The 230686-nt window shown below is 42.6% G+C and carries 207 protein-coding genes, 1 tRNA gene, 1 pseudogene, 3 riboswitches and 3 other annotated features (1 of these 215 cut by a window edge); of the genes and pseudogenes, 155 read left to right on the plus strand and 54 right to left on the minus strand.

Annotated elements, in window-relative coordinates; genetic code table 11:
• Both IGI94_RS06145 and IGI94_RS06150 read left to right on the plus strand, forming a co-directional pair.
• Window positions 1–1946 carry the 3' portion of an SbcC/MukB-like Walker B domain-containing protein gene (locus IGI94_RS06145; protein WP_429967114.1) on the plus strand. It extends 1183 nt beyond the left edge of the window, so the window shows 1946 of its 3129 coding nt (coding positions 1184–3129); its start codon lies beyond the left edge, outside the window; it ends in the stop codon at window positions 1944–1946.
• Between the two features lie 16 nt (window positions 1947–1962).
• Window positions 1963–5127, plus strand: coding sequence for a DEAD/DEAH box helicase (locus IGI94_RS06150; protein ID WP_016613244.1), 3165 nt, complete (start codon window positions 1963–1965; stop codon window positions 5125–5127).
• A gap of 46 nt (window positions 5128–5173) precedes the next feature.
• Here the strand turns inward: IGI94_RS06150 and IGI94_RS06155 are convergent, their stop codons facing one another.
• Window positions 5174–5908 (minus strand): HAD family hydrolase, encoded by a 735-nt coding sequence (locus tag IGI94_RS06155; RefSeq protein WP_034872213.1) that lies wholly within the window; start codon window positions 5906–5908, stop codon window positions 5174–5176.
• 244 nt (window positions 5909–6152) lie between these two features.
• Between IGI94_RS06155 and IGI94_RS06160 the strand changes: the two genes are divergently transcribed.
• From IGI94_RS06160 to pepF, 5 genes are all read left to right on the plus strand, one after another.
• Complete coding sequence (locus tag IGI94_RS06160; RefSeq protein ID WP_005236757.1) at window positions 6153–7889, plus strand: ABC transporter ATP-binding protein; 1737 nt, start codon at window positions 6153–6155, stop codon at window positions 7887–7889.
• A 705-nt stretch (window positions 7890–8594) separates the two neighbouring features.
• Window positions 8595–8993, plus strand: a complete 399-nt coding sequence (spxA, locus tag IGI94_RS06165) for a transcriptional regulator SpxA (protein ID WP_003127030.1) — start codon at window positions 8595–8597, stop codon at window positions 8991–8993.
• Window positions 8994–9145: 152 nt separating this feature from the next.
• Window positions 9146–9796 (plus strand): adaptor protein MecA, encoded by a 651-nt coding sequence (locus tag IGI94_RS06170; protein WP_016621314.1) that lies wholly within the window; start codon window positions 9146–9148, stop codon window positions 9794–9796.
• Window positions 9797–9896: 100 nt separating this feature from the next.
• Window positions 9897–10895: a competence protein CoiA gene (locus tag IGI94_RS06175; protein ID WP_438899551.1), complete on the plus strand. Its 999-nt coding sequence runs from the start codon at window positions 9897–9899 to the stop codon at window positions 10893–10895.
• Between the two features lie 60 nt (window positions 10896–10955).
• Entirely contained in the window at window positions 10956–12773 is a 1818-nt protein-coding gene (gene pepF, locus IGI94_RS06180) for an oligoendopeptidase F (RefSeq protein ID WP_086372733.1), read from the plus strand.
• Window positions 12774–12909: 136 nt separating this feature from the next.
• On the opposite strand, the gene IGI94_RS06185 is transcribed toward pepF, so the two are convergent.
• The gene (locus IGI94_RS06185; RefSeq protein ID WP_008379746.1) at window positions 12910–13566 is read right to left on the minus strand and encodes a DsbA family protein; all 657 of its coding nucleotides are present in this window, start codon (window positions 13564–13566) and stop codon (window positions 12910–12912) included.
• Window positions 13567–13671: 105 nt separating this feature from the next.
• Window positions 13672–14250 carry a CYTH domain-containing protein gene (locus IGI94_RS06190; RefSeq protein WP_438899553.1) on the minus strand — a complete coding sequence of 193 codons (579 nt, stop codon included), beginning with the start codon at window positions 14248–14250 and terminating at the stop codon, window positions 13672–13674.
• A gap of 196 nt (window positions 14251–14446) precedes the next feature.
• On the opposite strand from IGI94_RS06190, the gene IGI94_RS06195 reads away from it, so the two are divergent.
• The 4 genes from IGI94_RS06195 to mgtE are packed head-to-tail and all read left to right on the plus strand — an operon-like array spanning window position 14447 to window position 18204.
• Window positions 14447–15115, plus strand: coding sequence for a GTP pyrophosphokinase (locus IGI94_RS06195; protein WP_005236729.1), 669 nt, complete (start codon window positions 14447–14449; stop codon window positions 15113–15115).
• Window positions 15116–15120: 5 nt separating this feature from the next.
• Window positions 15121–15918: an NAD kinase gene (locus IGI94_RS06200; RefSeq protein ID WP_301280263.1), complete on the plus strand. Its 798-nt coding sequence runs from the start codon at window positions 15121–15123 to the stop codon at window positions 15916–15918.
• 4 nt (window positions 15919–15922) lie between these two features.
• On the plus strand, window positions 15923–16822 hold the full coding sequence (locus IGI94_RS06205) for an RluA family pseudouridine synthase (RefSeq protein ID WP_034872214.1): 900 nt from the start codon (window positions 15923–15925) through the stop codon (window positions 16820–16822).
• A 17-nt stretch (window positions 16823–16839) separates the two neighbouring features.
• Entirely contained in the window at window positions 16840–18204 is a 1365-nt protein-coding gene (gene mgtE / locus IGI94_RS06210) for a magnesium transporter (protein WP_005229714.1), read from the plus strand.
• A 59-nt stretch (window positions 18205–18263) separates the two neighbouring features.
• On the opposite strand, the gene IGI94_RS06215 is transcribed toward mgtE, so the two are convergent.
• Window positions 18264–19100 carry an AraC family transcriptional regulator gene (locus IGI94_RS06215; protein WP_005236722.1) on the minus strand — a complete coding sequence of 279 codons (837 nt, stop codon included), beginning with the start codon at window positions 19098–19100 and terminating at the stop codon, window positions 18264–18266.
• A 144-nt stretch (window positions 19101–19244) separates the two neighbouring features.
• Between IGI94_RS06215 and IGI94_RS06220 the strand changes: the two genes are divergently transcribed.
• Together IGI94_RS06220 and IGI94_RS06225 are read left to right on the plus strand one after the other, a co-directional pair.
• Window positions 19245–20996, plus strand: coding sequence for an ABC transporter ATP-binding protein (locus IGI94_RS06220; protein ID WP_077452510.1), 1752 nt, complete (start codon window positions 19245–19247; stop codon window positions 20994–20996).
• Window positions 20983–22764 (plus strand): ABC transporter ATP-binding protein, encoded by a 1782-nt coding sequence (locus IGI94_RS06225; RefSeq protein WP_016621320.1) that lies wholly within the window; start codon window positions 20983–20985, stop codon window positions 22762–22764. The genes IGI94_RS06220 and IGI94_RS06225 overlap by 14 nt, the downstream gene beginning before the upstream one ends.
• Window positions 22765–22839: 75 nt before the next feature.
• Here the strand turns inward: IGI94_RS06225 and IGI94_RS06230 are convergent, their stop codons facing one another.
• Window positions 22840–23481, minus strand: coding sequence for a copper homeostasis protein CutC (locus IGI94_RS06230; RefSeq protein ID WP_086332246.1), 642 nt, complete (start codon window positions 23479–23481; stop codon window positions 22840–22842).
• 102 nt (window positions 23482–23583) lie between these two features.
• On the opposite strand from IGI94_RS06230, the gene IGI94_RS06235 reads away from it, so the two are divergent.
• The 5 genes from IGI94_RS06235 to IGI94_RS06255 all read left to right on the plus strand — a co-directional run bounded on the left by IGI94_RS06235 (window position 23584) and on the right by IGI94_RS06255 (window position 28959).
• Window positions 23584–24426 (plus strand): methyltransferase domain-containing protein, encoded by an 843-nt coding sequence (locus IGI94_RS06235; protein ID WP_016613256.1) that lies wholly within the window; start codon window positions 23584–23586, stop codon window positions 24424–24426.
• 353 nt (window positions 24427–24779) lie between these two features.
• A complete protein-coding gene (gene trmL / locus IGI94_RS06240; RefSeq protein ID WP_008379765.1) occupies window positions 24780–25283 on the plus strand; it encodes a tRNA (uridine(34)/cytosine(34)/5-carboxymethylaminomethyluridine(34)-2'-O)-methyltransferase TrmL in 504 nt (167 codons plus the stop codon).
• Window positions 25284–25300: 17 nt separating this feature from the next.
• The gene (locus IGI94_RS06245; RefSeq protein ID WP_016621323.1) at window positions 25301–25954 is read left to right on the plus strand and encodes a histidine phosphatase family protein; all 654 of its coding nucleotides are present in this window, start codon (window positions 25301–25303) and stop codon (window positions 25952–25954) included.
• Window positions 25955–25974: 20 nt separating this feature from the next.
• A complete protein-coding gene (gene recD2, locus IGI94_RS06250) occupies window positions 25975–28635 on the plus strand; it encodes an SF1B family DNA helicase RecD2 (RefSeq protein WP_438899554.1) in 2661 nt (886 codons plus the stop codon).
• A 96-nt stretch (window positions 28636–28731) separates the two neighbouring features.
• Window positions 28732–28959 carry a hypothetical protein gene (locus tag IGI94_RS06255; RefSeq protein WP_005236708.1) on the plus strand — a complete coding sequence of 76 codons (228 nt, stop codon included), beginning with the start codon at window positions 28732–28734 and terminating at the stop codon, window positions 28957–28959.
• 99 nt (window positions 28960–29058) lie between these two features.
• Here IGI94_RS06255 and IGI94_RS06260 read toward each other — a convergent pair whose 3' ends face one another.
• Window positions 29059–29682 carry a response regulator transcription factor gene (locus IGI94_RS06260; RefSeq protein ID WP_008379771.1) on the minus strand — a complete coding sequence of 208 codons (624 nt, stop codon included), beginning with the start codon at window positions 29680–29682 and terminating at the stop codon, window positions 29059–29061.
• Complete coding sequence (locus IGI94_RS06265) at window positions 29679–30788, minus strand: sensor histidine kinase (protein WP_005236702.1); 1110 nt, start codon at window positions 30786–30788, stop codon at window positions 29679–29681. Before IGI94_RS06265 ends, IGI94_RS06260 begins: the two co-directional genes overlap by 4 nt.
• Before the next feature lie 86 nt (window positions 30789–30874).
• Here IGI94_RS06265 and IGI94_RS06270 point away from each other — a divergent pair, with 86 nt between their 5' ends.
• From IGI94_RS06270 to IGI94_RS06280, 3 genes are read left to right on the plus strand one after another with little or no spacing between them, the layout of a single operon-like run.
• Complete coding sequence (locus IGI94_RS06270) at window positions 30875–31807, plus strand: ABC transporter ATP-binding protein (RefSeq protein ID WP_005236700.1); 933 nt, start codon at window positions 30875–30877, stop codon at window positions 31805–31807.
• A 13-nt stretch (window positions 31808–31820) separates the two neighbouring features.
• Entirely contained in the window at window positions 31821–32966 is a 1146-nt protein-coding gene (locus IGI94_RS06275; RefSeq protein WP_034878640.1) for an ABC transporter permease, read from the plus strand.
• Window positions 32953–34125, plus strand: coding sequence for an ABC transporter permease (locus IGI94_RS06280; RefSeq protein WP_194188019.1), 1173 nt, complete (start codon window positions 32953–32955; stop codon window positions 34123–34125). Before IGI94_RS06275 ends, IGI94_RS06280 begins: the two co-directional genes overlap by 14 nt.
• 52 nt (window positions 34126–34177) lie before the next feature.
• On the opposite strand, the gene IGI94_RS06285 is transcribed toward IGI94_RS06280, so the two are convergent.
• On the minus strand, window positions 34178–35149 hold the full coding sequence (locus tag IGI94_RS06285) for a diacylglycerol/lipid kinase family protein (protein WP_008379780.1): 972 nt from the start codon (window positions 35147–35149) through the stop codon (window positions 34178–34180).
• Between the two features lie 656 nt (window positions 35150–35805).
• Here IGI94_RS06285 and bsh point away from each other — a divergent pair.
• Window positions 35806–36780, plus strand: coding sequence for a choloylglycine hydrolase (gene bsh / locus IGI94_RS06290; protein WP_005236690.1), 975 nt, complete (start codon window positions 35806–35808; stop codon window positions 36778–36780).
• 58 nt (window positions 36781–36838) lie between these two features.
• Here bsh and IGI94_RS06295 read toward each other — a convergent pair whose 3' ends face one another.
• Window positions 36839–37366, minus strand: coding sequence for an FUSC family protein (locus tag IGI94_RS06295; protein WP_016621330.1), 528 nt, complete (start codon window positions 37364–37366; stop codon window positions 36839–36841).
• Between the two features lie 367 nt (window positions 37367–37733).
• Here IGI94_RS06295 and IGI94_RS06300 point away from each other — a divergent pair, with 367 nt between their 5' ends.
• The gene (locus tag IGI94_RS06300) at window positions 37734–38432 is read left to right on the plus strand and encodes a sunset domain-containing protein (protein WP_438899555.1); all 699 of its coding nucleotides are present in this window, start codon (window positions 37734–37736) and stop codon (window positions 38430–38432) included.
• A gap of 628 nt (window positions 38433–39060) precedes the next feature.
• Entirely contained in the window at window positions 39061–39570 is a 510-nt protein-coding gene (locus tag IGI94_RS06305; protein WP_438899556.1) for a QueT transporter family protein, read from the plus strand.
• 83 nt (window positions 39571–39653) lie between these two features.
• On the opposite strand, the gene cbpA is transcribed toward IGI94_RS06305, so the two are convergent.
• The gene (gene cbpA, locus IGI94_RS06310) at window positions 39654–40292 is read right to left on the minus strand and encodes a cyclic di-AMP binding protein CbpA (RefSeq protein ID WP_008379786.1); all 639 of its coding nucleotides are present in this window, start codon (window positions 40290–40292) and stop codon (window positions 39654–39656) included.
• 155 nt (window positions 40293–40447) lie between these two features.
• On the opposite strand from cbpA, the gene rpmG reads away from it, so the two are divergent.
• The 4 genes from rpmG to IGI94_RS06330 all read left to right on the plus strand — a co-directional run bounded on the left by rpmG (window position 40448) and on the right by IGI94_RS06330 (window position 43064).
• Window positions 40448–40600 (plus strand): 50S ribosomal protein L33, encoded by a 153-nt coding sequence (gene rpmG / locus IGI94_RS06315; protein ID WP_005229764.1) that lies wholly within the window; start codon window positions 40448–40450, stop codon window positions 40598–40600.
• Between the two features lie 12 nt (window positions 40601–40612).
• Entirely contained in the window at window positions 40613–40783 is a 171-nt protein-coding gene (secE, locus tag IGI94_RS06320) for a preprotein translocase subunit SecE (protein ID WP_005229766.1), read from the plus strand.
• A 119-nt stretch (window positions 40784–40902) separates the two neighbouring features.
• Entirely contained in the window at window positions 40903–41445 is a 543-nt protein-coding gene (nusG, locus tag IGI94_RS06325) for a transcription termination/antitermination protein NusG (RefSeq protein ID WP_005229769.1), read from the plus strand.
• A 128-nt stretch (window positions 41446–41573) separates the two neighbouring features.
• Complete coding sequence (locus IGI94_RS06330) at window positions 41574–43064, plus strand: DUF1576 domain-containing protein (protein ID WP_400450070.1); 1491 nt, start codon at window positions 41574–41576, stop codon at window positions 43062–43064.
• A gap of 154 nt (window positions 43065–43218) precedes the next feature.
• Here the strand turns inward: IGI94_RS06330 and sdaAA are convergent, their stop codons facing one another.
• Both sdaAA and sdaAB read right to left on the minus strand, forming a co-directional pair.
• Complete coding sequence (gene sdaAA / locus IGI94_RS06335) at window positions 43219–44091, minus strand: L-serine ammonia-lyase, iron-sulfur-dependent, subunit alpha (RefSeq protein WP_008381622.1); 873 nt, start codon at window positions 44089–44091, stop codon at window positions 43219–43221.
• Window positions 44092–44104: 13 nt separating this feature from the next.
• Window positions 44105–44770, minus strand: coding sequence for an L-serine ammonia-lyase, iron-sulfur-dependent subunit beta (gene sdaAB, locus IGI94_RS06340; protein ID WP_438899557.1), 666 nt, complete (start codon window positions 44768–44770; stop codon window positions 44105–44107).
• A gap of 318 nt (window positions 44771–45088) precedes the next feature.
• Between sdaAB and rplK the strand changes: the two genes are divergently transcribed.
• The 4 genes from rplK (at window position 45089) to rplL (ending at window position 47489) form a co-directional block, all read left to right on the plus strand.
• Window positions 45089–45511: a 50S ribosomal protein L11 gene (gene rplK, locus IGI94_RS06345; RefSeq protein WP_005229787.1), complete on the plus strand. Its 423-nt coding sequence runs from the start codon at window positions 45089–45091 to the stop codon at window positions 45509–45511.
• Window positions 45512–45611: 100 nt separating this feature from the next.
• Entirely contained in the window at window positions 45612–46301 is a 690-nt protein-coding gene (gene rplA, locus IGI94_RS06350) for a 50S ribosomal protein L1 (protein ID WP_005229790.1), read from the plus strand.
• A gap of 63 nt (window positions 46302–46364) precedes the next feature.
• Window positions 46365–46491 (plus strand) — a sequence feature (ribosomal protein L10 leader region).
• Window positions 46492–46556: 65 nt separating this feature from the next.
• Window positions 46557–47057: a 50S ribosomal protein L10 gene (gene rplJ / locus IGI94_RS06355; protein ID WP_005236672.1), complete on the plus strand. Its 501-nt coding sequence runs from the start codon at window positions 46557–46559 to the stop codon at window positions 47055–47057.
• A gap of 60 nt (window positions 47058–47117) precedes the next feature.
• Entirely contained in the window at window positions 47118–47489 is a 372-nt protein-coding gene (gene rplL, locus IGI94_RS06360; RefSeq protein ID WP_003127081.1) for a 50S ribosomal protein L7/L12, read from the plus strand.
• A 119-nt stretch (window positions 47490–47608) separates the two neighbouring features.
• Here rplL and IGI94_RS06365 read toward each other — a convergent pair whose 3' ends face one another.
• The gene (locus tag IGI94_RS06365) at window positions 47609–47782 is read right to left on the minus strand and encodes a hypothetical protein (RefSeq protein ID WP_005236653.1); all 174 of its coding nucleotides are present in this window, start codon (window positions 47780–47782) and stop codon (window positions 47609–47611) included.
• Between the two features lie 149 nt (window positions 47783–47931).
• A complete protein-coding gene (locus tag IGI94_RS06370) occupies window positions 47932–48951 on the minus strand; it encodes a branched-chain amino acid aminotransferase (protein ID WP_008381617.1) in 1020 nt (339 codons plus the stop codon).
• Between the two features lie 209 nt (window positions 48952–49160).
• Between IGI94_RS06370 and IGI94_RS06375 the strand changes: the two genes are divergently transcribed.
• On the plus strand, window positions 49161–50129 hold the full coding sequence (locus tag IGI94_RS06375) for a pyridoxal-phosphate dependent enzyme (protein WP_005236650.1): 969 nt from the start codon (window positions 49161–49163) through the stop codon (window positions 50127–50129).
• 95 nt (window positions 50130–50224) lie between these two features.
• Here IGI94_RS06375 and IGI94_RS06380 read toward each other — a convergent pair whose 3' ends face one another.
• The 5 genes from IGI94_RS06380 to IGI94_RS06400 all read right to left on the minus strand — a co-directional run bounded on the left by IGI94_RS06380 (window position 50225) and on the right by IGI94_RS06400 (window position 55505).
• Window positions 50225–50662: a helix-turn-helix domain-containing protein gene (locus IGI94_RS06380; protein WP_008381614.1), complete on the minus strand. Its 438-nt coding sequence runs from the start codon at window positions 50660–50662 to the stop codon at window positions 50225–50227.
• A gap of 9 nt (window positions 50663–50671) precedes the next feature.
• Window positions 50672–52222, minus strand: a complete 1551-nt coding sequence (locus tag IGI94_RS06385) for an ATP-binding cassette domain-containing protein (RefSeq protein WP_438899558.1) — start codon at window positions 52220–52222, stop codon at window positions 50672–50674.
• A gap of 97 nt (window positions 52223–52319) precedes the next feature.
• Window positions 52320–53141, minus strand: coding sequence for a TPM domain-containing protein (locus tag IGI94_RS06390; RefSeq protein WP_005236637.1), 822 nt, complete (start codon window positions 53139–53141; stop codon window positions 52320–52322).
• Window positions 53138–54259, minus strand: coding sequence for an ATP-binding protein (locus tag IGI94_RS06395; RefSeq protein ID WP_086372798.1), 1122 nt, complete (start codon window positions 54257–54259; stop codon window positions 53138–53140). Before IGI94_RS06395 ends, IGI94_RS06390 begins: the two co-directional genes overlap by 4 nt.
• 16 nt (window positions 54260–54275) lie before the next feature.
• Window positions 54276–55505: an SPFH domain-containing protein gene (locus IGI94_RS06400; protein ID WP_016621227.1), complete on the minus strand. Its 1230-nt coding sequence runs from the start codon at window positions 55503–55505 to the stop codon at window positions 54276–54278.
• Window positions 55506–55788: 283 nt separating this feature from the next.
• Between IGI94_RS06400 and dnaX the strand changes: the two genes are divergently transcribed.
• The 13 genes from dnaX to IGI94_RS06465 all read left to right on the plus strand — a co-directional run bounded on the left by dnaX (window position 55789) and on the right by IGI94_RS06465 (window position 66265).
• Window positions 55789–57510 (plus strand): DNA polymerase III subunit gamma/tau, encoded by a 1722-nt coding sequence (gene dnaX, locus IGI94_RS06405; protein WP_016621226.1) that lies wholly within the window; start codon window positions 55789–55791, stop codon window positions 57508–57510.
• 20 nt (window positions 57511–57530) lie between these two features.
• The gene (locus IGI94_RS06410; protein WP_005236633.1) at window positions 57531–57845 is read left to right on the plus strand and encodes a YbaB/EbfC family nucleoid-associated protein; all 315 of its coding nucleotides are present in this window, start codon (window positions 57531–57533) and stop codon (window positions 57843–57845) included.
• A 14-nt stretch (window positions 57846–57859) separates the two neighbouring features.
• The gene (gene recR / locus IGI94_RS06415; RefSeq protein ID WP_005229813.1) at window positions 57860–58456 is read left to right on the plus strand and encodes a recombination mediator RecR; all 597 of its coding nucleotides are present in this window, start codon (window positions 57860–57862) and stop codon (window positions 58454–58456) included.
• Window positions 58457–58476: 20 nt separating this feature from the next.
• Window positions 58477–59124, plus strand: coding sequence for a dTMP kinase (gene tmk / locus IGI94_RS06420; protein ID WP_005229815.1), 648 nt, complete (start codon window positions 58477–58479; stop codon window positions 59122–59124).
• 32 nt (window positions 59125–59156) lie between these two features.
• Window positions 59157–59486, plus strand: a complete 330-nt coding sequence (locus IGI94_RS06425; protein WP_005229817.1) for a cyclic-di-AMP receptor — start codon at window positions 59157–59159, stop codon at window positions 59484–59486.
• Between the two features lie 14 nt (window positions 59487–59500).
• Window positions 59501–60433, plus strand: a complete 933-nt coding sequence (gene holB / locus IGI94_RS06430) for a DNA polymerase III subunit delta' (protein WP_005236622.1) — start codon at window positions 59501–59503, stop codon at window positions 60431–60433.
• A gap of 29 nt (window positions 60434–60462) precedes the next feature.
• Window positions 60463–61263 carry a PSP1 domain-containing protein gene (locus IGI94_RS06435; protein ID WP_005236620.1) on the plus strand — a complete coding sequence of 267 codons (801 nt, stop codon included), beginning with the start codon at window positions 60463–60465 and terminating at the stop codon, window positions 61261–61263.
• Between the two features lie 19 nt (window positions 61264–61282).
• The gene (locus IGI94_RS06440) at window positions 61283–61630 is read left to right on the plus strand and encodes a DNA replication initiation control protein YabA (protein ID WP_077452675.1); all 348 of its coding nucleotides are present in this window, start codon (window positions 61283–61285) and stop codon (window positions 61628–61630) included.
• A gap of 74 nt (window positions 61631–61704) precedes the next feature.
• Window positions 61705–62565 (plus strand): 16S rRNA (cytidine(1402)-2'-O)-methyltransferase, encoded by an 861-nt coding sequence (rsmI, locus tag IGI94_RS06445; RefSeq protein WP_218193143.1) that lies wholly within the window; start codon window positions 61705–61707, stop codon window positions 62563–62565.
• A gap of 172 nt (window positions 62566–62737) precedes the next feature.
• On the plus strand, window positions 62738–63955 hold the full coding sequence (locus tag IGI94_RS06450; protein WP_005236611.1) for an ammonium transporter: 1218 nt from the start codon (window positions 62738–62740) through the stop codon (window positions 63953–63955).
• 16 nt (window positions 63956–63971) lie between these two features.
• A complete protein-coding gene (locus IGI94_RS06455; protein ID WP_429947528.1) occupies window positions 63972–64313 on the plus strand; it encodes a P-II family nitrogen regulator in 342 nt (113 codons plus the stop codon).
• Window positions 64314–64463: 150 nt separating this feature from the next.
• On the plus strand, window positions 64464–65588 hold the full coding sequence (dinB, locus tag IGI94_RS06460) for a DNA polymerase IV (protein ID WP_244733482.1): 1125 nt from the start codon (window positions 64464–64466) through the stop codon (window positions 65586–65588).
• A gap of 20 nt (window positions 65589–65608) precedes the next feature.
• Window positions 65609–66265, plus strand: a complete 657-nt coding sequence (locus IGI94_RS06465) for a DNA alkylation repair protein (RefSeq protein ID WP_244733483.1) — start codon at window positions 65609–65611, stop codon at window positions 66263–66265.
• A 136-nt stretch (window positions 66266–66401) separates the two neighbouring features.
• On the opposite strand, the gene nrdG is transcribed toward IGI94_RS06465, so the two are convergent.
• Together nrdG and nrdD are read right to left on the minus strand one after the other, a co-directional pair.
• On the minus strand, window positions 66402–66998 hold the full coding sequence (nrdG, locus tag IGI94_RS06470) for an anaerobic ribonucleoside-triphosphate reductase activating protein (protein WP_005236608.1): 597 nt from the start codon (window positions 66996–66998) through the stop codon (window positions 66402–66404).
• 80 nt (window positions 66999–67078) lie between these two features.
• The gene (gene nrdD, locus IGI94_RS06475) at window positions 67079–69274 is read right to left on the minus strand and encodes an anaerobic ribonucleoside-triphosphate reductase (protein ID WP_005236607.1); all 2196 of its coding nucleotides are present in this window, start codon (window positions 69272–69274) and stop codon (window positions 67079–67081) included.
• Between the two features lie 286 nt (window positions 69275–69560).
• On the opposite strand from nrdD, the gene IGI94_RS06480 reads away from it, so the two are divergent.
• The 6 genes from IGI94_RS06480 (at window position 69561) to IGI94_RS06505 (ending at window position 76351) form a co-directional block, all read left to right on the plus strand.
• Window positions 69561–70325 (plus strand): ABC transporter ATP-binding protein, encoded by a 765-nt coding sequence (locus IGI94_RS06480; RefSeq protein ID WP_005236606.1) that lies wholly within the window; start codon window positions 69561–69563, stop codon window positions 70323–70325.
• On the plus strand, window positions 70315–72369 hold the full coding sequence (locus tag IGI94_RS06485; RefSeq protein ID WP_005236604.1) for an FtsX-like permease family protein: 2055 nt from the start codon (window positions 70315–70317) through the stop codon (window positions 72367–72369). The genes IGI94_RS06480 and IGI94_RS06485 overlap by 11 nt, the downstream gene beginning before the upstream one ends.
• Before the next feature lie 133 nt (window positions 72370–72502).
• Window positions 72503–73585, plus strand: a complete 1083-nt coding sequence (locus tag IGI94_RS06490) for a M42 family metallopeptidase (protein WP_005236602.1) — start codon at window positions 72503–72505, stop codon at window positions 73583–73585.
• 9 nt (window positions 73586–73594) lie between these two features.
• Window positions 73595–74380 carry a DUF975 family protein gene (locus IGI94_RS06495; RefSeq protein ID WP_253271647.1) on the plus strand — a complete coding sequence of 262 codons (786 nt, stop codon included), beginning with the start codon at window positions 73595–73597 and terminating at the stop codon, window positions 74378–74380.
• Window positions 74381–74587: 207 nt separating this feature from the next.
• Window positions 74588–75328, plus strand: coding sequence for an MBL fold metallo-hydrolase (locus tag IGI94_RS06500; protein ID WP_438899559.1), 741 nt, complete (start codon window positions 74588–74590; stop codon window positions 75326–75328).
• Window positions 75329–75346: 18 nt separating this feature from the next.
• Window positions 75347–76351, plus strand: coding sequence for a lipoate--protein ligase (locus IGI94_RS06505; RefSeq protein ID WP_005236575.1), 1005 nt, complete (start codon window positions 75347–75349; stop codon window positions 76349–76351).
• A 47-nt stretch (window positions 76352–76398) separates the two neighbouring features.
• Here the strand turns inward: IGI94_RS06505 and proS are convergent, their stop codons facing one another.
• Both proS and IGI94_RS06515 read right to left on the minus strand, forming a co-directional pair.
• A complete protein-coding gene (gene proS, locus IGI94_RS06510; RefSeq protein WP_005236573.1) occupies window positions 76399–77832 on the minus strand; it encodes a proline--tRNA ligase in 1434 nt (477 codons plus the stop codon).
• 41 nt (window positions 77833–77873) lie between these two features.
• Window positions 77874–78078 (minus strand) — a binding site (T-box leader).
• 96 nt (window positions 78079–78174) lie between these two features.
• On the minus strand, window positions 78175–80016 hold the full coding sequence (locus tag IGI94_RS06515; protein ID WP_438899560.1) for a hypothetical protein: 1842 nt from the start codon (window positions 80014–80016) through the stop codon (window positions 78175–78177).
• A 178-nt stretch (window positions 80017–80194) separates the two neighbouring features.
• Here IGI94_RS06515 and IGI94_RS06520 point away from each other — a divergent pair, with 178 nt between their 5' ends.
• Window positions 80195–80713, plus strand: coding sequence for a signal peptidase I (locus tag IGI94_RS06520; protein ID WP_016613282.1), 519 nt, complete (start codon window positions 80195–80197; stop codon window positions 80711–80713).
• Between the two features lie 62 nt (window positions 80714–80775).
• On the opposite strand, the gene IGI94_RS06525 is transcribed toward IGI94_RS06520, so the two are convergent.
• From IGI94_RS06525 to IGI94_RS06540, 4 genes are read right to left on the minus strand one after another with little or no spacing between them, the layout of a single operon-like run.
• Window positions 80776–81456, minus strand: coding sequence for an energy-coupling factor transporter transmembrane component T (locus IGI94_RS06525; RefSeq protein ID WP_086299561.1), 681 nt, complete (start codon window positions 81454–81456; stop codon window positions 80776–80778).
• Window positions 81383–82795, minus strand: coding sequence for an ABC transporter ATP-binding protein (locus tag IGI94_RS06530; RefSeq protein WP_008381568.1), 1413 nt, complete (start codon window positions 82793–82795; stop codon window positions 81383–81385). The genes IGI94_RS06525 and IGI94_RS06530 overlap by 74 nt, the downstream gene beginning before the upstream one ends.
• Window positions 82792–83394, minus strand: coding sequence for an ECF transporter S component (locus IGI94_RS06535; protein ID WP_005236560.1), 603 nt, complete (start codon window positions 83392–83394; stop codon window positions 82792–82794). Before IGI94_RS06535 ends, IGI94_RS06530 begins: the two co-directional genes overlap by 4 nt.
• The gene (locus tag IGI94_RS06540) at window positions 83387–84010 is read right to left on the minus strand and encodes a YkoF family thiamine/hydroxymethylpyrimidine-binding protein (RefSeq protein WP_005236559.1); all 624 of its coding nucleotides are present in this window, start codon (window positions 84008–84010) and stop codon (window positions 83387–83389) included. The genes IGI94_RS06535 and IGI94_RS06540 overlap by 8 nt, the downstream gene beginning before the upstream one ends.
• 94 nt (window positions 84011–84104) lie before the next feature.
• A riboswitch (TPP riboswitch) is annotated at window positions 84105–84204 on the minus strand.
• A 323-nt stretch (window positions 84205–84527) separates the two neighbouring features.
• On the opposite strand from IGI94_RS06540, the gene IGI94_RS06545 reads away from it, so the two are divergent.
• Window positions 84528–86072 (plus strand): zinc ABC transporter substrate-binding protein AdcA, encoded by a 1545-nt coding sequence (locus tag IGI94_RS06545; RefSeq protein WP_008381566.1) that lies wholly within the window; start codon window positions 84528–84530, stop codon window positions 86070–86072.
• A gap of 65 nt (window positions 86073–86137) precedes the next feature.
• Window positions 86138–87148, plus strand: a complete 1011-nt coding sequence (locus IGI94_RS06550) for a plasmid pRiA4b ORF-3 family protein (RefSeq protein WP_008381564.1) — start codon at window positions 86138–86140, stop codon at window positions 87146–87148.
• Window positions 87149–87241: 93 nt separating this feature from the next.
• Here the strand turns inward: IGI94_RS06550 and IGI94_RS06555 are convergent, their stop codons facing one another.
• Window positions 87242–88357, minus strand: coding sequence for an NAD(P)/FAD-dependent oxidoreductase (locus tag IGI94_RS06555; RefSeq protein WP_016613285.1), 1116 nt, complete (start codon window positions 88355–88357; stop codon window positions 87242–87244).
• A gap of 118 nt (window positions 88358–88475) precedes the next feature.
• Here IGI94_RS06555 and recQ point away from each other — a divergent pair, with 118 nt between their 5' ends.
• The 15 genes and pseudogenes from recQ (at window position 88476) to IGI94_RS06630 (ending at window position 108291) form a co-directional block, all read left to right on the plus strand.
• On the plus strand, window positions 88476–90242 hold the full coding sequence (gene recQ, locus IGI94_RS06560; RefSeq protein ID WP_005236551.1) for a DNA helicase RecQ: 1767 nt from the start codon (window positions 88476–88478) through the stop codon (window positions 90240–90242).
• Window positions 90243–90299: 57 nt separating this feature from the next.
• Window positions 90300–90719 carry a GNAT family N-acetyltransferase gene (locus IGI94_RS06565; protein WP_005236549.1) on the plus strand — a complete coding sequence of 140 codons (420 nt, stop codon included), beginning with the start codon at window positions 90300–90302 and terminating at the stop codon, window positions 90717–90719.
• Window positions 90720–90776: 57 nt separating this feature from the next.
• Complete coding sequence (locus tag IGI94_RS06570; protein WP_005236546.1) at window positions 90777–91517, plus strand: MurR/RpiR family transcriptional regulator; 741 nt, start codon at window positions 90777–90779, stop codon at window positions 91515–91517.
• Window positions 91518–92061: 544 nt separating this feature from the next.
• Window positions 92062–92427: a hypothetical protein gene (locus IGI94_RS06575; RefSeq protein ID WP_008381556.1), complete on the plus strand. Its 366-nt coding sequence runs from the start codon at window positions 92062–92064 to the stop codon at window positions 92425–92427.
• A 45-nt stretch (window positions 92428–92472) separates the two neighbouring features.
• A pseudogene (locus tag IGI94_RS06580) lies at window positions 92473–94821 on the plus strand (lectin-like domain-containing protein).
• Window positions 94822–95124: 303 nt separating this feature from the next.
• The gene (locus IGI94_RS06585; RefSeq protein WP_438899561.1) at window positions 95125–97269 is read left to right on the plus strand and encodes a glycoside hydrolase family 3 N-terminal domain-containing protein; all 2145 of its coding nucleotides are present in this window, start codon (window positions 95125–95127) and stop codon (window positions 97267–97269) included.
• Window positions 97270–97492: 223 nt separating this feature from the next.
• The gene (locus IGI94_RS06590; protein ID WP_008381553.1) at window positions 97493–98494 is read left to right on the plus strand and encodes a LacI family DNA-binding transcriptional regulator; all 1002 of its coding nucleotides are present in this window, start codon (window positions 97493–97495) and stop codon (window positions 98492–98494) included.
• A gap of 13 nt (window positions 98495–98507) precedes the next feature.
• A complete protein-coding gene (locus IGI94_RS06595; protein WP_008381552.1) occupies window positions 98508–99425 on the plus strand; it encodes an ROK family protein in 918 nt (305 codons plus the stop codon).
• 57 nt (window positions 99426–99482) lie between these two features.
• Window positions 99483–100430 (plus strand): ABC transporter permease, encoded by a 948-nt coding sequence (locus tag IGI94_RS06600; RefSeq protein ID WP_005236531.1) that lies wholly within the window; start codon window positions 99483–99485, stop codon window positions 100428–100430.
• A gap of 12 nt (window positions 100431–100442) precedes the next feature.
• Window positions 100443–101318 carry a carbohydrate ABC transporter permease gene (locus tag IGI94_RS06605; RefSeq protein WP_005236529.1) on the plus strand — a complete coding sequence of 292 codons (876 nt, stop codon included), beginning with the start codon at window positions 100443–100445 and terminating at the stop codon, window positions 101316–101318.
• A gap of 18 nt (window positions 101319–101336) precedes the next feature.
• Window positions 101337–102980, plus strand: a complete 1644-nt coding sequence (locus tag IGI94_RS06610; protein WP_086317231.1) for an ABC transporter — start codon at window positions 101337–101339, stop codon at window positions 102978–102980.
• 15 nt (window positions 102981–102995) lie between these two features.
• Window positions 102996–103574 carry a hypothetical protein gene (locus IGI94_RS06615; protein WP_005236526.1) on the plus strand — a complete coding sequence of 193 codons (579 nt, stop codon included), beginning with the start codon at window positions 102996–102998 and terminating at the stop codon, window positions 103572–103574.
• 164 nt (window positions 103575–103738) lie between these two features.
• Window positions 103739–105367 (plus strand): PTS transporter subunit EIIC, encoded by a 1629-nt coding sequence (locus IGI94_RS06620; RefSeq protein ID WP_087664236.1) that lies wholly within the window; start codon window positions 103739–103741, stop codon window positions 105365–105367.
• Window positions 105367–106698 (plus strand): 6-phospho-alpha-glucosidase, encoded by a 1332-nt coding sequence (locus IGI94_RS06625; RefSeq protein WP_086338716.1) that lies wholly within the window; start codon window positions 105367–105369, stop codon window positions 106696–106698. Before IGI94_RS06620 ends, IGI94_RS06625 begins: the two co-directional genes overlap by 1 nt.
• A gap of 219 nt (window positions 106699–106917) precedes the next feature.
• Window positions 106918–108291 carry a gluconokinase gene (locus tag IGI94_RS06630; RefSeq protein WP_431409580.1) on the plus strand — a complete coding sequence of 458 codons (1374 nt, stop codon included), beginning with the start codon at window positions 106918–106920 and terminating at the stop codon, window positions 108289–108291.
• An 18-nt stretch (window positions 108292–108309) separates the two neighbouring features.
• Here the strand turns inward: IGI94_RS06630 and IGI94_RS06635 are convergent, their stop codons facing one another.
• A complete protein-coding gene (locus IGI94_RS06635) occupies window positions 108310–109050 on the minus strand; it encodes a MurR/RpiR family transcriptional regulator (protein ID WP_008381545.1) in 741 nt (246 codons plus the stop codon).
• A gap of 151 nt (window positions 109051–109201) precedes the next feature.
• Between IGI94_RS06635 and IGI94_RS06640 the strand changes: the two genes are divergently transcribed.
• The 5 genes from IGI94_RS06640 to IGI94_RS06660 all read left to right on the plus strand — a co-directional run bounded on the left by IGI94_RS06640 (window position 109202) and on the right by IGI94_RS06660 (window position 113396).
• Complete coding sequence (locus IGI94_RS06640; protein ID WP_016621204.1) at window positions 109202–109954, plus strand: IclR family transcriptional regulator; 753 nt, start codon at window positions 109202–109204, stop codon at window positions 109952–109954.
• Window positions 109955–110064: 110 nt separating this feature from the next.
• Window positions 110065–110712, plus strand: a complete 648-nt coding sequence (locus IGI94_RS06645) for a bifunctional 4-hydroxy-2-oxoglutarate aldolase/2-dehydro-3-deoxy-phosphogluconate aldolase (protein ID WP_016621203.1) — start codon at window positions 110065–110067, stop codon at window positions 110710–110712.
• A gap of 1 nt (window position 110713) precedes the next feature.
• The gene (locus tag IGI94_RS06650) at window positions 110714–111712 is read left to right on the plus strand and encodes a PfkB family carbohydrate kinase (protein ID WP_438899562.1); all 999 of its coding nucleotides are present in this window, start codon (window positions 110714–110716) and stop codon (window positions 111710–111712) included.
• A 12-nt stretch (window positions 111713–111724) separates the two neighbouring features.
• Window positions 111725–112567 (plus strand): 5-dehydro-4-deoxy-D-glucuronate isomerase, encoded by an 843-nt coding sequence (gene kduI / locus IGI94_RS06655; RefSeq protein WP_005229915.1) that lies wholly within the window; start codon window positions 111725–111727, stop codon window positions 112565–112567.
• A gap of 22 nt (window positions 112568–112589) precedes the next feature.
• On the plus strand, window positions 112590–113396 hold the full coding sequence (locus tag IGI94_RS06660; RefSeq protein WP_438899563.1) for a gluconate 5-dehydrogenase: 807 nt from the start codon (window positions 112590–112592) through the stop codon (window positions 113394–113396).
• Window positions 113397–113656: 260 nt separating this feature from the next.
• Here the strand turns inward: IGI94_RS06660 and IGI94_RS06665 are convergent, their stop codons facing one another.
• From IGI94_RS06665 to IGI94_RS06685, 5 genes are all read right to left on the minus strand, one after another.
• Window positions 113657–114328 (minus strand): rhamnogalacturonan acetylesterase, encoded by a 672-nt coding sequence (locus IGI94_RS06665; RefSeq protein ID WP_438899564.1) that lies wholly within the window; start codon window positions 114326–114328, stop codon window positions 113657–113659.
• Complete coding sequence (gene uxaC / locus IGI94_RS06670) at window positions 114303–115727, minus strand: glucuronate isomerase (RefSeq protein WP_438899565.1); 1425 nt, start codon at window positions 115725–115727, stop codon at window positions 114303–114305. Before uxaC ends, IGI94_RS06665 begins: the two co-directional genes overlap by 26 nt.
• Before the next feature lie 20 nt (window positions 115728–115747).
• Window positions 115748–117259 (minus strand): UxaA family hydrolase, encoded by a 1512-nt coding sequence (locus tag IGI94_RS06675; RefSeq protein WP_438899566.1) that lies wholly within the window; start codon window positions 117257–117259, stop codon window positions 115748–115750.
• A 12-nt stretch (window positions 117260–117271) separates the two neighbouring features.
• A complete protein-coding gene (locus IGI94_RS06680) occupies window positions 117272–118675 on the minus strand; it encodes a tagaturonate reductase (protein ID WP_438899567.1) in 1404 nt (467 codons plus the stop codon).
• Between the two features lie 70 nt (window positions 118676–118745).
• The gene (locus IGI94_RS06685) at window positions 118746–119726 is read right to left on the minus strand and encodes a LacI family DNA-binding transcriptional regulator (RefSeq protein WP_005229927.1); all 981 of its coding nucleotides are present in this window, start codon (window positions 119724–119726) and stop codon (window positions 118746–118748) included.
• Between the two features lie 162 nt (window positions 119727–119888).
• Here IGI94_RS06685 and IGI94_RS06690 point away from each other — a divergent pair, with 162 nt between their 5' ends.
• Window positions 119889–122102 carry an AraC family transcriptional regulator gene (locus IGI94_RS06690; RefSeq protein WP_438899568.1) on the plus strand — a complete coding sequence of 738 codons (2214 nt, stop codon included), beginning with the start codon at window positions 119889–119891 and terminating at the stop codon, window positions 122100–122102.
• 62 nt (window positions 122103–122164) lie between these two features.
• On the opposite strand, the gene IGI94_RS06695 is transcribed toward IGI94_RS06690, so the two are convergent.
• Window positions 122165–123052, minus strand: a complete 888-nt coding sequence (locus tag IGI94_RS06695) for a carbohydrate ABC transporter permease (RefSeq protein WP_008381527.1) — start codon at window positions 123050–123052, stop codon at window positions 122165–122167.
• 259 nt (window positions 123053–123311) lie between these two features.
• Here IGI94_RS06695 and IGI94_RS06700 point away from each other — a divergent pair, with 259 nt between their 5' ends.
• The 12 genes from IGI94_RS06700 (at window position 123312) to IGI94_RS06755 (ending at window position 135181) form a co-directional block, all read left to right on the plus strand.
• Window positions 123312–124280, plus strand: a complete 969-nt coding sequence (locus tag IGI94_RS06700; protein ID WP_008381525.1) for an ABC transporter permease — start codon at window positions 123312–123314, stop codon at window positions 124278–124280.
• A 15-nt stretch (window positions 124281–124295) separates the two neighbouring features.
• Entirely contained in the window at window positions 124296–124973 is a 678-nt protein-coding gene (locus IGI94_RS06705; RefSeq protein ID WP_005236490.1) for a YesL family protein, read from the plus strand.
• Between the two features lie 166 nt (window positions 124974–125139).
• Window positions 125140–126261: a glycoside hydrolase family 88/105 protein gene (locus IGI94_RS06710; RefSeq protein WP_429969923.1), complete on the plus strand. Its 1122-nt coding sequence runs from the start codon at window positions 125140–125142 to the stop codon at window positions 126259–126261.
• On the plus strand, window positions 126258–127574 hold the full coding sequence (locus IGI94_RS06715; protein WP_086299537.1) for a glycoside hydrolase family 28 protein: 1317 nt from the start codon (window positions 126258–126260) through the stop codon (window positions 127572–127574). The genes IGI94_RS06710 and IGI94_RS06715 overlap by 4 nt, the downstream gene beginning before the upstream one ends.
• Window positions 127571–128461, plus strand: coding sequence for a dienelactone hydrolase family protein (locus IGI94_RS06720; RefSeq protein WP_086317244.1), 891 nt, complete (start codon window positions 127571–127573; stop codon window positions 128459–128461). Before IGI94_RS06715 ends, IGI94_RS06720 begins: the two co-directional genes overlap by 4 nt.
• Window positions 128422–129339 (plus strand): pectinesterase family protein, encoded by a 918-nt coding sequence (locus IGI94_RS06725; RefSeq protein WP_438899569.1) that lies wholly within the window; start codon window positions 128422–128424, stop codon window positions 129337–129339. The genes IGI94_RS06720 and IGI94_RS06725 overlap by 40 nt, the downstream gene beginning before the upstream one ends.
• Window positions 129336–129782 (plus strand): DUF4064 domain-containing protein, encoded by a 447-nt coding sequence (locus tag IGI94_RS06730; protein WP_438899570.1) that lies wholly within the window; start codon window positions 129336–129338, stop codon window positions 129780–129782. Before IGI94_RS06725 ends, IGI94_RS06730 begins: the two co-directional genes overlap by 4 nt.
• Window positions 129779–131371: a glycoside hydrolase family 43 protein gene (locus IGI94_RS06735; protein ID WP_438899571.1), complete on the plus strand. Its 1593-nt coding sequence runs from the start codon at window positions 129779–129781 to the stop codon at window positions 131369–131371. The genes IGI94_RS06730 and IGI94_RS06735 overlap by 4 nt, the downstream gene beginning before the upstream one ends.
• A gap of 3 nt (window positions 131372–131374) precedes the next feature.
• Window positions 131375–132868 carry an extracellular solute-binding protein gene (locus IGI94_RS06740; RefSeq protein ID WP_005236476.1) on the plus strand — a complete coding sequence of 498 codons (1494 nt, stop codon included), beginning with the start codon at window positions 131375–131377 and terminating at the stop codon, window positions 132866–132868.
• Between the two features lie 149 nt (window positions 132869–133017).
• On the plus strand, window positions 133018–133851 hold the full coding sequence (locus IGI94_RS06745) for a sugar phosphate isomerase/epimerase family protein (protein WP_438899572.1): 834 nt from the start codon (window positions 133018–133020) through the stop codon (window positions 133849–133851).
• 165 nt (window positions 133852–134016) lie between these two features.
• Window positions 134017–134889 (plus strand): VOC family protein, encoded by an 873-nt coding sequence (locus IGI94_RS06750; RefSeq protein ID WP_005236471.1) that lies wholly within the window; start codon window positions 134017–134019, stop codon window positions 134887–134889.
• 64 nt (window positions 134890–134953) lie between these two features.
• Window positions 134954–135181, plus strand: a complete 228-nt coding sequence (locus IGI94_RS06755) for a hypothetical protein (protein ID WP_005229963.1) — start codon at window positions 134954–134956, stop codon at window positions 135179–135181.
• A 92-nt stretch (window positions 135182–135273) separates the two neighbouring features.
• Here IGI94_RS06755 and IGI94_RS06760 read toward each other — a convergent pair whose 3' ends face one another.
• From IGI94_RS06760 to IGI94_RS06770, 3 genes are all read right to left on the minus strand, one after another.
• Window positions 135274–136545, minus strand: a complete 1272-nt coding sequence (locus IGI94_RS06760) for a hypothetical protein (protein ID WP_438899573.1) — start codon at window positions 136543–136545, stop codon at window positions 135274–135276.
• Between the two features lie 200 nt (window positions 136546–136745).
• Complete coding sequence (locus tag IGI94_RS06765; RefSeq protein WP_438899574.1) at window positions 136746–137972, minus strand: Ltp family lipoprotein; 1227 nt, start codon at window positions 137970–137972, stop codon at window positions 136746–136748.
• Window positions 137973–138376: 404 nt separating this feature from the next.
• A tRNA-Leu gene (locus IGI94_RS06770) sits at window positions 138377–138459 on the minus strand.
• A gap of 196 nt (window positions 138460–138655) precedes the next feature.
• Here IGI94_RS06770 and IGI94_RS06775 point away from each other — a divergent pair.
• From IGI94_RS06775 to IGI94_RS06790, 4 genes are all read left to right on the plus strand, one after another.
• Window positions 138656–139768: a hypothetical protein gene (locus IGI94_RS06775; protein ID WP_301388359.1), complete on the plus strand. Its 1113-nt coding sequence runs from the start codon at window positions 138656–138658 to the stop codon at window positions 139766–139768.
• Entirely contained in the window at window positions 139765–140979 is a 1215-nt protein-coding gene (locus IGI94_RS06780) for an ABC transporter permease (protein ID WP_438899575.1), read from the plus strand. The genes IGI94_RS06775 and IGI94_RS06780 overlap by 4 nt, the downstream gene beginning before the upstream one ends.
• Before the next feature lie 10 nt (window positions 140980–140989).
• Entirely contained in the window at window positions 140990–141865 is an 876-nt protein-coding gene (locus IGI94_RS06785; protein ID WP_438899576.1) for an ABC transporter ATP-binding protein, read from the plus strand.
• A gap of 168 nt (window positions 141866–142033) precedes the next feature.
• Window positions 142034–143251: a pyridoxal phosphate-dependent aminotransferase gene (locus IGI94_RS06790; protein WP_005236450.1), complete on the plus strand. Its 1218-nt coding sequence runs from the start codon at window positions 142034–142036 to the stop codon at window positions 143249–143251.
• Between the two features lie 55 nt (window positions 143252–143306).
• On the opposite strand, the gene IGI94_RS06795 is transcribed toward IGI94_RS06790, so the two are convergent.
• Window positions 143307–143486 carry a hypothetical protein gene (locus tag IGI94_RS06795; RefSeq protein ID WP_005236448.1) on the minus strand — a complete coding sequence of 60 codons (180 nt, stop codon included), beginning with the start codon at window positions 143484–143486 and terminating at the stop codon, window positions 143307–143309.
• Window positions 143487–143646: 160 nt separating this feature from the next.
• On the opposite strand from IGI94_RS06795, the gene IGI94_RS06800 reads away from it, so the two are divergent.
• The 5 genes from IGI94_RS06800 to IGI94_RS06820 all read left to right on the plus strand — a co-directional run bounded on the left by IGI94_RS06800 (window position 143647) and on the right by IGI94_RS06820 (window position 150953).
• Complete coding sequence (locus IGI94_RS06800) at window positions 143647–144492, plus strand: helix-turn-helix domain-containing protein (protein WP_008381491.1); 846 nt, start codon at window positions 143647–143649, stop codon at window positions 144490–144492.
• A gap of 68 nt (window positions 144493–144560) precedes the next feature.
• The gene (gene nagA, locus IGI94_RS06805) at window positions 144561–145706 is read left to right on the plus strand and encodes an N-acetylglucosamine-6-phosphate deacetylase (RefSeq protein WP_438899577.1); all 1146 of its coding nucleotides are present in this window, start codon (window positions 144561–144563) and stop codon (window positions 145704–145706) included.
• Window positions 145707–145828: 122 nt separating this feature from the next.
• Window positions 145829–146668: an SDR family oxidoreductase gene (locus IGI94_RS06810; protein ID WP_008381487.1), complete on the plus strand. Its 840-nt coding sequence runs from the start codon at window positions 145829–145831 to the stop codon at window positions 146666–146668.
• A gap of 160 nt (window positions 146669–146828) precedes the next feature.
• Window positions 146829–147530: an ABC transporter ATP-binding protein gene (locus IGI94_RS06815; RefSeq protein ID WP_008381485.1), complete on the plus strand. Its 702-nt coding sequence runs from the start codon at window positions 146829–146831 to the stop codon at window positions 147528–147530.
• Entirely contained in the window at window positions 147531–150953 is a 3423-nt protein-coding gene (locus tag IGI94_RS06820) for an ABC transporter permease (RefSeq protein WP_196044686.1), read from the plus strand.
• A gap of 44 nt (window positions 150954–150997) precedes the next feature.
• Here the strand turns inward: IGI94_RS06820 and IGI94_RS06825 are convergent, their stop codons facing one another.
• Window positions 150998–151597: an FUSC family protein gene (locus tag IGI94_RS06825; protein ID WP_005236440.1), complete on the minus strand. Its 600-nt coding sequence runs from the start codon at window positions 151595–151597 to the stop codon at window positions 150998–151000.
• 98 nt (window positions 151598–151695) lie between these two features.
• Here IGI94_RS06825 and IGI94_RS06830 point away from each other — a divergent pair, with 98 nt between their 5' ends.
• A complete protein-coding gene (locus tag IGI94_RS06830) occupies window positions 151696–152658 on the plus strand; it encodes an aromatic acid exporter family protein (RefSeq protein ID WP_438899578.1) in 963 nt (320 codons plus the stop codon).
• 33 nt (window positions 152659–152691) lie between these two features.
• On the opposite strand, the gene IGI94_RS06835 is transcribed toward IGI94_RS06830, so the two are convergent.
• Complete coding sequence (locus tag IGI94_RS06835) at window positions 152692–153648, minus strand: Gfo/Idh/MocA family protein (RefSeq protein WP_429960053.1); 957 nt, start codon at window positions 153646–153648, stop codon at window positions 152692–152694.
• 123 nt (window positions 153649–153771) lie between these two features.
• Between IGI94_RS06835 and IGI94_RS06840 the strand changes: the two genes are divergently transcribed.
• The 9 genes from IGI94_RS06840 (at window position 153772) to purB (ending at window position 162003) form a co-directional block, all read left to right on the plus strand.
• Window positions 153772–154275, plus strand: coding sequence for a hypothetical protein (locus tag IGI94_RS06840; protein ID WP_061054010.1), 504 nt, complete (start codon window positions 153772–153774; stop codon window positions 154273–154275).
• Window positions 154276–154307: 32 nt separating this feature from the next.
• On the plus strand, window positions 154308–155318 hold the full coding sequence (locus IGI94_RS06845) for a M15 family metallopeptidase (RefSeq protein ID WP_016620877.1): 1011 nt from the start codon (window positions 154308–154310) through the stop codon (window positions 155316–155318).
• Complete coding sequence (locus tag IGI94_RS06850; protein WP_005236425.1) at window positions 155315–155920, plus strand: glycoside hydrolase family 73 protein; 606 nt, start codon at window positions 155315–155317, stop codon at window positions 155918–155920. Before IGI94_RS06845 ends, IGI94_RS06850 begins: the two co-directional genes overlap by 4 nt.
• Before the next feature lie 20 nt (window positions 155921–155940).
• Window positions 155941–156618: a hydrolase gene (locus IGI94_RS06855; RefSeq protein ID WP_008381475.1), complete on the plus strand. Its 678-nt coding sequence runs from the start codon at window positions 155941–155943 to the stop codon at window positions 156616–156618.
• Between the two features lie 82 nt (window positions 156619–156700).
• Window positions 156701–156798: riboswitch (purine riboswitch) on the plus strand.
• A gap of 76 nt (window positions 156799–156874) precedes the next feature.
• Window positions 156875–157456 carry a xanthine phosphoribosyltransferase gene (locus IGI94_RS06860; RefSeq protein WP_005236421.1) on the plus strand — a complete coding sequence of 194 codons (582 nt, stop codon included), beginning with the start codon at window positions 156875–156877 and terminating at the stop codon, window positions 157454–157456.
• Window positions 157456–158760 (plus strand): nucleobase:cation symporter-2 family protein, encoded by a 1305-nt coding sequence (locus IGI94_RS06865; RefSeq protein ID WP_244733535.1) that lies wholly within the window; start codon window positions 157456–157458, stop codon window positions 158758–158760. The genes IGI94_RS06860 and IGI94_RS06865 overlap by 1 nt, the downstream gene beginning before the upstream one ends.
• A 331-nt stretch (window positions 158761–159091) precedes the next feature.
• On the plus strand, window positions 159092–159580 hold the full coding sequence (gene purE / locus IGI94_RS06870) for a 5-(carboxyamino)imidazole ribonucleotide mutase (protein ID WP_005236418.1): 489 nt from the start codon (window positions 159092–159094) through the stop codon (window positions 159578–159580).
• Window positions 159573–160691: a 5-(carboxyamino)imidazole ribonucleotide synthase gene (purK, locus tag IGI94_RS06875; RefSeq protein ID WP_172634721.1), complete on the plus strand. Its 1119-nt coding sequence runs from the start codon at window positions 159573–159575 to the stop codon at window positions 160689–160691. Before purE ends, purK begins: the two co-directional genes overlap by 8 nt.
• 13 nt (window positions 160692–160704) lie before the next feature.
• Window positions 160705–162003, plus strand: a complete 1299-nt coding sequence (gene purB / locus IGI94_RS06880; RefSeq protein ID WP_008381467.1) for an adenylosuccinate lyase — start codon at window positions 160705–160707, stop codon at window positions 162001–162003.
• A 45-nt stretch (window positions 162004–162048) separates the two neighbouring features.
• Here purB and pbp4 read toward each other — a convergent pair whose 3' ends face one another.
• From pbp4 to IGI94_RS06895, 3 genes are all read right to left on the minus strand, one after another.
• Entirely contained in the window at window positions 162049–164097 is a 2049-nt protein-coding gene (gene pbp4 / locus IGI94_RS06885; protein ID WP_438899579.1) for a penicillin-binding protein PBP4(5), read from the minus strand.
• A 1-nt stretch (window position 164098) separates the two neighbouring features.
• A complete protein-coding gene (locus IGI94_RS06890; protein ID WP_429969914.1) occupies window positions 164099–164704 on the minus strand; it encodes a DUF1054 domain-containing protein in 606 nt (201 codons plus the stop codon).
• A gap of 101 nt (window positions 164705–164805) precedes the next feature.
• On the minus strand, window positions 164806–165240 hold the full coding sequence (locus IGI94_RS06895; protein ID WP_438899580.1) for a hypothetical protein: 435 nt from the start codon (window positions 165238–165240) through the stop codon (window positions 164806–164808).
• Between the two features lie 214 nt (window positions 165241–165454).
• On the opposite strand from IGI94_RS06895, the gene purC reads away from it, so the two are divergent.
• The 19 genes from purC (at window position 165455) to IGI94_RS06990 (ending at window position 190821) form a co-directional block, all read left to right on the plus strand.
• Window positions 165455–166180, plus strand: coding sequence for a phosphoribosylaminoimidazolesuccinocarboxamide synthase (gene purC, locus IGI94_RS06900; protein ID WP_016620872.1), 726 nt, complete (start codon window positions 165455–165457; stop codon window positions 166178–166180).
• Window positions 166171–166443, plus strand: coding sequence for a phosphoribosylformylglycinamidine synthase subunit PurS (gene purS / locus IGI94_RS06905; protein WP_438899581.1), 273 nt, complete (start codon window positions 166171–166173; stop codon window positions 166441–166443). The genes purC and purS overlap by 10 nt, the downstream gene beginning before the upstream one ends.
• Window positions 166440–167117, plus strand: coding sequence for a phosphoribosylformylglycinamidine synthase subunit PurQ (gene purQ, locus IGI94_RS06910; protein ID WP_016620871.1), 678 nt, complete (start codon window positions 166440–166442; stop codon window positions 167115–167117). Before purS ends, purQ begins: the two co-directional genes overlap by 4 nt.
• Window positions 167110–169338, plus strand: a complete 2229-nt coding sequence (gene purL / locus IGI94_RS06915; protein WP_438899582.1) for a phosphoribosylformylglycinamidine synthase subunit PurL — start codon at window positions 167110–167112, stop codon at window positions 169336–169338. The genes purQ and purL overlap by 8 nt, the downstream gene beginning before the upstream one ends.
• Window positions 169323–170747 carry an amidophosphoribosyltransferase gene (gene purF, locus IGI94_RS06920; RefSeq protein ID WP_005236394.1) on the plus strand — a complete coding sequence of 475 codons (1425 nt, stop codon included), beginning with the start codon at window positions 169323–169325 and terminating at the stop codon, window positions 170745–170747. Before purL ends, purF begins: the two co-directional genes overlap by 16 nt.
• Before the next feature lie 115 nt (window positions 170748–170862).
• On the plus strand, window positions 170863–171909 hold the full coding sequence (gene purM / locus IGI94_RS06925; protein WP_438899583.1) for a phosphoribosylformylglycinamidine cyclo-ligase: 1047 nt from the start codon (window positions 170863–170865) through the stop codon (window positions 171907–171909).
• Window positions 171906–172490 (plus strand): phosphoribosylglycinamide formyltransferase, encoded by a 585-nt coding sequence (gene purN / locus IGI94_RS06930; RefSeq protein WP_008381461.1) that lies wholly within the window; start codon window positions 171906–171908, stop codon window positions 172488–172490. The genes purM and purN overlap by 4 nt, the downstream gene beginning before the upstream one ends.
• Window positions 172483–174018, plus strand: coding sequence for a bifunctional phosphoribosylaminoimidazolecarboxamide formyltransferase/IMP cyclohydrolase (gene purH, locus IGI94_RS06935; protein ID WP_008381459.1), 1536 nt, complete (start codon window positions 172483–172485; stop codon window positions 174016–174018). Before purN ends, purH begins: the two co-directional genes overlap by 8 nt.
• Window positions 174019–174034: 16 nt before the next feature.
• Window positions 174035–175321 (plus strand): phosphoribosylamine--glycine ligase, encoded by a 1287-nt coding sequence (purD, locus tag IGI94_RS06940; RefSeq protein WP_086317295.1) that lies wholly within the window; start codon window positions 174035–174037, stop codon window positions 175319–175321.
• 168 nt (window positions 175322–175489) lie between these two features.
• Window positions 175490–176404, plus strand: coding sequence for an aldo/keto reductase (locus tag IGI94_RS06945; RefSeq protein ID WP_438899584.1), 915 nt, complete (start codon window positions 175490–175492; stop codon window positions 176402–176404).
• Window positions 176405–176614: 210 nt separating this feature from the next.
• Window positions 176615–177592, plus strand: coding sequence for a GMP reductase (guaC, locus tag IGI94_RS06950; RefSeq protein WP_080555199.1), 978 nt, complete (start codon window positions 176615–176617; stop codon window positions 177590–177592).
• Between the two features lie 121 nt (window positions 177593–177713).
• Window positions 177714–178814, plus strand: coding sequence for a non-hydrolyzing UDP-N-acetylglucosamine 2-epimerase (wecB, locus tag IGI94_RS06955; RefSeq protein WP_438899585.1), 1101 nt, complete (start codon window positions 177714–177716; stop codon window positions 178812–178814).
• Window positions 178815–179212: 398 nt separating this feature from the next.
• Window positions 179213–179384: riboswitch (M-box (ykoK) riboswitch) on the plus strand.
• Between the two features lie 187 nt (window positions 179385–179571).
• Window positions 179572–182163 (plus strand): magnesium-translocating P-type ATPase, encoded by a 2592-nt coding sequence (gene mgtA, locus IGI94_RS06960; protein ID WP_005236382.1) that lies wholly within the window; start codon window positions 179572–179574, stop codon window positions 182161–182163.
• A 434-nt stretch (window positions 182164–182597) separates the two neighbouring features.
• The gene (gene pdhA, locus IGI94_RS06965; protein WP_005231936.1) at window positions 182598–183707 is read left to right on the plus strand and encodes a pyruvate dehydrogenase (acetyl-transferring) E1 component subunit alpha; all 1110 of its coding nucleotides are present in this window, start codon (window positions 182598–182600) and stop codon (window positions 183705–183707) included.
• A gap of 2 nt (window positions 183708–183709) precedes the next feature.
• On the plus strand, window positions 183710–184687 hold the full coding sequence (locus tag IGI94_RS06970) for an alpha-ketoacid dehydrogenase subunit beta (protein ID WP_005230047.1): 978 nt from the start codon (window positions 183710–183712) through the stop codon (window positions 184685–184687).
• A 25-nt stretch (window positions 184688–184712) separates the two neighbouring features.
• Window positions 184713–186359, plus strand: a complete 1647-nt coding sequence (locus tag IGI94_RS06975) for a dihydrolipoyllysine-residue acetyltransferase (RefSeq protein ID WP_005236379.1) — start codon at window positions 184713–184715, stop codon at window positions 186357–186359.
• Window positions 186360–186366: 7 nt separating this feature from the next.
• Window positions 186367–187773, plus strand: a complete 1407-nt coding sequence (gene lpdA / locus IGI94_RS06980; RefSeq protein ID WP_087664207.1) for a dihydrolipoyl dehydrogenase — start codon at window positions 186367–186369, stop codon at window positions 187771–187773.
• Between the two features lie 110 nt (window positions 187774–187883).
• Window positions 187884–188137: a binding site (T-box leader), on the plus strand.
• Between the two features lie 50 nt (window positions 188138–188187).
• Complete coding sequence (locus tag IGI94_RS06985) at window positions 188188–189459, plus strand: O-acetylhomoserine aminocarboxypropyltransferase/cysteine synthase family protein (RefSeq protein WP_429967154.1); 1272 nt, start codon at window positions 188188–188190, stop codon at window positions 189457–189459.
• Window positions 189460–189621: 162 nt separating this feature from the next.
• The gene (locus IGI94_RS06990; protein ID WP_438899586.1) at window positions 189622–190821 is read left to right on the plus strand and encodes an MFS transporter; all 1200 of its coding nucleotides are present in this window, start codon (window positions 189622–189624) and stop codon (window positions 190819–190821) included.
• A 72-nt stretch (window positions 190822–190893) separates the two neighbouring features.
• Here IGI94_RS06990 and IGI94_RS06995 read toward each other — a convergent pair whose 3' ends face one another.
• Window positions 190894–191418 carry a type 1 glutamine amidotransferase domain-containing protein gene (locus IGI94_RS06995; RefSeq protein WP_005236373.1) on the minus strand — a complete coding sequence of 175 codons (525 nt, stop codon included), beginning with the start codon at window positions 191416–191418 and terminating at the stop codon, window positions 190894–190896.
• Between the two features lie 188 nt (window positions 191419–191606).
• Here IGI94_RS06995 and IGI94_RS07000 point away from each other — a divergent pair, with 188 nt between their 5' ends.
• From IGI94_RS07000 to IGI94_RS07090, 19 genes are all read left to right on the plus strand, one after another.
• Entirely contained in the window at window positions 191607–192512 is a 906-nt protein-coding gene (locus IGI94_RS07000) for a hypothetical protein (protein ID WP_438899587.1), read from the plus strand.
• Window positions 192513–192719: 207 nt separating this feature from the next.
• Window positions 192720–192992 carry a UPF0223 family protein gene (locus IGI94_RS07005; protein WP_438899588.1) on the plus strand — a complete coding sequence of 91 codons (273 nt, stop codon included), beginning with the start codon at window positions 192720–192722 and terminating at the stop codon, window positions 192990–192992.
• An 8-nt stretch (window positions 192993–193000) separates the two neighbouring features.
• Window positions 193001–193768: an inositol monophosphatase family protein gene (locus tag IGI94_RS07010; protein WP_005236366.1), complete on the plus strand. Its 768-nt coding sequence runs from the start codon at window positions 193001–193003 to the stop codon at window positions 193766–193768.
• Between the two features lie 130 nt (window positions 193769–193898).
• Window positions 193899–195728, plus strand: a complete 1830-nt coding sequence (gene typA, locus IGI94_RS07015; RefSeq protein WP_005236363.1) for a translational GTPase TypA — start codon at window positions 193899–193901, stop codon at window positions 195726–195728.
• A 244-nt stretch (window positions 195729–195972) separates the two neighbouring features.
• Entirely contained in the window at window positions 195973–197340 is a 1368-nt protein-coding gene (rlmD, locus tag IGI94_RS07020) for a 23S rRNA (uracil(1939)-C(5))-methyltransferase RlmD (protein WP_008381419.1), read from the plus strand.
• A gap of 423 nt (window positions 197341–197763) precedes the next feature.
• A complete protein-coding gene (locus IGI94_RS07025; protein ID WP_086299513.1) occupies window positions 197764–199425 on the plus strand; it encodes a phosphoenolpyruvate carboxykinase (ATP) in 1662 nt (553 codons plus the stop codon).
• Window positions 199426–199499: 74 nt separating this feature from the next.
• Entirely contained in the window at window positions 199500–199928 is a 429-nt protein-coding gene (locus IGI94_RS07030) for a VOC family protein (protein WP_008381416.1), read from the plus strand.
• Window positions 199929–200259: 331 nt separating this feature from the next.
• Window positions 200260–201090, plus strand: a complete 831-nt coding sequence (locus tag IGI94_RS07035) for a prenyltransferase (protein WP_086317325.1) — start codon at window positions 200260–200262, stop codon at window positions 201088–201090.
• Window positions 201091–201197: 107 nt separating this feature from the next.
• On the plus strand, window positions 201198–201890 hold the full coding sequence (locus IGI94_RS07040; protein ID WP_438899589.1) for a response regulator transcription factor: 693 nt from the start codon (window positions 201198–201200) through the stop codon (window positions 201888–201890).
• Window positions 201883–202866, plus strand: coding sequence for a sensor histidine kinase (locus IGI94_RS07045; protein ID WP_438899590.1), 984 nt, complete (start codon window positions 201883–201885; stop codon window positions 202864–202866). The genes IGI94_RS07040 and IGI94_RS07045 overlap by 8 nt, the downstream gene beginning before the upstream one ends.
• Window positions 202867–202959: 93 nt before the next feature.
• The gene (locus IGI94_RS07050) at window positions 202960–203718 is read left to right on the plus strand and encodes an ABC transporter ATP-binding protein (protein ID WP_086332323.1); all 759 of its coding nucleotides are present in this window, start codon (window positions 202960–202962) and stop codon (window positions 203716–203718) included.
• Between the two features lie 3 nt (window positions 203719–203721).
• The gene (locus tag IGI94_RS07055) at window positions 203722–205695 is read left to right on the plus strand and encodes an ABC transporter permease (RefSeq protein WP_086317329.1); all 1974 of its coding nucleotides are present in this window, start codon (window positions 203722–203724) and stop codon (window positions 205693–205695) included.
• A 302-nt stretch (window positions 205696–205997) separates the two neighbouring features.
• Window positions 205998–206681 carry a M23 family metallopeptidase gene (locus IGI94_RS07060; protein WP_438899591.1) on the plus strand — a complete coding sequence of 228 codons (684 nt, stop codon included), beginning with the start codon at window positions 205998–206000 and terminating at the stop codon, window positions 206679–206681.
• A gap of 143 nt (window positions 206682–206824) precedes the next feature.
• Complete coding sequence (locus tag IGI94_RS07065) at window positions 206825–207361, plus strand: CDP-alcohol phosphatidyltransferase family protein (protein WP_438899592.1); 537 nt, start codon at window positions 206825–206827, stop codon at window positions 207359–207361.
• Window positions 207362–207501: 140 nt separating this feature from the next.
• Window positions 207502–208485 carry a serine hydrolase domain-containing protein gene (locus tag IGI94_RS07070; RefSeq protein ID WP_430608378.1) on the plus strand — a complete coding sequence of 328 codons (984 nt, stop codon included), beginning with the start codon at window positions 207502–207504 and terminating at the stop codon, window positions 208483–208485.
• A 265-nt stretch (window positions 208486–208750) separates the two neighbouring features.
• The gene (locus IGI94_RS07075; protein ID WP_005236340.1) at window positions 208751–209116 is read left to right on the plus strand and encodes a hypothetical protein; all 366 of its coding nucleotides are present in this window, start codon (window positions 208751–208753) and stop codon (window positions 209114–209116) included.
• A 171-nt stretch (window positions 209117–209287) separates the two neighbouring features.
• Window positions 209288–209419, plus strand: coding sequence for a hypothetical protein (locus tag IGI94_RS07080; RefSeq protein ID WP_008381400.1), 132 nt, complete (start codon window positions 209288–209290; stop codon window positions 209417–209419).
• Between the two features lie 231 nt (window positions 209420–209650).
• Window positions 209651–210115 carry a hypothetical protein gene (locus tag IGI94_RS07085; protein ID WP_086372843.1) on the plus strand — a complete coding sequence of 155 codons (465 nt, stop codon included), beginning with the start codon at window positions 209651–209653 and terminating at the stop codon, window positions 210113–210115.
• Window positions 210116–210158: 43 nt separating this feature from the next.
• The gene (locus IGI94_RS07090) at window positions 210159–210620 is read left to right on the plus strand and encodes a DUF3788 domain-containing protein (RefSeq protein WP_005236333.1); all 462 of its coding nucleotides are present in this window, start codon (window positions 210159–210161) and stop codon (window positions 210618–210620) included.
• 309 nt (window positions 210621–210929) lie between these two features.
• Here IGI94_RS07090 and IGI94_RS07095 read toward each other — a convergent pair whose 3' ends face one another.
• The gene (locus IGI94_RS07095; RefSeq protein ID WP_438899593.1) at window positions 210930–211808 is read right to left on the minus strand and encodes a LysR family transcriptional regulator; all 879 of its coding nucleotides are present in this window, start codon (window positions 211806–211808) and stop codon (window positions 210930–210932) included.
• A 215-nt stretch (window positions 211809–212023) separates the two neighbouring features.
• Between IGI94_RS07095 and IGI94_RS07100 the strand changes: the two genes are divergently transcribed.
• The 3 genes from IGI94_RS07100 to IGI94_RS07110 all read left to right on the plus strand — a co-directional run bounded on the left by IGI94_RS07100 (window position 212024) and on the right by IGI94_RS07110 (window position 214347).
• Window positions 212024–213121, plus strand: a complete 1098-nt coding sequence (locus tag IGI94_RS07100; protein ID WP_008381394.1) for an alpha/beta hydrolase — start codon at window positions 212024–212026, stop codon at window positions 213119–213121.
• Between the two features lie 124 nt (window positions 213122–213245).
• The gene (locus IGI94_RS07105; protein WP_008381393.1) at window positions 213246–213755 is read left to right on the plus strand and encodes a cyclophilin-like fold protein; all 510 of its coding nucleotides are present in this window, start codon (window positions 213246–213248) and stop codon (window positions 213753–213755) included.
• A gap of 22 nt (window positions 213756–213777) precedes the next feature.
• Window positions 213778–214347, plus strand: coding sequence for a sugar O-acetyltransferase (locus IGI94_RS07110; protein WP_005236324.1), 570 nt, complete (start codon window positions 213778–213780; stop codon window positions 214345–214347).
• Window positions 214348–214425: 78 nt separating this feature from the next.
• Here IGI94_RS07110 and IGI94_RS07115 read toward each other — a convergent pair whose 3' ends face one another.
• Window positions 214426–215880: a flotillin family protein gene (locus IGI94_RS07115; protein WP_438899594.1), complete on the minus strand. Its 1455-nt coding sequence runs from the start codon at window positions 215878–215880 to the stop codon at window positions 214426–214428.
• Between the two features lie 25 nt (window positions 215881–215905).
• Window positions 215906–216451, minus strand: a complete 546-nt coding sequence (locus IGI94_RS07120) for a hypothetical protein (RefSeq protein ID WP_438899595.1) — start codon at window positions 216449–216451, stop codon at window positions 215906–215908.
• Window positions 216452–216862: 411 nt separating this feature from the next.
• Between IGI94_RS07120 and IGI94_RS07125 the strand changes: the two genes are divergently transcribed.
• Entirely contained in the window at window positions 216863–216991 is a 129-nt protein-coding gene (locus IGI94_RS07125) for a hypothetical protein (RefSeq protein WP_005236316.1), read from the plus strand.
• A gap of 77 nt (window positions 216992–217068) precedes the next feature.
• Here the strand turns inward: IGI94_RS07125 and spxB are convergent, their stop codons facing one another.
• The 3 genes from spxB to IGI94_RS07140 form a co-directional block, all read right to left on the minus strand.
• The gene (spxB, locus tag IGI94_RS07130) at window positions 217069–218802 is read right to left on the minus strand and encodes a pyruvate oxidase (protein ID WP_016620850.1); all 1734 of its coding nucleotides are present in this window, start codon (window positions 218800–218802) and stop codon (window positions 217069–217071) included.
• A 127-nt stretch (window positions 218803–218929) separates the two neighbouring features.
• Window positions 218930–219622 carry an N-acetylmannosamine-6-phosphate 2-epimerase gene (locus tag IGI94_RS07135; RefSeq protein ID WP_430601589.1) on the minus strand — a complete coding sequence of 231 codons (693 nt, stop codon included), beginning with the start codon at window positions 219620–219622 and terminating at the stop codon, window positions 218930–218932.
• Between the two features lie 175 nt (window positions 219623–219797).
• Window positions 219798–220283 carry a MerR family transcriptional regulator gene (locus IGI94_RS07140; RefSeq protein ID WP_005236312.1) on the minus strand — a complete coding sequence of 162 codons (486 nt, stop codon included), beginning with the start codon at window positions 220281–220283 and terminating at the stop codon, window positions 219798–219800.
• A gap of 137 nt (window positions 220284–220420) precedes the next feature.
• On the opposite strand from IGI94_RS07140, the gene IGI94_RS07145 reads away from it, so the two are divergent.
• Entirely contained in the window at window positions 220421–221899 is a 1479-nt protein-coding gene (locus IGI94_RS07145; protein WP_034872230.1) for an MDR family MFS transporter, read from the plus strand.
• A complete protein-coding gene (locus IGI94_RS07150) occupies window positions 221896–222603 on the plus strand; it encodes a DUF4811 domain-containing protein (RefSeq protein ID WP_008381376.1) in 708 nt (235 codons plus the stop codon). The genes IGI94_RS07145 and IGI94_RS07150 overlap by 4 nt, the downstream gene beginning before the upstream one ends.
• 154 nt (window positions 222604–222757) lie before the next feature.
• On the opposite strand, the gene IGI94_RS07155 is transcribed toward IGI94_RS07150, so the two are convergent.
• From IGI94_RS07155 to IGI94_RS07165, 3 genes are read right to left on the minus strand one after another with little or no spacing between them, the layout of a single operon-like run.
• Window positions 222758–223912, minus strand: a complete 1155-nt coding sequence (locus IGI94_RS07155) for a pyridoxal phosphate-dependent aminotransferase (RefSeq protein ID WP_008381374.1) — start codon at window positions 223910–223912, stop codon at window positions 222758–222760.
• A gap of 17 nt (window positions 223913–223929) precedes the next feature.
• The gene (locus IGI94_RS07160; RefSeq protein ID WP_005230134.1) at window positions 223930–224652 is read right to left on the minus strand and encodes an amino acid ABC transporter ATP-binding protein; all 723 of its coding nucleotides are present in this window, start codon (window positions 224650–224652) and stop codon (window positions 223930–223932) included.
• Window positions 224645–226126, minus strand: coding sequence for an ABC transporter substrate-binding protein/permease (locus IGI94_RS07165; protein WP_005236308.1), 1482 nt, complete (start codon window positions 226124–226126; stop codon window positions 224645–224647). The genes IGI94_RS07160 and IGI94_RS07165 overlap by 8 nt, the downstream gene beginning before the upstream one ends.
• 393 nt (window positions 226127–226519) lie before the next feature.
• Here IGI94_RS07165 and IGI94_RS07170 point away from each other — a divergent pair, with 393 nt between their 5' ends.
• The 4 genes from IGI94_RS07170 to IGI94_RS07185 all read left to right on the plus strand — a co-directional run bounded on the left by IGI94_RS07170 (window position 226520) and on the right by IGI94_RS07185 (window position 230643).
• Entirely contained in the window at window positions 226520–227182 is a 663-nt protein-coding gene (locus IGI94_RS07170) for a 2,3-bisphosphoglycerate-dependent phosphoglycerate mutase (RefSeq protein ID WP_008381373.1), read from the plus strand.
• Between the two features lie 103 nt (window positions 227183–227285).
• Window positions 227286–227552, plus strand: a complete 267-nt coding sequence (locus tag IGI94_RS07175; RefSeq protein ID WP_005236306.1) for an ACT domain-containing protein — start codon at window positions 227286–227288, stop codon at window positions 227550–227552.
• A gap of 8 nt (window positions 227553–227560) precedes the next feature.
• On the plus strand, window positions 227561–228910 hold the full coding sequence (locus IGI94_RS07180; protein ID WP_008381372.1) for a PFL family protein: 1350 nt from the start codon (window positions 227561–227563) through the stop codon (window positions 228908–228910).
• A 140-nt stretch (window positions 228911–229050) separates the two neighbouring features.
• Entirely contained in the window at window positions 229051–230643 is a 1593-nt protein-coding gene (locus tag IGI94_RS07185) for a TPM domain-containing protein (RefSeq protein WP_438899596.1), read from the plus strand.
• The last annotated feature ends 43 nt before the right edge of the window (window positions 230644–230686 follow it).

Below are 230686 nucleotides of genomic sequence, written 5' to 3' on the forward strand. Positions count from 1 at the left end.
AGGAAAAAGCAGCACAGCAGCAAACGAGCAAATTGACCAAAATTACTCAAGTGCTTGCTAACACCAAAACACAAGAGCAGCAACTGGTAGAAAAAATTGAAACGTTAAGAACATTTCAAACAGAAGCATTAAAACTAGCTGAAACACAATTGCTAATTGAAAAATGGCAGCAAGCAAAGGCACTGGTTCGTGAAGCAGAGCAAAAAACAGGGGAACAACAACAAATTCATTCGGATTTGGTCCTTGAAAAACAGCAACTAGAAACATCTTTGCTAGAGCTGCAAAAAACGCTAAAACAAGAAACCAGTCAAAATGCTCGGATGCAAATTGCGCGGCTTCGTCTTTTATTGGAAGAAAATGAACCTTGTCCCGTGTGTGGATCATTGGATCATCCGAATGCACAGGAGCATACGACCTATCCCATTGAGGACATTCTTGCGAGTGAGCAAAGACTTGAGCAAATGCAAGAAAAATTGACGATAGTCCAACAGCAGGTATCGGCAAATCAAACGCTTCAAGAACAAGCGTTATTGCGGATCAATGAATGGCAAGCGACAAGCGTTTCGGCGGAAAAGCAAGCGGCTGCTGCTTGGAACGACGTTCAGCAGGCATACGCTAGGTTACAGCCTTTCGAAACGCAAGAGAAGCTTACTGAAGAAACGATTGCACAGGAATTAAAAAAACGACAATCTATCAATCAGCAAAAAGCCTCCTCTTACGAAGCAGCGCAAAAAACATATCAGGCAGTAAAGGGGCAATTGACAAAGTTAGATGAATCCTATCAGCAAGTCAGTGAGCAAGCAAAAAAGGCCGAGGAAGCGCGCCAACTTGCGGCAGGAAAATTGGCCTCTTTGCAAGAACAACTTGGTGGTGCTACTTACCAACAACTACAAGCCGATTTAGCGTCAATTCATCTTTTACTAAGGGAATATACGCAACAAATCGAGGCGGATGCCCGGCAAGAAGCACAGATCAAAGAGCAGCAAGCGATCCTTTCAGAGAAGTTGAAGAATGTACAACAATTTTTCGAAGAAAAGCAAGCCGCCAAGGCGAAAGCAGAACAACGGCTGATGCAACGATTGCAAGAAGCAGCGATGACTGAAGAAGCAATGCGGGAATTGATTGCCCAAGCTCCTCAAACAACCCTTCTGACAGAAGAAATCAAAACCTATGAGCAAGAAACGGCGTTTGTTCAACAGCGTCTGATATTGCTAGATACCCAATTAAAAGAGCAGGCGACAATGGATTTAATCCAATTGGAAACGACCTACCTTCAGTTGCAGACTGTGATGGAGAAATTACAGCAAGAAACGGTTCGCAAACAGGAGAAGGTCAACAGCAATCAACGGTTATTTGACGAGTTGCAAGTCATTTATCAGAAAAATGTAGAAGAACTTGCCCAATTAGGCCAACTTCAACAGTTGGCAGAAACCATCAATGGCGAAAACACGAAGAAAACCAGCTTGGAACGGTATGTGTTGCAACAATTTTTGACGGAGATCTTAGAAGTCGCCAATGAACGCTTGTCCCGTTTGACCCGTGGCCGCTATCAATTTGAATTAGCGGATAAAGTTGGTAGCTATCGAAGCTCAACAGGCTTAGAAATTGACATCTATGACGATAATGCCGGTCAAGTCAGAAGAGCACATACACTGTCAGGCGGTGAAAGCTTTATTGCAGCCTTAGCGTTAGCAATCTCTTTAGCAGATGTGATCCAGCAACGAGCTGGCGGGATTGAGATCGAAGCACTTTTCATCGATGAAGGGTTTGGCTCGCTTGATGAAGAATCATTGGAAATGGCGATGGAAGCATTAGAAATGATCGAAAATGAAGGGCGCATGATTGGGATCATCAGTCATGTTCGAGAACTGCGGGCAAGGATCCTGCAGCAAGTTTTCGTAGAAACCAACGGCAGCGGGCAAAGCCGGATCCGAATAAAAGAATAAGGAGAGGAGGGCTCTTATGAAGTGGAGTATTCCAGAAAAAGTAATCGAGCGGGGGAGAACGTATCTTAATGAAGGCCGTGTCCTGTCTGTCACCCCGGATAAAGAAAAAAATGTGTGGCATGCAGAAGTACTCGGAACAGAATTGTATTTAGTTACTTTGGATGCTACTGCCAAAGAAGTGGATTATTGCCAATGTCCCTATTGGGAAGAACATCATTATTGCAAACATACGGTGGCCGTCGAACTCTATTTACGCCAACAAGGAAAAACACGAAAAATCAATGAACAAACCCCCATCAAAAAGGCCTTCTCTGCTTCAGAGATGTTTTCAAATGGTTTTGCTCGCTTAGACAGCGAAAAGGAAGCGAGTAAACCATTACAGATTGAATTTCGGGTAGATACGATTGCGACAAATCCTTATCACCAAGAGATGGATATTTTAGGGGTCTCTTTGAAGGTCGGGCATCGCGGCACGGCCAGGACCTATGTCGTCAAAAACATTTATAAATTTTTACAGATGTATCAAGAGAACAAGCAATATGCGGCCAATAAGCAACAGACCTTTTTGCTTTCTGCGGATGCCTTTGATGAGAAAAATCGAGCTTTATTGAATCGATTGACAGGAATCGCGCAAACCCAACAATTAATGGGGCAAGCGGGCATTCAAATCAATGGCAAACTTGATAAAAAATACTTGCTTCTGCCCGTTGAATTCGGCAAAGAACTGCTATTGCAATTCAATGATGTCTACACGCAAATCACCATTGGTGAAACCAAGGTCAGCCAAGTAGACTTCCAATCGGGGGAACCATTGACGTTTTCAGTTACAAAAGAAACGGATCATTTTCCGCTGCAGTTCGTAAAAGACTTCGACCACTTACTTAGTTATTATAACTGGGGGCTGTTGGACGGAACATTTTATGAATTGACTGTCGAGCAAAAGGAGATCTATGTCACGATGCAGCAGCTGTTTAAACGTTTTGAACAGCCAATCATTGATTATCCAAAAGAAGAGCTGGCGAATCTCTTTATGAAAGTTTTGCCTTATTTGCGAAAAATTGGGCGTGTCCAAGTGGCTCCTGAGGTTCAAAATGACATCGAAGAATCTGAATTGAAAGCAGTTTTCTCCTTGCGGAAAATCAAAGGTCAAGTAGATCTACAAGTTGATTTTACTTATGGAGAAGTCGTTTTTTCAAGTGATGAAAAACATCAATACATGCCAGAAAATCATCCAGAGATTTTACGTGATTTCCAACAAGAAGCACGGATCGAAGCCATTATTGAAACCTTTGGCTATCAAGCCAGCAGCAAAAATTGGCAAAAAAATCTACCACTAGGTGAGCAACTCTATACCTTTTTTACGAGAGAGATCCCGGTCTTGAGACAATTAGGGGAAGTGCGGATCGGCAAGAAGCTGCGGGAACTCTACCTTGATGCCCAGCATCATCGACCAGAAATCGTGATTGAAGAGAATGGTTCTTGGTTGGATATCAAGTTTGATGTTAGCGGCATTCAAGAATCAGAGATCAACGATGTTTTGCGGAGTCTGTTGCAATCTGCGCAATTTTATACCACAGAAAATGGTCAAGTTCTTTCGTTGGAGTCGGAAGAGTTTCAAGAAGCAAGTGCTGCCCTCAAAAAATTGCGGCTCTCGTTAGATACGAAAAACGGGGCAATCCAAGTCCCATTGAATCAAGGGCTATTACTGCAAGAACAGTTTGCCGATCAAGCGAGTTTTAGCACAGGCTTTCAGCAAATGACGAAAGATTTGATCCATCCAGAAAACTTTGAGGCACAGTTGCCAGACAACTTGCATGCTGAGTTGCGGCAGTACCAAGAAGTTGGCTTTCGTTGGCTAAAAATGTTGAGCCATTATCAATTTGGCGGCATTCTTGCTGATGAAATGGGGTTAGGGAAGACCGTCCAAACCATTAGCTATTTGCTTTCTGAGAAACAAGAGCATCAAAAATTGAATGCGTTGATCGTGGCGCCAGCCAGTCTAACATTCAACTGGCAGCAAGAAATCAAACGGTTCGCACCTTCAATTTCAGCGACTGTCATCAGTGGAACGAAAGAAGAGCGAGAAGCGCAGATGGCGCAATCAGCGGACGTCCGAATTACTTCGTATGCAAGCTTGCGTCAGGACATTGATGCCTATCAAGCACTAGAGCTATCGTGTTTGATTTTAGATGAAGCACAGATGGTCAAAAACAGCGCGACCAAAACGGCACAGGCATTGCGATCCTTGGAAGTTCCGCAGCGGTTCGCCCTCAGTGGCACACCGATCGAGAACAATTTAGAAGAATTGTGGTCCTTGTTCCAAATGATTATGCCAGGCTTTTTCCCCAACAAGCAGAAATTTAAGGAACTATCTACACAGGAAATTGCAAAAATGATCAAACCCTTCATTTTGCGAAGAGATAAAAAATCTGTGTTACATGATTTGCCGCAAAAGCTGGAAACAAATTATTACAGTGTCCTAACAGAGGAACAAAAGAAAATTTATTTGGCGTATTTGCGACAAATGCGAGAAGAAATCGCGCAAATGGATTCTACGTCTTTCCGCAAAAATCGGATCAGTATTTTGGCTGGCTTGACTCGTCTACGGCAAATCTGCTGTGACCCTCGATTATTCGTGGAGGACTACGAAGGGTCTTCTGGGAAACTTGAACAGGTCAAAGATTTACTCTTAGCAGCCAAAGAAAATGGCCGTCGTGTCCTGCTATTTTCTCAGTTCACCAGTATGCTTTCGATCATTGAAGAAGAATTAGCCCAGGAAGGGTTTGAATCCTTCTATTTGCGTGGCAGCACACCGCCGCAAGATCGTTTGACGATGGTCAATGCTTTTAATAGTGGCGAAAAAGATGTCTTCTTGATCTCATTAAAAGCAGGAGGAACTGGACTAAATCTGACTGGTGCAGATACAGTGATTTTATACGATTTATGGTGGAACCCGGCAGTGGAAGAACAAGCCGCTGGACGAGCCCATCGGATCGGTCAAAAAAATGTAGTCGAAGTCTGGCGAATGATCGCCGAAGGAACCATTGAAGAACGAATGGATGCATTGCAACAAGAAAAGCGTGAGCTTTTCCAAAAAGTGATTCAAGGCAATGAAACCCAGCTTCAACAAATGACCGAAGAAGATATTCGCTTAATTTTGAGTATCGGCGAAGAACATTAAGCATTCAAAAAAACATGGACCCGCTTGAAGCGAAGGTCCATGTTTTTTAGTTATAGGCGTATGCAGGAAGCTGCAAGAGGGCGTCAATACTTTCTTGGAGCTGCGAGAAAGCAGTGATCGACACATCGGGTAAATCTTCCAATCCATTAGGCGCCTGACGAAGACGATGATTGAACCACAAGGCTTGCCAACCGGCTTTTTTGCAGCCCACTACATCATTATCAAAGTTGTCACCTACGTACAGTGTTGTTTCTGGATCAAGAGCAAAGGCGGTTTCTGCCAATTGGAAAATTTCTAGTTCTGGTTTCTGATAACCGGTTGCTTGTGAAATGATCATATGCTCTGGTTTGATCCATCGAGTCAGTTGCAACTGATTCAACTTCTTTTGTTGGTGGTCGGTGGGACCGTTAGTAATAATTCCTAATTTGATTGGCAATTTGGACAAATAACTCAAGGTTGACTCAACTTCTGGATGTAGCGTGATAGCATCTAGTTCTTGTTCATAGCACAGCTGAAACTGGCAGCTTTCTTCCATAGTAATAGAGAAATAACCTAAGTCCGTTAGAGAATGAGTCAGCCGGTAATAACGAAAATGCTCCAGCGTCCATTCATTCGCCAATACCCTTCCAAACTGTTCATCGCTATGTACGCGAAAACGCAAATAAAGAGCGGTTAGGTCCTTGCGGGCAATTTGTGGAAAGCATGAGGTTATGGCATTACGAAATGGTTGTTGCTGGTCATATAAGGTATCATCGACATCAAAAAGAATACTAGTGATCAAAAGAGACACGCCTTTCAGAGTTAGTGAAAATTTTCAGTTTGTTTTCGAATCAATCATAAGCCATTATTCCTGTAAAAAAAAGAGGGAAATCCCTGTAAAATAAAGGTTTTATTTACTGTTTTTAGAAATCCGCGTCTTGATAGGTTTTCAAAATTATAGTGAATTTTACCCATTTTCACATGTTTCTCATTTTGCATTTCTTCAAAGAGTTGCTTATAATGAAAGCTATTGAGGAGGGGGAAATGTGTTAAAAAGGTTTTTTCGTTATTATCGACCGTATCGGTCACTATTTATGCTAGATTTTACTTGTGCGGTATTTGCTGGTTTATTAGAACTGGCCTTTCCCGTTGCCGTCAACCAAGTAATCGATAAGATCATGCCCCAGAACAACTTTCGCTTGATACTATTGGCTTGCTTAGGCTTGTTCTTGTTTTATGTGATCAATACTGTGTTGCAATATATCGTGGTTTTTTATGGTCATAAACTTGGGGTCAATATTGAGACAGATATGCGTCAAGAACTGTTTCGACATCTGCAGACCCAATCTTTTGAATATTATGACAATCAAAAGACCGGCAAGCTGATCAGTCGCTTGACCACGGATCTCTTTGAAATCTCTGAAGTCGCTCACCATGGGCCAGAAGATGTTTTTATTACCATCATGACTTTGGTGGGGGCATTCCTATTGATGTTGAATATGCACGTTCAATTAGCGGTAGCGACATTTGCGTTGATTCCATTGATTACGATTGCCTTGGTTTTTTTCAATAAGAAAATGACCAAAGTCAATACACAGATCTATGACAACCTCGGTGAGTTCAACGCCGGAGTGGAAGCATCTGTTAGCGGCATTCGAGTGACCCAATCGTTTGCTAATGAAACGTTCGAACATAAACGCTTTGATGGATTGAGCGAAATCTATCGGCAATCGAAGATCCTTTTTTATAAGGTAATGGCGATCAGTTCAGCGTATAATTACTTTCTGATTCGCTTGATCAACTTGTTTGCTCTGATTTTTGGTGCTTACTACGTGATTCGTGGTGAACTGACGAATGGCCAGTTTGTTGGGTTTATTTTATTATCGAATGTCTTTGTTAGACCAATTGAGAAGGTCAATACGATGATTGAAAGCTATCCGAAAGGCATCGCTGGCTTCAAACGATTGACCGAAGAATTGGATAAAGAACCGACGATCAAAGACAAACCAGGGGCACGGGCTGTTCAATCATTAAAAGGGGATATCGTCTACCAAGATGTTTCTTTTTCCTATGCGGATGCGACGAAAGTCTTGAATCACATCGATTTATCGATCAAAGCTGGCGAGACGATCGCCTTCGTCGGGCAAAGTGGCTCAGGGAAAACCACGTTATGCAACTTGTTGCCGCGTTTTTATGAAGTCACTGAAGGCGCCATTACGATTGACGGCATCAATATTCAGGAGATGACCCTGGCTTCTTTACGTCAGCAGATTGGGACTGTGCAGCAAGATGTCTTTCTTTTCCCGGGAACGATTCGAGAAAATATTGCTTATGGCAAACTTGATGCAACAGAAGAAGAGATTTTAAAGGCAGTCAAATTAGCACACTTAGAAAAGGTCATCGATCAAATGACGGATGGGTTAGATACGGTCATCGGTGAACGAGGAGTCAAATTATCCGGTGGTCAAAAGCAGCGGGTAGCGATTGCTCGGATGTTCTTAAAAAACCCGCCGATTTTGATATTAGATGAAGCAACATCAGCGTTGGATACAGAAACCGAGCAAGTGATTCAAGAGTCATTGAATTCTTTGGCAGATGGCCGTACAACCTTGATCATTGCCCATCGCCTCGCAACGATCAAACATGCGACACGCATCATTGTCGTTAGTGATAAAGGCATCTTAGAAGAGGGGACCCATGAAGATTTGATGGCGAAAAAGGGACATTATCGCGCATTGCATGATGCGCAATTCGCTCGTGATGGAGAACCTTCTCTCCCTTAGAAGAAAGAAATGAACGATCAATCCAAGAAAACACTAGTCTTTTTATACTTTGTCAGGAAAAAGCATAAAAGACGGGTTTCTTAGGTTGATCGTTTTTCACTAAATTTTTGTGAGAAACCCTTTTCATTTATAAGCAGATATTCATTTCTCCTACTGTTTTATTGTCGATTATGACAGAAATGCTTGTATGGTTTTCTGATTAAAAAGGAATGTGATACAATGGAATCAAGAATGAAGACATTGGTTGAGAATCTTCTCTGGAAAAAATAACATATATTTTTATTGTAGCCCTGTCGTTTCCAAGGCAACAAGGGATCGTGAAATTTTTCCTTTGAAAACGATTGAGCCATGGACTTGGTTTTTTCCTCCTTTTTTTTGATTACACATGTAATTACAGAGGGGAAATTAAAAAACGCGGGATTCAACTAAAAGAGTATTTTAATATTCTGACATCTTTTTGATACACCTTTGACACACTGTTGTATAAAAGAAGTAATATTAAAAAAAAATTTGATTTTTCTCATTTAAAAATAAACTTTTTGAGTGAAACCTTTTGCCTAAAAGGTTTCGCTTTTAATATAACTTTCGAGTTTTATTAAAAAATATGAGATTTAGACTAGATTTTTTTTAGTTAAACCTGTATAATTGAAATCAAGCGAGGGAACAGGACTTGCTTGATTGAAAATTAAAAAGGAGAGATGCACGTTGTTGACACTATACACTTCCCCAAGTTGCACATCTTGTCGCAAAGCTCGTGCGTGGTTACAAGAGCACGAAATCCCTTTTGTTGAAAGAAATATTTTTTCAGAACCGTTAAATATTTCTGAGCTTAAGGCAATTCTACAAATGACAGAAGATGGCACAGAAGAAATTATTTCCACCAGATCCAAAGTATTCCAAAAGTTGAATATGGATCTAGATGACTTGCCCCTAAAAGATTTATTGACACTTGTTCAAGAAAATCCAGGATTATTGCGTCGGCCAATTATGATCGATGAAAAACGATTGCAAGTTGGGTTTAACGAAGATGAAATTCGTCGGTTCTTACCTAGGGATGTTCGCCAACTGGAACTAAGACAAGCGCAATTAATGGCAGGCTTATAAATTTGACTTCATCGACTCGCTTTCTCGTAGAAAGTGAGTCTTTTTTTGAGTTTTTACGTTTTTCTTAAGAGGATATTCGTTTTCTCTTTACTTTTTATCAGGTTTCGATACAATGAACCTATAGTGAGTAGCAAAAGTGAGGTGTAGCTAATATGGAAATGGAACATATCAATGAGAACACCATTCGTGTATTGATCAAAAGTGAAGACTTAGCTGCGAGAGGCATCACTTTTCTTGACCTTCTAGGAAATCACAATGAAATTGAAAACTTCTTTTACAGTATTCTTGAAGAAGTTGATATTGACGAAGAATTTAAAGGCAGTGAAGCTGTAACTTTCCAAGTCTTGCCTAAAGGCGATGGGTTAGAATTGTTTATTAGCAAAAATCTTCCACCAGAAGGAATGGAAAATTTTGATGAGATGAACGATGAAGCGAATGAAGACATTACCGATATGTTGAAAAAACATGTAGCGGCTCAATTACAAGAGTCAGAGCAAGCAGAAGAAATCGGCAATCGTTTTGTATTTGAGTTGTTGCGATTCGAAGATATGATTCAATTGGCATCCGAAGTATATTTGGATTCCGTTGCAACCAATCTTTACCAAATGGGCAATCATTATTATATTGAAATTCGATTTATGGATGTAGATATTACTGATATTGAAGTGGAAAATGCACTTTCTTATTTGATGGAATTTGCCCAAAGGACTTCAGTGACGCCCGAAGTTTTATCAGAATACGGTGAGTTGATCATGGAAAACGATGCACTTGAATTGACTCGTTTCTATTTCAAGAATGATTAATGGATGAAAATCATTTCCAGCCAAGGACATTTTGACAATGTTTTTGGCTTTTTTGATTGTGTTTGACGAATCTGGCGTACCTCTTATTGAGGTGAGCCAGATGTTGAAAGCGTTTAACCAAAGAAAAGAAGTCATCCTAGCGAAAGGGGCAAAGAAATCCTCGGGCCCTTTTTATTGCCCAGGCTGTCAGAAAGAAGTGATTTTGAGGCAAGGACTTAAGCGACAGTCCCACTTTGCCCATCAAGCCACCACTGATTGTCAGACATACAGTGAAGGGGAGACGAAGGAGCACTTGGAAGCAAAACAACTTTTGTTTGAATGGTATCAAGAGATGGATATTGAACTTGAAGCCTACTTGCCGCAACTTCAGCAGCGACCTGATCTCTGTTACAAAAATATTGCCGTTGAAGTCCAGTGTTCTTCACTCAAGTTTTCACGATTTCTGGAACGAACCAGCACTTATTTAGCAAATGGTTATCAGCCTTGGTGGATCCTAGGGACCAAAATGTATCCGAAACGCCATTGGTCGCTTTTGGCAAAAGCCTGCTGTACTTATCAGTCTACTGGCTTTTGCTTGTGGCTCATTGATACGCGAAATCAGGCATTGGTGCGGCTGCACCAAATCAAATGGCACTATCAAGAAGGGGTAATCAGTCGACGAAGCGCTATACAAAAAGGGGAGCCATACAGGAAAGAGACACTTCGACCTTTGTACGAAGCAGATGAATCAGATACCCACCATTCTATTGAATGGGTAGCGGTCGATTATCGTTTGTGGGTGATTCGAAAACTGCGAAACAGACTGCCTAAAATCAGAGAGATTCAAGAAATAGTATACCCGTTGAATGGGAATGTCTCACAGTTGCCTCTTTGGTGCTATTGTGAAAGTCGGTTTGGCTTTTTATTTGAACACCACATACTGATTTTTCGCTTTCTCTATTTAAGTGAATGTCCCATTAGTTTTGAACAGTGGTTGATTCAGTTGAGGAAGCTGCATTGGCAATGGTGCTTTCCTTTGCTTGATCAAAGAGAAATATTGAGAGAAATCTTTCAAGAATGCCAATATTTAGAAAATTCGGTTTCTTTTTCAAGCCAATGATTTGGTTTCGTTGAAAAGTGTGATAAGATATTTTTAACCAATGAACAAGGAGTGAAGGGAATGTCAGAAACAAAACAATTACCAGCACGTGAATCGATTCCAGTCGAAAAAACGTGGGACTTAACGAAAATCTATGCCGATGATGCGGCTTTTGACATAGAATTTCAAGAAATCCAAGCACAGCTTAAAGAAGCTAGCAGTTACCAAGGCACTTTAGCAGATGGGCCACAAGCCTTCCTATCCGCTTTAGAATTTGTCTTAGATCTTTCTCGCCGTTTAGAGAAACTGTATGTTTACAGTCATTTGAAAAATGATCAAGATACCGCTAATACGACTTATCAAGGCTTATATGCGAAAGCCAGCAGTTTAGTTGCGCAAGTAAGTGAAGCCGTTGCTTGGTTTGATCCCGAATTATTGACGATGTCCGATGAAACCATTTGGGGCTATTTCGATCAAGAACCGAAACTAGCTGTTTATCGTCATATGATCGAAAAAACTATTAACGAGCGGCCCCATGTTTTGCCTGCCGATCAAGAAGCGCTATTGGCCGGAGCAGGCGAAATTTTTGGAGCATCCGGCAACATTTTTTCTGTTTTAAACAATGCTGATTTGGATTTTCCAGTAGTTGAAGACGAAAACGGGGAAAAAGTACAGCTATCTCATGGTGTATACGGTGAGTTGATGGAAAGCACGGATCGGTCTGTTCGGGAAGCGGCCTTTAAAGGTCTCTATGGCGTTTATGAGCAATTCCGCAATACCTTTGCCCAAACCTTAAGTACGAATATCAAAGCCCACAACTTTAAAGCCAAAGCCCGTAAATACGACTCGGCACGCCAAGCCGCTTTGAGTGCCAATCATATTCCTGAAAGTGTCTATGATACCTTAGTGGACGTCGTTAATCAGCATTTGCCATTATTACACCGATATATGGCATTAAGAAAACGCCTGTTGGCTGTCGACACGCTTCATATGTATGATGTGTACACGCCGATTTTAGGGGAAGCACCGATTCGCTATACCTATGAAGAAGCAGTCGAAAAAGCGAAAGAAGCGCTAAAACCATTAGGGGAAGAGTATCTAGCTGTAGTTGAAGAAGCCTTCAGCAATCGGTGGATCGATGTCGTTGAAAACAAAGGCAAACGCAGTGGTGCCTATTCTTCAGGTGCTTATGACACACTGCCTTATATCTTAATGAACTGGAATGATCGATTGGATCAACTCTTTACCCTCGTTCATGAAATGGGACACAGTGTGCATAGTTACTTCACACGGAATAACCAGCCTTATGCCTATGGGGATTACTCGATCTTCTTAGCAGAAATCGCTTCAACCACGAATGAAAATATTTTAACGGAATACATGCTTCGGACTGAGACTGATCCGCGGGTCAAAGCCTATGTCTTGAATCATTTTCTTGATGGATTCAAAGGAACGATTTTCCGTCAAACGCAATTTGCCGAGTTTGAACACTTCATGCACGTGGAAGATGCGAAAGGAACGCCGTTGACCAGTGAATTCTTAAGCGAGAACTATGCCGAGTTAAATGCAAAATACTACGGACCATCAGTTGAAAAAGATCCGGAGATTCGTCTTGAGTGGTCACGCATTCCGCATTTCTATTACAATTACTATGTTTACCAATATTCAACTGGTTTTTCGGCAGCTTCTGCTTTGGCGAAGAAAATCTTAGCTGGCGAACCGGATGCCTTAACTAACTATTTGAACTATTTGAAAGCCGGACGTAGTGATTATCCAATCGAAGTCATGAAAAAAGCAGGCGTAGATATGACGAAAGCAGATTATATTGAAGATGCAATGAAAGTATTTGAGCAACGCTTGAATGAATTGGAAGAACTCGTAAAAGAAATCGAAGCATAATTGAAAAGAGTACAAACCAGTCCGAAAAGGATTGGTTTGTTTTTTTTGTTCCTCCTGCAATGAAAAACGCTGCGCAGCGAGCCAAACACAAGATCATCGTTTGGCTCGCTGCGCAGCGTCGCTATTGAATAGGGTTTCATAAAAGAATCAACCCTCGATCAATTTCATGAATAGTGGAAAGTTTTGGTGCTTTCAAAGACTGAGCTTTTTGCATAAATGTATCGAGTTCTGTTGCTGTACCACAGACGAGAGGAAGACTTCTCAGTTCCTCTGATCCTTCTAAAAGGACCCCATATTCTTCTTCACTTGAAAAATCATACACCACAGCAGAAGGTGTGATCGTGATGCCCATGTCTTTCGCTACCCTCTGATCGGTGGCAAAGTTCTTTTTCACTAACTCAGATGTACGATCTTCTAGGAACATCTCTAAATCACCATTCGTTTCTGAAAATAGATCTTTCACTAAGGTGTCACAATATTCCTGTTTTTCGATCCCTATCCGTTGTTGCAATTTCAATAAGAAATCCCGAGCAATTTTTTTTCCTTGCAACTGGGCTGCTTTATAATCCAATGACGCAGCATAGATTTGGTTGGTCTGTTCATTTCGCAAGACCAAATCCGCCTTATTCATGGACAAATAGTCCATTGAAACACCTACGGAAAACAAGTTAACGAAAGGCAGGATCTGCAAATGGATTTTTTTGCGGCTCGTGTTTAATTTGTTGAGAATCTCTTTTTCGATATCATAACAAATAGGCCCAATCGGATTAATAAATAAAAAAAGTTCGATCATTTGAATCTCTCCCCAATTAAGATTCTTGAGTAACTTGAAAAACAAAATAAGTATGTTTTATTAAATATAGCAAAAAAACGCGAAAAAAGTAAGCAAAAGGGCATCCTACAATGATTTTTCTTCAACGGCTCGAATGATCTTGTTTTTTGCTGGTCGGTAAGGAACACCAAAAGAATGCAATAACGATTGAAAGGCAAGTTTTCCTTGAATTGGCTCACTGACTTCTAGCTCTAACTCATAATCATGCTGTTGACCATACCAGCTTTCATCCAAAGCAAGTAATCCTTCATTGATCGGAAATTCCGCCCGTTTCGTTTTTAATGCTGCGATCATGTGTAATGAATCAGGTTTGATATCCGCTGCTTTTAAGCGTTGAGCAACCACACCTGTTTTTAAAATTTTTTCTGACGCGATCAATGACGCTGCGGTTTCGATTGTCAAAGGATCAGTCGTTTCTAACAGACCGTGTTCAATGGGGGTCTTTAGCGTTAATTCTGCATTGGTAGGAGTCGTGCGAATGCGTAAGCCAAAATGCTTTTCTCGCAGTTTATAGTCTTGCGTATCAAAGTAATAATTGGTTTGCGTCTTGAAGGCTTTTTCTGACAATTTGTAATAAGCAAGCAACTGGTGGTATTCTTTTTCCGTCAACATTGTTTTATATTCAATCTCAACTTGTTCGACCATTGATTTTCACTCTCTTTCTATTGCAAACATAGTGTACGCTGTTTCAGCTATTCCGTCAAAGAAACTAAACAAAGAAAAGCGGAAACGATTGGGGCAGACAAAAAAATCTTTTGCTTCTGCACTTCTGTCCATTCAGTTTTATTCCAAGAGTATGGTAGAATAAGAGGTATGTTATGAACAGAATCGAGGGAGAAGAATGATTCGAGATTGGGAAGAATTCTTAGCGCCTTATGAACAGGCGGTTTCAGAATTAAAAGTAAAATTAAGAGGCATAAGAAAACAATATCGGGAACAAAACAAACATGTTCCCATTGAATTTGTCACGGGACGTGTCAAGCCAGTAGATAGCATTTTAACAAAAAGCAAATTACGAGGAATCGCACTGGATCGTCTTGAAGAAGAAATGTCTGACATCGCCGGTTTGCGAATCATGTGTCAGTTTGTGGAAGACATTCACCAAGTCGTTGAACTGTTGCGGACACGTAAAGACATGAAAGTCATTATTGAACGTGACTATATTACCAATAAAAAAGTCAGTGGTTACCGCTCGTATCATCTGGTGATCGAGTATCCAGTTCAATTGATCGATGGAGAAAAAATTATCTTAGCAGAGGTACAAATTCGTACACTGGCGATGAACTTTTGGGCAACGATTGAACATTCATTGAACTACAAATACCAAGGGGAATTTCCCGATGAAATTAGCGAGCGACTACGACGTTCGGCAGAAGCAGCCTACCAGCTAGATGAAGAGATGTCTAATATTCGTGAAGAGATCCAAGAGGCACAGCGGTTGTTTTCTCATGGGAAAGGCAAACGCGGCGGACATGACACGCCCAAGTTGCCGAAGGAGGAATCAGAATGAAAGGCATCCGCGTGGCAATCGTCCATAATCAAGAAAGCAAGTCAGTAGAAGTGACGAAGCGTTTAACTGTCCTCCTGGAGCAGTCTGAAAACAAGATCGATCAAGAGAACCCTGAATTAGTGATCTCTGTTGGTGGAGATGGTACGCTTCTTTCTGCTTTTCACTTGTTCAACCATAAGTTAGATCAAGTACAATTTTTAGGGGTCCATACGGGACACCTCGGCTTTTATACAGATTGGCGTGACTATGAATTGGATGAATTGGTAGAGTCTTTATGCAATGACCATCAAAAGAGTGTCAGTTATCCTTTATTGGATGTCCGAATCACTTATGCAAATGGCAAACCAGACAAGCATTTCCTGGCATTGAACGAATCAACGATCAAACGCGGCAATCGCACCATGGTTGCCGATATTTCTATTAAAGAAGACCTCTTTGAAAAGTTTCGCGGGGATGGCCTCTCGATCTCAACGCCAACCGGCTCAACTGCCTATAACAAAAGTGTTGGTGGGGCAGTATTGCACCCAAGTATCAATGCGTTTCAATTAGCAGAGATTGCTTCTTTGAACAATCGCGTCTTTCGGACACTTGGATCACCGATCGTCGTGGGTCATCACGAGTGGGTCAAAGTGCAACTGCAACAAAGTACCGACTATTTAGTGACGATTGATCAATTTACCATCGAGCAAGAAGAAATCGATGCAATCTATTACCGGATTGCCGACGAACGGATTCATTTTGCGTCTTATCGGCATATGCATTTTTGGAATCGTGTCAAAGATTCCTTTATTGGAGAAGAATAAACTCATGGAATTTACGTATCAATATACTGGACAAGGGCAGCAAGTCAAATATTTTTTGAAGGAACAAGGAGTATCCAAAGGTCTGCTAGCGAAAATAAAATTTCAAGGCGGAAAGATATTTGTGAACGACCACGAGCAAAACGTCTTGTTTTCTTTGGCGCAAAATGATAGGGTAACTATTGTAATTCCTCCTGAAGGGGAACATGAAACGATGCTGGCTGATCCGACACCTATTGAGATTGTGTATGAAGATGCCCATCTGTTAATCGTGAATAAGCCGGCTGGCATCTCATCGATTCCTGCGCAATATCATCCGACTGGCACGATGGCCAATCGAGTCAAGGCCTACTATCAAGCGCAACACTATGAAGATCAAGTGATCCATGTAGTGACTCGCTTAGACCGTGACACATCAGGATTGATGCTTTTTGCAAAACACGGCTTTGCCCATGCGAAGCTGGATAGCCAGTTACGGAAGAAGCAAGTTGTTAAAAAATATCAAGCCCTCGTTGCGGGAGATCTTTCCGCATTATCCGCCCATAGCGAGATCGATTTGCCTATCGCTAGGGACCTGACCTCGCTTTTGAAACGCAAGGTCAGTGAAGAAGGAAAAGAGGCACGTACGGAGTATTGGCTAAAACAGCGCAATTCAGATTGCGCATTAGTCGACATTCAACTACACACAGGCCGGACACATCAAATAAGGGTCCATTTTTCTGCAATCGGTTGTCCCTTACTAGGAGACGAGATGTATGGGGGACCAATGGCTTTTGGGATCAGACGACAGGCACTTCATTGCTGTCAGCTGCAATTCCAGCATCCCTTTACGAATGAACCGTTGGCTTTTGAACTGCCTTTACCTGCAGACATGGCCGCTGTTTGTTCAGCTATCGATAAGCAATAACAAATGAGGTGAAGAGATTGGATGAAAATCAAGAATTAACCGAACGATTTGATCAACTGAATCAAGCACTAAAAGACAATGATATCCAGGGATTTCGTGAGGCATTCTTGGATCTGCATATCTACGAGCAGGGTCAATTCTACCAATCTCTAGAAGCAGACGATCGACAAATCGTCTATACGTATCTATCGCCGAAAGAATTGGCAGACATGTTTGACGTCATTGAAGAAGACGATGAAAACATGGTGGACTATCTTTCAGAAATGCGGCCGGCATATGCTGCAACGATGTTAGCAGAGATGTATACCGATAATGCTGTCGATCTACTGAATACATTGGACAAGAAACAAACGGCCAAATATTTGAGTCTGATGACTGCTGAAGCCGCTAGCGAGATCAAAGAACTATTGCATTATGAAGATGAAACAGCTGGATCATTGATGACAACCGAGTTTGTTTCCATTGTTGCCAACCAAACGGTTCGTTCAGCGATGTATGTCTTAAAAAATGCCGCAGATGTTGCTGAGACGATTTATTATATTTACGTCGTGGATACCGACAACAAACTTGTGGGCGTTATTTCTTTAAGAGACTTGATCATCAATGATGAAGATACCATGATTGCTGATATTTTGAACGAGCGGGTGATGTCGGTTCATGTTGGAGATGACCAAGAGGATGTCGCTCAGACCTTCCGGGATTATGACTTTCTCGCATTGCCAGTCACCGATTATGACGATCACCTATTAGGGATCGTGACCGTCGATGATATCATCGACGTTATCGATGATGAAGCAGCCAGTGATTACTCGGGTTTGGCAGGGGTCAATGTAGAAGAAGTCAGTGAAAACCCGATCAAAGCTTCTTCGAGAAGGTTACCTTGGCTCATCACCTTACTCTTTCTCGGAATGGCAACCGCCAGTTTAATCAGCCATTATGAAGAGTTAGTTAGTGAAGCAAGTATTCTCGCCGTCTTTATCTCACTGATCACCGGAACTGCCGGCAATGCCGGTACCCAATCTTTAGCGGTAGCCGTACGCCGCTTGGCGATCAATGATGATAAAGAAAATAGCTTTATGAAAACAGTGGTCGGTGAGGTGCTTACAGGACTTTTCACAGGAGCTATTACCGGATTGACGATTTTTGCTATTGTGGCTGTCTGGAAACAAAATCCGATTCTAGGGTTTGTGATCGGGATGGCTATGATGTGTGCCATCACAGTAGCCAACTTAGCGGGAAGTTTGATTCCGATGCTAATGGATAAGCTTGGGTTTGATCCGGCAGTGGCGAGCGGTCCGTTTATTACGACCCTCAGTGATTTGACCAGTGTTTTGATCTATTTCAATATTGCCAGTCTTTTTATGAACTATTTTATTCAATGAATAAAAAATAAAAGCAAGCCGATGATTTTTCTTCGAGTGAAGAATCATTGGCTTGCTTTTTAATTTTTTGGTTTTGGCAACACCCCAGAAGGAGAGACGCCATAAAGTTTTTTAAAAGACTTGCTAAAGTGATAGGCATCTTGATAGCCAACTGCAGAGGCGACTTCCTTGATCGTGAGGTTGTCATTTTTTAGCATGTCTTTGGCACGTTTTAGGCGGATTTCTATCAAATAGTTAATGGGGCTGACCCCTGTCGCTTCTTTAAAAATCTTGGAAAGGTACGTCGGACTGAGAAATTGATCTTGTGCCAGTTTTTCCAAGGTGATTTCTTCTTTATAATGATTTTCCAAATAATAGACGGTATAGTTGACGATTTGTTGTTGTCTTCTTTGGCTTTTGGAAAGGTAAGGAACGACATTGATGTGGTCTTCATTTAGTCCGCGTAAAATATAGACGAGCATCTCCATCAAGACAGCTTTTTGCATCAACTGAAACTCATCCCGCTCTTCACTGCTTTCTCGCACCAACTGCCACGCTTTTTCCAAAACTTGATGATGGTATTTGCCTAATTCTAACAATGGGTGTTTGTTGGGGAAAAAATTTCGCTTGAATCCTTCCAAGGAAATATTCTTCAGTCCAATATGCAACTGGTGGGAGCGAGTGCCTTTAGGCTGTAATTCGCAGTGGTCGACACCAGGATTAAAAAGCATGACACTGCCAGCACGAATTTTCTTCGCTGGTTCTTTTTCAAAATAATACGTACTTTCTCCTTCTAACAAGACGCTGATTTCTAAAAAGTCATGATGATGCATTTCTCCATGACTTTCTGCTTGCGTCCATGGGTCAAAGAGATAGATGATTTCGGGATTGAAGGTCCGAGGGTTAACTAAATTCATGGCTGATTCACTCCAATTGGGTGCCCATCTCCGATAAAAAAAGGGAATGGTGCTTCTTACTAATATTTTACATCAAAATGAGTAAGAAAAACCATTCAAATCGCTTTTCAAAACGCTAAGCTTAACAACGAGAGGGGGAATTAGATGAGTAATACACAATGGATCTGGCGCTATGCCAAAAAGAACCGCGGAAAAATCATATTGGCGATCCTGTTTTTAGTGATCAATGCAGCGCTGATCATTGTTAATCCGTACTTGGGAGGAATGGTGATCGATGATGTCATCAATCAGCAAAAAACGCACTTATTGATTCCATTACTGTTGATCATGATCGCAACGACCGTCATTCGCACCATTGTCCGCTATAGTTATCAAATTTTATTTGAACGGGTCGGACAAAATACGCTATACGATTTACGGGAAGACTTGTATCAGAAACTGCAGGAATTGGATTTTGACTTTTTCAATCACACTCGTGTGGGAGATATTATGGCACGAATGACCGGGGATACCGATGCTATTCGCCACTTTGTTTCTTGGGTGACCTATAATATCGCTGAATGTATCTTATGGTTCTTTTCAGCGGTGGTTGTGATGAGCTTTATTGATTGGAAATTGATGCTGGCACTGGTGGCTGTCACACCGATCATTTTTCTGTTGACCAACCGCATGTCTAAAAAAGCACACCCACTGTTTTTTGACATTCGTGAGAGCTTTTCGCGCTTGAATTCAATGGTAGAAGAAAATATTGGCGGCAATCGGGTGGTGAAAGCTTTTGCTCGTGAAAATTTTGAGATCGAAAAATTTCGCTCCTACAACGAAGATTTTAAGACCCGCAACATGGCATCTGCCAAAGTTTCCCGCACTTATCTGCCCTGGCTTGATGGCTTAGCAGGAAGTTTGTCAGTCATTGCCTTAGTCTTAGGCGGAATTTTCGTAATCAATGGGGACATGACCTTAGGAGATCTTGTTGCGTTTAATGGCTATCTATGGATGTTGAACAACCCCATGCGTATGAGCGGCTGGTTGATCAACGATGTTCAGCGATTTTCTGCGGCCTGTATCAAAATTCGACAAATGCTGGCACAAGAATCGAAAATACCGGTTCACCAACAAGAAAAATTAGAACCGATCAAAGGATTTGTGGAATTTAAAGATGTTTCGTTCCACTTTTCAGATGATCCAGAGCAAAATGTACTGGAAAACATCAACTTCAAGATTGGGCCGGGACAAACGTTAGGGATCTTAGGCGAAACCGGCTCAGGAAAAACGACCTTGGTGAATTTAGTCGGACGTTTTTATGACCCGACTGAAGGGGAAGTATTGATTGATGGAAAAAATGCCAAAGAGTATCCTGTGCGCCAAATGCGGGAAAACATTTCAATGGTGATGCAAGATGTCTTCTTGTTTTCTAATACCATCTCTGACAATATTGCCTTTGGAAATCCTTTAGCAGATGAAGGCTTTATTCGCCAAATGGCGGTAGTCGCCGATGCAGATACCTTTATTTCTCGAATGCCTCAAGGCTACGAGACGATTGTCGGTGAACGAGGCGTCGGACTTTCTGGCGGACAAAAACAACGGATCTCTCTTGCGCGGGCCTTAGCCAAAGATCCATCGATCTTGATTTTGGATGACACGACGTCTGCCGTCGATATGGAGACAGAATCGAAGATCCAACAAGAGCTGACAAAATTAACAGGAGAGAAAACGACGTTCATCATTGCCCATCGGATCTCCTCTGTTCGAGAAGCCGATCAGATTTTGATGATGGAAAAAGGTCGGGTCGTTGAACAAGGCACCCACGAAGAACTCGTCAAACTGCGAGGAAAATACTATGAAGTGTATCAAAAACAATTAGGCTTGTCAGGAGGTGAAGACGATGGCGAGAAATAAATTTGATGTCGATGAGGAATTAGACCAGGAATTTAGCTGGAAGGATTTCAAGCGTTTGTCCCAATACGTCGTACCGTATAAAAAAAGTATTGGAAAAGTACTATTTACGATCATCCTGGCAAACTTAGCAGGAATGCTGGCGCCCGTTTTCACGAAGATCGCCATCGACTCATCGATTCCTGAAAAAAATGTCAATCAATTGCTGCTTTTAGGAGCTGCCTTTTTAGTGACCTTGATCGTTATTGGCGTCTGCATGCGTTATCGTATTTACCATATCACGAATATTGGGCAAGATGTTTTGAAGGATATGCGCTTTGATATTTTTGAACATCTGCAGCGGCTGCCGTTTTCTTATTTTGATACAAGGCCCCATGGCAAGATCTTGATCCGCATCGTAAACTACATCAATACACTGAGTGACCTGTTGAGTAATGGCCTGATCAATTTGATTTCCGATGTTTTCAACGTCATCATCACCTTGATCTTTATGTTTGCGATCGACTTCAAATTGACCCTATATTCCCTTGCGTTGCTGCCAATTTTGTTCATCATGGTGATGGTAATCAAAAATAACCAGCGCAAAGCCTATCAGGAGTTGAGTAATAAACAGTCCAATTTAAATGCTTACATTCATGAAAGTATTGCCGGCATCAAGATTACCCAATCCTTCGCACGGGAAGAAGAAAATGCAGAGATTTTCCAAGAAGTCAGCAATGATTATCGGACTTCCTGGATGAAAGCTGTCAAAATTCAGTTTCTCATGTGGCCTGGGGTGCAAAACATTTCAGTCATTACGACTTGCTTGATTTATTTTGTCGGCATTCGCCAAATCGGTGTCGATGTCAGCACAGGTACGTTGATCGCTTTTATCAGTTATATCAATAATTTTTGGAATCCAGTCATCAATATCGGGAATTTTTATAATTCTTTGATTACAGCAACAGCCTATCTTGAACGGATTTTTGAAACGATGGATGAAGTGCCAGATATCGAAGACAAACCAGATGCAAAAGTATTGCCGACGATGAAAGGAACCGTTGATTTTGAACACGTGACCTTCCGATACGAAGAAGGCAAAAACATTCTTTCTGATGTCAACTTCCACATCGAACCCGGGGAAAGCATTGCCTTGGTTGGCCCTACTGGTGCTGGGAAAACCACGATCATCAATTTGCTGAGCCGCTTTTATGATGTCAATGAAGGCAGTGTTAAAGTAGATGGGATGGACGTTCGTGACGTGACGCTGGAATCGCTGCGTTCACAAATGGGGGTCATGCTGCAAGATACCTTTATTTTCTCAGGAACGATCATAGAGAATATTCGCTATGGAAAATTAGATGCGACAGAAGAAGAGATCATCGAAGCAGCGAAAATCGTCCGTGCTCACGACTTTATCACGGAGTTGAAAGACGGCTATCAAACCGTCGTCGAAGAACGAGGAAGCACTTTATCTGCAGGGCAACGGCAACTGATTTCCTTTGCCCGAGCGTTGTTGGCTGATCCAAAAATTTTGATCTTAGATGAAGCGACCTCAAGTATCGATACGAAGACAGAAGAATTGCTGCAAGAAGGATTGTTGAAGCTGTTAGAAGGCAGAACCTCTTTTATCATTGCTCACCGGCTGTCCACGATCAAAAATTCTGATCGAATCTTTTACGTGGCAGGGGGCACGATCGCTGAATCGGGTAACCATGATCAGCTAATGGCACAAAAAGGCTTGTACCACCATTTGTATCAATCACAATACGACTTACTGCAAGCCATCTAAAAAGAATCCCCACAAACGATGCGTTCTCATCGTTTGTGGGGATTTCTTTGCGTGATTCTTTTGTGTCACGCAAGCTCAATCATTAAAGTCGACGATTCTGGTTCCATGAACTTCTTTTACACCTAATGTATCAGCAACTTGTTGGGCATTTTCAAAGGAAATGCCACCGCCAGGTAAAATCGTTAAACGCTCACCAGCATAGGCGATCAATTCTTTCAGATGATCGAAGTTGTCTTCAATCGGAGTCCCTGCAGCACCACCATGGGTCAAAATCCGCTGTACGCCATGCTCAGCTAACCAATCGATCGCTTTAAATTGGCGCGCTGCAGGAATCGCGTCGAAGGCCATGTGAAAAGTAACCTGCAAGCCTTCTGCGGTTTCTAACAATAGCTCCAATGCTTCTTCGTCTAACCAGCCGCTAGGAGTTAAGCAACCTAGAACAACGCCGTCTGTTCCTAATTTTTTTGCTTCGATCAAGTCGGTATGCATGATTTTCAATTCTGTATCATTGTAAACAAAATCACCGCCCCGAGGTCGAATGATCGTCATAACGGGTATTCCTTTTTCGCCAGCATATTGCAGGACTTCTTCTTGCACGCCGGTACTTGGTGTTGTTCCGCCGACTGCTAAATTATCACAGAGTTCGATGCGTTGGGCACCTCGGGCGATTGCTAAGGGAATATTGGTATAATTTTCTGCACAAAATTCTTTTAACATGATTTACCTCCAATAGATGGGTGTTCAATTGATTTGTTATTCTATCCACTAGCATTCTACCACAAGAATATGCTAAAGTAGAGCAGAGATGAGGGAAGTTGAATGTTAAAAAAAATCGATCGCGGGCGCCTTTTTTTAAACGCCCATTATCACTTATTTGAATGTCCGTTGTGCCGCCAAGCATTTTTCCCGACCGAAAATGGCTTGGTTTGTCCAAATCGTCATCGATTTGACTTATCAAAGAAAGGCACACTTTTCTTTTTGGATCATCAAGTTAAAGCAGATTATGATCAAGCACTGTTTTTGCCGCGTCAACGTATGATCGCTAGCGGCATGTATGCACCAGTCCTTGAGACCATCAAAGCAGCTTTGGGGGATGCTGAGTATCTTTTAGATGTCGGTTGCGGTGAAGGCAGTTTCCTTGCACAGATGGTCAATGAAAAGACCCAAGCGGCTGTCGGTTTTGATATAGCCAAAGACGGGGTCTATCTAGCTACCAATCAAAACGTACCCGCTTTTTGGTGTGTGGCGGATCTGACTAAGTTACCGTTTGCTGAAGCGAGCTTTGATACGATTTTCAATCTGTTTTCACCGTCAAATTACGGGGAGTTCAACCGCATTCTAAAAAAGGGTGGCCAGTTGATCAAAGTCGTCCCAGCAGCGGATTATTTAAAAGAACTACGAGCCGCTTTTTATCCTGATGACGAAACAAAACAGCAGTATTCGAATGAACGGGTCGTTAGCAAATTTTTTGAACACTATCCCACCGCATCCCGTCAAAGAGTAACGCATGTTTTTGCGATTCCTGAAGAAAATCGGCAAGATTTACTTGCCATGTCGCCGTTAGAGTGGGGGGCTTCGGAGGAAAGGAAAGAAAAGCTGCGTCAAACCCCTTTGGCACAGATAACTGTTGATGTTGAGGTGTTGATTGCGAAAATTTCCTGAAAATATTTTGAACTTTTTTGTTATTTACTCTTGCAATCATGCCATGGGAGTGATATATTGTTCTCAAGTCATTTTTCATTGGTTTTTATCAGGTTCCTGTTCTGATAAAAGTTAGTGAAAAGAGCTTCACTAACGTAACGACTCGCAGTGATCGACACCGAGTTGGTACGTTTTTTTTTATGCCCAAAATTCAACTTAAAAAATGTCTTTTTCAAAAAACAAGCGTGCCAAAATATGGTACTATAGAAGTTATTGAAGAAGCTATTGAGAATCAATTGTAAAACGCAAGATACAGAGACACAAATCAATGCGAGAACCGATCGGCAATATCCGATCGAAAGGAGTTTTTATCTATGAATCACATCGTTCTTTTTGAACCTCAGATCCCGGCCAATACGGGGAACATTGCACGTACTTGTGCAGCAACAAATACTCATTTACACTTAATAGAGCCACTAGGCTTTTCAACGGATGACAAGCAATTGAAGCGGGCAGGACTTGATTATTGGCATGATGTCAATATCACCTATCACAAAGATTTGGCTACTTTTATGGACTTTTTAGGAGAGCGTCCGTTGTACCTGATCTCGAAATTTGCCAATCGCGTGTATTCTGACGTCGATTATACCGCGGATGATGATCAGTTCTTTATTTTTGGGAAAGAAACGACGGGGCTTCCGGAAAGCTTTATGCGTGAGCATGCCGAAAAATGCCTACGCATTCCGATGAATGATGAGCATGTTCGTTCCCTAAATCTATCAAATACGGCTGCTTTGATCATTTATGAAGTTTTGCGGCAGCAAGGCTTCCCACAGCTGGAATTGACACACCATTATGAGAACGACAAACTAGATTAAGAAACGAGGCTTGTTCGATGCAATTATACTTTACCCGTCACGGAAAAACAGAGTGGAACCAAGCGCGCCGCTTTCAAGGGATGCTAGGGGATTCACCGTTATTGCCGGAAAGTCATGAAGAGATCAAACTGCTCGGTGATCATCTGGCTGCTATTCCTTTTGAGAAGATTTATTCAAGCACGTCTTTACGAGCAAAAGTAACTGCCCAAGAGATCCAAACAAGGCTCCATCACCCTGTTGAAATTATTTATAATGAGAACCTGCGTGAGATCGGACTTGGTGAATTAGAAGGACGTTCTATCGATGAAATGCATGAGAAGTATCCTCAACAATTGACTGATCTGCGTAATCATCTTGATCGCTACGATCCCAGTGCCTTTAAGGGAGAGCCGATCCAAGAAACATTGAGCCGGATCGAGACCGTCGTCATGGATGCGGTGATGCAGCATGAAGGCCCATTATTGTTCGTCGGTCATGGGGCATCCTTTACGGCTGCTATCCAGTGGCTTGCAGGCAAACCATTAGCCGAATTAAGAGAGCAAGGTGGATTAGTCAATAACAGCGTTAGCTTATTAGAGACGAATGAACAAAAAGTATTGCCTTTTGAACTAAAAGTTTGGAATGAAGCAAGCTTTTTAAGCAATCAGGCAGGATTAGACGCTTTATTGTAAACCATGAAAGGAGCGGCACCATGATTCCAGAAAGAACGTTTTTTGTCGGCCATGTTGCCGCCATCTTTTTCCAGAATCCCAGCAATTTTTATAAAGTACTATTAGTTAAAGTCACTGAGAATAATGCCGACTACAAAGACTCGGAGATCGTCGTTACTGGTAGTTTCGGCGAAATCCAAGAAGAGGAAAAGTATCGGTTTTTTGGTGAGCTGGTCAATCATCCCAAGTATGGCGTCCAGTTGAAGGCCGAAAGCTACCAACAAGAACAACCGACCTCTGAACAAGGGTTGATCGCCTACCTTTCTGGAGAAAAATTTCCTGGGATCGGCAAGAAGACCGCTGAAAAAATCGTTGATCTTTTAGGAGAAGAAGCGATCGACCGGATGCTGGAAGAACCGGCATTGTTGGAGCAGATTCCAGGGTTAAATGAAAGTAAGCAAAAAATGATTTTAGATACCGTTCGGCAAAACCATGGGATGGATCAAGTAATCGTTGGCTTGAGTCGCTATGGCTTTGGTAGCCAGCTATCTTTTGCTATCTATCAAGCCTACAAAAATGAGGCGCTATCCATTATTGAGGAGAATCCATATCAGCTGGTGGAAGACATTGAAGGCATTGGCTTTAAACGCGCAGATGGCATCGCTGAACAGCTGGGGATCGAAGCTTCGTCACCGCAACGGTTTCGAGCGGCGGTCTTGCATCAAATCTTCGCCCAGTCCTTGCAGACGGGCAATACCTTTATCCACGCCCAAGATTTGTTAGAGCAGACACTGCGCCTATTAGAAACGAGCCGCCCCATTGAGATTGCGCCTGACGATTTGGCATCAACGATCATTCATCTAGTGGAAGAAGGAAAGATCCAACAAGAAGAAACCCGTTTATATGAAAATAGTTTGTACTTTTCTGAATGGGGAATTGCCAGTTCCATCGAACGCTTGCTTTCCCGCAAAAAAGAAATCGTCTATCCTGAGAAAAAAATCAGTAAAACGTTACGTAAAATAGAAAAGCACTTAGGCATCACCTATGGTTCCTCGCAAGAAGAAGCGATCAAAGAAGCAATCCGATCGCCATTGTTTATTTTGACAGGTGGCCCAGGTACTGGGAAAACAACAGTGATCAATGGGATCGTACAATTATTTGCTGAGTTGAACGATTTGGACTTAGAACCATCAAAATACAGCGACGAAACCTTTCCGATTCTCTTGGCAGCACCGACTGGTCGAGCCGCCAAACGGATGAACGAAACGACTGGTTTGCCAAGTGGTACGATCCATCGTTTGTTAGGATTGAATGGCCGTGAAAAAGCACCATCGATTAGTCCCAAAGAGTTAGAAGGCGGTTTACTGATCGTCGATGAGATGTCAATGGTCGATACGTGGTTGGCGAATACGCTCTTTAAGTCGATCCCTACAAACATGCAAGTGATTTTTGTGGGGGATAAAGATCAGCTTCCTTCTGTGGGACCAGGACAAGTCCTTCATGATTTGCTAGCGATCGATGCGATCCCGAAACAAGAATTGACGGAAATCTATCGTCAAGGAGATGGATCAAGTATTATTCCACTGGCCCACGCCATCAAAAACGGGCAGCTGCCTGCTGATTTTACACAAAACCAAAAAGATCGTTCTTTCTTTGCTTGTGATGCGTACAAGATCGAACCGTTGATCGCTCAGATCGTGAAACGGGCGAAAGACAAAGGTTATACGCCGCAAGATATTCAAGTGTTGGCGCCGATGTATCGTGGGGCAGCTGGGATCGATGCTCTGAATAAAATGATGCAAGAGATTTTTAACCCCAACGATGGAACCAAAAAAGAGGTCACCTTCAATGATACGGTGTATCGTATCGGCGATAAGGTCTTGCAGTTGGTAAACTCTCCTGAAGATAACGTGTTTAATGGCGATATGGGCCAAATCGTTGGGATCACTCTAGCCAAACAGTCGGAAGACAAGGTTGACGAACTGGTCATTCAATTTGATGCCAATGAAGTGACCTATAAGCGTAATGAATGGAACAAGATCACATTATCCTACTGTTGTTCGATCCATAAATCCCAAGGTAGTGAATTTCAAATGGTTATTTTGCCGATGGTTCATCAATACCAGCGTATGCTGCAGCGCAATTTGCTATATACCGCTGTGACTCGCAGCAAAGAGATGCTGATTTTACTTGGTGAACCGCAAGCCTACCAAACCTGTGTCAGTCACGAATCTGCCACTCGCTTAACGACATTAAAAGAACGTATCAATGGCACGGAAGAAATGACGCCGCTGCAACGGGCGAAATTGGCTCAGTTTGAGGAAGCCGATGATCCGTTTTATAATGATTCCTCTGAGAACACGAAGACAAAAATGGTAGCTTCGAAGCCAAAGGAAAATCCCAGCACTGAAGCTGCTGCTAACCAGCAAGCGACAGAAAAGTCACCAGATAGTGGGTTGGACTTGTTTGCTTTTGCCGAGCCTGAGCCGTCGGCACCAAATCAGACAGAAACGGCCAAGCCTCTGTCAGGGGATAAGGTCCTAAGTGAAGGGACTACGGGGGAAGAAGCACTCATCGAAGAAACGCAAAACGATGGTGTGCTGACCTTAACGATGGTCAAAAAGCATTTAGTAGATCCAATGATTGGGATGAAGGACTGTTCTCCGTACGACTTTATGCCCGTAAAAAACGAGGGATTATAACGATGAGAAAATGCTAAAAATGGGTTGTTAGTGAGCGCTTTCTTTTGGTTTTTCAGCTTCTTATGCTAAGCTGAAATCAAAAGGAGGCGTTACATTATGGCGAAAGAAACCGAAGACAAATTAGCAAAACTCGCAAAAGAATCTGGCAACGACTTTAAGAAATTGGATGAGATGGAAAAAGAATTTAAATTAGATGAAAGCCCTGATGCAGAACGAGGCGAACGGGAAGAATCAGGATTAGAAAAAACGTTAGATAAGGCGCCGATTTTCCCGCCTAACACACCAAATAACCCAACGAATCCTGGCAGTCCTGGAAATCCATGATTTTATACCAAGAAGAAACCAACTGTTGAATAATCGAATAGAAAGAAACCTGAAGAATGCAAAGGCGCATTTCTTCAGGTTTTTTGTGTCTAACGAGACTCACTGTAAATGCTGATAAAAATAGATTGCTAATTGCGTGCGATCCCGTAACCCCAGCTTTTCTAGTAATTGGCTGATGTAATTACGAACGGTTCCATCACTCAAATACAAGGCATCGGCGATTTCTTTATTGTTTTTACCCGCTGCTACTTCTTTGATGATCGCAAATTCACGTTCGCTAAAGGAAGCTTGATTGTCAATTGATGGTTCGTTCTTCATTAGCTGTGTGAAGGTCTCAACGATTTCATTCCCAAAGACAACTTGGCCATTATAAGAGGCTTTGACAGAAGGGATGATTGCCTGTAAATTCTGTTTGATCAAATAACCTTTCACACCGATGGAAAAGGCTTCTCGAATGTATTCTTCATCTTTGAAGGTAGTCAATAGCAAAAGGATCGCGTGGGGAAATTTAGCCAGTATTTCTTTGGCAGCATCGATCCCGGTTTGTTCCGGCATGCGGATGTCCGTCAGCAAAACGTCAGGACGATGAGTTTCATAGAGGTCAATGGCGTCTTTGGCACAATGACCGATGCCTAATACACGAATTTCTTCTGTGCTTTCTAAAATGGTTTGCAACGAGGTCGTCACAAACGGATCATCGTCAATAATAACTACAGTAATCATTGGTGTTCCTCCTTTGGTAAAATGATCGTCAACTGAAAGCGTTGGTTTTCTTGTAAGATATGAACTTGTCCTTGTTGTTCTTGGACCCGTTGACGCATCGTTTTCAGACCGATTCCAGTTTTAGCAATTTGAGATCCGCGGACCCCATCATTGGTGATTTGCAAGCGGAAAAAAGCAGGCAGTGTCCGAAAATGCAAGACAACGGTTTTGGCATGACTGTGTTTGATGCTGTTGGTCAAGGCTTCTTTGATCACCATTAAGAAACAATTTTGCTGGGCTTCGTTCAATCCTTCAAATAAGGTTCCTTCAATCGTGACTGAAGATGGAAAATCAGCAATCAGAAACTCTAAGGACTGTTGGAAAGTAATCGATGTCTCATGGAGATCATGAACGCTTTGGCGGATACGATCCATCCCAGTGTGAACCGTAGCACTCAAATTTGCTAAGGGCTCATTCAGTTTTGGTTCTTGATTGATCATTTCAAGTGCGCCAATCTGCAAAATGGCACTCGACAGCAGATGGCCAACATTGTCATGGATATCTCGCGCGATTCGATTTCGTTCTTCGGCAATTTGTAAGGCCAATTTTGTTTCTTGTGATAAGGCTAGTACTTTGTTTTGCTGCGATAATTGCTGCTGTTTTTCCCAATGAGTATCTTTTGAAGCGATGTACTTTTTCTCAAGAGCAGACATTCGCTGTTCTTTTTTACGTAAGTAAAAAGCAAAAAGCAACAAAAGGATGACAAAGGCGATCTTGGAGGGGGATTGATTGCCAACTGTCGCGATCAATAAAAATCCTAATAAAGATAGAATGTCATCTTTTCTTTCTTCAGGAGCGATCACCCGCATCATTGCAGGCAGAAAGAGGGCAAGCTCTGGCCAAAAAGTACATAGAAGCAATAGAATAACTTGAAAAAACCAGCTTGCTTTCCTAGGCAATAAATAACTGACACCAGTGAAGAAAATAGCGATCAGCAAAAAAATGACTTGTACGGCAACAAATCCTTGATTTACCAATAGAAGCAACGAGATTGCGAGTAGAAAGCCAGCTTCGCTGAGTAGTCGAGATTTGGACATGGCAGACTCCTTCATTGTGACAAATGTCATAGTTGATTTGGTCAATCGTCACTAGTTTCTTTTCTTAAACTTTATTATAGTCAGATTAACAAGAAATTTGGAAGGAGTTTTTCATCATGATTATTGAAATTGATAAATTAGTTAAACGCTATGGTGATTTTGTGGCATTGAATCATTTTGATCTGCAAGTACAAGAAGGGGAAGTTTTAGGATTATTGGGACCAAACGGTAGTGGGAAATCGACTGCTATCAATTGTATGCTCTCTTTGCTAAATTATGACAAAGGCACCATTAAACTGTTTGGATCAACCATGACCCCTGAAAACTATGCCGTTAAAGCAATGATCGGCGTCGTTCCTCAAGATGTTGCCGTCTTTGAAGAACTAAGTGTACAAGAAAATATCGATTATTTTTGTGGTTTATATGTTGCTGACAAAGAGAAACGGCAAGCATTGATCGAAGAAGTCATACAATTAGTGGGATTGGAAAATTTCGTGACTTTCCATCCAGGTGAGCTGAGTGGTGGCTTGAAACGACGGTTGAATATTGCCTGTGGGATCGCTCATAAGCCACGCTTGATTTTTTTAGATGAACCAACAGTCGCCGTCGATCCCCAAAGTCGTAATAAAATTTTGGAAAGCATCAAAGAGCTGAATCGCCAAGGAGCAACGATCGTTTATACGACCCATTACATGGAAGAAGTGGAAATTCTTTGTGACCAGATCGTGATTATGGATCAGGGACAGGTGATTGCCAAAGGGACCAAGGAATCTCTGAAAGACATGGTACGCACGGCAGATCGTTTGACCATCGACATCCCCTTACTGCCAGACCATGTATTGGCTACAATTCAAACCACCATTACTGCTGACGGGATCGTTTATAAAGAGGGACAGCTCCAAGTAACAACGACGGAACTCAATACGGTCTTGCTCCCCATTTTGACGCTCTTACAAGCAGAGAAAATCAGTTACGGAAAAATTGCAACCAAAGAAGCGACCTTAAATGATGTCTTTTTAGAGATCACGGGCAAGGAATTGAGAGACTAAAGGAGGGGAAAACATGTTTTGGCATTTTTACAAATATCGCACAAAAGTGCTGTTGCGAAATAAATCCATGCTGTTTTGGACGTTGGCGTTTCCCATTCTCTTAGGCCTAATGTTTATGGCGGCCTTTGGGGAGATCGATCAAGCAGGAAATTTAGAGACAATCACGACGGGAATCGTAAAAAACGGGGATCAATCAGCGCTTTCGGAAAATTTTTCCGCGGTCCTTGAACAAGTGGAAATCAATGAAAAACCATTATTTGATCTTAAGGAACTATCAGAAGCAGAGGCAGTTGAAGAGCTGAATGCGGGTGATTTAGCTGGGTTTTATCTGATAGCTGACGAAACGATTTCACTCCATGTGGGGCAAGCGGGCATGAGTCAGACGTTGATGAAAAATGTAATGGATCAATTTTTACAACGTACAGCGATTATTTCTAGTAAAGCAGCAGAACTTGAAACGCTTGATCTTGCACCAATTATGGCCGCGTTTGAACAGGAAGCGACTTTTCAAGAAGTGAATGCTGATCGTGACATGAGTGTTAAAAGTTTTTATTTCTTTACTTTGATTGGGATGGCGATCCTCTATGGGACGATGTGGGGTGTTCGCAATGTTCAGGATCAGCAAGCCAATCAATCCGCGAATGGGATTCGGCTTTCCTTGATACCAAGAAAACGCACATTGGTTTCAAGTGCGAATTTAGCGGCGAGTTTTACGATTGTGTTAGTAGAAGTCTACATTATTTTAGCGGTTTTTCGTTTTGTCTATCAAGTAGACTTTGGTGAACGATGGCAGTGGCTACTACTGGTTGCCGCGTTGGGATCATTGTGTGCGATTTTGCTAGGAACATTGATTGGAAATCTGACGCCAAAAATGAATCTGGTGCAAAAGGATGGCATTTTGATTTCCGTGACGATGGCGATGAGCTTTTTTGCCGGGATGATGGGCTCGGAACAAATCAAGTATTGGCTTGATCTACATGTGCCGATACTGGGGCAAATAAATCTCGTCAATTTGATCAGTGAAAGTCTCTATCAATTATACTACTATACAGATCTGGCTAGCTTTTATACCAATCTTTTATGGTTGACTGGCTTTATCGTCCTTTTCGCAATTGGAAATACTTGGATCGAAAGAGGGGTGCGCTATGACGCTTTATAAAACGATTTGGACTTTACTGAAGGCCAATAAGTCGAATTTACTAATTGGAGTACTGATCACTGTGGGAGTTACATTCTTTTATGCACAAAGCATCGACGTCGAAAACACCTCTTTACAAGAAGCCAACATTGCTTTGATCAGTGAAGAGGAGTCGCCAGTCGTTGACGGTCTTCGGGACTACTTGAAGGAGAAGCAGACCTTGGTCACTTTGGAGGGTACCTCACAAAAAGAAATTGATGATGCCCTTTATTTTAATCGCATAAACATCGTCTTGCATTTACCAGTAGATTTCACGGAACAGGTGGAGGCCGGCCAGATGCCAGCAATCGAGATTCAAAGCCGGCCAGATGCTTTCTCTAAAACCATTGTCACCCAGCAAGTGAACACGTACTTACAGACGCTTTTGCTTTTTAAAGAAGAAGGTAAAACAGTTAGTGAGGCGATAGAACAAGCACAAACAGCGCTAGCCGTCACTGGGCAAGTTGAACTCAGTACAGAATATAGTCAACGAATGAAAAAAATGTTAACAGGCATGACCTTTAACTTATTGTCATATGGTCTCTTTCTATCAATATTTAGCGGGTTTGGCGTGATCAATATGGCCTTTAATCGCAAAGCAATCAGCAAGCGAAACCAGAGCGCCCCTCTTGCTAAACGTGTCTTACAGCGGAAAATCCTGTTAAGCTTGATCAGTTATTCGCTGCTCTTAACTTTCGGCTTTTTATTACTGATGGTGTTATTAGTGATCCGCACGTCTTGGGATACAGCAGCTTGGTACCACATTTTGAACACGTTCTTGTTTTTATTACCAGTCATCAGCTTCTCGGCGTGTGTCACTTCCCTGGTGAAAAATTCAGAAGCAATCGGCGGGATCAGCAATATCTTTATAACCGGCAGCTGTTTTATCGGTGGTGTCTTTGTATCAGCTAATTTCCTGCCAGATATTGTCAATAAAATCGCGGCGTTTACACCAACGTATTGGTTTGTTCAAAACAATACCTTGATTAGCGAGACCCTCACGTACAATCAAGGGTTTACTGAATCGTTTTGGTTCAATGGCTTTGTCTTGGTTGCATTTGCAGCAGTATTTTCAATGATCCAATTTGTTTTGGGAAAAGAAAGAAGTCCTCGTTGGCAGTACAACTCAGCGAAAAACTAACAGGTACACAGAAAAAAACGATACAAATCGTTGCTGATTTGTATCGTTTTCTTTATGGGCACCAAAATAATTGATTGGCAGTAGTAAAGGTAATATCAAAGGGACGTTGGCCCATTTCTTCGCCATCTTCTTGTCCATGTTGGGGCACGGTAGAGATAATTCTCAGCTTCGACGTGGAGAGATGATGAAAGTAGCGTGAATTCATGTGTTTCTTACGCATCAGTAAACCGATCAGCCAGAAAATCTTGAAAATCGACACACGCTCAACGAGTACGAAATCAAACTTTTTCTCTCTGACTGAAGCGGTTGGGGCGATTGCAACACCGCCGCCAAAGTAAGGATGATTGGTCGTGGTGCACAAAAAAGCTTTTTTATAACTGAATTGTTGCCCATTACACTCGACTAAGATCGGAAAACCTCTTTGAAGAAACAAAACTCGGATAATTGCAGCGATATAGGAAAAGGAGCCGAGGTTGAACTTATTAAGACTGCTTTTTGCCACAGAGTGATTGGTGGTATAGACGATTGCCGCATCAAGACCAATACCCACATTATTAAGAGCGATGCCGTTTTCCTCTTGGATCTGCTCTTCATAGCGGATAATGGCCAATTCTTGGGGCTTAGTAGTACCGGCAATTTTCCAAAACGCTTTTTCCGGCTCTCGTGGCAGATCGATACTTCGCGCAAAATCGTTTCCCGAGCCAGCGGGGATGTAAGCAACGGGAATTTGTTGTTGTTCCAGTTGTAACTCTGATACTACTTGGTGCAGCGTTCCATCACCGCCGATAACCACCAATAATGGATAAAGCATCTCGCCATTTTCTAAATAGACATCATCCCAAGGCAAAAGGCGTTCTTTTAAGAGTTTTCTGGTAATGTTCCGTTCGTCACCGGGTGATTTGGTTAGATAGATTTGATGGGGGAAACGATGTTTTTTTACGATTCTTTGCACACGTTCCGCCGCTTTTTTTCCTCGTCCACTACCTGAAGCAGGGTTTACGAGGAAGTGATAATAATAGTTCATTTTATGAATAACTCCATATCGTTTTTTCGTTCAATGCGGTTAATTATAGCATGTTTCGACAGAAGGCGGGGAGACGATGCCTGAAAAAAGAGCAAAAAAATAGATTCGACGATTGTGCTTTCTGGGTTTTCAAAGGTTCTTATGTCCACTTTGATCCTCAGGTAATGATGCCCATCGCCGAATCCTATTCAATTAGTAAGGAGTAACTCAAATTCCCACATCCTTTGTCTTTTATTCTAAGTTGACAACAATTCTTTTCTTGCAGAACCTGCTTCGTCTGCTTTACTGGGAATCCTTGCTCCTTACACTTATAGTATAGCACATTTTTCTCTTTTAGCAATCGCTTACATGATTTGGTTGTTGTCTTTTAGATAAATTTAAATAGTTTAAATGAAAGGTAAAGGAGAAAGGAGAAAATTTTGATCATCGCCGATCATGATAAGCTCTTCTGAAGGAGTTGTAAACAAAATGAATCTGTGGGAAGGTAGGATAGCCATGGAAAGTCCAACTAGATTCATCTTTCTTTATGTAGTACATTAAAATGATTTTAAATCATTTAATTGTATTTTTATTATTATTTATTGCTTTTTCCTTGTTAAAAAAAAGCGATAGGAGTAAATTAGAAGTGTAAAAAACTTATTTTAGGAGGAAGTATTATGTGTACTGCGTTAACTTATGTAACGAAAGATCATTATTTTGGCAGAAATTTTGATTATGATGTTTCTTATAAAGAAGTAGTGACCATTACTCCGAGAAATTATCCATTCAAATTTCGCAAAGTAAGTGAAATAGATCACCATTACGCAATGATTGGGATTGCTGCTGGTGTCGCTGAGTATCCACTGTATTATGATGCGGTCAATGAAAAAGGTTTAGGTATCGCTGGATTGAATTTTCCAGAAAATGCTGTCTACAATGAATTTCAAGAAGGAAAAGAGAATGTTACGCCTTTTGAGTTCATCCCATGGCTCTTAGGACAATGCGCTACTGTCGAAGAAGTAAAAGGGCTATTAGCCAATGTCAATCTCGTTCGGATCAATTTTAGTGAAGATTTGCCTCTATCGCCTTTGCATTGGATGATTGCTGATAAAAAAAGTGCCATCGTTGTGGAAAGTATGAGTGATGGCCTTCATATTCATGAAAATCCGGTGGGAGTTTTGACAAATAATCCACCATTTGACTATCAATTGTTCAATTTGAATAATTACCGTGTGTTATCATCGAAAACTCCGGAAACCCATTTTTCTGACAAGGTGGATTTTGATGAATATAGTCGTGGAATGGGCGGCTTAGGTCTGCCAGGAGATCTTTCTTCGATGTCTCGCTTTGTCAAAGTAGCTTTTACTCGATTGAATTCCGTTTCTGGAGAATCTGAATCCGAAAGCATTAGTCAGTTCTTCCATATTTTAGGTTCGGTTGAGCAACAAAAAGGACTTTGTGACATAGGCAATGAGCGCTATGAGTACACGATTTATTCTTCTTGCTGCAATACAGATAAAGGAATCTATTACTATCGTACGTATGAAAATAGTCAAATCGTTGCAGTTGATATGAATAAAGAAGATTTGGAAGGTAATGTACCGATTTCTTATCCATTAATTGAAGACCAACAAGTTCTTTTCAGTAACTGATCCATTCTTAAAAAACCATCTCAAAGCTGTTTTGAGATGGTTTTTTTCTTTTTCATTTTTAAAATGAATCACTCTCATTTGTTGTCGTCTTCGTCCCTGCGGTACTTTTATTCGGAAATGGAAAAAAGCGGTTCACCAATATTGCAATCGTCATGCCGATAAAACTATCAACAATCCGATTAAAAGCATACAAGTAAGATTCAGTTTGAGGAATCATAAATAAAATCGTCAATAGTGTGGCACAAGCACCAACTGTTCCCTCGGAGTAATCAAATTTGACCAATAAAGCGATCATTAACATGATCACTAAAGGGATTGCAATCATTTGAATAAAGGACGAATGTCCGAAAAAGTTAAATATCGCAATACAAAATACAGAAGCGATTGCGCCGAAGCTGTTACCGGCAATCCGATGTTTCCCGTATTTGACGGTATTCTCATGATCTTCTCTTAATGTGAAAACAGCTGTGATCGTTGATACGACGTAGGTTTCACGATTCAAAAGAACACTAACCAAAATACAGAGGAATACACTGATTCCAGTTTTTACATTTCTTAAGCCAAAGGTCAATCCAAATAAGTTCAATCATGCCATCCTCTCAAAATAAATTTCAACGAAGTCGATTATACCACATTGCAGACGGTCAATTGCTTAGATTTTCAGAAAAATGAACAACGATTCTTTCATCGTACGTTGACAGGCAAATTTTATCAGTCGTCGAGAAGCTAGCTTGATACCATGCAATTTTCAACTTTGAGTGTTGAAAGGAATACAATAAGTGACCCCAACCCTAAATGAATTGACTTTCGTTGCCATCGCTTAAGACTCCTTTTTTTATTTCTCAGTCTGTTCAACGTTTAAATAAGTGTTTTGATAAAAAAATATTTATTGTTCATAAAAAGTTTGTTTTTTAGATATTATATTGAGATAATCAAAATAAGGAGGGTTTAAAATGAAAAAAGTGTCCATACTATTTGTTCTTTTACTTGGCTTTGTTGTTTTTCCGATGACAGTTTTTGCTGCATCTTCACCAAGTGTGAGCTATCAAACAAATATCCAGTCTCAAGGGTGGCAATCATGGAAAACAAACGGTCAGACGTCAGGGACCACAGGGAAAGCCAAGCGACTTGAAGCAATCAAGATAAAAATTACTAACGAAAAATACAAAGGGAATATTGAATATAAAACCTCCATTCAGAAACAAGGCTGGGAAAAATCGTTTAGAAAAAATGGGACTCTGTCTGGTACAAGTGGAAAAGGACAACGGTTGGAGGCGATCCAAATCAAACTCACCGGTGAGATCGCTAAGTATTACGATGTCTATTATCGAGTCAATGCACAACAATTTGGCTGGATGGGGTGGGCGAAAAACGGACAGTCTTCAGGAACGTCTGGCTTTGGTTTTCAACTGGAAGCAATCCAGGTCAAACTGGTGAAAAAAGGTGGGAAAGCACCTGGAACGACGAATGATGCATTTAGAGATGGACTGAAAAAATATGTAGACAAACGGGGCAAAGGGCTGATCAAAGGCTCCAAACAAAAGATTTATCATATACCGGGGAGTCAATATTATAATAAAACGACCAGTACAATTCGGATGTTCAAGACAGAGGTGGAAGCCTACAAAGCGGGCTTTCGACCAGCTAAATAGAGGTGTGGCAGGCATTCGCTGAGTAAACATCTATGAGAAATTGCTTTACCAAAAAGGTAACGAGGCAACGAGAAGAAAGCTATTTTTGATCAAAAAGTAACTGAATCGTCTGATTCATTCTAAACATCCCTTTCCGTTAGCGAAAAGGGATGTTTTACGTATTCAAGATGATTTCTGTGCGTAGATCCGACGAATCTTAAAGTAATTCAGCACTTAACCTTTCATCACGAGATGCGCCTTGATTTAGCGAGGTTTCAACACAAAGCCACCATCTTCATCGTTCATTTCTTCGGTAGGCGTAAAAATAATATTTTTCCCATCTCTTTCAAGGGTAAAGATTGAATCACAAGCCATTAGGAAATCTGACGATGGATGATTCATTGATAGTCGAATAGGGCTAGAAAATGAAAGCTGCGAAGTGTTTCTTTAAATCAACGGATGAAGGAATAGAGGAAGCAATTCCATCTGCATAAAGTTTTGTCAGGTGAATTCTAGATGATTTGATGATTAAATGGCCGGTTTAACATTGATATATGGCTATTAATGTGTATAATAAGTACTTGTGCGAAGCGCACCGCGGTTCATCAACCATCCCGCGTAATCAAAACTCGGAGAAAGTAGGGATCAAATGGAAAAATCAACAAATCTAACCAATCAACGTTTGCGTGTCGTCGCAGCCAATGGGATCATTATGGCACTTTATGTTGCTGTAACGGTTCTAGTCTCACCCGTTGCCTCAGGAGCGATTCAATTTAGGATATCTGAAGGATTGAATCACTTGGTCGTTTTCAACAGAAAATTGATGTGGGGTGTCGTTGGCGGGGTTGTAATGTATAACATGTTCTTTGGAATGGGGATCTTGGATGTCGTATTCGGCGGTTTCGGAAGCTTCTTGGCTTTAGGAGCAACTGCATTGGTATATAAGAAGATTCCAAATGTTTTCGTAAGACTGGCATTTAATACCATTGTTTTTTCATTAAGTATGTTCCTGATTGCGATTATGCTAAATATCACCTTAGCATTGCCTTTCTGGCCAACATTTGCAACAACGGCATTGAGTGAATTTATTGTAATGACGATTACGGCACCGGTGATGTATATCATCAATCGTGCCGTTCGCTTCGATAAGCGCGTGTAAAAAAAGCTTGTTTTTTGCTTTGATGGTTCTCAAAAAACAAGAAAAAAGATCATTCCTAAGAAATGAAGGAATGATCTTTTATTTTATTCTGCTTTTAAGTCTTCGATCTCCACAACTTTGAAGTTTTTCGCTTCTAGTTGCGCAACGATCTTGTCGCATAATTCTTTTGATGTGTTTGCTGGTAAAGTGATCATCGTACGACGAATAAATTCGTCTTTACCGATGTCGAGAGTGATACAGCTAGCGATACTGCTGTATTTTGCGATTATTTTTGAGATAACCGCTAAGTCGCCTTGTTGACCTGTTGATGCGATCGTCAACACATAGCTTCCTTGTTCGACGCTCCATGATTGTGACAACATATTCAATAAGGAACTATGAGTCAAGATGCCGTAAAATTGATTGTTTTCATCTAGTACCGCAATATAAGGCAATTCTTTGATTGTAAAGAAAACCTTAAAAAATGAAGAGTTGACATAAATGAACTTCGTCGCATTTTTTAGCAGATAGGTGACGGGTAAAGTCATGTCACCGCCATTTGCTTTATGGCGATAGATGTGCATTTTATAAATATTTCCTCTAAAAATCTTTCCTGATTCATCTAGGATAGGCACACAACGATAACCAGACTCTTCTAAAATTGCCAGCGCTTCTTCTAAGGTAGCTGTTTCCTTTACCGTTGTTAAATCGCGTTTTTTGTAAACCATTGTTTTTAATAACATAATTTTCCCTCCCAAATACCCATTTAACACCATTATCATACCACAAAATCAGCAGAAACTATATTTATACGACAGAAAATCAAAAATTGACACAATCTTAAATAAATGGTATTTTTAGTGTTGGAAAACTTTATAAAAAGGGGGAGGACACTAAGATGGCAACGAAAAAAGCTGCTTTGGCTTGTTCTGTCTGCGGATCCCGCAACTATTCAAAATCAGTCAGTGAAGGTAAAAAAGGCGAACGCCTTGAAATCAACAAATTTTGCAAGTATTGCAATCAATATACTTTGCATCGTGAAACGAAGTAAGGAGGGAATCGAATGAAATTTTTGAAAAATGTTGTTGAAGAAATGAAAAACGTTTCTTGGCCATCAAAAAAACAATTACGCAAAGATACATTTGTGGTGATTCAAACAACCATTATTTTTGCATTGATGTTCTTTGTGATGGACACACTGATTCAAACGGTCTTCAATTGGATCCTAAAGTAACACTTCTTACTGATAGCGCTAGTCATTTATCACAAATCGTGCTATAATCGCTTTGAGGAAAAACTTCGGTGCAGCTGAGGTTTTTTTATTTTACAAAAAAGATGGGGAGTCCGAAAAAAATGGAATCTTTTGAAAAAAATTGGTATGTACTGCATACGTATTCTGGCTATGAAAACAAAGTAAAAGCGAACCTAGAGTCACGTGCACAAAGCATGGGGATGGGTGATTATATTTTCCGTGTCGTCGTTCCCGAAGAAGTAGAAACAGAAGAAAAAAACGGCAAAACCAAAGAAATCGTTCATAAAACATTTCCTGGCTATGTATTAGTTGAAATGGTCATGACGGATGAATCTTGGTACGTTGTACGTAATACTCCTGGGGTAACAGGTTTCGTTGGCTCTCATGGTGCAGGAAGCAAGCCAGCGCCTTTATTACAAGAAGAAATCAATTCAATTTTACGTTCGATCGGTATGAGTACTCGGACAGTTGAACTGGAAGTCGAAATTGGCGAAACCGTCAAAATCATCGAAGGTGCGTTTTCTGGTCTAGAAGGACAAGTAGCAGAAATCGATGAAGAAAAACAAAAACTAAAAGTGAACATCGATATGTTCGGTCGTGAAACCAGTACAGAACTTGATTTTGAGCAAGTAGATAAAATTTAACTGCTGGATAGACTAGCATGAACGGCTCATTTACGGTAAAATAACAGTAATGAGAATAAAGTGGACCAATTCGTTGGCCCACTTTTTTTCTCAAAATGAGTAAGCGCTTTATAAGAGGAAGGGGTCTTATGTCAAAATTATTTGCTTTTTTTAGAGTAAAGTTTCACAATGATTTTCATCCCCATACTAAAGGGATGATCTCTGTACATAATGGGTATAGCTTGTTGCTTCTTTTTAATTTGCTGCTGTTTTTCTTTGCCATGTTGTTTTTCGATCCAAGGGTGGCAGTCGAAGAGCTCAAGTTGATTTTATTTTCGGAAAGTCATCTTGTGACAGATTATATTGCTATGACTTCTGTAGGGTCGGCTTTATTAAACAGCAGTTTGATGACGTTTGTAGCGATCTCGATTTGCTATCATTATCGGGTGCCGATCACAGGAGGCGCGGTGTCTGCTATCTTTATGGTGACTGGGTATGGTTTTTTTGGGAAAAATCTACTAAATTTTATCCCGATATTTTTAGGCGTCCGTCTGTATTCGTATTTTATGAATGAACCATTGAAAAAATTTCTGTTGATTGCATTGTATGGATCGTCGGTTTCTCCAATCGTCAGCTATTTTGCATTCAATGACTCACTACCGCCTTATTTTAGCTTGGTGATGGGGTACGGTATTGGAATTTTTACCGGTTTTTTGATGGTTCCCATGGCCTTATATTTTCAAGGACTATTTCAAAGCGTCAGTTTATACAGTGCTGGATTCACTTCAGGAATGTTGTGTACATTAGTCGCCGCTATCTGTCGGATGTTTGGCCTAACGATTGAGCTAAGAACATTGGTGTCGCAAGAACAGCAGCCGCGTTTGATTCTCATGATGCTGGTTTTAGGAAGTGTGTTCGTAGGCTATGGGTCACTGATGGCAATCAAGAAAAAACGATTGAATATGCGAGCGATTTGGTCTCATAGTGGCAAAATCGAACGAGATATCTTACGTGATACCGGCGTTTATAATACGATGATCAACATGGGATTGATGACGTTTTTGCTTGTGGCATATGTCGTCAGTATTGGTGCGGTTTTAAATGGACCAGTTATCGGTGCGATCTTTTGCGTCATCGGCTTTTCTGCTTGTGGCTCTCATGTCTTTAACTCGCTGCCTTTATTGGCAGGGGTGACGATTGCCAATCTATTGAGCGTATACACCATCAACGAGACGGTTACAGTCACGTCAGCGATTTTTGCGATGATGCTCTGTGCAGTAACAAATGCCTATGGCTGGAAAGGCGGCTTGGTGGTCGGTTTTGTGCACGCCTCAATGGTACTGAATATTGATTTCTTACATGGAGGTTTGAATCTGTATAACAATGGTTTTTCTGGCGGGCTAGTCGCCATGATGATCATTCCCTTATTGGATCTCAGCAAACAGCTTTGGCAAAAATCAGCCGATCAGGCGCAAGCTACCAAGGATGAAAAACCACAAATGGACTTGAAAGCACAAGAAAGCGAGCAGCCATTGGTCCCATTGGATCAAACAGAAGGAAAACCTAAATTTTCCGAGCCTGTGAAGGTATTAAAACCCGTTGCCCAAAAGAAACACTATAGGGTAGGCGAGTGGGAGTAGAAAAACCGCCAATGTCATTTGTTACTTGTTTAACAAGTAGGGAGTGCTTGCCTTTTCGTCGTTGGAAATAATGGGAAAATGAAAACCAACCAAGAACAAGCAACGATTGGTTGTTCTTGGTTGGTTTTTATTCGTGTTCATTTCTAAAAAAACATCAACGATTGGCTTCTAAGATTTCTGCCTGTAGGCGTTGGGCAGTCGGCGTCATGGCTAGACCACCTTCAGCCGTTTCTTTGAAAATGCTAGGCATTTGTCGTCCGACTTGATACATCGCTAAGACCACTTCATCAGGTGGGATGACACTTTCGATTCCTGCTAATGCCATGTCGGCAGAGATAAAGGCCTGGGAAGATCCCAGGGCATTGCGCTTCACGCAGGGGACCTCGACTAAGCCCGCGACAGGGTCACAAATCAAGCCCATCATATTCTTGAGGGTGATCGCCACCGCTTGAGCCGCTTGGTGGGGGGTGCCACCTTTTGCACAAACCAAAGCCGCCGCTGCCATTGCGCTAGCAGAACCGATCTCTGCTTGACAACCGCCTTCGGCACCGGAAATCGAGGCATTGTTGGCAATCACCAGGCCAAAGGCGCCGGCTGTAAACAAAAAGTCGACTTGTTGCGCTCGAGTCAGTGCCAAACGCTCACGTACGGCCATCAATACACCAGAAACAACACCCGCACTACCGGCAGTCGGTGTTGCACAGATCAAGCCCATTTTCGCATTGACTTCGTTGACTGCAATGGCATTTTGGACCGCTTGTAGAATGGTTTCTCCGCTTAAAAAATCACCGGCAGCAAGGTAGTCGTTCATGCGAGTCGCATCGCCGCCGGTCAATCCCGTCACCGATTTTACACCAGCGACACCTTCAGCGACTGATTGTTCCATAACAACTAAATTCTTTTCCATGATTGCAAGGATTTGTTCGCGACTACGACCAGTATTTTCTGCTTCGATCGCAATCATCATCTCTGCAACGGAAGGATAATTTTTACTTTCTATTACTAACTCTTCTATTGTATAGAACATGTGCTTATCTCCTTTAATCAAAATACGCAGCGCTGTAAACGTGCGGCAAAACTTTGATTTGTTGCGCCAGCTGATCATTGCGCTGATCGACTTCGATGATCATGATTGCTTTATCACCGACAGCTTCTCTCGTAACGGTCATCGTACCGATATTGATTTGATCCTCTGATAGTAAATTGGTTACTTTCGCAATCATTCCCGGAACATCTTGATGGACGATCACATAAGTAGGGGTACCCAGTGTCAGAGAAATTTTGAAGCCGTTAAGCTCTGAGATTTGAATGTTGCCACCACCTATCGAGATGCCAGTGACAGATAGTTTGTGGCTACCTTTTGTCAAAATCATCTTGACCATATTCGGATGTTCCGCTTTTTCTTTTTTAGGGACGAATAAGACTTCGATCCCTTTCTCATAAGCGATTTTTAAAGAGTCCGCTAGGCGAGCATCATCTGGCTCCATGCCTAAGAGACCGCCAACTAACGCAATATCGGTTCCATGACCGCGATAGGTTTTAGCAAACGATTCATACAACAGGATATCTACACTGTCTGGCTGTTCGCCAAAAATACTGCGAACGATTTTTCCGATCCGGGCAGCACCGGCGGTATGAGAACTGCTGGGACCCACCATGATGGGTCCGATTATGTCAAATACACTGCGGTATTTTAATTGTTCCATTTTTTTCACCTCGATAGTAGTAAACGAATAGGGAAGAATTCCAGTAGTAGTGTAGCATAAAAAAATGAGAGAATGAAAAAAGCAGACCAAAAGCAAGTGATTTTTATTTCTTTTTTTAGCGATGGACTAACGAAAAGCGCTGGTGAGCATTTTTTCAAAAAAATCAGCTGAAAAACCTTGAATTATTCCATAAAGATGCTATAATATTCCAGTGTGCTTTCGTCACACGTTTTTTGTGTGTGCACATGAATCACCAAAGTGGGAGGAGAAATTTGGATCTCCAATTAACCACATCACGGACTCAAGGAGGTATGTCTCGTGGCAAAAAAAGTAGAAAAAATCGTTAAATTGCAAATTCCTGCAGGTAAAGCAACACCAGCTCCGCCGGTAGGTCCTGCGCTAGGTCAAGCGGGTATCAACATCATGGGATTCACTAAAGAATTCAATGCTCGTACAGCTGATCAAGCAGGTTTGATCATTCCAGTAGTGATCTCTGTATACGAAGACCGTTCATTTACTTTCGTTACAAAAACACCACCAGCAGCAGTATTGTTGAAAAAAGCAGCAAACGTTGAAAAAGGTTCAGGCGAACCAAACAAAACAAAAGTTGCAAAAGTTTCACGCGATCAAGTAAAAGAAATCGCTGAATTGAAAATGGAAGACCTAAACGCAGCTGACGTTGAAGCAGCAATGCGCATGGTTGAAGGAACTGCACGAAGCATGGGGATCACTGTAGAATAATTACAGCCCTAAGGAAGTAGCTTCTCAGTCGGCTTCATATTGAAAAATATGGGACACGTGGGAGGTTCTACCGTTATAACCACATCAAGGAGGAAACAAAATGGCTAAAAAAAGCAAAAAAATGCAAGAAGCATTGAAAAAAGTTGATGCTACAAAAGCTTATTCAGTTGAAGAAGCAGTAGCTTTGGCAAAAGAAACAAATATTGCAAAATTCGACGCAACGGTTGAAGTTGCTTACAAATTAAACGTAGACCCTAAAAAAGCGGATCAACAAATCCGTGGCGCGGTTGTATTACCAAACGGTACTGGTAAAACACAAACAGTTTTAGTTTTTGCTAAAGGCGATAAAGCCAAAGAAGCAGAAGCAGCTGGTGCTGATTTCGTTGGTGACGACGATATGGTTCAAAAAATCCAAGGTGGCTGGTTCGATTTTGACGTTGTTGTTGCAACGCCTGACATGATGGCTACTGTTGGTAAATTAGGTCGTGTATTAGGCCCTAAAGGTTTGATGCCTAACCCTAAAACTGGTACAGTAACAATGGACGTAACAAAAGCAGTTAACGAAGTAAAAGCTGGTAAAGTTACTTACCGTGTTGACAAAGCTGGAAACATCCACGTACCAATCGGAAAAGTTTCTTTTGAAGATGACAAATTGATTGAAAACTTCAAAACGATCCATGAAACATTGTTGAAAGCTAAACCTTCAGCAGCAAAAGGTCAATACATGAAAAATATCTCAGTTACAACAACATTTGGTCCTGGGATCCATGTAGAACAAGCTTCTTTCTAATTTAATACAAAAATTCAAAACTTTTATTGACTTGACTACCTTATCTATGGTAAGGTAGTCAAGGTTAAAAGTTTAACTGTACCGAAGACAGTAGGTGGCATTTGCCTTAATTTCCTACCGAGGACGTTTATTGAGAATCTTCAATAGTCCCTCTATGTCTACGGTGGCATAGAGTTTTTTTATTGTCCTTTATAGGACAAAGGAACAGTTTGTTTCGAAGAAACTCTTCCATCAAAATCAGGAGGTGAAATATAAATGAGTGAAGCAGCTATCGCTAAAAAATCCGCGATCGTTGATGAAGTGAGTGCAAAATTCTCTGCAGCCGCATCTGTAGTCGTTGTTGACTACCGTGGACTAACTGTTGATGAAGTAACTCGCTTACGTAAACAATTGCGTGATGCAAACGTTGAGATGAAAGTTATCAAAAACTCAATTCTTTCTCGTGCTGCTGAAAAAGCTGGTCTAGAGGGTTTAGGTGAAGTATTCACTGGCCCTACTGCCGTAGCATTCAGTAACGAAGACGTTGTTGCACCTGCAAAAATCATTAACGATTTCGCAAAAGACGCAAAAGCTTTAGAAATCAAAGGCGGTATCATCGAAGGCAAAGTTTCTTCATTGGAAGAAATTACTGCATTGGCGAAATTGCCAAACCGCGAAGGACTTCTTTCTATGTTGCTATCTGTGCTACAAGCACCTATCCGCAACGTGGCTTACGCTGTCAAAGCAGTGGCAGAAAAAGAAGAAGATGCAGCATAATTGCCGCATAATTTTTCAGTATTAAAAACTAAACTACTTACTTAAATGGAGGAAAACAAAATGGCATTGAACATTGAAAACATTGTCGAAGAGCTAAAAGGCGCGACAATCTTAGAATTAAACGATTTAATTAAAGCTATCGAAGAAGAATTTGGCGTATCTGCTGCAGCTCCTGTAGCTGTAGCTGGTGGAGCTGGCGATGCTGGTGCTGCTGAAGAACAAACTGAATTCACTGTAGAATTGACTGCAGCTGGCGATCAAAAAGTTAAAGTTATCAAAGCAGTTCGTGAAGCAACTGGCTTAGGCTTGAAAGAAGCGAAAGCAGTCGTTGACGGAGCTCCTTCAGCAGTTAAAGAAGGCATCTCTAAAGACGAAGCTGAAGCATTGAAAGCAGCTTTAGAAGAAGTTGGCGCTTCAGTAACAGTTAAATAATTTTTCTTAGTGTCAAATCTTTTCGTATGAAGGGGTTTGGCGCTTTTTTTGTTAGAGGCTGAGATTCCTAAAAAGTAATAAGCAGCGATCCTCGTTTTTTTATGAGCGAGGATCGCTGCTTATTTTTTTCGAAATTGTTGGAATAAGAACACGAAAATAAAAAAGAAAAATGCTTCCCACAACGTTGTGGTCCAACTAAAGCTGCGGTTAATACCAAAAACGAGATTACCAATATTGGAAACCACCAAATACAAGGCTGTTGCTAGCAAAGAATAGCCGAATCGTTTGCCCATCATTACGCCTCCCTTTGCTATGATTGTAACAAGTCAAAAGAGTTGTGGCAATCAATTCTGATGCAGTGATGATAAATTGATCGATAGAAAGAGAAAAACCGAACGGTCCGTAGTGATCGTTCGGTTGAAGAGGATGTAGCCCGGTTCGCTTAATCCAATGGAACATCAAAGATCCAACCGGTTGGTGCCGAAATATCGCCGAATTGAATGCCGGTCAATTGGTGATACAATGCTTTTGTTTGTGGACCAACTTCCGTTTCGCTATAGAACACATGGAAATCCTCGCCGTTTTGGATCCCGCCGATCGGGGAAATAACAGCAGCTGTTCCGCAGGCACCCGCTTCGACAAAACGATCCAGCTCATTGAGATAAACATCACCTTCCACAGGGGTTAATCCTAATGAATGTTGCGCTAGATGCAGCAATGAATATTTTGTGATACTTGGTAAAATAGAAGGAGATTTTGGTGTCACAAATTCATTAGCAGCCGTGATCCCGAAAAAGTTGGCAGAACCGACTTCTTCGATTTTGGTATGCGTTTCTGGATCAAGGTAGATGCAATCGGAAAATTTCCGTTGATGGGCTTCGTATCCAGGTAACAAACTCGCCGCATAATTTCCACCAACTTTGGCTGCGCCAGTACCATTTGGTGCCGCGCGATCATAATCAGAAACAATGAAATTGGTTGGTGTCAATCCGCCCTTAAAGTAAGGTCCGACCGGCATACAAAAAACCGTAAAAATATACTCTGGTGCTGGGCTTACACCGATATTTTCTCCGACGCCAATCAATAGAGGACGAATATACAAGGTGGCGCCGCTGCCATAAGGCGGAACATATTCCTGATTTGCTTTTACTACTTGTTTTACCGCATCTAAGAAAAAGGCCTCAGGAACCTCTGGCATACGCAGACGATAGGCACTGCGGTTCATCCGTTTGCTATTTTCGTCTGGACGGAACAAATTGATGCCGCCATCTTTTCTTCGGTAGGCTTTTAGTCCTTCAAAACATTGCTGTCCATAATGAAGAGCGGTTGATCCCTCGTGGATATGCAGATAATTATCCTCGGTAAGTTCGCCTTCATTCCAAGAACCGTCTTTCCATGTTGCCAAAAAACGCCATGGCGTTTTGATATAAGAAAACCCTAAATTTGACCAATCGATTGTCATTCGTTCACACCCTTTTTTAATTTTTCTAAGTATAGCACTTCAGAAAAGAAATGTCATTATTTTCTGAAAATTCTTCTGTAAGAATATTTGGTGACAGTGACGTGTAAAGAAAGGGGAACCGATCTTTGCTTGTACGAGTTCCCCAGATTGTTTTTCTACAAGTTCTGTGCTTCAATGAGAGTATAAAAAAACAAAAAGGGGGAACGTTTGTGATTGAGGAAGTGTTGACGGACAGTCTGGGGATCGCTGCTGCGTATCGACGATTGAAACCAATCATGATCCATACACCACTTGCACCAAGTAATATTTTAGGCAAAGAAAAAGAGGGCACGATATTTTTGAAATTAGAAAATCTACAGCGTACCGGCTCCTTTAAAGCGCGGGGGGCGTATAACAAACTCGCGTCATTGACTGATGCAGAAAAACTTCGCGGTGTCATTGCCTGTTCTGCAGGAAATCATGCGCAAGGTGTTGCTCTCGCCGGATCGTTACTGGGGATCAATGTCCGAATTTTTATGCCATTAACGGCTGCCAAAACAAAAATAGAGGCGACAAGAAGTTATGGCGCACAAGTCGTTTTAGCAGGAGAGACGTTTGATGAAACCAAACAACTGACACTAGACGCCATGAAAGATAGTGGCGAAGTATTTGTCTCTCCCTTTGATGATCGTGCAGTAATGGAGGGGCAAGGAACGATTGCGATCGAACTGTTGGAGGATCTTCCAGATGTTGATAATGTCATTATTCCCATCGGCGGTGGTGGGTTGATTGCTGGGATTGCTTTAGCCTTAAAAGAACTTCGTCCAGAAGTCAAAATCATCGGCGTTCAATCCTATGGCGTTTATGGCATGATCGCCTCACTTTGGCAGCAAAAGCTAGTAGCCAATCGCCGCAGTAGAACGATCGCCGATGGCTGTGATGTTGCTTTGGCAGGGGAACTGACCTATGATGTTTTAAAGACCCGTATCGATGAAACGGTCTTAGTTGAAGAATCCGATATCGAACAAGCGATCCATTACTTAGCATTGAGGGAAAAAGTCATCGCAGAAGGGGCTGGTGCATTAAGTACGGCGGCGATTTTAAGCGGACAGATCGATCATTTGCTTCGAGGAAAGAAAACTGTGGCATTGGTCTCCGGCGGCAATATTGATTTCTCTGTGTTTAAGGAAATCATCTGAGTGCAACAAGCCTTCCAAAAAAGAAAGAAGAGACCTGATTAGACATTCTCCTAATTGGGTCTCTTCTTTTAAATTCAAAGCAGGCGCTCAGATGATTACTTTGGGAGAGAAAGTATTGTTTCGATCCACTGTCCAAAGGTTGTTACATATTTCAACGGTCCGACCAATGTAAATCGTGCCATCGTTGGGTTGATTTTTTCAAAGTAAAAACGCCGACTTTCCCCTGAGTAAAGTGCATTGAACTCATCAATAACGATTTTTTTTTGCTGTTGTAGCAATTCCTCTGATTCAATAAAGAAATCAATGGCAAGTAAGCTTTCGGGTATCTGTTTTTCTGAACGTATTGAAGCAAAAGAAAGCAGGGGATCTTCAAATGGTTCGCCCATCAACGAAGCCACATCTTTGTAAGAAAAGCGCCACTGCCCGCCAATTTTTGTCCCTTTAAGTTGGTTGGTCTTTTGATAATTTCGGATGGTTCGAGTCGTTACGCCCAGTTTTTCAGCGACTTCTTCAACGGTATAATAATCTTTCATCGGTTCCTCCTACAAAGCGATTGTACGATCACAAAAGCGTTGCTCCTCTTTCTTATGACTAGTATAGATGATCATGCGTTTTTCTGCATGTTTTTTTAAACACTTCATAATCTTTTCGGCAGCTTCATCATCAAGGCTGCTGGTAGCTTCGTCTAAAAGAATGATTTCGGCATCACTTAATAATATGCGAGCTAGAGCGATTCTTTGCTTTTCTCCTCCAGACAAGTCGGCACCATTTTCCGCAAGCCTGCTAGTCCATGAGCGCTGTTGAAAAATGGGCGCTAAAATACCAGAGGTTTCGATAATTGTTTTTTCTTCTCCCGTCATTTTTCTTCCCCATACAAGATTTTCTTCAATTGTCCGAGAGAGAATCGTAGGGTCTTGAGCAAGGTAGAGGGTTTTATCTGTTTCAGGGTTTCTTGGCTTGATGCGTTTACTCTTCGTTGAAAGCGAAATTCCTTCTGATGGATAAAGGCCAGCAATTGCCTTTAAAAACGTTGATTTTCCTTTTCCTGAAGCGCCAGCCAAGTAAATATGTTCACCAGGTTTCAAGGTTTCTTCAATGGGAAAGGAAAAGCTGTGGTTGCCAATGGATACGACAGGGTGGTCGAAAGTAAGACTCAGAGTAGCTTCACACGTTTGGTTCCAGCGGTCATCGGGAGCAGCCAATTCTTCGTTAACAAAACGTTGATTGGTCCTCAGAGTAGCTGTATCAAGATTGATTTTCGTTAAACCACTTAATGCAGAAAAGTAAATGGGTAATAGCACGCCAATCAAAATCAACGCAGAGGTTGGCAGTTCATCTTGTAATATTCCTTGAATCATAAACAAATAGACGCCGATCTGGGCGATCTGATTGATCGCATTAAGGACTAAACTAGTCGTTTGGGCAAAAGTATTGGTGTTTGCTAATGTTTGATACATCGATGTCAATTGAGAGGAAAACAGCTGCTCAAGAACAGCGTCACTCCATTGCTTCATTGTATCAATATGGGACAATGTTGTTAACATTTCCTTATTGCTAAGAGAAAATGCTTCTTGCATATTTTTCATCTTAATACTCAACTGTTGATTGATCCATCGAAACCCAAAAACATTGATGGGAAATAGCGATAGTAAAATGAAACCCAGTAAATAATGCAATTGGAAACACAAAAAAAGTGGGATCAGCAATAAGAAAAAGCAGCGAATGGCTTCGCTAAAACTACCGCAAATAAACAAGTATAAGGAATCAACAACGCCAAAGATGCGGTTTAATAGATAAGTGGGCTCCTTTTCAGAGAGTTCTACATAACTCTTCCTTTTCATTTTTTTTAACAATTCTAAGAGATGGCGAACATTCATCGAAGCTGCATAGCGCTCTTTCATCACAATCAATAAGAATTGCGCGCAATAAGTGATACTTAATATGAACGCTAATAAGCCGACGAGATGATCAAAGCGCAGTGCGTGATCTTCTTGTAGAAGCAAAGGGAAAGCGAGGTTTGTCAGGACAGTCAAAAAAACTAGCAAACTACTCAAACTGATAAAAAGTTTATTGTTTCTAATAATTTCAAACATAAAATCAACTCATTTCCTATATTTTCCTAAATAGTAGATGTTTTTATGGAAATTGTCAACAAAAAAAGAGTTCCTGATTAAAGGAACTCTTGAAAAATCAAAAGCTGCGTCCGCCGCCGCCGAATGTTCCGCCACCAGAAGAGTGGGTCGTACTGCCACCGCCGCCGCCAGAAAAACCGCCACCACCGCCTCCACCATTATTCGAAGGACGGGGGATGCGTCTGGTTGTGACAAAGGAATTGACTAAGCGATCTTCTTTTTGGGTCAGATCAATACTTGATTTTTCTAGATAGTTAAATTTGTAGCCGCCCATTTTTAATTGGTAACGGGATTTAACAATGATGAAAAAAGCGATACTGATCACTGCCGCGATCGCTAAGCAAATAGCAATTTCTAGTGGCGTTATCACTTTGTAATAAGTAATTTTTCCGGTATCACGATCGATACGATAATGATCGGCAGGAACACCTGCTTCCACAAAACCCTCTGCTTTTTGCAGATAGACCAATGCAGCTTGATAATAATTTCCCTCTGCCATCTGGTCAAATACCGCATCAAGTAGCTTATCTAGACGTGAATCGGTAAGATAATCGATCATATTTCCGGAAGTCGAAACGTGAAATTTCCGTTGCGCCATATCGATCACCAATGCCGAACCGTTGTTGTCGTTGCCGATCCGTCTTGAAAGATATCGATCAGTGTACAACTCGATATCTCCCGTATTGCTGTTTGTTGTTTGAATAAAAACTTCGCCTTTGATCTTTGCATTCAGCGCTTCTGCTTCTTCGTTCAACTTCTGGATCTCTTGTTCGGTAAAGAGTCCAGCGTGGTCTGCGACTGTCTCTTCGGCTGCGAAGGCGGGCAGGGCGGTTAAGAAAAAGCCAACCAGCAGTAACAACAAATAAGATAGTTTTTTCATAAGAAATACGCTCCAATCAATGCGAGGATGGTCGTTGCCGCGAAAATTGCGCCACTGACGATTCCCAAGCGCTTGTAACTAATCGGTAAAACACCGCTGACTTTTCCGGTTTGCCCATTCATCGCATAATAAAAGGCACTCTTGTTTTCATCATCGGCTCGATAGGTCACTAGCCATACAGGAAGCAAAACGTAGTTGTTTTCTTCTTTTGTTAGATTGATGGAACGATTGTTGCGTTTAAAACTAGTATAGCCATTGACGGTACCTGCTAGCAGATTTTCAGCATAACCCGATAATTCGTTTTTGACTTCGTCAGAAAGATCAATGTATTCAATGTCTCTTTTTTCTGCTTGGAAGCCGGCTAAATACTGACTGCGAAAATTAACAGCTTTTTCAAGGGGAAACGGCTGAACGCCAGTCACCATTTTTTGCTGAACGTTTTTTGACAGCGCATGCTTGAGCAATTCATTCACCTTGATTTTTCCTCGTCGCAAGACATCGTATTGTTTGTGCTCAGTATATTCAATATCACCAACGCGCCAAATACGCAAAGAGGTACCCATACCTGAAAGCAAGCCATTCATCTCAGCATCGACGACCCAATAAGGGAAGTACACACCAGTCAATTTCTCTACTTGTGCTTGATCGAAGAAATCCCGTGGCACAAATTTTTTCTTTTGCGCCCATTCTAAGAATTTCGCAGTTGCTTCTTCCTTTTCGATGGCAAAAGGGAGGACTTTGTTAGGTAAAAATTCTCCTGAAAGCCGTCCCGACAAAACGACCGGATTATGGCAAAAGTAGCAATAGGTTGCGGCTGTAGTCGCATCCGTCACGATTTCAGCACCGCAGCTGGGGCAGGTGAAAAGGTCCATCTGCCCCGCTTGTGCATCGGCTTGCTCTCTAACTTCTTCTTGAAGGGACGGTTCGGTCTCGGTCGCTGCAGAAGGATCTGAGACAGGAGTATCGGCCATCTGCGCTTCTTTTTGCTTTTCTTCAAAGGCAGTGACTTCGTCTTCAGTAAAAATACTCAGACAAAATGGACAATGAAATTTTTGATCGCCAGGATCAAAGGTTAAAGCGCCACCACAATTGGGGCACTTATGTGTGATAACATCCATCAGCAATCCTCCTCAATTAGTCTACTGGGACACCTTTGAAAGGTTTGCCGCAATTCGGACAGAATTTTGGAATGCCGTTGGCTAAATCGATCACTTCACCACAATCGCTGCATTTCATTTTCAGGCTTGGTCCATCGCTCGTTGGTTTTGGCGTCCCGCAATTGCTGCAGAATTTACCAGTATTAGAGGTGCCGCATTGTGGACAGTCCCAATGATCTGCGCTGTTTTGTGCGGAAGCCTGTTGCTGCTGCATCTGCTGCTGGTTGTTTTGAGACGCTTGGTTCAAATAACCGCCGCCAGCGTTCATCCCCATGCCCATGCCAACAAACCCAGTCGTAGCCCCAGCGGCATTGCTACCGGCAGATTCCATACCACGAGCAACCGAACCTTGAACATAGCCTTCACGAATCGAAGGGTCGCCTAACATTGCCCCTTGGTTCCGCATGTTGATCAGTTTTACGGAATCATCCGTATAAGAGATGCTTGCGACGGCAACAGAAACGATTTCCATGCCGCGGAGTTCTCGCCAGCTGTCATCAAGAACCGTTCCCATATATTTGCTTAATTCCATGCTCTTAGATGGAACGTAAGAAATTCGTTCGCCATCAGCGGACATTTTGTTGATCGCTGTTTGTAGGGCGGTCAAAAATTCAGCTAAGTACTGCTCATTGATGTCGTTGATATCGACTTGACTTTTGTTTTTTGGGATCGCATTCGTATAGAACAAAATTGGATCGGTAATTCGTAAGGAATAGTTTCCGTGCGCCCGTAAGAATAGTTCTGCGTTATAAAAGTTGTCAAAATAGTTCAAAGGCGATGAAGTACCGAAGCGAATTCCTTTGATTTCTTGAAGATTGATATAAAAAACTTGTTGTTTTTGTGGTGTAACGCCGCCAAACTTAAAGCGGTCGAAGGTTTCAGAAATCGCATCTTTCAATGAACCGTTCAACATCGAAGGCGCTAATTCATTTTTGACGGTATAGTAGCCTTCTTCAGCGGTATAATCGATGATTCGCCCGCCATCAACCAATAACATCATCATATTCGGATAGACATGGATCACTGACCCATCAGTGATGACATCTTCCGTGCCTTTTCTGTTAGAACCGCGTTTGTCATTACGCCGCACTTTGACACCTTTTGTCATTACTGTCGAATCGCTCATATTGTCAGGCTCGATCACCTCTAGCCATTGATCTGCTAATCCGCCGCCAATTGCGCTTGTTGCCGCTTTGATAATACCCATTTTCAGTCCTCCTTTAAATTGTTTTCATCACAATAGATGAACGTAGATTCATTATACCATAGGAGGTGAGATTTACGTTATCAGTCTAAAGTTGGAGAAGAGGAATGGTCTTTTTTCTTGAAAATAGGGAGGAATAAAAGGATATAGTGAGTGAAAGCGCGCGGAATGGCTCTTCGAATTAAATTTCCATTTCTTTTAAGATTCCACCACGCAAACGGTGGTTTTTTTAGCTGATATTACGTATAATAGAAGGTAGCGAATTTTGAAATGAGTGTGGAAAACTATGGCCTATCAAGCATTATATCGTGTTTGGCGTTCTCAGCGTTTTGATGATGTTGTCGGACAAAAAGCAATTACCCAAACCTTAAAAAATGCAATCGATCAAAATCAAATCTCGCATGCTTACTTGTTTACGGGCCCTCGAGGAACCGGGAAAACAAGTGCAGCGAAAATTTTTGCCAAAGCCATCAATTGTCCGAACCAAGTCAATGGCGAGCCTTGCAATGAGTGTGACATGTGTCGCTCAATCACAGCAGGAACGCAAGAAGACGTGATCGAAATCGATGCGGCAAGTAACAACGGTGTAGAAGAAATTCGCTTTATTCGTGATCGTGCGAACTATGCACCGACCCAAGCAGAATACAAAGTTTATATCATTGATGAAGTGCACATGCTGTCAACAGGCGCATTTAATGCATTACTAAAAACATTGGAAGAACCACGGAAAAATGTTGTCTTTATTTTGGCAACAACAGAGCCCCATAAGATTCCAGCAACGATTATTTCCCGAACCCAACGATTTGATTTCAAACGGATCAATACGCAAGACATCGTGGGTCATTTGGAAACGGTCCTTACTACTAGCGAGATCAATTACGAAGCAGAAGCTTTACAGATCATTGCGCGAGCCGCAGAAGGCGGTATGCGGGATGCCTTGAGTATCACCGACCAGGCGATCGCTTTTAGTGATGGAACCGTAACGACCCAAGATGCTTTAGAAGTGACGGGCAGCTTGTCCTATGAAATGATGGACCGTCTGATGCAGGCTTGTGGGGAAAAAGAAGTTGCCGATGCGTTAGCGACCTTGCGGGAGTTATTAGCCTCTGGTAAAGAAGCCCGCCGTTTATTGGAAAACTTGTTGGTTTATTGTCGAGACTTGCTGATGTATCAACAAGCGCCGCAGCTGCTATCTGAAAAGTCTCTGCAGTTGACTGAAGCGTTTCAAACACTGGCAAAAATTACCCCGCCAGCAAAAATCTATCACTGGATCACGGTCTTAAACGATACGCAAAATGAAGTACGATTTACGAACAATCCTACGATCTATTTGGAAGTGGCTGTGGTCAAATTAGCCAATGATCCAGAAAGTGCTGCTGTTGCCAGCAATTCAGCTGACAATAGTCAAGAAGTGGCGCAGTTACGTCAAGCACTGCAAAAACTTCAGGCAGAGGTGCAACGACTGCAAGAGAATCGACCGACAGGTGCCGTTGCTGAAACCACCGCGCCAGTGAAGAAAACCAAGGCGACCACTACGTTCCGTTTACCAAAGGAACGCGTGTTCCAAGTGCTGAAAAGTGCAACGAAGAAAGACTTGGCAAATGTTCGTAATGTTTGGGACGATCTTTTGATGTCTCTTTCCGTGACGCAAAGAGCTATGCTGCACTCCAGTGAAGCAAAAGCTGCCAGCGAATCGGGCGTCGTGATCGCTTTTGACTATGAGATCTTATGTCAGCGAGCAAGTAACGACCAAGAGTTTCAATTGATGATCCATAATCAATTGTCCCGTATGATCAAAGACTACGCCCCACAGGCTGTCTTTATTACAAAAGAAAGTTGGCCGACGCTACGACAAGAGTTTTTGGCTGGCGGTCAAGCAACGGAAGAGTCAGAAATTGAAGTAGAGCAAGAAGAGACCGAAGCCGCTCCTGTCGAACCAGAAAATGACGACTTAGTAACAAAAGCGCAAGAGTTATTTGGTGAATTAACCAGCATTGAAGAAAATTAATGAATATGGAGTGATGAATAATGATGCGAGGCATGGGAAATATGCAAGGTATGATGAAACAAATGCAAAAAATGCAAAAAGAAATGATGAAAGAACAAGAAGCACTAAACAGCAAAGAATTTATCGGCGAATCGACAAATGGCTATGTCAAAGCGACCTTTACTGGCGATAAGACGTTACAAGACATTGCTATCAATGAAGCAATCGTTGATGCTGACGATGTGGAAATGCTGCAAGATATGATCATTTTAGCCATCAATGACGGATTAAAGAAAATTGAAAAAGAATCGGAACAAACAATGGGCAAATATACAAGAAACATTCCGGGTCTATAAAAGGAGAAATGACGGTGCAATATCCTGAACCGATCGCCCGATTGATCGACAGTTACATGAAACTGCCGGGAATTGGACAAAAAACCGCAACACGTTTGGCATTTTATACGATTGATATGAAAGAAGAAGTCGTCAATGAGTTTGCTAAATCGTTGCTTAGTGTTAAACGAGATTTGCACTTTTGCAGTATTTGCGGAAATATAACGGAAGAAGATCCTTGTGAAATCTGCAGTGATCCCACAAGAGACAAAGAAACGATTTTAGTAGTTGAAGAGCCTAAAGATGTCATGGCATTAGAAAAAGTCCGCGAGTATCATGGACTTTATCATGTGCTGCATGGCGTGTTATCCCCGATGGAAGGGACAGGTCCAGAAGATATCAACATTGCATCCCTGATACAGCGGCTGCATGATGATCAGGTCAAAGAAGTGATCATTGCGACCAATGCGACCACGGAAGGCGAAGCGACGGCGATGTATATGTCGCGTTTGATCAAGCCTGCCGGTATTAAAGTCACGCGTTTGGCTCATGGCTTATCTGTGGGCAGCGATATTGAATACGCGGATGAAGTGACCTTGCTAAAAGCAGTAGAAGGTCGCCGAGAATTATAAAGATATTGGAGGCAATTAGGGTGAATGGATTGTTTATAACCATCGAAGGACCGGATGGTGCTGGAAAAACCAGTGTGATCGAAGAATTGTATCCTCGGTTACAGCTTGAAGCAACAAGAAAAATCGTTAAAACAAGAGAACCTGGCGGAGTTAAAATCGCTGAAAAAATTCGTAAAATTATTTTAGATCCGCGAAATGAAGAAATGGATGAGCGGACCGAAGCCTTACTTTATGCAGCGGCACGCCGCCAACACTTGATTGAGGTTGTCCTGCCGGCATTGAACGCCGGACACATCGTGATCTGTGACCGCTTTGTTGACAGTTCGCTTGCCTATCAAGGAGCTGGACGTCGCATCGGGATTCCTGAGATCGCACGGATCAACGAGTTTGCGACGGAAGGAACGACCCCTGATTTTACCTTGTATCTAGATGTTGACTCTGATACTGGCTTGCGTCGCATCCAAGAAAATCGTGCACATCAATATGACCGACTAGATTCGGAAGGATTGGAGTTTCATCAACGGGTTCGTCATGCGTATCTAAAGCTAGCGGAAGAAAATCCTGTACGCATTCATAAGATTGATGCTAGAATGGGGTTACAAGAAGTTGTTGAATCCAGCTATTCAGCAATCGTTGAATCGTATCCTGCTTACTTCAAATCAATCTAGGGTAGGTTGGATAACACAAAGGAGATGGTCCCATGAAATTAATTATGGCAATCGTACAAGACAAAGACAGTAATCGTTTGGCAAATGAGTTTATTGATGCCAATATCCGTGCTACAAAATTGTCATCAACGGGTGGTTTTTTAAAGGCTGGTAATAGTACGTTTATCATTGGTATTGAAGATGACCGTGTGCAAGATGCGTTAGAATTGATTAAAAAAACCTGTCAATCAAGAAAGCAATATGTCTCGACACCGATGTCACTAGATATATCCTTAGATGGTCAAGTTCCTTATCCAGTCGAAGTCGAAGTCGGTGGCGCCACCGTATTCGTGCTGCCAGTTGACGGATTCCATCAATATTAAAAAAGGAGCATTTCATGGAGGAGTTATTTCTACAAGAATACCAGCCTCTTGTTTTTGCCCAACTAAAAAAAAGTATCAAGCATGGGCGCATTGCTCATGCTTATCTTTTTGAAGGGGACAAGGGGACTGGCAAGCATGAACTAAGTCTATGGCTCGCAAAACGCCTTTTTTGTGCCAATGTACAAGAAGAAGCGCCATGTGGTGCATGCAGCAATTGTCTACGGATCGCCCAAGGAGAGCATCCTGACGTTATCCAAATTGAACCTGATGGGCAGATGATCAAAGTCGACCAGATTCGACAGCTGCAAGAGGAGTTCTCAAAAAGCGGCTTTGAAAGCCGTTTGAAAATCTTTATTTTGTCTCAAGCTGACAAAATGAACAACAGCGCTGCCAACAGTTTACTAAAGTTTTTAGAAGAACCAGTGGGAAACTTTCTGGCGATCTTAGAAACGGAGAGCCTTGGTCGTATTTTGCCAACCATCCAGTCTCGCTGTCAGATCATTCATTTCTCTCCTTTGTCAAAAGAAAAACTGCAAGAAAAGTTACAAGAAGAGGGACTTTCTAAAGAGACAAGCCGACTTCTAAGCCACTTGACCAATAGTTATCATAAAGCAGTTGAAATCTCGCAAGATGAATGGTTTAATGAAACTAAGGATGCTGTTAAGCGTTGGGTGAATTACCTTTTGAAGAAAGACCCGCAAGCATTTATTTTTGTTCAGAAAAAATTATTGGGTCTAGCAAAAGAAAAAAATCAGCAATCAGAAATCTTTTTGCTCTTGTTATTTTACTTTCAAGAGGAGCGGGATCGATTGTTGGGGCAAGGTTTATGGGGAAAAGAGATCAATCGTGCCATTGAAGCCGCATTGCAAGCACAAAAAAAGTTGCAAGCCAATGTGTCTTTCCAAGGTGTGGCAGAACAATTTTCCGTGAAAATCATCTATGGATAAAACGCAGCAGCCGGAAAAGGAGACCAGAGATGATCGAAGTTGTCGGAGTGCGTTATCATGACGTAGGCCAGATTTATTTTTACACACCGAAAAAACAGACCTATACTATAAATGACCAAGTCATCGTGGAATCACAAGATGCTAAATGTCTTGCCACAGTCGTCACCAAAAGCAGAGAAATGAATGAGAGCGATTTGCCTCAGGTAGTCAAACCTATCTTACGTCGGGCGACGAAGAAAGATTTGGAACAGGCAGCAGCCAATCAAAAGGCGGCAGATGAAGCGTTAAAAATTGGAAAAGAAAAAATCCGCGCACATCAGTTGCCAATGAAACTGATTCGAGTAGCCTATACCTTTGAGCGGACAAAACTGATTTTTTCGTTTACTGCAGAAAGCCGTGTTGACTTTCGCGAATTAGTCAAAGACTTGGCAAGTGAATTTCATACCCGGATTGAACTGCGCCAAATCGGTGTCAGGGATGAAGCGAAGGCACTAGGCGGAGTTGGGCCCTGTGGTCGCAAACTATGCTGTGCGACGTTTTTAGGGGATTTTATCCCTGTATCCATCAAGATGGCTAAAGATCAAGGACTTTCCTTGAATCCTGCGAAAATCTCAGGATTATGCGGTCGTTTGATGTGCTGTCTTAAGTATGAAAGTGAAGAATATGAGCGGGCGAAAAAAGAATTGCCGGATCGCGGCAAGGAAGTTGAAACGCCAGATGGCAAAGGACGTGTGGTTGGGCTGGATCTGTTGAGCCGAGTGATCAAAGTCCGTTTGCATGATCGGCAAACACCAATCGAATATGATTATGAAGAACTAGTGACAAAATAAGTAGGTGACCATAATGAGCATGGACAAACGATCAATATATGACGGATTGAATCAGTTAGAATCGGAGTTGCAAAATTCCTTAAATAATCTAGCGGAAATGAAGCAGTCTTTGCAAGAAATCGTCGAAAAAAATACGACATTAGAATTGGAAAATCAACGCTTACGTGAACACATTCGTGAGTTGAACCAAGTGGCAGATGCACCCGCTGAATCGGTCAAACAAGAACTTTCTAAATCACGAATGAATTTAGAAAAGATTTACGAAGAAGGATTTCATGTTTGTTATGACTTATACGGTTCTCGCAGAGAACATGATGAACCTTGTGCATTTTGTCTAGAAGTGATCTATCGTGAAAGCGGCAAATAACTGACTGACAGTCTAATAGGTTCGTTAGAAAAAAGATCAGTTTCCACTGGTCTTTTTTTCGAAAGGAGCAGTACATGCAAAAGCAACAAAGTTATAAACAAGACTCTGGAAAACTGTATCTTGTTCCGACACCGATCGGGAACTTGGAAGATATGACGGTCCGCTGTGTCAAAATTTTAAAAGAAGCGGACCTGATCGCAAGTGAAGATACTCGCAATACCCAGAAATTGTTGAATCATTTTGAGATCTCGACGCCGCAAAAAAGCTTACATGAACACAATTATAAAGAGCGAGTTCCGCAGTTGGTAGAACAGCTGCAGATGGGCAAGACCATTGCCCAATGCAGCGATGCTGGTATGCCCTCCATCAGTGATCCGGGGCATGAATTAGTCAAGGCCTGTCTAGCTGAAGGAATCGCGGTGATTGCGCTTCCGGGACCTACGGCAGGTTTGACAGCGTTGATTGCTTCAGGTTTATCGCCGCAACCAAATCTCTTTTATGGCTTTTTACCTCGTAAGAAAAAAGAACAAAAACAAGCCTTGAGTGAATTAGTGACCCAGAAAGCAACGATGATTTTTTATGAGTCACCCTATCGAATCGCCGCGACGATTGAAACAATGCTAGAGGTATTTGGTGAACGTCAGGCAGTCATTTGCCGAGAATTGACAAAAATCCATGAAGAATACTTGCGAGGGACCTTTTCTGAATTGATCGACTATTTAGAGCAGCAGCCAATCAAAGGAGAATGCTGTCTGTTGGTGGAAGGCTCTTCTGAAATACATGAAATTGTTTATGAAGGAAGTTACGCAGAACAAGTAGCTGCCTTGATGGAAGAGGCCGAAATGTCCTCAAAAGAAGCAATCAAAGAAGTGGCTAAACGTAATCAAGTAAAGAAACAGCTTGTCTATCAAGCGTATCACCAAATAGAAGAGTAATCATACCGAGACTTCTCTCGGTATTTTTTTTGTTCACACGCTTACTTATGTGATATTACCTAACATATAAAGTCAGCTATTTTCAGAAAATTCATGTTTTTCTCAGAAAAATCTAGATTATTCGAAAATATGGTGTTAGGATAGCTAACATATAGAAAGGGAGGCGTTTAAAATGGATACAGGGAATATTGCATTTATTTTAATTTGTAGCGGTATGGTTTTTCTAATGACTCCAGCATTGGCATTTTTTTATGGAGGATTGGAACGACGCAAAAACATCCTCAATACCATGATGATGGTGATTTGTACGATGGGCTTGGCGTCCGTCCTCTGGGTCGCTCTAGGGTATACATTATCCTTTAGCGGGACAGGATCATTTATTGGCAATTTAGACAAAGTCTTTTTCAATCATGTTTCGATGTCAGAAGGAGAGGGAATTCCAGAAGGGTTGTTTGCTGCCTTTCAAATGATGTTTGCTTTGATCACAACGGCGATTATCACTGGATCAGTCGTTGGAAGAATGCGGTTCTCTGCTATTTTTCTATTTATTGGCTTCTGGCTGGTTTTTGTGTATTTTCCAATGGCGCATATGGTGTGGGGCGGTGGCTTCTTAGATGCGATCGGCTCGATCGACTTTGCAGGAGGCAATGTCGTTCACATCAGTTCGGGAATCAGTGGGCTAGTCTTAGCGATCGTTGTCGGTAAGCGACGAGAATTTCATCAAACCGAATATCGTCCTCATAATATTCCCTTTGTTGTACTAGGTGCCGGTCTTTTATGGTTTGGCTGGTTTGGCTTTAATGCTGGCTCTGCGTTAGCAGCTGATGGTCTAGCGATCCACGCCTTAATGACCACGAATACAGCAGCAGCCAGTGCGATGCTTTCTTGGATGCTGATCGAAAAAATCGTCGTGGGAAAACCGACAATCGTCGGTGCTTGTACAGGTGCAGTGGTGGGCTTAGTTGCCATCACACCAGGGGCGGGGTTTGTCTCCCTTTGGTCTTCCTTTATCATTGGCGCTTTAGTCAGTCCGTTTTGTTACTTCTTTATTTCCGTCATCAAACATCGATTAGGGTTAGATGATGCATTGGATGCCTTTGGTTGTCACGGGGTAGGCGGAATCTTCGGTGGTTTGATGACCGGGATCTTTGCCGATCCCGCTGTTGGCGGACATTCAGGATTGCTTTATGGCGGTGTTGATCTTTTTATCGCACAAGCCGAAAGTATCGTATTTACGATTTTGTTCGCTGGTATCCTATCCTTTGTCATAATTACCTTGATCAAATGGGTGATGCCGATTCGCGTATCTCAGCAAGAAGAAGCGGTGGGGATGGATCGGATCGAACATGATGAAACGGCCTATCCTACCTTTATGGGGTTAGATTCTTAAGAGTGGAGGAGCAGTCATGAAAAAAGTTGAAGCGATTATTCGCCAAGAAAAATTAGAGGAGCTAAAAGCCGCTTTGGATCAATCGGATCTGATCAGTGGGATGACGGTCAGTCAAGTTCTCGGGTGTGGCAATCAAAAAGGGTTAAAAGAGTTTATTCGTGGCCAAGAAGTGATCACGACTCTTTTACCGAAAGTAAATGTCCGCTTTGTTTTGGCAGATGAAAAAGTCGATGCCGTGATTAAGCTGATTGTATCGATCTGTCGGACAGATGAAGTCGGTGATGGCAAAATATTCGTCTACCCTTTGGAAGAAGCGATTCGGATTCGCACCAATGAACGAGGAGAAGCTGCCTTATAGCAGAACTTCTTGGGTCATGAACCGTGCAGCAAAAGTAGCGAACGTTTAGGGAAGGGCCAATGAAAATTGGTCCTTTTTGCGTCTTTGTCTTGATTCCTTGCTTGATAGGGAACTTCTGTTCGTTTATAATAAGAAGCGAGGTGAGCAACGATGTCGGAACTGCAATTTCCCTTAAAAAATGATACGAGCCGCAAAATTATTCATATTGATATGGATGCTTTTTTTGCTTCGGTGGAAGAACGGGATGATCCTGAGCTGGCCAAGCATCCCCTTGTCATTGCCCGTCACCCAAGTGATACCGGCGGCCGAGGAGTGGTCACGACAGCGAATTATCTGGCGCGACAATATGGCATCCATTCGGCAATGAGCGCACAAAAAGCCTACGAGCTTTGTCCGCAAGCGATTTTTAAACCGGGGAATCATCAAAAGTATCGTGAAGTGTCCCAGCAAGTCAGAGAAATTTTTCACCGATACACCGACATCATCGAACCAGTTTCAATTGATGAAGCGTATCTGGACGTCACAGTGAACAAAATCAACTGTCCTTCAGCAATTAAGATCGCTCGTCTGATTCAGCGAGACATCTGGCATGAGACCCATTTGACTTGTTCGGCAGGCGTCAGTTACAACAAGTTTTTGGCAAAATTGTCCTCGGATTATCATAAACCACGAGGGTTAACAGTGGTGATGCCGGATGAGGCAGTGGCCTTTTTACAACAACTACCCATCGATAAATTTCATGGGATCGGGAAGAAAACTGTCCCCAGGATGCATGAGTTAGGCATTTTTACAGGAGCAGATCTATACGCTTGGAGTGAGATGGCGTTGATCCGCGAATTTGGCAAAATGGGGTATTCTTTGTATCGTAAAGTTAGAGGAATCCATGATTCACCAGTCAGTGTGACCAGAGAACGAAAATCAGTCGGTAAGGAGCATACATACGGCAATCCATTAACGAGTGAAGAACAAGTCTTAAGTCAATTACGCGCCATCGCAGAAGAAGTTGAGAGATCACTAAAGCGCACACAGAAACATGGCAAAACAGTCGTGTTGAAAGTCCGTTACAGTGATTACTCTACGATCACTAAACGAGTGACTTTGCCGATTTACGTTCATAAAAAAGAACAGTTATTTTCGGAAGCCAGTCTCATTTGGGAAGAGATTTTAGGTCTTGAAAAAGGCATTCGTCTTTTGGGAGTCACCGTCACAAATCTCGATCCTCTGACCTATGAAAATATCGTACTGCCTTTATGGCAAACATCTGACGATCAGTAGACCTAAAAAGGAGGACCAATATGACGATCTATCAAGTATATGAAACGATGATTGCTTTGGCTGATGAAGAACGAAGTGAAAAAATGGCCGCCTATATGCGGCATCAGTTTGAGTTTTTAGGCATCCCTACACCGTTGCGCCGTCAGCAGGAAAAAGCAGCCTTTAAAGTAGCAAAACAAATGAAACGAATCGATTGGGAATTTATCGATCAATGTTGGCAAAGCAGCTATCGGGAACACCAGTACCTTGCGATTGATTATTTAGTGGCGCTGGAGCCCTTTTTATCAGCCGTTGATCTAGGAAAAATTGAACAGTTAGTCATAACGAAATCTTGGTGGGATAGCGTGGACGCACTAAGTGAGGTCGTCAGAAAGCTTGTTCGCCGACTGCCAGCGTTAAAGGCTGAGATGCTTCGTTGGAGTCTTGAGGATAATCTTTGGCTACGGCGAGTGGCGATTCTTCACCAATTGTTGCAAAAAGAACAGATGGATCGACCATTCCTTGAAGAGATCCTTGTCAACAATTTGGGGAGTTCTGAATTCTTTATCAACAAAGCCATTGGCTGGAGCTTGCGAGACTATGCCAAGACGAATCCTCTGTGGGTCCAAGATTTTCTTCTACGCCATCAAAAAAGTCTGGCGCCTTTGACGGTTCGTGAAGCAAGTAAGTACCTTTAAAAAGCTTGGTCACTGATTTTTATATAACAAAAAAAACACCGTGCATCATCTTTGAAGGAAGATGTGGTGACCCCAAAAGTTCGATTTTTTGGTCTAACTTTTGGGGTCATCTCAAGATGCACGGTGTTTTGAGTCGTTAAATTTGTTTTTTGATTTGTTCGTAACTTGCTTCAGCATCTTTGCACTTTGCCCAGATAACCGCTTTTCCTTGTTCTCGAGATGCAGCAAGATCAATGATTCGTTGATTGCTGCTACCACGAAACTGCAAGTTTAGGTTTCGCTTGCTGAGTTCAAAACGGCCGTCCACCAAAATATCAATTTTGGATAAAAGTTCTAGTTTGTCAGGGGTCTCCAAGAGCAGTTCTTCGTAAGTGTAGCCTGACCAGCTCCAAATGTCCTTGCTATGACCAAATTCGGCGCGAACGCGATCAACAACTTTCAGACAGACCGTCGTGTTCAAGAAAGGTTCGCCGCCTAGGAGGGTCAGTCCTTGAACATAGTCATGTCGCAGATCCTCAATGATTCGATCCTCTAGCTCTTGGGTAAAAGGTGTGCCGTAGCGAAAGTTTTGGACGGCTTTGTTGAAACAGCCTTCACAAGCAAACAGGCAGCCGCTCACATATAAACTATTTCGGATGCCTTCACCGTCCACAAAGTTGAAGGCTTTGTAATCAGCGATATAATTTTGACTGTACTCGTTTGCTTTCCATTCTTGGGGCTTAGGATTTCTCATAAGAAAACTTCTTTCTATTGTGAATTACAGGGGTTGTTGGATAAAAGGAGTGTAGAAGAAATCTAACACTCCTTTTATGATTATTCTTGCAAATGTTTGACCCGAGCAGAGATTTCTTTGTGACGACCGTTGACCATCGGGCGAGCTTGAGGATTTCCAAGATACCCGCAGGTTCTTTTGACAACATCACAACTTTTTGGATCGTGATTGCCACATTGTGGACATTCAAAGCCTCGTTCGGTTGGATTAAAGTCTCCTTCATATCCGCACTCGTAACAGTGGTCGATAGGGGTATTTGTTCCAAGATAAGCGACCCGATCATATGCGTAATCCCAAACTGCTTCTAACGCTTTTGGATTTTGCTGCAAGACTGGATATTCACAGTAATGAATAAAGCCACCAGAACAGTATTTTGGATAGTCCTTTTCAAAATCAAGTTTCTCAAATGGTGTCGGATTTTTCCGCACATCATAGTGGAAGCTATTGGTATAATATTCTTTGTCGGTAATATTTTCAACTTCACCGAATTTTTCGGTATCTAAGCGACAGAAACGATCGGTCAAGCTTTCACTAGGGGTCGAGTACACACTGAAATGATAGCCGTATTCATCGCCCCAGGCATCGGCATGAGCTTTCAATTCTTTCACGATCGCCATCGTAAAGGCCTTTGCTTCTGGGTCTTGTTCCCAAGTTCCACCGTAAAAAGCCGAAGCAGCTTCGTATAAACCAATGTAACCAAGCGAAACAGTGGCACGTTTGTTTTTGAATAATTCGTTGACATTGTCTTTGCGATCCAAACGTTCACCGAAAGCCCCATACATATAAAGGATCGGCGCATTGGCGGGACTCGCTTCTTTACAGCGTTCCACTCGATAGACAAGGGCATCTTTAACGATTTGCAGACGGTCCTCCAGCAGTGACCAGAATTTTTCTTGATCGCCATTTGCTTCTAAGGCGATCCGTGGAATATTCAATGTCACGACACCTAGATTCATCCGACCGACATTGATTTCTTCACCACGTTCGTTTTTCCAGCCTTGCAAGAAAGAACGACAGCCCATCGGCACTTTAAAGCTGCCAGTCAATTCAACCAATTTATCATAATTCAAAATATCCGGATACATCCGTTTAGTGGCACATTCTAAAGCCAGTTCTTTAATATCATAGTTCGGATCGGTAGGTGCCAAGTTGACCCCACGGCGAATACTAAAAATCAATTTCGGGAAAATAGCAGTACGCTTTTCACTGCCTAACCCGTTGATGCGAATTTGGAGAATCGCTCGTTGAATTTCCCGTTCGAACCAGTTGGTTCCTAAACCAAAGCCAAGGGAAGTAAACGGCGTTTGTCCGTTAGAGGTGAATAACGTATTGATTTCGTATTCTAGACTTTGCATTGCATCGTAGATATCTTTGCGGGTTTTGCTCTTCGCGTAAGCTTCCCGACGTTCGGGTGTCTCAATCCATTCTTCGGCATCTTTTAAATGTTTTTGGTAATTCAACTCAGCAAAAGGAGCCAATAATTCATCTGTTCGATCAGCAGAACAGCCACCATATTGACTCGATGCTACATTTGCAATGATTTGTGAGATTTGAGCGGTGGCCGTTTGGATCGATTTTGGCGATTCCACTTCGGCGTTCCCAATTTTAAACCCATTATTTAGCATGCCTTTAAAATCGATTAGGCAGCAGTTAGTCATTGGGGTATATGGATGATAATCCAAGTCATGGTAATGAATGTCGCCTTTTTGGTGGGCATTTGCCACGTGAGGAGGCAGCATTTTCAAACCAATCGATTTTCCTACGATCCCAGCGGTCAAATCACGTTGTGTGTTGAACACGTTACTATCCTTATTGGCATTTTCATTGACGACCGATTGATCTTTATTCATCAATTTATTGATCGTAAAGTTGATGTCTGTTGCTTTGCTGCGTTCGAAATCACGATGGGTCCGGTAGTTGATATATTCTTCAGCCAAGGCATACTCGTTCTTTGCTAACAAGATATGCTCGACGATATTTTGGATCTCATAGATTTTTACATTTGTACGAAAACGTTCCGCGATCTCGTGATCGACACTGTCAACGATCTCGGTGATTTTTTCGTGGTCGATGGGAGAAAGCTCACCGTTGATTTTTCTCAGGGCTTTCACTAACGCATCATAAATTTTTTGATCATCAAAATCGACAAGCCGTCCATCACGTTTTACGATTTTTAACTGACGCAAAGCGGACTGTCTTTCCAACCCTTGCTCAGGATTTCTCTTAATGTTCATCATTTCTACCACTCCTTATCTTCCACAATATAATAAAACAAATTGTAGAAATGAGCAACTATATATAGTAGTCGAAAAGGGTTTGTGTTTTGGATATACACAATATATGGTGTATATTCATTTAGGTGTTTCCGAGAAAACTTGATAAGATTAAGGATTTGGTTGTTCCATGTTTCACATAATGAATAAAAACTTTTTTAAATTTATTTTTTCTCTGTTTTGAAGCAGAAGTATTCATTGATAAAGTATGCTACCATAAGGAGAGAATTTTTTTAAAGGAGGGTTCTGTGTGAAAAATATGATCGATGTGAAGCATCTGACAAAAAGTTACGGCACCCGTTTCAATCAAACCAAAGTATTAGATAACCTTTCTTTTGCAGTGGATCAAGGAGAATTTGTTGGGGTCATGGGGCCAAGCGGTGCTGGGAAAACGACCTTGATGAATCTTTTGTCTTCAATCATGCGACCTAGCTTAGGCTCGATCTATATCGATGGCAAAGACATTACCCGAATGTCGGAAAAAGCCCTCAGCGATTTTCGCCGTCAGCAGATTGGCTTCATCTTTCAAGATTTTAATCTTTTAGAGACATTGACAGCCAGAGACAATATTTTGCTGCCTTTAGCGATTGATCGCTTGCCCGTGAAGGAAACCCAAGTACGTATCGAGGAGACGGCCAATTTGTTAGGGATCGAACACTTGTTGGATCGCTACCCAGAAGAATTGTCTGTAGGGCAAAAACAAAGGGTCGCTGCTGCTCGGGCGATCATCAGTCGTCCGGCGGTCCTTTTTGCTGATGAACCCACGGGAGCCCTTGATTCAAAAGCGGCAACAGAATTGTTACGGTATTTAGCGCAAATCAATCAACAAGAAAAAACGACGATCTTGATGGTCACCCACGATCCTTTTACCGCCAGCTACTGCAATCGGATTCTGTTCATTCGCGATGGTGTCTTCTTTGCGGAAGTTGTCAAAAAAGGCAGCCGTCAGGAATTTTTCGAAAAAATCATCGATATGCAGGCTACGATTGGAGGCGGTCCGCGCCATGTTGTTTAAAATCGGCTGGCGGAGTTTTTTGCGGCAGTTTCGCAATTATATGGTGTATTTTATTTGTATGATGACCGCCGTGATGATTTTTTATTCCTTTAACGCCTTGATGAATGATCGTCTGCTGAATCAACGGGTCCAGCAAGACATCCGCATTGAAGGGGTTTTAGGATTCGGCAGCAGTGTGGTTGCCTTTGTCGTCTTGTTTTTTATGCTGAGTGCCAATCATTTTTTTCTTAGTCAGCGACAAAAAGAAATCAGTGTTTACCAGCTTTTGGGGTTGCGGCAAGGTCGTCTTGCTTGGCTGTTGCTACGGGAAACGTTTTTACTAAATTTTTTCTCTCTAGTGACCGGTATCTTTATGGGAATTATTTTTTCAAAATTCTTCTCAATGATTTTGATTCGGGCGATGGGCCTAAATTTGACCAGTCATTTCTTTAATTCACCGCAATCGATTTTTTCGACGGTCTTTGTCTTTATCGCCGCAATGATTATATTGAGTATTCAAGTGATCCTTTTTGTTTGGCGTACCCCAATGAGTGAATTGATCAAGACCGAATACCGCTTACCGATCAAAAAAATGAAAATGACTCCGTTTCGTACATTGATGGGGGTCCTAGGTCTGATTTTACTTGGGGTAGGGTATTATCTGTCATTGACCCTAAGGGAAACATGGACCAACTATATCACGTATACGCAAGATTTTTCAGCGATTCTATGGATCCCTTTACTGATTCTATTTTGCTGTATAACGGCAACCTATCTCTTTTTTGATTGTTCCTTGCCAGCACTGTTGTATTTTTTGAGTAAACCAAAAAAACGCCTTATCAAAGGGGCGAAGTTGATTGCTTACAATAACGTGCGTGCTTACTTGCAAAGGACGTGGAAAAGCTACGCCCTTTTGACGATTATCACTGCAATCGCGATTTCATTGATAGGGGGAACAATGGGGGTCATCTCTTTGAATTACCAAGCAACGAACCGTATCTATCCAACTTCCTTTCAGGTGTCAGGAGAGCAGGCAGGGGCCTTGCGTACCCTTTTAGAAAAGTCGGATGTGCCAATTACAGCGGAACAAGCAATTCCCTACAAAATGACCAATATGACGGTGCAGACACGCTACCTAGGAGAGTTGCAAGATGAAAGTGTCGAAAATATGATGGTGAATCTGGTGGCACTTTCGGATTATCAGCGTCTGCGAAAACTGGTTCCGGGTGCTCCTGAGATTCGACTGAGTACTGATAAGCAAGCTGTACTTTTTGACAGTCAATACGACGTAACTCGCTCATTTATCACATATCGCGATGAAGTCAAAGTCGGCAGTCAGCATAATTTTAAACTCATTCAAGCCGAACAAGATTATTTTGGTGATAGTGCTTTACGCTATTCTTTACCCAATGTCCTTGTCATTCAAGATGAGGCGTACCAACAAATCAAAGGATTCACCTATACCATTGCTTATTTACAGACCGAAAAGGTGCAAACAGACGCGCTGACACAGTTGTTGGATGAAGAGCTGCCAATCGAGTGGGCGCATCCATTGACCTATGAATTTAGCGACGACCAAAAAAACGTACGCTTTTATCCAGAGACCGCTCGGGATTCAAGTAGTGATAGTGGTCAGACGACCGCATATCGGCTAACGTTAGCCAATCGCTTTACAACAATGCGCGGGGTGCGACGACAAGCAGGAATCATTTTGTTCGTATCGCTATTTGTTGGGGTGATCGTTTTGATCACCACGTCTAGTAGTTTGATCGTTCGGCAATTTTCTAACACGGAGCGGGAAAAGTACAATTACCGACTATTGACAAAATTAGGCTACACCCGTAATGAAGTGCGCAAGTTGGTGTACTGGCAAAACATTTGGATTTTTATGCCTGGCACCTTATTGGCGATTTTGCATGCGGTATTTGCCATCAATACTTTCACACAGATCATCGATAGTCCCGGGTATTGGGTTGCTCATTTGTTTGCAGCAGTGGCAGCAGTCGTCTATCTGTTTGCCTATTTGATTACCGTCAAGCTGTGTCTGCGGATTATTGAAACTTGATCTATTTATACGATAAAACGATTCTAGGAAACTAGGAGCGTTTTTTCATTTAACCAATCTTTTTGTATTTCCCTCTGGCACCAGATTAAGAGAATGGTATAATCATAATCAATGAGACAAAGGAGGAAGCAAGATGGAGAAAAAAGAAGAACAGCTTTTAATAGACCTAACGACTGCACGTGGGGTTCCTGGGAATGAGGAGGAAGTGCGTGAAGTCTTTAAAGAATATGCCAAAGACTTTGCTGAAGATATCTTTTTTGATGGTTTAGGAAGTGTCATTGCGAAACATGTTGGTGATGGCGGCGGTCCGAAAATTTTTATTTCGGGACATATGGATGAAGTCGGCTTTATGGTAACGAAAATTACGGAAAAAGGCTTTATCGAATTTCAAACCCTTGGGGGCTGGTGGGGGCAAGTGATGCTGGCACAGCAAGTGGAGATCAAAACCAATGATGGCAAATTGATCCACGGTGTCGTCGGCTCAAAACCACCCCATGTGTTGAGTCCAGAGACTCGAAACAAACCTTACGATATCAAAGATATGTTCATCGATATCGGCGCGTCAAGCGAAGAGGAAGCCAAAGGCTGGGGCATCCGTCCTGGAGACATGATCACCCCCTATATCCAATACAAACGGATGAACGACAGCAAATTTTTGCTAGCCAAAGCATGGGACAATCGAATTGGTACGGCGGTATCACTACGGGTATTAGAAACCTTGGCAGCCGAAGGACATCCAAACTGCTTGTTTGCCGGCAGTGACGTGATGGAAGAAGTTGGACTACGAGGTGCGCGAACAAGCACTCACTTAGTGAATCCTGATATCGCTATCGCCCTAGATACTGGTACCGCTGGGGACACACCTGGAATGACACCAAAAGAAGCGGATTCTGTGTTAGGCAAAGGCCCACAAGTCTTGATTTTCGATGCTTCCATGATTCCTCACAAGAAATTATTGGATTTTGTGATCGATGTCGCCGAAGAGATGGAAATTCCTTTCCAATATACCGTGATCACTGGTGGGGGAACCGATGCTGGTCAAATGCATTTGACTCGTGATGGGGTTCCTTCGATCGCTATTACTGTGCCAGTTCGTTACCTGCATTCTCATACTTCTGTCATTCATGAGGATGACTACTTCAATACAGTCAAGCTTGTAACGGAAGTGGTTCGCCGCTTAGACGATAAGACCGTTAAAGCATTGCGCAGTTATTAAGGTGAGTCTATGAGATCAAATACAATGATTCGAGAGACGGCTAAAAACTCCTTGCGCGGATTCTGGGGAACGTTCGTCTTAAGTATTTTAGCAACGGTTGCGGTACAAGCGGTGGTCAGCTCGCTTTTTAGTAGTATTGGGACTTCTTTTGGTGCAAACAATGCAGAGAGCTGGATCGATCTGATCTTGGACAATTTTGTCTTCTTTGCTTTTTCAGTAGCATTGAGTATTATGGCACTCTATCTGGTTCGTGGCAGAGGAATCCAGGTGGCGGATATTTTTCTCGTCTTTGATAAGCGTCTGTATGTACCGTTTTTGCTACTAAATTTAGTGAGCGCGCTTTTAAATTATCTTTTGAGTTTTGCGATTTTCTTGCCGCAATTTGTCTTATCAGGCCTTAATCAATATTTGGGCTTGGTATTCAATTTTAATCGGGGAATTTCTATTGATGTATCGATGTTTAACGGTTCGATCGCTTTTGTTATTGGGACGATTCTCTCCATCATCTTGTTCTTCTTTTTGTCGCAAGTCGTTACTGGTGTGATCCAATTAGCAATCTATCTACGCTATGATCAGCCGGAATTAGGGGTTCTTCAGTCTATCAAAGTAGCCTTTGCTCTCTTGCGACCGCATCTGGGGCAATACATTTGGCTGCAGTTATCACTGATTGGTTGGTTTATTCTGGGTTTCTTGGCGCTTTTGATCGGGATGTTGTGGGCAAACGCCTATGCGTATGCGGTCAACGCAGCATTCTATGAAGAATTGATCAATGAACAACGAGCGCTGATCAGATAAGCAAAAAAAGACGACGTACCATTGGAATGGTTCCTTAAGGATAGAGTTGAACACTCATTCAAGGGATTCATCAATAGACGTCGTTTTTTTCTCATTTTCTTGATCCTTTTTCGCAAAAAAAATGGTCAGATTTTAGTCAAATCAGCTGAGATGTGATAGCATAAAAGAAGTAGAAAATCAGCTGGAGCCAAAGAGGAGGAAACACATGTGAAAATAACTGTCTTAGGTTGTTTAGGTGCCTATCCGTATAATGGTGAAGGGACTACTGGCTATTTAGTAGAGTCAGATGGCTTTCATTTGCTGCTTGATGCGGGAAGTACCACCTTGGTCCAATTAGAAAAGATCCTTGATCCCTTAGACTTAGATGCAGTGATTTTGACACATTACCATCACGATCATATTGCGGATCTGGGGGTATTACAATACTATTGGCAATTATATCCCGAAAACGAAGAACGGCAGGTTTTGCCGATCTACGGTCATGGGGAGGACAAGGTTCATTTTGAAAGTCTGACGATGCCGGGAGTGACCCAAGGATTTGATTACCTTCAGTCTGAGTCGTTGGAATTGGGCCCGTTCACCATTACCTTTATGAAAACGATCCATCCAGTCACTTGCTATGCCATGCGATTTGTTGAGAAAAGTACGGGCAAGGTCTTTGTTTTTACTGGAGACTCTGGCTATTTAGAATCTTTCGTTCCGTTTGCTGAAGGGGCTGACTTATTCTTGGCAGATACCTATCTTTTTGCAGGAAATGAGCGGCACAAGGCTCATTTTACTTCAAAAGAAGCAGGGGAGATCGCCCATGCAGCGCAGGTGAAAAAATTAATGTTGACGCATTTGCCGCAACACGGTGACTTAGAACAGTTACGAGAAGAGGCTGCGCTAGCTGCCAATGGAATCCCTGTTGAGTTGGCGGCTGTTCAAAAAATAGTAGAAATCATCTAATTAGGAGGAACGAATAGTATGCTTTTTGTACCGAATGAACTGAACGACCCACGCATCAATTTAGCCATCGAGATTTTTCTTCTTCAAGAAATGAAAGTGGATGAACCAATCTTACTTTTTTACATTAATGAACCATCGATTATCATTGGACGCAATCAAAATACGATCGAAGAGATCAATAAGGAATATGTGGATGAACATGGGATTCATGTCGTTCGTCGTTTCAGCGGCGGCGGTGCAGTCTATCATGATTTCGGAAACTTGAATTTCAGCTTTATTATGCCTGACGATGGCAATTCTTTCAGAGATTTTGAAAAACTGACCAAACCAATCGTCCAAGCCTTGCATGAGATGGGTGTTGAAGGGGCGCAACTAAAAGGGCGCAACGACCTTGTGATCAATGACATGAAGTTTTCTGGGAATGCGATGTACGCAACGAATGGCCGGATGTTTGCTCATGGGACGATCATGTTTGACAGTGACATCAATGAAGTGGTCAACGCCTTGAAAGTCCGCAAAGACAAAATCGAATCAAAAGGCATCAAATCGATCCGCTCAAGAGTGACCAACATCAAACCATTCTTGCCAAAAGAGAAGCAAGACATGACGACTGAAGAGTTCCGTCAAGAAATCTTATTGAAGATTTTTGGTGTCGATTCCGTGGAAGAAGTCAAAACCTATGAACTGACTGAAGAGGATTGGGTCAAGATCAATGAGATTTCAGATAAGTATTATCGCAACTGGGATTGGAATTACGGTAAATCTCCAGCTTTTGATATTGAACGCCGTCATCGCTTCCCAATCGGCTCCATCGAAGTTCGTTTGAATGTGGCAGAAGGAAAAATCACGGATGCCAAAATCTTTGGCGACTTTTTCGGACTAGGGGACATTGCAGATGTCGAACAAGCCCTGATCGGTACTCGTTATGCCAAGGAAGATTTGGCACAAGTCATCGCCAACATTGATGTTAAAAAATATTTTGGCAACATCACGCCTGAAGATTTTCTTTCATTGATTTATTAATCAAAAAACGAAGCAGCCTTTTCAATCTGGCTGCTTCGTTTTTTCTATTAGTATGCGCGGGCGATCCAAACGGTATGCTTGGCAGGTTTGCCACTGACGATATCGACTGTTTTTTCCATTGGTGCTTCAAACGGAATGTTTCGGGTAGTAAAGCCGGTTTCTTCTTTGATTTTCGCTTCCGTTTCTTCCGAGCCGTCCCAACCGATCAAAACAAAGCCAGTCACTTTGTCTTCTTGTTTGCACGTTTCGATATGGGCTTTTAGTTCATCCAATGTATCGATGTTGGTGTACTCATTATCTTTGTTACGTTCCTTCGCAGCTGCCAATAAGCGTGGGGTCATTGCTTGCAGTTCTTGATCAACGAAGGCTTCCAAGTCCTCAAGGGCGACTGTTTGCTTGTCAGCCAAGTCGCGGACTTTGACCATCACTTTGCCAGCTTCTAAATCTCTTGGGCCACATTCGATTCGCAAGCAAGCGCCTTTTAGTTCCCATTCATTGAACTTATAGCCAGGTGAGTTATCAGAATCATCCAATCGAACACGAATGCCCTTGGCTTTAAAGTTGGCATACAGTTCTTCTAATTTTTCTAAGATGGCTGGATTCTTTTTCCATGGACCGACTGGTAACAACACAACTTGGGTTGGTGCAATGGTTGGTGGGAAAACTAACCCATTTTCATCGCCATGGGTCATGATCAAGGCCCCCAACAAGCGGGTAGAGACACCCCAAGAGGTTGTGTGGGCATGGACATGCTTGTTTTCTTTCGTTAAATACGTAATATCAAATGCTTCAGCAAATTTTGTCCCCATGTAGTGGCTGGTTCCTGCTTGGACTGCTTTGCCGTCTTTCATCATCGCTTCGATCGAATAAGTATCAACTGCTCCAGCAAAACGCTCAGAAGGGGTTTTTTGTCCGCGATAAACAGGGATCGCTAGGAATTCTTCGCAAAGGCGGGCATATTCATCCAAGATTTTCATGGTGCGTTGACGTGCATCTTCTTCGTTTTCATGAGCGGTATGGCCTTCTTGCCATAAAAACTCTGAGGTACGCAAGAAAGGCAATGTTTTCTTTTCCCAACGAAAGACGTTTGCCCATTGATTGATTTCATAAGGCAGGTCACGGTAGGAGTTGATCCAATCAGAAAAGGCAGAGCCAATCATGGTTTCTGAGGTTGGACGCAAGGCCAAAGGTTCTTCCAATTTTTCATTGCCGACTTCTGTGACCCATGGCAATTCAGGCGCAAAACCTTCAATATGATCGGCTTCTTTCATAAAGAAATTTTGCGGAATCAGCATTGGGAAGTACGCATTGCGAATGCCCTCTTTTTTCAAGAATCGATTGAACTCTTCTTGGATATGCTCCCAAAGTTCGAAGCCGTCAGGACGGAAAATAATGGAGCCTTTCACTGGGGAGTAAGCCATCAATTCGGCTTTTTGGATCGTTTGGATATACCATTCTGTAAAATCATTTTTTTGTGTCATTCTTTTTCCTCCTTAAAAAAATAAAAAAGCATCTCGTCCTAAAAAAGGACGAAATGCTTGGATTTCGCGGTACCACCTTTGTTGATTATCTATCGGGATAATCCAACTCGTAAAGGATAAGGCCTTTCCACCGACCGTTTTGCGGTCATTGCCATTGGGTAGGTTCATTTTATCAGTGGGTGTCGATTTTTCAGCTGCCATCGACTCTCTAAGACCATCATAAAACTACTATTCCAATGCTTGTTGCTGTTCTTTATCATGCTAAAGCGAAAAAGCGAAAAAAGCAAGAGTTTTTTCGCTTTTTCTTAAAATCGCTCCTTTAAAACTAATGTAGCAAGACGGTCAGTCGAAAGACAGCGGATCTATTTTCGCCCTAAGTGTCAAATGCAAGAGGTGAAGCCCGTCAGTTTCTTCAATCCGGATACTTCCTTGGTAGGCTAAACAAAGTTGTTCTAGCATTTGCATGTCAGCCTGCATCGCCTGTCGTTTGGTTTCATTGTTCTGTAGTTTTTCTCCTTCTTCATTTGAGAGAAGCGGCATTTGGCAGTCGATATGCAACTGGCCGTTCGTGTCATTCACCCTCAACGCGAGTCTTCGCTTTTGAGGATCAGTGACCGCACAAGTGTATCGGATGGCGTACTCTAGGCAATGAGCGATCAAGGATAGACGATCATTTTCCGCCAATTGTTCCAGTGGTTCTATGATGCCATCACAGGCAAAGGTGATCCTTTTTTGAGCAGCTGTGTGTTTATAATTAGCAAGCAGCATCGTCGTGAGTGATTCTTTTTCAACGGAAGGACTCGTTAACTGCTGCTTGATCTGTTCTTCAATCTCACTAAGGCCTTCATAGGCCGCTGCCAACTGCTGATCTTCTAACATATCCTTGATGGTATGGGTTCTTTGTTTGATGGTTCGTAAAACTTGCTGCCATTTTAACGTTTGTTCAGGGCTGATCGCTTGTTGGTTCTCATATAAACGCACTTTGATGTCTGCCGTATCGATCTGCTTATTTTTACCCTCGCTGGCAAAAAAGAGTTCAAGGAAGCCGTAGCAAGTAAAAATGATAATTAATAAGAAAAAGATGATCGAACGCCAATTGATATCAGATTGTGGCAAAACTAAAATATCCTGAATATACAAGAAACAATGACCAATAGCCGCAATCACGATCCAAGGCGCACAAATGACATAAAAAGGATTTTTTTTCAATGCTTCATAGATTGCTGCAAAAGAAGTAACGAAGGTACTGGTAATATTCAACAAGAACATATAATTCATGATGACGGGCAAACTTTGTGCTTGGAAAAGTGCGAAAAGTATCGCTAACAGACCGAATGAATAGTGGAAGTATAACCATTTCTGGTAGTACTTGCGAATAAAATGCATATTCGTGCAGTAAAAGCCGATCAAAAACATTGGTGTAATAATAGAAAGAATATTTAACATTACAGAGTTGACGATTGGGGGAAACAGTAGTCCACCAAGCATATCGCTGAAGCCCGCTTCCAAGCCTGCTGTTAAGGCAAAGCCGCTGAATAAGAGAGAAGATGTTTTCAGCCTTCGTTGATTGATAAAAGAAACTAAGACATAAAATAAATTGATGATACAAATAAAACCAGTAAATAAAAGAATGTAAATATTTAAAATTGACAGACTGAAGACATAGCCGATCAGTGCATTTGCAGGGCCAAAAAAGACTTCTGCTGGGAAGCCAGAATAGGTGTCAAAAGGACTAGTCACGTATATTTTCAAGGTTTTACCAACATAATCCTCAGGCAAGGTGATAAAAGACAATGTTTTGCCTGGATGATTGAGAGTCAGTGGATCATTGGGCTCATCGTTGGTGTAAATTTCTTGATCATCGAGATAGACAGTCATGTGTTGATGATCGCCAATTAGTAACATTGTAGGGTATTTATAATCGTTGGTCATTTTTCGCTTCATCACAAAACGATCATTGGCTTTTACACTAGGTAAATGTTTCACATAACGGCTAATAAAAGTAGATTCGGGATTGTCCTCAGCATAGAAAATCCAGTCTTCCTTTTTCTCCACTGCATGGATATCAGAAGTTGGGAATAAAAAAAGAACGAGAAAAAAGACAATACTTCCCAGTAAAAATAGGACCAGAAGGATGAAGGGAATCCAACGCTTTAAAAAAAACTTGTTATTTAAAAAAGGCATACTTTTTCTCCTCTGTTTTTTAATCGCCTTTAGCATAATATAAATAATTAAATAAAGTCAAATAATAATCGAGTAATCTTCGTATAAAAATTCAACGAAACGTTTTTAAATGTTTGAAAAAAATAGAGTTATGTTATAGAATCATAAAAGAAACTGAGGTTTAGAAGGAGAATAGAAAATGAAGCTTTTTCCAAAACAAAGTATCATGCTCTCACTTTTTGTACTGATGTTCATGCTGCTGTCTGTACTAATTGTGGTGATCCCACATGCGTTTGGTTTCACAATGGCTATTGTTGCTAGTGATGCAATGGAACCGACATATTCTGAAGGGACACTCCTTTTTGTAAAAAAAGCTTCTGAAGATAATTTAGTGGTTGGCAACGAAGTAACGTATTATGTTGATCAAGGTAGACAGATGCGGACGCGGCGAATCGTTGCGGTTGGGGAAAATCAATCGGTGCTCTACACCATTGGCGACAATCAAAATCAGATGGAACCAAACGAAATTCAAAAAAGTCAATTGATTGGCCAGCCGATATTTTATATTCCTAAAGTAGGGGCCTGGTTGAACCAAACGACGATCCAGCTGTTTAAAAACATGTATCTTCTTTTCGCCTTGTATATATTAGCAACGACGATGTTTGTTACGTTTTACCAAATCAAATCTGGCTCAGTAAAAAAGACGATCACTTCTTAATAAATCAATGAAAAAAGACAAAGAAACCCTTACGTTTCTTTGTCTTTTTGTCTCTTTCCCCTTTATAGGATGAGTGTTCCGCCAAGTCCCACCATCAAACATAAGGATAAAAACAGCGTATCCATAAAAGTGATTCGAAATGTCTTGGCATAAGTTCGCTTTCCTTCACCGTCGAAACCTCTTGAAAGCATTGCCGTCGCCAAAAGTTCGGACCAGCGAATGGATTTGACGAGTAAAGGAATCAACATTTTGAAAGAAAACGAATTGACTGAGATTCCTCTGGAACGCATGCTATTGCGGATGTTTTGATACTCTGCTGGAATGATCGGAGCAATTTGAAACGCAGCGAGCAGACCGTACGCAAAAACGGCAGGCAGGTGCAGCTGTTGCTGCAGCGAATAAATCAATTCATTGATCGTGGTCGTCACACTGAAAGAACTTCCCAGAATACCGAAGCAGTAGATTCGGCTCGCCATGTCAAGCCCATAGTGAATAGCTGCCGTTGAGGAGGGAGCGCCTTGATGGTCTTGATAGTAAAGGAGACCAGTGAAAAAGACCCCTACAGCTGCCAGTGTTAATGCAGAAAAGAGCAAAAGACTTTTTTTCAAGGAGCGCTCTTTTACAGTAATAACGAAGAATAGGACAGAGAGCAATAAATTCAATCTGAAATTATTTTGAAAAGAAACCACTAAGGCGAGTCCTAAAATGGCGAATAACTTGACTGTGGGATTGAGTGTACGCATCTGCGACCTCCTTTTGATAGCAATTGAAATCAATGATTTGCGAGCAAAACTGTTGCAACAATAAGACATCGTGACTAACGATCAAAACTAACGTGCCAGTGGTTGCTTTAGCAGCTAATAGCTCCATGATCTGCCAAGCTTGTGTGACATCTTGACCATATGTCGGCTCGTCTACTAGCAGTAGGTCGACCGGGCGCTGCAGTAAGGAGGCAACAGCCAAGCGCCGTTGCTGTCCTTGACTCAGTAGAAAAGGCGACTGGGCACTCTTGTTTTGCAGACGCAATTTTTCGAGTAGTTTGTCGCTCTCGGTCGGGGCGCTTCCTTGGCTAAGCTCTTGCGCAACGGTAGCTGCCAAAAATTGGTCTTGCGGATTTTGCATGATCCAACTGATGGAGCGAAAAGGTGACGGATACTTCTTGATTGGTTTACCTGCCAAAAGAATATCCCCCTTATAGGCCTGCTGCTGTAAAATAGCTTTTAAAAACGAAGACTTGCCGCTGCCGCTACGTCCAGTGATTCCAATCAGTGAGCCCTTATCAAAGGCAAGATCTGGGAAAACAATTTCATGGTTTCGGATGGGTAATCGGAAATTTTGAAATGAAAGCCGTTTTTCGTTAGAAGTCGATTTAATGTTCACAAGCGGCAGCGACTTGCGTAGGTGCTGATCAAGTTGGCGGAGCGCTGCTTGATTGATCGTTCTGAATTCCTCTTCAATCAGCAGCCACTCATCGACCCAGTTAGCGGTCTCTTTGATTTGATGATCGATCAATAAAATACCAAGAGCATTTTTGTGTTGGATTTGCTGCAGTTTTCGTATGACTTTTTGACTTGTGTCCGAATCCAAATTGGCAAAGGGTTCGTCCAAAAGCAAGTAACGACTTTTTAATATCAGACAACAAGCCAATGCGGCTAGCTGTTTTTCACCACCAGACAAGGTCGTGAAAGGTTGATCAGCAAGGTGGGTAATCTCGCAAAATGCCAAAGCTTCAGCCACTTTGTTTGGCATGTCTTTTTGGGGAATACATTGATTCTCTAAACAGAAAAGCAACTCTTCTCGAGGAGTTGCCATGCAAAATTGCATATCAGGATTTTGAAACAATAAGCTGACGGACGTGCTTCTTTCCCGGATGGAAAGCTGGTTCATCGTTTGGCCGTCAATCGTATACGTCCCTCCATCAAACCCCTTCTCATTTAGTCCCGCTAAGAGATGGAAAAGGGTGCTTTTTCCTGTTCCTGAAGCACCATAAATCCCTTTTGTTTCACCAGGGGCCAAAGACAGAGTCAATTCAAGTCGCTTTTGATCCACCAAAAAACTGCCGTTTTTTACCGACAGGCTCATGCGGTTTTCCGTTTGACGATGACCGTTTGATCTTCAGCAATGGGGTAACTGTTGAGGACCCCCATCCGTGTCAAGTGGTCACAGACGATCTTCACTAAAAAGGCTGAAAAGAATAACGAAGAAAGCAAGCGAATAAGAAAGATCGCCAACAGCAACTGCCATTGTAGGTTAATGAAATTTGACCGAATGATTCCCCAAAGAAAACTCGTGATCGTGGCGCCCACGGCTCCAGTAACTAAAGGGAACCACCCGTAGCGTCGGTAGCGGCCTAATGCAAAGCCGGCTTCTGTTCCGATCCCCTGTACAAAACCGCTAATAAAAATGATAGGTCCATAAAAATTTCCCATAAACACTTCTAAAAGAGCCGCAATCATTTCAGTGATCGTAGCTGCTCCCGGCTTACGTAGCACATATCCGGCAAAAGCTGCCGCCATGAACCAAACACCAAAGATAAACTCATTGGCTAAGACAGATAAACCAAAGGGCGTTAGAAGCGTACCTAACAACAATCCGAAATGGACAGCCCCAAGATAGATCACGCCAAAAATCAACGAAGCAATTCCTACCATGATGACATCTTTCAAAGCCCACTTAGTCATGTGGCATCGCCTCCTTTTTTGAAGGGCTATTGACCGAAACAGTCGCTTCCAGAACATAGTGGGGGAGATGGTCATGGGCATAAGCTAATGCGGCTTCAAAATAAGCAAAGAGTTGGCTTGCTGATCCGGTCAGCATCGTCACATAGTGAGCGGAACGAGGGCTCAAGCCATGAGTCTCTGCCAGTTGGACGATCGTGGCGATTTCTTCCATATAATGATTTTCGCCAAATACGTAAAACGAATATTTGCAATCAACCAAAAAGTCACCATTCGCAAGGTTCTTTCCTTTATTGGGTTGCGCCTGTTCGCCATTCAAGAATGTGTCACCCGCAGTGTCTCCGGGACAGCCTTTGGAAAAAGTAAACTCACCCACGAGGTGTGTCTTTGATTCGTAGGCGTTGATAAATAGCGCCTCTGCTGCGTCTATGACACTAGGCGCTTCCCCTCGAAAAAGGGTACTGAACAGATCGGTCTGCTGCCAAACAGCGCTCGTATTCGTTTTTTCGATACTTGTTAAAATTTGTTGCGCGAAATGGTCTTTCATTGGGTACAAGCTAACTCGGCACCCCGTGATATCGATCCCATCTGCCGCACAGGCGATTGGTTCATTTGTCATTTTTCTCTTCTCCTCTCGATGGTTTTTCTGTCTACAAAAAAAGCGTTCCTCCTTTTTCTATCCACACGTAGACAGAAAAAATGGGAACGCGAAAAATCATGCGCTGCCACTTCCCTACGTTGGTACTAACCAAATCAGGTTCTAAGGGACCAGACATACGTCTATCTCAGCATAAAGCGTCCCTAGTGGATAATCTTGTATTCAATTACCCCTCGAGTGTAGCACAGGAGGCGACAAAGGACAATAGATAGCGATTTTCGTCATTTGCCGATTGTTGCCGAATCAACCGATCCATTCAGTAAGTTAATAATGATATCAGCAGTGGTACATATGAAAGTTTTTACATATAAAAAAACATCTTGAAAAGCTGTTGACAAGGAGTAAATAGTTGTGTAAAGTAGAAAACCGATGGTAAAACGTAAACGTTACGTTTTGTTTTTGTAAATCGTAATTGATTTATCAGTGTTTTGCCGAGGAAAAGGAAATATGGAAAAATAAAAAGGAGTGTATTTTGAAAATGAAGAAGTTTTTTAAAATAACGATGTTATCAACAGTAGCCCTAGCTTTGGCGGCCTGTGGACAAGGAGGCTCTGATGCAACTGAACAATCAGGCAACGCTGCTTCTGATAATGAACAAATCCAGGTCATGGCTACGTTTTATCCGATGTATGATTTTGCTCGTCAAGTTGTAGGGGATGAAGGGGAGGTTGAATTATTGATGCCCGCAGGCACTGATTCCCACGATTATGAACCTTCTGCAAAGGATATGGCAAAGATCCAAGATGCGGATGTTTTTGTTTACAACAACGAGAACATGGAAATGTGGGTTCCTTCGATTGAAGCCACGTTAAATGACGGGGATGTGACAGTGGTTAAAGCCACAGAAGGAATGGTCCTGTTACCCGGTGACGATGACCACGACCACGATCACGATCATGACCACGGCGATGATGGTCATTCTCATGAATTAGATCCCCATGTCTGGTTAGCCCCAAGCTTAGCCATGAAACAAGTAGAGGCGATCCGTGACCAGCTGAGTGAGGCTTATCCAGCGAAAGCGACAGCCTTTGCTGAAAATGCGGCAAATTATTTAGCACAATTACAAGATCTTCATGAATCGTATGAAGAAGCATTTAGCAATCCGGCGCAAAATCATTTTGTAACGCAGCACGCCGCTTTTGGTTATTTAGCTTTAGAATACGGATTGACCCAAGTTCCGATCTCCGGTCTTTCACCAAGTGAAGAGCCTTCCGCTTCACGGATCGCAGAACTAAAAGAGTTCGTTCAAGAAACAGGCATTCAGACGATCTATTTTGAAGAAAATGCCAAAGACAGCATTGCCCGGACGTTAGCGTCAGAAGCAGGAGTCGAATTAGCTGTTTTGAACCCATTAGAAGGCTTGACCCAAGAGCAGATGGATAACGGGGAAGACTACATTTCAATTATGGAGCAAAACCGCGATGCCTTGAGAAAAACCACCGATGTAGCAAATGACAAAGAAATGGCTGAAGCCGAAAAAGAAAAAACAGTTTATAACGGCTACTTTGAGGATGCCGATGTACAAGACCGTCCTTTATCTGACTGGGCAGGAGACTGGCAATCCGTTTACCCATTTTTACAAGACGGAACATTGGATCAAGTGTTTGATTATAAAGCAAAAATGGACAAGAAAATGACAGCTGACGAATACAAAGAGTATTATACGACAGGGTATCAAACGGATGTTGCTCAGATCAAGATCACAGACAATACAATGACATTTATTTTTGATGATGGTACAGAGAAAGAAGCCAAGTATGTGTATACTGGCAAAGAGGTTTTGAACTACTCAGCTGGTAATCGTGGCGTACGCTTCTTATTTGAAAGCACCGATGAAGATGCGGCGTTCAAATATATCCAATTTAGCGACCATATGATCGCACCAGGTGCTTCACATCATTTCCATATCTACTTTGGCAACGAGAGTCATGAAGCGTTACTAGAGGAAATGGAGCATTGGCCGACCTATTACCCAACGGGGATGAGCGGATTAGAAATTGCACAGGAAATGCTCTCCCATTAAAAAAAAGATTGACAATCCTCGCTCTTTTCGTCAAAGTAAACTTGATAGGAAGGAGCGAGATTTTTTTGGAAAAAACATTGAAGAAATTAGCGAAAGTGATTGACCGGATGATGGATCACGTTGATTTGTATGGCGGACCCAGTGTGGTTAGTGACGACGATCTTGAGCATTACTTAGATCCTGTTTTTTACTTGATCTTTTGCGCGGAAACAGATGGCGGCATGACCAAACTAAAAGACAAAGTCTTTGTTGAATGGGTATATACTGAAATGCTGCCTCAAGAAGTACCGTACAGTCTAAATTTTCTTCCGTTTGCCAAAACAGCCATTGAAGACTTTTATTACTGCATGTATAAAGAAAAGCATATTACCAAATCGCAATACCTAGAAATTGCCTTTGTATTGGCTGAAAAACAACCTATCTTTTTCGCTCGGATGTCCAAACCACAGTTTTGGTCAGCTGAAAAGAAAGAAGCGATGTTAGCAATGATTAAAGACACCGATCCCGAAGAACATGATCTATTGCCCGTTGATGACCCACGGATTGCTGCAATCTCGCCAAAAATCGTCCCATTTCCAACAAAACATACGGCCTTTGATGACGCAGCAGATACGCCGGTCGCCTATCAGGTCCGTATTGATTTAGAAGGATACCGTCCGCCAATTTGGCGTCGTTTGATTATTCCTGCAGGGCTGACCTATGAACAGCTACATATTTTGATCCAGATTGCCTTTGAGTGGATGAATCAACATTTGTATTTGTTTATTGCTGGCTCGAAATCGATCGGCTTAGGCAATTCCGTTCCAACGGATGCGTCCGCTATTGACCAAGATTTTCAGTATTGTAAGTCCATGACCTATATTTATGATATGGGGGCAGATTGGACACATAAGATCAAGATTGAAAAAGTGTTGACAGCAGAGGATCATCCGAATCCGGTCGTCCCGGTTTGTATCAAAGCTGTGGGCGATGTCCCGATCGAAGATGCCTTTGATGATGATATCCGTGAACCACTGGATCGTGAGATCATCAATGAAGTTTTACTCGATTATTGGGAAACAGGAGAATATGTTTAACTAGTAGTTAGGAAATTGTCCGTAATTTTACAAGAATCAAACAGCAAAACCACCAGACCGTAACGGTTCTGGTGGTTTTTTAGTGGTTTCCTATCAAAGGCGCTTCTTGATATACTCTGTCATCGGTTTGGTGTAGCACGAGAAGTCTGTTGGTTGCGCATGTACCTCATTGATCCGATTTGCTAGAAGATAACCGATGTAAGGTCCCGTCGTTAAACCGGAAGAACCTAGCCCGCTGGCGGCGAACAAATTCGTTTCATCAGGCACTTCCCCAAAGAAAGGCGCAAAATCAGAGGTGTAAGCGCGTGTGCCGACTCGCATAGTCATTGGGGCAGCAAAGAGTGCTTCGGGGTCTTCAAGAAAAGCACCGATTCCTGTCATCAATTGCTGTTGGGCTGCTTCAGTAGGTGTCAAATCCCAACCAGCATCATTTTCATGAGTAGCGCCTAATAAAATTTGACCATTAGAGAAGGGAATCAAGTCGCCTTCGCCTTCTAGCATGGCGACCGGCCAACTGTTTGTCGGCAGGTTGGTGGCAAAAGAGAGCAACTGGCCTTTTTGCGGACGGATATCAACCTGATACCCTAAAGGTGATAACAAGTCTAGTAATCCCGGTCCAGCTGTCAGGCAAAGAATCTCGGTCTCAAGAAAGTGATCCTTGGTTTTGATTTGCCAATGGTTGTCGGTTCTGACGATCTCAGCTTTTTCTTCAATAAAAGTCACTTGCTGCTGCTGAGCGTTTGCTTTTAAGTGGGCAAGATAAGCCTGACCATCTAAGCGGCCACCGCCTGTGATTCGTAAAGAGGGCATTTCTTTTAGTAATGGCAATACCTCTTTGGTTTGTGAGCCCGTCAGTAAGTCGATTTCGCCGATTCCTGGTGCCGCCTTACGTCGATTTTCAGCTAATTCTGCCAGTTCTTGAAGCGCCTTTTCTGGTCGCACTACTAAAGTGCCACATGGGGCATAGATGGATTCATCTAAAGCAAAATCCCGTACCAATTTCGGGAAGAAAGCGGCTCCGTCTTGTGCTAACTGGTACCATTTTTTATTGCGGCGTTTGGATAACCAAGGGGAAATGATGCCAGCGCTGGCAGATGTTGCTTGACCGATGAGGGAATCAATGACAGTCACGTCAAATTTGGTTTTATCAAGATAATTGGCGAGGGTCAAACCGATGATCCCACCGCCGATAATCATAACTTTTTTCATAGTAGAAGACTCCTTTGGTTGATTTCATTGAAAAGCGAATAAAAAGCGAAAGTTCTCTTAATGCCGTTTTCTTTGCGTACTTAATTGCGTATAATAAGGAAATGGAAAAGAGGGTATTATGCAAACTATTCAAACAGTCTTAAAAGAACATTTTGGCTATTCACAGTTTCGTGAAGGTCAAGAGACGATTATTCAATCTATTTTAACACAACAAAATGTTTTGGGAATCATGCCCACAGGTGGAGGGAAATCCATTTGTTATCAATTGCCAGCGCTCTTGCTGGATGGAGTGACCTTGGTCATCTCCCCTTTGATTTCATTAATGAAAGACCAAGTAGATAGCCTCGTTGATATGGGGATCCCAGCAGCGTATATCAATTCTTCCTTGACAGGAGCACAGATCAATCAACGCTTGCAAGAAGCACGCCAAGGGCGAATCAAACTGCTTTATGTTTCGCCAGAACGCTTAGACTCAGAATCTTTCCGCTACTCATTGCGGCAGATGCCGATCGCTTTATTGGCCGTTGATGAAGCCCACTGTATTTCCCAATGGGGACATGATTTTCGCCCGAGCTATCTGCGACTCGCCGAAACGATCGAAAACTGGGAGCAGAAGCCAACGATCGTTGCCCTTACCGCGACAGCTACACCCAAAGTTGCCGAAGACATCGAAAACTTACTTTCAATTCCGGCAGAAAATCAAGTCAAAACCGGGTTTGCTCGGGAAAATTTGGCTTTTCAAGTCGTCAAGGATCAAAAAGATACCTACATCACAACGTATTTGAAAATGAACCAAGGACAATCAGGTATCATTTACGCCAGTACCCGCAAGGAAGTGGAACGGATCTATCACCTGTTGAAACATGAACGCGTGTCCGTCGGGTATTACCATGGCGGACTTTCAGAAGAAGAGCGCTCATTTTTCCAAGAAGAATTTCTTTATGACCGCCTGCAAGTGATGGTAGCGACCAATGCATTCGGGATGGGAATCAACAAAAGCAATGTCCGTTTCGTGATCCATGCCCAGATACCTGGAAATTTGGAGTCTTATTATCAGGAAGCCGGGCGTGCCGGACGAGACGGCGAACCCAGTGATGCGATCTTACTTTATGCTCCACAAGACATGCAGATTCAGCAATTCTTTATCGATCAATCCGAATCAGATATTCTTTATCGCCAAAACGAATACTTGAAATTGCGGGAGATGAGCCAATACGGACATACCCAACTGTGCTTACAGCGCTATATTTTGCGTTATTTTGGAGAAGATGGCCCCGATTGCGGTCGTTGCAGCAATTGCCTTGATGAAAGAGAACAAGTGGATATCACAGTGGATACACAAAAAGTGTTGTCATGTGTGAAACGAATGGGCGAACGCTTCGGGAAAGCCTTGGTGGGGAAAGTGCTAACGGGCTCTGGCGACCAAAAAGTCAAACAGTGGGGCTTTGAAAAGTTACCAACTTATGGATTAATGAAAGATTGGTCTCAAAAGGAAGTCAATCAGCTGATCGATTATTTAACAGCATCAGGGTATCTTTTGCCGTCAGAAGGGCAATACCCTTTGTTAAGTGTGACCAATGCGGGGATTGATGTGTTGCTTGGAAAAGCAAAAGTTTATAGAAAACAAACCAAAGTCAAACAGTTAGTGGTTGATGATGAACTGTTCGATCAACTGCGCACCTTACGATTGAATCTCGCACAAGAACAAAATTTGCCGCCGTATGTCGTTTTTTCTGATAAAACACTGCGAGAATTGGCGGAAGTTCAGCCAAAAACGCCGATCGATTTTTTACAGATCAAAGGGGTTGGCCAAAACAAATTGGATAAGTATGGCGATGCCTTTTTAGCATTGCTTTCTGAATACGAAAAGACGGAAAGTGATTAAAATAGACCATTTTCTCTACGATAAGACAAAAAAACAGCAGGAAGGGACGAAAAATCAGTGATTACGATTCGACCGGCAATAGCTGCAGATCAAGCGTTTTGGTTTTCTTTGGATACTCACTTACCAAAGGAAGTCTTCGCCAAAAAGATAATGGAAAAAACTGCTTATGTAATAGTTGCAGATGAACAGCCAGTAGGGTTACTGCGCTACAATTTTTTCTGGGACACGATTCCTTTTTGTACCATGTTAGTGATCGCAGAAGCGCATCAAGGCAAGGGACTTGGGAAACGGTTGGTTACTTATTGGGAACAACAGCAAAAAGCAGCCGGCCATGCTCTTTGTTTGACTTCCACGCAAGTCGACGAGCAGGCACAGCATTTCTATCGCAACCTTGGTTACCAAGATGCCGGTGGGTTACTTTTGACAAGTCCTGGATTTGAACAGCCGATGGAATTATTTCTTATCAAACAGTTGTGATGTTTTTGCTAGCTTGTGGTACATTGATAGGAGAATGAGAAAATAGGAGCGTTTACTATGTCTTTTTTTGGAAAAATCGATTTCAATGAGTTATCAGAGACCGATCGTGCGATTTATCATTATATGTCGAGCCAAAGTGATAAGATTCCCTATATGCGGGTCCGTGAGATCGCGCTTGAATCCCACACCTCAGCTTCTTCTGTTATGCGCTTTATCCGTAAATTAGGGTATGAGAGCTTTACAGAATTTCGTACCCAGTTCAAAGCACCTGAGTTAGATGCTGTCAGTTTTTTTAGTAGTATGACCGTTTTGGATCCGGAACGCTTCCCGCGAGACATCGAAGGAAAAATCCGGCGAATCGCTGAACGAATGCTGGAATGTGAGAATATTATTTTTTATGGCATCGGTGCGTCAGGTTCAATGTGTGAATATGCTGCCCGCCGTTTTGCCACGATCGGATTTAACAGTTATGCTTTGGTGGATAATACCTATCCAATCTTTGCGAAGCTGAAGCATACGTCAGACAATATGATCGTGGTCCTTTCAATCACCGGAACGACCACCGAGATCATTGAAGTGGTCAATGGCTTTCGTAATAATCCTGACTTCACCACTGTAGCAATCACCAGTGACGCCAACAGCACACTGGGGCGAATGTCCGATTATGTCTTAGACTATTCAGTTGATGTGAAACGCATCAACAAGTATGAAGATTTGACGACGCAAATTCCTTGCCTTTTCTTAGTCGAAGCGTTGTCGGAGACGGTTCGTCAGTTTTCTTTATCCGCAGGGGAATAAGCTACATTTTTCCTTTAATAAATGAAAAAAACAAACAGGTTTAATGGATCAAGAGACTTTTCTTTTGATGACTTTTGGACCTGTTTGTTTTTTACATTTTAGCAAGCTAATTACGGTTCAGTCTTGTTGATAGAAAATGAGAGGGACGCCTGACATGAAGCGTCGATTCAAGGTGTCGAGGATTAAAGGAATAACGTAATTTAAGATCATTGAGCTTTTTGTTGTATAAAAGGGAGATGGCAAGTTTCTAAAATAGTTGCAACAATAACATATGAATGAAACGTATGTTTTTTTTAACTTCATGCAGGATATTCATCGATCGAGGAATATCGTGAATTTTATTCTAAGTAGAACATCGATATAATTAGTATGACATGTTTGAAAACCATGGTTTTTGAGATATCAAGTACGACTACGATCAAGATAGAATGAATTCCATATAAACAGTACTATTTAGGCTTTTGTAAAGAGATTGGCTTTAATAAAATAACACGTCTCAAAAACGATCGTTTTCGAAATGAACAACTCACAAGGAGGAGGGAGAATGGATATCAACGGTGCATCTATTAGAGGAAGGGCTTTGAAAGTATGTTTGGTCTTATTGTTCGCTTTCGGGTTTACAAGAACGAGTTTTGGCGAGGAGAGACGTTCAACGGAAACGGAGGGGACAGTGGGGTTTACCGGGATTTATGAGCCTTTGGATCAACCAGAACCATCTCCACCAACCGGTCCTGTTCCGCGTCCACCGCAAGACACGGGTAAACCCGGCGGGCAGCTGCCCCAGACAAACTTCATTCAACGGTTGGATTGGGTGATTCTTGGAAGTCTCTTGCTGATCACCGCACTTAACATATACGTAGTAAAACAACTTATCAAAAAAGGGAAATCAACATTCCCTAAGTGGGGCTAGATCCCATGGGGAAAATAAGAGAAATGACATTTAGGAGTGAATGCGATGAACTCATTTTTTCGCAAAAAAAATAAGTGGTTGCTGGTTCTACTTGCCTTACTCCCACTGATTACAACATTAACAATCATGAATGCCGAGACGATTTTTTCGTGGACACCAGAGGAAGAACACGAGGAGAGGGCCGACGATGAAGTGAGTGGAGAAATCTCCTTTGCGGAGGAACTGATCCAAGGCGAGGTCGAGCACGTAATAGATTTTATTTTCTACTCAGAAGTTGCCCTCGAAACGGTGGACATCGCGTTGCCTCAGGAAATAATCATTGATCAGGAAGCTTTGAACGATGAAATGACGGTGGTAGCAACAGACCACGAAGGTGTGTGGCAGCTGAACAGCGAGACCCCACAAACGACTTTTGTCTTACCGATTCTTGTGGATACGATCGGAGAATATGAGATCATCGTTGCCGAGACTGCTACGCAGCGCCTGCTGATCTTAGATCATACGGAGGCCGAAGACACTGATTCGACGGAAGAAGAGAATGACTCTGCGGAAGCAGATCAAGCAGATCAAGCAGATGAGGCTGCGGATGAAGTAGGAAGAGAGGCAGAAGTAGATGATAGAAGTGATACTACAGCTAAAATTCGAATTGAGCGAGCAGATTTCTTAGATCATTTTGATTTGCAAGGACACCCTATCGATGCTACTTATAACGAGCAAACAGGAGAAGTGCTGTTAACGCCCAATCTATCAGATCACGTTGGTAATGTTACTTTAAAAGAAAGGCTCAGTTTGGATCGTCCATTTACGCTAAAAGGCAAAGCAAATATCGGAACGAGATTAGACGGAGCCGATGGCATTGCTTTTGGCTTTCACAATTCGGCTACAGATGAAGTCGGGTATCCAGGAAATGCGTTTGGTATTGGCGGTTTGATCGATGGCTTTGGGTTTAAATTGGACAATAATTATAACACTACACCTAGTGTTTTTGAAGAATTCACGAATCGATTTGAGGTGATTAGAGATCCAATGTCTGTTGGCGGTGCGCCATTCGCTGGATTCATCTATCATACAGGTCCGCGAACGATGGCGACCTATACCGGCAATGATGCATTACCGCAAAGAGCTGGAAATCGCTTGGGACATGATTTGGATGTACTTATTCAATATCAGCCGGATGAAAATGGGAGATGGTTTCAAGTCGATTATGACAATCGGACATGGCGTAGAGATATTAGTGATTGGCAACCTGAGGATGTTTCTGCGATGGCTTTTCTTATTACTGGAAGTACAGGTGCAAGGAGTGATCGCCATACCTTTACTTTTGATTGGATGGAATATCACATTGGTACTGGAACCGTCCATGTAAACTATCTGGATCGAGAGACAGGGGTGGATATTCTACCAACTGAAACATTAGAACTACCATTACGTTTCCTTCATACCCTTGACCCCAAGAACCGAGAGAGCGATGAACCCTATCAGTTAGGGTATGACTATTATGGGGTTGAGTTTGACACAGAACACTTTGACCCAGGTACATTTGATATTATGCCGCAGCCTTTCCATCAGAATGTTACTTTTTTATTTGATCGCGTGCCATCGAACATCAAGATCAATCACATAGATGAAGAAGGGGTAGCATTGAGGGAACCAACCTATCAAGGAGAATTCGTAAATGAATCGGTCGATATCCTTCCTGAGGAGATTCCTTATTACCAATATCTTTACGAGCGGGACGGTCAGCCGCTGGAAACAAGAGTCACCCGAGATGAACAAGAATACTGGCTGGTGTATGGTTTGGAAAGTACTCCGTAACCAGTAGACCCTCTTGATCCGGATACGCAAGTAAATCCTGAGAATCCGCCTGAGATTGATGCAGAACAAGGGTTTGTCAGCTTGGATTTTGTTTCCCAATTCCAGTTTGGGACAGTTGGCATTCGGTCAGAAACGACGACCTACGATGCCCTGCCGCAAAAACTCCTTCAGCCGGCTGATCCAAATGATAATCTACGGCCTAATTATGTGCAGGTTTCAGATCGGAGGCGGGAAAATTCTGGATGGACCCTCCGTGCAACCTTACGAGAGCCTTTTGAAAGTGATGAAGGGCATCAACTGACTGGTGCTAGAATTTTATTAGACAATATCGATGTAGTAACGACTCGAGAAAACGTGTCTGAGCCACCTACTCATAAACAGCAAGCAGCACTGACTGTTGGAAATGCGGAGATAATCGCACAAGCAGGTGCCAACCAAGGCAGAGGCACTTGGGTCCAGCGCTTTGGCGATCGAGAAACAATGGATCAAAGTGTCAAACTTGAGGTGCCAATTAGTGCGACTCCTCAAGCCACGAGATATTCAGCAACCATTCTTTGGGAACTTTCATTTGTTCCTTAACAATAAACAAAAAGAAGCTGCAGCGAATTGCAGCTTCTTTTTGTTAGCATCGGAGAAGACACAATGTCGGATGTATCAGGGGATTTGGTGTTATCCATTATTCATGGTACACCTTGTACCATGATGAAGATTTTTCCTTTTTGCCATGAGTTGCACCAAAGTATGAAGACCGTCTTTTTTTGAAAACGTTTTTAATTATACTGAATGAAAGGAATCGGCAACATGTTGCTTCTGCTAAGAAGGAGCAAATGCCGCAAGTTCGATAAGCAAAAGAAGAGAGCCTAATGATTGGAGAGAATAATAGTGGAAACCGTAAAACTAAAAGAACTGATTGACCAAATGACTGTAGCTGAAAAAGTGGGCCAGTTGGTCCAACTGACGCCAGATTTTTTTGCGCAAGGAGGAGAAATCACCGGTCCGATGCAACAATGGCACATGAGTGAAGACCAATTATTTTCGATTGGTTCTGTGTTGGGCACTCATACTGCGGAACAAGTGTATGCCATCCAAACGTCTTATCTTGAGAAAAGTCGCTTAAAGATTCCTCTTGTTTTTATGGCAGATGTTATCCATGGGTATGAAACGATTTTCCCAATTCCACTGGCCTTAGCATCTTCCTTTGATGCGCAGTTAGTGGAAGAGGTTGCTAAAGCTTCAGCAAAAGAAGCGGCAGAAGCTGGTGTCCATGTCACGTTTTCACCGATGGCGGATCATGTTAAAGACGCGCGCTGGGGGAGGGTCTTGGAAAGTAATGGGGAAGATCCGACCTTATCTGCGGTGTTGACGGCTGCTTATGTACGAGGGTATCAAGGAACTGCTTCCCTTGCAGAAAATAAACAGCGAATTGCTGCTTGTGTCAAACACTTTATCGGCTATGGCGCTGCAGAAGGCGGCCGGGATTACCATACTGTCGATTTGTCTGATCTGGAGCTCTACCAAAATTATCTGCCCGCGTTTCAGGCGGCGATTGAAGCTGGTGCAGAATTGGTCATGACTTCTTTTAATACGATCCAGGGTGTGCCGGCCACAGCCAATCAACCATTGTTGCAGGAAGTATTGCGAGAAAAGCTTGGGTTTGATGGCTTGATCATCTCAGATTGGGCAGCGGTGGCGGAATTGATGGCGCATCGTGTAGCTGCTGATCGAAAGGAAGCCGCACAGAAAGCTTTTACTGCAGGTGTCGAAATGGATATGATGAGTGATTGCTATTTGAACGCACTAGAGCAAATCATTCAGGCAGATCCTGCTATGAAAGAGCAGTTGAATAAGGCGGTTTTTCATGTGCTACATTTAAAGAACAAGCTAGGCCTTTTTGAAGACCCTTATAGAGGGTTAGCACCGGAAAACTTAACGCCTAGACTCTTAAAGGAAACCCGTCTTCTTTCAAGAGAAGCAGCAAAGCAAACAACGGTTCTTCTGAAAAACCAGGCACTGTTGCCTTTGCAGAAAAAACAAAAGGTCGCGCTGATCGGTCCCAAAGCAGATTCAAAGGATCTTTTGGGGGCTTGGTCGTGGATCGGCAAACCAGAGGCTGCGGTCTCCTTAGCGGAAGGTCTTTCTCAAAAAGAAATTGACTTAACTGTCTTATCGTACCCTGATGGGGAAATGTTGACGAGCGCCTTTCTTGATGAGGCGTGTAAAGTCGCTAAAGGAGCTGAGGTCGTTTTATTGGCTCTGGGGGAAACCAGCGAGGAAGCGGGAGAAGCGGCAAGTCTGACCAAACTTTCTTTATCAAGAAAGCAAGAAGCATTGATTGAAGCAGTAAGTCAGGTCAATCCTAGGATCGCAACGATTCTTTTCTGTGGCAGACCACTGGTTTTGACCGCCATCGAGCCTCTTTGTCAAGCAATCATGATTGCCTGGTTCCCTGGATCAGAAGGCGGTAATGCATTGGCAGATTTGTTGATGGGCGAATCTGAACCGCAAGGACGTTTAGCTATGAGTTTTCCAAGGGCAGAAGGACAGTTGCCGTTGACTTATGCTCAACTCTCTACAGGTCGGCCACTGACAGAAGAGAATAGTGATCAAAAATATATTTCGCGCTATATGGATGAAAAAAATGAGCCGTTGTTTTCTTTTGGCTCGGGGATAGGCTATAGTAAATGCACGATTACCCACACCCAAATCATTATTCCTCAGGAAAAGGGTGCGCCATTTGAGATCAGTTGCACACTGAAAAATGAGGGCGATGTGCCGCATACAACGACATTGCAACTCTATAGCAGAGACGATGTTACGGAAGTAGCACGACCGATGAGGGAATTGAAACAATGGCAAAAAATCCATCTTGCTGCAGCCGAAGAAAGGCAGCATTCATTCTATGTTACACCAGAGGATTTTGCTTATGTTCATTCCGATTTCTCGACAGAAAGTGATCCTGGTACGATTTCCTTATACCTTGGCTTTGCTGCTGCCTCAGCGAAGTTGATTGGTACGCTCACGATTTAAAAGCCTTTCGAGGCTTTTTTTTTCGGGTACAACTTGTACCAAAGTGGCACAGGTTTCAAGGTGCTGGTACATGCGCCAACTAGTCCTAGAACCATTGTGGGTGAAAACGTTTTTATATATAGTTGGTTTATCGGATGGCCAACCTTAGAGTGGTCGTTGATTTTTTCAGAAAAATAAAAACGTTTTTATTTTTGGGAAGAATCCTTCAGGAGGGGAGAATCATTTGACAAATCGAATCACGATTCGGGAAGTGGCAAAGGAGGCAAACGTGTCGATTGCGACCGTGTCTAAAGCATTAAACGGTGTCGATGTTGTTCGGCCCGCAACGAAAGAACGTGTGATGGCTGCCGCGCAGCGGTTGCATTATGTCCCAAATTTGATGGGCAAACAATTAAAAAACACGAAAACCAAGATGCTTGGTTTTTACACCACCAGCATTAAGGGCCCCTACTTTAGCGTACTAGTTGAAGCCATTGCCAGAGAGGCAGAAAAACATGGGTATGCAGTCAACGTGTTTTTATCTGCAGATAAGCGCGTTGTCCTCAATAGTATTTTAGGTGGTGTTGTTGATGGCATTATTGGATTTGAAGATTTTTTAACGAAGCAGGATTTGGCTGCGATGGAACGAGAACAAATCAAAGCCGTCTTTATCGATCGAAACATTCAAGAGAAGAACTTCGGCAGTGTAGTCTTTGATTCTTTCGAAAAAGGGAAAGCAGCCACCGAGTATCTTTTGTCACTTGGCCACAAAAAAATTGCCTTTATCAGTGGTATTACTGGTGTTTATGATAGTGATGAGCGTTTAAGAGGGTATTTAGAAGCATTAAACGAGGCAGGGGTTTCTAAACGGTCGGACTATCAATTGCAGGGGTTCTTTGAAGAAGAACGAACGAGAGTCCGCGTGCAACAGTTTTTGCTAGAGCAGAAAGATTTACCCACAGCGTTTCTGGCGGGAAATGATCTTAGTGCGATCGGAACGGTCAAGGCGATCCATGAGACCAAGTGGCGGGTGCCGGATGATTTCAGCGTAATTGGCTTTGATGGCATCGATCTCTTGGACTATTTCATGCCTCGGTTGACGACTGTGAAAAATCCAATCCAATTGCAAGGGGTCACGGCAGTAAACCACTTGATCGAAATGATTGAGGAAAATGCATGTGGTGTCTCCTACGTTTTACCAGGAGAATTGAGTATTAATCAATCGACAAAACAAGTAAATGAATAATGAGGGTGAAGCAATGTTTATTGGAATTGATGTTGGAGGAACGGCTATCAAATATGGTGTGATTTTGAGAACGGGTGAAATTGTGAAGAAAGGACAGATGCCAACCATTCATGAAAAAGAAAAATTTTTGCAATCCATCACAGCATTGATCGAATCGCTGCAGCAAGACGCAATGATCGAAGGTGTCGGTATTAGCGCACCGGGCATCATCCAAAAAGATGGCACGATGATCACGGCAGGATCAATCAAACCGCTTTATGGAATCAACCTAAAGTTGGAATTAGAGAAACGTGTCAAGCTGCCAGTCCTTGTTGAAAATGATGCCAATGCTGCAGCGATTGCTGAAAAATGGCTTGGGCATGCACAGGCTTGTGAGAACTATCTTTGTCTTGTTGTGGGAACTGGTATTGGTGGCGGGATCATCGTCAACAATCAGCTCTATCGAGGCAGTCATGGCATGGCAGGTGAATTTGGGTGGATGCTGATCGACACATTGCCTGAACAGGGAAATCTAGAGTCAGTTTCCTTGAATCAACGAGCAGCCATCGTGGGTGGTCTTTGCCATCAGTATCAACTGGCACTTCAGCAACAAGGGCGAAGTGATCTGCCTCAAGATGCAGTCGAGATCTTCCAGAGAGGAGAACAAGGAGAAGTAGTAGCGAACCAAGTGATTGCTCAATTTTTCCAAGATTTATCAGTGGGCTTACTGAATTTGATCAGTACATTTGATCCCGAGCTGATTTTGGTTGGTGGTGGGGTCAGTGAAAATGATGGTTTCATGACAAGGCTTGAAGAGACCATGAGCCAGCTAAAAGCTCGCCATGAAAGTATTGGTTATTTAGAAGGTCGCACGATTGCACCGATTCAACGAGCAAAATTAAAAAATGATGCTGGTATGATTGGTGCGGTCTATCAATTGATGAACCAATAAAGGAAAGCATGTATTTCCTTTGGGTGAAAAAGTAAGCGTTTTAGAAAGGGTGGAAAAATGGAATCAAAAGGTGTCATGCTAAAAGCAACCCCACAGAAAAGGTCATTTTTGCAAAAACTAAAAAGCCAAAGCTTTTATCAAGCGATGGTTTGGCCAGGTATTATCTTGATGATTATTTTTAATTTTATCCCATTGTATGGGATCGTTATCGCGTTTAAAGATTACTCAGTTCTTGATTCGATCGCAAATGCGGAGTGGGTCGGTACTCAATATTTTCAAGAATTTTTTAGTGATTCAATGTTTTGGACGGTGATGAGTAATACATTGGGCATCAGCTTTTTTAAACTACTGATTGGCTTTCCAGCGGCGATTGGTTTAGCGGTATTGATCAATGAAATCGTTCATGTGCGCTTGAAGAAGGTCGTTCAAACGGTGTCTTATTTGCCGCACTTTCTTTCTTGGGTCATCTTAGGTGGCATGTTTATTACGTGGTTGTCTGATACCGGTCTGGTCAATAATCTACTGTTAGGTTTTGGGTTGATCGATGAACCGATCCGCTTCTTGACCGATCCCGAAAAATATTGGGCGATTGCAGTCATTTCCGATATTTGGAAAGAAGTTGGCTGGAATACGATTTTATACATCGCTGCTATGACGGGGATCAATCCAGCTCTTTATGAAGCAGCTAGAATGGATGGCGCCACGAAGTTCCAGCAGATCACGCGGATCACGATTCCTTCGATCCGTCATATTATCGCCTTGACATTTGTTTTGTCAGTGGGGGGGTTATTGGGTTCAAACCTCGATCAGACACTCGTCTTACAAAACCCTGTCAATTATCAGTCCAGTGAAGTCATTAATTCATTTGTCTATAAAATGGGGATCCAACAAGGAGACTTCTCCTATGCGACCGCCGTTGGCCTGTTTGTGTCGGTTGTTTCTTTGATCCTCGTAGTAGGAAGTCATCTTTTGACCAAAAAAATCAGTGATGAATCAGTCTTTTAGAGGAGGAAAAGTATGAAACAAACATTTTCAAAAGATGAGAAGATCTTCAATACCGCCAATGTGATTTTCATGGTATTCTTTTTAGCCATCATTGCGTTGCCATTATGGAATATCGTCGCTTTGTCGTTCAATGATGCAACCGATGCCGCAAGAGGGGGGATCTATTTCTGGCCACGGGAATTTTCACTAGAAAGTTACTACACCGTTTTTGAAGATTCTGCGATCTATAAAGCTTTTGTTATCTCAGTTGCAAAAACAGTGATTGGCGTTGTTTTGCATACGGCATTAACGGCGATGGTCGCCTATGGGATGAGTCGCAGAAACTTAATGGGACGGAAAATCTACATGAACATGGGGATTTTAACGATGTTCGTTTCCGGAGGAATGATCCCAACCTTTCTCTTATTCAAAGAATTAGGATTGTTAAATAATTTTTGGGTTTACATCATTCCTGTCTTATTTTCTTTTTACGATATGGTGATTTTGATGAATTTTTTCCGGAGCATTCCATTTTCGCTGGAAGAATCTGCCATGATGGATGGCGCCAATCCTTTTATTATTTTCGTGAAAATCATTTTGCCATTGTCCCTTCCAGTTTTGGCAACCATTGCATTATTCCACGGCGTCTTTCAGTGGAACGACTACATGACCGCCAATATCTATGTGGATGATCGCAGTTTATATCCTTTACAAATGCTACTATTTCGGATCGTTTCGGAAAATCTATCGCCCGCAGTGGCGACTGGAACCAATGTTGTCAGAAATACAACTTCACAGTCATTGCAATTAGCAACCATGGTGGTAACGACGGTTCCTGTCGTCGTGATCTACCCATTTTTACAAAAGTACTTTATTCAAGGGATGACTCTTGGATCAGTAAAAGAATAGACAAAAGGAGAGAAAAAAATGAAAGCAAGCAAATTATTTTTAGGGATCGGTCTCGTATGTACATCAGTCATGGTATTAAGTGCCTGTGGTAATTCCAGCAGCGAGTCAAAAGGAGCTGCTGAGGTAGAAGATCTGCCAGAAGCTCGCTTTGAAGCAGACAAAGATACACCAAGCTGGCAAAAAGACACCGACCATGAAGCTACCTTAAAATGGTATGTCAATTTTGATTGGTATGCTCAGCCGGGGTGGGGCAAAGACACTGTGACGCGAAAAATCAAAGAAGACATGAATATCAATGTCGAATTTATTTCAGGAAATGACGAGAACCTTAATACGATGCTAGCTGGTGGCGATCTTCCAGATATCATGACCTTCGATAAAAACCTGTCTGCTGCAAATGAAGCGACAAAATTTGCCTTGCCATTGAATCTTTTGGCAGAAAAATATGACCCTTACTTCTTAGAACATGCAGCGAAACCGGAATCTGTTCAATGGTTTACTTTAGAAGATGGCAACATTTATGGATACCCGAGCTTTTCCACGACTGCACAAGATTATGAGGACGGCAATGTAGTGGGAGACCAAGTTTTCATTGTCCGCAAAGATATTTACGAAGCGTTAGGTGAACCCGATATGTCGACGCCAGAAGGATTTTTAGATGCGTTAAAACGGGCAAAAGAAGCATTTCCGACAGCAGATGATGGTGCAGCTCTAGTCCCATTTGCTTCGACTGCACTAGATATTTCCAATGGCGGGGATGGCGCCTATGGTGGTACTTTGCAAGACTTTCTCAGTATCGCACCAAGTGTAGACGGTCAATTCAATGATCGTGACGCTGATGAGGAGTACATCACTTGGATCGAGACATTTAGAAAAGCGTACAATGAGGGATACATCAACAATGACCAGTTTTCAGACAATGACAACACGATGAAGGAAAAACTAGGACAAGGGCGTTATTTTGCTTACCTGCATACGAATACGAAGGGACTCAATGAGTTTATGTCCGATAATAATGCCCGTAATCCTGAGCAAACCTATATTGCCGTCGATGGTCCGAAAAATTCGAATGGCGATGATTCCACTTTTACTGGCGGAAATATTGGTGGATGGACACAAACCTTCATCACGACATCGACAAAAGAACCCCAAAAAGCCATGGAACTTTTGACGTATTTAGCAAGTGAGTATGGCACGATGGTCACTACCTTTGGTATCGAAGGGGAAACATACAATCTTGTGGATGGCGTGGTTGAGTACTCAGAAGAAACAGAAGCGTTACGAAATTCTGATATTGCTCGCTTTGATAAGGAAATTGGTTTAGGTTCTTATTGGTTTGTTGGCAATGATAATTACGCCATTCAAATGGGACAAAAACCAGCAACATCGATTCGGCAGATGGTGGAATGGTCGCAAGACAAATTGGCGCCGCGTTTTGAGATCGAAGACATTGATCCTCGCACCGGTTCTGAAGCAAGAAACCTCACTTCCATCAACACAGCAAGAGTGCAAGCGTTGGTCAACTTTATTCAAGCAGACTCGGAAGAAGCGGGCCGTCAGATTTGGGAAGACTACCTAAAAGAACGAGAAAACAATGGATGGTCAGCAATCGTTGATTACCGAAATGAGAAAATCGCTGAAAATATTGAAAAATTAAACTAAAGGTGTGTGAGTGTGATGTTTGCTTTAGAGAGTCGTTTTTATCGTCTTTGCGAAATCGTTTTTCGTATGCTGGTATTGAATCTCTTGTTTTTAGTGGTATCGTTTCCGATCATCACGTTTCCAGCCGCTTTGCGAGCAGTGGTCGATGCTTACGAACATCCTGAAGCAAAACTGCTAAAACCCTTTTTGAAAAATAGCAAAAGCGCGTTATTGAAGACTCTTCCACTAGGGGTCTTCAATCTCTTCTCATTTTTATGCGGACTCAGCTTGTGGCGTTCTGCTACTTTGACGAATTCATTGTTTTTCTCTTTTTTGACCATCATTTTTCTTACTTTTTTGTTGTCCTACAACATTAACCTGTATGTGATGCAATCAAAAATGCAAGATCGGCAAAACCTGTTTGACCTTTTTCGTAGTAGTTTTTTCTTTACGATGATGCACTACCATAAAGGGATCGGAATCTTAGTCCTAGCAGCGATCGGCTATTTCTTCACATGGCAATCAGCACCAGGTATCTTCTATCTGTTTTGTCTGTCTGGGCCCTTGTATTTCTATCAAAAAGTGTTGCATCTAAACAGAGTGGATCAATCTTGATTCACTCTTTTTTTGTTGCTTGTAATCGCCACTAGCTAGGAAGTAGACAGGATGAAACACATTCCAATCTTTGAAACGCATTGAATTGAAAACGTTTGCTATTCTATTAGTAACAAATGTTTCCTATAATGAACCTACAAATCAATTACAAAGGAGTTTCCTCAATGAAAGAAAAAGTGATGGATGCGATGCAGAAATTCTCCAAGGCAATGTTTGTGCCCGTCTTGATTTTGCCGATCGCAGGGATATTGATTGCCGTTGGGAATGTGTTTACAAATGTCCGCTTGCTTGAGCAGTTTCCCTTTTTGGATAATCCGATAACCACCGGTTTTGGTAGTATCTTATCCGCTTCCTTATTACCGATTTTAACCAATTTGGGCATTATTTTTTGTGTCGGGATCGCTTTAGGGTTAGCTAATAAGAAAAAAGCTGAAGCGGGATTTACCGCGTTGTTAGGTTATTTCGTCTTCTTGAATGCCATGAATAAATTCATGGAACTTCGGGGGATGTTGGTTCCAGCCGATGCCCTTCAAGGTTCAGGACAAGCGATCGTTTTAGGAATCCAAGTGTTGGATATGGGGGTCTTTCTGGGTATCATTTTAGGGATCGTCGTAGCATTGATCCATAATCGTTTTATCGATACGACCTTTAACAACGCCTTTCAAGTTTATGGCGGCGCGCGCTTCGTCTTTATTGTCTTGATTCCGGTCGTCGTGTTATTAGCCATCGTTTCCACGTTTATATGGCCAGTAATACAAACTGGAATCGACGGTTTAGGCGGCATCATTCAACAAACGGGCAACTTTGGCATCTTCTTGTACGGTATGTTGGAACGCTTATTGATTCCAACTGGCTTGCATCACTTGATCTACACGCCGTTTTTGTATACTTCATTAGGCGGTGTCGCAGAAGTTGGCGGTCAAGTCTTTGAAGGGGCACGAAACATTTATTTTGCGGAAATTGCTGACCCAGCAGTCCGCGTATTATCGCAAAGTGTCATTTGGGACGCTCGTGGGATCTCAAAAATGTTTGGACTGATCGGTGCCTGTTTGGCGATGTATCAAACGGCAAAACCAGAAAATAAAGTCAAAGTCAAAGCCATTTTGATTCCAGCAGTTGTGACTTCCTTTATTGCAGGTGTGACTGAACCAATCGAATTTTCTTTTATGTTCGTGGCACCTGTTTTGTTCGTCATTCATTCTGCACTTAGCGGCTTGAGCATGGTGGCGTTAAATCTCTTTGGTTCTCGCGCCATCGGACCGAATGGCTTCATCGACTTTCTTTTGTACAACTTGCCCTTAGGGATCGAGAAAACTCGCTGGCCAGTGTACTTGATCGTCGGAGTCGTCTTCTTCTTTCTTTATTACTTCTTGTTCCGCTTTTTGATCACGAAACTGAATTTGAAAACGGTCGGGCGTGAAGAAGATGGGACAGAGACCAAACTGTATTCGAAGAAAGAGTACAAAGAAAAACAACTTGCTGGAGCAGGTGTCGGGGTCATGGCGAGTGACCAAGCCGCCACTAGTCCGACTGGTGAAACAAGTATCTCAGCAATCATCACCAAAGCGCTAGGTGGCGATGACAATATCAAAACCATCGACAACTGCTATACCCGCTTACGTTTAAAACTAAAGGATCCTGAACTCGTGGATGAAGCGCTACTAAAAGACGAAACACAAGCCAAAGGCGTGATCAAAAATGGTGAAAATGTCCATGTCGTTTACGGGTTGACTGTGCCGAAAGTGCGGGAAGAATTAGAAAATTATCTTGGAAGAGAAGGAGAGATTGAATGATGAAAAATTTTTCAGTAGTGATCGCAGGGGGCGGCAGTACCTTTACCCCGGGAATCGTTATGATGCTGCTTGATAATCAAGAACGCTTTCCTTTAAGAAAGCTGAAACTATACGACAATGATGAAGCACGCCAAGCGATCCTCGGTGAAGCCCTAGCGATCTTATTAAAAGAACAAGCACCGCAGATCGAATTTTCATTTACGACGGATCCTGAGGAAGCCTTCAGCGATGTCGATTTCTGTATGGCGCATATCCGAGTAGGAAAGTATGATATGCGGGAAAAAGATGAAAAAGTTCCCTTGCGTCATGGCGTCTTTGGTCAAGAAACCTGTGGTCCAGGAGGGATCGCTTATGGGATGCGCAGCATCACTGGTATGCTGGAGATCATTGATTACATGGAAAAGTATTCCCCCGATTGTTGGATGCTGAATTATTCCAATCCGGCTGCCATCGTAGCTGAAGCATGTCGAGTCTTGCGTCCTAAATCAAAAGTTCTGAATATCTGTGACATGCCCGTGGGCACGTTGCGTCGCATGTCGCAAATCATTGGCAAACAGCCAGAGGAGTTAGAAGTTCGCTACTTTGGCTTGAATCATTTTGGCTGGTGGACTAGTGTCAAAGACAAAGAAGGCACGGAGTACATTCAAACCATACGTGACTATGTTGCAGAACATGGCTATTTGACGCAGATCGAAGTGGATACCCAACATACAGACCCAAGTTGGCAAGACACCCACAAAAAAGCCAAAGACCTCTTGGCGCTCACACCAGAATATCTGCCAAATACGTACTTGAAGTATTATTTATACCCAGATTACGTCTACGAACACATGAAAGAACACCCAGAGTATACGCGTTCCAATGAAGTGATGGAAGGACGGGAAAGACGAGTGTTCGATCATGCCAAAAAGATCACTGCACAAGGATCTGCTGAAGGGATCGCTTTTGAGATTGATGCCCATGCAACCTTTATCGTTGATTTGGCACGCGCCATCGCTTTTAATACGCATGAGCGAATGGTCATGATTGTGGAAAACAACGGCGCGATTGCGAACTTCCCGGATGATGCCATGGTGGAAGTGCCATGTATCGTCGGTTCTGATGGACCAGAAGCCCTCGCTCAAGGAAAAATTCCTGCCTTCCAACAAGCGCTCATGTTCCAACAGGTGACTGTGGAAAAATTAGTGGTCGAAGCATATGTGGAAAAGAGCTATCAAAAAATGTGGCAAGCGTTAAGCCTTTCCAAAACGATTCCTAGCGCAAAAGTAGCCAAAGAGTTACTCGATGATTTGGTCTCGGAAAATGGTGATTACTGGCCAGGATTGTCTTGATTTGTTTCACATTTGCGAAACATTCGCTAGTTGGATAACGAAAGAGGAAGATTCTCCAAGAATCTTTCTTTTTTTTGATTTTTGCTGTGGAAGAATACTTCTCTGAAGAAAATCATCACTAAACGTCTTCTCAACAAAACGATCAGACAGGTATGCTAGAATATGCCACTAACTATGGTAGAATAAAGCTAATTGAATCAGATGAGAGGGAGCAATGCGATGTTTTTAGGGATTGATATCGGCACAACAGCCATAAAATTTGGGGTTATTGAAGATCGGAAAATCATTTACTCACAGTCATTACCAATCAAAACCCATAGCCACGGGTTAAAACAGACCCAATCAGCGACCCAGATCAGTAGCCAATTAATCAGTGGTGTCACAACGATTCCCACTCAATTAAAAGCGGCAATCACAGTGATCGGGTTCAGTACCGCTATGCACAGTTTGATGCCAGTGGCTGGTGAGACAGCAGAAGAGATTTACATTTGGTCAGACAATCAAGCGAGTCAAACGATGACGGCCTTTCGTCAAACGGATCTGGCGGCAACGTTTTATGAAGAGACAGGGACACCGATCCATGCAATGTCTCCCTTTGCGAAACTGGCTTATTTTCAAACAAGTGGTTCATATTCCAAAGAGACGAAATGGTTAGGCTTAAAAGAACTAGCAATGGCGTTGTTTACCGGACAAGCACGGATCGATTATAGTACCGCATCAGCGACCGGTCTTTTTTCTTTGAAAGAAAAGCAATGGAGTCAAAAGATTCTCACCTATTTATCCCTTTCAAAAGCCCAATTAGCGCCTTTATGTGCACCGACTGATCGTTTTTTGATTACCAAGGAGATGGCGCAGCGGTGTGGCTTGAAGCCTGAGGTAGAAGTGATGTGTGGGGCTAGCGATGGGTGTTTGGCAGCATATGCTGGCTATATTTCTACAGGGATCCGCAACAGCTTGACGATCGGGACCAGTGCGGCGGTTCGTAAAGTAAGTGAGACCACGGTCTTTGATCGCCAAAAACAAAATTTTTGCTACTATCTGCAAGAAGACCTCTATGTCGTAGGGGCACCTTCGAATAATGGCGGTTGTGTGCTTGCTTGGGCAAAAGAGACCTTATCAGAAGATCCTGATGGGTTTTATCATTATCTGCCGCAAGTCATGGAGGAATCACCGATCGGCAGCAACGGTTTACGTTTTTTCCCCTATTTAAATGGCGAGCGGGCACCCTTTTGGACGAATGAAATCACAGGTGGCTTTTCTGGCTTGACCCTGAAACACAATCGCTCAGATATGTTGCGGGCAGTCCTCGAAGGCATGCTGATGAACATCGATTTATTAAAGCAAATGGCGCAGTTGGAAGGAGCAGTCACTGTAAGTGGTGGTTTCTTTCAAACAAAACTATTAGGTCAAATGACCGCGGATGTGTTGGGGCTAACCTGTTATCTTTCCGATGAAAATGAACCGATATTCGGCTTGTATGATTTGTACAAAAGCTCTGTTGTGCGGCAAGATCAGCCAGATGAAAAATTTGTTCCTGATCCGCAGAACCACGCGCTTTATCAAGAACTGGCAAAAACGTATTTTCATGCATAAGCAAAAACCAGCAATCCACTAGGGTTGCTGGTTTTCTTTTTCAACACACGTGAAAGCGTCGACGATATATTCCATCAATAAGAGCAGTTTGCCAAAGAAACTGGTGTACTGGATGTTTTGGGTGTCGTAGGGACGTTCATCTGTCACTTCAAAGGAAAAGGTCGCTAGTTGATTGGCGCGATGCTCACCGTTCCCACAAAACAAAACAGTTGGTATGTGATGTTCATTGGCTAATGCCATCTTTTCCAGCACTTTTTGTGTTTCGCCAGATTTAGAAATAGTAATCAACATACTGATGTTCTCGATGTTGTTACTAATGATCCCACCTGAGTCAGAAGCACTGACTAATAAGGTTTTGATGCCGTTGACAAGCATTTTTTTGTGGAGGTATTCTGCCACGATCCCCGAAAAACCTGTGGCATAAATCGTAATAAACTTGTTCTTGTTTTGTCCATAGATTTCTTTGATCGCTTCGATCGTATCTGCAATACTGGCAGCGTCAATTTGGTAATCGATGGCGGCTTCAGTGATCGTCTGATTTTTCAAGCGATTCTTTAAGAAGTAAAGCAGCTCTAGATAGCCAGAAAAACCTAGTTTTTGCGCAAGCCGCACGATGGTTGCTGGGGAAGTGTAGATCGTTTTAGCGATTTCTCTTAAGGGCAGTCCATCGATCGCAGCGGTATTTGCAAGCAAATAATCAAGAATTTGCAGCTCATTGTCAGTCAATTTTTTTCCTTTGATCAATACATTTAAGTCCATTGTTCGGCACTCCTTTGTCTTGTCTTCATCATACAATGAATAACGACAGAAAGTAAAATAGGAATCGCGTCATGCTGATATATAGGAAAAAAGATTGTGCATTTCCTAAAAAGATATTATAATTTCTTATATAGAAAATAAAGGTGGAGAAATGATGACACAAAAACCATATGGAACCGTACTACTAAAAGCAGCAACCATTTTAGATTACCTCGCAGAAGCGCCAAGTAAACCATTGCAAGAAATTTCAGAAGCAACGAAACTGACCCCATCCACAGCTTTGAAAATATTGGAAACGCTACAAATGATCGGCTATGTCAAACGCGACAAAGAGAAGAATTATCGCTTAGGGTCTAAGCTGATCAAGTATGCGAATCAAAACATTCAAGAGCTTGATTTAGTGGAAATCAGCTTGCCATACTTGGAAGCATTGCAGAAAACGGCGGATGAAACGATCCACTTAGGGGTCTTGACCGCCAATGAGATTCTTTATGTCAATAAATTGGAGCCTCAGAATCAAACGATCCGCATGTCTTCAAAAGTAGGAATCACAAGACCGTTGTATAGCTCTGCCATGGGGAAAGCCGTTTTAGCGGAGTTTGATGCCCCTCAAGTAGAGGAGTACTTGGCAGCAACGCCTTTAACCGCTTATACCGAAAATACCATTACAAATCAGTTGAAGTTGAAGAAAGAATTGGAACAGGCAAAAGCGAACCAAGTAGCCTTTGATGATGAAGAAATGGAACAAGAAATCTATTGCATCGGCGCCTCACTGATAAAAGATCAGGAGATCGTTGGGGCGTTTTCTATCAGCCTACCGAAATACCGCTTGACCCCAGAATACAAAACGACATTGATCGATGCGATTATTGCGACAAAACAACAAATTGAACAAGCGTTATAAACTTTTTAATGGAAAGCCCTTGCAAATAAAAACGAGAACGGTATAATGAACGTGTAAGTTTCTTTATAATAAATACCATTTTCCAAATAGGAAATAAGTGGAGGGTCTTAATGAAAAAAGTAGCGAATTTAATGAAACTAAAGGAAAGCGGTGTGATCGCTGTTGTACGTGGCGCTTCAAAAGAAGAAGCACTACAAGCAAGTAAAGCGATCGTTGCAGGGGGGATCACCGGCATTGAGTTGACTTTTACAGTGCCTCAAGCGGCGGATGTAATCGCTGAATTAGTAGCAACCTTCAAAGAGAATCCAGAGGTAGTTGTTGGTGCGGGGACCGTTCTTGATGCAGTGACCGCCCGCTTAGCGATCATGGCAGGAGCAGAATATGTCGTCAGCCCAACCTTTGATCAAGAAACGGCTGAATTATGTAATTTATATCAAATCCCGTATCTGCCTGGTTGCATGACCATTTCAGAAATGAAGGACGCCTTAAAAGCAGGCGCAGATATCATTAAACTATTCCCGGGTAGTGCGTATGGACCAAGTATCATCTCGGCCTTCAAAGCGCCATTGCCACAATTAAACATTATGCCGACCGGTGGTGTCAGCTTAGACAACATGCAAGAATGGTTTGCAGCGGGTGTTGTAGCCGTTGGTGTAGGGGGGAATTTGTTAGCGCCAGCAGCAAGTGGGGATTTTGACAAAGTAACAGAAGTAGCGAAACAATATGCGGCAAAATTAAAAGAGATTCGAGGAAAGTAAGATGGCAAACATTCTGACACTAGGAGAAATCATGTTGCGTCTATCGACAACGTTAGGCGACCGAATCGCCCATAGTTCGACGTTTGCTGCCCATTATGGTGGCGGGGAAGCCAATGTTGCGATTTCCTTGGCAAATTTTGGTCATCACGTTTCTTTTGGTAGTAAAGTGCCGGAAAATGCTTTAGGAGATGCCGTTTTTCATCATTTACGAAGCTATGGCGTCGATTGTCGTCACTTGCTTCGTGGCGGTTCCCGACTAGGTACTTACTATATTGAAACCGGTATCGGGGAACGAGCAGCGCGAGTGGTTTATGATCGCGCAGGCTCTAGCTTTGCTCAAATGAAGGAAAATGAGTGGCAGTCTGACCTTTTTGATGGGATTGACATTGTTCACCTTTCAGGGATCACGCCAGCTCTTTCATCGACTTGGCAGACACTTTTGCTGACGTTGATCAAAGAAGCGAAAGCAGCTGGTTGTAAAATCAGTTTCGATATCAATTATCGTGGAAAGCTGTGGACGACCGCTGAAGCGCGCGACTTTTTGCAAGAAGTGCTCCCCTATGTCGATTATTGCTCGGCAGGACAGTTAGATGCACAAGTCTTTATGGATGTAGCAGCTCCAACAGAGGAAGTCGAAGATGACTACTATTATCAAGAAATGCATCGGAAATACCCAAATATCCAGCTCTTTTATTCAACTAGTCGTCAGGTGCTCTCAGCAAGTCACAATCAATTGACAGGAAGCCTATGGCATAACGGCAATTATGTCGTTTCTGCTACCCATGAGATCAATCCAATCGTTGATCGCGTCGGAGGCGGCGATGCCTTTTCAGCTGGTATCCTACATGGTGTTGTCACGAAGAAACAAGACCAAGAAATCGTTGATTTTGCCACTGCCGCATCTGCTTTGAAACATACGATCCATGGCGACTGTAATCAGTTTAGCGCCAATGAGATACAAGAATTTATTGCAACAGGTTCAGGAAAAATTATTCGATAGGAGGAATAAAACATGCAACACATGGAAACACGCTATACCCATAGTCCACTTGATATTCGTCACTATAGTACCGAGGAATTACGCAGAGAATTTTTGGTAGAAAAAATTTTCACACCAGGACAAATCATGCTGACCTATACCCACAATGATCGGATGATCTTTGGCGGAGTGACACCGACAGAAGAAGCGTTAGAAGTGCAATTAAGCAGCGAATTAGGGGTGGAATACTTCTTAGAACGTCGCGAATTAGGCGTCATCAATATTGGAGGACCTGGTGCGATCACGATCGATGGCCAAAAAGAACCAATGAAAAAACAAGACGGCTACTATATCGGCAAGGAAACCAAACAAGTCTTGTTCCACTCAGATGATCCAGCAAATCCAGCGAAATTCTATCTATCTTGCGTGCCAGCACATAAGAAATACCCAAATGTAAAAATCAGTATTGATCAAGTCACACCAATGGAGACAGGCGAGGGCTTGACATTAAATGAACGGAAAATTTATCAATACATTCACCCAAATGTTTGTGAAAGCTGTCAATTACAAATGGGGTACACGATCTTAGAACCAGGCAGTGCTTGGAATACGATGCCAAGTCATACCCATGAACGTCGGATGGAAGCATATGTGTATTTTGATTTTGCCAACGAAGACACAAAAGTGTTCCATATGATGGGCAAACCAGATGAAACGAAGCATTTAGTCGTTAGTGAAGAACAAGCAGTTATTTCTCCAAGCTGGTCGATCCATTCGGGTGTTGGAACCAGTAACTACTCCTTTATCTGGGCAATGTGTGGCGAAAATATCACCTATACCGACATGGATATGGTGGCAATGGACGACTTAAAATAAAAAGAAAGAGGGTTTATCAATTATGGATTTTTCAATGGATCAATTTCGTTTAGATGGTAAGATCGCATTAGTGACAGGCGCTGTCTATGGGATCGGTTTTACGATCGCTCGTTCATTAGCAGAAGCAGGAGCAACGATCGTTTTTAACAACTTGGATCAAGAATCAGTGGATAAAGGATTAGCAAACTATCGTGAAGCAGGGATCGAAGCCCACGGCTATGTCTGTGATGTAACGGATGAAAAAGCAGTCAACGAAATGGTCAAGCAGATCGAAGAAGAAGTTGGCGTGATTGATATCTTAGTCAATAATGCTGGGATCATCAAACGAATCCCGATGTTGGAGATGTCTGCTGAAGACTTCCGCCAAGTCGTTGACGTGGACTTGAACGCTCCATTTATCGTTTCAAAAGCAGTCTTACCGTCAATGATCAAAAAAGGACATGGAAAAATCATTAACATTTGCTCAATGATGAGTGAATTGGGAAGAGAAACGGTGGCTGGTTACGCAGCGGCTAAAGGCGGCTTGAAAATGTTGACGAAAAACATTTGTGCTGAATTTGGTTCAGCTAACATTCAATGTAATGGGATCGGACCTGGTTATATTGCAACACCGCAAACCGCACCATTACGAGAGATCCAACCAGACGGTTCTCGTCACCCATTTGATCAATTTATCGTAGCGAAAACACCTGCTGCCCGTTGGGGTGAGCCAGAAGATTTAGCAGGACCAACGATTTTCTTAGCTTCTGAGGCATCCAACTTTGTCAATGGCCATGTCTTATATGTAGACGGCGGTATCTTGGCGTATATCGGGAAACAACCTGAATAAAACAATCAATAGTAAGGATGGGGACGATTGCAATCGTTCCCATTTTTATGGTGCAACACCTAAGAAATGCAAGGCTTTAAAAGGTAGCTTGGCGATAAATGGGTTGAAGCAAAGGAATGGCAAACAAATCTTTTAGAAAGAGCTACTCAAGCAAAACGCTGTGAAGGAAAATGGTCTTCGCAGCGTTTTGCTTGAGTAGCTCTTTTTCAAATCAGGTAGCGTATTTATGTTAGGGGAAGATTCAACACGAACAATGAGTTTCAATCTAACAAAACTTGTTGTGCAAGCGGTAATAAAGCATTTGTCAAACATTTGGCAACTAATTTGGCGACGGCTGTAGCACCTTGGTTATTCAAATGCGTGTTATCCGTAATGCCGGCTGGATAATTGGGGTGCTGGTTTTTTTCTAAATGAAGAAAATAGGTTTTCGCCTGTTGTGGTTCCAATGCTGAAAAGAACCGTTGTGTTGCGGCAAAAAGATCCAGACAGACCACATCCAAGGAGGTAGCCAAAGCACGCATTGCTTCTGGGTAAGGACCGACTGCCAAAGGATCAAGTTGCTGTTGGTCCACGTAATGCAAACGAGTGATCGAGGTCAATAGGATCGGTGTCGCTTGCTGCTGGCGTGCCGTTTGCACGAAGGTTGCTAAATTATGCTGATATTCTACAGGTGTCGTACCACGACTATCTGTTTTTTGATCGTTGTGTCCAAATTGAATCAAGAGATAATCACCAGCATATAGTTCTTTTTTTGCCTGCAACAAGCGTCCTTCTTCAATGAAGCTTTTGGAGGAACGCCCATTTTTTGCCAAGTTGACGATTTGATGCTGGGGGAGATAGCGTGAGATCTTTTCACCCCAGCCCGTTTCTGGACGAGCGCTAGGCTCTTTGATCGATGCGGTGGAATCACCGACGATGACGATTTTTTCCATTGTCTTTCTCCTGAAATTTGAAGTAGTTTTTGGCGTTTTGATAACAGACATTTTCTACTAATGGTTTTAGCTGACGAAGATCAGCAGGTGCTTCACCACGTACAGCGATCTCAGCAAGCCATTCACAAAAGACGCGTCGGAAATATTCATGACGGGTGTAAGACAGAAAGCTTCTTGAATCCGTCAGCATGCCGACAAAGTTAAAGATCACACTGCCGTCTGCGAATTTCGTCAATTGGTGACGCATGCCTGCGCGGGTGTCGTTATACCACCAACCAGATCCTAACTGCAATTTATTATTGCCTTCTTGCTGGAAGCACCCCATCAAAGCGACGAGTGCATCATAGTCATTGGGATTTAAGGAGTAGAGAATCGTTTGAGGCAAATGGTCTTGCGCATCAGCAGCGTTCAATAATTTCTGCAAGTTTTGAGTCAGTGGTTGATCATTGATGCCATCGTAGCCAGTATCTGGTCCCAAGCGCTCAAACATTCGTTGGTTGCAGTTACGGTACGCATGGACATGCAGTTGCATCGTCCAACCATGTTCGTGATACAGCTGCATCAGTTCAACTAGAACATTGGTTTTGAAGAACGAGACTTCTTTTTCCTCCAAAGATTCTCCAGCTAATGCTTTGGCAAAAATTGCTTCAAGGGATAACTGTTCGTCTGTAGCATACACTAAAGTATCCAGCGCATGGTCAGACAAGCGGCAGTGATGCTGGTGAAAATAGCTTACACGGTCCCGCAAGGCTGTCAAGAAAGCATCGTAGGTAGTGATCGCGTTTTCGACACTCTTTTCGAGTTTGGTAACATAGGTAAGAAAATTCGGATGGTCGATTTGTAACGCTTTGTCAGGTCGAAAGGTCGGCAAGACCCGAAAACGTTGCTCTGTTTGGCTTAATTGGTGATGATAGTGAAGATCATCGACTGGATCATCTGTGGTGCAAACGATCTCGACTTTACTGCGAGCAATCAAAGCTCTTCGGGTAAAGTCTTTTTGCTGCAATTTTTCGTTGCATAGCCTCCACAAAGTTTCGGCATTTTCTTCAGTAACGGGAAGATCGATCGCAAAAAATCGCTTTAACTCTAAATGGGTCCAACTGTAAAGGGGATTTCCCACCAATTTTGGCACTGTTTGACACCATGCCAAAAATTTTTCATAATCACTGGCATTGCCCGTAATCGCTTCTTCGGGTACGCCACAAGCGCGCATCAATCGCCACTTGTAATGATCGCCACTTAGCCATGCCTCGGTGATAGTTTTAAAGGGCCGATCCTCATAGATTTCTTTCGGGTCTAAGTGGCAGTGGTAATCAATGATCGGCAGATCTTTGGCATAGTCATGGTAAAGGGTTTGAGCAATTTCATTTGGCAGTAAATAGTTTTCATTTAAAAACATGTCGAACCTCTTTTCTTTGGTTATAGTGTCACACCATTTTTAAAGATGGCGATCTCACGAACGTTGTTGGCTTCATTACGAGTCGGTTTTCCACTGGCAGTATCGATGATCGCTTGAATAAAGTCTTCCAGCACGACCTCCATCGGCTCTTCCAACAAGCGACCAGCGTTGAAATCCATCCAGTGGGGTTTCTTATGATAAATCTCTTGATTCGTGGCAACTTTCATGGTCGGCACATAGGCACCAAATGGCGTGCCCCGACCAGTGGTAAATAAGACGAGTTGGCAATCGGCAGAAGCCAGTGCAGAAGCGGCAACAAGGTCGTTTCCAGGACCTTCCAGCAGGCTCAAGCCTGGCTTTCGGAGTTTCTCCCCATATTTTAAGACATCGACGACAGCGGAAGTCCCAGATTTTTGGGTACAGCCTAATGACTTATCTTCTAGCGTAGTGATACCGCCTGCCTTATTGCCAGGAGAAGGATTTTCATAGACTGGTTCACCGTAAGCAAGAAAATAATCTTTAAAGTCGTTGATTAGATGGAGGATTTTTTCAAAGGTTGCTTCATCTTGTGCACGCGCCATCAAGACTTGTTCAGCGCCAAACATTTCGGGTACTTCCGTCAAGACCGTGCTGCCACCTTGAGAAACTAAAAAGTCAGAAAATGCCCCTAACAAAGGGTTGGCGGTGATCCCAGAAAACCCGTCAGAACCCCCACATTTTAACCCGATCTTTAGCTCACTCAAGGGAACGGCTTCTCGTTGATCCTCTTTTGCTGCTTCCAGTAATTCTTCTAATAAGCTTTCGCCGACCGCAATTTCATCGTCGCTTTCCTGTGCCACCATAAATTTGACGCGCTTTGGATCGTAGTCACCCAGGTTTTTCTTAAACTCGGGAACGGTGTTGTTCTCACAACCTAAGCCAAAGACCAAGACGCCACCGGCATTTGGATGATGCACCGCATCAATTAAAATTTGACGGGTGTTTTGATGATCTTGGCCTAACTGGGAGCAGCCGTAGGGATGTTTAAGGATCGTAATATGATCAAAGGTGCCAAGATCTGGATGATTCTTCTTGAAGTTTTCAACAATGATCTCAGCGATACCATTGATACAACCAACTGTTGGCACGATCAGTAAATCATTACGAATTCCAACTTTGCCGTTTGCTCGACGGTACCCTTGGAACGTCGCAGCCCTTTTTGGATAACGGACGGGATGCAAATCGGGGGCATAGGTGTATGCTAAGGTTCCAGAAAGGTTGGTTTTGACATTGTGGGTATGCAACCATTGGCCAGTTTTCACGTCAGCTAAGAGATGTCCAATGGGATAGCCATATTTGATCACGTCTTGTGATTGTGCTAGATCTTTGAGGGCGATTTTGTGTCCTTGTGGAATATCCTCAAAAAGGGGGATCGTTTGGTCTTCAAATGAAAGGGTCGTTTTAGCAGCTAGTGGTTTTAATGCGACTGCGACATTATCATTAGGGTGCAATTTCAATAGTTGCGCGGGTGTTTCTGTTAATGTGCTGGACATAAAGATTCTCCTTTATTTCAAACTTGGCTCAGGGGTGTCAATCGACGCAAGTAACTGGCGGGGTCCGTCTTGTTTTAGACATGCGCACATTTCATTGATTGTCGCTGTCATAAAGCTCAGGTCTGCATGCCAGAGTTGCTCATTTTTTAATAGAGTGGCGATCTGTTTTTCTGCTGGTAATTGTTTCACTTGCTGAAATATGGTTGTCACTAGGTCATCATCTTGAAAAGGTCGAGTGAGATAGAAAGTCAGCAACCCTGCCAGTGCGGCAGTGATTCGTTTTGGTAACTGCTGGTTTTGTTGGACATAACGAGTTAAGACTGGTTGAAGACGCGCACGGAATTTTGAGACGCTGTTTAAAGCGATCGATTGCAGCTGATGCTTCACATAAGGATTTCTGAAGCGCTCTTTGATTTGTTCCGCATAAGCTGCAAGCTGCGCTTTAGGCAAATCAAGCATTGGAATCAACTCTTCCAGAAAAAGACCATCCAAAAAGGCTGCAAAATCACGGTCGTTCATTACTTCTTCAACGGTTTCTAAACCAGCTAAAAGACCGAGTGGAACCATCGCCGTATGAGGACCATTTAATAAATGTACTTTTTGTTCACGGTAAGGGGTCATATCTTCTGTCACGATCACATTCAACCCAGCTTCTTGCAAGGGAAGCTTTTCGGCTACGCCGCTTCCTTCGATCACCCAGAGCATAAAGGGTTCCGCAGTGACCATTACGGCATCCTCATAGCCAAGAATCTCTTGGTATTGTGCCACTTTATCGCGAGGATATCCTGGAACGATCCGATCGACTAAGCTGCAGCAGAAGGTGTTTTCTTTTTCTAACCAGTTGACGAAGTCTGACTCCAAAGACCATAATGCGGCATATTGTAAGACGATATCTTTTAGTTTTTCCCCATTCCGATCGATTAATTCACAAGGAATGATCAAAAATCCCGGTTTTTGTCGTTGAAAACGACGATACAAAAGAGCGGTCAGTTTTGCAGGAAAACTTTTGGGAGGGGTATCGTATAAGGTATCCTCTAGGTGAAACGCAATACCTGCTTCCGTCGTATTAGAAACGATGATCTCGAGTTGCTCATCTTCGGCTAAAGCAAGATAGTCTACCCATTGCTGATAAGGATTCAGCACTTGATCAATGGTGGAGACGACTTCAAATGTTTGAGAAGGAGCGCCATCGACAAGTCCTTCTAAGATAACGGTGTAGAGATTTTCTTGTTGTGCCAACAGCTCTTTCAAGCCGTGATCAATCGGCTGTACCACAATGGCACTGCCATTAAAAAGACCTTGCTTGTTCATTTGCTGCAGCTGCCAGTTAAAAAAGCCCCGCATAAAATTGCCTTCCCCGAGTTGAATCACTCGGGCTGGATAGGTTTGATGGGGTTGTTCGGTAATTTTTTTCATAGAATCCTCCTTAAAAAATAGTTATGCACACGTTAACATTTTTGCGTAAGCGCTCTTGAAAACAAGAGGCTTACAGCGATTGACGAATGATTAACGAGGTATCAAAGAAATGTTGTTTCTCAACTACTTGATTGGCAAATGCTTGCAACAGCAGAGTTGCTGCCAATTGACTCATTTCATAGACTGGTTTGCGGATCGTTGTTAATGGGGGATACGTATAGGGAGAAAAAGAACTATCATCAAAACCGATGATACCGATCTCCTCTGGGATCTTTCGTCCTGCTTGATGACAGGCATTGATCGCCCCGATCGCCATATCATCATTGGCGCAAAAAATCACTTCAGGTGGTTCAGGTAAAGCGAGTAGTTGCTGGGCACCCAGCTGACCACTTTCCAACGAGTAGTCGCCAGCTACGAAGTATTCTTTCGGGCAGACAAGCTGCTTTTCTTGAATCGCTTTCATAAATCCTTTGCGGCGCTCTCTAGCGGAGCCAAAGGAAGCGATCCCTTCGATCATGGCGATCTTTCGAAAGCCTTGTTCAAGCACATAGGTGATCATTTGATAGACCCCTTGGGCATCATTACTAGTGACATTCATCAAGGTTGCATCCTGCAATTGACGATTCAAAACGACGATGGGAATGTTTTTCTTTGAAAGAGCAGCGATAAAGCCGTCATCACGATCACTTTGACTCATCACGATCGCTCCATCTAGGCGATTCGGCTCTTCATCAAATGTATCGGATTGCAATAATTCATGAACCGCCAAAGTATATTCGGATGGTAGGGTATCACTGATTCCTTTGATCACTTCGACTAAAAAGCTATCGGAAGTACCAATGGATAGATGAGAAAAATAAAGACCAATGATATAAGATTTCTGATTCACCAGACTTTTGGCATTGACATTGGGCACATAGTGTAAAGATTCAGCGATGGCTGCGATCTTCTTTTTTGTTTCTGGCTTGATTAATGGGCTATCGTTTAACGCACGAGAAACAGTTGTATGTGAAACACCAGCGACTTTGGCGATATCTTTGATCGTGACCATAGAAAACCTTCTTCCTTTTTGCTTGATTCAAGCATAGCTTGTTCCCACGAGAATGTCAATACACCAAGGATGCACACGTGAAACATTTTTCGAAATAACATAGGAACTTTTTCTGGGATGTGCTAGTATAAAAGAAGATAGTTAGGTAATGGGAGGGAGTCTATGAAATTCTTTTTAAGCTATCATCAAACATCCAACTTGTTTTATAAAATATTTATTTTGATTTTTCTAATTGGTAGCGCTTTAATCATTGGGTTTAGTGGGGTCATTTATCATCGAACGTATCAAAACATTCAAGAAACGTTTTTGCAAAGTCAACATAATTTGGTCAACCAAGTCAAAGAAAATCTGGATCAAAAAATTCAGATGGTGGAGTATGCCTTTTCTACATATAGCAGCACGCAAAGCTTTTCCGATACGATGGAACAGCCGTTTTCCGTGACGAATTATCGACAAGTGCGCGAGATCAATTCGCAACTGGCTTACATTGGTGTGATGGGAATCGAAAACGCCAGCTACCAATTGGTGAATTTGAATCAGCATTGGAAAATCGAAGAAGGCTCCTTAAAACAGATCGATGATACTGAATTCGCTGCTTTTCAAGCGTTGATTGACAACCAACGCTACTTGTATTGGTTGCCAGAAGATGGCTATTTAAAAATGGTGATGACGCTGCCTGTTTTTCGACAGGAAACCACTGCTTTGGGGATCGCTGAAATCCAAGACCATACCATTGCGCAGTTGGTGGCAGATCATGACGATTCCTTTTTGAATATTTTTCATGCGGACGGACAACTGCTTTTCGATAATGGTGAAGTGATCGATTCTGCCTTACACGAAACAATGATTGCAGCTGCCCACGGCGATGGCATCTTCACTGACAAAGAAAACAATAAGTATGTGGTCACACAATCGGATTACAATCAGTGGTATCATGTGATCCGTCTGGCGCCTGCTAGCGTTTCGCAAGCAATCCGTGAATTAAGAAGCGGTTTGATCGTGATTGGCAGTCTTTTGATCATCCTCTTTTTATTAGTATCCTATCGCATTGCGATCGTGGCTACCTCACCCATCAATCGGATCGGTGAGCTTTTAAAGCCAAAAAAACAAGGTCAGAAATTAGAAGTTAATCAGTTGATTTCCGATATCGACCAGGTCTTACATCAAAACCACGATCTTGCTGTTAAAGTTGAACATCAAAAGCCCGAGTTAGAATCCTTGTTTCTATTAAACTTGTTTCGCGGCTGTATCTCAGAAGCAGATAGTCACTTAAAACTGTCACAATTTGGGTATGAAGTATCCGAAACGGAACACTTTGCCGTATTACTGATTCAAATCGATGATTTGTGTGGACGAGAAACAGCGACTATTGATATTTTCTTGCTTGCCATCGAGAATCTCGTTTCTGAAATCATTCCGGCCAATTTGCGTTTTCAGCCAATCATCTCCAGTCAAGAAACCCAAGGAACAATTTTAAAGCTTCCTGAATCAGTTGACCAAAAACAAGTATTGACCTATTGTCAAAAGATCCATCAAGCGGCAAAAGATTACTTGAAAATCAAAATAAGTTGTGGGGTCTCACAATCCTACGACCGCCTCGTAGAAACCAAATTAGCGGTTGATAACGCTAAAGAAGCCTTGCACTATCGAATGAATTTAGGGGAAGAAGTCATTATCTTTTTTGACGACATTGCGGCACAATTAGACAATAACGCGATCGTTCAGTACCCTAGAGAAGCAGAAAGCACCTTTTTGGATGCAATGCGTAGTGGGGATCTAGCGACCATCAAAACGAGTTACACAGAAGTCGTACGGGAAATCATTCATGAAAACAAAAATCCGTTGACGATTGAAAGTGCCTTGTTTAAGTTGATCAACAGTATCGTTCAGCTAGGACAACTCCTAGGAGCAGATCATACTAGCTTGCAGAATAGTCGTAAAGTCTATCAATCCGTGCTCAACCAAACCAGTTTGTTCAAAGTTGAGCAAATCATCTATCAAGAGTTAGTTTTACCTATCGTTGAAACGACACAAGCCAAAACAGATCGAGAAATTCGCTCCTTGTCTGAAAAGATGGTCTTGATCGTACACCAACAATACGACCAAGATCTCTCCTTAGATAGCATTGCTGAACAGATGCATTATAATGCCAATTACTTAAGTAATGTGTTTAAAAAGGAATTATCCATCAATTTTGCCGATTACTTACAAAACTATCGATTGCAAGTCGCGAAAAAGTGGTTAAGAGAAACCGATTTGACCATCAAAGAAATCGCCGCCAACCTACAATATACCAACTCTCAAAACTTCATCCGCTTTTTCAAAAAGAAAGAACAGATGACACCCGGAGAGTATCGCAAACGATCCAAAGATTAAAAGAAAAAAAGCGTTTTTTGATCAACGATCAAAAAACGCTTTTTTTCTTTGCTGCCTGTTGGTTACCCTTTGACGGAACCAACCATGGCACCTTTCACGAAATACTTCTGGACAAATGGATAGGCGATCAACATTGGCAAAGTCGCAACGACGATCACGGCCATTTTCACGGATTGTGCTGGGGGGACAACATCGACACTAGCGGCATCGGCGTTCATCCCGCTGGAGACAATCACGATTTGTCGAAGGAGCACTTGGATCGGCCATTTCGCTGAATCATTGATGTACAAAATCGCTGATTGATAAGTATTCCAATAACTAACAGCGTAGAACAAAGAGATCGTCGCAATCGATGGTAAGGAAAGCGGTAAGATGATACGGAAAAAGACGCCCCAATCAGAGCAACCATCCATTTTTGCTGATTCCTCTAAACTATCAGGAATCCCTTGGAAAAAGTTTCTCATAATGATCATATTATATGCACTGATGGCGCTCGGTAAGATCAGTGCCCAGAGAGAATCGATCAAGCCGAGGCTTTGTACCAAAATAAAACTTGGGATCATCCCTCCGCTAAACAACATCGTAAATACGACAATAAAATTGAAGATGCCACGTCCATGCAAATATTTTCTTGAAAGAGCATAGGCCATAAAAGAGGTCAAGATCATTGAAAGAACCGTTCCGACGATGGTCACAAAAAGGGAAACACCAATACTCGTAAAAATCGTGGGAGTCGAGAGAATATACCGGTAAGCATTTAAGCTAAATTCACGTGGGATAATGATAAATGTTCGTGTCGCAATCTCAGAAGAAGAAGCAAAGGAGCTTCCGAGAATGTTCAGAAAAGGCAAGAGACACATTAAGGTAAAGAGTAGTAGAAAACCGATAATAAATCCTTGAACAACCCGTTCACTCTTCGGGCGGTTCGTTTTTTTTAGGGTTTGTTGCATAGGAAAAACCTCCATCTTTTTTTACTTAAATAGGTATTTCCAACGTATCATGAGGCGGGGACAACGTATATAATCACTTTTACATGTTAAAAAAAACACAATCATGACAAACGTTGATAAATCAATGGTTTTCCAATTCGACCGAGAAATAATCCTAAAAAATGTATGCCTTTCCAATGCTGAGAAAATGATTATATACGTTATCTTTCTTACACGCTACCATGGGACTATCAAATCAAAAAAACTCGGAGGAACAAGTATGGAAACAAAAGTTGATAATTACTTCTCACCACTTACTGAAGAAGAACAGCGACTGCGGTTGAAAAAGAAAAAATGGGCGCAAATCAGAAAAAATCGTGCGCTCTATATTATGGTATTGCCAGGTATTTTATATTTTATTATCTTTCGTTACATTCCAATGGGCGGTTTAGTCATCGCTTTTCAAGACTACCAGCCATTCTTAGGGATCTTAGGCAGTCCCTTTGTTGGGTTTACTCATTTTATTCGGCTCTTTACTGAAGATACTTTTGTGATGTTGATGCGCAACACGCTGATCATGTTTTTCTTAAATATCACGATTTCCTTCCCTTTTCCTATTTTATTGGCGCTTATGTTAAATGAAGTAAATAACCGTCGCTTGAAAAAAAGTATCCAGACGATTATTTATTTGCCTCATTTTATGTCGTGGGTGATCGTAGTTTCAATCTTCTACGTCCTGTTGACGACTGAAGGCGGTGTGATCAATAACATGATCGAAAGTCTTGGTGGGGAACGTATCCCATTCTTAACTAGCCGTACTTGGCTACGTCCAATGTACATTTTCCAAGATCTTTGGAAAGGTGCCGGTTGGGGGACGATCGTCTATCTAGCCGCTATTACCAATGTTGATGAACAGCTTTATGAAGCTGCGGATATGGATGGGGCTGGCAAACTACGTAAAATGTGGCACATCACGTTGCCGTGTATTCGTCCGACGATTGTGACCTTAATGATTTTAAAAATCGGTTCGATCTTAGATATGGGCTTTGAGCATATGTTCCTATTAATGAACTCAATGAACCGTGAGGTTGCCCAAATCTTTGATACCTTTGTCTATACCGCCGGGATTCAAAATGGTCAATTGAGTTACTCGACAGCTGTTGGGCTGTTTAAAGGTCTTGTAGGTTTGATCCTCGTTGTCTTTGCGAATCGTTTGGCGAAAAAAATTGGGGAAGATGGTATCTATTAAGAAAGAGGGGATCATATGACGATTGAGAAAATCACGAAAATCAACGATGGGCTAACCGCGTTTTTGACCCTGATCGCCCTTCATTTTCTTTGGCTAAGTGTGACACTTCTGGGGGGAATCTTTTTGGGAATCGGACCAGCCTCGTATGCCATGATGAAATATTATGATCGCTGGCTTCGTCTTCACGAACGACCGCCTTTGATCAAAAGTTTTTTCTACTATAGTAAAGAACGGTTCCGACAATCGGTGCTGATCAGTTGGTTGTTTCTCATCATCGCAGCAATCGTGATCACCAATATATTTGCGCCATTTCCATGGTTTATCCAAGTAGCGAATGTCCTCTTTTTGATTGCGTTTCTCTTTCTATTCATGCACGTGTATACCGTCATGGCAGCCACTAACTTTGTGACCGTGTTTGAGATCCTGCGAGGGAGTGCGTTGTTAGGTTTAGGCTATCTGCATTATTCGATCATTAGTTGGTCGATTTTGATCGTTGGCTATTTAGTTCTTGGCAGCTATTTCTTGATCGGCCTCATTTTGATGGGGAGCAGCTTAGTTGGTGGTGTTTTTGCCCTTGCTGGTAAAAAAATTCTTCAAGATATCCACCCAATTGAAACAGATCAGGTGGTTTCAAAAACGGCATCGACTACGGAGCAAACCGTTGCCAGTAAAGGAGATGAGGTCATTATCTAAAGAAAACGGCTCAAAGACTTTTACTGGTCCGTGAACAAAACGGTTACTAGAAAACACCTGAAAAATAGCAAAACAAGTTGAACCCTCATGAAATACAGCCAGTAAAACGGATTCATTGAAACAGCTCTATGAATTGAGGAGACTACAATAAAAGGAAGTATCGTACATGAAGAACTATTCGGAAATTGCTTTGAACACATTATTTGAGCGCTATGACTACTTATGCAAAGAAAAAATTTATCACGGAAAATGGTCCTATGACATCGGGGTCGTTTTACAAGGCGTGAAAGAAGCCTATGAGCAAACTGGTGATAAACGCTATTTCGACTATATCCAAAACACGATGGATGTTTATATTGACGAAGACGGTCGTATCAAAAACTATCAGATGGATGCGATGAATATCGATTACATCAATAATGGCAAATGTTTATTCTTACTATACAAAGAAACAGGTGCTTCAAAATACAAGATCGCCTTGGACACGCTGTATCAACAATTACAGCAGATGCCAAGAACAAGCGAAGGTGGGTTCTGGCATAAAAAAATCTATCCGTATCAAATGTGGTTAGATGGCTTATATATGGGAGCCCCCTTTTTGACAGAATACGCACTGACATTTGAGAAAGAAGAAGCATTGGCAGATGTAATCAAGCAATTCACCTTATGCTTTACGCATACCCTAGATCCAAAAACGGGTCTTTTGTATCACGCGTGGGATGAACAAAAAGTCCAGCCGTGGGCAGATCCTGAGACCGGTTGTTCAAAAAATTTCTGGGGACGGTCAATGGGATGGTTCATGATGGCTCTCGCAGATACGATGGTGCTATTAGGGGAATCAGAGCAGAAGAATCCATTAGAAAACATGTTTGTCTCCTGTCTAGAAGCTCTTGCTAAAGTAAGAGATCCCCAGAAAAAAGTGTGGTATCAAGTCTTAGATAAAGGCAGGGAGCGTGGGAATTATTTAGAAGCATCCGCTTCTTCAATGATTTGTTACGCAACAGCGAAAGCGGTCAAAGCAGGGATCATCGATCAAAAATGGCAAGTGTTTGCCCAAGAGACCTATCAAGGATTGCTGGATGAGTTTGTCTTTTTAACAAAAGAAGGTTGGTTGAATCTGATCAGAAACTGTGAAGTTGCTGGTCTTGGTGGACCAGATAATCGGGATGGTACGTTTGTTTACTATATCAGTGAACCCGTTATCACGAATGATTTCAAAGGATACGGTGCCTTTTTACAAGCGAGTTTACTGCTGCAACCATTAACGGAGGAAGGAAGCAAGAAATGAATATCCAATTGACTACAGCTGATTTACAAGGAAAAGAAGGTCTGTTGACAGAAGCGATTCAAGAAAAAATTGATGAATTGCATCAACAAGGAGGAGGCAGAATCACTTTTTCAGCAGGACGCTATCCGACGGGTGCGCTCTTTTTAAAAAGTAACATTGAACTGCACCTACTATTGGGGGCGACCTTAGTATTTTCTGATGATCCCAAAGACTATCCCGTCGTCGTGTCTCGCTGGGAAGGGGTCAAACGGGAAGTTTATGCCTCTTGTTTATATGCCGAGAATGCGGAAAATATCGCTGTCACAGGACTAGGAATGCTTGATGGGCAAGGGCAAAGATGGTGGAAGACCTTTCGGGAAAATCGTGAACAGCTTGCTTATCCACGACCAAAATTAATCAGTTTTGACTCTTGCCAGCAAATTACGTTGAAAGATATCCGTCTTGTCGATTCACCCAGTTGGACCGTCAATCCGATTCTTTGTCAAAATCTAACGATCGATAATCTTCGCATCAAAAATCCAGCGGATTCGCCAAATACGGATGGGATCGATCCTGAATCTTGTAAAAATGTCCGCATCAGTAACTGTCATATCGATGTTGGTGATGATTGCATCGCCATCAAATCAGGAACGGAGGACACTAAAGAACGGGTCGCTTGTGAGAATATCACGATCGTAAATTGCCATATGCTTCATGGGCATGGGGCCGTCGTTCTAGGGAGTGAAATGAGCGGCGATATTCGTAATGTCACTATTAGTAATTGTATTTTTCAAGATACCGATCGTGGGATTCGTTTGAAATCACGTCGTGGACGTGGCGGAACGATCGAAGATATTCGAGTGAATAACATTGTGATGGATAATGTCATCTGTCCATTCACTTTAAATCTTTACTATTTCTGTGGACCGAAAGGCAAAGAAAAGTATGTTTGGGATAAAAATCCGTACCCGATCACCGAGGAAACCCCTCATTTCCGGAGAATTCATTTTGCAAATATCTCGGCTCGGAATGTCCATGCGGCCGCTGGGTTTGTTTATGGCTTGGCTGAACAATTTATTTCAGATATCACTTTCCAAGATATTGCCGTCTCTATGGCTGAGCACCCAATTCCAGGAAAGCCTGCGATGATGACAGGTATCGAAGAGATGACAAAACAAGGTTTTTATATTGGCTGTGGACGGAATATTCAGTTTGATCGTATCAATTTGGAAGGTGTAACTGAAGCGTTCCATATCGAGAATAGCCGGGAAATCACCGTCACACAGTCATTTGAGAATCGTCAGCCTCTGGCATTTCAAGGAGATTTTTTGTGAGGGATCCTCAGTTACTTCAGCTGCTAGGTCCTGATATGAAAGTTGCACCACAAGTGGTTCAGCAAACAAAAGAGCAGGTGCAAAATTATACCTTGGAACATTTACTTCTACGATTAAATCAAGAAGAGGATGTCCCTGCATACTTTGCTTATCCCAGCTCTCAGCAACCTGCTCCACTCGTTTTGTTCAATCATTCTCATGGCGGCGACTTCACGATGGGGAAAGAAGAACTGCGACAAAGTCCACCGTATATGCAAAAAGAAAGCCTATTCGCTGCATTTATGAAGCTGGGCGTCACCGTTGGAGTGATCGACATGTGGGGCTTTGGCGAACGAAAAAACGGTGAGAATGATAGCTACAAGCGGTTTCTGTTGCAAGGCAAAACATTATGGGGACAACGAATCTATGACAATCAACAGTTTTTAACCTATCTTGCTTCCCGTAAAGAAGTGAAACATTCCGCTATCGCCACATTGGGACTTTCTATGGGGGGCTTGATGAGCTGGTGGTTGGCAGCGCTAGATGAACGGATATCAGTGGTGGTGGACATGGCAGCACAAGTGGACTATCAAGCATTGATCGAAGAGGACCGTCTAAGCAAACATGGGTTTTACTATTATGTTCCTAATGTGTTGAAAGACTTTACGACTGCGGCGATCCAAAAACAGATCGCACCACGCCCGCGTTTGAGTTTGGTTGGCAAAGAGGATCGTGGCTGCCCCTCAAGCGGCGTCGCTCGTTTGGATCAGCAGGTCGGGCAGCATTATGAAGCAATAGGCTACAAGGAGCATTGGCAGGCGTGTTGCTTGCCAGGTGGTCATGAAGAAACCAAGGAGATGAGAGCGCAGTGGATCGAATTTCTAAAACAACACCTCCTATCAAGCTAAAGGTTAGTAAAGAGCCGCAAAAGGGTGATTTTACGAGTATCCAAGCAGCCGTGTTGGCTGCTGAAGCCTTAAACGCACCTTGTGAGATCACGATCGCCTCTGGCGTGTATCAAGAACAGGTGAAAATCTATAAAAACCAGCTTACGTTGATCGGGGAACCTAACACGTTCTTATGCTACCACTTGGCTGCCGAGCAAACCGATGAAAATGGGCAAAAAAGAGGAACCTTCCAAACAGCGACGCTCTTTATCAATAGCCGAGAAGTCTTTGTAAAAAACCTGACCATCATCAATGACGCAGGGTATGGGCAAGCAGTCGGGCAAGCAGTTGCCGTCTATATCGAAGGGGATGACATTCGCTTCGAACGCTGTCATCTCGATGCTTTTCAAGATACCTTGTGTCTGGGTCCATTGCCAAAATATACCAAAGAAGGTGAACCAATGATCAGTCCTTGGCGAAAGACAATCTTTGACCAACAACAGAGTTTGTTTTTGCATTGCAGGATCAGTGGAACAGTCGATTTTATTTTTGGCGGTGGTTCCGCCACCTTTGAAGAGTGTCGCTTGCATTGTAAAAATACACCACAAACGAACTACGTTACTGCTGCCTCAACCAGCAAACAAGCAAGCGGGTTAACCTTCGATCGGTGTCGGGTGACAGGGGACAAAGCCTATTATCTAGGCCGCCCTTGGCGCAATGACGCCAAAGTAACCTTTTTATCCTGCTGCTTTGATCAACAGCTCGCCCCTTGCGGATGGTCTGATTGGGGAAAAACAGCAAGCCACCAAACGGTCGCGTTCACGGAGCGAATGTGTTGTTACCAAACAAGCCCCAAACGTCCTGAATGGGTGACTATCGAAGGAGTGATAGAAAAATGAGCAAGGCAAAATGGTCTGGCTGGATCGGGATGGTTCTCGCTCTGGTGTTGATGGGCGGCTTTTCCTTGGCGATCAATCAAATGACTGTCCAGCAGTTCGAAGAGATCTTTCAACGTGTGTTTCCCACTGTACTGAATCAAATGACGGCAGAAGCAGCATTGGCGCAATTTCAAACACTCGGTGCTTGGTTTGGCTTCACGCTGTTGGCACTCCTGATATTGGTTTCAGTGGCGACAATGCTTGTTCGCTATCGTAATTATCGAAAGCAATCTTGTGCTATTTATTTTTTGACTGGTGTCGTGACATTGATTGGTAGTCAAATGATCGCTTTTCCGATTGCCTTTTGTTTCTTTTTAGCGGCGGGTTTTTGTTTTCTCCATCGCGATGACGGACACAAGAAAAAAACAACGGACGCAGTCAGCAAACAAGGAGGGGTTGCATGAAGGCAATGATCAATAATCCGATTTTAAGAGGGTTTCATCCTGATCCGAGTATTTTAAAAGTCGAGGATACTTATTATTTAGCGGTTTCTTCCTTTGAGTGGTTACCAGGAATTCGGGTCTACTGTTCCCAAGATCTAGTCAATTGGTCCCATGAAACAGATATTCTGACCAATCAAGTGAATTTATTAGGCAACGCAGCAAATTGCAGCATTTGGGCACCGCAAATCAGTTACGCAAACGGACAATACTATTGTGTCTATACAAATGTCCGCAACACGACACGTCCCTTCAAAGACTGTCGAAACTATCTCATCACGGCTCCTACGATTCATGGGCCATGGAGTGAGCCCATTTACTTAAATGGTAGTGGCTTTGATCCGTCCTTGTTTCATGATCAAGAGGGGCGTATCTGGTTATTGAATGCGCTTTGGGATTATCGTAAGGATACACCAAATAAATCGGTGGGGATCGTGCTCCAAGAATACTCTGAAGTACAAGGCCGATTGATCGGTGACAGAGTGCCAATTTTTTCTGGAACCCAGCTGGCGAAGACTGAAGCACCGCATCTTTATTACCACAATGAGTGTTATTACTTACTGACGGCAGAAGGAGGAACGGGTGCAGGTCATGCGGTAACGGTTTGTCGTAGTAAAACCATCACTGGGCCTTATGAAGTAGATCCGCATTTTCCCATGATGCGTGCCTATCAGCGCGAAGATTCCCCTTTTCAATGTACAGGTCATGGCAGTTTGACGATTGCACCATCAGGAGAATGGGTCATGAGCTATTTGATGACTCGGCCAGTAGAAGAGGCAGCGATCCTTGGACGAGAGACGGCACTCCAAACCGTCTATTGGGATCACGAAGGATGGCTGCGTCTTAGCAATGATGATACGATCCCAGATCAAACCATCAGACTCGCTAGCGACGCTCAGAAGCAAAGGGCATCACCTGCTGTTTTTATTGATGACTTTAAAGGATCGTTGCAAAAAGCATGGAACGGTAGGCGATTGCTGCCCAATGAAGAGTGGTGCAATCTGAGTGAGCGACCAGGGTATTTGCGATTGATCGGCGGAGAATCGATGCAATCGAACTTTCATAAGCACATATTGGCGATTCGTCAACAAGACGTTTGTTTTGAAGCTGAAACAGCGATGGAATACCACCCCCAATCGTTCAATCAGATGGCTGGATTGTCGCTTTTCTTAAATGAAGAAAACTATTTGTTTTTCTACGTAACCTATGATGAAAAAGAAGACAAGGCCCTTCGGTTGCTGCGGTGTTGTGAAGGAGAATTTCACTTGTTCCCAGATAAATTGGCCCTCGCTGCTTCAAGTGAGCCGATCGGATTGAAAGTAGTCGGTTCTTATCTAGAAGCAGAATGGTTCTATCGGCAATCACAAACGTGGCATCCCTTTAAAAAGCAAAACATCCAGTTCTTGTCTGGTGGTTTTACAGGGAATTTCATTGGAATCAGTGCCCATGATCTAGATCACTTTGCTGGAAGCTATGCCGATTTTACGTACTTTAAGTATCAAGGGAAAGATCCGCTCGATGATGATTCCCTAAAAATAGAGAAAGAAGGGTAACGAATGAAAAAGTTGAAAGTAGCAAGTTTATTATTATGTGCAGGACTGTTTTTAGCAGGCTGCGGCGATGGCGGAGGTTCATCTGATGGACCAGAAAGTGATGAAAAAACAAGTATTTCTTGGATGGCAATGCTGCATACCGCTTCACCTCCGTCTGGGGATGTAACACAAAAGTTAGAAGAATATACAGGGGTCGAAATCGACTTTACATGGGTGCCAGACGCATCAAAAACAGAACGCTTGAATGCAGCATTAGCGTCAAATTCTTTAGCAGATATCGTAAGTTTGACAGAAATCAATAACACAACCGTCCGTAGTTCGCTAGCATCTGGAATGTTCTGGGATGTGGAACCCTATTTAGAAGAGTTTCCGAATCTGGCAGAAATTTCTGAGGATCGCTTAGAATCTTCTCGGATCGATGGTCATATCTATGGTGTTCCGTTTCTAAAACCGATCGCTCGTTATGGTGTCCTCGTAAGAAAAGATTGGTTAGACAATTTAGGGTTGGACGTGCCATCGACTTTAGAAGAATTATCAGCTGTGGCACAAGCCTTTACAGAAGGAGACCCAGATGGCAATGGGGTAGCTGACACGGTCGGATTCGTTGAACGTGATGAGTCCTTTAATGTTGGGTTCCGTTCACTTTCAGGTTACTTTGGTGCAGACAATTGGTTTACGATCACGGATGATGATGATGTGATGCCATCCTTTATGCAACCAGAATACAAAGAAGCAATGGAATGGTTCCGTAATATCTATGATAACGGCTGGATGAATTCTGATTTTGCGGTAATGGCGAAAAATGATCAGAAGAACTATATCGTTCAAGGTCGTGGTGGGATTGTATTGAGTGGTTTGCAAGAAGTACGTAACTACATTGATGATGCAGCTGGTACTGATGAAGAGCATATGGAATGGGTCTTGATCAATGATATCGTCCATGAAAATGTGGAACGTCGTATCCTTTCTGATACCAATGGTGGAATGGGCGGTTGGTTAGCCATTCCGAAAAACAATGTTGAAACCGAAGAAGACTTACGTGTTGTTTTGAAATTTATCAACGATTTGATGGACGAAGAGCCGTTTACCTTGATGACGCAAGGGATCGAAGGGGTCCATTATGAAATTGATGATGAGGGTGTCTATGTCCGTTTAGATGATACGAAGTGGCAACAAGAAGTACAACCATTTTCTTCGTCTCGTCCATCAGAATTAGTAACAGTTTTCCCTTCAAGCAACCCATATGTCAACTTAGCCAATGAAAAGATTCGAGAAAATGAAGAATTTGCGGTGATCAATCCTGCACAATCGCTGACCTCTGAAACCTATGATCGTTCATGGTCAAGCTTGATTGAAGGAATCTCAGACGCTTACTACCAATATATGACTGGGGAAATAGAGATCGATGGGTTTGATACAGCGATCGAAACCTTCTTAAGAAATGGTGGACAGCAAATCATTGATGAGTTCACGGAAGATTATCGTTCACAACAATAAAGGTCACAAAAGGTTCTGATCATCTGTTGAGAAGGAATGGATGAAGTGAGGAGCCGCTACTGCTGAATGATTGGAAGACCAAGACCAGTTGAAGTGATTCGCTGCTTGGTCTTCTTTTTGCTTCAAAAGCAGTGAAGAAAGGAGAAGCTATGTTTCAACTAACTGTTCGGGGGCATGATTTAAAGAATTATGGGTCCCCAGAAGAATTAGCGCAAAAAATTGCCGCCAAAAACATTCATAACATTCAATTTGCATTAAATAAATCCTTCCCGCAATGGGCAGAGCCAGAGCAATTAAGCCCTGGTTTAGGCCGCTTTTTCAAACGTGTTTTTGGTCAATCTTATGTTCAGGTCGCTTTATTGAGTTGTTATAGTAATCTGATCCATCCTGATCTGGAAAAACGGGAAGCGATTTTATCCAGATTCGAGACCTATCTCGCACATGCCAAATACTTTGATGCTGCTATGGTTGCAAGTGAAACTGGTTCGGTTTTGCCAAATATGGGGTATACCGAGGAAAATTTCAGTGACGTCGTTTTCGATGATTTGGTTCAGGTGATCAAGCGTTTGGTCCAAGTGGCTAAGAGACATCAAGTGATGCTAGGGATTGAAGCGGGCTTGAATCATCCACTATCATCGATCGATCGAATCGAAGAATTGCTGGAACGAGTACCGTCTGACTATTTAGGGATCATCTTTGATCCAACCAATCTGATTACGGCGAAGAACTATCAAGAGCAAGTCGCTTTGACAAGGGAAGCTTTTTCCCGCTTTGGTGATGCCATCGTTTGCTTGCACTTGAAGGACTATCAAGTAATCGATGGTAAAATCAAGGTAGTGCCATTGGGAGAAGGAAGGATTGATTATCAACAACTATTGGCCATCACCGCTGAATACAAGCCGTTTTGTTATGTTGTGTTAGAAGGGACGACCGAAGAAGCGATGCAGCTGGCCATTTCACTGATTGAAGCATTGCAAAAGTGAGCGAGCTGTCTTTGATTGTGACTGATGAGGAAAAGCTTTGTTACAAGGAGTCACGGGAGATCAAGGAATCCTTTCCTCAACAAGCAGATTTATTTACTTACTAAAAGTTAGTGTTATACTTAAAGGTACAAGTGAATTTAACTGTTTAGAAAAGAGGAAATAGCGATGACAATGATTCAATCAACCTATCAAATCGATGCAACAGCCGCAATTGGCAAAGTCGTTTTAAAAGTAGCGAATATGGAAAAAATGAGCCGGTTTTATTCGGACGTGATTGGCCTAACTTTATTGGAGCAAAGTGTAGATCACGCGCGATTGGGCGTGGGGACACAAGAGCTTTTAGTCCTAGAGAAGGTAAGTGATCCGTTGCCTTTGACACGGAAAACAGGTCTTTTCCATACGGCGTTTCTTTTGCCTAGCCGTAAAGACCTAGGAAATATGCTGATTCATTATTTGGAGGCCAAAGCCCCTCTGGATGGTGCTAGCGATCATGGGTATAGTGAAGCGTTATACCTGACCGATCCAGAAGGAAACGGGATCGAAGTGTATCGTGACAAACCGAAGAGTGAATGGGATATTCGAGCAGACGGTGAGATCGTAGGCGTTACTATCGAAATGGACGCGCAAGGCGTGCTGGGAGCCGCTGACCGATCACAAACGACTTTTCCAGTTGGCACCACGGTGGGGCATGTCCATTTGAAAGTGGCGGATCTGGCAAAAACAGAAGAATTCTACACCGAAGTTTTAGGCATGCGTTTGACTTCAGATTTTGGTAGCCAAGCAAAGTTTTTTGCTGCTGGTTCGTATCATCACCATATCGGATCGAATATTTGGATGGGAAGAAATGTTCCAGCTATGGAGGAAAAGGATCTAGGCTTAGCGTACTTTACGATCGTTTTGCCAGCTTTGGCTTTTTCTACGTTACGAAGTCACCTAAAGGCAAGTGGCGTTTCTTATGAGTTAGAAACAGACAGCCGCTTGCATTTGACTGATCCGAATGGGATCAATCTGATCATCGAAAGAAAGAATCAGCCTTAAGATGGAGGTTTTTTCATTCATGAAATGAGAGAATAACCTATAATCAAGTAAAAGGAGAGCAAGCATGAAAAAAAACGGGGCGGGACAATCACTATTTCTAGCATTATTGATCAGCATGGGCTTATTTTTCTTTGTCCAAGGGAAACAATTAATAGAAAGTGGGGCGTCTCCTGTGATTTTTATTGCTTTTTCGGCTTTTGCAGGAATTATCGGAGTTGGTGTCTATGGTCTTCAAGCAATAATGAAGCAGCATCGGCGCAAAGCCATGGTACCAATCAAAACCAAAAAATAAAGAAATCGACCAATCTTAAACAGGAAGATTGGTCGGTTTTTTGTTTACGCTAAGAAAAAATGGGGAGTGGGATCTGTCTCGTCCCCTACATATTAATTTTCCATGTTTTCAATCGCAAATTCGATCTCATCAGGTGAGAAGCCGTTCCCTTCAAGATGAGCAGCCATATTTCTTTGACGGATCCCTAACACCCGACGGGATTGATTGGCGCGTCCTAAAGCATGGCGATACCAATCTACATCTAGGGTTTCTAGTGCCCATTGTGTTTCCTCCGCAGTAAAACCTTCTGTTTCTAACAGTTCTGCCATCTCTTGTTTTGAATAAAAGCGACGATTTCCTTGCGCTCTAACGAGGAAAAAGGCTTCAAGTTCTCGTTCTGTCGCATTGTTTTCGCGCTCATAGCGTGCTGCTACAGTCGGGGCGAGATGAAACCCTGCTAAAATCGTTTCCTCGGTCACTTCGTTATCAAACACGTAGGTTCTGAACTGAAAACGATTGTCGTTTTCCAGTTCAAGCCATAGTGATTCAACCAGAAATCGATAACCGACTGGAATCGTTTCATAAACAGCATCGGCAATTTCGTAAAAATAAGCGGAAACGGCTTCGTAAGGAGTCATTATCTCGGGAACGATTTCCGTCGTTTGTCCATTAAACAAAGTGATTGCGGAAGGGTAGGTCTCACCAGCATTCGTAAATGTGAGAATCCCCACTGGCTCATGTTTTGTTGAAAAGACATTCATGGTCACACCGTTCGCCAAATCAATAGCACTCTGCCACTTGATTTCTTGGTCATCGCTTTGTTGGTGTAAGTGTTCAAGTGTATCAGGTGTCAAACCAAGCTTTTCTCGTGTATCTTCATTAATTCCTTCTTCATCGGCAAGAGGATTGTTTGCTCCAGCGGTCACTAGTGCTAAATCCTCTTCGTATTCGTTGAATAATTCTTGCAATTTTGCTCGTCTACTGACGATGATCGGGCTCTCTTCATGGATGGCAAGTAAGGCTTCGATACGGCCATTGCGAGCGGCAACCCAACTCGGCATATCCAGATAGCGAGCTTCGATCGCTTCTTGAGCGAGTGCGATCATTGTTTCCGTGTTTTCAATGAATGCCGCCTTGTGTTCTGAATTGCTATTGACCTGGTCTAGAAAGGCCAATTCCGCTTCTTTGCCTCGAATCATCAGTTCGAGATTTTCAATACTTAAATCATAAGTAAGATTTTCTGCATGATAGGTATGTTCCCAACCAGCATCTAAAGCTGCACCGATGCGCTCAGAAAGTTCCTCAGGGCTTGCTGAATTTATCGTCCCACATCCTGAAATCAGGGATAGTATCAGTAATAAAGGCAACAAAACTTGTTTTTTCATTTTTCTCCTCCTCGTGAGACTCTAGTAAACCTCGCCAATTTGTACGAATGAACGCATCAGATCGAGCACTTTCTTGGGTATAAACATAGCCACAATACAAGGGACATCAACTGAGCCCCCAAAGTTAGACCAAAAAACCTAACTTTTTGAGGTCACTACAACAGCATATGGGCATCGCGAAACCCTTTTTTCGCTAGTTTTTAGTTACCTATGTTTGTCATCGCGTAGTCGATTTGTTCTTCTGAAAAGTCTTCAAAAATCAATAACCGGCGAATGTTGTCAGGAGGAAGACTCATCAAGGAATGGTAACTATTTGCTTTCTTCAACGCCTGCTCGTACCAATCAATCGTGAGCTGATCAACTGCCCATTGTGCATCATTATGGGTAAACCCTTCAAATTCTAATTGTTGTATCAATCGTGCACGTGAGAAAGCCATGAGGTTCGTATAGGATTCGGCACGAGCGATCGCTCGTCTTTGTTCTGAAGATCCTTCATTCTCGGTCTGAGTTTGTTCGTCCTTGTTTTGCTCTTGCTGCAAAGCCGTAGCTGCTTTTTGTTTGGCGTTTGCTTCTTGAAGCTGTTGATACACGGTAGTGATCATGTCTTGATCAATGTCATGATCAAAGCCATAGGTCATCACCGCCAGCTGATGTTCATCAGAAGATTGATCGAATCGATTCATAAACATCATTGATTCACGAGGAATATTTACGGCGAGCGCTCGTAAAATCGTTTCATAGAAAGCAGCTTTTTGCTCGTCGGCAGTTTCCCGATTCAGAACAGTAAACCCAGATGCGTACTCCTCATCGGGCATCGCAAAAACGAAGACGTCAACATTCGTTTCGCTTGTGTGGTAAACAGTGGCAGTGAGTCCATCTTCAAGTTCGATTGTGCGATGAAGAGTAAGCGCATCTTCTGTGAGCTGCTGAAGCTGCTCGATATCGTCTGCCAAAAGCCCCAGCTTTTCCCGCGGATCGGCTTCAGGAATCGTTTCGTTTGCTACCTCCAGTAGACGGTTGAGGTTGTCATGATTACTGAGAATGATAGGGCTCCGTTCATGAATCGCAGCCAGAGCCTGGCTATAACCAATGCGGGCAGCAAACCAAGCAGGGACATCGATCCGACGCTCCACTAACGCTCGTTCAGCGGTTGCCATCAAATCAATTGTGTGGCTGATTAACTGATAAAGATCTTCGTCGGAAGAATCAAGCTCTTCCAAAATAGCCAATTCGGCTTGACTGCCGGCAATCAACAACTCTAAGGTTGCTGGGTGATAATAGGCCCAGCCCGTTCCGGATTGGTTTGTATATTCCAGTCGTGCGTCGATGCCAAGTGCAACGGTCTCTGACAGTTCTTCCTCTGCCTTTGCGCAACCGATAAGCAAAATAACGAATGACAATAGGGTGATCAGTACTCTTTTTTTCATTAGGCTCCTTCTTTCTATCGAAAGTAACTGAGAAAACGGTCGGAAGAGGTTTGTTTATCTGGGGGAAGGAGGAGAGAAGGTGAATGGGAAAAATGCTGAAAAGATTTTTCATCACCAGTAAATTCAGGCAACTGTTTCTGATCCGCCAATAAGAAAAAGCGGAGCATCGAACCAGCTTTCGAGAATAATTGTTATATTATTCATTTTATATGAAAAATAGTGTAAAATGCAATAATAAAAGAGTTTTTATCAATTTTTACATTTGGGAAAGGAAGCTTCGTATCAACTTTCTAGGAGTAGACGCTCAAGATCAAAGCGATCGAAAGAATTCATCGAAGGATCGCCATGGGGAATCTTTTGAGCAAACAAAAAAACAGCTTCCCATAATAGGGAAGCTGTAAGGATGCGGAAAATGGGATTTGAACCCACACGAGCGATTGCTCACAAGACCCTCAATCTTGCACGTCTGCCATTCCGTCATTTCCGCAAATACTATAGAAGGAAACGCAGGCTGAGGTAGTTCTGTCACGCCGCGTCTAGAAAATATCTTACCTGATTTTCAACAGGTTTGTCAATAACTTTTCCTAATGCTATTTGAAAGAATTTTCAGACTTTAGATTGCATTTTTTTCCATAAAAGGTATGCTAAAAGAATGAATAATTATTTTTTTGAGAGGAGAGCAAATGAACTACTTTAAAAACCAGTTAGCCAAATCTGTCAAACAGAAAACGTTCCTCTTCCTGCTCATTGGTGCCTTTAGTTTAGGTTGCTGTTTTTCCATTTATTTGAAGCTGATGGAACCCATCAACTTACCCGCCACGATCACTGCAGAAAAAGCGGAAGCCTCACGGCTTGTTGATCGCTACCAAGCCAATCAGTCGGGTTCACCTGCTGAACAAGAGGTGTATCAACTTTTGCTTGAAAATAATACACTGACTTCGCGACAGTTATCCAACTTGATTATGGAAGAATACGAACGATTTAATCAAACGAGTATTCAAATTGCAGAACTAAAAAAGCAGATTTGGGCGTCAGAAGTTGATGACAAAGGATTTTTGCCACCTTTATGGGCAATCGAACAAGATCAGAAGGTCTATCAAGCTTTAGTCGAGCAAGAAAAAGAGCCGGTCCTCACTGCTGCCAATGCCCAGACCGCTGTCGCTTTGGCAATAACGTTTTTGCTGAATTTTGGCTTCTTCTTTTGGGCTTTTTTTGCCAGTGACAATTTGATAGAAGAAAGAGAACACTTCTCTTTGATTCGCTCGTACCCGCAGATTTTTCCGATTCGGATGTTAAGTAAAATTGTGGTTAAAGGGATTACAAATTTAGGCGTTTTGATTGTGTTCTTCTTAGGTGTCTTTCTTTCAATGAGCCTTCTGGGGGAGTTCGGGGATTGGCAGTATCCAGTAGCCGTCTATCTCAATGGGGATTGGGTAGCCTTACCTTTTTGGCAGAGCGTTTTATATAGCCTGGTTTCTTTTGGCTTGCTGATTGGTTTGATCGAATGCTTAGGTTTTGTCATGAACATGATCGCAGCCAATCGATACGTCTCTTTCTTTTTGCTGGTGCTTTTTTATGGGCTCGGCTTGATTCCGATGCTGCAAAAGATCCCACTGTTACCAGTTCATATAGCTGCTATGGATAAATTTTATTCGGGCGCCTTTGCATTGGGTTCTGGTACTTCTTGGGGAGTCTATGCTAGTTGGCTGCTGACGGTGGTGTGGATCTTCCTTTGTATAGCTTTGATGCTCGTTGCGGATAAACAGAATCGCTTGTTGAGAGGAGGCAAAGGATGAAAGACTATTTTTTATTTGAATTACGACAACTCTTAAAGAGCAAGAAAACTATTGGTCTTTTTTGCTTGCTTCTTATCTATAGCGGCGTTTACAGTTTTTGGCAAAAAGATTTTCGCCCGATTGAACGAGTAGATAAAACAGAAATGCAACAACGCTATACCGTGCGACAAGATTTTCTTGATCAACAAGCAGCCAATCCTTCTGACCATTGGTCGGCAAGCTTAGCAGTTGAAATGTTTACCCCATGGAACGAAGCGGAAAAACAACGATTAGATGCACTAGCTGATGAAAACTGGCAAGCTTATGCACGAGGAACAACTACGTGGTACCAGTTGGCGTTGCAGTTTACCGATGAACGAAATGTTTTTTATACACCGGATTATTATACGTTTCAAAATTACTACGCTGCCTATGACGGTCGCTTTGGTTATGCTTCAACCGCTAAGCTTATGGAAGCCTTCAGCCAGTTGCCGAATAAGAAACTCTCGCAAGCAGTCATGGAGCAAAAAACGGGGATACAGGCATTGCAGCGAAGTTTTACTGGATATTTACCGATTCTATTGCTTGCTATTTCTTTATTTTTGGCGATCGATTGCTTACCAAAAGAACGAAGACATAAATCCCTATTTCTTTCACTGCCATTATCGGCAGAAGAGATCCTTTGGAGCAAAACGGCAGTATTGATGGTCGGTTCTGCAATTGCAACGCTTGGGACCATGTTCTTTCTCTGGTTGGGTTCTGGCATTCAATTCGGCTTTGGTTCCCTGGAACTACCGGTCACGATTTTATCACCGACCTTTGATGCCCGCTACCCGATCACAGATTTCAACGCTTTTGAAACACAAGCCATCGGTCTTTTTATAGGCCAATGTTTTCTTGCGACGCTTTTTTTGCAGTTTATTTATTGTCGCGGCATCTTGTTGTTCAGTGCCCTGTTTCGCTCAGAACTGGTTAATTTGCTTTTGGCTGGTTTTTGCTTGCTTTCACCCTATATTTTCCAAAGACGTTGGTTCAGTGCTTACCTTGATAAAACGCTGTATGTCTATCTGTATCAAAATGTGGGACAAGTCCTTTCAGGCTGGACACGTTTTTATTTTGGTTCTGCAGGGTTTACGATGGAAAAAGGGTTGCTTTTATTAGGAGGCGTTTGGCTTCTGATCGAAATGTGTTTCTTCGTGACGATCCAACGCAAAAAATTTCATTTGGCATAGGAGGAACGATATGTTAGAACTGAAAAATGTGACGGTCACGTATACGAGAAAAGTATTGGATCAGCTTTCCATTGCCTTTTCTCCCGGGGAAATCGTCGGATTAGTCGCCCCTAACGGCACCGGGAAATCCACGCTATTGAATGTGGCGATGAATTTCATCCAGCCGAATGAAGGCGCAGTATTTTTGAATGGCAGTCAAGTATATGTGACCAAAAAATCAGAAGTGGCAGCGCATCAACAAATTTCGTTTTTTCCTGACCAAAATGATTTGTACAATGATTTGAGTGGTTTCGAGCATCTCAAGCTGTATCAGCGAATGTGGCGTTCAGAGGAACACTTAGTGGAAGAAACGATTGATCGTTTGCGGATGAGTGACTATATCAAACGTCCTGTGGGTACCTATTCGCTGGGCATGCGGCAACGTCTTTGTTTTGCGATGCAGATCGTGACGGATACGCCTTATATGCTGATGGATGAAGTCATGAATGGCTTGGATCCGACCAATGTGGAATTGATCTCTAACGTATTAAAAGCCTTGCGAGCGCAAAAGAAAGCGATCGTGATTGCTTCGCATATTTTGACGAATTTGGATTCCTACGCGGATCGGGTCTTGTTTTTAAAAGACGGCAAGATCATTCACGAATACTTTGGTCGCAAGTCGTTAGTCAATCAACCGTTGTACTTAAAAACGGACTCGGCAGATTTTTTGGTGGCTTTTCCAGAATTAACGACGGTGACCATCGATCTGCAAGGACGGATCTATCTGGTAGAAATCAGCGATCCTCAGCTACCGCAACGGTTTATCGCTGCAGGGATCACTGATTTTTCTGTGGGGCACTTGGCACTAAATGAATTGTATTTGACGTATTTTTCTGAAAATCACTGACTGCCGCACTATTTACGAGATGAGAGCGGGACAAGCACAGATGAAGGAGAAGCAAAAAAATTTCGCCATAGGTAAAAGTTTTTTGCTATAATAGGTTCAATCTGAAAAGAGATCAACGACGAGAACCAATAACCTGACGTTGACCTATGGTTAAAGGAGAAATGGAATATGAAGAAATTTTCGAAGTCGTCAAAACTTGAAGGGGTCAGTTATGATGTGCGCGGCCCAGTTTTAGAAGAAGCCGATCGGATGCAAGAAGAAGGCATCAGTATCTTGAAATTAAATACGGGGAATCCCGCGCCATTTGGGTTCGAAGCCCCAAATGAGATCGTTAGAGACCTGATTATGAACGTGCGAGAATCGGAAGGATATTCTGATTCGAAAGGGATTTTTTCTGCCCGTAAAGCGATTGAACAATATTATCAATTACAGAAATTTCCTGATGTGACCATCAATGATATTTACACAGGTAATGGTGTTTCCGAGCTGATCACGATGTGTATGCAGGGCCTATGTAACAATGGGGACGAAGTGCTCGTGCCGATGCCTGACTATCCTTTGTGGACTGCTTCGATCTCATTAGCTGGCGGAAAGCCCGTCCATTATATTTGTGATGAACAAGCAGATTGGAATCCTGATATCGAGGACATCAAAGCTAAGGTCACCAGCAAAACCAAAGCGATCGTCATTATTAATCCGAACAATCCAACAGGAGCCGTTTATCCAAAAGAAATTTTGGAGCAAATCGTCGACGTTGCTCGTGAGCATGACTTGATCATTTTCTCTGATGAGATCTATGACCGATTAGTCATGGATGATTATGTCCATGTGCCGATTGCTACATTAGCGCCAGATCGATTCGTTGTGACGCTAGGTGGCTTGTCTAAGTCTCATCGAGTGGCAGGTTTCCGTGTGGGCTGGATGGTCCTCAGTGGCGACAAGTCCCATGTGAAAGACTATATCGAAGGCTTGAATATGCTATCTTCGATGCGACTGTGTTCGAATGTCTTATCGCAACAAATCGTTCAGACTGCATTAGGAGGCTATCAAAGTTCTGATGAGTTACTATTACCAGGTGGTCGTATTTATGAACAAAGAGCGTTTATCCACAAGGCAATCAATGACATTCCGGGATTGTCAGCGGTGAAACCGAAAGCCGCCTTTTATATTTTCCCTAAAATTGATATTCAACGCTTTAATATCACCAATGATGAACAATTTGTTTTAGACTTTTTACACGAGCACCACATCTTGCTGGTTCACGGCGGTGGGTTCAACTGGCAACAGCCAGATCATTTCCGAATCGTTTATCTTCCTAATATGGAAGACTTAAAAACGACTGCTGAAAAAATGACAGAATTTTTGGCGTCCTATCGTCAGAAATAAAAATATAAAAAAGCACCGCTCCTTCAACAACCGTGAGGGAGTGGTGCTTATGTTTTTATTCGGCAACTGGTTGACAAATTTTTTTGCTCACAATCATTCGATTGGTAAATTTATCCAGCATTTCAGCACTAGGATCGGTGACTTGAACCAGAACAGAGTTCTCATATTCTCGTTCGATGATCCCTTGATACTTCTTGCCATCCCATGTAAAAAAGATCGTACTGTCGATCGTCATCTTAACACCTCATTTGAAATTGTGGAAAAATAACAAGACATTCTTGAAATTGCTTTCCTTTTTGTCATTATGTGCTAAAATAAAGAAAATTAAAAATGCGAATTCGCATTTTTGACAAGAAACGTTCGGTTTTTATAAGAATTCCCCCTGGAGGACGATTATGAAGAAAAAAGAAGAATCTTTTGGTCAAAATATCCGTTCGATTCGGTTGAAACGAAAGATGACACAGAAGATGTTAGCGGAAGATATTTGTTCGCAAAGTGTTTTAAGCCGTATTGAAAACAACGAAGAGTTGCCGAATGTCTGGGTGATGTATCAAATCTGCCAACGCTTAGGAGTCACCTTAGATCAAGTAATGATGCTTCATTCGGAAGAGATCAACAAAACCAATCAAATCTTTGCCGAAATCGAATCACATTTTGTCCATAAGCAGTTTCAAGAAATGCGGGAAAAAATGGAAGATAAGGCGATCAAGGATTATTTGTATCTGGATTCAGATATGCAAATGTATTACTACTATCTAGGCAGCTGTGATTATTTCCTCGATCAAAACTATGATGCCGCCCTTGAGGCGCTGAAAAAAGGATTGGCCTACTCCTATCAACAGGATAAGACCAATGTGTCGGTGATGGAAATTCGTATCCTGAGCTGCATGGGTCGCGTCTATAGTGATTTGCTGCAACTGGGTGAAGCTCGTTTTTACTTAGAAAAAGCATACGATGCCATGCACGCATTGCCACCGGAACGTCTCTCCACATCATTGACCAAAATTTACTACAATTATGCGGTCTTTTTAAAGGAGCAACAAGAAGATTGCCTCGCGCTAAAGGTAACGAACGAAGGCATTTCCTTAGCCAGAGAAAAGAACAGTTTGTATTTTCTAGAAGAATTGTTTGAACTGAAGGGACACTTACTTTATAGACTGAAAGAAGAAAATGCAGCCGAAAAAAGTTTTCAGCTGTATCGTGCTGTCATGGATATTCGCCAATCTGACAAAGTGGTGTAGACCTTTCTTGACTTCTTCCCTAAATAAGAGTACTTTTAAGGAAGAAAAGAAATAGAGGAGCGATCAAGATGAATAAATATATTTACGCAGACAAATTCTTTCTAAAATCAGCGGTTCATGGCCCTGGTTACCTGGAGGTCAAAGAGGGGAAATTCGGAGCAATCGTCGATGAAGTCCCTTCTGGTGCAGACGTAGAAGATTATTCAGGCAAATGGGTAGCACCGGGTCTTGTGGATACTCATATCCACGGATTTATGAACCATGATGTGATGGACAACGATGCAGAAGGCATTAAAGCCATGTCGGAAGGCCTTTTATCATGTGGTGTGACTTCCTTCTTGCCAACAACCTTAACATCCAGCAAAGAACGGTTGCGGGATGTTGCTGAAACCGTTGGGAAAGTCAAAGACGAAGTTACAGGAGCAAAAATCCAAGGGATCTATTTTGAAGGCCCATTCTTTACTGAAGAACATAAAGGTGCACAAAATCCAATTTATTTTGGTGATCCTGATATCGATACCTTCCATGAATGGCAAGAAGCTTCTGGTGGAATTATCAAAAAAATCGCCTTGGCTCCTGAACGAGAAGGTATGAGTGAGTTTGTTTCGCAAGTGACGGAAGAAGGCGTAGTGGTTGCTCTAGGCCATAGTAACGGTACATTACAAGAAGCGCAAACAGCAGTTGAAGCTGGTGCTAGCGTTTTTGTTCATGCATTCAACGGTATGCGCGGATTAAACCATCGCGAGCCTGGAATGGTTGGTGCCCTACTTTCATTAAAAGAAGTTTTTTCAGAGTTGATTTGTGATGGCCACCATGTGCATCCTCAAGCAGCTGAGATTTTGATGGAAAAAGCTGGTCACGACCATGTTGCCTTGATCACTGACTGTATGATGGCTGGCGGCATGCCAGATGGTGATTATATTTTAGGTGAATTTCCAGTAGTGGTGAAAGACGGAACGGCTCGAATGGAAACTGGCAATCTTGCTGGTAGTATTTTGAAACTAAAAGAAGCTGTGAAAAATGTAGTAGACTGGGGAATCGCTACCCCTCAAGAAGCGGTCATGATGGCCAGCTTGATTCCAGCAATCAGCTGTAAAATTGACCATGCTTGCGGCATGATCAAACAAGGTCGCCCAGCTGACTTTATTGTTTTGGATCAAGAAATGAATGTAACAGCCACCTATTTAGATGGCGTCTGCCGCTACCAGGCGTAAAATAAAACAATCTGCTTAAAGAAACAAGAAGAGAGCTTCTCTTGATCTGTTTTTTGAGCAGATTTTTTTGTTTTCAGTTATGATGAAAGAAAACGACATCCTATGAAGGAGATGATGGGGATTTGAAGACGATTTTAGTTACCGGCGCCAATGCCGGTATGGGCTTTGCAACAGCCAAACAATTGGCAGAATTGGGGATGCATGTGATTTTGTATTGCCGTTCTGCCGAACGAGGGCAGGCAGCACAGCAACGTTTGAAGGAAGAGACAGGCAATCCAAGCATCGATCTAGTGATCGGTGATTTGGGGTCGTTGGCTAGCGTACGCAAGTCAGCCGCTGAAATCAACGCCCGCTTTGAGAAATTGGATGTACTGATCAATAATGCAGGCATCGTCAATTTAAAAAAAGAGCGAACAGCCGATGGATTTGAACAAATGCTGGGCGTAAACTACGTGGGGCATTTTGAACTGACCCGTCAGTTATTGCCGCTAATAAAACGTGCCGATGCCGGCAGGATCGTCAATGTGTCATCCGGCGCCTACAAATTTGTAAAGAAAAAAGATCAGCGCTTTTTCGATGTACCGGATTTTTTCCCTTGGCGGGAATATGGCCGCTCAAAAAAAGCCCTGATTTTATTTACGGATGCGCTTGCGTTTCAGCTACGCAATACGACCGTTACTGCTAATTCCTTGCATCCGGGAGCTGTGGCGACCAGCTTAGGGGTCAGTCGACAAACAGGATTTGGTCAGTCTATTTATAAAATGTTGACGCCTTTTTTTAAAACAGCCGAAGAAGGGGCAGATACAGCGATTTACTTAGCGCTAAGTCCAGACGTTGCGGGTATCAGTGGCCGCTACTTTGTTGATCGTCAAGCAGTCCTAACCGAGATCCCGAAGGAGCAGCAACAAGCACAGAAACTATGGCAAGAAACGCAACAAAGAATTGCGGACCACACAAAATGATTTGTTTTGCTTTTGCCAATCTGGATCACTTTGAATAAATGACTTGTTTTTTAGCAGCACGACCTTGTGCTGCTTTTTTGCGGTTTCTTTCAAGGGAAAAAGTGTGATACACTGTTAAGCGAGAAAGCGCATGCGGCGCTGGAATTCTTGGAGGAATAAAATGAGTTATATTGAAGTAGTGAAAGAAGTGAAGAAATACACAATGGGCGATACGGTGATTGCTGCCAATGATGGCGTCTCTTTTTCCGTAGAGAAAGGCGAGATCGCGCTGATCCTTGGTCCTAGTGGCGCCGGTAAGTCCACCGTTTTGAACATACTAGGCGGGATGGATCAATGTGACAGCGGCCAAGTGATTGTCGATGGAACGGATATTGCTGGTTTTGATGCTAAACAACTAACGACCTATCGTCGCAAAGACGTCGGATTTGTCTTTCAATTTTACAATTTGGTGCCGAACTTGACGGCTAGAGAAAATGTGGAACTGTCGGCACAAATCGTACCCGAAGCACTTGATGCAGCTGAGATTTTGACCCAAGTTGGATTAGGTGATCGCTTGGATCACTTTCCTGCACAATTGTCTGGCGGTGAACAGCAAAGGGTCACGATTGCTCGTGCCATAGCCAAGAAGCCCAAACTGCTGCTTTGTGATGAACCAACTGGGGCACTTGACTATGAAACGGGAAAACAGATTTTGGCTATTTTAGAAAAAACAGCTCGCGAGACTGGGACGACCGTTTTGATCATTACACACAACAGTGCATTGGCTCCCATGGCGGATCGCGTGATCCATATCAATGACGCAAAGGTTCGCAAGATGGAAAAAAATACTCATCCGATTCCAATTGCCTCTATTTCTTGGTAAATGCCTATGAAAAAAACATTATTACGTTCCAGTTTACGTGAAATTAGGCAAGCACCCGGGCGATTTTTGTCCATTTTAGGCATTATCTTTTTAGGAGTCGCTTTTTTTGTCGGGATCAGCGCCACCGGCCCTAATATGAAACAAGCTGCTGAAGATTACTTTTCTCGCCAACAATTAGCCGACCTTACAATTGCTTCAACTTTGGGGTTGTCGGATACCGATCGGCAAATCATTGAGGAAATGCCTGGCGTCACAGCGGTTGAGACGGAGCAGATCGCTGATATCAATGCCGAAAATCATCGTGCTGTGATTCGTGTCTTCTCTCTTTCAACTGATCGACCTGTCAATCAATATGAGGTGACTTCTGGTCGATTGCCGCAAAAATCAGGGGAAATCGCCTTAGATCAAGCGGCACAAAATAGTGGTGGTTTCGAATTAGATGAATCCTTTGAGTTGCCAGAAAGTGGCGAAAATCAATTAAAAACCCATACCTTCACGATCGTGGGCTTTGTCAATAGTCCTGAATATATTGAGAACTTTCATCGGGGGAACAGTACCGTTGGTAATGGGACAGTGGATTACTTTGCGGTGATTCCTGAGGAGGATTTTAAAGAAAGTGCGTACGCCCGATTTTTAGTTCGCTTTGATGACTTATCTCAAATGGAAAGCTATTCAGTGGCGTATCAGACGAAAAGAGATCAAATAAGTGCTGAAGTTGAGAAAAAGTTGGCTCCTCGGGCGCAAGGACGCAGACAAGAGCTGATCGATGAAGCACAACCAGCCATTGACGAAGCCAAAGAACAGATCCGCAACGGAGAAACGGCTCTGCAAGAAGCACAAAGGGAACTCGACGACGCACAAGAAAAATTAGCGCAGGCGCACCGGGAACTGACGGAACAAGAAGCAGCTTTCCAAACAGAAATTCAAGCTGCCCAAGAGCAGTTGAATAGTGAAGCACAAAAAATAGCTGAGGGTAAGCAAGCGTTGGCGGAAAACCAACGACTGCTGGATCAAAGCGAACAAGCGTTGCTTCAGCAAGAAGCCCAAGTAAAATCAGCCCAAGCCCAGTTAGCGCCCATTTCGGCACAAAAGTCAGAACTACAAAGTGGCACCCAACAAGTGGAGGAGCAACTTGCGCTGGCATACCAAGGCATGGATCAAATCAGAAGTGTGGGTCAACTTTCTGCAGAGGAGCAAATGGCCCAGCTGCCTACCGTCTATGCACAAGTAACAGCCGCTCTGGCACAGTTGAACCTACCGACAGATGTCCTTGGTCCGATTCCTGATCTGGAGGAAATCGATGAAACGATGATTGCTACTATGCTGACGGCAGCTGAAGATACATTGAATCCACTCATTGCTGAAGGTGAGCAACAACGTGCCCAATTAAGCGGACAACTGGCTGAAATCAATGAACAAGAAGTGCAACTTCAACGGGCGCAACAGCAAGTCAACGCTGGCTGGAGCCAGGTCAGTGCCGGACGCCAAGAATTGGCACAGGCTCAGACCCAGATCACTCAAGGAGAATCGCAGCTGAGTGTTGCTCGTGAGACTTTAGCTTCTGAGCAAGCTAATGGTCAGTCTTTGCTAGACAAGGGCTGGCTGGAATACCGAGAAAACGAAGCAACCCTTCAAGAAAAGCTAGCCGAATTTAAAGAAAGAGCACCAAAAGAACGCGAAAAGCTTGAAGATGTCAAAAAAGAAGTTGCGGAAAAAGAGCAGGAATTGTTGGAGCTAAAACCGGCAGTTTATCGTGTCGCGAACCGCGATGCGAATCCTGGTTATTCAGAATACCAAGACAATGCGGAACGCGTTTCTTCGTTAGCGACGATTTTTCCAGTCATTTTCTTTTTGATCGCAGCCTTAGTGAGTCTAACCACTATGACGCGGATGATCGATGAAAAACGCAGTGAGATCGGAACGTTGAAAGCACTAGGCTATCGCAACTGGGAGATTGGACAGAAATTTTTGCTTTATTCCTCTGCAGCAGGCATCACAGGTGCTGTATTGGGCCTAGCAGTAGGCTTTTCCTTTTTTCCAGCAATCATCATTCAAGCTTATGGACCGCTTTACAATCTCACGGAGTATGACACCCCATGGTATTTGCGGCTTTCATTGATTGCTGTGGGTGTTAGCTTGCTTTGCACCATCGGAATTGCGCTGCTGGTTTTACGATTTGATTTAAGACAGTCATCGGCTTCCTTGTTGAGACCAAAGGCCCCAAAAACAGGGAAACGAATTCTCTTAGAAAGAATCACTTTTTTATGGCGGCACTTAAGTTTTATTCAAAAAGTTACAATGCGAAACCTGTTTCGCTACAAGTCAAGAATGCTCATGACCATCTTAGGAATCGCTGGTTGCACGTCGATGATTTTAACTGGGTTTGGCCTGAGAGATTCCATCAGCAATATCATTCCTTTGCAGTTTGAGAAAATCTGGCAATATCAGGCGGTGATTACCTTTGATGACGAGGATTCGGAAGCAATGAGTGAAACAAAAGCCGCCGCAGAAGATATTGAAGGCTTTGAAGCAGGGTTATTCTTGCATACGGAAAGTCTGACGTTGGCTCAATCGGGGGTCACGCAGCAAGAAGTAACCGTCACCGTGCCAGAAGATCCTGCGGCTTTATCGAGATTTGTCCACTTGAATGATCGGGTTTCAGGAGAAGCTTACGAGCTAGAAGGAGAGGGTGCCATCATCAATGAAAAGCTTGCTAAGTTGTTTGGATTATCGGTGGGTGATACGATAACGTTGACGAATGAAAGCGGCGAGGAATTTCAACTGAAGGTAGCTGCCATCGCAGAAAACTACACGGGCCATTTTGCTTATTTGACACCTGAAACGTACGAAAAGATCTTTCAGGAAACGCCTGCTTACAATAGTGAGTTATTGAAATTCAATCAGCGCTTAAGCAAAACAGATGAAGAAGCGATCGCAGCTGACCTGATGGCACAAGATAATGTCATCAATGTTTCCTTCCTCTCAGCTTCAGCGGATGCCTTAGATGACACGACAGCAACCTTGAACATCGTCATTTGGATCTTGATCACGTCAGCAGGGGCATTAGCCTTTATCGTGTTGTACAACTTGAACAATATCAATATAGCGGAACGGATCCGCGAGTTGTCGACTATCAAAGTATTAGGCTTTTATGATCGAGAAGTGACGATGTACGTCTTTCGTGAGAATATCTTTTTAACGATTTTCGGTATTGGTTTTGGCTTGTTATTAGGGGTGCTTCAGCATCAATTTGTCTTACAGACCATCGAAGTTGATATCGCCATGTTTTCACCGACAGTCGAACCAATGAGCTATGTGTATGCAGCGGGATTGACCTGCTTGTTTTCAGGCGTGGTAGGGATCGCGATGTATTTCAAGTTGAAACATGTCAATATGATCGATGCCTTGAAAGCCAATGAGTAACAAAAACAGCCTTTTTTCAGAAGCATTCTGGAAAAAGGCTGTTTTTATTTTTCTTGTTTTTCTTGCTCAGAGATTTCCCCTTGGACTTCTTCTAGCATGGCTTTTAGTTCAAGCTCTTTTTGCCTTAGCACGACCAAATCTTCTTGAATCTCATCTTTTTTCTCTTCCTCAGGTGGTCGAATAACAAAATTGATTGACAGGGCAACTAAGGTACCGATAAAGGTATCAAGCACACGGTCCAATGCAAAGATGATCGATTCCCCTTGTGGGACACTGGAAGTGATCAACAGCATCGTCGCAATGGCAGAGATGATGCCAGAATTGTTATTGATGCCATCTGAAAAAACGATGACAAAGATGACCAGTGCGGGCAGGACAAACAATTCGATCAGAAAATCATTTTGAAAATATTGCTTCGTCAAAAAATAAAAAATGGCTGTACCGCCGCCGATCGTATTTCCTAACACCCGTGATTTCCCAAAAGAGATTGTTGTTGTCAGGTCTTGTCGCAATGAAAAGACAGCAGACAAGGCAGCAATCAAAGGCTGGCCGCGATCAAGGAAATGAAAGAGCAGAATACAAAGCATGACAGCAATGGCTGTTTTTATCGTTCGCATACCTAAGCGAAAACGCCCCATTTTCATGGTAGAATGCCCCCTTTACTTAATCATACCCAATGCTGTTGAGAAATTCTAGTCTTATTCCTCACAATTTAGTATACTTTTCAAAGGAGGTGACAAAAATGAAAATTGGATTGAGAACAGTGAAGACAGCAGTTGCTGCCGGTTTGTCCATGTTTCTTGCTCAGCAGATCGGTCTATTGTATGCACCAGCCGCAGGGATCATCGCAATTTTGAGTGTTGGGAATACAAAGAAAACCTCGCTCTTTACAGGAATCGGTCGCTTGGTTTCCTTGGCGATCGCGACGCTCCTAGCTTTTGTCAGCTTTCATCTTTTAGGCTTTGGTCCGCTGGGCTTTGTTCTTTTTCTCTTCCTATTTATTCCGACGGCAGTCTATTTCAAATTAACCGATGGGATCGTGGTCAATTCGGTCTTGGTGACCCATTATATGATGGAACGTTCTTTTGCTTGGCCATTGATTGGAAATGCTTTTTTGTTAATGAGTATTGGCATCGGCTTTGCACTTTTATTTAACTTGTATATGCCAGACGGCGAACGGGTATTGAAAGAAAAACAGCAGTTGGTGGAAGAAACGTTTAAAAGTCTTTTAAAAGACATGTCGATCGCGTTAACAGAAAAAGAAAAGGCGACGCTCCCTCATGTTTGCCAAGCATTGTTAGGAGAAATCAAGCAAGGCAAACAGCAAGCGATGGTTCATAGTGAAAACCAGTGGCGAGGAGAAGCCTCTTATTATGAAGAGTATTTCACCATGCGGCAAAGTCAAGCGCGCTTACTCTTGGAAATGGTTGATCTATTACAATTGTTTTGGGTAGAAGAAGCCTATACAAATGCGTTTCAAGAGCTGCTATCCTTTACCGCCCAGTCCTTTCATGAAAATAACGATGGAAAAGAGATCTTGGCAAAAATTGCAGCTTTATACGAAGATTATCGACAAAAACCATTGCCGCAAACAAGAGTAGAATTTGAAAATCGGGCCCAGCTGTTTCAGTTTCTGCAAACCTTTAAAAGTTTTATTGAAACCAAAGCCGACTTTTCTGAACAGATTCAGACGATGGAGCGCTAAAAAAAAGACTCCTGCAAAGGAGTCTTTTCGCTTTTACTGTTGTTCCCAAAAAGCTTGCATTTGATCAAGAACGTCAATGACATCGGTGGTCAAGTGGATTGATCCTTCGATATCGCCATTGATGGCTTTGATCATATTGGCAATTTCATAATTAAGGGCTTGATTACTGTCACCAGCTTCAATCACTTCATTTGTTCCATCTCGAAAATGAATCACGGCTTTGTCCGCACGAGGATACTCATCCACCGTAATGTATCCTTCTTCGAAAGCGACGATACCTGTTTTAGGCATTTTCGCTTGGAAAGTCAGTGTGACACTAGCCATTTCATCAGCTGGATTTTGGAGGATCGTTACAGATTGTTCGTCTACACCAGTAGAGAAGGGCTTCATGCTGCTAAACGCCACTTCTGGCGTATCCGACATGAAAAAGCGAGCAAATGAAACGGCATACGTGCCAATATCCAGTAACGCACCGCCACCTAAATCTGGGTTGAAGAAACGATTGGTGGGATCAGGATCTTTATAGCTGCCAAATGGTGCTTGGATCATTTTTAATTTTCCTAAGCGTCCAGCATCGATCTCTTCTTTCAAACGTGCATAAACCGGCATATTGAAGATCGTCATAGCTTCTTCTAAGATTAGGTTTTTTTCTTTGGCTAAGGCTAGTTCTTCCGCTAGCTCATCGGCACTGGTGGTGATGGCTTTTTCGCAGAGGACATGTTTTCCTGCCATTAGAGCTTTCATAATAAATTCGTGATGAAGATCATTAGGTACTGCAATGTACACAATATCAATTTGCGGATCTTCCAGCATAGCATCTGTGCTTTCATAAGCATGGGGGATAGCGTATTTTTCGGCAAAGGCCTGGACTTTTGGCAAACTGCGGGCGCTGACTCCATACAGTTCACTTGCTTCATTGGAAAAACCAGCGGCAAATTGCGTCGCGATGTCTCCAAGTCCAATCATTCCCCAACGGTATTTTTTCATCATTGATCATCTCCTTCATATTTAGTATAACAAAAGAAATGAATTCTTTAAAATAATCAAAAACAATCGCAAAAAGTTTCCATTACGGCTGACTTTCAGTAAAATATAGAAGAGGAGGGATAACATATGCATAATGTATCAATAGCCATTATTTTAAATACGATTATCGAGCAATACACATCAGAAAAACAGTTTTATGAGACACATTTAGGAATCACTGAGGAGCAATGGGAAGCTTGGAAAAACGGCACAATGAGTTTATCGCCTGCTGAAAATCAGAAAGTGAAACTGCTGTTTTCGGATTATGAATGGATGCTGATCCAAAAAATCATTCGCCAGACCGTCATTTATCCAGAAAAACGCAATCAAGCGGTCGTCGAGTTCAAAAAAATGAAAACCCAAATCGCCAGAACGTGGCTAGCTAGCGATTTAGCAAAAGTCGAATTGTTAACAGAATCTGAAGAAACAGCCCAATACCTTGATTTGAGAGTCAGTATTACGTATGATGAGTGGGGTTATGATGATATATTAAACTTCCGATTGCCCGCTGTTGTTCAGCAGCAGATCCGCAATGAAAAAATCGAGTTGTTAGAGTGGGTTAAAGAAAATCTGGAAGAAACTTATAATTAAAGGTAGGGTATTTTTTGAAAAAGTATTATGGAATGGCTGCGGCAGCAGGATTCTTGTTTTTGGTTCTCCTAACCATACAAGTGAATCGAGTGACCGCAGTCACCCCAATAAAGAATCTAAGTATCGCTCGTTCTACTACTCAAACAGTGACGAGCACAACAACTGAATCCAGCAGTCAAACTTCGACGGAATACTCAGAGGATGCGCAAGAACAAGCAGCTGTTAGTGATGAAGTGAACGAAGATGATTTCCCAACTGTCTCATTGAATGATTGGTCGTTGGCTCTGGTAGGACCAAAAAATAAAATCGTCAGCGAAATCGCGCAAGAAGATTTGGGGAAATTATCAAATGGCTACCTTGTGGACAAGCGAATCGTTTCGGCATACGAAGAACTAGCTGAGGCAGCAAAGGTGGCTGGACATCCTTTAGTCATGGTCTCTGCTTACCGTTCGGTAGAGTATCAACAGGAAATATTCGATGCCAATGTCAATAGCTTGATCCGCCAAGGGAATACAAAAGAAGAAGCAATTCGTATCACGAAACTGACCTTTACTGAACCGGGATATAGTGAGCACCATACCGGTCTTGCGATTGACGTAATCGATGAAGACTGGTATCAAAATCATACAGGCGAACTTCTCAATGAGGGGTTCGGCGTTACAGACGGTGGAAAATGGCTACAAGCCCATGCGAGAGAGTATGGGTTCATCATCCGTTATCCGAAAGGAAAACATGACATTACCCAAATCGATTATGAACCATGGCATTTACGCTATGTAGGCGTCGAAGTGGCGACATATATTGAAGAACATGAGGTAACATTCGAAGAGTTTCTTGATGAGGCAAAAGAACACATCACTCGTAAAGAAGCAGAACTGTCGTATCACGAATTGGCAGATCCTTTGCAGGAGGACTGGATCTTTACTAATTCTCTTACTAGAAATCAAGAAAATAGTCAACGAGCACAAGAAGAGTTGTTGATGAGTGGAGGCGATTTGTTCGCTAAGAACGTGTTTAGTCAGACAAAGGAAGTGAAAAAATGAGTGCAAGACGAAAAAAACAGAAGACTCGTTTCCCATTAGTCTTTCTAGGGTTATTCTTAATTGGGATTGCTTTTATTTTTTCCTTAAATAGTTTGGCGGATCCTCTTCCGAAAGAGGAAGAAACAAATACTGAAGCGATCTCTCATGAAGAATTTATCGATCGCATTGCTCCTTACGCGCAAGAACTGCAAAAAGGCTATGGGATTTTACCAAGTATCATTATAGGTCAGGCGATTCTTGAATCAGATTGGGGCCAGAGTTCTCTAGCCAGCAAATACAATAATTTATTTGGCATCAAGTCATTTGGTCATTCAAAAAAGGTGACATTAGATACCCAAGAGTTTTATAATGGAGAATGGGTCACGATTCAAGGAGATTTTCGTGTCTATGATACTTGGGAAGAATCAATGGATGATCATACGATGTTGTTTGTAAATGGTGTTGATTGGAATCCTGCGCTTTATGTAGATGTCTTGACAGCAAACGACTACCGCAGTGCCGCACAAGCCTTACAAGATGCAGGGTATGCAACGGATCCAGATTATGCCAGCAAAATCATTCAAGTCATTGAAACCTACCAATTGAATCGATTTGATCAATAAGAAAAGAGAGTTGGCTGCTTATGGAAGAAAAATATATGCCAAAAATCACCACTGATTTACGCAAAGATATCGTCAAAGTGCCTAAAGTTATTCGAGAGGCTAGCGGCATTCAAATATTTGGGAAACAAATCCGCTCCATTATTTTTACTACGGATATTGCGATCATCCGTAATACAAATGCGGACGCTGTGATAGCGGTCTATCCTTTTACACCGCACCCAGCAATTACGAAAGCAATTATCGAAGCAGCAGATATTCCAGTGTTTTCTGGTGTCGGCGGCGGCTTGACCCAAGGATTCCGCTCTTCTTATATGAGCATGTTTGCTGAAGCTCAGGGGTCGATCGGGGTCGTCTTAAACGGACCCACACCATTGAAAACTGTGGAGCAAGTCTGTAAAGTCGTGGATATTCCCGTTATCAGTACCGTAACGAGTAAGTATACTGAAATTGATGCCAAACTTGAAGCTGGTGTGAAGGTCATCAATATCAGTGCCGGCAAGGACACAGCGGATACCGTGGCTTTCTTCCGTAAAAAATATCCGAAGCTGCCGATCATTGCAACGGGTGGTCCAACTGAGGAGAGCATCTTAGAAACGATTGAAGCAGGTGCGAATGCGATCACTTACACGCCGCCTTCCAACGGGGAGCTTTTCAGTAAAAAGATGGAGCACTATCGTGATATGGAGAAACCAGAGTAGCAAATGATCCACAAATGAGAATATTTTTATTTATAAAGGGCATTCCATGCTTGTGTTTTTAATCAAAGACAGGCATAATCGAATCTATCATTTAAAAATTACTTGTATATCGTCGAAATATGGTCGACAGTCTCTACCCGATACCGTAAATATCGGACTATAAGTAAAAATCGTGCCTGTTAGACACTTTTTTTGCTTTGGCAAAAAGAGTGTCTTTTTTTTCAGGATGGAATAGAAAGGAACGAGGAGAGCTAGGATGGATAAATTAGTTGAGCGTATCAAAACACACGGGAACGTCTTGGGTGAAGGGGTTCTCAAAGTGGACCAGTTTTTGACCCACCAAGTGGATTATGAGTTGATGAGAGAAATCGGTAAAGTTTTTGCAGAACGATTTCAAGAAAGTGGGATCACCAAAGTAGTGACCATCGAAGCTTCAGGGATCGCACCAGCACTTTATACTGCAGAAAAGTTGCAGGTACCAATGATCTTTGCTCGAAAAGCAAAGAGTCTGACGATGGATGAAGAGTTGTTGACCGCATCGGTCTATTCCTTTACTAAGCAAGTGACCAGCCAAGTATCGATTTCTAAGAAATTCTTATCTTCAGATGATACGGTATTAATAATTGATGATTTCTTAGCAAACGGACAAGCTGCAAAAGGATTGATCGAATTGTGTCAGCAAGCAGGCGCAAAAGTCGTTGGCATTGGGATCGTCATTGAAAAATCATTCCAAACTGGTCGACAATTGCTTGAAGAAATGGGAATCCCCGTTGTTTCCTTAGCACGAATCGCCTCATTGTCGGAAGGCCAAGTTAGCTTTTTAGAAGGAGATGCCTAATGAAAGAGACGAATAGCCGTTCAGCAGTTTTAGGCTTGCAGCATTTGCTAGCGATGTATGCAGGAGCTGTTGCCGTCCCTTTGTTGATTGGAACAGGCCTCGGCTTTAATGAAGCGCAGATGACGTATTTGATCTCGATCGATATTTTCATGTGCGGAATCGCTACGCTTTTGCAATTAGTCGTCACCCGCTTTTTTGGGATCGGCCTACCAGTCGTTTTAGGTTGTGCCATCCAAGCTGTCTCCCCATTGATTTTGATTGGCACCAAATCAGGAATCAGTGCGATTTACGGAGCGATCATTGCCGCTGGGATTTTCATTGTCTTGATCGCCGGCATTTTTTCGAAAATCAAAGTTTTGTTTCCCCCATTGGTGACGGGAACGGTGATTACCGTCATCGGTTTGACCTTGATTCCAGTCGCCATCACCAAAATCGGTGGAGGGGATGCCGCAGCTGCTAACTTTGGTGATCCAACGAATTTATTGTTAGGCTTTGTGACGATTGCCCTGATCATTGGCGTGCAAGTGTTTGGCAAAGGCTTTATTCGCTCGATTGCCGTACTGATCGGTTTGATCGGTGGGACTATTTTAGCAGCATTATTAGGCTTGGTTGATCTTTCTGCCATCACTCATGCACCTGTGTTTCATTTGCCTCAGCCTTTTTATTTCGGTTTACCAACCTTTGATCTGTGGTCGATCGTCTTGATGATCATTATTTCCATCGTTAGTTTGGTAGAATCCACAGGCGTTTATTTTGCACTGGGAGACATTACTGAAAAACCGATTACAGGCAATGACTTAAAGCGCGGCTATCGTGCGGAGGGCTTGGCGGTGATCCTTGGTGGGATCTTCAATACGTTTCCTTATACTGGATTTTCACAAAACGTAGGTTTGGTTCAACTTTCAGGCATTAAGACGCGCCGTCCGATTTTCTTTTCAGCAATCTTTTTGATCGTATTAGGGTTGTTTCCAAAAGTCGGTGCCATCGCACAGATCATTCCAGAGGCAGTGCTTGGCGGCGGCATGTTAGTGATGTTTGGCATGGTGGCTGTTCAAGGGATGAGAATGCTGAGCAAAGTTGATTTTATGAATGACAAGAACTTGTTAGTGATTGCAGTATCAATCGGTTTTGGTTTAGGGTTCAATATGATGCCCACTTTATTCAGTCAAATGCCTGAAACCGTTCAAATGTTTACAGGCAATGGGATCGTCATGAGTAGTTTGACTGCCATTGTTTTGAATCTGTTCTTTAATGGACTGCCGAAAGAAACAGACGAAGTGACGGAATTGAGCTTGCTACAGTAAGTTTATTTGATCCAGACGAGGATTCGTCTGGATTTTTTGTATTGTTCCTTTATTTGTCTTATTATCGGATATCTGACGTGTTGAATACATATCTTTGAGATAAAAGCGAACAATGGAAAGTAAAATTTGTTAATAGTTCGAAAATATTTTGACATTGCTCGGGCAACTCGTTACTATTTAGAGGTGAAAGTGAATGTTAGCAGAGCCATGTGACTTTGGGATATCTCAGACGTAGCTTCAAAAGGTTGCTAACAAAATGATTTTCGTAAGAAAAATACTTCTGAGGTTTATTCAGAAGAGAATCGTAAAAAATCAGTGGAGGGAAAATTGAATGAAACCAGCAGTTGCAGTGATTATGGGAAGTCAATCAGATTGGGAAACAATGAAGGAGTGCTGCTTGATTTTAGATGAGTTAGCGATACCTTATCAGAAAAAAGTCGTTTCGGCACATCGTACACCAGATTTGATGTTCGAATTTGCAGAAACAGCCCGAGAAAAAGGGATTAAAGTCATTGTTGCAGGAGCGGGTGGCGCTGCCCATTTGCCGGGAATGGTGGCAGCTAAAACAACATTGCCGGTCATTGGTGTTCCCGTCCAATCACGCGCATTAAACGGTTTGGATTCCCTTTTATCGATCGTGCAAATGCCGGGTGGTGTACCAGTAGCAACAACGGCGATAGGAAAAGCTGGCGCAACTAACGCAGGACTACTTGCAGCCCAGATGCTTTCCATGTATGATTTAGAGATAGCGGAGAAATTAGACGCACGAAGAAATACATTAAAAGAAATCGTATTGGAAAGTAGTGATCAACTTGATTAAACCTTTAATGCCCAACGCAACGATCGGAATCGTTGGCGGAGGACAGCTAGGTCGTATGATGGCAATGAGTGCCAAAGAAATGGGCTTTCGGGTTGGCGTTTTAGACCCTACTGCCAATTGTCCAACAGCCCAAGTCGCTGATTGGCATATTGTTGCTGCCTATGATGATGTGTTTGCTTTAGAAGAAATGGCTCGACGTGCCGATGTAATCACCTATGAATTTGAAAATGTCAGTGTTGAAGCATTGAACTCTATTTTGCCTTACTCACATATCCCTCAAGGCACCGATCTGTTAGCAATCACTCAAGATCGTTTGTTAGAGAAGTCATTTTTAGAGGCAAACAATATCGTGATTGCACCTTATGCCACGATCATCAGCCCGACAGACATCCAAGATGCCATCGATAGCATTGGTTACCCTTGTGTATTAAAAACCACCAGAGGCGGCTATGACGGAAAAGGACAGCACGTGCTTTACAGTACGGCTGATTTGGCGCCTTCCATGAATTTACTTCGCGAAGGAACTTGCGAATTAGAAGCATGGATTCCTTTTGAAAAAGAATTATCGATTTTAGTTGCCGGTAATGGAGAAACCTTTACCACTTTCCCAGTGGTAGAAAATATCCACCGTAACAATATTTTGCATCAAACGATCGCTCCTGCGCACATTGATCCAGAAGTTGCCGAAGAAGCCAAACGGATCGCTCACATTATTGCAAAAGCTTTGGATCTGCAAGGCGTTTTAGCCATCGAAATGTTCCTGACCAAAAGCGGCGGCTTGTATGTCAATGAATTGGCGCCACGTCCGCATAATTCGGGTCACTATTCGATCGAAGCTTGCTCCATGAGTCAGTTTGACGCTCATATCCGCGGCATCTGTGGCTGGCCGTTGCCGGAAGTTTCTTTGCTTTCACCAGCAGTCATGGTCAATGTCTTAGGAGATGAATTGACAGAAACCTATGATCTGATTGCCACAAAACCTGCTTGGCAATTTCATTACTATGGCAAAGAAGAAGCAAAAACCGGTCGCAAAATGGGACATATCACTATTTTGACGGAAGACATTGCAGAAACCACTGAAGAAATCTATCAAACCAATATTTGGGATTAAAGGAGATAAAAACATGTTAGAGCGTTATACAAGACCAGAAATGGGTGCTATTTGGACCGATCAAAATCGCTACCAAGCGTGGCTAGAAGTCGAGATTTTAGCTGACGAAGCTTGGGCGGAATTAGGAGAGATACCGAAAGAGGATGTTGCATTGATTCGTGAAAAAGCATCCTTTGATATCGACCGTATCTTAGAGATCGAAGCGCAAACGCGACATGATGTGGTTGCTTTTACCCGAGCAGTCTCTGAATCTTTGGGTGATGAAAGTAAATGGGTCCACTACGGCTTGACGTCAACGGATGTTGTTGATACGGCGTATGGCTACTTGATGAAACAAGCCAACGATTTGATTCGTGAAGATTTGAACCGTTTCGTGACGATCATTGGCGAAAAAGCCAAAGAATACAAGCATACCGTGATGATGGGACGTACCCATGGTGTTCATGCGGAACCAACGACCTTTGGCTTGAAATTAGCCTTGTGGTATTCAGAAATGAAACGCAATGTTGAACGTTTTGAGCGGGCAGCAAAAGGGGTCGAAGCTGGAAAGATCAGTGGTGCTGTTGGAACCTTTGCAAATATCCCTCCATTTGTCGAAGAGTATGTCTGTGAAAAACTAGGGATTCGTGCGCAAGATATTTCCACGCAAGTATTGCCTCGTGACCTACATGCTGAATATTTCTCAGCAATGGCGTTGATCGCAACGAGCATTGAGAAATTTGCCACTGAGATCCGTGGACTACAAAAATCAGAAACGCGGGAAGTTGAAGAATTCTTCGCCAAAGGACAAAAAGGTTCTTCTGCCATGCCCCATAAGCGTAACCCAATCGGTTCTGAAAATATGGCCGGACTTGCAAGAGTCGTTCGCGGTCATATGGTGACGGCTTATGAAAATGTCTCCCTTTGGCATGAACGGGATATCTCACATTCATCGGCAGAACGGATCATTATTCCGGATACGACGATTTTGATCGATTACATGCTGAATCGCTTTGGCAATATCGTCAAAAATCTGACCGTTTTCCCAGAGAATATGAAGCGCAATATGAATGCGACCTTTGGATTGATCTACAGCCAACGGGTGATGTTGAAATTGATCGATCACGGAATGACCAGAGAGCAAGCCTATGACTTGGTTCAGCCGAAAACAGCGCAAGCTTGGGATGAACAAACGGATTTCCGCCCATTGTTAGAAGCTGATCCAGCAATCACGGATGTTTTGACCAAAGCTGATTTGGACGATGCCTTTGATTACAACCATCATTTAAAACAAGTTGACACGATCTTTGAACGTGTCGGTTTAGCCGAATAAAAAAAGCTGCAACCTTGAGACCTCCGTCTTAAGGTTGCGGCTTTTTTAATAATTTTCAGCTAAGTAGGTCAATAGATCAGGTGCTAAACCAGTTGCTGATTGGTTTTCCTGGCGATCTTCTAACATGGAAACCATCAGAAATCCTTGATCTTGCGAATCGAAGGCGAATAAGAAGCTGTTTTCTTGGCCTTTTTCATCTTGCTTTTCTTTGATTTCAGCAGTTCCTGTTTTGGCAGCTAGCGGAATGTTCAGCGCTTCCAAAGAGTGTGCCGTTCCGTTGGCATCTGAGACAACAGCTGTCAAATCTAGATTGATTTGCTCAATCGTCTCTGGTTTAAAGACTTCTTTGTCTTTTTGCTCTGCCTCTTTCACTAAACGGGGATAAACCAGCTTCCCTTGATTGGCAAAGACCGAGTAAGCAGCAGCTTGTTGAATGGGATTCAGTAACAGTTCTCCCTGCCCATAGCCGGTATCTGCCAGTAAAATCTCTGAGTTGAAGGACTCTTCATTGGAAATTTGAGCAGGATTCATCGCAATCGGCAAATCAAACGTTTCGCCAAAAATCAATTTCGACAAGCCATTACGAAAAGCATCTTCACCCATAGCTAAGGTTTGTTGTGCCATATAGATGTTATCAGAGTAAACCAGTGCATCTTTTAGATTGACAGAAGCTACATCGCTGACTCTGGTGACAAAGTAGTCCCCCCAAGAGCTGTCTTTTTGCCACTTCAATCCATCGATCGCAATACTTTGGGTAGGGTCGATCGTACCATTTTCTAAGCCAATCGCTGCCGTGATGGTCTTAAAGGTCGAACCTGGTGCATAGGCCGTAGCAAAGCGGCTGATGAAAGGCAAGTCTTCGTTTTGTTCATACGCATCGTAGTCTTCTTGGGAGATCCCTTGGGTCATTTTATTGGGATCATAACTCGGTGAGCTGGCTAATACCAGCAGATCACCGGTTTTTGGTTCTGTGACGACCGTGGACCCCGCCTGATTTTGTAAGGCGTCAAAAGCTGTCTTTTGGGCTTGTGCGTCAATGGTCAGTTGGATATCTTTACCATCTGCCCGTTCTTTTTCTAAAAGAACCGATTTTTCAGCACCATCTTCATCTGTGATGGCGATTTTTCCGCCATTTTCGCCCCGCAACTCTTTGTCAAAGGCAGCTTCCAGACCACTACGACCAATTTGTCCGTTGCTTGCTAGCGTTTCATCCTTTTCGATATCTTCTGCAGTCACGTTCCCTAGATAACCAATCAACTGGGCAGCGGCTTCTCCAAGAGGATAAGTCCGTCCCGTCGTTTCTTTTAAACTTGTTCCAGTTGGCATTTCATCGGTTGGTTCGATAATCTTTAAGGGAACGAACAACTCATCTTGGACCCACGATTGCGCCAATGCTTGATCGATCGCATCTTCTGTTAGGTCAAAACGTTCCGCGATTGCTTTGATATTGGCGGTTTTTTCGTCTCCCGTACCCAGCTGCCCCGGAATGACGCCTAGTTGATAGAGCGTGCCATTTTCTGCTAGCGGTTCGTTGTTTCGGTCTAAGATTTCTCCACGTGTGGCATTATCTACAGAGATACTAACTTTGTCTTGTCCTTCCATTCCCGGAAAAATCAATTGAGGCGACCAATCGATCTTGGCTTGGTCATCAGCCAGAGTAATCGTGCCACTATAAGACAGCTCGGTTAATTCACCTAACGAGGTGGTTAAGGAACCGTTGTATTGGAAATTGAATTGATCGGAATCCTTATCATCGGGCGTTACCTCAATTCCTGAAGCTTTAAATGATTCGGCACCGATACCAGTGAAAATCGCTTCGTATTTTGCTGAGACTTCGTCTGCGTTAAAGCCGTTTGATTCCAAACTTTCTTCGGTCAGTAAAGCAGATAGATCGCTGTACTTCTGATCAGATATAGCACCGATAAAGGAATTGAGGACTTTTTTTGCTGCTGCTTCTTCTTGTCGATTTTGATAGACTGTATAGCCATAATAACCGCCACCAAGTACTAATAAGGCGGCAGGGAGTGCCAGCCAGACGAAACGCTTAGGTTTTTTCGCTGGTTTTTCTTTGCGAGAGCGCCGGTTTTCTGACATATTATTGTTCCTCCTTTAGTGCCGACAAACGGGCGTGATAAAGCGGCAACAGCGTTTGATAAACTGCTAAAATATCCGCCATTTCAACGTCTTCGATCATTTCTTTTGGAAAGATCTTGCCAATTTGAAGTTCACTTTTTTTGACTTTCTGTAATCGTTCTAAGTAGGTTGGCCATTTAGCGATTGGAGAGTGGTCATACTTGGTATGATCAGGAGATAGCGTAAAGTCTGCTGGCAATTGATCAAATAATTCTTTTTGAGCCAGCCAAGATTCCGCGATCGTTGCTTGATTTTTCGGTTGATCGATCACACTGAGCCAAACAAAGACATACTCTTGATTGATCCCAATTTGAAAGTGGGCATCCATTTTATAACCACGCTTGTTAGGGCCGATCCCCGCCCACGTTTCGGCAGGAGGGTAGACGGTTCTACGCCGATGCTGTGCGATATGCAAATAAAAAGGTTCTTGACAGCTTTCTTCAAATAATGGGATCGCTGCCTCGCCGATGGTTTGGAAAACCGGCTGGATCTCTGAACGGATTTTTTCCATTCTTTCTTCTAATGTTTCTAAAGCAAAAGCATCAAATGACTGTTTTGTAAATAGCATAATCGTGTCCTTTCTTTTGTCTGAAAACAGTATAACAAAAAAAGCCCGTAAAATTTCGGGCTTTTGTTTTTTTTATCTTATTTTTATTTAGTGATCACCCGTCAGTGCGTAGCGTGACTTAAGTTAAAGGTAGGGGCTTGACTTTGTTCCTTCAAACGATGCAAAAGATCGTCTAAAAAAGAAAAGTCCATTTCTTCTAAATTAAAATAAATACGGAAAGAATACGTATGTTTAAATAAGCTTTGACGATGTATCTGGTGAATGATCAATTCGTCATTGCGGCCATTTTGAAATTGTAGAACTCTTTTTTGTTCTTCTGCATAGTGAGGACGTGCCCCTTTTTTGAAGGGACTGAATACATAGAAACTCGTTTGTTGGTTAATGGAAAGGATTTGCTGCACGGCCAATAATTCGTTATGGAGCTGTTGTTTTTCTTTGTCTGTTAGATGAGCTAAAAAAAGTTCAGCACGATTCTTTAGCGACCACATATAGTACTCCTCCTTGAATGTAGCTACAATACGACCTAAATATAGCATGAAAATAGAATGTTGTAAACGCTTTATAAAACCCTTCGCCAGTCAAACGGGAGAGGTAAACTTGCTCGACGGGATAAAAGGCGAACATTCGTGTTTATTAATGTGTAAATGTACAGATAATCGTTGACCCGCTTTTTCAGCGTTGTTAGAATAATAAACAAATAAAGATGTGTGTCATCGCTATGTGAAAAATAAAACTTAACTGAGGTGGAATATGGAATCAGAAGTGCTTCTTTATGAAGGAAAAGCCAAGAAATTGTTTAAAACCAACGAAGAAGATGTGTTGAGAGTCCTTTATCTGGACCAAGCAACTGCGCTGAACGGCTTAAAGAAAGATGCAGTCGCAGGGAAGGGTGCCCTAAACAATCAGATCACTGCGCATCTTTTTCAGCGTTTAGCTGATAAAAATGTCCCAAGTCACTTTCTTCAATTAGTGTCTAAACACGAACAATTAATTCGAGCTGTCACCATGATTCCTTTAGAAGTCGTTGTTCGCAATACGGCTGCTGGTAGTTTTTCAAAGCGCTTGGGCATCGAAGAAGGAACCAGACTGCCAAAGCCGATCGTGGAGTTTTACTACAAAGAGGATCGTTTAGATGATCCGTTTATTAATGACGATCATGTGTTCTATCTGGGTCTTGCTACAAAAGAGGAACTGGACCAGATCAAAAAACTGGCGCTACAAGTCAACGCTGCGTTACTGGAAATCTTTGCAAGTATCCAGATTCAACTGATCGATTTTAAAATCGAGATCGGCAAAACCAAGAAGGGCGAGTTGCTCCTGGCTGATGAGATCTCACCAGATACTTGCCGCTTATGGGATATGGGTACAAATGAACATCTTGATAAAGATGTCTATCGTCGTGATTTAGGGGACATCGTTCCTGTTTATGAAGAAGTTTTAAATCGTTTAGAAAAGGAGAATTCAACATGTATTTAGTCAAAGTTTACGTCACTTATAAGGAATCTGTTTTGGACCCTCAAGGAGAAGCCGTCAAAGGAGCTGTTCATCGCTTAGGATATCAAGATGTCAGTGATATTCGCATCGGGAAATACTTTGAAATCAAAGTGACACCTTCCAACAATCAAACACAATCAGCAGTGGCAGAGGAGATTGAAGCGATCTGTGACAAACTTTTAGCAAACGTCAATATGGAAACCTACCGTTATGAAATAGTTCAAATGGAGGAAGCAGCCCTATGAAATTTGCAGTGATCGTCTTTCCTGGATCAAATTGTGATGTTGATTTGATGTGGGCAATCAAAGATATCATGGGGGCAGAAGCAGAATATGTGCGCCATGATGCAGAAAGCTTAGCCGGTTTTGACGGTGTTTTGCTCCCAGGAGGATTTTCCTATGGTGACTATTTGAGATGCGGTGCAATCGCTCGTTTTTCAGCGATCATGTCAGAGGTCATTCGTTTAGCAAATGAAGGCAAACCTGTCTTTGGTACCTGCAATGGGTTCCAAATTTTAACGGAAGCGGGCTTGTTACCAGGGGTTTTACAAAGAAATGAATCATTGCATTTTATTTGCAAGCCGGTCCGTCTGCAAGTGAATAATCAAACAGCTTTTACTTCTGAATATGAAACGGATCAAGTCATTACGCTTCCTGTCGCTCATGGTGAGGGCAATTATTATTGTGATGAAACGACTTATCAGGAATTGGTTGCCAACAATCAAATCGTTTTTCGTTATGAAGATAACGTCAACGGCAGTCTACACAATATCGCTGGTATCTGCAACAAAGCAGGCAATGTCCTAGGCATGATGCCCCATCCAGAACGAGCGATGGAAAGTTTATTAGGCTCAGAAGATGGCAAGAAGTTTTTTGCTTCATTATTGAAAAATTTTGGGAAGGTGCCGGTAAATGGATAAAATGATCGTAAAAGAACCTACACCACAAGAAATCAAAGACACGAAATTATACGAGCAATGGGGATTGACCCAAGAAGAATATCGGATGATCTCAGAAGATGTTTTGGGACGTTTACCAAACTATACCGAAACTGGACTCTTTTCAGTGATGTGGAGTGAACATTGTTCTTACAAAAATTCCAAACCTGTTTTGCGGAAATTCCCGACAGATGGGCCGCAAGTACTGCAAGGTCCGGGAGAAGGTGCGGGCATCGTGGATATCGGCGATGATCTAGCTGTCGTATTTAAAGCGGAAAGCCATAATCATCCTTCTGCGGTGGAACCTTATGAAGGAGCAGCAACTGGTGTTGGTGGGATCATCCGCGACATCTTTAGTATGGGAGCAAGACCGATTGCTGTTTTAGACTCCTTACGATTTGGTGAGTTAGATAATCCAAGAACGAAATATCTTTTGGAAGAAGTCGTTGCTGGGATCAGTGGCTATGGCAACTGTATCGGGATTCCGACCGTTGGTGGTGAAGTGGCATTTGATCCTTGTTATGAAGGCAATCCGTTAGTCAATGCCATGTGTGTAGGGATCATTGCCCACAAGGATATTCAAAAAGGGCAGGCCAAAGGTGTTGGGAACACCATCATGTATGTCGGCGCAAAAACAGGACGCGACGGGATACATGGGGCGACTTTTGCATCGGAAGAATTTGTCGAAGGAGAAGAACAACAACGTTCCGCCGTACAAGTCGGTGATCCTTTTATGGAAAAACTTTTGTTGGAAGCTTGTTTGGAATTGATCGTGGATCATTCGGACATTTTAGTCGGAATTCAAGATATGGGTGCTGCTGGATTGGTTTCTTCTAGTGCCGAGATGGCATCAAAAGCCGGATCAGGTTTGCGCTTAACATTAGATGATGTTCCACAACGAGAAACCAATATGACGCCTTATGAAATGATGTTGTCAGAATCCCAAGAGCGGATGCTTATCTGTGTCAAAAAAGGGCATGAAGCTGAAGTGGAAGCCCTCTTTAAGAAATACGATCTAGAAGCAGTCGTGATCGGTGAAGTGACGGATGATGGCAACTATCGTTTGTTCCATCATGGACAGGAAGTCGCTAATTTACCAGTGGATGCTTTAGCTGAAGATGCACCGACTTACTACAAAGAGATGGCAGAACCAGCACGGATCAAAGTGTTTAAGGAAACACCGGACTTTGTTCCAGTGATTCATTCAGCAACGTCTGTATTTGCGGACCTGCTGCAGCAGCCGACGATCGCTTCGAAACGCTCGATTTTTGAAACCTACGATTCGCAAGTTCGTACCAATACCGTGGTAGGACCCGGCAGTGATGCGGCCGTTTTACGAATCAAGGGAACCAATAAAGCCTTGGCGATGACGACTGACTGTAATGCTCGTTACCTCTACTTAGATCCTGAAGTCGGCGGACAGATCGCAGTTGCAGAAGCTGCTCGAAATATCGTCGCTTCCGGTGGGCGTCCATTGGCGATCACTGACTGCCTTAACTTCGGCTCGCCAGATAAACCAGAAGGATTCTGGGAGTTATCTACGGCTGCTGACGGGATCTCAGAAGCTTGTCGTGTACTAGAGACACCAGTAATCTCTGGGAACGTCTCCTTATACAACGAAACGGACGGACAATCGGTCTATCCAACGCCTGTAATTGGGATGGTCGGATTGATCGAAGAGCTGGCGCATATCACGACGCAGCATTTCCAAGCAGCAGGGGATGTGATCTATGTCCTAGGGGAAACCCATGCTGATTTCAATGGGTCTGAATTGCAAAAACTGCAGACAGGAAAGATCGCTGGGCGTTTAATGTCCTTTGACCTTGAAACAGAAAAAATGAACCAACAATTGGTTACCGCAGCGATCCAAGCAGGTCTTGTTCAAAGTGCCCACGACTGTGCCGAAGGTGGTTTAGCGATCGCTTTAGCCGAATCCGCTTTTGACAAGGGCTTTGGTCTAAATGTGACCGTGTCATTGCCAGCAGCACAATTGTTTTCAGAAACCCAATCCCGTTTTGTGCTTTCAGTCGCACCTGATAAGCAAGCAGCTTTTGAAGCACTGGTAGGTGCTGCTGCAATAGCGATCGGGGAAGTGACTGCTGATGGCCAGATTCGCATACAAGCACAAGATGATACGATCGAGATGCCCCTTACTGAGGCGAAATTGAAATGGGAGGAAGCCATTCCATGTTTAATGAAGTAAAGAGCCTCAACGAGGAATGTGGGGTTTTTGGTGTTTGGGGTCATCCAGATGCCGCTCGTGTCACCTACTTCGGACTACACAGTTTGCAACATCGCGGCCAAGAGGGTGCTGGGATCGTCACGAATGATGCGGGAAAACTCAATGGTCACCGTGATTTAGGGTTGCTAGCGGAAGTGTTTTCGGATGAACGTGTCCTCCAGCGTCTGACAGGAGATGCTGCCATTGGTCACGTTCGTTACGCAACTGCTGGTAATGGTAGCGTTGATAATATTCAACCATTTTTATTCAAATTTTTTGATCAGCAGATTGGCTTAGCTCATAACGGCAACTTGACGAATGCGAAAAGTCTACGGAAATCATTAGAAGAGGCTGGTGCGATTTTCCACTCGAATTCCGATACAGAGATTCTCATGCACTTGATCCGTCGCAGCGAAGAACCGCTTTTTATGGATCGGGTCAAGGAGGCATTAAATCAAGTTAAAGGTGGATTTGCGTACCTTTTACTGACGGAAAATGCCATGATCGCAGCACTAGACCCCAATGGCTTTCGGCCATTGTCAATCGGGAAAATGGTCAATGGTGCTTATGTGGTGGCTTCAGAAACCTGTGCGTTGGAAGTCATCGGTGCGGAATTTATTCGTGATGTCCGACCGGGCGAAGTCGTGATCATTGATGATGCAGGCATTCAAATCGAGCAGTATACCCAAGAAGTACAGCCGGCGATTTGCTCGATGGAGTTTATTTATTTTGCCCGTCCTGATTCCAACATCGCTGGCGTCAATGTCCATCGTGCCCGTAAAAATATGGGCCGTCGCTTAGCACAAGAGGCGCCGATCGAAGCGGATATGGTCATTGGTGTACCGAATTCATCCTTATCTGCTGCCAGCGGCTATGCCGAAGCTTCAGGTATTCCTTATGAATTGGGCTTAGTAAAAAATCAATACATTGCACGAACGTTTATTCAACCGACGCAGGAGTTAAGGGAACAAGGCGTGCGAATGAAGCTCTCAGCTGTTCGTGGCGTAGTCGAAGGCAAACGAGTGATTCTAGTCGACGATTCGATCGTCCGAGGAACCACCAGCCGCCGTATCGTGCAACTGCTAAAAGAGGCAGGTGCGAAAGAAGTTCATGTGCGTATCGGTTCGCCGCCTTTGCGCTATCCATGTTTTTACGGGATCGACATTCAAACGAGAAAAGAATTGATCGCAGCCAAATATACGGAAGCTGAGATTTGTGAAAAAATCGAAGCAGATTCTTTGGCCTTTTTAAGTGAAGACGGGTTGATCGAAGCGATCGGTTTAGATTTTGACGCACCTTACTCAGGCTTGTGTATGGCCTATTTCAATGGCGATTATCCAACCCCTTTGTATGATTATGAAGAAAACTATCTCGCGTCTTTAGCTGAATAAATAGTAGGCAAAAATGGTTTTTCAAACGAAGCAGTGAAGAACCGCTGGTTTACTTGCGTTAACGACGAATGAGCTGAATGAAGAAAAGCGGATGAATGATTGAGGAGGAACGAACGTGGCAAATGCATATGCAAAAGCCGGTGTCGATGTCGAAGCCGGTTATGAAGTAGTCGAACGGATCAAAAAGCATGTGAAACGAACAGAACGGCTAGGCGTGATGGGGGCAATCGGGGGCTTTGGTGGCTGTTTTGACTTATCATCGTACCAATTGAAAGAACCGGTACTCGTTTCTGGGACGGATGGTGTAGGAACCAAGCTTTTGTTGGCGATCCAACAAGAACAGCACACAACGATCGGCATTGATTGCGTCGCGATGTGCGTGAATGATATCGTCGCTCAAGGGGCAGAACCTATCTACTTCCTTGACTATGTTGCAGTTGGTAAAAACGATCCGGCAAAGATCGAACAAATCATTGCTGGTGTCGCAGAGGGCTGTGTGCAAGCGGGGGCTGCCCTGATTGGTGGAGAAACCGCTGAAATGCCGGGGATGTATCAGCCGGAAGAATATGATCTTGCTGGTTTCGCCGTAGGGATCGTCGAAAAAAGTCGGTTGATCACTGGAGAAACCATTAAAGAGGGCGATGAGCTGATTGGTTTGCCTTCTTCAGGCATTCACTCTAATGGGTACTCTTTAGTCAGAAAACTCTTTTTTGAACAGCATGGCTATACAGGAGCAGAAACGTTTGCGGAACTTGGCAACCAAACGCTTGCAGAAAGTTTATTGACGCCAACGAGAATTTACGTTGATGCACTGAAACCTTTATTGACAGAAGGATTGTTAGCTGGAATTTCTCATATCACAGGTGGCGGCTTTGTTGAAAATATTCCACGGATGCTGCCTGAAGGACTTGCGGCAGAAATCGCCTTAGACACTTGGCCGCAGTTGCCAATATTTGATATGATCGCTACTCATGGCGCGATTCCTCATCAAGAAATGTTCGAGATTTTCAATATGGGTATCGGTATGGTCTTAGCCGTTGCGCCAGAAAATGTTGCGGCTGTGATGGCACTTCTATCCGCCAATGAAGAACAAGCATACCGGATCGGTAAAGTGACCAAACGTAACAACGAAGCCGTTTGCTTCAAAGAGGCAGTCCGATGAGGATCGCCGTCTTTGCTTCTGGAACGGGCAGCAATTTTACAGCAATCGCCGATGCGATCCAAGCAAATAAAATCAAAGGAGCGCAGATCGGGTTGGTCTTTTCCGATAAACCTACAGCGCCAGTAATAGAAAAAGCCCGCGCGAGAGACTATGAAACGCTTGTCATAGAGCCAGCGGCATTTGCATCAAAAGCAGCCTTTGAAAATAAATTGATCGAAGAATTGCAGGATCATGCCATCGATTTTATTGTTTTAGCAGGGTATATGCGAATCATCGGCAACACTCTATTATCCGCTTATGAAGGCAGAGTCATCAATATCCATCCCTCCTTGTTGCCGAGTTTCCCAGGTAAATCTGGGATCGCCGATGCCTTCGCTTACGGCGTGAAAGTGACGGGAGTGACGGTTCATTATGTCGATGCCGGCATTGACTCAGGGCCAATCATTGCCCAAGAAATCGTTCGGATCGACACCGACGATACATTAGCAAATGTGACAGAAAAAATTCATCAAGTAGAACATCAAATCTATCCAGCTGTTTTAGCTGAAATCGTGGAAAAGGGGCTATCGAATCGTGAATAAACGTGCATTAATCAGTGTGTCTGACAAAGAAGGACTCGTACCATTTGTCCAAGAATTGACCAATTTAGGATTTGAGATTATCTCAACTGGCGGGACAAAAACGGCCTTGGAACAAGCGGGGCTTCAACCGATCGGCATCGAATCGGTCACAGAATTTCCTGAAATGATGGATGGTAGGGTCAAGACGCTACATCCACGGGTGCATGGTGGTCTGTTAGGACGGCGTGATCTGCCTTCTCATATGGAGGCAATGGCTGAGCATGGCATTTTACCGATCGACCTTGTTGTCGTCAATCTTTATCCATTTAAAGAAACCATCAGTAAGCTTGACGTCACAGAAGCCGACGCAATCGAAAATATCGACATCGGCGGACCAAGCATGCTACGTTCTGCGGCGAAAAATCATGCCTCAGTAACTGTTGTCGTTGATCCCGAGGATTACGACTGGGTTTTAACTGAGCTGAAGGAAGGCAATACGACGTTGGCATCAAGAAAGAAATTAGCTGCCAAAGTCTTCCGCCATACCGCCGCTTACGATGCCTTGATTGGTGAATACTTGACCAAAGCGGTGGCTGAAACAGAAACAGAGACCTTGACGAAAACCTATGTTTTGAAACAAACATTGCGTTATGGTGAAAATAGTCATCAGAAAGCTTCCTTCTATCAAGATGCATTACCCGTGCCCTATTCGATTGCCAGCGCAAAACAAATCCACGGCAAAGAATTGTCTTACAACAACATTAAAGATGCTGACGCTGCCTTGCGGATCGCAGAAGAATTTACAGAGCCAACTGCGGTAGCCCTAAAGCACATGAATCCCTGTGGAATCGGAAGTGGAGAAACGATTGCTGAAGCTTTCCAAGAAGCTTACGAAGCAGACCCAGTGTCGATTTTTGGCGGGATCATTGTTTTGAATCGTCCAGTTGATGTGGCAACTGCGGAGCAACTGCAGCGGATTTTTCTTGAGATCATTATTGCACCTGCATTTGAAGAAGAAGCACTAGAAATCTTAACGAAGAAAAAAAATCTGCGCCTGCTGGTTGTTGATTTCGAAAAAGCAGCCAAACAGCCAGAAGTTGTCTCTGTCCTTGGAGGCTTATTGGTGCAAGAACCAGATGATCAAATGGAAACACCAGAAGATTGGACCGTGGTGACAAAGAGAAAGCCAACAACAGAAGAAAGTGCAGCTTTGGCTTTTGCTTGGAAAGCGGTGAAACACGTGAAATCTAATGCCATCGTTTTAGCCAATCAACAGCAAACCGTCGGGATCGGCGCTGGTCAAATGAACCGCGTGGGTTCGGTGAAAATCGCCGTCGAACAAGCCCGTGAAAACAATAAACTGGCTGGTTCAGTGCTGGCAAGCGACGCCTTTTTCCCAATGGATGACAGTGTTGAATATGCAGCGCAACAAGGGATCAAAGCGATTATTCAACCTGGTGGCAGTATCAAAGATCAAGAGTCGATCGACATGGCAGATAAATACGGTGTGGCGATGGTCTTTACTGGTGTTCGTCATTTTAAACACTAAGAAATAGGAGAAGACGATGAAAATACTTGTTATTGGTAGTGGCGGTAGAGAGCATGCCGTCGCAAAAAAGTTTCTGCAGGATCCTCAAGTGGAAACAGTCTTTTGTGCGAAGGGCAATCCCGGTATGCGAAAAGACGGGATCAAGACAGTCGCAATTGAAGAGTCCGATCATGAAAGTCTAATTGCTTTTGCTCAAGAGCAGGAGGTTGATTGGACCTTCGTTGGTCCGGAAGTTCCGTTGCTAAATGGCATCGTAGATGATTTTCAGGGGGCGGGCTTGGAAATTTTTGGCCCCAATCGCCAAGCAGCGATGATTGAAGGATCAAAAGAGTTTGCCAAAGAATTGATGCGAACCAATCACATTCCAACAGCAGACTATCAAAGCTTTACAGATAGTGCCCAGGCAAAAGCCTATATCCAACGTAAAGGTGCGCCAATCGTCATCAAAGCAGATGGTTTAGCGGCGGGCAAAGGCGTGGTTGTCGCGGAAACCATTGAAGAAGCAAACGCAGCAGTCGAAGCGATGCTGGAGCAAAATGCTTTCGGTGAAAGTGGTGCAAAAGTGGTGATCGAAGAGTTTTTGGCTGGCGAGGAGTTTTCGCTATTGGCATTTGTGAAGGGCGAAGCCGTCTATCCAATGGTCATTGCCCAAGACCATAAACGTGCCTTCGATGGCGATTTAGGTCCGAATACAGGAGGTATGGGGGCTTATACGCCGGTACCGCAGATTCCGCAAGAAATGGTCGATCAAGCGGTAGCAGAAGTTTTACTTCCTGCAGCAAAAGGGATGATTCGCAACAATACACCGTTTACGGGGATTCTCTATGCAGGTCTGATTGCTACCAATGATGGACCGAAAGTCATCGAATTCAATGCGCGTTTCGGCGATCCAGAAACACAAGTCGTGTTAAGTCGTTTAGAAAGCAGTCTAGCCCAGATCATTGATGATCTCTTACAGGACCAAGTACCTACGATCCAATGGAATCAATCGGCTTCGATCGGTGTCGTGATTGCCTCTCAAGGATATCCAGGCAAGTATCAGCAAGGAATGCCTGTCCCAAGCCCTGAAGGAGAAGGAACGCAATTCTTTTATGCAGGAGTGGATGAAGCTGCCGACCAAGGTGGTTTGACGGCAGCTGGTGGGCGCGTTTTTCTTGTGGAAGCATCAGCTGAGAATTTAGCTGCTGCACAAAAGAACGTCTATGAAGCAATCAGCAGGTTGTCTTTATCTGGCTTATATTACCGAAACGATATCGGCGATAAAGCCTTGCAATATAGCAACTCATCAAAGGCGATGAAGTAAAGAATATTTCTGTGCATAACACAAACTGAAAAAAAGGAGGGCTGCCAGTAGAACCAATCGGTTGTGCTGGTGGTTTTCGTTTTATGGGAGGTTTTTTTGACGTTGGTATAGCGTTTTCATCTTGTTGTGATAAAATAGGAATGTAGTTTAAATAAGGAGGAACTTTACGTGAAAAAAATTAAATTCGGTCCCACTGATTTAGAAGTATCCAGCGTGATTTTAGGATTGATGCGAATCAACAATGCCAAAGATCCTGTGAAGGTCTTGACGACTGCGATTGAAAATGACATTACCTTCTTTGACCATGCGGATATTTATGGTCGCGGTGAATGTGAAACGATTTTTGCAGAAGCGTTAGCAAAAACGGCAGCTAAAAGAGAAGAGTTGTTTATTCAATCAAAATGCGGCATCGTTCCAGGTGAAATGTTTGATTTTTCGAAAGAGCATATCATCTCTTCTGTGGAAGGTAGTTTGCAACGATTGAAAACTGATCATTTAGATGCGTTATTATTGCATCGCCCTGACACTTTGTTTGAACCAGAAGAAGTGGCAGCAGCCTTTGACCAATTAGAAAAAGACGGTAAAGTGAAATACTTCGGTGTCAGCAATCAAAAACCTGGTCAAATCGAGCTATTGAAAAAATATGTTTCCCAACCTTTAGTAGCGAATCAACTGCAATTCGGGATCATGCATACAGGAATGATCGATCAAGGAATTCATGTCAACATGACGGATGCTGGTAGTGTCGATCATGATGGAGAAATTTTGGAATATTCTCGCTTGCATGAGATGACGATCCAAGCTTGGTCTCCGTATCAATATGGTTTCTTCGAAGGTGTCTTTATCGGTAACGAGAAATTCCCAGAGTTGAACGAAAAATTGACCGAACTAGCGGACAAGTATCAAACGACACCGACAGGTATTGCTTCTGCGTGGATCTTACGTCACCCTGCAAACATGCAAGTGATTGCTGGAACGATGACCCCACATCGGATCGAAGAAATCGCGCAAGCATCTTCGATCGTATTGACCCGCCATGAATGGTATGAAGTGTATAAAGCAGCAGGGAACATCTTACCTTAATTTATACGTAAATTCCGTTTTATTCAGTTGTTATAAGGATGAATGTTCGCGAAAGACGAACATTCATCCTTTTTTTTCAAAAAGTATTTCTAAAAAGCTTGTATTTCATTTCCAGGTGGTTTAAATTGTTGTGGGCGTTAAAAATAGGCTGCTGCCATTTGATGCTTGCTTCACTCTTAGTAAGATTTGGAGGATATTTTTATGTTTGACATGAAAGTTTTTGATTACGAAGATATACAACTGATTCCTAACAAGTGTATCGTGAACAGCCGTTCAGAATGTGATACCACGGTGACATTAGGCGGACACTCGTTTAAAATGCCTGTTGTTCCTGCAAATATGCAAACAATTATTGATGATTCAATCGCAGAATTTTTAGCTGAAAATGGCTATTTTTATATTATGCACCGCTTTGATGAAGAAGCACGGATTCCATTCATCAAAAAAATGAAAAGCCGCGGTTTGATTAGTTCAATCAGCGTGGGTGTCAAAGAAAATGAATATGCCTTTGTAGAAGAACTAGCTGAGAAAGAGCTTGTTCCTGATTTTATAACGATCGATATTGCCCATGGTCACTCAAACGCCGTGATCAATATGATTCAACACATCAAGAAGCATTTACCAGCAACGTTTGTGATCGCTGGAAATGTTGGAACGCCAGAAGCAGTTCGTGAATTGGAAAACGCTGGCGCAGATGCAACAAAAGTCGGTATTGGACCAGGGAAAGTTTGTATCACAAAAATCAAAACTGGTTTCGGGACTGGCGGATGGCAATTGGCAGCATTACGCTGGTGTGCCAAAGCTGCTCGCAAACCAATCATTGCAGATGGTGGCATTCGGACACACGGCGATATCGCTAAATCTGTCCGCTTTGGTGCAACCATGGTCATGATCGGTTCATTGTTTGCTGGGCATGAAGAATCACCAGGGGAAACCAAGGTAGAAAATGGCGTTGTAATGAAAGAATACTTTGGTTCTGCATCAGAATTTCAAAAAGGTGAAAAGAAAAACGTAGAAGGAAAGAAAATTTGGATTCAATACAAAGGTTCTTTAAAAGATACGTTAGTTGAAATGCAGCAAGACTTGCAGTCATCGATCTCTTATGCAGGTGGAAAAGATTTAGAATCGATTCGTAAAGTGGATTACGTAATCGTGAAAAATTCGATTTTCAATGGAGATACTATTTAAGCTGGATACTGAAGAAACGGCCTTTTAGCGGTCGTTTCTTTTTTTGTTGGAACAACCATTTTGTTTTTCTGTTTTCTTCGTTATAATAGAAGCAATGAGAAGTAGAGGAGCGGGTGACCAAATGACAATCAAAGTGATGTCTGTGTTCGGTACCAGACCGGAAGCCATCAAAATGGCGCCACTAGTAAAGGAATTGGAAAACGACCCGCGTTTTGCATCGATCGTTGTGGTGACGGCGCAGCATCGAGAAATGTTGGATCAAGTTTTAACGGTTTTTGAAATCATACCAGATTATGATCTGGATATTATGACTTTAGGGCAAACTTTGACAGGAATCACTACCAAAGTTTTGCTGGATCTGGAACCTATCTTGCAAAAAGAAACCCCTGATATCGTACTCGTTCACGGGGATACGACCACAGCTTATGCAGCCGCGACGGCAGCTTTCTATCAGCAGATTCCTGTGGGGCATGTGGAAGCCGGTTTGCGTACATGGAACAAAAAATCTCCTTATCCGGAGGAAGCCAATCGTCAGCTGATCGATGTATTAGCGGATTTTTATTTTGCGCCAACTGTCCAAAGCAAAGAAAATTTATTAGCGGAAAATCGCAATAAAGCTGCAATTTTTGTAACGGGAAATACCGCCATTGATGCGATGCGTTATACGATCTCGGAGGACTATCAGCATCCAGAACTTTCTGCAGCAGATAAAACCATGATTCTTCTGACAATGCACCGTCGCGAGAACTTAGGTGTTCCGATGAAGCAAGTCTTCCGCGCTTTAGCGAAGATCGCTAAGGAGAAACCAACCATCAAAGTGGTTTTTCCTATGCATAAAAATCCTCAAGTCCGAGGGATTGCTATGGAGATACTTGGGGAACTAGAAAATGTCACGCTGATTGAGCCTTTAGATGTCATTGATTTTCACAATGTTGCCAATCAAAGCACATTGATTTTGACGGATTCTGGTGGTGTCCAAGAAGAAGCACCGTCGTTAGGCGTTCCTGTTTTGGTCTTGCGAGATACAACAGAGCGCCCAGAAGGAATTGCTGCAGGTACGTTAAAACTGATCGGTACGTCTGAAGCTGCGGTTTATCAAGAAACGAAGCGACTACTAGAGGATCCAGAAGCTTACAATGCCATGGCACATGCAGAAAATCCCTATGGCGATGGGAAAGCTAGTCGGCGAATCTTGAAAATTTTAGCAGATCATTTTTCGTGAGAGCTAGATCGAAAGAATACCGAAAAAATCATTTTTCAGAATCGGATGTGAAAGAGAAATAGGCAGCTGTTTATTTAAATGGCTGTCTATTTTTTATTCGAGTTCGGAAATTTATTACATTCTCTCCTTCAATGGGATAGCCGAAGTGACTTGATGAATTCTGGGTTTTGCCCTGAGAGGATTTCTCTCTATCTGTTCGTGTAAAAAAAGTTTTGTCACATATAAAATCACACCAGTTCTTTAACGTTGTTATTTTATTGTAAGACCTTTCATTTGAAAACCAACGAAAATCTATGAAAAAAGGGTGCTTTTTTCCATTGTTGCGGTTGACATTGGCTAGGATAGCAGTTATTATGTGGGTAGTTGGAAGATAGACTTCCGGCGAACTGACATTTTATACAAATAATTGTTAGGTGAGGCTCCTATATGGACACAAGCTGCTGCCGCAAAAGTATCGAGAGATACTTAGTTGGTAGGACAGGTCTAATCGTGAAGGTTAAACCCAAAGTAGCTGATAGCAGATTTGCTATCTACGCCCTATAGTGCTAAAGCTCTACAATGATCATGAGTTTTTTACGCATGCTTATTGGGAGCGTGCGTTTTTTTGTGTCTTTTACGCATGTTCCACAGTGACTTACCTAATAAAAAGAAAGGAAGATTCACATGGAATACCCCAGTCCCCAGATGAAACAGCGGAGTAATTATCGAATCGCTAGGGGTGGCGTAAGCAACTCCTAAGTGCTAGGAGGAAAAAAAGATGTTAAAAAAACTATCGAAAGATCAAGAACTAAAATTACTGGCAAAATTGACCGAAAGAGAACTGCTGATGGAAATGCGGACATCCTTCCAAGGGCTATCGGAAGAAGATGCTGCAGAACGTTTGGCAGAGTACGGTCCAAACAAAGTGGATGCGCAAAAACCAACACCTGCTTGGTTGATGATCCTAGGTGCTTTCAAAGATCCTTTTGTGTTAGTTTTGGCATTATTAATGGTTATTTCTTTTGTAACAGGCGATATTGAAGCAGTGATCGTGATGGGAATCATGATTTTAGCCAGTGTCATGATTACTTTCGTCCAAGAATACCGTTCCCAAAAAGCAAGCTTAGCGTTAAAAGAACTTATTGAAAATACTTGTTCCGTCACTCGAGATGGAATCACGAGAGAAATTCCAATGGATGAAGTCGTTCCAGGAGACATCGTCACCTTAGCAACCGGCGATATGATTCCTGCGGATGCGATCTTGATTTGGACCAAAGATTTATTTATCAATCAATCTTCATTAACAGGCGAATCAATGCCAGTTGAAAAATTTGTCGATGCTGGGATCAAAGAAAGCGATGAACAAATTTCTGCACTAGATATGCAAGATCTTGTTTTCATGGGTACCGATGTCTTAAGTGGTCAAGGAAAAGCCATTATTTTGAAAACCGGTCAAAGTACTTTCTTCGGTGATATTGCCAAAAATGCGACGACGAAACGGGGTAAAACAACCTTTGAAGATGGCTTAACAAAAGTCAGCAAGCTATTGTTGCGAATGGTCATGGTTCTTTTCCCAATCGTTTTACTGATCAATGGTTTGACCAAGGGTGATTGGGGCGAAGCGTTGTTCTTCGCGATTGCAGTAGCAGTTGGTTTGACGCCAGAAATGCTACCAATGATCGTCACCAGTAACTTAGCCAAAGGGGCGATCTCTTTATCAAAAGAAAAAGTGATCGTCAAAGAATTGCCTTCGATTCAAAACTTAGGTGCAATGGATGTACTATGTACCGATAAAACGGGTACGATCACCGAAGATCGTGTTGTACTGGTACAGCATTTAAACCCATTTGGCGTAGAAGATAAACAAGTCCTTGATATGACGTATTTAAATTCTTACTATCAAACAGGGTGGAAAAACCTGATGGATATTGCTGTCTTAAACTACTATGAAGAAGAAGGCTTGGCAGCGCCATTTAACGATGTGACAAAAATCGATGAGATTCCGTTTGACTTCTCACGTCGCCGCTTGACGGTTGTTGTCAATGCAGATGGTCATCAACTGATGGTCACTAAAGGTGCCGCCGAGGAAATGGAACAAGTCTGCAAGTACGTAGAAGTTGATGGCAAAGTGATGGAATTGACTCCTCAATTGAGAAAACAATTGCGTCAAGTGAATTTGCGCTTGAACAAACAAGGAATGCGCGTATTGACTGTTGCTGTAAAACGAGATGCCCACGCAGATGCCGTTTATTCTGTAGAAGATGAACAAGATATGATCATGATTGGCTTTATGGGCTTCTTAGATCCAGCAAAAGAAACAGCAAAAACAGCGATTGCTTCTTTACACGGTCATGGCATCAATGTCAAAGTGTTAACGGGAGATAATGCGATCGTTGCACAAAAAGTTTGTCGAGATGTTGGTATTGATGCAGATGAATATTTGTTAGGAACCGATATAGATCATCTGTCAGATGAAGAGTTAGCAGAGAAAGCTGCAAAAACTAATCTGTTTGCAAAATTAAATCCAATGCAAAAATCCCGAATCATTGAAACCATTCAAGCGGCAGGCCATACGGTCGGCTTTATGGGAGATGGCATCAACGACGCGCCTGCTTTACGTACGGCAGATGTTGGTATCTCGGTTGATACCGCAGCAGATATCACCAAAGATGCCAGCTCGATCATTTTATTAGAAAAAAGTTTGAATGTCCTTGATAAAGGGGTCATCGAAGGCCGCAAAGTATTTACCAATATGATGAAGTACATCAAAATGACTTTGAGTTCGAATTTCGGGAATGTGTTCTCGATCTTAGTTGCTAGTGCCTTTTTACCTTTCTTACCAATGTTGTCCATTCAACTGTTGGTTCAAAACTTGGTGTACGATATGGCCCAATTGACGATCCCATGGGACAACGTAGATAAAGAAGAGTTAGAAAAACCAGTTAAATGGCAAGTGGGTGGACTATTGAAGTTTACCGTCGGCATTGGACCTGTCAGCAGCATCTTCGATATTTTGACTTTCTTTATGATGTGGCATGTCTTTAGTGCAAATACCATCCAAGAGCAAGCCTTGTTCCAAGCAGGATGGTTTATGATTGGCTTGACGACACAAACCTTAGTCGTTCACATGATCAGAACGAGAAAATTACCATTTATCAAAAGTATCGCATCACCTGCAGTTTTGATTTCAAGTGTTCTAGCGATTGCAGTTGGCTTCTTGGTCATCTTGACGCCATTGCATACCGTCTTTGATTTTGCAGCACTGCCATCAAGTTACTGGCCATGGTATGTCGGTATCAATCTAGCTTATTTAGTAACAGTTGAGTTTGCGAAACGCATTTACATTCATGTCACGAGAGAATGGATTTAAAAAAACAGGTCGGCGTTCTTCCTAACAGGGGGAGAATCGCCGATCTGTTTCTTTTTATCCGTTCTCTGTATTATTTTTTTCTCATATTAAGAAATTTCTCTTTGATTCAAGTCGAATCCTTCACAAGTGATAAAAGGAGGTTAATGATAAATCTGTTTAGCGGAATGGTGGATGCTGTACTATTCTTAAATAAAAAAAAGAATCTGAAAAGAAAAAATTGAAGAAAGCGATTGCTTTAATGTGATTAATTTCACTAATGTTTTCTTAAGAGTTGCTACAGTGGGAATTCTTTTATTAAAAAAAATACCCTTTTCACTTGTCATTTTCGAAGTTAAATGATAATTTATAAGAGTAAATGAAATTTCGATAGTACAGATTTAAACCCTGTTACATACGAAAGTGAATTTTTATATCAGAGAGGAAAGTGTGTCAAGATGGCAAAAAAACAAAAAGCACTTGATTTCCAAGCGATTTTGGAGCAAGTCAATGCGGATTTTCCAACTTACCAAGCTTTGGACAAAGACGGGAAAATTGTAAATCAAGAGTTAGTACCAGATTTAAGTGACGACGAATTAGTTGAATTGATGACTCGTATGGTATGGTCTCGTGTATTAGACCAACGCTCAACTGCGTTAAACCGTCAAGGTCGTCTAGGTTTCTTCGCGCCAACTGCTGGACAAGAAGCAAGCCAATTAGCAAGTCAATTTGCTTTTGAAAAAGAAGACGTTTTATTACCTGGTTACCGTGATGTACCACAATTGATCCAACACGGTCTGCCATTGAAAGAAGCTTTCTTATGGTCACGTGGCCACGTTGCTGGGAACCTTTATCCAGAAGATTTAAAAGCATTGCCACCACAAATCATTATTGGTGCACAATACGTCCAAGCAGCCGGCGTTGCTTTAGGATTGAAAAAACGCAACAAGAAAAATGTTGTATTCACTTATACAGGTGATGGCGGTTCTTCACAAGGGGACTTCTATGAAGCAATCAACTTTGCAGGGGCTTACCATGCAAACGCTGTATTCTATATCCAAAACAATGGTTTTGCGATCTCTACACCTCGTGAAGTACAAAGTGCGGCACCAACATTGGCACAAAAAGCTGCAGCAGCTGGGATCCCTGGTATCCAAGTTGACGGTATGGATCCATTGGCAGTGTACTATGTTTCTAAAGCAGCTCGTGAATGGGCAGCAAACGGCAACGGTCCTGTATTGATTGAAACCTTGACTTACCGTTACGGTCCACATACATTGTCTGGTGATGATCCAACCCGTTACCGTTCAAAAGACATGGACAGCGAATGGCAACAAAAAGATCCATTGGTACGTTTCCGTACTTACCTAACTGAAAAAGGACTTTGGTCTGAAGAAAAAGAAGAACAAGTCATTGAACAAACAAAAGAAGAAATCAAAGCAGCGATCGCTGAAGCGGACCGCGTGCCAAAACAAAAAGTTTCAGATTTCTTGAAAAACATGTTTGAAGTACAACCACAAAACATTAAAGAACAAATTGCAACTTACGAAGCGAAGGAGTCGAAATAGTCATGGCACAAAAAACAATGATTCAAGCAATTACAGATGCCTTAGCTGTTGAAATGGAAAATGACAAAGAGATTTTAGTCTTTGGTGAAGATGTCGGTAAAAACGGCGGGGTTTTCCGTGCAACAGAAGGTTTACAAGAAAAATTCGGCGAAGATCGTGTCTTCGATACCCCTCTTGCTGAATCTGGTATCGGCGGCTTGGCTTTCGGTTTAGCATTAGAAGGTTTCCGTCCAGTTCCAGAAATCCAATTCTTTGGTTTCGTATTTGAAACATTTGACGAAATCGTTGGTCAAATGGCGCGTACTCGTTACCGTATGGGTGGTACACGTAATTTACCAATCACTATTCGTTCACCATTTGGTGGCGGTGTGCACACACCAGAATTGCACTCAGATAACTTGGAAGGATTGATCGCTCAATCACCTGGTATCCGTGTCGTTATTCCATCAAACCCATATGATGCAAAAGGATTATTGATTGCTTCTATCCGCAGCAATGACCCAGTTGTTTTCTTAGAGCACATGAAACTTTACCGTTCATTCCGTGAAGAAGTGCCAGAAGAAGCATACGAAGTTCCTTTAGACAAAGCAGCAGTAACTCGTGAAGGTTCTGATGTTTCAATCATCACTTATGGTGCAATGGTTCGTGAAGCAATCAAAGCTGCTGACAACTTAGCGAAAGAAAACATCAACGCTGAAATTATCGACTTGCGTACAGTTGCTCCTCTTGATGTTGAAACGATCATCAAATCAGTTGAAAAAACTGGTCGTGTGGTTGTCGTTCAAGAAGCACAAAAACAAGCAGGTGTTGGCGCTCAAGTCGTTTCTGAAATTTCTGAACGTGCGGTTCTATCACTAGAAGCTCCAATCGGACGCGTGTCTGCACCAGATACGATCTTCCCATTCGGTCAAGCTGAAAACATTTGGTTGCCAAATGCAAAAGACATCGAAGACAAAGTGAAAGAAATCGTGAACTTTTAATAGTTGAAGAAGGGAAGAATAGAAAATGGCATTTCAATTTAAATTACCGGATATCGGTGAAGGAATTGCAGAAGGCGAAATCGTAAAATGGTTCGTCAAAGCAGGGGATACCATCAATGAAGATGATACCTTACTAGAAGTTCAAAATGATAAATCAGTGGAAGAAATTCCATCTCCAGTAACAGGAACAGTGAAAAACATCGTTGTCCCTGAAGGTACAGTCGCAAACGTTGGAGATGTCCTTGTTGAGATCGATGCACCAGGACATGAAGACAACGAAGGCGATGCAGGTGTAGCAGCAGAGTCTCAAACACCAGCAAAACCAGCAGCAGAACCTACAACGGAAACGGCTGAAGCATCAGCTGGTTCTTCTGAAGGCGCAGGCGTTTTCCAATTCAAATTACCAGATATCGGTGAAGGAATTGCAGAAGGCGAAATCGTAAAATGGTTCGTTAAAGCAGGAGATACCATCAATGAAGACGATACGTTGCTTGAAGTTCAAAACGACAAATCAGTCGAAGAAATCCCATCTCCAGTAACAGGAACAGTGAAAAACATCGTTGTTGCTGAAGGAACAGTTGCAAATGTTGGTGATGTTTTAGTTGAAATCGACGCACCTGGTCACAACAGTGCGCCTGCTTCATCCAGCGCACCTGCAGAAGCACCAAAAGAAAAAGTGGAAACTTCTGGTTCAGCAAGTGTTGTTGAAGCAGCAGATCCTAACAAACGTGTCTTGGCTATGCCTTCTGTCCGTCAATTCGCTCGCGAAAAAGATGTGGATATTTCCCAAGTATCAGCAACAGGTAAAGGCGGACGTGTAACAAAAGAAGACATCGAAAACTTCCTATCAGGTGGCGGACAAGCTGCAAAAGCTGAAACTCAAGCTCCTGCGAAAGAAGAAACAAAAGCTGCAGCAACTGAAAGCAAACCAGCAGCTCCAGCAAAAGCCTTCAAATCAAACTTAGGTGATTTAGAAGAACGTGTTGCCTTAACACCTACACGTAAAGCAATCGCTAAAGCGATGGTAAACAGCAAACAAACAGCACCTCATGTAACCTTGCATGATGAAGTTGAAGTAACAAACCTATGGGATAATCGTAAGAAATTCAAAGAAGTTGCTGCTGCAAACGGCACAAAACTTACTTTCTTACCATATGTTGTAAAAGCATTGACTGCAACAGTGAAAAAATTCCCTATCTTGAATGCGTCGATCGATGATGCAAAACAAGAGATCGTATACAAAAACTATTACAACATCGGTATCGCAACAGATACTGACCATGGGTTGTATGTACCAAACGTAAAAGATGCAGATCGTAAAGGCATGTTTGCTATCGCTGATGAAATCAACGAAAAAGCAAAACTTGCTCATGACGGCAAATTGGCTGCAGATGATATGCGTAATGGTACCATCACAATCAGTAACATCGGTTCAGTTGGTGGCGGCTGGTTCACTCCAGTAATCAACTACCCTGAAGTAGCTATTTTGGGTGTAGGTACAATCGCGCAACAACCAATCGTAAACGCTGAAGGCGAAATCGTTGTCGGACGTGTGATGAAACTTTCATTAAGCTTCGACCACCGTATCGTTGATGGCGCAACAGCGCAACAAGCAATGAATAATATCAAACGTCTATTAGCTGATCCAGAGCTATTAATGATGGAAGGATGATTAACAAATGGTAGTTGGAGATTTTGCTGTTGAATTAGATACAGTTGTAATCGGTGCGGGACCTGGCGGCTATGTAGCTGCCATCCGCGCTGCTGAAATGGGACAAAAAGTAGCAATCATTGAAAGAGAATACATCGGCGGCGTTTGTTTGAACGTTGGTTGTATCCCTTCAAAAGCCTTGATCGCTGCAGGTCATCATTATCAAGAATCTTTGGATTCAACAATGTTTGGTGTAACAAGTGAAAATGTTTCCCTTGATTTTACCAAAACACAAGAATGGAAAGACAACAAAGTCGTTAAAACGTTAACTTCAGGTGTTGGTTTCCTATTGAAAAAACACAAAGTAGAAACGATTGAAGGAGAAGCTTTCTTCGTTGATGATCACACATTGCGTGTCATCCACCCAGATTCAGCACAAACATACTCTTTCAACAATGCAATCATCGCAACAGGTTCTCGCCCAATTGAAATCCCTGGTTTCAAATTCGGCGGACGTGTTCTTGATTCAACTGGCGGATTGGCATTAAAAGAAGTTCCTAAAAAATTCGTTGTTATCGGTGGCGGTGTCATCGGTTCTGAACTAGGTGCAGCTTATGCAAACCTAGGGGCAGATGTAACGATCCTTGAAGGCTCTCCTCAAATCTTGCCAACCTATGAAAAAGACATGGTCAAATTGGTTGAAGAAGACTTTGCGAAAAAAGGTGTAACAGTCGTTACCAACGCAATGGCGAAAGAAGCAATTGACAATGGCGATAGCGTAACTGTCAAATATGCCGTAGATGGTAAAGAAGAATCAGTTACTGCTGATTACGTGATGGTTACTGTTGGTCGTCGTCCAAATACTGATGACATGGGCTTAGAACAAGCAGGTGTTGAAGTAGGCGAACGCGGATTGATCACGGTTGACAAACAAGGCCGTACCAACGTATCAAACATCTACGCAATTGGTGATATCGTACCTGGTGCTGCATTAGCACATAAAGCTAGCTACGAAGCAAAAATCGCTGCTGAAGCAATCTCTGGTAAAAAAGTTGCCGTTGATTACAAAGCAATGCCAGCAGTTGCCTTTACTGACCCAGAATTGGCTTCTGTCGGTATGACGATCAAAGATGCCAAAGATGCTGGAATTGAAGCAAAAGCATTCAAATTCCCATTCTCAGGTAACGGTCGTGCGTTATCTCTAGGAAAAACTGAAGGATTCATCCGCTTAGTAACAACGGTTGAAGACAATGTGATCATCGGTGCGCAAATTGCTGGTCTAGGAGCAAGCGATATGGTTTCAGAACTTGCTCTTGCTATTGAATCTGGCATGAACGCAGAAGATATCGCGTTAACGATCCATCCACATCCATCTCTAGGTGAGATCACAATGGATGCTGCTGAGTTAGCTCTAGGATTACCAATCCACATTTAAGCTTTGTGAAACTCGTTCATCATTTGGTGAACGAGTTTTTTTATCACCAGAAATAAAGCGATCCTATGCTATTGACAGAATCTTCTGGAAATGATACGATGCTCTTAATATTTCAACCGTTGATGAGGAAAGTAAATTGATTTGGCAAGCCTAGAGAGTCTTCGTAAGGTGCAAGAAGAACTTGTAGGATCAATCGAAAATGGCCTCTAAGGTGATCTTCTGAACTTGTACGAAAGATAAGGAGATCCGGGTGCGCCCGCTATCGCGTCAGAGTATAACGCCGTTTATTTGTCGCGTACTTGCTGAGAAGCATGCTGGAAAGTCTGCTTGAATAAAGGTGGTAACACGTAAACACGTCCTTTGATATCTCGATATCAGAGGGCTTTTTTATTTGCATTATTAAGGAGGAATAGTATGACAGAAAGATTTGAGACGATTCAATTACACGGAGGACAAATACCAGATCCTACCACAGGAAGTCGCGCCGTACCCATTTATCAAACCACATCCTATGTGTTTGATGATGCTGACCAAGCGGCAGCGAGATTTAGTCTTAGTGAGAGCGGCAATATCTATACCCGTATTACCAATCCGACGACCGCGGTTCTAGAAGAGCGATTAGCCCTATTAGAAGGTGGTATCGGTGCGTTAGCTACGGCTTCTGGCTCAGCGGCGATCACCTATGCAATTTTAAATCTCGCGCAAGCAGGAGATCATATCGTTTCTGCTGCTTCAATTTATGGCGGTACCTATAATTTGTTCGCCCATACATTGCCAGATTTTGGCATCACCACAAGCTTTGTCGATAGTGAAGATCTACCAGCACTAAAAGCAGCCATCCAAGAAAATACCAAAGCAGTTTTTCTAGAGTCTTTAGGCAATCCAGATATTGATATTGCCGACTTTAAAAAGATTGCAGCGATTGCTCATGAAGCCGGGATTCCCCTCATCATTGACAACACCTTTGCGACTCCCTATCTGTTTCGAGGGTTTGAGCACGGGGCGGACATCATCGTTTATTCCACGACAAAATACCTCGGTGGTCACGGGGCTGCTTTAGGAGGGGCTATTATTGATAGTGGCAACTTTGATTGGACAAACGGCAAATTTCCCAAGCTGGTCGATCCCGATCATAGTTACCATGGAATCTCATGGGTAGAAGCCGCTGGTAACGCTGCCTATATCACTCGGGCCCGAACGATTCTTTTACGGGATACAGGTGCTGCGATTTCTCCCTTCAATTCATGGGTGTTGCTTTTAGGCATCGAGACCCTCTCGTTGCGGATGGAACGTCATGTAGAAAATGCGCAACAAGTTGCTGAATTTTTAGCCAAGCACCCGGAAGTTTCTTGGGTTCATTTCCCAACCCTGCCGGACAGTCCTTATTTTAAGCGGGCGCAGGAGTATTTCCCCAAAGGGACCAGTTCGGTCTTTTCCTTCGGATTAAAAAGTGGGGCAGAAGCAAGCAAAACCTTTTGTGGCGCAACTAAGCTCTTCTCGCTACTGGCGAACGTTGGCGATGCAAAGTCCTTGATCATCCATCCAGCTTCGACGACCCATTCTCAGCTTAGCGTAGAAGAACTTGCAGCAGCCAAAATTCGTCCAGAGACGATTCGCTTATCCATTGGATTGGAAAACATCGACGATCTATTGGAAGATCTCACGCAAGCCTTCCAACAGCTCTAAATAGTTGAAGCAGTAGGAAAAGCGCAGGATACTATGCTGCGCTTTTTTGTTGTGGGTTAGTGTTTCAAATAAAACTGCGGTTTCTGTTGATAGAAGGATAGTAAATCCATCGGTTCTATGCTATATTTAGTTGCTAAGGAATATGGATAAGGTGGGGGATGTATGCGTAATCATGCAAGTGACAAGAGGATTCGGTTTTACTACACAAGTTTGCAATTTCTTTATTGGATGATGTTTTGCTCAATCTATGGCTTTGCGACACTCTTTTTGATTTATTTCAAGGTCGATCCAGCAAAAATTGGCGGTATTTTAGCCCTAGTCAATATTGCGTCTACGATTTTGCAGCCCTTCATCAGTCAAGTCATTATCAAAAAAAGCAAAGTACCACTGATCGTTGTCTTGAAAACGATGACAATCGGCGTGGTCGCGGTGCTCTTAGCAGGTGTGATTGTCCCTGCATTATCAATACTGACCTATGTTTTAGGAGGGGTTTTGCTCGTTTCCATGCAGTCCTTTCTCAACGCCTTGGCGTTTGAATACACGAATAGCGGCAACAAAATCAATTTTGGCTTTTCGCGTGCCGGTGGGTCACTAGGATTTGCGGGTACCTCCTTTTTACTGGGGCAGCTCTTAGAGGAGTTTTCGGCAGCCCTTTTGCCAATGATCGCTATCGGGCAAGCCGTTTTGTTTCTCATTATTTTGCTTTTGCTGCCAGCGATCAAGAAGCCAGAAATGCCCGTGATGCATACAGAACAAAGTCATTCAGGTGCCTTTTTGAAAAAATATCCTTTTTTACTCTTTCTCTTTGTCGGGTTTAGCTTTCTCTTCAGCTTCCACACGATGATCAACAGTTTTTTGGCACAAATTTTTGCCGATATTGGCGGTGGCAGTAAGGAAGTTGGCATCGCCCTGATGATTGCGGCGTTATGCGAATTGCCAGGCATGATTTTCTTTGAACAGTTAGTGAGGATACGGTCTAGCCGTTTTTGGCTGTTGCTGTCCAGTGTTGCCTTTGCCATTCGTGGGGTGCTGATGCTGTTGATCAGCTCCATCATCCTGATGGAAATGAGCCATTTGATGCAAGGGGTTAGTTTTGCCTTGTTTATTCCTGCTTCTGCTTATTTGTTCAACCATAGTTTGGCAGATGAAGACCGGGTTTTTGGACAAACGATCATCATTATCGCTACCACGATCGGTGGCGTGATCGGCAACCTTTTAGGGGGGATGCTGATCCAAAACTTCGGTGTCTGGGAAATGCTTTTGATTGGGACTGGGTTTGCCGTTTTGGGTGCTGCATTGACCTTTATCGGTGTGAAAAAAATCCCTAAAAGCAACAAAAAATTAGCGATCATAAGCGAATGATCGATAGGTAGAAAAAAGAGTTGCGGCCGTATTTCCTTCGGTCGCAACTCTTTTGAATCTGATCAATGGGTACTATTTCTTTTCTAAAACAGCAATAAATTCCCGCATATAGTCTGGTAGATCTGGGGGACGGCGGCTGGAAACGATATGTCCATCCGTAACCACAGGTGTATCGACCCATGTGGCTCCAGCATTTGTCATATCATCTTTGATGCCTGGTGTACTGGTAACCGTCTTGCCTTGCAGGATATTCGCAGAAATCAAGACCCAGCCTGCATGACAGATTTGTCCAATGATTTTTTGGTCTTTGTCCATCGTTCGCACGAAAGAGATGACCTCTGGGAAACGCCGTAATTTATCAGGTGCCCAACCACCCGGAACTAAGATGGCATCGTAGTCATCGGCGTGAATATCAGAAAAAGCATAGGCTGATTCTGCGGGTACACCATATTTGCCAATATACGTTTTATGCGCTTCTTCACCGACTAAATCGACTTGTGCGCCTTCTTCCCGTAACCGATGGACCGGATACCAAAGTTCTAAATCTTCGAAATCATTGTCGACTAAGGCAATGATTTTTTTGTTTTCTAAACGCAAGAGAATTCCTCCTTTTTCTTGTTATTCTTACTGTAACATCATGCCAAGGGAAACACCAAAAGTATGCTTCCTGAAAAATGCCAAGAAGCTATTCTGAGAATGGTCGTTCAGAGAAATGATATTGATGTAAGCGTTGTAATCGTTAGGGGAGTAAGCGATAATAAAAGAAAGCCAAAGGAGGCGAAGATATGGAAGCATTCGAAAAAGCACGAAAATTTATTTACAAAAACGCGCGCCCTTTAGACCTTGCTCGTTGGCAGTACCATTTTGAAAATGGATCTCGCGAGGCTGTATTGCAGGCGTTACAAGTCTACCAAAATGAAGATGGTGGTTATGGGCATGGTTTGGAACCTGATTATTGGAATCCCAATAGTACACCGATTGCAGTGTGGGAGGCATGTCGAATTTTACGAGAACTTGAATGCCTTCATTCGTCAAATCCACAAGTCCAAGGGATTCTAAGGTATTTAGCTAGTGGAAAAGAATTTTCTGAGGGGAAATGGCTCAACCAAGTGCCGTCAACGGTATCCTATCCGCATGCGATTTGGTGGGAGAGTCCTGTGGGCGTGCCAGCAGACAACCCAACGGTCAGTCTAGCTGGTACGATCTTAAGAACAGGGGAAACGACCCTCTATCAAAAAGCACAAGCAATCGCCGAAACAGCAGTTGCAAGTTTTCTTAAGGAGCCAACCAGTGAAATGCACACATTAGTCGTCTATCTAGAATTATTACAAGACTGTGAAGAAATCCAGTATCAGCCTGTTTTAGCAAATGAACGCTTTCGCGAGATCTTATTCTGGCAAATTCGCCATGCAGTCTCAAATGAGCCAGAAGAGTGGTTCACATCTTATGTCAGCAAACCTTCAAATTTTTTCTTTACAAGAGAGCAGCTGCTTGGGATTTTTAGTGAAGAAATATGTAAAAAAGAAGCCGAAGAAATTTTAGAACACCAACAAGCAGACGGATCATTTGTCATTCCATGGCAATGGGGAACAGATTACCCAGAGTTTTTCATTAGTAAACAGTGGTGGAAATCAATTGCTATCATTAAAAATTTTTTGTTTTTGCGGGCTTTTCTAGACGAACCTTTTTGAAATCGGTCATCTTTTAATAAGCGATCTCGTTGAAAGAATAAAGGAATTTCCTTCTTATTTGAGATTCATGGAGTTCAGCTTCTAGAAATCCAAATAGTTTGTAAACCAGAGGTACATTCATTGCCAGAATGTACCTTTTTTGCAGCGGAGGCTCTGACCTATTTTCAATTTTGTGGTACACTGAATAAGATGAATAGGAGTGGTAATATGCGGGATTATCAATATCCTCTGGACTTAGATTGGTCGACGGATGAAATGGTCGTCGTCATGATGATGTGGGAACGGTTAGAACAAGCCTATGAAAAAGGCCTTCCTAGCAGCACGTTTCTTGAGGCGTATCAAGCCTTTAAGAAAGTCGTTCCCAGCATTGGCGAGGAACGCCGTTTAGGTAGAGAATTTGAAGAACTATCAGGCTATTCGTTATACCATGCCGTGCAGGCAGCGAAAAAGACTGAGGGAAAACTAAAAATGAAAGGGTAGATCAACGAATGCATGAAATCGTTAATGAAGTTCGCCAGTGGATGATCGCTGCAGGCGAAAGGATCAAAGGCAATTTAAATAAAGAAGACTTGGTGGTCGAGACAAAATCAGGACGGAAAGACTTAGTGACAGAATTGGATAAAGCCACGCAAGATTTTCTGATTGGTAAGATCCAATCCTATGATCCGGATGCCAAAATTTTAGGTGAAGAAAACGGACTGGACACACTTGCCGACATGAGTGGACGGGTCTTCATCATTGATCCGATCGATGGAACCATGAATTTCGTGTTGGAAAAAGAAAACTTTTGTATCATGATCGCGATCTACGAAGAGGGCAAAGGGCGCTTTGGCTTTGTCTATAATGTCATGAAAGATGAATTCTTATGGGGGGGTCCAGAGATTGGTGTTTATAACAATGGCAAGAAGATCGAACCGCCGAAAGATATTGCCTTATCCGAGGGTCTCGTTGGCTTGAATTCACCCATGTTGATCCATAACCGCCACCACGAAACTGAAGTCAGTGACAAAGCATTAGGCATTCGTATGACTGGATGTGCTGGGGTAGAGTTGATCGCCCTCGCTAAAGGACAAAGAGCAGGCTATCTTTCTCATCTTGCGCCATGGGATTATGCGCCAGGGGGTGTTTTGTTAGAAACCCTTGGATTAAAAATGGCAAACATCAAAGGAGAGCCACTATCCCTGAATGGACGGGAATTGTTTGTCGGCGGTACACCGAAAGCTTTCGAAGAATTATTGGCGATCGTTAATCAATAAGCAAAAAACCAGATATTTTATTAATATCTGGTTTTTTCTGTAAAAATGAAAACTTTGCACTATATTTCAGAAAGAAATTCTGGTATAATGGCTTGTCGAGTGCAATGTCACCAAAAAAGGAGTTTATAAATTGAATATTAGAAATGATATCCGCAACGTCGCTATTATTGCCCACGTTGACCACGGAAAAACTACATTAGTTGATGAATTATTGAAACAATCCCAAACGTTAGATAGCCATACCCAATTACAAGAACGGGCGATGGATTCAAATGCGATCGAAAAAGAACGTGGCATCACGATCTTAGCGAAAAATACAGCGGTTGAATACAACGGTACAAAAATCAATATCATGGATACCCCAGGACACGCGGACTTCGGTGGTGAAGTAGAGCGGATCATGAAAATGGTCGATGGTGTTGTTTTGGTTGTTGATGCTTATGAAGGAACGATGCCTCAAACACGTTTCGTATTGAAAAAAGCGTTGGAACAACACTTAGTGCCAATCGTAGTTGTCAACAAAATCGACAAACCATCTGCTCGTCCTGAGCATGTTGTCGATGAAGTCTTAGAACTATTTATCGAATTAGGTGCCGACGATGACCAATTGGACTTCCCAGTGATCTACGCTTCTGCGATTAACGGAACTTCAAGTGAATCAGATGATCCTGCTGATCAACAAAAAACGATGGCACCATTGTTTGATACGATCATCGAACATATTCCAGCGCCAATCGACAACAGCGACGAACCATTGCAATTCCAAGTATCATTGCTTGATTACAATGACTACGTTGGACGTATCGGTATTGGCCGTGTCTTCCGCGGATCAATCAAAGTCGGCGACCAAGTTGCATTGATGAAATTAAACGGAGAAGTTAAAAAATTCCGTGTGACGAAACTTTTCGGTTTCTTTGGTTTGAAACGTTTAGAAATCCAAGAAGCCAAAGCCGGTGATTTGATTGCCGTTTCTGGGATGGAAGATATCTTCGTTGGTGAAACTGTTACACCAATCGATCATCAAGATTCATTACCTGTTTTACACATTGATGAACCAACTTTGCAAATGACCTTTATCGTGAACAATTCACCATTTGCGGGTCGCGAAGGAAAATTCGTAACCGCTCGTAAAATTGAAGAACGCTTAATGGCGCAATTGCAAACAGACGTTTCATTGCGTGTGGATCCAATCGGACCTGACTCATGGATCGTTTCTGGACGTGGCGAACTTCATTTGTCAATTTTGATCGAAAATATGCGTCGTGAAGGCTTTGAATTGCAAGTTTCTCGTCCAGAAGTTATCGAACGCGAAATCGATGGCGTGAAATGCGAACCATTTGAACGGGTGCAAATCGATACCCCAGAAGAATACATGGGATCAGTAATCGAATCATTGGGAATGCGTAAAGCAGAAATGCAAGATATGATCAATACAGGGAATGGACAAGTACGGATCATTTTCTTGGCACCAGCTCGTGGCTTGATCGGTTACACGACAGAATTCCTATCAATGACTCGCGGCTACGGCATCATGCACCACACCTTCGATCAATATTTGCCAATGATCCAAGGACAAATTGGTGGCCGTCATCAAGGCGCACTTGTATCGATCGATACAGGAAAAGCAACGACTTACTCGATCATGAGTATTGAAGAACGTGGAACGGTCTTCGTTGAACCAGGTACCGAAGTGTACGAAGGAATGATCATTGGTGAAAACTCTCGTGACAAAGACTTAACGGTCAATATCACGAAAGCAAAACAAATGACCAACGTCCGTTCTGCAAACAAAGACCAAACCTCAGTTATCAAGAAACCTCGTATTCTTTCTTTGGAAGAATCACTGGAATTCTTGAATGATGATGAATACTGTGAAGTAACACCAGAAAGCATTCGTTTAAGAAAACAAATCTTGAACAAGAGCGAACGGGAAAAATCACAGAAAAAGAAAAATAACTGATAACTAAAACAGTGATCAAAAGTTTTAAACACTTCTGATCTGTTCGATTTTCCGAAGGATGGAAAAGGGATTGCTCCTGTGTTGCAGCGGCTCTTCGCCGCAGGACCCAGAAAAAGCAATCAGCCGATTTCCCTCCTTCGGTTCTTTTTTGCTCGAAGTCAAGTTGAACCGTTAGAATAAGCACCGCTTGCAATTTCGGCCATTCCTTTTTAAAATGAAGAAAGCAAGCACAAAGGAGAAATCTATGAAAAATTATCCTGTTAAAAAGAATCAGGAACTTGAAGTTGATATTTTGGATCTTTCCCATGAAGGAAATGGGATCGCCAAAGTCGATGGGTACTTATTATTTATTGAAAACACCCTGCCAAATGAACGTGCCTTAGTCAAAGTGTTGAAAGTCGGCAACAAATTTGGTTTTGCCAAAGTGATGAAATTGTTGCAAGCAAGTCCTGATCGGCAAGAATTGCCGAATGAAGCATTGTTGCGCACCGGTATCGCTCCATTGAGTCATTTGAGCTATGACAAACAATTAGCCTTCAAACAGCAGCAAGTAGAGAATGTTTTGGCTAAAATCGCCAAATTGCCTGAAATCACAGTCAATGCGCCAATCGGAATGGAAAAACCATTTGGTTACCGCAACAAAGCGCAAATCCCTGTGCAAAAAATCCATGGGGAATTAACGACTGGATTTTACCGCAAAAACAGCCATACTCTGGTACCGATCGAAGACTTTTATATTCAAGATCCAAACATCGATCAAGCAATCATCAAAGTCAGAGATATTTTGCAGCGGTTCAATGTCAAAGCCTACAATGAAGAAGCCCATGAAGGGTTCTTACGCCACATTGTCGTTCGTCGTGGGCATCACTCAGGTGAAATGATGGTCGTATTAGTGACACGTAAACCGAAATTCTTCAAAGGAGAAGAAATCGCGGAAGTGATCCACGAAGAGATTCCAGAAGTTGTTTCTGTCATTCAAAACATCAATGAAGAAAAAACCAATGTGATCATGGGGGAATTCGAGCGTGTGTTGTATGGCAAGTCATCGATCGATGATCAATTATTAGGTAAAACCTTCCAAATCTCAGCGAAATCTTTCTACCAAGTCAACACAGCGCAAACAGAAGTCTTGTATCAAACCGCCTTCGAGATGGCGCAACTGTCTGAAAATGATGTCGTTGTGGATGCTTATGCAGGAATCGGAACGATCGGGATTAGTTTGGCTGATCGCGTGAAAGAAGTGTTAGGGATGGAAGTCATTCCTGAAGCAGTGAACGATGCCAAAGCCAATGCCAAAAGAAATGGTGTCGAAAACGTGCATTACTTTATCGGTAAAGCCGAAAAAATCATGCCGCAATGGCTACGCGAAGGCATTCAACCGACAGTCGTCTTCGTTGATCCACCTCGCAAAGGTTTAGATGCTAGCTTTATCGAAACGACTGCTGCGGTTAAACCAGAGCGCATCGTTTACATTTCCTGCAATCCAGCAACCTTGGCTCGTGATCTCGCGTTGTTTGCGGAAGAAGGGTATGTGACAAAAGAAGTTCAACCTGTAGATTTGTTCCCACAAACGACCCATGTGGAGTGTGTCGTGTTGTTAGAACGTCGTTAAAAAACAACAAGTTTTTTTCAGCAATTTTGATTTTGAATTCTTTTTATGGTAAATGTCATAAAATCTTACGATAGCAAAGTTACTAGAGAAAGCAAGTCAATTGAGAAATAAGCAACTAAAACCCATCTGTCTATCTAGTTACGTCGATTGTGACGTTTAGAATGGATGAAATATAAAACCAGAAACTGGAACTGAAAGATACTCTTTCTGTACCAGTTTTTTTGTTCTTTCTCACTATTGATGAGCGGGGAAAAAATCAATGCAAAAAGCAGTGAAGCTTCAAATATGCAGACATCCCAATCCTTTAACAAAATGGTTTATCGGCAATTTATAGTTAATGTGTATAAAAATATGGCGTGTGGTGATTAGAAAGTATTATAATAAACGTAGTGAATAGAAAATTTTTGTTAGGAGGGATTACACATGGCAACGATTCGTGCATTTTCACACAAAGAGATTACACCGCAGAATACGCATTTGTCGAGTTTTAAAGTGTTGATAGAGTCAGCTTTTTATGGGAACAATGTCACTTGGATTCATGATCTAGCCACGGCCTATTGCTTAGCAAAAGAATCTTCTGGTGCTATTCTTACGGATATGCCGGTCACACACACCAAGGAGTTAGGACTACCAGAGGATGCTAAAGTCATCGTGTTTAATGACGGAAAAGTTGTTGGACGGACAGCGGCAGCTCGACGCATCATCGGACATCCCGGGATTGATCGAAAATTGTATGAAGGGATTTTAAGAGATGCTTTATTTCAAGGGACACGTAAAAAATTCTATGGCGGTGAAGTTGTTGTAGGGTTAGACGAAGCGTTTATGGTCAAAGCACACCTGTTGCTACCAGAGTACTATGAAACCAATTTTTATTCTTATTTGTTGAATTTTCAAATGCTGACGAAATCATGGCAGGAAAGGTATCAACATTCCAAGAACTATCCAGAGACAGATATTTTCTTGTACGCTGATCCGGACTGGACACATCCTGATTTTCCTTATGGGCTGTCTCTCTTTGATCCTGAACACAATGTTGCGGCAGTCTTAGGCTTAAACTATTTTGGTGAATTGAAAAAAGCGACATTAACTTTGGCTTGGGCTACCGCGCATCGCAATGGCTTTGTGGCGTGTCATGGAGGAATGAAGCAATATCAGCTACCGAATCGAACATTTACGATAGCTGCTTTTGGTCTTTCAGGATCAGGAAAATCGACCATTACATTGGCAGAACATGATGGCAAATATGATATCAAGGTTCTGCATGACGATGCGTTTGTGATCAATCGAACAAATGGTGCGTCCACTGCTCTGGAGCCTTCTTATTTTGATAAAACGCAAGACTATCCATTAACCAACCCAAATGTCCGCTACTTTATCACCTGTCAAAATGTTGGGGTCACTTTAGACGAGGAAGGAAAAAAGGTCATCGTCACCCAAGATATTCGTAACGGGAATGGTCGAACCGTCAAATCACGGTATGTCACACCTAACCGGGTGGATCATTTAGATTCGCCGATCGATGCAGTATTTTGGATCATGAAAGATGACACGCTACCTCCTGTAGTAAAAATTGACGATCCGATTTTAGCCGCTGTTTTTGGTTTGACCTTAGCTACGAAGCGCACGACAGCTGAACATGTTGTCGAGACCACGGATATAGATAAACTGGTCATCGAGCCTTATGCCAATCCATTTAGAGTCTATCCTTTAAAAGAAGATTTTGCCCATTTCATGAACTTATTCAAAGAAAACCAAACGGCTTGTTATATTTTAAATACAGGCTTTTACAAAGACAAGAAGGTCACACCTGAAGTCACGCTGACATCGATTGAAAAAATTGTGGAAGGCGAGGCCAATTTTAAGAGGTTTGGTGAAATCACAGAAATGAGCTACCTGCCAGTAACAGGGTTCGAAGTCGATTTTCAAGATGCCTCCTATGTTGCTCATTTAAGAGAGCGGATGCAAGGACGGCTGGACTTTATTTTGGCTCAAGAAACAGAAAATGATGGCTATAATAAGTTGCCTAAAGAGGTAGCAAAGGCAATGGGAAATGTGATTTCTACATTAAATGAGCTTCCTGGCTAATCCCATTGAATCAAACTTCCGCAAGCGGCTTTTCTTCCTGAAACACTTATTTTGTTAGCCAGAAAGGAGCGATTATGAACATTCAGTTTCACCATATCCAAATCACAGTCAATGATGTAAAAAAAGCAGAAGGTTTTTATGATCAATTATTTGCACTATTAGGTTTCGACCTTCAGAAGAAATATTCTGGGTATTTAGAACATGCCGATATGGAAGTAGTAGAATATATAGGGGATTCATTTGATTTCGGTATTTGTTCCCCACGAAAAGAATGGAAGAAGGAGAAAATCGATTCAAGAAAACCTGGCTCGGTTCAGCACATGGCGTTTAAGGCGGAAAGCCGCGAAGTAGTAGATGCGATCTTTCCCAAAATAAAAGCCTTAGGGGTAAAGATCCTTCACGATCGACCAATGGAGTACAAAGAGCGCATCGCTCCTAACTACTATGCCTTATTCTTTGAAAGCCCAGAAGGCATTCGTTTTGAACTATTTCATTATGCCTGATTCCTTTAACTAGAAGAGTGGGGCATTAAATTATTGCGTGAGCGCGTTCTTATTAAGGTGATCTTTCATTAAGGGGCTAGCATAATCAGGCGAGTTTAGAGAGAAACTATTTTAGAACCTGTCATCAGGAAAATCTGAACACTCTTTTTTTAAGTACGTCCATCCTGAAAAACTCGTTGGTTCCTAAAATTTATTTGGACAATTCGAATACAAAAATCTAACTCATGTGTTGAAAAACGTCGATTTTATCATTCTAGAAGCTGTTGCATTGTGGGTCAATAAGGATTGTTGCGTTGATTGCAGGGCACTTAAGAAATGGAGGAGGAACAATATGGATCAGACGGTTCAGCAAGATATCGAAGCGATCATTTCCCGTCAATATGATCATGGCGCCGATTTATGGTCGACGCCAGACCATAAATTACTGAAAGGAGCACCCTTTACAACCTTAGAGTGTCCTCATTATTTGCTTGAACTTGGTATGTCGCCTGAGGAGAACTTATTAAAAGAGACCGCTGCATTGATCTTTCAAGGATGGAGAGAAGATGGCAGATTTAAAATTTCGCCATCAGGGGGGATTTATCCCTGTCATACAGCGCTGGCTTTGCGAACGCTGTGTGCTCTTGGTTACGCAAGGGACCCGCGGCTACAACAGACCTTTCACTATTTTCTTGCTACTCAGGAAACAGATGGCGGCTGGAAGTGCAATAAATACAGTTTTGGTCGCGGCCCGGAGACCCGCTATTCAACCCCGATGACGACGTTAACGGTCCTTGATGCCTTTCGATATACTCATGATCGTGAACAGATGGAAACACTTAATCAAGCAATCGAATGCTTGCTTGCTCATTGGGAGATTCGTCAGCCAATCAGTCCCTGTCATTACGGAATGGGCACATTGTTTATGCAGACAGAATACCCCTTTAGAGGGTACAATCTTTTTTATTATCTGTATGTCTTGTCTTTTTATCCTTCTGCCAGAAAAGACGCACGGTTTCTGGAGGCTTTGCAGCAGTTTGAATCGAAAGTTAAAAATGGCAATGTTATTGTAGAACGGGTTGTACCAAAACTGGGGAAACTGAATTTTTGTAAAAAAGGACAAATTAGTTCCTTCGCCACCCGACGGTACCAAGAAATCCTTGCTCACTTGGCAGAAGATTAAGGAGAAAACAGTCCTTTGGAACGTTCCTCCATCTAGACGATTCTTTTTCTTTTCTGTTACACTGTCGGTAAAGAACCGACCGAATAATCAACAGAGGGGAGAAAGACATGCAAAAAATCTATCTGGTTGAAGATGATGCGACGATCGTCTCTGTTTTAGCCGATTATTTACAGCAGTGGGGATACGAATGCCATTCGGCCAAGAATTTTGCTGAACTCTTGCAAGAGTTTCACGACATCAAACCTGATCTTGTTCTTTTAGATATTTCGCTGCCTTATTACAACGGGTATCATTGGTGCCAAGAAATTCGCAAGATATCAGAAGTACCGATCATTTTTCTTTCGTCGATGGATCAGCAGATGAATCAAATCATGGCGATGAACATGGGGGCGGATGATTATTTAACAAAACCCTTTGATTTAGCCTTCGTTTTGGCAAAAATCCAAGCGTTGCTGCGGCGCAGCTATCAGTATAGCCACCAACAAGCGCTGACCTTTAACATAGGGCAAGTAACCTTTTATCCAACAGAAAATGTATTAAAAAATCAGGGGGAACAGTTGCCGCTTTCTCCAAATGAAGCTCGGATTCTTTCCTTGCTTTTGCAGCATCGAGGGAAGATCGTAGCCAAAGAGACCATCATTGAAATGCTCTGGAATAGTGAAGAGTTCATCGATAACAATACATTAGCAGTCAATATGACTCGTTTGCGAAAAAAATTGAGCCAGATCGAACTATCCGATTTGATCCAAACGGTAAAGAATAAAGGCTATTTGATAGAAAAGGAACACGCCTATGACTAATGTGAAAGAATATTTCGTGTTGTATGGAAAGTTTTATCTCGTTTACCTGCTATTTAGTGCGGGTCTACTAGGGTTATTCTTTCTTCACAGCCTTCCATTAGAACCCTTCATTGACTATGCGGTTTTTTCAGGGGTGATTTTAGGAGGTCTTTCCCTTTTTCATTATTTTCGTTACGCACAAAAAAGAAAGCAGCTACAGCATTTATTAAGAAAAGAACGTATGACGGAAGCGGCGTTGGCGTTCTTGCCGACCACTCGAAATCGGCTAGAAGACGAGTATCAAACGCTTCTTAGGCAGATGGCAAAAGAAAAAACTCTGTCTGAATACAAAGCGACCGTGAAAAATGAAGAAATTTATGAAGATTTCGGCTTGTGGCTTCATCAAATCAAAACGCCTCTAGCGGCGTTGGATCTTTTGGTTCAAAGCGATACCCTGTCACCGACGGAGGTCAAAGCGGAATTATTTAAGGTGAACGATTACTTGCAAATGATGTTGAATTATTTACGACAAAATTTAGCGAATGATGATTTTGTCTTTGAGTCGATTGCTTTAGAGCCCCTTGTTCGTCAAACAATCAAAAAGTATGCCTTGTTTTTCTCGAAAAAGAATCTGCAACTGGATATGGCAGTGGATTTGACGGTGACATCTGATCGAAAGTGGCTCATTTTTATTTTTGAACAGGTTCTTTTCAACAGCTTGAAGTATACTGAAACCGGTGGCATTAATGTTTTCACTAAAGACAATGCCTTAGTGATTCAAGATAGCGGCATTGGTATTCGTAAGGAAGACTTGCCAAGGGTGTTTGAGAAAGGATATACGGGACAAAATGGTCGCTTTCAGCAACGAGCGAGCGGGCTAGGCTTATATATGAGTCAACAAGCGGCTGAAAAAATCGGCTGCCGTTTAGCGATTGATTCTGAAGTGGGACAGGGAACCATCGTCACACTTCATTTTCCCGCCACAAATAACCGATAGCCGCAAACTTTCAACACTGTAAGTTTGTGGTTTTTATTGTAAGTCGCTTTTTTCTGCCAGTCAGCTTATTCTAAAAAGGAAGGAGGGAACAAGATGACACTTTTAAACATTCAACAAGTAAAAAAAATCTATCAAAGCCAGCTGAATGGGCAACCCGTCGAAGCGTTGAAGAATATCACCTTTAAGGTAGAAGAAGGGGAATATGTAGCCATCATGGGGGAATCAGGTTCGGGGAAGAGTACGCTACTGAACTTGATGGCGACGTTAGACCAACCGACAGCGGGTGAGATGCAGCTGAATGGCATCGATTTGACCACCATCAAAGAAAAAGATGCAGCAAGTTTTCGACGGGATCACTTAGGCTTTGTCTTTCAAGACTTTAATTTATTGGACACTTTTACGGTAAAGGACAATATTTTATTGCCATTAGTTTTATCGAAAGTTTGCGTCAAACAAATGGAATTGCAGCTTCAGCCTATTGTACAAACTTTAGGGATCGCCGATTTATTGCAGCATTACCCGTATGAATTGTCTGGCGGACAAAAGCAACGTGTTGCCGTCGCACGAGCGATCATCACAAAACCAGAACTGCTATTAGCAGATGAGCCAACCGGAGCGCTGGATTCGAAAACCTCTGATCAACTACTGACATTATTTCAGCAGATCAATCAAAACGGACAGACGATCGTGATGGTCACCCACAGTTCGATCGCAGCCAGTCGCGCACAACGCGTCTTGTTTATCAAAGACGGGTATGTATTTCACCAGTTGTATCGAGGAGAACGGAGTGATACCGCTTTTCTAGAAGCAATCGCCGAAACAATGACTGCTGTTTTTGCGAAGGAGGAGTAACGAATGTTCTTTCAAAAAATCGCCTTCTCCAATTTACGTAAAAATGCCAAAGCCTACACACCCTTTTTAGTATCCATGAGTTTCTTGGTAGCTGTTTTGATGATGACGCAAATCATCGTGAACAATCCGGGGATGAAGGAACTTCCTAGTAGTCAAAGCGCCATTTTCATGTTTCATTTAGGAAATATCATCCTGATGATCTTTGCGGCGATCTTTTCCTTTTACACCAATAACTTTTTGATCAAGCAGCGAAAAAAAGAATTTGGTCTCTACAATGTTTTGGGACTAGGAAAACGCGAGATAGCCTTCGTGGTCTTTTGGGAACTCTTTTACAGTTTTCTTATTAGTCTTGCGGCCGGGTTGATCAGCGGCTTATTGTTTGCACGATTAGGATTTTTGATTCTGAAGAAAATCTTAGCCGTAGGTGAATTCTTTGTTTTTAAACTTTCATTTGAGAGCATTGGATTTGTGATCCTCTATTTTATGTGCGTGTTTGGTTGTCTATTTTTATTTGACCTGTTGCAAGTACGCAAAACCAATCCACTTCAATTACTACAGGGAAGCAAGCGTAATGAAAAAGAGCCTCGCGCGAAAGGCATTTTAGCACTATTAGGTGTCCTTTGTTTAGTGGCGGGCTATACGATCTCTGTGACGATCAAGTCTCCCATCAGTGCCTTAGGCCTGTTCTTTGTCGCCGTCATCCTCGTAATCTTGGCTACCTATCTGTTGTTTATTGCTGGTAGTATCAAAGCATTGCAGTTTTTAAGAAAACGAACGACCTATTATTATCAAACGACCCATTTTATCAATATCTCTACCATGCTGTATCGGATGAAGCAAAATGCGGCTGGTTTAGCAAGTATTTGTATTTTATCAACGATGGTGTTAGTGACAGTTGCTACGACCGCCAGTCTTTACTTTGGACAAAAGAATGTGATCGAAACTCGTTTTCCATACGATGTTCAAATTGAGTCAGCGGCTGATTCCCAGCAAATCAACACAGTGATTGATGGACTTGAAGAGAAGCTAACGATCAAAGAGCGCCAGCAAGTCACTACAACAAGACCATTGCTTTTTACCTTTGAGGGCCTAAACTTTGTTCCTTCAACCACTTTTGAAGAAAATAGTGATAGTTTAGATAAAGCCGTGTACCTTACTTTTCTTACCAGGTCTGAATACCATGAAATCAGCGGGAAAACAGGACCTGCTGAAGATGAATTATTTGTTTTTCCCGCAACTTGGACCCAACAAGCATTACCAGAAAAGACCACGATCGATGATCGTCAATTTCGTTTGCGGGAATTGAAGGAACTGCCAACATTCACGAAAACAGAAAACCCGGTTCAGCATCTTGTTCTTGTGGCGGATGATCAGTGGCTTACTGAAAAGCTAAGCTCTTGGTATCAAAAAGAAGATTTTCAACTTTACCAGCAACCAATGACAACAACAGTCTTTAATTTTCAAGCAGCAGAAGCAAGCGATCGCGAAGCGATCGCAAAAGAGATTCGCAGCGAACTTCTGGCAGCAGATGCTCATGCGAGCGTTCAGTCAAAAGATCTTTTTGAAGGTGAGACCAAAACCTTTACCGGCGGCTTCTTCTTCTTAGGCTTGATTTTTGGTGTGGTCTTTATTTTAGCTGCCGCATTGATCATTTATTATAAACAAGTTTCCGAAGGGATGGAGGACAAAGAACGCTTCGAGATCTTGCAAAAAGTTGGGTTAAGCCATAAGGAAGTCAAACAAGTGATCCAGCAGCAAGTCTTGATGATTTTCTCATTTCCATTGGCGGCAGCGATCATCCATCTCGCATTTGCTTTGCCGATGATTCGGAAGTTGTTGCTTCTTTTTGGTCTGACAGATCGCAACTTATTGATCACGGTATCGATTATCTCTGTTCTGCTGTTTACAATGATCTATTTAATGGTGTATTTCATCACTGCAAGAGTCTACTACCGACTTGTGGAGCGAAAACAATAGCCGTTAAAAAAAGTTAGTCGAACGAGTCGTCACCGACAGGACCTACAGTAAAATAGAATGTGAGAACGCCTCATCCATGAAGCGACTTCTAGAAGTTAGAATTTTTGATCTAACTTTTTGGAATCACTATATGATTGAGGTGTTTTTTTTTAGCTACTCCTATTAGCCCACTTTTTTAGAGTTGAAAAAAAGGCTTAGGTGACCTATAGTGAAAAGGAGTAAAGCACAGGTATAGATTGCCGCGAGGCTGATAGTCATTTCCAAATAAAAGAGATCATGTGAGCCAAAAAGGAGAAAGTCCTATGAAAGAGCAGCCGATAACTATTGAATTTCCCTTAAGAGGTGAGTGGCCTGCGCCGACTACACCAGCCAAGAAGATTCCTAGTCATGGCACCGATCGAATGGGGTTACGTTATGCGTTTGATTTTTTACAAGTCGATTTTGAGGGGAAAACAAAAGCTTTTCACGACCGAAGCTTTCTGCGCTATTTCTTCTTAGGAGTTCCCCTTGAGAACTGTTATTGTTGGGGCAAAGAAATCTATGCGCCCTTTGATGGTGAAGTGATTGTTGTAAGAGAGGGCTATCGGGAACGCAAAGTCGTTCATTGGGTTGTCGATTTTTCGATTGCTTTAAAAAATGGCTTGTTTTTTATTGAACAAAAAGATGAGTATCAACAAATAGCTGGCAACTACATTGTGATAAAAGCTTCTGAGGGCGTATATATGGCATTCGTCCATTTGCAAAAAGGATCCATCAAAGTTTCCGTAGGACAAAAAATCACCAAAGGGATGGTGATTGGCAATGTCGGTCATTCCGGCAATTCGACTTCGCCTCATCTGCATTTTCAAGTGATGGACAGTAACGATATCGCCCATGCAAAAGGGCTGCCTTGCCGCTTTGAAGAATACGAGGTTTACCGAGCAGGACGATGGATAAAGGTTCGGAATCAGATACCAGATAGTACAGAACGGATACGATTTTTATAGGAGCATTAGGGACTAGCTGTGAGACTTTGATAGGGGGCATCGCCGAAATGCTTAGAAGAAAGAACATTTTAACGTTTCTGAGCTTCTTTAAAAAACTTGCAACAATCTTAGGTATTCAGAAAATGTATCTCAGGGGGAAACAAATGAAGCAATTACCCAATATCATTACTACTTCTCGACTGATTCTAGCACCACTTTTACTATTCCTTCAGCCAATGTCTGGCTGGTTTTGGCTGCTTTATTCCTATTGTTTTTTAAGTGACCTTGTCGATGGGCTACTAGCAAGAAGGATGAACCTCACGAGTGATGTCGGTGCTTTGCTAGACAGTTTCGCAGATGTCAGCTTTTTTCTCGCCGTTTTTCTTTCTTTTCTACCACAGCTTTTGGAAACCCAAACGATCATGGTTTGGATCTTGGTGATCGCTATCATCCGCTTCGTCAGTTATCTGATTGGCTATGTAAAATTTCGGTCTTTTAGCAGTCTGCATACATGGCTCAACAAAGCAGTCGGATTTCTTTTATGTATTTTTCCATTGCTGCTCATCGTATTCCATGAAAGAATTGTTGTCTTGATTTTGGGGACCATCGCCACTATTTCGGCATTAGAAGAATTATTGATAACGATCCTCGCAAAAAAACTGGATAGAAATCAAAAATCGATATTCGAAAGTTTTAAGTAAGGTACCTCTGTCACTGAGGGCCTTTTTTGTTTATCCATCGCTAGTAGTCTTTTAAAAGTCCTTTCAAAAACAATTTTAAAAATAACATTGAAAACAATTTTTAATGGTATTATGCTTATCTTTGAAAGGAGACTTCACAAATGAACAGACAAGAACTGCATGCATGTATCAGTAAAAACCAGCCCAATATTTGCCAAATTTCTGCCTACCAAAATGGAAAGGAAGTTTACTCGGATGAATGGCATGAGTATAAGCCAGACGATACTTGCCACCTTATGTCCGCTACGAAAAGTATCGTTTCTCTACTAGTCGGAATAGCGATAGATCAAGGCCTCATCAGGAGTGTCAATGACAAAGTACTCGATTATTTTCCAGACTATCCCGTAAAACGGGGCGAAAAAACGATTCACGATATTACCATCAAACACCTATTAACGATGCGAGCCCCGTATAAATGCAAAGGTGATCCATGGACAAAGGTTTGTTCGAGCGACGACTGGACCAGCGCCTCCCTTGATTTATTGGGAGGAAGAAAAGGAGTGACAAATGAATTCAATTATCAAACCGTTTGTCTGCAGATCCTCACTGGTTTGTTAGCGAAAGCTTCTGGAATGACGACCGTTGATTATGCGAACCATTATTTATTTCGCCCTCTTGGTGTAGCCGAAATAACCAATTATTATGCGGAAACGGCACAAGAACATAAGCACTTTACAATGAGCAAGGCACCAAAAAAACCAGTTTGGTTTTGCGATCCTTTAAATATTGGGGCAGCAGGTTACGGGCTATGCCTTTCAGCAAAAGATTTAGCCAAAATCGGTGAGCTATGCTTGAACCAAGGCATCCATCAAGGGAAACAAGTGATTTCCTCACAATGGCTCACTGAAATGGTCAATCCGCTAGAGACAAACACAGAGAAATTTCAAAACATGAGTTATGGATATTTGTGGTGGATTTTGGAAACTGAGAAAAGTACCTATGCCGCCATCGGTAATAGCGGAAATGTCCTTTATATTGATCCCGAATCAGATTGCGTCATTGCTATTACGGCTTATTTTAAGCCAACTGTCTTTGATCGAATCAACTTTATCGAGACAGAGCTTAAACCATTTCTATTTCAATAACGAGCAATAAGTAAAAGCAGTCCGCTGTCATAAGCCGACTGCTTTTTTGTAGGTAACAGCTTTATGAATCCTTTCTTGATCGCGACAAGCAGGGACCTATTGAGAAAACTTGGCTACTCGTTTTATGAATTTATAATCTAGCAATTTGGTACCACATATAGGTGGCTAAATGAATAATAAACGGAAGATAAATAAGAAATGAATAAAATGACCAAACAATCACCGTCGTAAACTTGGTATACTATAATTGAGAAGAAAATCACAAGTGAAAGGAGCGGTCGGAGTGTTTTCAGAAATCAGTATTTATCAAGTAAAACCAAGTGAAGTCGATACCTTTGAAGCAATCATGCAGGAAGCAACAGAGGCAATGAAGGCCATGGAGGGGGCTTTGTTCTTTCGATTAATGAAACGAACCCATTACATTAAAGAAATGAGCACCATCAAGGAAGGACGCCTGCCTGATCCATTGACAAGAGTCATAAAATGTGTGAAATATGCCCACTATTGGGAGTTTGATACCGAAGAAAACTATGGCAAAGCCCAAAAAAGGCTGTATGAAAGCTATTGGAAAGCAATCGAGAAATGTTTGATCGTTCCCCACGACAAGCTTTTAGGGGAAGTGATTGAGTGATCGTTTTAGTATCGGATGCTCTTCAGATGAACGGACTTTTTGTTGCAACTGTTTAGAAATTATAGGGAAAAATACAACGGGATGTTAAAAAGTCATTCGAATGTTGAATCGACGACTATTAGTTGTTTAAATGCTCTGTTTCTTGAGGGAATCGGAAAGGAGGAACACACGATGGGACAGGTTGCATTTCATAACTTATACAAATTAATAAAAGGTGCTTCAACAGCAGAATTTGTTCCAGTCGTTGAACAATTCAACCGTGAATACATTTTCAAACAAAGAGGATACCTTTCTTTTGAATGATTAGTAGATTGAGAAATTTGGGCTGACATCACTAAGTTCGAAACGAAAGAAGATGCGGAAACATTTGACCAATGCGGTATCCCAGATGCCTTTGCACAAATGTTTTTATTCATTCATCAATCGAAACAGTTGCAGCTCTCACCTATACACGATTGAAAAAATGTTCCAATAACCATTCAGTATGGAATGGACAACGCTAAAAAACAATTCATATGAAAAGAGGAACTTCTTATGACAAAAACAGCAGAATGGTATCAAGGAAAAGCTGGGCGGGCAGAACATTTGGTCTATTTAAATAAGGAAGCCAAAGAGCTTGAGAAACTGATTCATGGCGACAAAACAATGATCATTCGGGGGGCAGCTGGCAGAAAATCACCCTTAGGAGGAAGAGCCAAAATCAACGATCTTGTTTATTTTGTGGAGACCAGCGGCGATTTGACCATCACTCATCGGGGCATCATTGCCAATGTGACTGAATCTGAAAAGATGACGAAAGAAGAATCCATAGATTTTGTAGAACGCTATGAAAAAGAGTTGAATCTATCGAAAAAGCAAGTCGATCGTTGGGCAGGGAAAAAGTATCTAGCGGTCTATGAAATCGCTGAATTAGAAGAAATAACGCCATTTCAGTACAATCGTGAAAAAAATATGGACGATTGGGTCATCACTGATGATATCAACAAAATTAAATTGTAACGTAGCAAAAACCTAAAAAAAGCGCAAGGAGTTGAGCGAAAGGATGGAAGGCAAAGAGCAATTGTTTCGAGACAAAAACGTGAAACCAACAGAGCAACTGATTGCGGAATCACTGGGTGAGGGATATGCCATTTATCAACGTTTTGTCGAAACGCTTGAAAACGAGGGCATCTCTCTTATGGATTGGCGCTATTACCAAGATGGAAAAGCGTGGTTGTCCAAAGGTGAATACAAATGGACAACGACTCGTGGGACGAATAAAGTGAAACCAATTTTTTGGCTTTCGATGTGGGAGGGCTTCTTCAAAGTCTCCTTTCACTTTAGCGAGAAAGTCCGAACACAGTTATTGTCTCTACCAATCAGTGATGACACAAAAGAAAGGATTCATAAGGCGCCGACCAATGGCACGAAAATGAAGTTTTTTTCTGTGATTTTTGATGTAGCGAGTGACGTTCCTTTGAGTGATATTTACCAAATCGCTGAGTTTCGAAAGCATTCTATTTAAGCAATTTTCTTTCGAAAAAATAAAATTCTTATATTTGTCGTTCTTAAAAGCTAAGGAAATTTGTATATTTTTACCCATAGCTATCGGAATGCGCAATGGCTTTTTAGGAAGTCTCGTAATAAAGAGTCGTGATTTAAAGGAGATAGGCTATTTTTTCATCTATTTCAGTGGATGGAAAAAGACGTCCAAGTTAAAGAACGGGAATGCCTTAACTGATTTTAGCCAATAAATCATCTCATTTAATAAAGAAAAACGAGGTGTTTCATGTGAAAGATGAAACACTTCGTTTTTTGTTTTTCAATACCTATCCTACGAAAACTGTTCCTTCATCCGCTCCAAGAAAAGTCCAGAAGCTTTTGAAAAAACTTGAGTGTTTTTCCAAATGACGTCAAGGTTTGATTCCAGTGCTGGGCTCAATTTTCTAAAACACAATTGGCTATCTGGGGCGAAGTTGACTAATTTATCTAGAGTCAATCCGTAACCGACACCTTCTTCTACCAGCTTTGATACATTGTAAACTAGGTTATATGTGGCGACGACCGTCAATTTTTTCAGGTCTTTTTTCAACCATTTAGAAAGTTCACTGCTGACCAAACTTTGTCGCGAAGTAATCAAGGGAACGTCCCAGAGATCTTTTGGGGTAATGACTTCGTTGACAGCTAGAGGACTGTCTTTTCGCATCAACACGCCCCAGGTATCTTTGGCAGGTAAGCGTAAGGAATGGTACTTTTTGACGTCTGCTGGACTGATTACGACACCGAAATCCAACAATCCTTTATCCAATCGTTCTTTGACCTCATCGGCGTTGCCGCTATAAAAGTGAAATTTGATGTTAGGGTATTCAGCTTGGATTTCTTTGATGATTGCTCCTAGCAACTGAATCACATAAGTTTCTCCAGCTCCGATCGATACATTGCCGGCGATCGTATCTCGAGGCGACAAAAATTCTGAGCGGGTCTTTTCTAATAATTCTACGATTTCTTCCGCCCGTTTACGAAACAACAGTCCGTCTTCTGTTAGTGTGATTTTGCGATTGCCTCGGGTGAACAACGTCACGCCTAATTCTTTTTCTAGCTCCATCAATTGTCGGGACAAGGAAGGTTGAGAAAGATGCAGATGTTTTGCGGCAGCCGAAATTGTCTCTTTTTCTGCAACTGCTAAAAAGGTGGTCAGATTTTTTAATTCCATTTAAAATGCTCCTCTTGTTATTCGTATAATGAATAGTTAGGTATTTGATATTGATATTTTACATGGAAAAGACCGCGAAGTACAATAGATTTAATCCGAGAATCACTCTTTTGATCTATGAGTTGCTGGTAACAAACAAAAGATCAAAAGAGAAAAGGAGTTGTATATGTCGCCCTAAGGTACAGGATGATTGACCATGAAAGAAGGCGAATGAAATGAAAAATTGGCAAAAAAAGGCACTTGTATCACTATTGATGCTAGCACCACTTATTTTAGGTGCTTGCAGCAGCAATAACGAGGCGGCAAACGAAGCAACACAAGCCAGTTCAGGAGGAGAAACGATGACAGAAAATGTTTCATTTACAGATGAATGGGACAAAGTTTTCCCAGAAAGTGACACGGTGAATCACCGAAAAGTAACTTTTGAAAATCGCTACGGCATCACTTTAGTTGCTGATCTTTATGAACCAATTGATGCGCAAGGACCACTTCCAGCAATCGCGGTTAGCGGACCCTTTGGGGCAGTCAAAGAACAGACATCTGGTCTATATGCCCAAACGATGGCTGAACGAGGTTTTGTTACGATCGCTTTTGATCCTTCATACACAGGCGAAAGCGGTGGGGAACCACGCTATGTGGCATCACCAGATATCAATACAGAAGACTTTCAGGCAGCAGTCGATTTTTTGTCAGTCCAAGAAAATGTAGATGAAGAAAGAATCGGCTTGATCGGAATTTGCGGTTGGGGCGGGATGGCATTGAATGCCGCAGCCATTGATACCCGTGTGAGAGCGACGGTTTCCGCCACGATGTATGACATGTCGAGAGTCAATGCTCAGGGGTATTTTGATGAGATGGGGGCTGAAGGACGTCATGAATTGCGCCAACAGCTGAACGCCCAGCGGACAGTCGATTTTGCTAACGGTAGCTACGAAAGAGCAGGTGGAGTGCCAGATACACTACCGGAGGATGCACCGGTCTTTATGCAAGATTATTTCGATTACTACAAAACGGAACGCGGCTATCATGAACGTTCGTTAAATTCTAATGACGGTTGGAACGTGACATCATCGCTGTCGTTCTTAAATATGCCGCTCTTGTCGTATATCGATGAGATCCAAAGCGCCGTTTTATTACTACATGGGGAAGAAGCCCACTCTCTTTACTTCAGTCAAGACGCCTTTGAACAATTACAAGGCGATAACAAAGAGTTGACGGTCATTCCTAATGCTTCGCACGTTGATCTATATGATCAAACAGACGTAATTCCTTTTGATCAAATGACCCAATTCTTCCAAGAACATTTGAACTAAATAGCCACAACGATCTTCACGACTGTTCGGTCACTCTGCCTCTGCTGAGCAGTCGTGTTTTTTTGAAAATACGCATTCAGTTGCCCGCTTCTACATAGAATCATCACCAGAAAGGAGCGAAGAGATGCTTATAAAATTGATATCCGCTATTTTGCTGTTCTTATTAAGTGCCTGTGGGACAAGCGAAACAGAGAGAACCAATATGCAATCCGCTAACGAAACTTCATCGGAAGCTAGCCAAGAGAATGTCCAGCAGTTTTCAGCAGCAACAGCTGTCGTCATTACGGTTGGTCAACAGGATTTTCTAGCGAAGTTTTATGAAAATGAGGTGTCTGAGCACCTAATGAATCAAATGCCCTTTACGGTGACAATGAGTGATTTGAACAACAACGAGAAATATTATCGTTTTTCTGAGAATTTGCCAGAAATGACTACAGAACGGCCGGAGATCATTCACGAAGGAGAAATCATGAGCTGGAATAGTCATACGTTGGTGCTGTTTTATCAGACCTTTACCAATTCTTATGGTGGTTATAATCGTATCGGTGTCATTGAAGATCCGACGGGGTTAAAAGAAGTACTTGGGGCGGAAGACGTAGAGGTTATTTTTTCGTTAAGAAATCCTCGTGAATAACAAATGAATAGGAGAAAAACACATGACGATCGATCAATTAAACAAACTCATGGCAAGTGGCGAACCCTTACTTGCCGGTTCGCAAGCTTCCAAACAAATGGTAGCTCTGAGTGCTAAGGCGAGAAAAATCACGATGAAAATCAATACAGTCTACCATGAGTCTGATGAGTTACAAGAACTTTTTGCCCAATTAACAGGAAAACCAGTTGAGCCGACTTTTTCGCTGTTTCCACCCTTTTATACAGATTATGGCAAGAATATCAGCATTGGCAAAGATGTCTTTATCAATGCGGGTTGTCATTTTCAAGACCAAGGAGGGATCACGATCGGTGATGATACCCTAATTGGGCATAACGTTGTTCTAGCTACCTTGAATCATGGCCTTCACCCTGAAGATCGTAGCACGCTTTATCCAGCCCCCATTACGATTGGGAAGAATGTCTGGATTGGCTCAAATGCAACGATCGTTGCCGGTGTGACCATCGGTGACCATGCGATCATTGCTGCTGGGTCGGTGGTGACCAAAGATGTCGCTGAGCGCACGATCGTGGCTGGTGTACCTGCAAAATATGTCAAAGAGGTTACTGAGTAAGCATAATAGCAATGAGTAAGAAAAAAACTGCTGTTCGCCTTGTCGCTTGTAAAGCGATGAAGACTAACAGCAGTTTTCTTATTCTTGAGGCGGCTCGCTCGTAGTGGAACCGGCGAAGTTTTCAATCAACGATTTCACATCAAGACCGAGGGTTTCTTTCAACGTTTCTTGTGTGGTCGATAAGAGATTGGTGGCGTAATTGGTGACACGATTGGCACCGCCACCTTCACCTGATCCTGTATCAACGACTGAAATTTTATCGATATTGCCTAATGGTGCGGCTGCTTCTTTGACTAATTGTGGCAGGATCTCGACGATCATGCTCAGAATGGCTGCTTCATCGTATTTCTTGAAGGCTTCAGCGACTTTTTCTTTCGTTTCGGCTTCTGCCGTTCCTTTCGCCAAAGTGGTTTCGGCTTCTGCCAAACCGATCAAACGAATCTTATCGGCTTCGGCTTTTGCCAAGGACTCTGTTCGAAATTGCTCGGCTTCAGTGGTAGCTAAGGCAGATGCTTTTTTGGCTAGCGCTTCTTGTTCAAGCGCATAACGATCCGCATCGGCTTTTTTCTTGATCTCTGAATCAAATTGCTTCTCACGACGCAAGATTTCTTTTTCTTCCAATTCGATTTGTTTTTGTCGTTCAACGACTTCGACTTCAATCTCTTGTTCTCGGACTTTTTGTTTCATGATGGCACTTTGTAGATGATAGGCTTGATCGGCATCGGCTTTGGCGATGTCTTGTTCTTTCTTATAAAGCGCCAGCTTCAATTCTTTTTCCTTCAATGCTTCAGCGATTTCGGTCATGCGTTTTGATTCCGCTGTTTGCGATTCTTGTTCCGATTGGGCTTTTTTGATGCGGGTTTCTTTCAGTGCTTCAGCTTCCGCAATTTCAGCATCCCGTTTGACTTGGGCGATTCTAGGCTTTCCAAGAGAATCCAAATAGCCGTTTTTGTCTCGTACTTCTTTGATCGTAAAGGAGACAATGATCAAGCCCATTTTCGCTAGATCGACAGAGGCTACTTCTTGCACACTTTGGCTGAATTTGTCGCGATTTTGATAAATTTCTTCCACAGTCATCGAACCAAGGATCGAACGCAAATGGCCTTCTAGCACTTCCCGCGCTTCATTTTCTAATTCTTCACGGGTTTTTCCTAGAAATTGTTCCGCTGCCGTTGCAATTTCTTCCACGGATGAGCCGATCTTAATAATGGAAGTTCCGTCACACATCACGGGAACCCCTTGTTCAGTGTAGACTTCCGGCGTTGAGACATCCAGCTTGCTGGAGAGCAAACTGATTCGATTCGATCGTTGAAACACTGGCAAAACAAAGGCTCCGCCACCACGCACGATTTTGATTTTGTTGTTGCTTTCATCGGCGTGTACATTTTTGCTACCTAGATAGATTCCGCTGATGATCAATGCTTCATCGGGCTTGGCTGTTTGATATTTCGTGACAAAGACGATCAAAAGCATTAATAAAATGAATGCCACGATGGCGATCGGGAAAACGATTGGTGATAATAGAATATCCATAGATACACCTCTTTAGTGATTTAGTTTAGTTATCCAAAAATTTTTTTGTGTAAGGAACGACGTAGCAAACTCGTTCTTTGACTTCAATAATCAAAACCTTCGATCCAGTTGCTAATGGTTCATCGATTGGTTGGAAAGCCGTAGCTGGTCGATTGCTTGAACCAGTGACACTTGTGAGTTGAATTTCGCCCATTCCTTCACAAGGAATCGGCGTCAGCACCGTTGCGATGCGACCTTCAAAATCTTTCTCAGAACTTGACAGTGTCGCTTCCGCATTTCGCATGGGAATCAGCACGTAAAAATTCAAGAGAAAAACGAGCCCTGTAGCAAGGCAGCCGCTAATGACGAAAAGTAGGAGCGAATAGCCAGACAGAAAAGTTTCTCCTAAGTAACCGAAGAGACTTGTAAAGGCAAACCATGGAATAATTAACATCGGATCGACTGGTCCGTCGAAATCGAAGATATCCCCAAACAGAAGCAGCAAAAAGGCTAAAACAGCACAGCCAATCAAAACATACAAATAAATTTGCTCAGGTGCATAAGTGTGCAGCACATATCCACCTCCTTTCAAATAGCGTGATTTGTGAGAACGACGAAAGTTAGGAGACAATCGTAAGAAGAACGAAGGAAGCAAAAGAAAGGAACAGAGATTCTGTTATAATTATACCAATAAATAATAAAAATATTCGATATAATTAGATAAAATGATAAAATAATATAATAAATGGTGGTTTGTTATTTGGGAGAAGGCAACAAAAGCACATGATTTTTTCAAGAGCCATTGACAAACAATCAAAATCAAAGTAGATTAAATCAGGGTAGTAAAAATGTCAAAAGGAACTGCTGACTCTAGACACGTCAATAGGCAGCGTTTGTTTTTTAACCCAATCGAAATAAAGTAGTTGTTCGCAAACATAAAAGAAGTCAGGAACACTTCTTTTCAACCGACAGATCGTATTGCTAAGAAATAGAGGTGGAATCGATGGATCAAAAAGAAAAAATGTTAGAACTAATCAAGAAAAAACAAGGCGGCGGCCGTTCAAAAAAGATGGAATCCCCAAAAAATGATCGGAAAAACATGCGTAAAGGCCCGAAAATTTATAATAAGTAAGGCGATGGATTATTAATACGAAATGAGCGATTAAAAAAAGAGAGAAGGACAGGGTTGCTGTCTTTCTCTCTTCTTTTTTATTCCTCAGAATTCACGTACAACTCACTCAAAGCTGGCAGATCATGGACTTGGTATTTTGCTTTAAACGCTGCGATTTCTTCAGCGCTGAAGCGGTTCGGATCAAGTTTCAGTTCTTCGACAGGAAGAGGTCGTTCGTTAGCGATCTTGACATCGATCACCACAGGTCCGTTGATTTCTTTAGCTTGTGTAAAGACGGATGCTAATTCATCTTCCTTCGTTACCGTGAAGCCTTTCGCACCTAATGCTTCCCCAACTTTACCAAAATCAGCACCGGCTAGTTGGACACCGAACTTGGTTTGCTCGGTATCTTCTTGCTCCGCTTCGATGAAGCCGAATGAGTCATTGGAAAAGACCACGTTGATGATTGGTAAATCATATTTCACTTGGGTGATGATGTCTTGCATTTGCATCGCAAAACCGCCATCCCCACTAAAGGTAAATACTTGGCGATTCGGATAGCTCAATTGAGCTGCGATCCCACCAGGTACACCATTACCCATTGTCGCAAACCAGCCAGACGTTATAAAACGCTGTTCACCCGTCATTTCTAAATGACGGATACTGTGGATCGTCACATTACCGACATCCGTGACAAACAGGGCATCAGGAGCTGCAATCCGGTTGATTTCTCGATAGACAGGTTCAGGACGCAAAGGAACTTGCGAATCATGGTAAAAATGATGGCGCCATGCATGCCAATTGCGACAGTTTTCTTGATTGGCTTTTAACCAAGCATCTGCAGGACGAGGGGCTGCCATCTCTGTCCATTTTCTAAGAGCGGTCGCACCATCTCCTAAAACGGAGACATCCGTCTGATGACGACGACCAAATTTCGAGGCGTCGATATCAACTTGGACAAAGTTGGCACCAGGATTGAAAAAGCGGCGGCCAAAAGGGAAGTCACTGCCGACAAAAACGATGAGATCGGCTTCTGCCAAAGCTTCATTGGCAGGTTTTGTCGCAACCCGTCCAGCAAATCCAAGAAAGTTTTCATAAAGATCAGGCACGATGCCTTTGGCTAAGACAGAAGCTGCGATAGGCATCGAGAAATGCTTAGAAAAAGCATCGATGGCATCAAAATGACCAAAGAGACCTTGTCCGATATAAAGGACGGGTTTTTTTGCTTGTTCAAAATAAGGAAGGGCAGCCTGTAAACCCTCTTCATCAGGCTGGAGAACACCTGTCTTATGATTTTTTGCGGTTGCAATCTCCTGTTCGTCGATTTCTGCAAACCCGTAATCGACCGGGATCGTTACCACAGCGACTCCTTTAAATTTGTAGGCTGCTTTAATGGCTTCGTCCACCACGTGGGGCAAACTTTCAGGGGACATGACCGTGCGATTGTAGATACTGACATCAGCGAACATCGGATTTTCATTCATTTCTTGAAAATCATTGTAGTTCATCGAGCTCGAAGCTACTTGTCCTAACAAGGCAACGACGGGCACATTATCCATTTGAGCATCGTATAAGCCATTGATCAAATGGGTGGCACCCGGACCAGCAGAACCAAAAACCGCACCGACTTTTCCCGTTAGCTTGGCATCAGCCGCCGCTGCCAGCGCACCCGCTTCTTCATGACGTACTTGAACATATTTGACCGATTGCCGTTCATGGTACAAAGCATCCATCGTTGAGTTGAAAGATCCACCGGGGATTCCATAGATATGGTCGATGCCCCACGCTTCAAAAATCTTGATCATTGCTGTACCAGCATTGATTTTTGTCATTTTCTTCACTCGCTTTCTCTGTTGTCATTCGTTCTCTTTTAAGTATAAACGTTTCTCAAAAAGACAACAAAGAATGCGCCTTCTGTCACAAGGCGCATAGAAAGACTTATTTTAGGAAATGAACGACTTAGTTGCGAAGCTCTTGCACGAATCGACTGGCGATCTCTTTTGGTCGGGTGATGGCACCACCAACCACGATACCGGTCACACCCATATCCTGAATTTTTTTTGCTTGTTCCGGTGTGTGGATCTTGCCTTCGGCTATTACCGGAACCTTCGCCGCAACCAATTGCTGGATCAACTGATAGTCCGGTTCGTCATTGGTAGGACTGTTCGCCGTGTAGCCGGACAAAGTTGTACCAACAAAATCGATGCCCGCTTCAAAGGCATTGATGCCTTCCTCATAGGTGGCGATATCTGCCATGAGTAGTTGATGGGGATAAAGAGTTTTGATTTGCTTAATAAAGGCATTAATGGTCAAGCCATCATGACGTTTGCGCAAGGTGCAGTCCAAGGCGATCACCGCAATATGTAAAGCTGCTAATTCGTGTACCTCTTTGATGGTTGCTGTGATAAATGGTTCTTCCGGTGGATAGTCTTTTTTGATGATTCCGATGATCGGCAAATCAACAGCTGCTTGGATCTCGCGAATATCGCGAACGGAATTGGCACGGATGCCAACAGCACCAGCTTCTTGAGCTGCTTTTGCCAATAGGGGCATGACACCGCCGTTTTCGGTATATAGGGGTTCTCCAGGCAATGCTTGACAAGAAACGATCACTCCGTCCTTGATTTGTTGGATAAAAACTTCTTTTTCCATGTATATGACACTTCCCATTCTTGTAAAGGTTCGTTTCTCCCTTCGACTATATCATGAGGCTTTTTCCTTGTAAATGAAACGACACCTTCTTTAAAAGGAAAGCGAACACCAAAAAAGAAGCAAGCACCGTCATCAAGGGTGCTTGCTTCATTAGGAGGTGAGGATAGGGAATCCTTTATTCCGCTTGTTTTGACGTGCATTGCTTGAACTTCTCAAAATCGATCGTTTGATTAGCAGACAGCACTTCGTATTGCAATCGTTCTGTTTCTTCATCGTGAATGATATGGAGGATTTTTCCGTCTTCGTCTACTGGTCCCAGACTGATGATCGTAAACCGTTCATTGATGACTTCTAAATTCTGTAAAACCCCAGAAAACACTTTGCGAATATGATGGGCGGTCTTGATTTTTTTGTCTGCTTTTTCAACAGCCTTGGCTAACGTAAAGCCTTCATCTAAAAACGTTTTGATCATTTCCACTTTGACGACCGTGGGCAGTCGGTATTTTCGTGGGGCATTTTCTTCTTGTGGGACCGATTGAATAAATCCTTTTTGTTCCCAATAACGCAATTGGCGAGGGGAGATATCACACATTTGGCTAAGTTCGCTGATGCCGACCAACAAGTTTTCATTATCAACGAGTTTTCGAAAAAGATGAGACATACGGACTCCATTCTTGTAAAGGTATTTGTTAACATTGTAACTTGTTTTACTTTTATGTCAAGTAGGTTGACAAATGTTAGGGAAAGATTTAAAGTAAAGAAGGTTTTATGAAAAATATACTGAAAAGAGTGTGAAATATGTCAACGAGTCGTCCTTTAGATATCTACGGCAAACCTTACAATCGTTCCTTACTGGTTATGGTTTTGCTGATCGGTACGTTTTGTACTGTTTTGAACCAGACATTGTTAACAACGGCTTTTCCAACCTTGATGGATGCCTTTGACATCTCTGCATCTGATGTCCAATGGCTAACCACCGGTTTCTTGCTGGTCAATGGGATCATGATCCCGATCACCGCATGGCTGATCAACAAGTTCAGCTCAAGAAATCTTTACTTAACCGCAATGAGCATCTTCCTGGCTGGAACGATCGCTTGCTTTGCTGCACCGAACTTTTCTACATTATTGATTGGCCGCTTAGTGCAAGCTGCTGGTGTAGGGATCTCCATGCCGCTTTTGCAAAATATCATGTTGTCGATCTTCCCACCAGAAAAACGCGGTTCAGCCATGGGTATGTCCGGAATCGTTATCGGGTTGGCACCAGCCTTAGGCCCAACGTTATCTGGTTGGATCATTGATCATTATGACTGGCGTTATTTGTTCGGAATGGTCATTCCGATCGTCGTTTTAGTCTTAGTCTTAGCGCTCTTTCTAATGAAGAGTGTGATTGAATTGTCGCATCCGAAAATCGATCTGTTCTCAGCGATTTTATCAACGCTTGGTTTTGGTACATTGCTCTATGGCTTTTCAAGCGTCGGTGACAAAGGGTGGGGCAGTATTGAAGTAATCGGTTTTCTTGCAGCCGGTGTCTTTTTCATTGCTTTCTTTGCATGGCGTCAATTGCACATTGAGCATCCGTTCTTAGAGTTGCGCGTGTTCAAGTCAACGACATTTACCTTGGCATCGATCCTTTCAGGGGTCACGAATATGGCGATGATCGGTGCTGAAATGGTTCTCCCATTGTATATCCAAAACATTCGTGGTGAATCAGCGTTCCATTCAGGTTTGATGTTATTACCAGGTGCGCTGATCATGGGGATCATGATGCCGATTACTGGTGCGATCTTTGATAAGTATGGTGCAAAACGTTTAGCCATCACCGGGATGTTTATCTTGACCGCCGCAACCTTACCATTTGCTTTCCTAACAAAAGATACACCGATTTTGCATATCATTATTCTTTATGGGATTCGGATGTTCGGGATCTCAATGGTGATGATGCCAGTAACGACTTCAGGAATGAATGCCTTGCCTGGAAACTTGATCAGTCACGGTACCGCAGTAAACAATACCTTCCGTCAAGTAGCCAGCTCGATTGGTACAGCTATCTTGATCAGTGTCTTAACAAACGTGACTAAAGGCAATTTGCCAAGTGATTCTTTGTTGGATAAAACGCCTTTGGCCTACAAAGACCAAGCAATCGAAGCGACTTTATCCGGCTACCATGCCGCCTTTTATGTGGCAGCGGTGTTTAGTTTCTTAGGTTTCTTGATCGCCTTCTCCTTAAAGAAAAAAGAACCACGATTGACGGTTCTTGAAGGAGGTGCGGACAAATGATCTTGCTTTTGATCGTTCTTAGCGTGTTAGGATTTGCGGTATTGAATGTCTTTGCCAAAAACAAGCGGCAAACAGGTTTATCATTGGTCTTAGGTCTAGTCTTCGTAGCTAGTGTCGTCGCATTGATGGCCAATTTGACTTACCATTTTGGAATGGAAAAAGAAACGACTGCTAAAACAACAGCACTGGTTTCTAGTGCCGATAACGAGAATTTTGATTTGCTATTGTATCAGCCATTAGGAGATGGTACGGAAAAAATCTACCTGTATAAAACGGATGCTGATCAAGAGGAACCAAAACAAACCGGTACTGATAAAGTGACCAATGTCGTGGAAACAGGGGCTGATTCAGCTCAATTAGAAACAAAAACGACGCGCTGGGTTTATAAAAGTGACCTATCACGCTTCTTGTTCGGAATCGCTGATAACGATGGCCAATATGTCAGCCGTACCAATACGTTCTCATTACCAGATTCATGGGAAGTCTTGAGTGTGGATCAAGCAAAAAAACTGGCTTCTTTAGCGAAAGAACAAGCGGACACCATGAAAACACAAGGACAAGCGTATGTCCAAGAAAAAATGCAAGCTGCATTAATGGCTGATCCAACTATGGACGAGGCAGCCCAAAAAGCAAAAATCGCTGAATTGACAGAAGCTTATCAAAAAGAAGCGATGGCAAAACTGCTTGAAGAAGCAAAAAAGTAAAAACGAGTAGATAGTCATGGGACAGAAGAATCAAATCGGATTCTTCTGTCCCTTTTTCTACATGAAACTTGTGACTTAGCGAAACAGCTGCTAAATGTTGGTCGTGTCCATCAACAATAAAAATCCCACACACTAGTAGTGAGTGGGATTTTCTTTATTCAAATGAGCACGCGGCAATCCGGTCGAAAGCTTCTTTTAACAAGTCCAACGATTGGGTGGCAGCTAAGCGAACATAGCCATCGCCGGTCGTTTCTCCAAAGGCTTTCCCAGGGATCATCAGCACACTGGTTTCTTTTAATAATTTCTCTACAAAGCTGACAGAGTCCAACCCTGTTTGTTCAATGTTGATGAAGGCATACATGCTTCCTTTGACAGGGGATAAGGAAAGGAATGGGATCTCAGCAACCCGTTGTTCAATGTAAGTCAGTCGTTCCTTAAAGACAGCAACCACTTGCGGCACGAGGGTATCATAGTGATTCAATGCGTAAATACCTGCCCGTTGTGAAGGGGTTGGTGCCGAATAGGCGATCGCCTCATTGATCAGTTTTGCCGTAAGATTGATCGATTCAGGTGCGATCATGTAGCCGATCCGCCAGCCAGTCATGGCAAAGGCTTTTGAGAAACTGCTGAATGTGATGGTGTTCTCAGGTGCGAAGGCTGCCATCGGTACAAAGGTATCATCAAAGCAAAAGGCTTCATAGACTTCATCCGAGAGGACCAGCAAGTCATGGTCAATGGCAACTGCTGCGATTTTTTCAAAAGTTTCTGGAGAAAAAACAGCACCGGTAGGATTGTTTGGTGAATTGATGATGATCGCCCGAGTTTTCTCAGTGATGGCGGATTTTAAGACCTCGACATCGATTTGAAAGCCATCTTTTTCAAAGGTCGGGATAAAGACCGGCACACCACCGACTAGTTCGACTTGTTGTTTATAAGGTGAAAAGTATGGTTCATGAATAATCACTTCATCACCAGGATCAATGATGGCAGCCAAAGCTAAGTACATGCCATGCAATGCACCGACAGTTCCTCGTACTTGGCTAGGAGAAAAAGTAAGCTGGTATTGCTTTTGATAAAAATCAACGACAGTTTGGATAAAATCAGCACTACCGTCTGAAGCGGTGTATTTTGTATGACCCGCTTTGACGTCAGCAAAAGCTGCTTCAATGATCGTCGCATCTGTAATCAAATCAGGATCACCAATCGACAAATCAATCAAATTTGGGGTTTTCTTCGCAAGAGTGGCGATCTCCATTAAAAGATTTTCTTCTGGTTGTAAAAAACGTTCTGCAATCAACGGACGGTTCATTTTGTCATCTCCAATTTCTATAAAACTTTGCTTAAAAAATCCTGTGTCCGCGCATTTTGCGGATGCTCAAAGATTTGTTCGGGTGTTCCTTGTTCTTGAATGATACCGTCAGCCATAAAGATGACACGATCGGCAACTTCTTTAGCGAAGCCCATTTCGTGGGTAACGACCACCATCGTCATGCCTTTTTCTGCTAAAGCTTGCATGACCGTCAACACTTCTCCGACCATTTCTGGGTCCAAAGCCGATGTTGGTTCGTCAAAGAGCATTACATCAGGATCCATTGCCAACGCTCTAGCAATAGCGACCCGTTGCTGCTGCCCGCCAGAAAGGCTAGAGGGGTAACTATCCGCTTTTTCAGCTAAGCCAACTTGCTCCAGCAATCCTTTCGCTGTCTCTTCGGCAGCGGCTTGCTCTTGCTGTTTGACTTTGATCGGGCTGATAGTCAGATTTTCTAACACCGTTTTATGAGGGAATAGATTGAAGCTTTGAAAAACCATTCCCATTTTTTGACGAATCTGATCGATTTTCACACCTTTTGCCAATAAATCATTGCCTTCGAAGGTGATTTTCCCGCCGGTCGGCTGTTCAAGAAGGTTCAAGCAGCGTAAGAAAGTACTTTTTCCACTTCCTGATGGTCCGATGATCACAACGACTTCACCAGGTGTCACTTCAAGATCGATTTCTTTTAAGACGGTATTCTCGCCAAATGTTTTCACTAATTTTTCAACTTTAATCACTAGTTTTCATTCTCCTTTCAGCAACACCCAAGAGACGTGAGAGGGCGAAGGTCAATACAAAGTAGATCAATGATACGATAACGTATGGTAAAAACGGTTTGAAGCTGGCCCCTTGAACGACGCCTGTTTGGAAAATCAGTTCAGACACACCGATCACCGATACGACCGAAGACTCTTTAATGACCGTGACAAATTCATTTCCTAGAGCAGGCAAGATGTTTTTGATGGCTTGCGGGAAAATGATGAAGCGCATCGCTTGGATCTGATTCATTCCTAATGAACGAGCGGCTTCCAGCTGTCCTTTGTTGACGGCATTGATCCCGGCACGAATGATTTCTGCCACATAGGCGGCACTGTTTAGTGCTAAGGCAATACAGCCGGCAGCTAATTTCGAAAGCTCTAAGCCTAACACGCCTGTTCCAAAGTATACAATAAATATTTGTACTAACAAAGGTGTTCCTCGAACATATTCAATATAGACAGCGGCAATGACTTTCAGTGCTTTTGATTTAGAAAGCTTCATAAAGGCTAACAAACTGCCACCGATAGAGCCGAATAATACCCCAACCAAGGCTAGGAAGATGGTATAGCCAGTTCCGGTGATATAAAAAGGCAGATATTTTTCCCAAAAGCTTTGCTCTTCATCGATCGTGCCATCTTCGGTAAACATCAATCGATAGGCATCTTCTTTGTATTGGCTTAAAAGATCATTACTAATGATGGTTTCAATGGAGGAGTTGAGTTTTTCCAGTAAAACTGGCGCTTCTTTCGAGATGGCGATGGCGGTCTCCTTCACACCGTTTTCAAACGTGACATTTTCGGCTAATGCCAATGTATCATTCGCCGTCACATATGCTTCGGCAACGGGACCTTCCATCACGATCGCATCGATCTTGCGTGATTTTAGATTGGTGATCAAATCAGGCACCCTTTGCAAAGAGGTGACAGTCGCGCCAGTCAATTCTGTATTTGCCAGCTCTTCTTGGGTGGTTTGTCGTTGTGCACCGACAGCCACACCATCAAAATCAGCCGTCGATTGGAAACGATCCGCGTCTTCCGCTCGAACCAGAACAGTTTGTTGGACTTCCATATAGGTGTCAGTGAAATTGACTTCTTTGCGGCGCTCATCCGTAGCAGCCATCCCAGAGATGACGACATCAATTTTGCCTGTTTTTAACGCCCCTAACAACGCATCAAATCCAAGTTCCTCGATTTTCAGATCGACCCCTAAGTCATCTGCAATCTTTTGGGCAATGGAAATATCGATTCCCACGATTTCATTTTTTCCGTCAACATTGGCACGGAATTCATAAGGTGCATAATCGGCAGATAAACCCACGACTAATACACCATTTTCTTTGACTTTTTCATAGATTGGATCAGTTTCTTCTGCATGTGCTTGTCCGACAAAGAAAAACGGCAGCAATGCTGTGATGATCCCTAATAAAACAGTACCCTTACTAAACCTTTTCATGTAAACGCCCCTTTAACTTTTTCTGCGCATCTATTAAAAATGCAAATAATAACTAATAAATGTATAAAAATACATATAAGTGATAGAAACTATCATAGCATAACATCAGTTGAAGTCAATAAGTCAGAGAAAAAAAGTCAAAAAATGTTGTAGAGCGTAAAACCATTTATTCAATTTTTTTGCAATCCAACCAAGAGCAATGTGAAGAAGGCACAGCGTCTTTTTTCTAAACATATATATTCGATCTTTCACTTTGAAAAAAACCGATAATAAAGAAATGTGACCACACTGAATGAACAAATGGAAAATGGTCTCAGAAGAAGCCAAAAAAAACGAAACATAAGACATTTTTTTGATTTCTTGCGATAATAAAAGTGAAGAGGAGGCGGTAGGATGAAGGTCGTATTGATTCGACACGGAGAAAGTGAAGCAAATTTCGAAAATTATTGGACAGGATGGCTGGATGTTTCGCTGACCGAGAAAGGCCGGCAACAAGCATGGGTAGCAGGGGAACAGATCAAAGCAATGGGGATTACTTTTGATTTTGCCTTTGCATCTGTGCTTCAACGAACGATCATCACGTGTGATGCCGTTTTGGAAGCTAGCAATCAGCTTTGGGTCCCTGTACACAAAACATGGCGCTTAAACGAGCGTCATTATGGGCAACTGGTTGGGGTCAATAAAGATGTGATGGTGGCACAATATGGAAAAGAACAGGTGCAAAAATGGCGTCGAGGATATGATGAACCGCCTTTATATGTGGAGGAAAATGATTTCGATCGACGCTACGATTCTTTGGATCCTCGCTTGATTCCTAAGGGAGAAAATCTGGGAATGGTCGTGGCCCGAGTGGTTCCATTTTGGCAAGATCAGGTGGTTCCGTTACTTAAAGATCATAAGAATATTCTCATTACTGGTCATGGGAACAGTTTGCGGGCGTTAGTCAAATACTTGGAGGACGTGCCCAAAGATGACATGGATACGATCGATATTCCTAACGCACAGCCGATCATTTATGAGTTTGATAGCCAAGCAAACTTGATTGAACGGGCGTAATAACGAACATTTAAAGAATAAACCACATTTTCGTTTGATGTTACATCGAAAATGTGGTTTTGTTGTGCTATAATAAGAAAAATTTAATGAAAGGCGGGAGAATATGAAAGCCGTATTAACCGTTATTGGAAAAGACAAGGTTGGGATCATCGCCGGTGTCAGCCAGAAATTAGCAGAATTAGAAATCAATATTTTAGATGTGTCCCAAACGATCATGGAAGATTACTTCACGATGATGATGCTTTTAAACATGGATGCCAATCAGGATTTTGACGGTGTTCGTGAGGAGCTTCACCAAATAGGTCAGGCATTAGGTGTGAAAATCAGCATTCAAAATCAAGAGATTTTTGATACCATGCATAAATTATAGGAGGCACTATGGAGACAAATCAAATACTTGAAACCATTCGCATGGTGGAAGAAGAAAACTTAGATATTCGTACGATCACGATGGGGATTTCATTATTGGATTGTATCGACGCCGATATTGATCGTACCTGTGAGAAAATTTTTCAAAAAATTACAACAAAAGCGAAAGATCTTGTCAAAGTCGGCGAAGAGATCGAAAGTGAATATGGCATTCCGATTATTAACAAGCGGATTTCGGTTACCCCTGTAGCGATCGTAGTGGCAGCTTGCCAGCCGACACCCGCAGACTGTATCAAAGTTGCGAAGACCTTGGATCGAGCGGCGCAAGAAGTCGGAGTAAATTTCATCGGCGGCTATAGCGCACTAGTAGAAAAAGGCTATCAAGGCGGCGACCTTGCATTGATCGAATCGATTCCAGAAGCCTTGGCTCAAACCAATTTTGTCTGTTCGTCGGTCAATATTGGATCAACGAAAGCTGGGATCAACATGGATGCAGTACGTCTGATGGGAGAAACAGTCAAGAAGACGGCTGAGGCATCAGATATGGGCTGTGCGAAGCTCGTCGTCTTTGCGAATGCAGTGGAAGACAATCCCTTTATGGCGGGGGCTTTTCATGGGGTCGGTGAAGCTGATGTGGAAATCAACGTCGGTGTCAGCGGACCTGGTGTCGTCAAACGTGCCTTGGAAAAAGTCAAAGGCGAGTCCTTTGATGTCGTGGCGGAAACAGTCAAAAAAACAGCTTTCAAGATCACGCGGATGGGGCAATTGGTCGGGCGCGTGGCTTCAGAGCGCTTGGGCGTTCCATTCGGGATCGTCGATCTTTCGCTGGCGCCAACTCCTGCAGTCGGCGATAGTGTGGCATTGATTTTAGAAGAAATGGGCTTAGAATCTGTCGGTACCCACGGAACGACAGCTGCTTTGGCATTGTTAAATGATGCAGTCAAAAAAGGCGGCGTAATGGCCTGCAACCATGTTGGTGGTCTGTCGGGTGCTTTTATCCCCGTTTCTGAAGATGCAGGAATGATCAAAGCAGTAGAAGCTGGTTTATTGAATTTAGAAAAACTTGAAGCCATGACGGCGATCTGCTCTGTCGGCTTAGATATGATTGCGATTCCGGGAGATACTTCGGCTGAGACGATCGCCGCAATGATCGCGGATGAAGCAGCGATCGGTGTCATCAACCACAAGACGACAGCTGTCCGAATCATTCCAGCGAAAGGCAAAGAAATCGGCGATCGCATCGAGTTTGGTGGGTTATTAGGGACAGCGCCAGTGATGAAAACCAATCCTGCGAAGTCTACTGATTTCATTTTGCGTGGCGGCCGTATTCCCGCACCGATCCATTCATTTAAAAACTAGCTCGTGTTCATTTTGTAAGAAAATATGATAAAGTGACCTTTAAAAGACTAATCAGAATGCTGTCTTTTAAAGGTTTTTTGGTCCTGTTACTATTTTTTTCATTCCTAAGGCGGATGTTTTTTTGTTTGGAATCGAATACAATGAAAGATAACACGATAAAAAGGGGTGGTAAAATGAAGAAAATCTTCCAACTTGGGATGTTGGTTTTTGTTGGTTTGATGGGATTTTTTGTCCTTCAACCATCAATTGCCTTTGGACAGACATTTGTTCGCGATGATGCCGGGGTCCTTTCACAAGAGACGATCGAACAGATCGATGCCTTGAATAAAGAGGGGTTCCAATCATTGACTGGCGCGCCAGAATATGCTGTGATCACGATCCCTTCCTTAGATGGGCAATCGATTGAAGAGCGTAATTTGGAACTGTTCAATGAATATGGTTTAGGAAATCCAGAGGACAATAATGGACTATTGTTTCTCTTTGCCATTGATGATCGTGAATTTCGTCTGGGTTATGGCGATGGACTATCCTATGTCTTCAGTGAGCTATCGGAAGATGATTTAGTGGATGAAGATGCCAAAGACGCATTACGAGATGAAGATTATGATACAGCGATATTGGCAGCTTCTAATGAAGTCTATCAGCGAATGAAAGAAGCGGATGAAACGATTGGATTAGGGACGATTTATCAAGATGGCAATCAAATGTTAGCAGAAAAACAGGCACAAGAAGCAGAAGCCACTAAGCAAATGTGGTTCACTATTGGAAAAATCGTCAGTGGTGTCGTAGCGGCAGCAGCTGCAGGCCTTGTCGGGTTCATCAGTTTTCGCCATCTTAAAACCAAACGGCGATTTGAAGAGCACCTGCCGTTGCCGAAACATCTGTTAGAAGATAGTCACTTCCAACAGAAAGATTTCTTGAAATGGGCTAGCAATAGAAAGAACTATCAGCGTTACCATCAGTATCAGACAGCAAAAGATTGTCAACAAGCATTTACGCAGTATGTGACTAGTACTTACGTGCCAGCGAAATTGAGTTCGATCACCGGATTGTCGACTGCGGATAAACGAGTTATCCAACATGCCTTGACGAATCCAGCAATTGGATCTTATTTTTCAAACTTGCTGATGAAGAAAAAAACCACGGTCAAACATTTCGGTCAGGTGATCCTTACACAACATGACACCTTAAAAACCTATGAAGCCCAATTAGGCAGGGAAGTGTCTGAACGGATGGCAGACTATGATTTATCTGATGCGGTGTTACCTGAGAATTTGCCTTTAGCAGATGCGTATCGAGCAGAAATAGCTAAGCAAGCCAAAGAAGAGATCAGAAGACGCAATGAGCAGGGGCGTTATTTAGCGCAACTTGTGACGGAAAAAGCGACCTATCCTGAGATGGTACAAGCCATTCCGAAAGAAGTTTCTAATGTTATAGCGGAAGTGAAAACAGATGCCTTGTTCCAAGTTGACTTGAAACAGGTTTATCAAAATCACCCAGATTTAGCAAACAAATTATCCTCATTTGATGCTTCTGATCGAGCAGCAGTTTTAAATAATGCTCGCCAAGAGTATGACCCGCATGGGATGAATATGGCGTTGTTCTTTGTGATGATGAATAATCACGTGTCCCATCAAGAACAAGTCATTGCCGATACACAAAGTTCTTCGAATGATTTTGGCGGTTTTAGCGGAGGAAGCAGCAGCGGTGGCGGTGTTTCTGGTAGCTGGTAATTTTTTCGTAAGGAGGAACGTTCATTGTTCTGCAATACATTCG

The organism is Enterococcus sp. AZ149 (genome assembly GCF_051714285.1).
Classification (GTDB): domain Bacteria; phylum Bacillota; class Bacilli; order Lactobacillales; family Enterococcaceae; genus Enterococcus_D; species Enterococcus_D entomosocium.

What these genes read in the sequence shown, in the direction of transcription:
- IGI94_RS06150 (WP_016613244.1), top strand. Translation starts at nt 1,963, where the DNA reads ATGAAGTGGAGTATTCCAGAAAAAGTAATCGAGCGGGGGAGAACGTAT.
- IGI94_RS06170 (WP_016621314.1), top strand. Translation starts at nt 9,146, where the DNA reads ATGGAAATGGAACATATCAATGAGAACACCATTCGTGTATTGATCAAA.
- IGI94_RS06175 (WP_438899551.1), top strand. Translation starts at nt 9,897, where the DNA reads ATGTTGAAAGCGTTTAACCAAAGAAAAGAAGTCATCCTAGCGAAAGGG.
- pepF (WP_086372733.1), top strand. Translation starts at nt 10,956, where the DNA reads ATGTCAGAAACAAAACAATTACCAGCACGTGAATCGATTCCAGTCGAA.
- IGI94_RS06185 (WP_008379746.1), bottom strand. Translation starts at nt 13,566, where the DNA reads ATGATCGAACTTTTTTTATTTATTAATCCGATTGGGCCTATTTGTTAT.
- IGI94_RS06190 (WP_438899553.1), bottom strand. Translation starts at nt 14,250, where the DNA reads ATGGTCGAACAAGTTGAGATTGAATATAAAACAATGTTGACGGAAAAA.
- IGI94_RS06195 (WP_005236729.1), top strand. Translation starts at nt 14,447, where the DNA reads ATGATTCGAGATTGGGAAGAATTCTTAGCGCCTTATGAACAGGCGGTT.
- IGI94_RS06205 (WP_034872214.1), top strand. Translation starts at nt 15,923, where the DNA reads ATGGAATTTACGTATCAATATACTGGACAAGGGCAGCAAGTCAAATAT.
- IGI94_RS06215 (WP_005236722.1), bottom strand. Translation starts at nt 19,100, where the DNA reads ATGAATTTAGTTAACCCTCGGACCTTCAATCCCGAAATCATCTATCTC.
- IGI94_RS06220 (WP_077452510.1), top strand. Translation starts at nt 19,245, where the DNA reads ATGAGTAATACACAATGGATCTGGCGCTATGCCAAAAAGAACCGCGGA.
- IGI94_RS06225 (WP_016621320.1), top strand. Translation starts at nt 20,983, where the DNA reads ATGGCGAGAAATAAATTTGATGTCGATGAGGAATTAGACCAGGAATTT.
- IGI94_RS06230 (WP_086332246.1), bottom strand. Translation starts at nt 23,481, where the DNA reads ATGTTAAAAGAATTTTGTGCAGAAAATTATACCAATATTCCCTTAGCA.
- IGI94_RS06235 (WP_016613256.1), top strand. Translation starts at nt 23,584, where the DNA reads ATGTTAAAAAAAATCGATCGCGGGCGCCTTTTTTTAAACGCCCATTAT.
- trmL (WP_008379765.1), top strand. Translation starts at nt 24,780, where the DNA reads ATGAATCACATCGTTCTTTTTGAACCTCAGATCCCGGCCAATACGGGG.
- IGI94_RS06245 (WP_016621323.1), top strand. Translation starts at nt 25,301, where the DNA reads ATGCAATTATACTTTACCCGTCACGGAAAAACAGAGTGGAACCAAGCG.
- recD2 (WP_438899554.1), top strand. Translation starts at nt 25,975, where the DNA reads ATGATTCCAGAAAGAACGTTTTTTGTCGGCCATGTTGCCGCCATCTTT.
- IGI94_RS06255 (WP_005236708.1), top strand. Translation starts at nt 28,732, where the DNA reads ATGGCGAAAGAAACCGAAGACAAATTAGCAAAACTCGCAAAAGAATCT.
- IGI94_RS06260 (WP_008379771.1), bottom strand. Translation starts at nt 29,682, where the DNA reads ATGATTACTGTAGTTATTATTGACGATGATCCGTTTGTGACGACCTCG.
- IGI94_RS06265 (WP_005236702.1), bottom strand. Translation starts at nt 30,788, where the DNA reads ATGACATTTGTCACAATGAAGGAGTCTGCCATGTCCAAATCTCGACTA.
- IGI94_RS06270 (WP_005236700.1), top strand. Translation starts at nt 30,875, where the DNA reads ATGATTATTGAAATTGATAAATTAGTTAAACGCTATGGTGATTTTGTG.
- IGI94_RS06275 (WP_034878640.1), top strand. Translation starts at nt 31,821, where the DNA reads ATGTTTTGGCATTTTTACAAATATCGCACAAAAGTGCTGTTGCGAAAT.
- IGI94_RS06280 (WP_194188019.1), top strand. Translation starts at nt 32,953, where the DNA reads ATGACGCTTTATAAAACGATTTGGACTTTACTGAAGGCCAATAAGTCG.
- IGI94_RS06285 (WP_008379780.1), bottom strand. Translation starts at nt 35,149, where the DNA reads ATGAACTATTATTATCACTTCCTCGTAAACCCTGCTTCAGGTAGTGGA.
- bsh (WP_005236690.1), top strand. Translation starts at nt 35,806, where the DNA reads ATGTGTACTGCGTTAACTTATGTAACGAAAGATCATTATTTTGGCAGA.
- IGI94_RS06300 (WP_438899555.1), top strand. Translation starts at nt 37,734, where the DNA reads ATGAAAAAAGTGTCCATACTATTTGTTCTTTTACTTGGCTTTGTTGTT.
- IGI94_RS06305 (WP_438899556.1), top strand. Translation starts at nt 39,061, where the DNA reads ATGGAAAAATCAACAAATCTAACCAATCAACGTTTGCGTGTCGTCGCA.
- cbpA (WP_008379786.1), bottom strand. Translation starts at nt 40,292, where the DNA reads ATGTTATTAAAAACAATGGTTTACAAAAAACGCGATTTAACAACGGTA.
- rpmG (WP_005229764.1), top strand. Translation starts at nt 40,448, where the DNA reads ATGGCAACGAAAAAAGCTGCTTTGGCTTGTTCTGTCTGCGGATCCCGC.
- secE (WP_005229766.1), top strand. Translation starts at nt 40,613, where the DNA reads ATGAAATTTTTGAAAAATGTTGTTGAAGAAATGAAAAACGTTTCTTGG.
- nusG (WP_005229769.1), top strand. Translation starts at nt 40,903, where the DNA reads ATGGAATCTTTTGAAAAAAATTGGTATGTACTGCATACGTATTCTGGC.
- IGI94_RS06330 (WP_400450070.1), top strand. Translation starts at nt 41,574, where the DNA reads ATGTCAAAATTATTTGCTTTTTTTAGAGTAAAGTTTCACAATGATTTT.
- sdaAA (WP_008381622.1), bottom strand. Translation starts at nt 44,091, where the DNA reads ATGTTCTATACAATAGAAGAGTTAGTAATAGAAAGTAAAAATTATCCT.
- sdaAB (WP_438899557.1), bottom strand. Translation starts at nt 44,770, where the DNA reads ATGGAACAATTAAAATACCGCAGTGTATTTGACATAATCGGACCCATC.
- rplA (WP_005229790.1), top strand. Translation starts at nt 45,612, where the DNA reads ATGGCTAAAAAAAGCAAAAAAATGCAAGAAGCATTGAAAAAAGTTGAT.
- rplJ (WP_005236672.1), top strand. Translation starts at nt 46,557, where the DNA reads ATGAGTGAAGCAGCTATCGCTAAAAAATCCGCGATCGTTGATGAAGTG.
- rplL (WP_003127081.1), top strand. Translation starts at nt 47,118, where the DNA reads ATGGCATTGAACATTGAAAACATTGTCGAAGAGCTAAAAGGCGCGACA.
- IGI94_RS06365 (WP_005236653.1), bottom strand. Translation starts at nt 47,782, where the DNA reads ATGGGCAAACGATTCGGCTATTCTTTGCTAGCAACAGCCTTGTATTTG.
- IGI94_RS06370 (WP_008381617.1), bottom strand. Translation starts at nt 48,951, where the DNA reads ATGACAATCGATTGGTCAAATTTAGGGTTTTCTTATATCAAAACGCCA.
- IGI94_RS06380 (WP_008381614.1), bottom strand. Translation starts at nt 50,662, where the DNA reads ATGAAAGATTATTATACCGTTGAAGAAGTCGCTGAAAAACTGGGCGTA.
- IGI94_RS06385 (WP_438899558.1), bottom strand. Translation starts at nt 52,222, where the DNA reads ATGTTTGAAATTATTAGAAACAATAAACTTTTTATCAGTTTGAGTAGT.
- IGI94_RS06390 (WP_005236637.1), bottom strand. Translation starts at nt 53,141, where the DNA reads ATGAAAAAACTATCTTATTTGTTGTTACTGCTGGTTGGCTTTTTCTTA.
- IGI94_RS06395 (WP_086372798.1), bottom strand. Translation starts at nt 54,259, where the DNA reads ATGGATGTTATCACACATAAGTGCCCCAATTGTGGTGGCGCTTTAACC.
- IGI94_RS06400 (WP_016621227.1), bottom strand. Translation starts at nt 55,505, where the DNA reads ATGGGTATTATCAAAGCGGCAACAAGCGCAATTGGCGGCGGATTAGCA.
- dnaX (WP_016621226.1), top strand. Translation starts at nt 55,789, where the DNA reads ATGGCCTATCAAGCATTATATCGTGTTTGGCGTTCTCAGCGTTTTGAT.
- IGI94_RS06410 (WP_005236633.1), top strand. Translation starts at nt 57,531, where the DNA reads ATGATGCGAGGCATGGGAAATATGCAAGGTATGATGAAACAAATGCAA.
- IGI94_RS06425 (WP_005229817.1), top strand. Translation starts at nt 59,157, where the DNA reads ATGAAATTAATTATGGCAATCGTACAAGACAAAGACAGTAATCGTTTG.
- holB (WP_005236622.1), top strand. Translation starts at nt 59,501, where the DNA reads ATGGAGGAGTTATTTCTACAAGAATACCAGCCTCTTGTTTTTGCCCAA.
- IGI94_RS06435 (WP_005236620.1), top strand. Translation starts at nt 60,463, where the DNA reads ATGATCGAAGTTGTCGGAGTGCGTTATCATGACGTAGGCCAGATTTAT.
- IGI94_RS06440 (WP_077452675.1), top strand. Translation starts at nt 61,283, where the DNA reads ATGGACAAACGATCAATATATGACGGATTGAATCAGTTAGAATCGGAG.
- rsmI (WP_218193143.1), top strand. Translation starts at nt 61,705, where the DNA reads ATGCAAAAGCAACAAAGTTATAAACAAGACTCTGGAAAACTGTATCTT.
- IGI94_RS06450 (WP_005236611.1), top strand. Translation starts at nt 62,738, where the DNA reads ATGGATACAGGGAATATTGCATTTATTTTAATTTGTAGCGGTATGGTT.
- IGI94_RS06455 (WP_429947528.1), top strand. Translation starts at nt 63,972, where the DNA reads ATGAAAAAAGTTGAAGCGATTATTCGCCAAGAAAAATTAGAGGAGCTA.
- dinB (WP_244733482.1), top strand. Translation starts at nt 64,464, where the DNA reads ATGTCGGAACTGCAATTTCCCTTAAAAAATGATACGAGCCGCAAAATT.
- IGI94_RS06465 (WP_244733483.1), top strand. Translation starts at nt 65,609, where the DNA reads ATGACGATCTATCAAGTATATGAAACGATGATTGCTTTGGCTGATGAA.
- nrdG (WP_005236608.1), bottom strand. Translation starts at nt 66,998, where the DNA reads ATGAGAAATCCTAAGCCCCAAGAATGGAAAGCAAACGAGTACAGTCAA.
- nrdD (WP_005236607.1), bottom strand. Translation starts at nt 69,274, where the DNA reads ATGATGAACATTAAGAGAAATCCTGAGCAAGGGTTGGAAAGACAGTCC.
- IGI94_RS06485 (WP_005236604.1), top strand. Translation starts at nt 70,315, where the DNA reads ATGTTGTTTAAAATCGGCTGGCGGAGTTTTTTGCGGCAGTTTCGCAAT.
- IGI94_RS06490 (WP_005236602.1), top strand. Translation starts at nt 72,503, where the DNA reads ATGGAGAAAAAAGAAGAACAGCTTTTAATAGACCTAACGACTGCACGT.
- IGI94_RS06495 (WP_253271647.1), top strand. Translation starts at nt 73,595, where the DNA reads ATGAGATCAAATACAATGATTCGAGAGACGGCTAAAAACTCCTTGCGC.
- IGI94_RS06505 (WP_005236575.1), top strand. Translation starts at nt 75,347, where the DNA reads ATGCTTTTTGTACCGAATGAACTGAACGACCCACGCATCAATTTAGCC.
- proS (WP_005236573.1), bottom strand. Translation starts at nt 77,832, where the DNA reads ATGACACAAAAAAATGATTTTACAGAATGGTATATCCAAACGATCCAA.
- IGI94_RS06515 (WP_438899560.1), bottom strand. Translation starts at nt 80,016, where the DNA reads ATGCCTTTTTTAAATAACAAGTTTTTTTTAAAGCGTTGGATTCCCTTC.
- IGI94_RS06520 (WP_016613282.1), top strand. Translation starts at nt 80,195, where the DNA reads ATGAAGCTTTTTCCAAAACAAAGTATCATGCTCTCACTTTTTGTACTG.
- IGI94_RS06525 (WP_086299561.1), bottom strand. Translation starts at nt 81,456, where the DNA reads ATGCGTACACTCAATCCCACAGTCAAGTTATTCGCCATTTTAGGACTC.
- IGI94_RS06530 (WP_008381568.1), bottom strand. Translation starts at nt 82,795, where the DNA reads ATGAGCCTGTCGGTAAAAAACGGCAGTTTTTTGGTGGATCAAAAGCGA.
- IGI94_RS06535 (WP_005236560.1), bottom strand. Translation starts at nt 83,394, where the DNA reads ATGACTAAGTGGGCTTTGAAAGATGTCATCATGGTAGGAATTGCTTCG.
- IGI94_RS06540 (WP_005236559.1), bottom strand. Translation starts at nt 84,010, where the DNA reads ATGACAAATGAACCAATCGCCTGTGCGGCAGATGGGATCGATATCACG.
- IGI94_RS06545 (WP_008381566.1), top strand. Translation starts at nt 84,528, where the DNA reads ATGAAGAAGTTTTTTAAAATAACGATGTTATCAACAGTAGCCCTAGCT.
- IGI94_RS06555 (WP_016613285.1), bottom strand. Translation starts at nt 88,357, where the DNA reads ATGAAAAAAGTTATGATTATCGGCGGTGGGATCATCGGTTTGACCCTC.
- recQ (WP_005236551.1), top strand. Translation starts at nt 88,476, where the DNA reads ATGCAAACTATTCAAACAGTCTTAAAAGAACATTTTGGCTATTCACAG.
- IGI94_RS06570 (WP_005236546.1), top strand. Translation starts at nt 90,777, where the DNA reads ATGTCTTTTTTTGGAAAAATCGATTTCAATGAGTTATCAGAGACCGAT.
- IGI94_RS06575 (WP_008381556.1), top strand. Translation starts at nt 92,062, where the DNA reads ATGGATATCAACGGTGCATCTATTAGAGGAAGGGCTTTGAAAGTATGT.
- IGI94_RS06595 (WP_008381552.1), top strand. Translation starts at nt 98,508, where the DNA reads ATGTTTATTGGAATTGATGTTGGAGGAACGGCTATCAAATATGGTGTG.
- IGI94_RS06600 (WP_005236531.1), top strand. Translation starts at nt 99,483, where the DNA reads ATGGAATCAAAAGGTGTCATGCTAAAAGCAACCCCACAGAAAAGGTCA.
- IGI94_RS06605 (WP_005236529.1), top strand. Translation starts at nt 100,443, where the DNA reads ATGAAACAAACATTTTCAAAAGATGAGAAGATCTTCAATACCGCCAAT.
- IGI94_RS06610 (WP_086317231.1), top strand. Translation starts at nt 101,337, where the DNA reads ATGAAAGCAAGCAAATTATTTTTAGGGATCGGTCTCGTATGTACATCA.
- IGI94_RS06615 (WP_005236526.1), top strand. Translation starts at nt 102,996, where the DNA reads ATGTTTGCTTTAGAGAGTCGTTTTTATCGTCTTTGCGAAATCGTTTTT.
- IGI94_RS06620 (WP_087664236.1), top strand. Translation starts at nt 103,739, where the DNA reads ATGAAAGAAAAAGTGATGGATGCGATGCAGAAATTCTCCAAGGCAATG.
- IGI94_RS06625 (WP_086338716.1), top strand. Translation starts at nt 105,367, where the DNA reads ATGAAAAATTTTTCAGTAGTGATCGCAGGGGGCGGCAGTACCTTTACC.
- IGI94_RS06630 (WP_431409580.1), top strand. Translation starts at nt 106,918, where the DNA reads ATGTTTTTAGGGATTGATATCGGCACAACAGCCATAAAATTTGGGGTT.
- IGI94_RS06635 (WP_008381545.1), bottom strand. Translation starts at nt 109,050, where the DNA reads ATGGACTTAAATGTATTGATCAAAGGAAAAAAATTGACTGACAATGAG.
- IGI94_RS06640 (WP_016621204.1), top strand. Translation starts at nt 109,202, where the DNA reads ATGATGACACAAAAACCATATGGAACCGTACTACTAAAAGCAGCAACC.
- IGI94_RS06645 (WP_016621203.1), top strand. Translation starts at nt 110,065, where the DNA reads ATGAAAAAAGTAGCGAATTTAATGAAACTAAAGGAAAGCGGTGTGATC.
- IGI94_RS06650 (WP_438899562.1), top strand. Translation starts at nt 110,714, where the DNA reads ATGGCAAACATTCTGACACTAGGAGAAATCATGTTGCGTCTATCGACA.
- kduI (WP_005229915.1), top strand. Translation starts at nt 111,725, where the DNA reads ATGCAACACATGGAAACACGCTATACCCATAGTCCACTTGATATTCGT.
- IGI94_RS06660 (WP_438899563.1), top strand. Translation starts at nt 112,590, where the DNA reads ATGGATTTTTCAATGGATCAATTTCGTTTAGATGGTAAGATCGCATTA.
- IGI94_RS06665 (WP_438899564.1), bottom strand. Translation starts at nt 114,328, where the DNA reads ATGGAAAAAATCGTCATCGTCGGTGATTCCACCGCATCGATCAAAGAG.
- uxaC (WP_438899565.1), bottom strand. Translation starts at nt 115,727, where the DNA reads ATGTTTTTAAATGAAAACTATTTACTGCCAAATGAAATTGCTCAAACC.
- IGI94_RS06675 (WP_438899566.1), bottom strand. Translation starts at nt 117,259, where the DNA reads ATGTCCAGCACATTAACAGAAACACCCGCGCAACTATTGAAATTGCAC.
- IGI94_RS06680 (WP_438899567.1), bottom strand. Translation starts at nt 118,675, where the DNA reads ATGAAAAAAATTACCGAACAACCCCATCAAACCTATCCAGCCCGAGTG.
- IGI94_RS06685 (WP_005229927.1), bottom strand. Translation starts at nt 119,726, where the DNA reads ATGGTCACGATCAAAGATATCGCCAAAGTCGCTGGTGTTTCACATACA.
- IGI94_RS06690 (WP_438899568.1), top strand. Translation starts at nt 119,889, where the DNA reads ATGAAATTCTTTTTAAGCTATCATCAAACATCCAACTTGTTTTATAAA.
- IGI94_RS06695 (WP_008381527.1), bottom strand. Translation starts at nt 123,052, where the DNA reads ATGCAACAAACCCTAAAAAAAACGAACCGCCCGAAGAGTGAACGGGTT.
- IGI94_RS06700 (WP_008381525.1), top strand. Translation starts at nt 123,312, where the DNA reads ATGGAAACAAAAGTTGATAATTACTTCTCACCACTTACTGAAGAAGAA.
- IGI94_RS06705 (WP_005236490.1), top strand. Translation starts at nt 124,296, where the DNA reads ATGACGATTGAGAAAATCACGAAAATCAACGATGGGCTAACCGCGTTT.
- IGI94_RS06710 (WP_429969923.1), top strand. Translation starts at nt 125,140, where the DNA reads ATGAAGAACTATTCGGAAATTGCTTTGAACACATTATTTGAGCGCTAT.
- IGI94_RS06715 (WP_086299537.1), top strand. Translation starts at nt 126,258, where the DNA reads ATGAATATCCAATTGACTACAGCTGATTTACAAGGAAAAGAAGGTCTG.
- IGI94_RS06730 (WP_438899570.1), top strand. Translation starts at nt 129,336, where the DNA reads ATGAGCAAGGCAAAATGGTCTGGCTGGATCGGGATGGTTCTCGCTCTG.
- IGI94_RS06735 (WP_438899571.1), top strand. Translation starts at nt 129,779, where the DNA reads ATGAAGGCAATGATCAATAATCCGATTTTAAGAGGGTTTCATCCTGAT.
- IGI94_RS06740 (WP_005236476.1), top strand. Translation starts at nt 131,375, where the DNA reads ATGAAAAAGTTGAAAGTAGCAAGTTTATTATTATGTGCAGGACTGTTT.
- IGI94_RS06745 (WP_438899572.1), top strand. Translation starts at nt 133,018, where the DNA reads ATGTTTCAACTAACTGTTCGGGGGCATGATTTAAAGAATTATGGGTCC.
- IGI94_RS06750 (WP_005236471.1), top strand. Translation starts at nt 134,017, where the DNA reads ATGACAATGATTCAATCAACCTATCAAATCGATGCAACAGCCGCAATT.
- IGI94_RS06755 (WP_005229963.1), top strand. Translation starts at nt 134,954, where the DNA reads ATGAAAAAAAACGGGGCGGGACAATCACTATTTCTAGCATTATTGATC.
- IGI94_RS06760 (WP_438899573.1), bottom strand. Translation starts at nt 136,545, where the DNA reads ATGAAAAAACAAGTTTTGTTGCCTTTATTACTGATACTATCCCTGATT.
- IGI94_RS06765 (WP_438899574.1), bottom strand. Translation starts at nt 137,972, where the DNA reads ATGAAAAAAAGAGTACTGATCACCCTATTGTCATTCGTTATTTTGCTT.
- IGI94_RS06775 (WP_301388359.1), top strand. Translation starts at nt 138,656, where the DNA reads ATGAACTACTTTAAAAACCAGTTAGCCAAATCTGTCAAACAGAAAACG.
- IGI94_RS06780 (WP_438899575.1), top strand. Translation starts at nt 139,765, where the DNA reads ATGAAAGACTATTTTTTATTTGAATTACGACAACTCTTAAAGAGCAAG.
- IGI94_RS06785 (WP_438899576.1), top strand. Translation starts at nt 140,990, where the DNA reads ATGTTAGAACTGAAAAATGTGACGGTCACGTATACGAGAAAAGTATTG.
- IGI94_RS06790 (WP_005236450.1), top strand. Translation starts at nt 142,034, where the DNA reads ATGAAGAAATTTTCGAAGTCGTCAAAACTTGAAGGGGTCAGTTATGAT.
- IGI94_RS06795 (WP_005236448.1), bottom strand. Translation starts at nt 143,486, where the DNA reads ATGACGATCGACAGTACGATCTTTTTTACATGGGATGGCAAGAAGTAT.
- IGI94_RS06800 (WP_008381491.1), top strand. Translation starts at nt 143,647, where the DNA reads ATGAAGAAAAAAGAAGAATCTTTTGGTCAAAATATCCGTTCGATTCGG.
- nagA (WP_438899577.1), top strand. Translation starts at nt 144,561, where the DNA reads ATGAATAAATATATTTACGCAGACAAATTCTTTCTAAAATCAGCGGTT.
- IGI94_RS06815 (WP_008381485.1), top strand. Translation starts at nt 146,829, where the DNA reads ATGAGTTATATTGAAGTAGTGAAAGAAGTGAAGAAATACACAATGGGC.
- IGI94_RS06820 (WP_196044686.1), top strand. Translation starts at nt 147,531, where the DNA reads ATGCCTATGAAAAAAACATTATTACGTTCCAGTTTACGTGAAATTAGG.
- IGI94_RS06825 (WP_005236440.1), bottom strand. Translation starts at nt 151,597, where the DNA reads ATGAAAATGGGGCGTTTTCGCTTAGGTATGCGAACGATAAAAACAGCC.
- IGI94_RS06830 (WP_438899578.1), top strand. Translation starts at nt 151,696, where the DNA reads ATGAAAATTGGATTGAGAACAGTGAAGACAGCAGTTGCTGCCGGTTTG.
- IGI94_RS06835 (WP_429960053.1), bottom strand. Translation starts at nt 153,648, where the DNA reads ATGATGAAAAAATACCGTTGGGGAATGATTGGACTTGGAGACATCGCG.
- IGI94_RS06840 (WP_061054010.1), top strand. Translation starts at nt 153,772, where the DNA reads ATGCATAATGTATCAATAGCCATTATTTTAAATACGATTATCGAGCAA.
- IGI94_RS06845 (WP_016620877.1), top strand. Translation starts at nt 154,308, where the DNA reads ATGGCTGCGGCAGCAGGATTCTTGTTTTTGGTTCTCCTAACCATACAA.
- IGI94_RS06850 (WP_005236425.1), top strand. Translation starts at nt 155,315, where the DNA reads ATGAGTGCAAGACGAAAAAAACAGAAGACTCGTTTCCCATTAGTCTTT.
- IGI94_RS06855 (WP_008381475.1), top strand. Translation starts at nt 155,941, where the DNA reads ATGGAAGAAAAATATATGCCAAAAATCACCACTGATTTACGCAAAGAT.
- IGI94_RS06860 (WP_005236421.1), top strand. Translation starts at nt 156,875, where the DNA reads ATGGATAAATTAGTTGAGCGTATCAAAACACACGGGAACGTCTTGGGT.
- IGI94_RS06865 (WP_244733535.1), top strand. Translation starts at nt 157,456, where the DNA reads ATGAAAGAGACGAATAGCCGTTCAGCAGTTTTAGGCTTGCAGCATTTG.
- purE (WP_005236418.1), top strand. Translation starts at nt 159,092, where the DNA reads ATGAAACCAGCAGTTGCAGTGATTATGGGAAGTCAATCAGATTGGGAA.
- purB (WP_008381467.1), top strand. Translation starts at nt 160,705, where the DNA reads ATGTTAGAGCGTTATACAAGACCAGAAATGGGTGCTATTTGGACCGAT.
- pbp4 (WP_438899579.1), bottom strand. Translation starts at nt 164,097, where the DNA reads ATGTCAGAAAACCGGCGCTCTCGCAAAGAAAAACCAGCGAAAAAACCT.
- IGI94_RS06890 (WP_429969914.1), bottom strand. Translation starts at nt 164,704, where the DNA reads ATGCTATTTACAAAACAGTCATTTGATGCTTTTGCTTTAGAAACATTA.
- IGI94_RS06895 (WP_438899580.1), bottom strand. Translation starts at nt 165,240, where the DNA reads ATGCTATATTTAGGTCGTATTGTAGCTACATTCAAGGAGGAGTACTAT.
- purC (WP_016620872.1), top strand. Translation starts at nt 165,455, where the DNA reads ATGGAATCAGAAGTGCTTCTTTATGAAGGAAAAGCCAAGAAATTGTTT.
- purS (WP_438899581.1), top strand. Translation starts at nt 166,171, where the DNA reads ATGTATTTAGTCAAAGTTTACGTCACTTATAAGGAATCTGTTTTGGAC.
- purQ (WP_016620871.1), top strand. Translation starts at nt 166,440, where the DNA reads ATGAAATTTGCAGTGATCGTCTTTCCTGGATCAAATTGTGATGTTGAT.
- purL (WP_438899582.1), top strand. Translation starts at nt 167,110, where the DNA reads ATGGATAAAATGATCGTAAAAGAACCTACACCACAAGAAATCAAAGAC.
- purF (WP_005236394.1), top strand. Translation starts at nt 169,323, where the DNA reads ATGTTTAATGAAGTAAAGAGCCTCAACGAGGAATGTGGGGTTTTTGGT.
- purN (WP_008381461.1), top strand. Translation starts at nt 171,906, where the DNA reads ATGAGGATCGCCGTCTTTGCTTCTGGAACGGGCAGCAATTTTACAGCA.
- purD (WP_086317295.1), top strand. Translation starts at nt 174,035, where the DNA reads ATGAAAATACTTGTTATTGGTAGTGGCGGTAGAGAGCATGCCGTCGCA.
- guaC (WP_080555199.1), top strand. Translation starts at nt 176,615, where the DNA reads ATGAAAGTTTTTGATTACGAAGATATACAACTGATTCCTAACAAGTGT.
- wecB (WP_438899585.1), top strand. Translation starts at nt 177,714, where the DNA reads ATGACAATCAAAGTGATGTCTGTGTTCGGTACCAGACCGGAAGCCATC.
- mgtA (WP_005236382.1), top strand. Translation starts at nt 179,572, where the DNA reads ATGTTAAAAAAACTATCGAAAGATCAAGAACTAAAATTACTGGCAAAA.
- pdhA (WP_005231936.1), top strand. Translation starts at nt 182,598, where the DNA reads ATGGCAAAAAAACAAAAAGCACTTGATTTCCAAGCGATTTTGGAGCAA.
- IGI94_RS06970 (WP_005230047.1), top strand. Translation starts at nt 183,710, where the DNA reads ATGGCACAAAAAACAATGATTCAAGCAATTACAGATGCCTTAGCTGTT.
- IGI94_RS06975 (WP_005236379.1), top strand. Translation starts at nt 184,713, where the DNA reads ATGGCATTTCAATTTAAATTACCGGATATCGGTGAAGGAATTGCAGAA.
- lpdA (WP_087664207.1), top strand. Translation starts at nt 186,367, where the DNA reads ATGGTAGTTGGAGATTTTGCTGTTGAATTAGATACAGTTGTAATCGGT.
- IGI94_RS06985 (WP_429967154.1), top strand. Translation starts at nt 188,188, where the DNA reads ATGACAGAAAGATTTGAGACGATTCAATTACACGGAGGACAAATACCA.
- IGI94_RS06990 (WP_438899586.1), top strand. Translation starts at nt 189,622, where the DNA reads ATGCGTAATCATGCAAGTGACAAGAGGATTCGGTTTTACTACACAAGT.
- IGI94_RS07000 (WP_438899587.1), top strand. Translation starts at nt 191,607, where the DNA reads ATGGAAGCATTCGAAAAAGCACGAAAATTTATTTACAAAAACGCGCGC.
- IGI94_RS07005 (WP_438899588.1), top strand. Translation starts at nt 192,720, where the DNA reads ATGCGGGATTATCAATATCCTCTGGACTTAGATTGGTCGACGGATGAA.
- IGI94_RS07010 (WP_005236366.1), top strand. Translation starts at nt 193,001, where the DNA reads ATGCATGAAATCGTTAATGAAGTTCGCCAGTGGATGATCGCTGCAGGC.
- rlmD (WP_008381419.1), top strand. Translation starts at nt 195,973, where the DNA reads ATGAAAAATTATCCTGTTAAAAAGAATCAGGAACTTGAAGTTGATATT.
- IGI94_RS07025 (WP_086299513.1), top strand. Translation starts at nt 197,764, where the DNA reads ATGGCAACGATTCGTGCATTTTCACACAAAGAGATTACACCGCAGAAT.
- IGI94_RS07030 (WP_008381416.1), top strand. Translation starts at nt 199,500, where the DNA reads ATGAACATTCAGTTTCACCATATCCAAATCACAGTCAATGATGTAAAA.
- IGI94_RS07035 (WP_086317325.1), top strand. Translation starts at nt 200,260, where the DNA reads ATGGATCAGACGGTTCAGCAAGATATCGAAGCGATCATTTCCCGTCAA.
- IGI94_RS07040 (WP_438899589.1), top strand. Translation starts at nt 201,198, where the DNA reads ATGCAAAAAATCTATCTGGTTGAAGATGATGCGACGATCGTCTCTGTT.
- IGI94_RS07045 (WP_438899590.1), top strand. Translation starts at nt 201,883, where the DNA reads ATGACTAATGTGAAAGAATATTTCGTGTTGTATGGAAAGTTTTATCTC.
- IGI94_RS07050 (WP_086332323.1), top strand. Translation starts at nt 202,960, where the DNA reads ATGACACTTTTAAACATTCAACAAGTAAAAAAAATCTATCAAAGCCAG.
- IGI94_RS07055 (WP_086317329.1), top strand. Translation starts at nt 203,722, where the DNA reads ATGTTCTTTCAAAAAATCGCCTTCTCCAATTTACGTAAAAATGCCAAA.
- IGI94_RS07060 (WP_438899591.1), top strand. Translation starts at nt 205,998, where the DNA reads ATGAAAGAGCAGCCGATAACTATTGAATTTCCCTTAAGAGGTGAGTGG.
- IGI94_RS07065 (WP_438899592.1), top strand. Translation starts at nt 206,825, where the DNA reads ATGAAGCAATTACCCAATATCATTACTACTTCTCGACTGATTCTAGCA.
- IGI94_RS07070 (WP_430608378.1), top strand. Translation starts at nt 207,502, where the DNA reads ATGAACAGACAAGAACTGCATGCATGTATCAGTAAAAACCAGCCCAAT.
- IGI94_RS07080 (WP_008381400.1), top strand. Translation starts at nt 209,288, where the DNA reads ATGGGACAGGTTGCATTTCATAACTTATACAAATTAATAAAAGGTGCT.
- IGI94_RS07085 (WP_086372843.1), top strand. Translation starts at nt 209,651, where the DNA reads ATGACAAAAACAGCAGAATGGTATCAAGGAAAAGCTGGGCGGGCAGAA.
- IGI94_RS07090 (WP_005236333.1), top strand. Translation starts at nt 210,159, where the DNA reads ATGGAAGGCAAAGAGCAATTGTTTCGAGACAAAAACGTGAAACCAACA.
- IGI94_RS07095 (WP_438899593.1), bottom strand. Translation starts at nt 211,808, where the DNA reads ATGGAATTAAAAAATCTGACCACCTTTTTAGCAGTTGCAGAAAAAGAG.
- IGI94_RS07100 (WP_008381394.1), top strand. Translation starts at nt 212,024, where the DNA reads ATGAAAAATTGGCAAAAAAAGGCACTTGTATCACTATTGATGCTAGCA.
- IGI94_RS07105 (WP_008381393.1), top strand. Translation starts at nt 213,246, where the DNA reads ATGCTTATAAAATTGATATCCGCTATTTTGCTGTTCTTATTAAGTGCC.
- IGI94_RS07110 (WP_005236324.1), top strand. Translation starts at nt 213,778, where the DNA reads ATGACGATCGATCAATTAAACAAACTCATGGCAAGTGGCGAACCCTTA.
- IGI94_RS07115 (WP_438899594.1), bottom strand. Translation starts at nt 215,880, where the DNA reads ATGGATATTCTATTATCACCAATCGTTTTCCCGATCGCCATCGTGGCA.
- IGI94_RS07125 (WP_005236316.1), top strand. Translation starts at nt 216,863, where the DNA reads ATGGATCAAAAAGAAAAAATGTTAGAACTAATCAAGAAAAAACAAGGC.
- spxB (WP_016620850.1), bottom strand. Translation starts at nt 218,802, where the DNA reads ATGACAAAAATCAATGCTGGTACAGCAATGATCAAGATTTTTGAAGCG.
- IGI94_RS07135 (WP_430601589.1), bottom strand. Translation starts at nt 219,622, where the DNA reads ATGGAAAAAGAAGTTTTTATCCAACAAATCAAGGACGGAGTGATCGTT.
- IGI94_RS07140 (WP_005236312.1), bottom strand. Translation starts at nt 220,283, where the DNA reads ATGTCTCATCTTTTTCGAAAACTCGTTGATAATGAAAACTTGTTGGTC.
- IGI94_RS07145 (WP_034872230.1), top strand. Translation starts at nt 220,421, where the DNA reads ATGTCAACGAGTCGTCCTTTAGATATCTACGGCAAACCTTACAATCGT.
- IGI94_RS07150 (WP_008381376.1), top strand. Translation starts at nt 221,896, where the DNA reads ATGATCTTGCTTTTGATCGTTCTTAGCGTGTTAGGATTTGCGGTATTG.
- IGI94_RS07155 (WP_008381374.1), bottom strand. Translation starts at nt 223,912, where the DNA reads ATGAACCGTCCGTTGATTGCAGAACGTTTTTTACAACCAGAAGAAAAT.
- IGI94_RS07165 (WP_005236308.1), bottom strand. Translation starts at nt 226,126, where the DNA reads ATGAAAAGGTTTAGTAAGGGTACTGTTTTATTAGGGATCATCACAGCA.
- IGI94_RS07170 (WP_008381373.1), top strand. Translation starts at nt 226,520, where the DNA reads ATGAAGGTCGTATTGATTCGACACGGAGAAAGTGAAGCAAATTTCGAA.
- IGI94_RS07175 (WP_005236306.1), top strand. Translation starts at nt 227,286, where the DNA reads ATGAAAGCCGTATTAACCGTTATTGGAAAAGACAAGGTTGGGATCATC.
- IGI94_RS07180 (WP_008381372.1), top strand. Translation starts at nt 227,561, where the DNA reads ATGGAGACAAATCAAATACTTGAAACCATTCGCATGGTGGAAGAAGAA.
- IGI94_RS07185 (WP_438899596.1), top strand. Translation starts at nt 229,051, where the DNA reads ATGAAAGATAACACGATAAAAAGGGGTGGTAAAATGAAGAAAATCTTC.